The 229,183-nt window shown below is 63.1% G+C and carries 210 protein-coding genes, 3 tRNA genes and 2 pseudogenes (2 of these 215 running past the window's edge); 106 read left to right on the forward strand and 109 right to left on the reverse strand.

The window, feature by feature from the left end:
- On the forward strand, positions 1–52 hold the end of the coding sequence (locus FQU74_RS07830) for a sulfotransferase family protein (protein WP_146285838.1). The gene continues 563 nt to the left of window position 1, outside the view; only the last 52 of its 615 coding nucleotides appear in the window; its start codon lies off the left edge, out of view; the stop codon is at positions 50–52.
- Between the two features lie 2 nt (positions 53–54).
- Here the strand turns inward: FQU74_RS07830 and FQU74_RS07835 are convergent, their stop codons facing one another.
- The 3 genes from FQU74_RS07835 to guaB all read right to left on the reverse strand — a co-directional run bounded on the left by FQU74_RS07835 (position 55) and on the right by guaB (position 5,120).
- Entirely contained in the window at positions 55–2,283 is a 2,229-nt protein-coding gene (locus FQU74_RS07835) for a hybrid sensor histidine kinase/response regulator (protein ID WP_188781576.1), read from the reverse strand.
- Between the two features lie 205 nt (positions 2,284–2,488).
- Positions 2,489–3,640, reverse strand: coding sequence for an RsmB/NOP family class I SAM-dependent RNA methyltransferase (locus FQU74_RS07840; RefSeq protein WP_146285840.1), 1,152 nt, complete (start codon positions 3,638–3,640; stop codon positions 2,489–2,491).
- 31 nt (positions 3,641–3,671) lie between these two features.
- Positions 3,672–5,120 carry an IMP dehydrogenase gene (gene guaB, locus FQU74_RS07845; protein ID WP_146285841.1) on the reverse strand — a complete coding sequence of 483 codons (1,449 nt, stop codon included), beginning with the start codon at positions 5,118–5,120 and terminating at the stop codon, positions 3,672–3,674.
- Positions 5,121–5,292: 172 nt separating this feature from the next.
- Between guaB and FQU74_RS07850 the strand changes: the two genes are divergently transcribed.
- Positions 5,293–5,994 (forward strand): type 1 glutamine amidotransferase, encoded by a 702-nt coding sequence (locus FQU74_RS07850; RefSeq protein WP_146285842.1) that lies wholly within the window; start codon positions 5,293–5,295, stop codon positions 5,992–5,994.
- Here the strand turns inward: FQU74_RS07850 and FQU74_RS07855 are convergent, their stop codons facing one another.
- The 6 genes from FQU74_RS07855 to FQU74_RS07880 form a co-directional block, all read right to left on the reverse strand.
- Positions 5,995–6,996, reverse strand: coding sequence for a TDT family transporter (locus FQU74_RS07855; RefSeq protein ID WP_146285843.1), 1,002 nt, complete (start codon positions 6,994–6,996; stop codon positions 5,995–5,997).
- 79 nt (positions 6,997–7,075) lie between these two features.
- Positions 7,076–8,161 (reverse strand): ABC transporter ATP-binding protein, encoded by a 1,086-nt coding sequence (locus FQU74_RS07860; RefSeq protein WP_146285844.1) that lies wholly within the window; start codon positions 8,159–8,161, stop codon positions 7,076–7,078.
- A 12-nt stretch (positions 8,162–8,173) separates the two neighbouring features.
- Positions 8,174–9,793 (reverse strand): alpha-glucosidase, encoded by a 1,620-nt coding sequence (locus tag FQU74_RS07865; protein ID WP_146285845.1) that lies wholly within the window; start codon positions 9,791–9,793, stop codon positions 8,174–8,176.
- An 8-nt stretch (positions 9,794–9,801) separates the two neighbouring features.
- The gene (locus FQU74_RS07870) at positions 9,802–10,941 is read right to left on the reverse strand and encodes a carbohydrate ABC transporter permease (RefSeq protein ID WP_146285846.1); all 1,140 of its coding nucleotides are present in this window, start codon (positions 10,939–10,941) and stop codon (positions 9,802–9,804) included.
- Positions 10,941–12,167: a carbohydrate ABC transporter permease gene (locus tag FQU74_RS07875; RefSeq protein WP_146285847.1), complete on the reverse strand. Its 1,227-nt coding sequence runs from the start codon at positions 12,165–12,167 to the stop codon at positions 10,941–10,943. Before FQU74_RS07875 ends, FQU74_RS07870 begins: the two co-directional genes overlap by 1 nt.
- A gap of 80 nt (positions 12,168–12,247) precedes the next feature.
- A complete protein-coding gene (locus tag FQU74_RS07880; RefSeq protein ID WP_146285848.1) occupies positions 12,248–13,594 on the reverse strand; it encodes an ABC transporter substrate-binding protein in 1,347 nt (448 codons plus the stop codon).
- Positions 13,595–13,864: 270 nt separating this feature from the next.
- On the opposite strand from FQU74_RS07880, the gene FQU74_RS07885 reads away from it, so the two are divergent.
- Genes FQU74_RS07885 through FQU74_RS07895 form a run of 3 tightly spaced genes read left to right on the forward strand, consistent with a single transcriptional unit; the run spans position 13,865 to position 17,217 of the window.
- Positions 13,865–14,890, forward strand: a complete 1,026-nt coding sequence (locus FQU74_RS07885) for a substrate-binding domain-containing protein (RefSeq protein WP_146285849.1) — start codon at positions 13,865–13,867, stop codon at positions 14,888–14,890.
- Positions 14,891–14,892: 2 nt separating this feature from the next.
- Positions 14,893–16,209, forward strand: a complete 1,317-nt coding sequence (locus FQU74_RS07890; protein WP_146285850.1) for a GH1 family beta-glucosidase — start codon at positions 14,893–14,895, stop codon at positions 16,207–16,209.
- 48 nt (positions 16,210–16,257) lie between these two features.
- Positions 16,258–17,217, forward strand: a complete 960-nt coding sequence (locus FQU74_RS07895; RefSeq protein WP_146285851.1) for a glucokinase — start codon at positions 16,258–16,260, stop codon at positions 17,215–17,217.
- Between the two features lie 62 nt (positions 17,218–17,279).
- Here the strand turns inward: FQU74_RS07895 and FQU74_RS07900 are convergent, their stop codons facing one another.
- The 13 genes from FQU74_RS07900 to FQU74_RS07960 all read right to left on the reverse strand — a co-directional run bounded on the left by FQU74_RS07900 (position 17,280) and on the right by FQU74_RS07960 (position 36,986).
- A complete protein-coding gene (locus tag FQU74_RS07900; protein WP_146285852.1) occupies positions 17,280–18,068 on the reverse strand; it encodes an FAD binding domain-containing protein in 789 nt (262 codons plus the stop codon).
- A gap of 10 nt (positions 18,069–18,078) precedes the next feature.
- Positions 18,079–20,451 carry a xanthine dehydrogenase family protein molybdopterin-binding subunit gene (locus FQU74_RS07905; protein WP_146285853.1) on the reverse strand — a complete coding sequence of 791 codons (2,373 nt, stop codon included), beginning with the start codon at positions 20,449–20,451 and terminating at the stop codon, positions 18,079–18,081.
- A gap of 59 nt (positions 20,452–20,510) precedes the next feature.
- Positions 20,511–20,996, reverse strand: a complete 486-nt coding sequence (locus tag FQU74_RS07910; RefSeq protein WP_146285854.1) for a (2Fe-2S)-binding protein — start codon at positions 20,994–20,996, stop codon at positions 20,511–20,513.
- A gap of 42 nt (positions 20,997–21,038) precedes the next feature.
- Entirely contained in the window at positions 21,039–21,569 is a 531-nt protein-coding gene (locus tag FQU74_RS07915; RefSeq protein ID WP_146285855.1) for an SRPBCC family protein, read from the reverse strand.
- A 51-nt stretch (positions 21,570–21,620) separates the two neighbouring features.
- Positions 21,621–23,849, reverse strand: coding sequence for a hybrid sensor histidine kinase/response regulator (locus tag FQU74_RS07920; RefSeq protein WP_146285856.1), 2,229 nt, complete (start codon positions 23,847–23,849; stop codon positions 21,621–21,623).
- A gap of 3 nt (positions 23,850–23,852) precedes the next feature.
- The gene (locus FQU74_RS07925; RefSeq protein ID WP_146285857.1) at positions 23,853–24,977 is read right to left on the reverse strand and encodes an FIST N-terminal domain-containing protein; all 1,125 of its coding nucleotides are present in this window, start codon (positions 24,975–24,977) and stop codon (positions 23,853–23,855) included.
- Between the two features lie 50 nt (positions 24,978–25,027).
- A complete protein-coding gene (locus FQU74_RS07930) occupies positions 25,028–25,702 on the reverse strand; it encodes a response regulator transcription factor (RefSeq protein ID WP_146285858.1) in 675 nt (224 codons plus the stop codon).
- 82 nt (positions 25,703–25,784) lie between these two features.
- A complete protein-coding gene (locus FQU74_RS07935) occupies positions 25,785–27,416 on the reverse strand; it encodes an alpha-D-glucose phosphate-specific phosphoglucomutase (RefSeq protein ID WP_146285859.1) in 1,632 nt (543 codons plus the stop codon).
- An 8-nt stretch (positions 27,417–27,424) separates the two neighbouring features.
- A complete protein-coding gene (gene glgX, locus FQU74_RS07940) occupies positions 27,425–29,533 on the reverse strand; it encodes a glycogen debranching protein GlgX (protein ID WP_146285860.1) in 2,109 nt (702 codons plus the stop codon).
- Positions 29,530–30,957, reverse strand: a complete 1,428-nt coding sequence (gene glgA / locus FQU74_RS07945) for a glycogen synthase GlgA (RefSeq protein ID WP_146286242.1) — start codon at positions 30,955–30,957, stop codon at positions 29,530–29,532. The genes glgX and glgA overlap by 4 nt, the downstream gene beginning before the upstream one ends.
- A gap of 73 nt (positions 30,958–31,030) precedes the next feature.
- Complete coding sequence (glgC, locus tag FQU74_RS07950) at positions 31,031–32,302, reverse strand: glucose-1-phosphate adenylyltransferase (protein WP_146285861.1); 1,272 nt, start codon at positions 32,300–32,302, stop codon at positions 31,031–31,033.
- A 45-nt stretch (positions 32,303–32,347) separates the two neighbouring features.
- Positions 32,348–34,540 carry a 1,4-alpha-glucan branching protein GlgB gene (gene glgB, locus FQU74_RS07955; RefSeq protein WP_146285862.1) on the reverse strand — a complete coding sequence of 731 codons (2,193 nt, stop codon included), beginning with the start codon at positions 34,538–34,540 and terminating at the stop codon, positions 32,348–32,350.
- A 64-nt stretch (positions 34,541–34,604) separates the two neighbouring features.
- Entirely contained in the window at positions 34,605–36,986 is a 2,382-nt protein-coding gene (locus FQU74_RS07960) for a glycogen/starch/alpha-glucan phosphorylase (RefSeq protein ID WP_229704299.1), read from the reverse strand.
- A gap of 349 nt (positions 36,987–37,335) precedes the next feature.
- On the opposite strand from FQU74_RS07960, the gene FQU74_RS07965 reads away from it, so the two are divergent.
- Positions 37,336–37,770 (forward strand): RrF2 family transcriptional regulator, encoded by a 435-nt coding sequence (locus tag FQU74_RS07965; protein WP_146285864.1) that lies wholly within the window; start codon positions 37,336–37,338, stop codon positions 37,768–37,770.
- Positions 37,771–37,774: 4 nt separating this feature from the next.
- On the opposite strand, the gene FQU74_RS07970 is transcribed toward FQU74_RS07965, so the two are convergent.
- The gene (locus FQU74_RS07970; protein WP_146285865.1) at positions 37,775–38,836 is read right to left on the reverse strand and encodes a dipeptidase; all 1,062 of its coding nucleotides are present in this window, start codon (positions 38,834–38,836) and stop codon (positions 37,775–37,777) included.
- 84 nt (positions 38,837–38,920) lie between these two features.
- Positions 38,921–41,338: a heavy metal translocating P-type ATPase gene (locus FQU74_RS07975; RefSeq protein ID WP_146285866.1), complete on the reverse strand. Its 2,418-nt coding sequence runs from the start codon at positions 41,336–41,338 to the stop codon at positions 38,921–38,923.
- 51 nt (positions 41,339–41,389) lie between these two features.
- On the opposite strand from FQU74_RS07975, the gene FQU74_RS07980 reads away from it, so the two are divergent.
- On the forward strand, positions 41,390–41,686 hold the full coding sequence (locus FQU74_RS07980) for a heavy-metal-associated domain-containing protein (protein ID WP_229704298.1): 297 nt from the start codon (positions 41,390–41,392) through the stop codon (positions 41,684–41,686).
- Here FQU74_RS07980 and FQU74_RS07985 read toward each other — a convergent pair.
- On the reverse strand, positions 41,683–41,985 hold the full coding sequence (locus FQU74_RS07985) for a hypothetical protein (RefSeq protein ID WP_146285867.1): 303 nt from the start codon (positions 41,983–41,985) through the stop codon (positions 41,683–41,685). The genes FQU74_RS07980 and FQU74_RS07985 overlap by 4 nt on opposite strands.
- A gap of 142 nt (positions 41,986–42,127) precedes the next feature.
- On the opposite strand from FQU74_RS07985, the gene FQU74_RS07990 reads away from it, so the two are divergent.
- A complete protein-coding gene (locus FQU74_RS07990; RefSeq protein WP_146285868.1) occupies positions 42,128–42,469 on the forward strand; it encodes a TfoX/Sxy family protein in 342 nt (113 codons plus the stop codon).
- A gap of 48 nt (positions 42,470–42,517) precedes the next feature.
- Here the strand turns inward: FQU74_RS07990 and ndk are convergent, their stop codons facing one another.
- Complete coding sequence (gene ndk, locus FQU74_RS07995; RefSeq protein ID WP_146285869.1) at positions 42,518–42,940, reverse strand: nucleoside-diphosphate kinase; 423 nt, start codon at positions 42,938–42,940, stop codon at positions 42,518–42,520.
- A gap of 227 nt (positions 42,941–43,167) precedes the next feature.
- On the opposite strand from ndk, the gene FQU74_RS08000 reads away from it, so the two are divergent.
- From FQU74_RS08000 to FQU74_RS08025, 6 genes are all read left to right on the forward strand, one after another.
- Positions 43,168–45,021 carry an ABC-F family ATP-binding cassette domain-containing protein gene (locus FQU74_RS08000; protein ID WP_146286244.1) on the forward strand — a complete coding sequence of 618 codons (1,854 nt, stop codon included), beginning with the start codon at positions 43,168–43,170 and terminating at the stop codon, positions 45,019–45,021.
- A 136-nt stretch (positions 45,022–45,157) separates the two neighbouring features.
- Positions 45,158–45,781, forward strand: coding sequence for a nitroreductase family protein (locus tag FQU74_RS08005; protein WP_146285870.1), 624 nt, complete (start codon positions 45,158–45,160; stop codon positions 45,779–45,781).
- A gap of 101 nt (positions 45,782–45,882) precedes the next feature.
- The gene (locus FQU74_RS08010; RefSeq protein WP_146285871.1) at positions 45,883–46,500 is read left to right on the forward strand and encodes a MarC family protein; all 618 of its coding nucleotides are present in this window, start codon (positions 45,883–45,885) and stop codon (positions 46,498–46,500) included.
- Between the two features lie 38 nt (positions 46,501–46,538).
- Positions 46,539–47,429 (forward strand): PfkB family carbohydrate kinase, encoded by an 891-nt coding sequence (locus tag FQU74_RS08015; RefSeq protein WP_146285872.1) that lies wholly within the window; start codon positions 46,539–46,541, stop codon positions 47,427–47,429.
- The gene (locus FQU74_RS08020) at positions 47,426–48,343 is read left to right on the forward strand and encodes a pseudouridine-5'-phosphate glycosidase (RefSeq protein ID WP_146285873.1); all 918 of its coding nucleotides are present in this window, start codon (positions 47,426–47,428) and stop codon (positions 48,341–48,343) included. The genes FQU74_RS08015 and FQU74_RS08020 overlap by 4 nt, the downstream gene beginning before the upstream one ends.
- A gap of 86 nt (positions 48,344–48,429) precedes the next feature.
- Complete coding sequence (locus tag FQU74_RS08025) at positions 48,430–49,140, forward strand: DUF502 domain-containing protein (RefSeq protein ID WP_146285874.1); 711 nt, start codon at positions 48,430–48,432, stop codon at positions 49,138–49,140.
- On the opposite strand, the gene FQU74_RS08030 is transcribed toward FQU74_RS08025, so the two are convergent.
- Both FQU74_RS08030 and FQU74_RS08035 read right to left on the reverse strand, forming a co-directional pair.
- Positions 49,111–50,145 (reverse strand): patatin-like phospholipase family protein, encoded by a 1,035-nt coding sequence (locus FQU74_RS08030; protein WP_146285875.1) that lies wholly within the window; start codon positions 50,143–50,145, stop codon positions 49,111–49,113. The two genes, FQU74_RS08025 and FQU74_RS08030, sit on opposite strands and share 30 nt — an antisense overlap.
- Positions 50,142–50,915, reverse strand: coding sequence for a 3-hydroxybutyrate dehydrogenase (locus FQU74_RS08035; RefSeq protein ID WP_146285876.1), 774 nt, complete (start codon positions 50,913–50,915; stop codon positions 50,142–50,144). Before FQU74_RS08035 ends, FQU74_RS08030 begins: the two co-directional genes overlap by 4 nt.
- Positions 50,916–51,274: 359 nt before the next feature.
- Here FQU74_RS08035 and FQU74_RS08040 point away from each other — a divergent pair, with 359 nt between their 5' ends.
- Positions 51,275–53,035, forward strand: a complete 1,761-nt coding sequence (locus tag FQU74_RS08040; RefSeq protein ID WP_373289006.1) for an extracellular solute-binding protein — start codon at positions 51,275–51,277, stop codon at positions 53,033–53,035.
- A gap of 122 nt (positions 53,036–53,157) precedes the next feature.
- On the forward strand, positions 53,158–53,286 hold the full coding sequence (locus tag FQU74_RS19705) for a hypothetical protein (protein ID WP_268236733.1): 129 nt from the start codon (positions 53,158–53,160) through the stop codon (positions 53,284–53,286).
- A 6-nt stretch (positions 53,287–53,292) separates the two neighbouring features.
- Here the strand turns inward: FQU74_RS19705 and FQU74_RS08045 are convergent, their stop codons facing one another.
- Both FQU74_RS08045 and FQU74_RS08050 read right to left on the reverse strand, forming a co-directional pair.
- Positions 53,293–54,723 carry a serine/threonine protein kinase gene (locus FQU74_RS08045; protein ID WP_146285877.1) on the reverse strand — a complete coding sequence of 477 codons (1,431 nt, stop codon included), beginning with the start codon at positions 54,721–54,723 and terminating at the stop codon, positions 53,293–53,295.
- A 3-nt stretch (positions 54,724–54,726) separates the two neighbouring features.
- Positions 54,727–55,467 carry a metallophosphoesterase family protein gene (locus FQU74_RS08050; RefSeq protein WP_146285878.1) on the reverse strand — a complete coding sequence of 247 codons (741 nt, stop codon included), beginning with the start codon at positions 55,465–55,467 and terminating at the stop codon, positions 54,727–54,729.
- Positions 55,468–55,651: 184 nt separating this feature from the next.
- Between FQU74_RS08050 and FQU74_RS08055 the strand changes: the two genes are divergently transcribed.
- The 4 genes from FQU74_RS08055 to FQU74_RS08070 all read left to right on the forward strand — a co-directional run bounded on the left by FQU74_RS08055 (position 55,652) and on the right by FQU74_RS08070 (position 60,777).
- Entirely contained in the window at positions 55,652–57,166 is a 1,515-nt protein-coding gene (locus tag FQU74_RS08055) for a class I adenylate-forming enzyme family protein (protein WP_146285879.1), read from the forward strand.
- Positions 57,163–57,807, forward strand: coding sequence for a DsbA family oxidoreductase (locus FQU74_RS08060; protein WP_146285880.1), 645 nt, complete (start codon positions 57,163–57,165; stop codon positions 57,805–57,807). The genes FQU74_RS08055 and FQU74_RS08060 overlap by 4 nt, the downstream gene beginning before the upstream one ends.
- The gene (locus FQU74_RS08065) at positions 57,804–59,003 is read left to right on the forward strand and encodes a multidrug effflux MFS transporter (RefSeq protein ID WP_146285881.1); all 1,200 of its coding nucleotides are present in this window, start codon (positions 57,804–57,806) and stop codon (positions 59,001–59,003) included. The genes FQU74_RS08060 and FQU74_RS08065 overlap by 4 nt, the downstream gene beginning before the upstream one ends.
- A 127-nt stretch (positions 59,004–59,130) precedes the next feature.
- Complete coding sequence (locus FQU74_RS08070; RefSeq protein WP_158635555.1) at positions 59,131–60,777, forward strand: calcium-binding protein; 1,647 nt, start codon at positions 59,131–59,133, stop codon at positions 60,775–60,777.
- Between the two features lie 60 nt (positions 60,778–60,837).
- On the opposite strand, the gene mfd is transcribed toward FQU74_RS08070, so the two are convergent.
- Both mfd and FQU74_RS08080 read right to left on the reverse strand, forming a co-directional pair.
- Positions 60,838–64,293: a transcription-repair coupling factor gene (mfd, locus tag FQU74_RS08075; protein WP_146285883.1), complete on the reverse strand. Its 3,456-nt coding sequence runs from the start codon at positions 64,291–64,293 to the stop codon at positions 60,838–60,840.
- A 15-nt stretch (positions 64,294–64,308) separates the two neighbouring features.
- Positions 64,309–64,833, reverse strand: coding sequence for a component of SufBCD complex (locus FQU74_RS08080; RefSeq protein WP_146285884.1), 525 nt, complete (start codon positions 64,831–64,833; stop codon positions 64,309–64,311).
- 163 nt (positions 64,834–64,996) lie between these two features.
- On the opposite strand from FQU74_RS08080, the gene hemB reads away from it, so the two are divergent.
- Positions 64,997–65,995, forward strand: coding sequence for a porphobilinogen synthase (hemB, locus tag FQU74_RS08085; RefSeq protein ID WP_146285885.1), 999 nt, complete (start codon positions 64,997–64,999; stop codon positions 65,993–65,995).
- A 110-nt stretch (positions 65,996–66,105) separates the two neighbouring features.
- The gene (locus FQU74_RS08090; RefSeq protein WP_146285886.1) at positions 66,106–66,654 is read left to right on the forward strand and encodes a lipid-binding SYLF domain-containing protein; all 549 of its coding nucleotides are present in this window, start codon (positions 66,106–66,108) and stop codon (positions 66,652–66,654) included.
- 58 nt (positions 66,655–66,712) lie between these two features.
- On the opposite strand, the gene FQU74_RS08095 is transcribed toward FQU74_RS08090, so the two are convergent.
- Entirely contained in the window at positions 66,713–67,585 is an 873-nt protein-coding gene (locus FQU74_RS08095; RefSeq protein WP_268236769.1) for an NAD(P)-dependent oxidoreductase, read from the reverse strand.
- 88 nt (positions 67,586–67,673) lie between these two features.
- Between FQU74_RS08095 and FQU74_RS08100 the strand changes: the two genes are divergently transcribed.
- Complete coding sequence (locus FQU74_RS08100; RefSeq protein ID WP_146285888.1) at positions 67,674–70,133, forward strand: penicillin acylase family protein; 2,460 nt, start codon at positions 67,674–67,676, stop codon at positions 70,131–70,133.
- 21 nt (positions 70,134–70,154) lie between these two features.
- Positions 70,155–70,661, forward strand: coding sequence for a GNAT family N-acetyltransferase (locus FQU74_RS08105; RefSeq protein ID WP_146285889.1), 507 nt, complete (start codon positions 70,155–70,157; stop codon positions 70,659–70,661).
- On the opposite strand, the gene hflX is transcribed toward FQU74_RS08105, so the two are convergent.
- From hflX to FQU74_RS08185, 16 genes and pseudogenes are all read right to left on the reverse strand, one after another.
- Positions 70,658–71,938, reverse strand: coding sequence for a GTPase HflX (hflX, locus tag FQU74_RS08110; RefSeq protein WP_146286246.1), 1,281 nt, complete (start codon positions 71,936–71,938; stop codon positions 70,658–70,660). The genes FQU74_RS08105 and hflX overlap by 4 nt on opposite strands.
- A 56-nt stretch (positions 71,939–71,994) precedes the next feature.
- Positions 71,995–72,228: an RNA chaperone Hfq gene (hfq, locus tag FQU74_RS08115; protein ID WP_146285890.1), complete on the reverse strand. Its 234-nt coding sequence runs from the start codon at positions 72,226–72,228 to the stop codon at positions 71,995–71,997.
- Between the two features lie 129 nt (positions 72,229–72,357).
- Complete coding sequence (locus FQU74_RS08120; RefSeq protein ID WP_146285891.1) at positions 72,358–73,866, reverse strand: TrkH family potassium uptake protein; 1,509 nt, start codon at positions 73,864–73,866, stop codon at positions 72,358–72,360.
- A gap of 1 nt (position 73,867) precedes the next feature.
- Positions 73,868–75,298, reverse strand: a pseudogene (gene trkA / locus FQU74_RS08125) (Trk system potassium transporter TrkA); the annotation flags it as partial.
- 86 nt (positions 75,299–75,384) lie between these two features.
- A complete protein-coding gene (gene iolB / locus FQU74_RS08130) occupies positions 75,385–76,191 on the reverse strand; it encodes a 5-deoxy-glucuronate isomerase (RefSeq protein WP_146285893.1) in 807 nt (268 codons plus the stop codon).
- Positions 76,192–76,267: 76 nt separating this feature from the next.
- Positions 76,268–77,167 (reverse strand): myo-inosose-2 dehydratase, encoded by a 900-nt coding sequence (iolE, locus tag FQU74_RS08135; protein WP_146285894.1) that lies wholly within the window; start codon positions 77,165–77,167, stop codon positions 76,268–76,270.
- A 110-nt stretch (positions 77,168–77,277) separates the two neighbouring features.
- Positions 77,278–79,134, reverse strand: a complete 1,857-nt coding sequence (gene iolD / locus FQU74_RS08140; protein WP_146285895.1) for a 3D-(3,5/4)-trihydroxycyclohexane-1,2-dione acylhydrolase (decyclizing) — start codon at positions 79,132–79,134, stop codon at positions 77,278–77,280.
- Between the two features lies 1 nt (position 79,135).
- Positions 79,136–81,055, reverse strand: a complete 1,920-nt coding sequence (locus tag FQU74_RS08145) for a bifunctional 5-dehydro-2-deoxygluconokinase/5-dehydro-2-deoxyphosphogluconate aldolase (protein ID WP_146285896.1) — start codon at positions 81,053–81,055, stop codon at positions 79,136–79,138.
- A 15-nt stretch (positions 81,056–81,070) separates the two neighbouring features.
- On the reverse strand, positions 81,071–82,183 hold the full coding sequence (locus tag FQU74_RS08150; protein WP_146285897.1) for a Gfo/Idh/MocA family protein: 1,113 nt from the start codon (positions 82,181–82,183) through the stop codon (positions 81,071–81,073).
- A gap of 111 nt (positions 82,184–82,294) precedes the next feature.
- Complete coding sequence (locus tag FQU74_RS08155) at positions 82,295–83,080, reverse strand: TIM barrel protein (RefSeq protein WP_146285898.1); 786 nt, start codon at positions 83,078–83,080, stop codon at positions 82,295–82,297.
- A 10-nt stretch (positions 83,081–83,090) separates the two neighbouring features.
- The gene (locus tag FQU74_RS08160; protein ID WP_146285899.1) at positions 83,091–84,101 is read right to left on the reverse strand and encodes a Gfo/Idh/MocA family protein; all 1,011 of its coding nucleotides are present in this window, start codon (positions 84,099–84,101) and stop codon (positions 83,091–83,093) included.
- Between the two features lie 10 nt (positions 84,102–84,111).
- Positions 84,112–85,011 (reverse strand): sugar phosphate isomerase/epimerase family protein, encoded by a 900-nt coding sequence (locus FQU74_RS08165; RefSeq protein ID WP_146285900.1) that lies wholly within the window; start codon positions 85,009–85,011, stop codon positions 84,112–84,114.
- Between the two features lie 82 nt (positions 85,012–85,093).
- Entirely contained in the window at positions 85,094–86,116 is a 1,023-nt protein-coding gene (locus FQU74_RS08170; protein WP_146285901.1) for an ABC transporter permease, read from the reverse strand.
- A 21-nt stretch (positions 86,117–86,137) separates the two neighbouring features.
- Positions 86,138–87,676, reverse strand: coding sequence for a sugar ABC transporter ATP-binding protein (locus FQU74_RS08175; protein ID WP_146285902.1), 1,539 nt, complete (start codon positions 87,674–87,676; stop codon positions 86,138–86,140).
- A 63-nt stretch (positions 87,677–87,739) separates the two neighbouring features.
- On the reverse strand, positions 87,740–88,684 hold the full coding sequence (locus tag FQU74_RS08180; protein ID WP_146285903.1) for a sugar ABC transporter substrate-binding protein: 945 nt from the start codon (positions 88,682–88,684) through the stop codon (positions 87,740–87,742).
- 237 nt (positions 88,685–88,921) lie between these two features.
- Positions 88,922–89,950 carry a LacI family DNA-binding transcriptional regulator gene (locus FQU74_RS08185; RefSeq protein WP_146285904.1) on the reverse strand — a complete coding sequence of 343 codons (1,029 nt, stop codon included), beginning with the start codon at positions 89,948–89,950 and terminating at the stop codon, positions 88,922–88,924.
- A 220-nt stretch (positions 89,951–90,170) separates the two neighbouring features.
- Here FQU74_RS08185 and phnC point away from each other — a divergent pair, with 220 nt between their 5' ends.
- From phnC to FQU74_RS08210, 5 genes are all read left to right on the forward strand, one after another.
- Positions 90,171–90,989: a phosphonate ABC transporter ATP-binding protein gene (gene phnC, locus FQU74_RS08190; protein ID WP_146285905.1), complete on the forward strand. Its 819-nt coding sequence runs from the start codon at positions 90,171–90,173 to the stop codon at positions 90,987–90,989.
- A gap of 51 nt (positions 90,990–91,040) precedes the next feature.
- The gene (gene phnD, locus FQU74_RS08195; protein WP_146285906.1) at positions 91,041–91,937 is read left to right on the forward strand and encodes a phosphonate ABC transporter substrate-binding protein; all 897 of its coding nucleotides are present in this window, start codon (positions 91,041–91,043) and stop codon (positions 91,935–91,937) included.
- 84 nt (positions 91,938–92,021) lie between these two features.
- Complete coding sequence (gene phnE, locus FQU74_RS08200) at positions 92,022–92,906, forward strand: phosphonate ABC transporter, permease protein PhnE (RefSeq protein ID WP_146285907.1); 885 nt, start codon at positions 92,022–92,024, stop codon at positions 92,904–92,906.
- Positions 92,903–94,240 (forward strand): phosphonate ABC transporter, permease protein PhnE, encoded by a 1,338-nt coding sequence (gene phnE, locus FQU74_RS08205; RefSeq protein ID WP_146285908.1) that lies wholly within the window; start codon positions 92,903–92,905, stop codon positions 94,238–94,240. Before phnE (FQU74_RS08200) ends, phnE (FQU74_RS08205) begins: the two co-directional genes overlap by 4 nt.
- Before the next feature lie 7 nt (positions 94,241–94,247).
- Positions 94,248–94,865 carry an LbetaH domain-containing protein gene (locus FQU74_RS08210; protein ID WP_146285909.1) on the forward strand — a complete coding sequence of 206 codons (618 nt, stop codon included), beginning with the start codon at positions 94,248–94,250 and terminating at the stop codon, positions 94,863–94,865.
- 7 nt (positions 94,866–94,872) lie between these two features.
- On the opposite strand, the gene phnF is transcribed toward FQU74_RS08210, so the two are convergent.
- Positions 94,873–95,595 (reverse strand): phosphonate metabolism transcriptional regulator PhnF, encoded by a 723-nt coding sequence (gene phnF / locus FQU74_RS08215; protein ID WP_146285910.1) that lies wholly within the window; start codon positions 95,593–95,595, stop codon positions 94,873–94,875.
- Positions 95,596–95,714: 119 nt separating this feature from the next.
- Here phnF and phnG point away from each other — a divergent pair, with 119 nt between their 5' ends.
- The 8 genes from phnG to FQU74_RS08255 are packed head-to-tail and all read left to right on the forward strand — an operon-like array spanning position 95,715 to position 101,913.
- Positions 95,715–96,149 carry a phosphonate C-P lyase system protein PhnG gene (gene phnG, locus FQU74_RS08220; protein WP_146285911.1) on the forward strand — a complete coding sequence of 145 codons (435 nt, stop codon included), beginning with the start codon at positions 95,715–95,717 and terminating at the stop codon, positions 96,147–96,149.
- A complete protein-coding gene (phnH, locus tag FQU74_RS08225; protein WP_146285912.1) occupies positions 96,146–96,715 on the forward strand; it encodes a phosphonate C-P lyase system protein PhnH in 570 nt (189 codons plus the stop codon). The genes phnG and phnH overlap by 4 nt, the downstream gene beginning before the upstream one ends.
- Positions 96,715–97,815: a carbon-phosphorus lyase complex subunit gene (locus FQU74_RS08230; RefSeq protein ID WP_146285913.1), complete on the forward strand. Its 1,101-nt coding sequence runs from the start codon at positions 96,715–96,717 to the stop codon at positions 97,813–97,815. The genes phnH and FQU74_RS08230 overlap by 1 nt, the downstream gene beginning before the upstream one ends.
- The gene (locus FQU74_RS08235) at positions 97,812–98,690 is read left to right on the forward strand and encodes an alpha-D-ribose 1-methylphosphonate 5-phosphate C-P-lyase PhnJ (RefSeq protein ID WP_146285914.1); all 879 of its coding nucleotides are present in this window, start codon (positions 97,812–97,814) and stop codon (positions 98,688–98,690) included. The genes FQU74_RS08230 and FQU74_RS08235 overlap by 4 nt, the downstream gene beginning before the upstream one ends.
- Positions 98,690–99,490, forward strand: coding sequence for a phosphonate C-P lyase system protein PhnK (phnK, locus tag FQU74_RS08240; RefSeq protein ID WP_229704341.1), 801 nt, complete (start codon positions 98,690–98,692; stop codon positions 99,488–99,490). Before FQU74_RS08235 ends, phnK begins: the two co-directional genes overlap by 1 nt.
- Positions 99,491–99,494: 4 nt before the next feature.
- Positions 99,495–100,178: a phosphonate C-P lyase system protein PhnL gene (phnL, locus tag FQU74_RS08245; RefSeq protein ID WP_146285916.1), complete on the forward strand. Its 684-nt coding sequence runs from the start codon at positions 99,495–99,497 to the stop codon at positions 100,176–100,178.
- Positions 100,175–100,774: a phosphonate metabolism protein/1,5-bisphosphokinase (PRPP-forming) PhnN gene (gene phnN, locus FQU74_RS08250; protein ID WP_146285917.1), complete on the forward strand. Its 600-nt coding sequence runs from the start codon at positions 100,175–100,177 to the stop codon at positions 100,772–100,774. Before phnL ends, phnN begins: the two co-directional genes overlap by 4 nt.
- Positions 100,771–101,913: an alpha-D-ribose 1-methylphosphonate 5-triphosphate diphosphatase gene (locus FQU74_RS08255; protein WP_146285918.1), complete on the forward strand. Its 1,143-nt coding sequence runs from the start codon at positions 100,771–100,773 to the stop codon at positions 101,911–101,913. Before phnN ends, FQU74_RS08255 begins: the two co-directional genes overlap by 4 nt.
- On the opposite strand, the gene FQU74_RS08260 is transcribed toward FQU74_RS08255, so the two are convergent.
- The 3 genes from FQU74_RS08260 to FQU74_RS08270 all read right to left on the reverse strand — a co-directional run bounded on the left by FQU74_RS08260 (position 101,914) and on the right by FQU74_RS08270 (position 104,557).
- The gene (locus FQU74_RS08260; RefSeq protein ID WP_146285919.1) at positions 101,914–102,165 is read right to left on the reverse strand and encodes a hypothetical protein; all 252 of its coding nucleotides are present in this window, start codon (positions 102,163–102,165) and stop codon (positions 101,914–101,916) included. It abuts the gene before it with no gap.
- 613 nt (positions 102,166–102,778) lie between these two features.
- Positions 102,779–102,854 (reverse strand) — tRNA-Thr (locus tag FQU74_RS08265).
- 41 nt (positions 102,855–102,895) lie between these two features.
- Positions 102,896–104,557, reverse strand: coding sequence for an ABC transporter permease (locus FQU74_RS08270; RefSeq protein ID WP_146285920.1), 1,662 nt, complete (start codon positions 104,555–104,557; stop codon positions 102,896–102,898).
- An 83-nt stretch (positions 104,558–104,640) separates the two neighbouring features.
- On the opposite strand from FQU74_RS08270, the gene FQU74_RS08275 reads away from it, so the two are divergent.
- A complete protein-coding gene (locus FQU74_RS08275; protein WP_146285921.1) occupies positions 104,641–105,513 on the forward strand; it encodes a hypothetical protein in 873 nt (290 codons plus the stop codon).
- Between the two features lie 30 nt (positions 105,514–105,543).
- Here the strand turns inward: FQU74_RS08275 and FQU74_RS08280 are convergent, their stop codons facing one another.
- Positions 105,544–105,798, reverse strand: a complete 255-nt coding sequence (locus FQU74_RS08280; RefSeq protein WP_146285922.1) for a DUF2312 domain-containing protein — start codon at positions 105,796–105,798, stop codon at positions 105,544–105,546.
- Positions 105,799–106,003: 205 nt separating this feature from the next.
- Between FQU74_RS08280 and FQU74_RS08285 the strand changes: the two genes are divergently transcribed.
- Positions 106,004–106,279, forward strand: coding sequence for a hypothetical protein (locus FQU74_RS08285; protein ID WP_229704297.1), 276 nt, complete (start codon positions 106,004–106,006; stop codon positions 106,277–106,279).
- Positions 106,280–106,292: 13 nt separating this feature from the next.
- Here the strand turns inward: FQU74_RS08285 and FQU74_RS08290 are convergent, their stop codons facing one another.
- The 3 genes from FQU74_RS08290 to FQU74_RS08300 all read right to left on the reverse strand — a co-directional run bounded on the left by FQU74_RS08290 (position 106,293) and on the right by FQU74_RS08300 (position 108,796).
- Positions 106,293–108,128 carry an enoyl-CoA hydratase-related protein gene (locus tag FQU74_RS08290; protein WP_158635556.1) on the reverse strand — a complete coding sequence of 612 codons (1,836 nt, stop codon included), beginning with the start codon at positions 108,126–108,128 and terminating at the stop codon, positions 106,293–106,295.
- Positions 108,129–108,269: 141 nt separating this feature from the next.
- Positions 108,270–108,464, reverse strand: coding sequence for a hypothetical protein (locus FQU74_RS08295; RefSeq protein WP_146285924.1), 195 nt, complete (start codon positions 108,462–108,464; stop codon positions 108,270–108,272).
- A 14-nt stretch (positions 108,465–108,478) separates the two neighbouring features.
- Complete coding sequence (locus FQU74_RS08300; protein ID WP_146285925.1) at positions 108,479–108,796, reverse strand: TraR/DksA family transcriptional regulator; 318 nt, start codon at positions 108,794–108,796, stop codon at positions 108,479–108,481.
- A gap of 244 nt (positions 108,797–109,040) precedes the next feature.
- Between FQU74_RS08300 and FQU74_RS08305 the strand changes: the two genes are divergently transcribed.
- Complete coding sequence (locus FQU74_RS08305) at positions 109,041–109,460, forward strand: protein tyrosine phosphatase family protein (RefSeq protein WP_146285926.1); 420 nt, start codon at positions 109,041–109,043, stop codon at positions 109,458–109,460.
- A gap of 10 nt (positions 109,461–109,470) precedes the next feature.
- On the opposite strand, the gene FQU74_RS08310 is transcribed toward FQU74_RS08305, so the two are convergent.
- The 11 genes from FQU74_RS08310 to FQU74_RS08360 form a co-directional block, all read right to left on the reverse strand.
- On the reverse strand, positions 109,471–110,403 hold the full coding sequence (locus FQU74_RS08310; protein ID WP_146285927.1) for a FliM/FliN family flagellar motor C-terminal domain-containing protein: 933 nt from the start codon (positions 110,401–110,403) through the stop codon (positions 109,471–109,473).
- 60 nt (positions 110,404–110,463) lie between these two features.
- Positions 110,464–113,163: a sensor histidine kinase gene (locus tag FQU74_RS08315; protein WP_146285928.1), complete on the reverse strand. Its 2,700-nt coding sequence runs from the start codon at positions 113,161–113,163 to the stop codon at positions 110,464–110,466.
- Positions 113,164–113,194: 31 nt separating this feature from the next.
- The gene (locus tag FQU74_RS08320; RefSeq protein WP_146285929.1) at positions 113,195–113,482 is read right to left on the reverse strand and encodes a hypothetical protein; all 288 of its coding nucleotides are present in this window, start codon (positions 113,480–113,482) and stop codon (positions 113,195–113,197) included.
- Positions 113,479–113,847 carry a response regulator transcription factor gene (locus FQU74_RS08325; RefSeq protein ID WP_146285930.1) on the reverse strand — a complete coding sequence of 123 codons (369 nt, stop codon included), beginning with the start codon at positions 113,845–113,847 and terminating at the stop codon, positions 113,479–113,481. The genes FQU74_RS08320 and FQU74_RS08325 overlap by 4 nt, the downstream gene beginning before the upstream one ends.
- 95 nt (positions 113,848–113,942) lie before the next feature.
- The gene (locus FQU74_RS08330; protein WP_146285931.1) at positions 113,943–115,205 is read right to left on the reverse strand and encodes a helix-turn-helix domain-containing protein; all 1,263 of its coding nucleotides are present in this window, start codon (positions 115,203–115,205) and stop codon (positions 113,943–113,945) included.
- A 183-nt stretch (positions 115,206–115,388) separates the two neighbouring features.
- A complete protein-coding gene (locus tag FQU74_RS08335) occupies positions 115,389–116,363 on the reverse strand; it encodes an ABC transporter substrate-binding protein (RefSeq protein ID WP_146285932.1) in 975 nt (324 codons plus the stop codon).
- A 35-nt stretch (positions 116,364–116,398) separates the two neighbouring features.
- The gene (locus tag FQU74_RS08340) at positions 116,399–117,229 is read right to left on the reverse strand and encodes an ABC transporter permease (RefSeq protein ID WP_146286248.1); all 831 of its coding nucleotides are present in this window, start codon (positions 117,227–117,229) and stop codon (positions 116,399–116,401) included.
- Positions 117,230–117,294: 65 nt separating this feature from the next.
- Positions 117,295–118,209 carry an ABC transporter permease gene (locus FQU74_RS08345; RefSeq protein ID WP_421800971.1) on the reverse strand — a complete coding sequence of 305 codons (915 nt, stop codon included), beginning with the start codon at positions 118,207–118,209 and terminating at the stop codon, positions 117,295–117,297.
- Positions 118,210–118,226: 17 nt separating this feature from the next.
- Positions 118,227–119,021 carry an ABC transporter ATP-binding protein gene (locus tag FQU74_RS08350; protein WP_146285934.1) on the reverse strand — a complete coding sequence of 265 codons (795 nt, stop codon included), beginning with the start codon at positions 119,019–119,021 and terminating at the stop codon, positions 118,227–118,229.
- Between the two features lie 182 nt (positions 119,022–119,203).
- Entirely contained in the window at positions 119,204–120,658 is a 1,455-nt protein-coding gene (gene hydA, locus FQU74_RS08355; protein WP_146285935.1) for a dihydropyrimidinase, read from the reverse strand.
- 75 nt (positions 120,659–120,733) lie between these two features.
- The gene (locus tag FQU74_RS08360) at positions 120,734–121,984 is read right to left on the reverse strand and encodes a Zn-dependent hydrolase (RefSeq protein WP_146285936.1); all 1,251 of its coding nucleotides are present in this window, start codon (positions 121,982–121,984) and stop codon (positions 120,734–120,736) included.
- Positions 121,985–122,136: 152 nt separating this feature from the next.
- Here FQU74_RS08360 and FQU74_RS08365 point away from each other — a divergent pair, with 152 nt between their 5' ends.
- A complete protein-coding gene (locus FQU74_RS08365) occupies positions 122,137–122,769 on the forward strand; it encodes a TetR/AcrR family transcriptional regulator (RefSeq protein ID WP_146285937.1) in 633 nt (210 codons plus the stop codon).
- Here the strand turns inward: FQU74_RS08365 and FQU74_RS08370 are convergent.
- From FQU74_RS08370 to aptA, 3 genes are all read right to left on the reverse strand, one after another.
- On the reverse strand, positions 122,766–123,524 hold the full coding sequence (locus FQU74_RS08370; RefSeq protein ID WP_146285938.1) for a hypothetical protein: 759 nt from the start codon (positions 123,522–123,524) through the stop codon (positions 122,766–122,768). The genes FQU74_RS08365 and FQU74_RS08370 overlap by 4 nt on opposite strands.
- A 65-nt stretch (positions 123,525–123,589) precedes the next feature.
- On the reverse strand, positions 123,590–123,847 hold the full coding sequence (locus tag FQU74_RS08375; protein WP_229704295.1) for a cupin domain-containing protein: 258 nt from the start codon (positions 123,845–123,847) through the stop codon (positions 123,590–123,592).
- A 120-nt stretch (positions 123,848–123,967) separates the two neighbouring features.
- Complete coding sequence (aptA, locus tag FQU74_RS08380; protein ID WP_146285940.1) at positions 123,968–125,296, reverse strand: omega-aminotransferase AptA; 1,329 nt, start codon at positions 125,294–125,296, stop codon at positions 123,968–123,970.
- A gap of 242 nt (positions 125,297–125,538) precedes the next feature.
- Between aptA and FQU74_RS08385 the strand changes: the two genes are divergently transcribed.
- Both FQU74_RS08385 and FQU74_RS08390 read left to right on the forward strand, forming a co-directional pair.
- Entirely contained in the window at positions 125,539–126,189 is a 651-nt protein-coding gene (locus FQU74_RS08385; protein WP_146285941.1) for a TetR family transcriptional regulator C-terminal domain-containing protein, read from the forward strand.
- An 84-nt stretch (positions 126,190–126,273) separates the two neighbouring features.
- Entirely contained in the window at positions 126,274–128,115 is a 1,842-nt protein-coding gene (locus tag FQU74_RS08390) for a potassium transporter Kup (RefSeq protein ID WP_146286249.1), read from the forward strand.
- 34 nt (positions 128,116–128,149) lie between these two features.
- On the opposite strand, the gene preA is transcribed toward FQU74_RS08390, so the two are convergent.
- On the reverse strand, positions 128,150–129,451 hold the full coding sequence (preA, locus tag FQU74_RS08395) for an NAD-dependent dihydropyrimidine dehydrogenase subunit PreA (RefSeq protein ID WP_146285942.1): 1,302 nt from the start codon (positions 129,449–129,451) through the stop codon (positions 128,150–128,152).
- A gap of 25 nt (positions 129,452–129,476) precedes the next feature.
- A complete protein-coding gene (locus FQU74_RS08400; protein ID WP_146285943.1) occupies positions 129,477–130,805 on the reverse strand; it encodes an NAD(P)-dependent oxidoreductase in 1,329 nt (442 codons plus the stop codon).
- 287 nt (positions 130,806–131,092) lie between these two features.
- On the opposite strand from FQU74_RS08400, the gene accB reads away from it, so the two are divergent.
- The 3 genes from accB (at position 131,093) to aat (ending at position 133,741) form a co-directional block, all read left to right on the forward strand.
- On the forward strand, positions 131,093–131,587 hold the full coding sequence (gene accB / locus FQU74_RS08405) for an acetyl-CoA carboxylase biotin carboxyl carrier protein (protein ID WP_146285944.1): 495 nt from the start codon (positions 131,093–131,095) through the stop codon (positions 131,585–131,587).
- Positions 131,588–131,606: 19 nt separating this feature from the next.
- Positions 131,607–132,953: an acetyl-CoA carboxylase biotin carboxylase subunit gene (accC, locus tag FQU74_RS08410; protein ID WP_146285945.1), complete on the forward strand. Its 1,347-nt coding sequence runs from the start codon at positions 131,607–131,609 to the stop codon at positions 132,951–132,953.
- A gap of 131 nt (positions 132,954–133,084) precedes the next feature.
- Complete coding sequence (gene aat / locus FQU74_RS08415; protein WP_268236730.1) at positions 133,085–133,741, forward strand: leucyl/phenylalanyl-tRNA--protein transferase; 657 nt, start codon at positions 133,085–133,087, stop codon at positions 133,739–133,741.
- Here the strand turns inward: aat and FQU74_RS08420 are convergent.
- From FQU74_RS08420 to FQU74_RS08440, 5 genes are all read right to left on the reverse strand, one after another.
- Positions 133,675–134,115: a DUF2155 domain-containing protein gene (locus FQU74_RS08420; protein WP_146285946.1), complete on the reverse strand. Its 441-nt coding sequence runs from the start codon at positions 134,113–134,115 to the stop codon at positions 133,675–133,677. The two genes, aat and FQU74_RS08420, sit on opposite strands and share 67 nt — an antisense overlap.
- Positions 134,112–134,573, reverse strand: coding sequence for an outer membrane lipid asymmetry maintenance protein MlaD (gene mlaD / locus FQU74_RS08425; protein ID WP_146285947.1), 462 nt, complete (start codon positions 134,571–134,573; stop codon positions 134,112–134,114). The genes FQU74_RS08420 and mlaD overlap by 4 nt, the downstream gene beginning before the upstream one ends.
- A 21-nt stretch (positions 134,574–134,594) precedes the next feature.
- A complete protein-coding gene (locus FQU74_RS08430) occupies positions 134,595–134,969 on the reverse strand; it encodes an NADH:ubiquinone oxidoreductase subunit NDUFA12 (protein WP_146285948.1) in 375 nt (124 codons plus the stop codon).
- Between the two features lie 201 nt (positions 134,970–135,170).
- Positions 135,171–136,433: an ATP-dependent Clp protease ATP-binding subunit ClpX gene (gene clpX, locus FQU74_RS08435; RefSeq protein WP_146285949.1), complete on the reverse strand. Its 1,263-nt coding sequence runs from the start codon at positions 136,431–136,433 to the stop codon at positions 135,171–135,173.
- Positions 136,434–136,544: 111 nt separating this feature from the next.
- Entirely contained in the window at positions 136,545–137,177 is a 633-nt protein-coding gene (locus tag FQU74_RS08440; protein WP_146285950.1) for an ATP-dependent Clp protease proteolytic subunit, read from the reverse strand.
- Positions 137,178–137,425: 248 nt separating this feature from the next.
- On the opposite strand from FQU74_RS08440, the gene FQU74_RS08445 reads away from it, so the two are divergent.
- A complete protein-coding gene (locus FQU74_RS08445) occupies positions 137,426–138,031 on the forward strand; it encodes a CAP domain-containing protein (protein WP_146285951.1) in 606 nt (201 codons plus the stop codon).
- Positions 138,032–138,033: 2 nt separating this feature from the next.
- On the opposite strand, the gene FQU74_RS08450 is transcribed toward FQU74_RS08445, so the two are convergent.
- Positions 138,034–139,332 carry an ATP-binding protein gene (locus tag FQU74_RS08450; protein WP_146285952.1) on the reverse strand — a complete coding sequence of 433 codons (1,299 nt, stop codon included), beginning with the start codon at positions 139,330–139,332 and terminating at the stop codon, positions 138,034–138,036.
- Between the two features lie 48 nt (positions 139,333–139,380).
- On the opposite strand from FQU74_RS08450, the gene FQU74_RS08455 reads away from it, so the two are divergent.
- Together FQU74_RS08455 and FQU74_RS08460 are read left to right on the forward strand one after the other, a co-directional pair.
- Positions 139,381–140,265 carry an MBL fold metallo-hydrolase gene (locus FQU74_RS08455; RefSeq protein ID WP_146285953.1) on the forward strand — a complete coding sequence of 295 codons (885 nt, stop codon included), beginning with the start codon at positions 139,381–139,383 and terminating at the stop codon, positions 140,263–140,265.
- 90 nt (positions 140,266–140,355) lie between these two features.
- Positions 140,356–140,430, forward strand: a tRNA-Asn gene (locus tag FQU74_RS08460).
- A gap of 1,032 nt (positions 140,431–141,462) precedes the next feature.
- Here FQU74_RS08460 and FQU74_RS19605 read toward each other — a convergent pair.
- Both FQU74_RS19605 and FQU74_RS19785 read right to left on the reverse strand, forming a co-directional pair.
- Positions 141,463–141,915 carry a hypothetical protein gene (locus tag FQU74_RS19605; RefSeq protein ID WP_229704294.1) on the reverse strand — a complete coding sequence of 151 codons (453 nt, stop codon included), beginning with the start codon at positions 141,913–141,915 and terminating at the stop codon, positions 141,463–141,465.
- A gap of 12 nt (positions 141,916–141,927) precedes the next feature.
- Positions 141,928–142,122 (reverse strand): annotated as a pseudogene (locus FQU74_RS19785) (TetR/AcrR family transcriptional regulator); the annotation flags it as partial.
- Positions 142,123–142,633: 511 nt separating this feature from the next.
- Here FQU74_RS19785 and FQU74_RS08470 point away from each other — a divergent pair.
- From FQU74_RS08470 to FQU74_RS08480, 3 genes are read left to right on the forward strand one after another with little or no spacing between them, the layout of a single operon-like run.
- Positions 142,634–142,888 (forward strand): hypothetical protein, encoded by a 255-nt coding sequence (locus tag FQU74_RS08470; RefSeq protein ID WP_146285955.1) that lies wholly within the window; start codon positions 142,634–142,636, stop codon positions 142,886–142,888.
- 43 nt (positions 142,889–142,931) lie between these two features.
- The gene (locus FQU74_RS08475) at positions 142,932–145,913 is read left to right on the forward strand and encodes a molybdopterin-dependent oxidoreductase (RefSeq protein WP_146285956.1); all 2,982 of its coding nucleotides are present in this window, start codon (positions 142,932–142,934) and stop codon (positions 145,911–145,913) included.
- A gap of 9 nt (positions 145,914–145,922) precedes the next feature.
- A complete protein-coding gene (locus FQU74_RS08480; protein WP_146285957.1) occupies positions 145,923–146,759 on the forward strand; it encodes a 4Fe-4S dicluster domain-containing protein in 837 nt (278 codons plus the stop codon).
- Between the two features lie 63 nt (positions 146,760–146,822).
- Here the strand turns inward: FQU74_RS08480 and FQU74_RS08485 are convergent, their stop codons facing one another.
- On the reverse strand, positions 146,823–147,500 hold the full coding sequence (locus FQU74_RS08485; protein WP_146285958.1) for a GntR family transcriptional regulator: 678 nt from the start codon (positions 147,498–147,500) through the stop codon (positions 146,823–146,825).
- A 188-nt stretch (positions 147,501–147,688) separates the two neighbouring features.
- On the opposite strand from FQU74_RS08485, the gene FQU74_RS08490 reads away from it, so the two are divergent.
- From FQU74_RS08490 to FQU74_RS08535, 10 genes are all read left to right on the forward strand, one after another.
- Positions 147,689–148,585 (forward strand): VOC family protein, encoded by an 897-nt coding sequence (locus FQU74_RS08490; protein ID WP_146285959.1) that lies wholly within the window; start codon positions 147,689–147,691, stop codon positions 148,583–148,585.
- Between the two features lie 78 nt (positions 148,586–148,663).
- Positions 148,664–149,530, forward strand: a complete 867-nt coding sequence (locus tag FQU74_RS08495; protein WP_146285960.1) for a fumarylacetoacetate hydrolase family protein — start codon at positions 148,664–148,666, stop codon at positions 149,528–149,530.
- A gap of 61 nt (positions 149,531–149,591) precedes the next feature.
- Positions 149,592–150,518, forward strand: coding sequence for a 3,5-dioxohexanoate:acetyl-CoA acetone transferase (gene kce, locus FQU74_RS08500; RefSeq protein ID WP_146285961.1), 927 nt, complete (start codon positions 149,592–149,594; stop codon positions 150,516–150,518).
- A gap of 43 nt (positions 150,519–150,561) precedes the next feature.
- The gene (locus FQU74_RS08505) at positions 150,562–151,698 is read left to right on the forward strand and encodes an OmpP1/FadL family transporter (protein ID WP_146285962.1); all 1,137 of its coding nucleotides are present in this window, start codon (positions 150,562–150,564) and stop codon (positions 151,696–151,698) included.
- A gap of 413 nt (positions 151,699–152,111) precedes the next feature.
- Positions 152,112–153,956 (forward strand): SulP family inorganic anion transporter, encoded by a 1,845-nt coding sequence (locus FQU74_RS08510; protein ID WP_206665004.1) that lies wholly within the window; start codon positions 152,112–152,114, stop codon positions 153,954–153,956.
- On the forward strand, positions 153,919–154,758 hold the full coding sequence (gene ppk2, locus FQU74_RS08515) for a polyphosphate kinase 2 (protein ID WP_146285964.1): 840 nt from the start codon (positions 153,919–153,921) through the stop codon (positions 154,756–154,758). Before FQU74_RS08510 ends, ppk2 begins: the two co-directional genes overlap by 38 nt.
- Positions 154,759–154,835: 77 nt before the next feature.
- Positions 154,836–155,942, forward strand: coding sequence for a porin family protein (locus tag FQU74_RS08520; protein WP_158635557.1), 1,107 nt, complete (start codon positions 154,836–154,838; stop codon positions 155,940–155,942).
- A gap of 53 nt (positions 155,943–155,995) precedes the next feature.
- Complete coding sequence (gene cax / locus FQU74_RS08525) at positions 155,996–157,087, forward strand: calcium/proton exchanger (RefSeq protein WP_146285966.1); 1,092 nt, start codon at positions 155,996–155,998, stop codon at positions 157,085–157,087.
- A 238-nt stretch (positions 157,088–157,325) separates the two neighbouring features.
- Positions 157,326–158,993 carry a DUF3300 domain-containing protein gene (locus tag FQU74_RS08530; protein ID WP_158635558.1) on the forward strand — a complete coding sequence of 556 codons (1,668 nt, stop codon included), beginning with the start codon at positions 157,326–157,328 and terminating at the stop codon, positions 158,991–158,993.
- A gap of 19 nt (positions 158,994–159,012) precedes the next feature.
- Positions 159,013–159,909, forward strand: a complete 897-nt coding sequence (locus tag FQU74_RS08535; protein WP_158635559.1) for a DUF2950 domain-containing protein — start codon at positions 159,013–159,015, stop codon at positions 159,907–159,909.
- 71 nt (positions 159,910–159,980) lie between these two features.
- Here the strand turns inward: FQU74_RS08535 and FQU74_RS08540 are convergent, their stop codons facing one another.
- Entirely contained in the window at positions 159,981–160,373 is a 393-nt protein-coding gene (locus FQU74_RS08540; RefSeq protein WP_146285969.1) for a hypothetical protein, read from the reverse strand.
- A 314-nt stretch (positions 160,374–160,687) separates the two neighbouring features.
- Here FQU74_RS08540 and FQU74_RS08545 point away from each other — a divergent pair, with 314 nt between their 5' ends.
- Together FQU74_RS08545 and FQU74_RS08550 are read left to right on the forward strand one after the other, a co-directional pair.
- Positions 160,688–161,050, forward strand: a complete 363-nt coding sequence (locus FQU74_RS08545; RefSeq protein WP_146285970.1) for a hypothetical protein — start codon at positions 160,688–160,690, stop codon at positions 161,048–161,050.
- A gap of 12 nt (positions 161,051–161,062) precedes the next feature.
- A complete protein-coding gene (locus FQU74_RS08550; RefSeq protein WP_146285971.1) occupies positions 161,063–161,272 on the forward strand; it encodes a hypothetical protein in 210 nt (69 codons plus the stop codon).
- Between the two features lie 110 nt (positions 161,273–161,382).
- Here FQU74_RS08550 and FQU74_RS08555 read toward each other — a convergent pair whose 3' ends face one another.
- Complete coding sequence (locus FQU74_RS08555) at positions 161,383–163,041, reverse strand: tetratricopeptide repeat protein (RefSeq protein WP_146285972.1); 1,659 nt, start codon at positions 163,039–163,041, stop codon at positions 161,383–161,385.
- Positions 163,042–163,242: 201 nt separating this feature from the next.
- On the opposite strand from FQU74_RS08555, the gene FQU74_RS08560 reads away from it, so the two are divergent.
- From FQU74_RS08560 to aspT (FQU74_RS08575), 4 genes are all read left to right on the forward strand, one after another.
- The gene (locus FQU74_RS08560) at positions 163,243–163,509 is read left to right on the forward strand and encodes a hypothetical protein (protein WP_146285973.1); all 267 of its coding nucleotides are present in this window, start codon (positions 163,243–163,245) and stop codon (positions 163,507–163,509) included.
- Between the two features lie 121 nt (positions 163,510–163,630).
- A complete protein-coding gene (locus FQU74_RS08565; RefSeq protein WP_146285974.1) occupies positions 163,631–166,372 on the forward strand; it encodes a decarboxylase in 2,742 nt (913 codons plus the stop codon).
- A 101-nt stretch (positions 166,373–166,473) separates the two neighbouring features.
- The gene (gene aspT / locus FQU74_RS08570; protein ID WP_146285975.1) at positions 166,474–168,165 is read left to right on the forward strand and encodes an aspartate-alanine antiporter; all 1,692 of its coding nucleotides are present in this window, start codon (positions 166,474–166,476) and stop codon (positions 168,163–168,165) included.
- A 66-nt stretch (positions 168,166–168,231) separates the two neighbouring features.
- The gene (aspT, locus tag FQU74_RS08575) at positions 168,232–169,926 is read left to right on the forward strand and encodes an aspartate-alanine antiporter (protein WP_146285976.1); all 1,695 of its coding nucleotides are present in this window, start codon (positions 168,232–168,234) and stop codon (positions 169,924–169,926) included.
- Between the two features lie 134 nt (positions 169,927–170,060).
- On the opposite strand, the gene FQU74_RS08580 is transcribed toward aspT (FQU74_RS08575), so the two are convergent.
- Positions 170,061–170,402, reverse strand: coding sequence for a potassium channel family protein (locus FQU74_RS08580; protein ID WP_146285977.1), 342 nt, complete (start codon positions 170,400–170,402; stop codon positions 170,061–170,063).
- Between the two features lie 623 nt (positions 170,403–171,025).
- Between FQU74_RS08580 and FQU74_RS08585 the strand changes: the two genes are divergently transcribed.
- Together FQU74_RS08585 and FQU74_RS08590 are read left to right on the forward strand one after the other, a co-directional pair.
- Positions 171,026–172,183, forward strand: coding sequence for a glycosyltransferase (locus tag FQU74_RS08585; protein ID WP_146285978.1), 1,158 nt, complete (start codon positions 171,026–171,028; stop codon positions 172,181–172,183).
- A gap of 78 nt (positions 172,184–172,261) precedes the next feature.
- Positions 172,262–172,882: an SOS response-associated peptidase gene (locus FQU74_RS08590; RefSeq protein WP_146285979.1), complete on the forward strand. Its 621-nt coding sequence runs from the start codon at positions 172,262–172,264 to the stop codon at positions 172,880–172,882.
- A 28-nt stretch (positions 172,883–172,910) separates the two neighbouring features.
- On the opposite strand, the gene FQU74_RS08595 is transcribed toward FQU74_RS08590, so the two are convergent.
- Together FQU74_RS08595 and ypfJ are read right to left on the reverse strand one after the other, a co-directional pair.
- Positions 172,911–172,994, reverse strand: a tRNA-Leu gene (locus FQU74_RS08595).
- Between the two features lie 126 nt (positions 172,995–173,120).
- The gene (gene ypfJ, locus FQU74_RS08600) at positions 173,121–173,972 is read right to left on the reverse strand and encodes a KPN_02809 family neutral zinc metallopeptidase (protein WP_146285980.1); all 852 of its coding nucleotides are present in this window, start codon (positions 173,970–173,972) and stop codon (positions 173,121–173,123) included.
- A gap of 150 nt (positions 173,973–174,122) precedes the next feature.
- Here ypfJ and FQU74_RS08605 point away from each other — a divergent pair, with 150 nt between their 5' ends.
- Positions 174,123–174,704, forward strand: coding sequence for a YqaA family protein (locus tag FQU74_RS08605; protein WP_146285981.1), 582 nt, complete (start codon positions 174,123–174,125; stop codon positions 174,702–174,704).
- Between the two features lie 15 nt (positions 174,705–174,719).
- Positions 174,720–175,187: a disulfide bond formation protein B gene (locus FQU74_RS08610; RefSeq protein WP_146286251.1), complete on the forward strand. Its 468-nt coding sequence runs from the start codon at positions 174,720–174,722 to the stop codon at positions 175,185–175,187.
- Positions 175,188–175,241: 54 nt separating this feature from the next.
- On the opposite strand, the gene FQU74_RS08615 is transcribed toward FQU74_RS08610, so the two are convergent.
- Complete coding sequence (locus tag FQU74_RS08615) at positions 175,242–176,432, reverse strand: deoxyguanosinetriphosphate triphosphohydrolase (protein ID WP_146285982.1); 1,191 nt, start codon at positions 176,430–176,432, stop codon at positions 175,242–175,244.
- An 88-nt stretch (positions 176,433–176,520) separates the two neighbouring features.
- Between FQU74_RS08615 and FQU74_RS08620 the strand changes: the two genes are divergently transcribed.
- A complete protein-coding gene (locus FQU74_RS08620) occupies positions 176,521–176,886 on the forward strand; it encodes a HesB/IscA family protein (protein WP_146286252.1) in 366 nt (121 codons plus the stop codon).
- Here FQU74_RS08620 and FQU74_RS08625 read toward each other — a convergent pair.
- The 3 genes from FQU74_RS08625 to FQU74_RS08635 all read right to left on the reverse strand — a co-directional run bounded on the left by FQU74_RS08625 (position 176,851) and on the right by FQU74_RS08635 (position 179,206).
- On the reverse strand, positions 176,851–177,777 hold the full coding sequence (locus FQU74_RS08625; RefSeq protein ID WP_146285983.1) for a DMT family transporter: 927 nt from the start codon (positions 177,775–177,777) through the stop codon (positions 176,851–176,853). The two genes, FQU74_RS08620 and FQU74_RS08625, sit on opposite strands and share 36 nt — an antisense overlap.
- Positions 177,774–178,871, reverse strand: a complete 1,098-nt coding sequence (locus tag FQU74_RS08630; protein ID WP_146285984.1) for a DUF6902 family protein — start codon at positions 178,869–178,871, stop codon at positions 177,774–177,776. Before FQU74_RS08630 ends, FQU74_RS08625 begins: the two co-directional genes overlap by 4 nt.
- Positions 178,872–178,951: 80 nt before the next feature.
- On the reverse strand, positions 178,952–179,206 hold the full coding sequence (locus FQU74_RS08635; RefSeq protein WP_146285985.1) for a hypothetical protein: 255 nt from the start codon (positions 179,204–179,206) through the stop codon (positions 178,952–178,954).
- 339 nt (positions 179,207–179,545) lie between these two features.
- On the opposite strand from FQU74_RS08635, the gene xth reads away from it, so the two are divergent.
- On the forward strand, positions 179,546–180,355 hold the full coding sequence (xth, locus tag FQU74_RS08640; RefSeq protein ID WP_146285986.1) for an exodeoxyribonuclease III: 810 nt from the start codon (positions 179,546–179,548) through the stop codon (positions 180,353–180,355).
- 9 nt (positions 180,356–180,364) lie between these two features.
- Here the strand turns inward: xth and FQU74_RS08645 are convergent, their stop codons facing one another.
- Together FQU74_RS08645 and dksA are read right to left on the reverse strand one after the other, a co-directional pair.
- Complete coding sequence (locus FQU74_RS08645) at positions 180,365–181,552, reverse strand: FAD-dependent monooxygenase (protein ID WP_146285987.1); 1,188 nt, start codon at positions 181,550–181,552, stop codon at positions 180,365–180,367.
- A gap of 103 nt (positions 181,553–181,655) precedes the next feature.
- The gene (gene dksA / locus FQU74_RS08650) at positions 181,656–182,078 is read right to left on the reverse strand and encodes an RNA polymerase-binding protein DksA (protein ID WP_146285988.1); all 423 of its coding nucleotides are present in this window, start codon (positions 182,076–182,078) and stop codon (positions 181,656–181,658) included.
- A 160-nt stretch (positions 182,079–182,238) separates the two neighbouring features.
- Here dksA and FQU74_RS08655 point away from each other — a divergent pair, with 160 nt between their 5' ends.
- Genes FQU74_RS08655 through FQU74_RS08695 form a run of 9 tightly spaced genes read left to right on the forward strand, consistent with a single transcriptional unit; the run spans position 182,239 to position 190,651 of the window.
- Positions 182,239–183,078, forward strand: a complete 840-nt coding sequence (locus tag FQU74_RS08655; RefSeq protein WP_146285989.1) for an AAA family ATPase — start codon at positions 182,239–182,241, stop codon at positions 183,076–183,078.
- A gap of 58 nt (positions 183,079–183,136) precedes the next feature.
- Complete coding sequence (locus FQU74_RS08660; RefSeq protein ID WP_146285990.1) at positions 183,137–184,495, forward strand: DUF2927 domain-containing protein; 1,359 nt, start codon at positions 183,137–183,139, stop codon at positions 184,493–184,495.
- Positions 184,492–184,656: an apolipoprotein acyltransferase gene (locus tag FQU74_RS08665; protein WP_146285991.1), complete on the forward strand. Its 165-nt coding sequence runs from the start codon at positions 184,492–184,494 to the stop codon at positions 184,654–184,656. Before FQU74_RS08660 ends, FQU74_RS08665 begins: the two co-directional genes overlap by 4 nt.
- 3 nt (positions 184,657–184,659) lie before the next feature.
- A complete protein-coding gene (locus tag FQU74_RS08670; RefSeq protein WP_146285992.1) occupies positions 184,660–185,841 on the forward strand; it encodes a vWA domain-containing protein in 1,182 nt (393 codons plus the stop codon).
- The gene (locus FQU74_RS08675; protein ID WP_146285993.1) at positions 185,838–186,200 is read left to right on the forward strand and encodes a hypothetical protein; all 363 of its coding nucleotides are present in this window, start codon (positions 185,838–185,840) and stop codon (positions 186,198–186,200) included. The genes FQU74_RS08670 and FQU74_RS08675 overlap by 4 nt, the downstream gene beginning before the upstream one ends.
- Positions 186,197–186,796 carry a DedA family protein gene (locus FQU74_RS08680; protein ID WP_146285994.1) on the forward strand — a complete coding sequence of 200 codons (600 nt, stop codon included), beginning with the start codon at positions 186,197–186,199 and terminating at the stop codon, positions 186,794–186,796. The genes FQU74_RS08675 and FQU74_RS08680 overlap by 4 nt, the downstream gene beginning before the upstream one ends.
- Positions 186,797–186,835: 39 nt before the next feature.
- Positions 186,836–187,543, forward strand: coding sequence for a M48 family metallopeptidase (locus FQU74_RS08685; RefSeq protein WP_146285995.1), 708 nt, complete (start codon positions 186,836–186,838; stop codon positions 187,541–187,543).
- Between the two features lie 59 nt (positions 187,544–187,602).
- Complete coding sequence (locus FQU74_RS08690; RefSeq protein ID WP_146285996.1) at positions 187,603–190,395, forward strand: [protein-PII] uridylyltransferase family protein; 2,793 nt, start codon at positions 187,603–187,605, stop codon at positions 190,393–190,395.
- Positions 190,385–190,651, forward strand: a complete 267-nt coding sequence (locus FQU74_RS08695) for a hypothetical protein (protein ID WP_146285997.1) — start codon at positions 190,385–190,387, stop codon at positions 190,649–190,651. Before FQU74_RS08690 ends, FQU74_RS08695 begins: the two co-directional genes overlap by 11 nt.
- Before the next feature lie 30 nt (positions 190,652–190,681).
- On the opposite strand, the gene eda is transcribed toward FQU74_RS08695, so the two are convergent.
- Both eda and edd read right to left on the reverse strand, forming a co-directional pair.
- The gene (eda, locus tag FQU74_RS08700) at positions 190,682–191,323 is read right to left on the reverse strand and encodes a bifunctional 4-hydroxy-2-oxoglutarate aldolase/2-dehydro-3-deoxy-phosphogluconate aldolase (protein WP_146285998.1); all 642 of its coding nucleotides are present in this window, start codon (positions 191,321–191,323) and stop codon (positions 190,682–190,684) included.
- A gap of 107 nt (positions 191,324–191,430) precedes the next feature.
- On the reverse strand, positions 191,431–193,236 hold the full coding sequence (edd, locus tag FQU74_RS08705; RefSeq protein ID WP_146285999.1) for a phosphogluconate dehydratase: 1,806 nt from the start codon (positions 193,234–193,236) through the stop codon (positions 191,431–191,433).
- 216 nt (positions 193,237–193,452) lie between these two features.
- Between edd and FQU74_RS08710 the strand changes: the two genes are divergently transcribed.
- The 10 genes from FQU74_RS08710 to ilvN all read left to right on the forward strand — a co-directional run bounded on the left by FQU74_RS08710 (position 193,453) and on the right by ilvN (position 201,549).
- On the forward strand, positions 193,453–194,661 hold the full coding sequence (locus FQU74_RS08710) for an RSP_2647 family RNA methyltransferase (RefSeq protein ID WP_170246205.1): 1,209 nt from the start codon (positions 193,453–193,455) through the stop codon (positions 194,659–194,661).
- Entirely contained in the window at positions 194,661–195,224 is a 564-nt protein-coding gene (locus FQU74_RS08715) for an RSP_2648 family PIN domain-containing protein (RefSeq protein ID WP_146286000.1), read from the forward strand. The genes FQU74_RS08710 and FQU74_RS08715 overlap by 1 nt, the downstream gene beginning before the upstream one ends.
- A gap of 25 nt (positions 195,225–195,249) precedes the next feature.
- Positions 195,250–195,717, forward strand: a complete 468-nt coding sequence (locus FQU74_RS08720; protein WP_146286001.1) for a YbaK/EbsC family protein — start codon at positions 195,250–195,252, stop codon at positions 195,715–195,717.
- Positions 195,718–195,798: 81 nt separating this feature from the next.
- The gene (locus tag FQU74_RS19710) at positions 195,799–196,365 is read left to right on the forward strand and encodes a TetR/AcrR family transcriptional regulator (protein ID WP_146286002.1); all 567 of its coding nucleotides are present in this window, start codon (positions 195,799–195,801) and stop codon (positions 196,363–196,365) included.
- Between the two features lie 8 nt (positions 196,366–196,373).
- A complete protein-coding gene (locus tag FQU74_RS08730; protein ID WP_146286003.1) occupies positions 196,374–196,715 on the forward strand; it encodes a DMT family transporter in 342 nt (113 codons plus the stop codon).
- A 101-nt stretch (positions 196,716–196,816) separates the two neighbouring features.
- The gene (locus tag FQU74_RS08735) at positions 196,817–197,260 is read left to right on the forward strand and encodes a DUF2852 domain-containing protein (RefSeq protein WP_229704293.1); all 444 of its coding nucleotides are present in this window, start codon (positions 196,817–196,819) and stop codon (positions 197,258–197,260) included.
- Between the two features lie 74 nt (positions 197,261–197,334).
- Positions 197,335–197,781: an RDD family protein gene (locus FQU74_RS08740; protein WP_146286004.1), complete on the forward strand. Its 447-nt coding sequence runs from the start codon at positions 197,335–197,337 to the stop codon at positions 197,779–197,781.
- Between the two features lie 110 nt (positions 197,782–197,891).
- Positions 197,892–198,728 (forward strand): arginyltransferase, encoded by an 837-nt coding sequence (locus tag FQU74_RS08745; RefSeq protein WP_146286005.1) that lies wholly within the window; start codon positions 197,892–197,894, stop codon positions 198,726–198,728.
- A 428-nt stretch (positions 198,729–199,156) separates the two neighbouring features.
- Positions 199,157–200,923: an acetolactate synthase 3 large subunit gene (locus FQU74_RS08750; RefSeq protein ID WP_146286006.1), complete on the forward strand. Its 1,767-nt coding sequence runs from the start codon at positions 199,157–199,159 to the stop codon at positions 200,921–200,923.
- Positions 200,924–200,988: 65 nt separating this feature from the next.
- Positions 200,989–201,549, forward strand: a complete 561-nt coding sequence (gene ilvN, locus FQU74_RS08755) for an acetolactate synthase small subunit (RefSeq protein ID WP_146286007.1) — start codon at positions 200,989–200,991, stop codon at positions 201,547–201,549.
- Between the two features lie 67 nt (positions 201,550–201,616).
- On the opposite strand, the gene FQU74_RS08760 is transcribed toward ilvN, so the two are convergent.
- The 4 genes from FQU74_RS08760 to FQU74_RS08775 form a co-directional block, all read right to left on the reverse strand.
- Entirely contained in the window at positions 201,617–202,390 is a 774-nt protein-coding gene (locus FQU74_RS08760) for an enoyl-CoA hydratase-related protein (protein ID WP_146286008.1), read from the reverse strand.
- A gap of 66 nt (positions 202,391–202,456) precedes the next feature.
- A complete protein-coding gene (locus FQU74_RS08765; protein ID WP_146286009.1) occupies positions 202,457–202,909 on the reverse strand; it encodes a cytochrome c-type biogenesis protein in 453 nt (150 codons plus the stop codon).
- Positions 202,910–202,914: 5 nt separating this feature from the next.
- Positions 202,915–204,882: a heme lyase CcmF/NrfE family subunit gene (locus FQU74_RS08770; RefSeq protein WP_146286010.1), complete on the reverse strand. Its 1,968-nt coding sequence runs from the start codon at positions 204,880–204,882 to the stop codon at positions 202,915–202,917.
- 189 nt (positions 204,883–205,071) lie between these two features.
- Positions 205,072–205,503, reverse strand: coding sequence for an Lrp/AsnC family transcriptional regulator (locus tag FQU74_RS08775; RefSeq protein ID WP_146286011.1), 432 nt, complete (start codon positions 205,501–205,503; stop codon positions 205,072–205,074).
- A 109-nt stretch (positions 205,504–205,612) separates the two neighbouring features.
- On the opposite strand from FQU74_RS08775, the gene rocF reads away from it, so the two are divergent.
- Together rocF and FQU74_RS08785 are read left to right on the forward strand one after the other, a co-directional pair.
- Positions 205,613–206,539, forward strand: a complete 927-nt coding sequence (gene rocF, locus FQU74_RS08780; protein WP_146286012.1) for an arginase — start codon at positions 205,613–205,615, stop codon at positions 206,537–206,539.
- Complete coding sequence (locus FQU74_RS08785) at positions 206,536–207,594, forward strand: ornithine cyclodeaminase (protein WP_146286013.1); 1,059 nt, start codon at positions 206,536–206,538, stop codon at positions 207,592–207,594. The genes rocF and FQU74_RS08785 overlap by 4 nt, the downstream gene beginning before the upstream one ends.
- A gap of 2 nt (positions 207,595–207,596) precedes the next feature.
- Here the strand turns inward: FQU74_RS08785 and FQU74_RS08790 are convergent, their stop codons facing one another.
- Positions 207,597–207,890, reverse strand: a complete 294-nt coding sequence (locus tag FQU74_RS08790) for an usg protein (protein WP_146286014.1) — start codon at positions 207,888–207,890, stop codon at positions 207,597–207,599.
- Between the two features lie 204 nt (positions 207,891–208,094).
- On the opposite strand from FQU74_RS08790, the gene gyrA reads away from it, so the two are divergent.
- From gyrA to gluQRS, 3 genes are all read left to right on the forward strand, one after another.
- Positions 208,095–210,809: a DNA gyrase subunit A gene (gene gyrA, locus FQU74_RS08795; RefSeq protein WP_146286015.1), complete on the forward strand. Its 2,715-nt coding sequence runs from the start codon at positions 208,095–208,097 to the stop codon at positions 210,807–210,809.
- Between the two features lie 78 nt (positions 210,810–210,887).
- Positions 210,888–212,219, forward strand: coding sequence for a methylenetetrahydrofolate--tRNA-(uracil(54)-C(5))-methyltransferase (FADH(2)-oxidizing) TrmFO (gene trmFO / locus FQU74_RS08800; RefSeq protein WP_146286016.1), 1,332 nt, complete (start codon positions 210,888–210,890; stop codon positions 212,217–212,219).
- Complete coding sequence (gene gluQRS / locus FQU74_RS08805; protein ID WP_146286017.1) at positions 212,204–213,061, forward strand: tRNA glutamyl-Q(34) synthetase GluQRS; 858 nt, start codon at positions 212,204–212,206, stop codon at positions 213,059–213,061. Before trmFO ends, gluQRS begins: the two co-directional genes overlap by 16 nt.
- Position 213,062: 1 nt before the next feature.
- Here gluQRS and ntrX read toward each other — a convergent pair whose 3' ends face one another.
- From ntrX to dusB, 5 genes are all read right to left on the reverse strand, one after another.
- The gene (gene ntrX / locus FQU74_RS08810) at positions 213,063–214,463 is read right to left on the reverse strand and encodes a nitrogen assimilation response regulator NtrX (RefSeq protein WP_146286018.1); all 1,401 of its coding nucleotides are present in this window, start codon (positions 214,461–214,463) and stop codon (positions 213,063–213,065) included.
- A complete protein-coding gene (locus FQU74_RS08815; protein ID WP_146286255.1) occupies positions 214,460–216,676 on the reverse strand; it encodes a sensor histidine kinase NtrY-like in 2,217 nt (738 codons plus the stop codon). The genes ntrX and FQU74_RS08815 overlap by 4 nt, the downstream gene beginning before the upstream one ends.
- A gap of 156 nt (positions 216,677–216,832) precedes the next feature.
- Positions 216,833–218,212: a response regulator gene (locus FQU74_RS08820; RefSeq protein WP_146286019.1), complete on the reverse strand. Its 1,380-nt coding sequence runs from the start codon at positions 218,210–218,212 to the stop codon at positions 216,833–216,835.
- Positions 218,212–219,330: a two-component system sensor histidine kinase NtrB gene (locus FQU74_RS08825; protein WP_146286020.1), complete on the reverse strand. Its 1,119-nt coding sequence runs from the start codon at positions 219,328–219,330 to the stop codon at positions 218,212–218,214. Before FQU74_RS08825 ends, FQU74_RS08820 begins: the two co-directional genes overlap by 1 nt.
- Positions 219,327–220,295 carry a tRNA dihydrouridine synthase DusB gene (gene dusB, locus FQU74_RS08830; protein ID WP_146286256.1) on the reverse strand — a complete coding sequence of 323 codons (969 nt, stop codon included), beginning with the start codon at positions 220,293–220,295 and terminating at the stop codon, positions 219,327–219,329. Before dusB ends, FQU74_RS08825 begins: the two co-directional genes overlap by 4 nt.
- A gap of 193 nt (positions 220,296–220,488) precedes the next feature.
- Here dusB and FQU74_RS08835 point away from each other — a divergent pair, with 193 nt between their 5' ends.
- From FQU74_RS08835 to FQU74_RS08845, 3 genes are read left to right on the forward strand one after another with little or no spacing between them, the layout of a single operon-like run.
- Entirely contained in the window at positions 220,489–221,613 is a 1,125-nt protein-coding gene (locus tag FQU74_RS08835; protein ID WP_146286021.1) for a bifunctional 2-C-methyl-D-erythritol 4-phosphate cytidylyltransferase/2-C-methyl-D-erythritol 2,4-cyclodiphosphate synthase, read from the forward strand.
- Positions 221,610–222,116 (forward strand): phosphatidylglycerophosphatase A family protein, encoded by a 507-nt coding sequence (locus tag FQU74_RS08840; protein WP_146286022.1) that lies wholly within the window; start codon positions 221,610–221,612, stop codon positions 222,114–222,116. The genes FQU74_RS08835 and FQU74_RS08840 overlap by 4 nt, the downstream gene beginning before the upstream one ends.
- 3 nt (positions 222,117–222,119) lie before the next feature.
- On the forward strand, positions 222,120–222,605 hold the full coding sequence (locus FQU74_RS08845) for a CinA family protein (protein WP_146286023.1): 486 nt from the start codon (positions 222,120–222,122) through the stop codon (positions 222,603–222,605).
- Here FQU74_RS08845 and FQU74_RS08850 read toward each other — a convergent pair.
- Positions 222,587–223,039 (reverse strand): type II toxin-antitoxin system RatA family toxin, encoded by a 453-nt coding sequence (locus tag FQU74_RS08850; protein ID WP_146286024.1) that lies wholly within the window; start codon positions 223,037–223,039, stop codon positions 222,587–222,589. The genes FQU74_RS08845 and FQU74_RS08850 overlap by 19 nt on opposite strands.
- A 65-nt stretch (positions 223,040–223,104) precedes the next feature.
- Between FQU74_RS08850 and hpt the strand changes: the two genes are divergently transcribed.
- On the forward strand, positions 223,105–223,668 hold the full coding sequence (gene hpt / locus FQU74_RS08855; RefSeq protein WP_146286025.1) for a hypoxanthine phosphoribosyltransferase: 564 nt from the start codon (positions 223,105–223,107) through the stop codon (positions 223,666–223,668).
- A gap of 79 nt (positions 223,669–223,747) precedes the next feature.
- Entirely contained in the window at positions 223,748–224,632 is an 885-nt protein-coding gene (locus tag FQU74_RS08860) for a cytochrome c (RefSeq protein WP_146286026.1), read from the forward strand.
- A gap of 89 nt (positions 224,633–224,721) precedes the next feature.
- On the opposite strand, the gene lipA is transcribed toward FQU74_RS08860, so the two are convergent.
- A complete protein-coding gene (gene lipA / locus FQU74_RS08865; protein WP_146286027.1) occupies positions 224,722–225,672 on the reverse strand; it encodes a lipoyl synthase in 951 nt (316 codons plus the stop codon).
- Positions 225,673–225,802: 130 nt separating this feature from the next.
- Here lipA and FQU74_RS08870 point away from each other — a divergent pair, with 130 nt between their 5' ends.
- Positions 225,803–226,489, forward strand: coding sequence for an aquaporin (locus FQU74_RS08870; RefSeq protein WP_146286028.1), 687 nt, complete (start codon positions 225,803–225,805; stop codon positions 226,487–226,489).
- Between the two features lie 114 nt (positions 226,490–226,603).
- Positions 226,604–227,182, forward strand: coding sequence for a hypothetical protein (locus FQU74_RS08875; RefSeq protein ID WP_146286029.1), 579 nt, complete (start codon positions 226,604–226,606; stop codon positions 227,180–227,182).
- 4 nt (positions 227,183–227,186) lie between these two features.
- Here FQU74_RS08875 and FQU74_RS08880 read toward each other — a convergent pair whose 3' ends face one another.
- Entirely contained in the window at positions 227,187–228,311 is a 1,125-nt protein-coding gene (locus FQU74_RS08880; RefSeq protein ID WP_146286030.1) for a DUF6456 domain-containing protein, read from the reverse strand.
- A gap of 225 nt (positions 228,312–228,536) precedes the next feature.
- Here FQU74_RS08880 and FQU74_RS08885 point away from each other — a divergent pair, with 225 nt between their 5' ends.
- Positions 228,537–228,830, forward strand: coding sequence for a DUF6477 family protein (locus FQU74_RS08885; protein ID WP_146286031.1), 294 nt, complete (start codon positions 228,537–228,539; stop codon positions 228,828–228,830).
- A 56-nt stretch (positions 228,831–228,886) separates the two neighbouring features.
- Here the strand turns inward: FQU74_RS08885 and FQU74_RS08890 are convergent, their stop codons facing one another.
- Positions 228,887–229,183, reverse strand: the 3' portion of a protein-coding gene (locus tag FQU74_RS08890) for a trimethylamine methyltransferase family protein (RefSeq protein ID WP_146286032.1). The gene runs 1,248 nt beyond the window's last position; the window shows 297 of its 1,545 coding nt (coding positions 1,249–1,545); its start codon lies beyond the right edge, outside the window; its stop codon occupies positions 228,887–228,889.

Here is a 229,183-nt window from a genome sequence, read left to right on the forward strand (position 1 = left end):
TGCGGCCGCGGATTTTGAGCTTTACGACCGGCTGTGCCAAACGACGGGTTAAGGTCAACCAAGCTGGCGCTGGACCAATTCTGTCAGGTCGGTCAATGAGAACGGCTTGGGCAGAAAGACCGAATTCGGGATTCCAGCCTGCGTGGCCGAAAGGTGATCTTCGGCATAGCCGGACACAAAGATCGTTCGCACATTGGGACGGCGCTTCAGCGCCTCGCGCACCCAGCTTGGGCCATCCTGTCCGGGCATGACGACATCGGTTACGAAAACATCGACCTCAAGCTGCGCATCCTCCAGTACCTTGAGCGCGGCCTCCGCACAATCTGCCTCCAGCACCGTAAACCCCCGCAGCCGCAAGGCGCGAGAGGCAAAGGCGCGCACCGGTGCCTCGTCTTCTACCAGCAGAACGACACCCCCCTGTGCGCGCGGTGCAATCTTTCGGGCGAAGGTCTCTGGCACCTCCGGCGCCGCAACTTCGGTCGAAATCGGGAAATAGAGGCGAAAGATCGTGCCCCGCCCCACCTCGCTGTCCACGAAGATATATCCGCCCGATTGCTTGACGATGCCATAGGCCGTTGAAAGACCAAGCCCCGTACCTTCGCCAACGCGCTTGGTTGTAAAGAAGGGCTCAAAGATATGGGGCAACTTGTCGGCAGCAATTCCGCAGCCCGTGTCGATCACACGGATCACCGCGTATTTTCCCGGCGGTACCGAAACGCGGTCTCGTCGCAGATCTTCGGCAATGGTCAGCGCCTCGGTTTCGATGCGGATTGTACCGCCCTCGGGCATGGCGTCGCGCGCATTGACCACGAGGTTCATGACCACCTGCTCAAGCTGCCGCCGGTCAGCGCGGATGGCGCCCAGATCGACGGCATGGTTCAGCCGCAGGCTGATCTTTTCGCCAACCAATCGGTTCAGAAGGTGGGTAAGGTCCGACAGCACCTCTTGCAGGTCAAGGCGTTGTGGCTTGAGCGTCTGCTTGCGCGAGAAAGCCAGCAACTGCCGCACCAGACTGGCGGCACGGTTGGCGTTTTGATGGATCTGCACAAGATCCGCATATTCGGGATCCGTGCGATCATGCCGCAGCAACAACAGGTCGCAATGCCCTGAAATTGCAGTCAAAAGATTGTTGAAGTCATGCGCGATCCCACCAGCCAACTGGCCAATCGCCTGCATCTTCTGGCTTTGGGCGAACTGCGCTTCGAGTGTCTTCAGCGCAGTGGCGTCATTCAAAACGGCCAGAACCATCGATCTGCCGCCATCATCTATGCGACGCAGACCTATCTGGAAGAATAAGCCTGCCTCAGGGCCACGCAGGTGCAAGACCTCTGCGCTCGCCGGAATGCGCTTATGCGCAACATCGCTGAGCCAGTCCTGAACCGGGCGGCCCAGCCCCTCGAACATCTCGTGAAAGCTGGGACGGAGTTGGGGATCCAGACCAAGCGCCTCTCGTGCGGCCCGGTTGGCGACCGAAAGCTGCCCGTCGGTTCCGAATTTCAGCAGCGCAACCGGCACATTCTCAAAATCCGTCGGGCTGGCATCACCCGGCTCATCTGGCGCAGTTGGCAGGAGATAGATTTCGCGCCGATCACCGGTCCCGGCGAGTTCGGTCACCCGCGCACGCAGTGGGCCGGACGTCGTGCCGATCGTGACCTCACGCCCCGACTGCATTGCTCCTGGGCCAAGAACGGACTGCAGATGCCGCGGGCGTTCACCCAGCAGGCGCCGTAGCGCGCCGTTTGCAAACAGCACAACCCCGGCCTTGTTGGCGACCAGCATCGGCAGGCCGATCCCGTCGGCGCCGCGCCCATCACCATCGTCGCGCAAGGTTTCTTCCAGCCGCCAGAGGAAGCGGTCCCGCCCGATCCTCTGCACGCCGAGGCGGCCAACGCCGTGGCGTGACGCCAGATCCTCATGCGCGGCACCGCTAGTCCGCGCACGTGCCTGCAACCGAAACAGGACAGAGGCCGGGCTTGCAAAATAATCCTGCAGGGTCGCAAGCAGCGCGGTCTTTTCACCGCCGCCAAACCGACGAAGCGCGGCTGCGTTACGGAAGCCGATCCTCCCCCCGCCATCGGTGGTAAAGCAGGGCGCATCGTCATGCCCGGTCAAAAACATCAGGTCGCGTTCCAGCGCCCGCACCCGCAGATCACGGCAGAACAGCACGCCCCGCGCCATCAGCACAAGCATGCTGAACGTCGCGCCAATCGCACCAAGGGTCTGCGCCGCAGCCCGATCAGGGGCAATCAGGACGACGCCGCCAAAGCCCAGCGACAGCGCCATCAGCAGCCAGAATTGACCAACGATGATGTTTGCCACCCGGTCGACCGGAACCGTCGTCCACCTCTCCGCCCAGGCCGAGAAGCCCGCCGTTGCCCTGCCAATCATCACCTTCCCGCCAGACAGAATCGCGCCTGATCATTGCGCCTGCGAAGGGTTAACCGGTGGTTAACTCCATTGCGAGAATTTGCGCAGCAAAACTCGCCTCTTAGGTGATCCGCTGCAACAGGGCCAGATAGAACCCGTCCGCGCCGTCAATCGGTGTAAGGCGCAGTTCGCGCTGCAGGCTCCATTTGTCTGTGCGCGCCAGAAACGCGTCGATCTGGTCGCGGTTCTCGGCGTTCAGCAGCGAACAGGTTGCATAGGCGAACCAGCCGCGGGGCTGCACCAGTGCGGAAGCCTTGTCCAATATCTCCGACTGAATATTCCGCAGGTCCTGCAGGCGCTCCGGGGTCAGCGCCCATTTGCCCTCAGGCGCGCGCCGCCAACTGCCCGAGCCCGAACACGGTGCGTCGGCCAAGACCAGATCGAACAGACCGGACGGTGCACCGGGCAGAACCTCGACCTTGACCCCTGCGCGCTTGGCTCGTGCCGGAAGGTCACGCATACGCCGCGGATCGCTGTCATGAGCAAAAAGCTTCACCCGCGCACGCGCGGCCATGGCGAGCGACTTGCCGCCCCCGCCCGCGCAGTAATCAAGTACCCGCATGCCATCCGCCAGCGGCAGCGCATCGACGACCGCCTGCGAGGCCGCATCCTGCAACTCGACCAGTCCGCCGGTGTAGGGCTCAGAGGCCGAGACGCGCCGCGCGCCGGCCGTCACCAAAAGCGCCGTGGGCGAAAGCGGATGCGGTTCGGCCTCGATCCCCGCCTCTGCGAGGGCTTCCCTCGCAGAATCGCGCGAACCGCGTGCCAGATTGGCGCGCAAGAACACCGGCGCACGATGGCGCAGGGCCTCGGCCACAGCCTCGAACGCATCGCCCATATCCTGCTGCATCTGCGATGCAAGCCAGTCGGGGATATCGAGCGCGGCAAAACCCGTCGGAGCCTGTCCGATATCAGCACTGCTCAGCGGCGCAGGGGCATGGCCCTCACCGGTGAACAGGGTCTCAGGCTCGACCCCTGCCGAACGCAAGCCGCCAAGGATCAGGCCACGGCCCGTCTCGGCACCGCCCAAGGCGGCAAAGCTGCGCCGGCAGCGCAGCGCGTCATAAACCAGATCGCGCACGGCATGACGATCGCCTGATCCGGCAAAGCGGCTGGCGCGAGCCCAGTTCGTCAGCACCTGCTCGGCCGGGGCGCCGGCAAGAACGCGGTCCAGAATCTCGATCGCGGCAGAAAGGCGGGCAGCCGGGGTCATCGGTTGCCCACTGCAGGATCAGTGCCTTGCATCACCCCACCCGATAGTTGGGGCTTTCGCGGGTGATCTGCACGTCATGGACGTGGCTTTCCTTCAGCCCCGCGCCGGTAATGCGCACGAAATTGCAGTTCGCGCGCATCTCGGCCACGGTGCGATTGCCGGTGTAGCCCATCGCCGCCCGCAGGCCGCCAACCATCTGGTGAATGACCGTCGCGACAGATCCCTTGTAGGGCACCTGCCCCTCAATCCCTTCCGGGACCAGCTTGTCGCTGGCGGCATCCTTCTGGAAATACCGGTCGGCAGAGCCGCGCGCCATGGCGCCAAGGCTGCCCATTCCGCGATAGCTCTTGTAGCTGCGGCCGTTCCACAGGATCACCTCGCCCGGCGATTCATCAGTGCCAGCGATGGCCGACCCGACCATGGCGCAGGAGGCACCACCCGCAATCGCCTTGGCGAAATCGCCCGAGAACTTGATGCCGCCATCCGCAATCACCGGGATGTCGCCAGCGGCGCGCGCGCTGTCCATGATCGCGGTCAACTGCGGCACGCCCACACCTGCGACGATCCGCGTGGTGCAGATCGAGCCCGGACCGATGCCCACCTTGACCGCATCCGCCCCGGCGCCGATCAGGGCACGGGTCGCCTCGGCGGTGGCCACGTTGCCGGCGATCACCTGCACCGTGTTGGACAGCTTCTTGATGCGTTCGACCGCAATGGCCACGCCCTCGCTGTGGCCGTGCGCGGTGTCGATCACCACAACGTCCACGCCTGCATCGATCAGCGCCTGGCTCCGCTCAAACCCTGCATCGCCGACCGTCGAGGCTGCAGCCACGCGCAGACGGCCCATCTCATCCTTACAGGCATGGGGGTTAAGGACTGATTTCTCAGTATCCTTCAGCGTCAGAAGGCCGGTGAGCTTGCCGCCACCATCGGTGACCAACAGCTTTTCGATCCGCCGCGCCTTCATCAGGCTGATCGCGGCCTCGCGGTCCACAGGCTCTCGCAGGATGGCCAGGTTGTCGGCGGTCATCATCACGCTGACGGGCGTCTTGTCATCCGAGGCAAAGCGCATGTCGCGGTTGGTGACGATGCCCACCACGCGGCCTTTTTCGTCCACAACGGGGAAGCCCGTGATGTTGTAGCGATCCATCAGTTCCTTGGCATCGGCCAAAGTCTGGTCGGGGCGCAGGGTGATCGGCGAATAGACGACACCGCTTTCAAACCGTTTGACCCGCCGCACTTCACGCGCCTGCGCCTCGATGTCCAGATTGCGATGGATTACCCCAACCCCACCGGCCTGCGCCATGGCAATGGCCATGCGGCCCTCGGTCACGGTATCCATCGCCGAGGACACCAGCGGGATGTTCATACGGATCTGGCGGGTCAGAAATGTCGACGTGTCAGCATCGGATGGCAGCACATTGCTTGCCGCCGGAACCAGCAGAACATCGTCGAAGGTGAGCGCCTCGCGAATCTCCATGTAAGCCTCCTGAACGGGTCATGGGATGGGATCGTTTGGCGCTTCCCCATTTCACGGGGCGCGCGCGAGTGCAAGCAGAAATGCCGAGCGGCACCCCGGATGTCGCAGACAGGCGCGCAGGGCACAGCGCGGCATGCAGGATGCCCCCGAGGAAACGAACAGAGGTCGCCTTATGCGTGTCGCCATTGTCGAGAATACCCGGATCACTCATCACGGGCAGGTCGGCGTCGCCTTGCACGAGGCAGGCGCGCGCATCGGGCAGTTCCGGCCATGGGCGGGAGGCGCCCTGCCCGAGGTTTCCGATTTTGATGCGATGGTTGTGTTTGGCGGCGAACAGAACGCCCTCGATGACGCGGCCCACCCTTACCTTCCGTCACTGGCGGCGCGGATGCGGGCGTTCTCGGATGCCGGGCGGTCGGTTCTGGGCATCTGCCTTGGCGCACAGATCCTTGCCCGAGGTTTTGGCGGCGAAAACCTGATCGGGGCCGCGCCAGAGTTTGGCTGGTGTGATGTCAGCCTTTCCGACGGGGCGGCGGCGGACCCTGTCTTCTCGGCCCTGCCGCAGCGTTTTCCGATCTTTCAGTGGCACTCCGACACATTCAGATTACCTGAAGGCGCGCATCAGCTTGCCACTTCGGCGCAGGCGGCCAATCAAGCCTTCCGGATCGGGCGCGCCACATATGGCACACAGTTCCACTTCGAGGCGAACCGCAGGGTCGTCGCAGATTGGAACCGCGAGTTTCCTGCATTGACCGAAGCCATGCGCCCCGGTTGGCTTTCCGAACACCCGACGCTGGCCGAAACCCACGGGGCGCAGGCCGACCGCGTCGGGCTGGACCTCGCCCGCGCATTCGTTGCCACGATCGGCGGCTGATCAGGCCTCGGCGGCGTTGGTCTTTGCGGCGAGTTGCCCCTTGGGCCAGGCGCGCAGCACCCGGATAAGGACCGTGATGACAAGCCCGGTCGTGAAAGCAAGCGCAATGGCTGCGGTAACGTCAAGGTTGATCGAGAAAAGCGCCGTGCAGAAGGCCGTCAGCGGAAAGGTGAAGGCGCCCCAAAGCGCGGAAAAACCGCTCGCGGTGATCCAGCGCGCGCCCATCACCATCGCAAGAACGATCAGCGTTGCAACCGCAATCGCGATCAGCGCCAGCTGATCAAACCCCAGGCTTGCGCCAACGATCGTGAACAGCGCCGCCGGCGCCAGATGGATCGCCAGCAGCGGACGAAGTGGTGCGGGCGGAATGCGCAGGATCAGTTGCCGGAGCGACACAAGCCAGATCGCGATCGCGATCGGCACCGTCACGCCAAGCAGCACAACCGCCAGATCATGCAGACCCAGCGGAACTGCCGCCACTCCGCCAATAATGAAGCCGACAAAGTGCAGATGCCAGATCGGCGTCACCTCGCGCGATTCCGGCGGGGCGCGCAGGATCAGTCTCAGGATCAGCACCGCAAAAGCAGCATGCAATCCAAGGCCCAGGAACAAGAGGCCAGTCGCCAACCCCGGCGCGTAAGGCACCAACACGACTGCGACCAGAAGCGTGGTCAGAACCGCTGCAGCAATACCCGCTCGCCCCGGCAATACCCGCAGATCATCGAGCAGCACGGAGGGACGGCGCATCAACTTTACAGCATAACCAGTTGCCGCAAATAGCCAAAGCGCCACAGATACCCCAAGGAACATCTCGGCCAACCCGGACGGCAGGCCAAAGGCCTCAAGCCCGCGGCGCAGCGCAAGGCCGAGGCCAACAGCCCCCATGATCACCGGAAAGACAGCCGGCGGCATCCGCGCAAACAGCTTTGGCCGCGCCGGTGGGAACTGCGGTGGCGGATAGGCGCGCGGTCGGTAGCCCTTGGGGTCGGCGGGATTGGTCATCTGTCTGCCATCACTTGCGTTTTTCAAGTGATAGCGGAAACCCCGCTACCCCGGAAGTGCGACCAAACCGCCCTGCCAATCAACGGTAGAGTAAAGACCGGCCGTTGCTGAACAGATGAATTTTCGAGGGATCGGCAGTCAGCGTTACCGCCTTGTGCCGCAAATCACGATGAATGCCCGGGAATTTCGCAACCATACCAGCGCTTTCCCCCACCTTCTTGAAGTAGAGCAGCGTCACCTCGCCCAAGGCTTCAGTAAACTCAACCTCGCCGCTGAACAGCCCTAGGCCTTCGGTCGGGACCAGATCCTCCGGGCGAACGCCGAGATTGACCTTGAGGCCCTTGTCACTGGCCTTGGTGGGTATTGACGCCAAGGCCTCGCCGCCATTGTCCAGCTTGATCCGGGTCTGCGCGCCGGTCTCAACGATTTCGCCGGGCAGCAGGTTCATCGACGGGCTGCCGATGAACTGGGCCACAAACTCGTTCTCAGGGCGTTCATACAGCTCAAGCGGAGTTCCGACCTGCGCAACGCCGCCGCCGGCCAGCACCACGATCCGGGTGGCAAGCGTCATCGCCTCGACCTGATCGTGCGTCACATAGATCATCGTCGAGTTGGGCATCGCCTCTTTCAACTGCGCAACTTCGATCCGGGTCGCCACGCGCAAGGCGGCATCGAGGTTCGAGAGCGGTTCGTCAAACAGATAGACCTTGGGGTCGCGCACGATCGCACGACCGATCGCCACGCGCTGGCGCTGACCGCCAGACAGTGCCTTGGGCAGACGCTCGAGATACGGGGTCAGTTGCAGGATGCGCGCGGCACGCTCAACCGCCGCATTGATCTCGGACTGCGGCTTCTTGGCGAGCTTCAGCGCAAAGCTCATGTTCTCGCGCACCGTCATATGCGGGTAAAGCGCGTAGGACTGGAACACCATCGCGATCCCGCGCTCGGATGGCGGCACGTCGTTCATCCGCACGCCATCAATGGTGAAGTCACCGCCCGTAATACGCTCCAAACCCGCGACCATGCGCAGGAGCGTGGACTTGCCGCAACCGGAAGGCCCCACGAATACAATCAATTCGCCGGACTTGATGTCCAGGTTGATGTCCCGAAGGACCTTGACCTCACCATAGGCCTTTTCGACATTGCTCAGCTTCAGTTCGGCCATGACTTCCCCCTCTCAGACCTGACGGGCGAGGCAGATCTGCCAGGCCCCCAGGGTCACATTTGTGCCGGTCACCGGCTGACTGCCCAATTCCGTTCCTACCGTCTGCCATTTCCCCTCGGGCAGGCGGATGGTTTGCTCACCGTCACCAAGGTTGAAGGCGCAAAACAGCACCTCATCGCCGCGACGGATGAAATGTGCCGCGCTGCCAGTGGCGCCTATCTGCTCCATGGCGCCGGTCCGCAGCGCCGCATGGGCGCGGCGGAAAGCGAGCGAGCGGCGATAATGGGCCAACATCGAGCCCGGATCACCCGCCTGTGCCGCCACCGACCGCACCAGATGCGGCGCCGTCACCGGAAGCCAGCTTTTGCTGGCGGTGGTGAAGCCACCCTGCCCATTGTCGGTCTGCCAGATCATCGGCGTGCGGGCACCGTCGCGGCCCTTGAATTCGGGCCAGAACTCGATGCCATACGGATCCTGAAGATCCTCAAAGGCAACCTCGGCCTCGGGCAGGCCCAGCTCTTCGCCCTGATAGAGACAGATCGAGCCGCGCAGGCAGGCCAGCATCGTGGCATATGTGCATGCGGCCTCATCCGTCAGGTTCCAGCGCGTCAGGTGGCGCACCGTGTCATGGTTCGAATAGCTCCAGCAGGGCCAGGCATCGGGCGCGGCGGCGGCCATCCGCGCAAAGGTCTCTTCCAGCCCCGCAGCCGTCAGACGCTTGGGTTGCAGCATCTCGAACGGGTAGCACATCTGCACCTTGTCACCGCCCGAGGTGTATTCGGCCATGATCTCCAGCCCACGCTGGGCATCGCCCACCTCGCCCACGGCTGCCGCACCATAGGGATTCAGAACCGCGCGGAATTTCCTCAGGAATTCAAGATTTTCCGGCTGGTTCTTCGAGAACAGGTGCAACTGGTGGTTATACGGGTTTACCGAAGGCGCGATACTGTCATTCCGCAGCTCTGGCGGAAGCGAGGGATTATCGCGCAAGTATTTGTCTGCAAAGTAGAAATTGATCGTATCCAGTCGGAATCCGTCAACGCCGCGCTCCAGCCAGAACCGCGCCACGTCCAGAAGCGCCGCCTGCACATCTTCGTTGTGCAGGTTCAGGTCCGGCTGAGAGGTCAGAAAGTTGTGCAGGTAGTATTGCTGGCGACGCCCATCCCAGGCCCAGGCCGAGCCGCCAAAGACCGACAGCCAGTTGTTGGGTGGGGTGCCATCCGGCTTGGGCTCAGCCCAGACATACCAGTCTGCCCGCGGATTGGTGCGGTTTGCGCGGCTTTCCTTGAACCAGGGATGCTGGTCTGAGGTGTGCGACAACACAAGATCAATCATCACGCGCAGCCCCAGTTCATGGGCCCGCGCCACCAGCGCGTCAAAGTCGGCAAGGGTTCCGAACATCGGATCGACGTCGCAATAATCGCTGACGTCATAGCCGAAGTCCTTCATCGGCGACGTAAAGAACGGGCTGATCCAGATCGCATCGGCGCCAAGGTTTGCGATATGGTCAAGCCGTGCGGTGATGCCCGGCAAATCGCCGATACCGTCTGCATTGCTGTCCTGAAAGCTGCGGGGGTAGATCTGATAGATCACCGCGCCGCGCCACCAGTCGGGGTCTTTATGCAAGCTCATGGGTCGTCTCACTTTACCGAGCCGGCCAACAGGCCGCGCACCAGGTATTTCTGCATCAGGAAGAATACGGCCAGCGGAACCGCGATCGAGACGAAGGCCGAGGCCGACAGAATTTCCCAATCGCCGCCACGCGAACCCATCAGGTTCAGCAGCGTACCGGTCAGCACCATCTGATCGTCGCCGGACCCGAGGAAAACCAGCGCCACCAGCAGGTCGTTCCATGTCCAGAGGAACTGGAAGATCGCAAAGGACGCCAGCGCCGGGAAGGACAAGGGCAGAATGATCCGGGTGAAGATCTGAAAGTCGGTCGCGCCATCAACCTTGGCGTTCTCGATGATGTCACGCGGCAAACCCGCCATGTAATTGCGCAACAGGTAAATCGCGAGCGGCAAGCCAAAGCCCGTATGGGCCAGCCAGACACCCAGATACCCCTTGCCGATACCAATGCTGTTGTGGAACTGCAGCAGCGGTATCAGCGCCAGTTGCAGCGGCACCACCAGCAGGCCGACAACAGCAGCCACCAGAAGGGCGCGCCCCGGAAACTCCATCCAAGCCAGCGCATAGGCCGCGAAAGCGGCAATCAGGATCGGAATGATCGTCGCAGGGATCGACACCGTCAGCGTGTTCAGGAACGCCTGCCCCACGCCCTGTCCGGCTTTGGGCTGGAAGAGCACATTGTTATAGTTCTGCAGCGTAAATTCCGGCGGGGTCGTCGCAGTGGCAAAGACCCGCGGCATGCGCATCTCGGCCATGGTCGAGGTCGAGCTGAGCGCAAATGCGCCATCCTCTTGTAGCGTCAGGGTCGGCCCGTCGGGCAAAGTGGTGCTTTCACCAGCCGCGAAGGCATTGGGATCGCGCGAGTTGATCCCCCAGCGAGAGATCGTCGATGTGCGCCCGTCAAAGAGGTTGCCCTCGATCACAAAGGCACCGTCCTTCTGGACTTCTTCCCCCTTCAAGCGGATTGCGGGCAGCTGCGCCTCTTGCGTCGACAGCGCCTGCCACCAGCCGGAACCGGAGATCTGGTCCCCCGTGCGGAAGGACGACACCAGAAGTCCCAGTGTCGGGAACAGCCAGAGCGCAACCAGCAGCGCGGCCGAAATATGAACGGCCCAGACGAGCGCGGGTTTGGAGCCTGCGATATTGTCCATCAGCGCATCTCCTTGCGGGCATTGTAGACGTTCCAGACGAGAATCGGCGTCACCAGCAGCATGATGACCATGGCGCTTGCCGAGCCCACGCCCCAGTCCGAGGCGGTGAAAAGCTTGTCGTACATGTAGTTGGCCAGAACCTGCGTCCCCCATTGGCCGTTGGTCATGGCGCGCACGATGTCGAACACCTTGAGCACGACGATGGTGATGGTCGTCCAGACCACGACAATCGTGCCCATGATCTGCGGCACCTTGATCTTGAAGAAGATCTGGAACGCATTGGCGCCATCAAGGATCGCGGCCTCGATCGTGTCTTCCGGCACGCCACGCAGCGCGGCGGAAAGGATCACCATGGCAAAGCCAGTCTGGATCCAGATCAGCACGGCCATCAGGAAGAAGTTGTTCCAGAAGGGAATGGTCAGCCATTGCTGTGGCGCACCATAGGGCAGATTGGCGGTCGCAGCGCCAAAGGCCCAGATCACCGCGACCAGACCAATCAGGGCGGAAATCGCGGCGCCCGCCAACCGGCCGATACGCAACCAGAAGCCACCTGCCCGATCCGCCATCAGCGCCCGGATGAGCAGCCAGGCGAGCCAGCCCATCAGGGCCGCAAAGCCTGCGAGAAGAACTGCTGGCAGCACCCGCAGCAGCAGGACCGACCCCCAACCGCCGTCAAACTGCATCCAGATGTGGTTGAGCAGACCAATCTGCGCCTGGCCCGTGGGCCGCGTGTCATAGATCAGCTTCCAGATCACCGATGCGCCGACGAAGGAGATCGCCATCGGCATGAAGATCAGTGACTTGGCGATATTGCCCCACCAGATCCGGTCGGTCAGTTGCGCGGCCAGCAGGCCGAAAGCGGTTGACAGGGCCGGCACGACGACAAGCCACAGGGCGTTCGAGCGCATCGCCTCCCAGAACTTTGCCTCGGTCATCATCTGGGCATAGTTGCCGAGGCCCACGAAGTTCTCGCCCGACTTGTCAAACAGCGAAAGCTTGAGCGTCGCGAAAACCGGATAGGTCAGATAAAGCCCAAGCGCGATCATCGCAGGCAGCAGGAACAGCCAGGGGCGGATCATGTTAGCGCGATTGATGTTGCGCCCGGCATTCTCGCCCCGTGCGGGGAACAGAACCTTGTCCAGAAACAGGTTCGAGAAATAGAAGTAACCAATGCAGCCGCCGACCCCGATGACGATGGTCAGAATGGCCTGAAATGCGGGATGCATGCTCTCCCCCCTTATCCAGAACACGCGGGCGATCCGGGGGGCGCGAGCGGCCCCCCGGTCAGACGATCACTTGCAGACGATCACTTGGGCCAGGCCGCGTCGATGGTGGTGGCTACCTCGGCCGAGGACTTGCCACCCACAAAGTCGACCATGCCGGTCCAGAAGCTACCAGCGCCCACCGCGCCCGGCATCAGGTCGGATGCGTCAAAGCGGAAGGTCGTGGCGTTCAGCAGCATCTCGCCCTGTTTCTTCAGCGCCGCGTTGCCGTAAAGCTCGGCATTGGCGCCCTTGAACGGGGTGACAAAGCCATTCTGCGCCATCCACACTTCATGCGCGATCGGGGTCTTCAGGAACTCGATGAAGGCGCGCGAGGCTTCCGTGTCCTTGGTGATGAAAGCCAGCGTGCCCGCACCCAGAACCGGCGTTCCAAGGCCCTTGGCCTCATCCGCGGGGAAGTAGAAGAAGTCGGCATCCTCACCCACCACGGTTCCTTCCGGGAAGAAGGACGGGATAAACGACGCCTGGCGGTGCATGTAGCACTGCGGCGGCGAGGAGAAGAGGCCCTTGGGGCTTTCGCGGAAGTCGGTGGAGGCGACAGCGGCAGCACCGCCGGCGACAAAGGCATCGTTCTTGGCAAACCAGCCGAATTCATCGATTGCGCCCAGAACCGCCGGATCGCTGAAGGTGATCTCGTGCGTCACCCACTTGTCGTAGGTCTCGGGTGATTGGGTGCGCAGCATCAGGTCCTCGACCCAGTCGGTCGCAGGCCAGCCCGTAGCGCCGCCCGATCCCAGACCGATGCACCAGGGCGTGCCGCCATCGGCGACGATCTGCTCGGTCAGCGCCTTCAGCTCCGCCATGGTCGTGGGCACTTCGTAACCAGCGTCGGCAAAGTTGTCAGGCGAATACCAGACCAGCGACTTCACGTCGGCCTTGTAGGGGAAGGCATAAAGCGCCTCGGCCCCATCCTTGCCTTTGTAGGTGCCAAGCTTTGCCCAGTCCGCGCCCGCAGCATAATTCTCGGTCAGCCAGGCCTTCGTCTCGTCACCAAGCGGTGCAACAAGCCCCTTGCCCACCAGCTCGGCAATCAGACCCGGCTGCGGCAGGATGGAGATGTCGGGCGGGCTGCCTGCCTGCGTGTCGACGAGGATCTGTTGTTCATACCCTTCCGACGACGAATAGTTGACCTTCACGCCGGATGCGGCACTGAAATAGGCCAGAACGGATTCAACCAGAACCTGATCCTCGCCCCGCCAGGGACCAAAGATCGACAACGTCTGGCCATCCAGATTGGTCGCCTCGTCAAACGCCTTGTAGCTGTCCCAATTGAAACCGCCTTCGCCCACTGGGAATTTCAGGTCCTGCGCAGCCGCGTGGCCTGCAAACAGAGCCAGCGCCGCAGCACTGGCAACGAGTTTCCGTGTCATTCCGCATTCCTCCCGTTTTCGATTGCGCGGGCCGCCCCTCAATCCGGCCCACCCAAAGCTGGAATCATTTTCAAACCGCTTTGAATGGCTCCACTATGCGGCGACGGCCCCTTGTGTCAACTATTCTCTGCCGATCCGGCACCCCAACCGCTTGTTTTGCATATGCAGAAAGTATGAGGGCAAGACCACTTGCTCCGGATTGCCCTTTGACCTTGCACCAGCAGGCCGCTAATGTCAGTCGAAATTTGAAACGGTTTGAACTTGGCTGTCATGAACCTGAAGGAGCTTGCCCGGAAGCTGGATCTGTCCCCCACCACGGTGAGCCGGGCATTGAACGGCTATCCCGAGGTGAATGAAGCCACGCGCGAACGGGTTGCGGCGGCGGCAAGACGATACAACTACAAGCCGAATACGCGCGCGATACGTCTGGCGACCGGCCGCGCCATGGCCGTGGGCCACGTGATCCCGCTTGCCACCCGGCATGAGATCGTGAACCCGGTTTTTGCCGATTTCATCGCGGGCGCGGGTGAGGTCTACTCGCGCAATGGGTATGACATGCTTCTCTCCGTCGTCCCCGATGACAACGAAGAGCGCGTCTATCGCGAGCTGAAATCGCGTGGCACGGTGGATGGTGTCATCCTGCACGCCCCGCGGATGGAGGATCCGCGCATCCCCCTGCTGGTCGAGCTCGACATTCCCTTCGTGGTCCATGGCCGCGCGACCGGGACGACGCTGCCCTATTCATGGGTCGATGTGAACAACCGCCGCGCCTTTCAGCGTGCGACCGAGTTCCTGCTGGACCTTGGCCACCGTCGCATCGCGCTGATCAACGGGCTTGAGTTCATGGACTTTGCCCTGCGCCGCCGTCGGGGGTATGAGGACGCGCTGACCGCGCGTGGCCTGACTGCCGACCCGGCGATCATGGTCAGCGAGGAAATGACAGAAACTGCAGGGTACCGCGCCGCGCTGCACATGCTGGCACTCGATCAGCGCCCGACGGCGGCAATCGTGTCGTCGATGATCATGGCAATGGGTGTGCGCCGCGGTTTCGAAGAGCGCGGGCTGCGCGTTGGTCGCGACGTCTCGATCATCATCCACGACGACGAGCTGAGCTACCTGCGCAATGGCGATGACGTGCCGATCTTTACCGCCACCCGATCTTCCGTGCGCGAAGCCGGGCGTCAGGCCGCCGATATGCTGATTTCCCTGATCACCGGCAAGGTTACCGGCCCGCAAGAGTTGTTGCTGGAAGCGGAACTTATCATCGGCCAGTCCACCGGCCCCTTCACAGGTTGACCATGATCCCGCATCGCGCCTCATTTCCCGAAGGGTTCCTTTTCGGGGCCGCCACCGCCGCCTACCAGATCGAAGGCTCACGCTTTGGAGGCGCCGGACCATCGCATTGGGACACCTTTGCCGTGACACCAGGCAATGTCGTGCAGGCCGAAGATGGCAGCACCGCCTGCGACCATTATCACCGCTGGGCCGAGGATCTTGATCTGATCCGCGCCGCAGGATTTGATGCCTACCGGTTCTCGACCAGTTGGTCGCGGGTCATGCCAGATGGGGTGACCATCAATCCCGAAGGGCTCGACTTCTATGACCGTCTGGTGGATGGCATGGGCGCGCGCGACCTGCGTCCGTTCCTGACACTTTATCATTGGGATCTGCCGGCCGCGCTGTCAGACCTTGGCGGCTGGCGCAACCGCGACACCTGTCATCGCTTTGCCGATTTCACCGAAGCCGTCATCCGCCGTATCGGTGACCGCGTCGAAACCGTGGCCACGATCAACGAGCCCTGGTGCGTCGCATGGCTTTCCCATTTCATCGGCGCGCATGCGCCCGGTTTGCGCGACATCCGCGCGGCGGCGCGGGCGATGCACCACATTCTTCTGGCGCATGGTCTCTCGATGGAGCGGATGCGCGGGCTGGGACAGAAGAACCTCGGCATCGTGCTGAACTTTGACCACGCCACCCCGGCAAGCGACAGCCCGGCCGATCAGCGCGCGGCGGCAGTGCAGGACGGGATCTTCAATCGCTGGTTCATTGAGGCGATTACCCGTCAGACCTATCCTGAGATCGTGCTCGAAGGTCTGGCACCCCATATGCCCGACCGCTGGCAAGACGACATGGGCAAGATCGGGCAGAAGCTCGATTGGCTGGGTGTGAACTACTACACCCGCCATCTGCATGCCGACGCCCCCGGAACGGCCTGGCCTGCCACCCGTGAAGTGTCCGGCCCCCTGCCCAAAACCCAGATGGGCTGGGAGATCTACCCAGAAGGGCTGGAAGGGTTTCTCACCCGCCTCGCCCGCGACTATGTGGGGGACCTTCCGCTTTATGTAACAGAGAACGGAATGGCCAACGCCGATCAGCCCGGCATCGATGACGAGGGACGCATCGCCTTTGTTGCCCGGCATTTCGAGGCCGCGCAGCGTGCCATCGCCGCAGGTGCCAATCTTCGGGGGTTCTTCTACTGGTCTCTGTTGGACAACTACGAATGGGCCGAAGGCTATCAAAAGCGGTTCGGTCTGGTTCATGTCGATTACGAGAGCTTGGCAAGAACCCCGAAAGCGTCATATCACGCCCTGCAACGCGCCTTGGCGCGAAACTGAAGACCAACGGTTGCTCTGGCCCGGCACCACCCTGATCTGGAGGAGACCATGGGGAACATTCCCTCGCTAGTGGCCGATATCGGCGGCACCAACACCCGCGTGGCCTTGGCCGACGGCAAGGTGATCCGGCAAGACAGCATACGCCGCTTTCGCAATGCCGATTATGCCGGTCTGGAAACCATCCTCCGGCAGTATCTGGACGAGGCGCGGATCACCGATTGTGCGGGCGCTTGCGTCGCGGCTGCGGGCCCCGTGCGCGACGGTGTTGCAACCATGACGAACCTGTCGTGGACGATCGACGCATCAACACTGACCCGTGCGACGGGTGCTGAAAAAACAGCGATCCTCAATGACTTGCAAGCACAAGGTCAAGCACTTGGCCACATCGCCGACGACAAGCTTGCCTGCGTAATCGCTGCCCCCTCGCAGCCCCATGCAGCGAAACTCGTCGTCGGTGCGGGCACCGGATTCAACGCAGCCCCTGTGCACGAAACTCCATGGGGACGTATCGTCGCCGCTTCGGAATGCGGTCACATCAACATGCCCGTCCGCACGGAAGCCGATCTTCGCCTCGCTCGCTTTGTCGAGACGGCCCATGGGTTTCCGGGCGTCGAGGATGTGCTGGCGGGCCGCGGACTGGAGCGGCTCTATGCCTTTGTCCGCGCCGAGGCCGGCAACCCTGGAGAGTTGGCGGCGGCCGACATCATGGCGGCCCTTGCGAAGGATGACCCGCAAGCCATTGAAACAGGTAAGCTTTATGTGCGCCTTCTGGGGTCAGAGATTGGCAATCTGGCGCTGATCCACTTGCCCTTTGGCGGTATCTATCTGATCGGCGGTGTCGCGCGCGCCTTCCAGCCGTATCTGGAGCGGTTCGACTTTGCCGGGGCCTTCCGCGACAAAGGGCGCTTTGCAGGCTTCATGGGTAACTTTGCAGTCTCGGTCATCGAGGACGACTATGCCGCTTTGACCGGATGCGCGGTCTATCTCGAAAACGGCGGGCAAGGGTAAAAGAAAGGCCCGCCTGTTGGCGGGCCTTGCCTTCGGCGAGGGTATTTGGGGCCAAGAGGAAGTTAGCTGGCCGCAATAACCGCCCGTTTTGTCAGGACTTTTGCCAGATGGGCACGATAGGCGCCTGTTCCGTGCAGATCGCTGATCATGTCATCCCCCGAAAGGTTCAGCCCTTCCAGTGAGGACGGCGCAAAGTTTGCACCAAGCGCAGATTCGGCCTCGGCCCAGCGGAAGACCCCGTCGTTCGACGCGCCGGTGATTGCAACCCGCACGCCGCCCGAGAACTTTGCGACGAAGACGCCTGCCAAGGCAAAACGCGAGGCGGGTTGGTTGAACTTCACGTAAGCCGCCTTTTCCGGGATCGGGAAGCGGACTTCGGTGATGATCTCTCCCTCTTCAAGGGCGGTCGAGAACAATCCCTGGAAATAGTCATCCGCGGCGATCTTGCGGGTATTGGTGACGATTGTCGCGCCCGAGGCGAGAGCGGCCGAAGGATAGCAGGCAGAGGGATCGTTGTTGGCGAGGCTTCCACCGATCGTGCCACGCGAGCGCACCGCCGGATCGCCGATGCCACCCGCAAGAGCCGCAAGCGCCGGATAATAGGCCGCCGCATCACGCGCCACGACCGCATGGGGCGTGGCCGCCCCAACATGCAGACCGCCTTCGCCCTTGCAGACCCCCTTCATCTCGGCAATTCCAGTCAAGCTGACCAGGCGCTCGGGCGTGTTCAGCCGCTGCTTCATGGTGGGAATCAGCGTCTGGCCGCCTGAGAGGGGCTGCGCCCCGTCGGCGGCAAGTGCCTTGACCGCGTCGGCAACGGTGGCGGGTTTGACAAACTCAAAGTCTCTCATCGCAGCCTCCTTATGCGTTCAATGCCTGCCAGACGCGCGAAGGCGTCAGCGGCATGTCGATATGGGTTACATCGGTGCGTCCGGCACGATGGATTGCGTCGATCACCGCATTCACGACCGCAGGCGGTGACCCGATGGCTCCGGCCTCGCCACACCCCTTCACACCAAGCGGATTGTGCGTGCAGGGTGTGCAGCAGGAATGATCCACGTTGAAGCTGGGCAGATCATCAGCGCGCGGCATGGCGTAATCCATGAAGGAGCCGGACAGAAGCTGGCCGTTCTCATCGTAGACACAGTTTTCCAGCAGCGCCTGCCCGATCCCTTGCGCAAGCCCGCCCTGCACCTGGCCCTCAACGATCATCGGATTGACGATATTGCCAAAATCGTCAGCCGCGCTGAAGGCAAGGATGGTGACCTTGCCGGTTTCGGGGTCGACCTCGACCTCGCACCCATAGCCGCCAGAGGGATAGGTAAAGTTTGACGGATCGTAGAACGCCGTCTCCTCAAGCCCCGGCTCCATGCTCTCCAGCGGATAGTTGTGAGGAACATAAGCCGCCAATGTCACACCGGCCCAGTCGACCGACTTGTCGGTGCCTGCCACGGTGAACTTGCCATCCTTCAACTCGATATCAGCCTCGCTCGCCTCCATCAGATGGGCCGCGATCTTCTTGGCCTTGTTGATGATCTTGTTCGTGGCCTTGACGATGGCAGAGCCCCCTACCGCCAGCGAGCGCGAGCCGTAGGTGCCCATGCCCATCGGCGTGTTCGAGGTGTCGCCATGCACGATCTCTACCTGTCCTGCATCGATGCCGATCAACTCGGCCACCACCTGCGCGAAAGAGGTTTCGTGCCCCTGACCATGGCTGTGGCTACCGGTAAACACGCTGATCGAGCCGGTTGCGTTCACGCGGACGGTGGCACTTTCGTAAAGTCCTGCGCGGGCGCCCAGTTGCCCCACGAGGTTTGACGGCGCGATACCGCAGGCCTCGATGTAATGGGCAACGCCAAAGCCGCGCCATTTGCCGCGTGCGCGCGATTCGGCCGCGCGGGCCTCAAACCCGGCGCGATCAGAGATTTGCAGCAGCTTGTCCATCGTGGCGTGGTAGTTGCCGGTGTCATAGACCACCGCAACCGGCGTCTGATAGGGGAATTGGTCGGGCTTGATGAAGTTCTGCCGCCGCAGTTCCACCGGATCGACGCCAAGTTCACGCGCAGCCTTGTCGATCACGCGTTCCAGCTGGAAGGTCGCCTCCGGCCTGCCGGCGCCGCGATAGGCGTCGACTGGCACGGTATTGGTGAAGACTGCCTTCACATTCACATAGATCAACGGTGTGCGGTAGTTGCCCGCCATCAAGGTGCCGTGCAGCCAGGTGGGGATCGACGGCGCGAAGGTCGACAGATAAGCGCCCATATTCGCGTAAGTTTCCGTCCGCACCGCGGTGAAGTTGTTCTGGGCATCCAGCGCCAGCTCAATCTTCGTCACATGGTCGCGGCCCTGGGCATCGGAGATGAAGGCCTCCGACCGGGTCGAGGTCCATTTCACCGGACGTCCAACCTGCTTGGCCGCAAAGGTGACAAAGGCTTCTTCGGCATAGTGATAGATCTTCGAGCCGAAGCCGCCGCCCACATCGGGTGCAACGACGCGCAGCTTGTGTTCCGGGATACCCAGCACAAAGGCGCCCATCAGCAAGCGGATCACATGCGGGTTCTGCGAGGTGGTATAGAGCGTGTGGTTACCCGAGTGGCTTTCATAGTCGCCAACGGCAACGCGCGGTTCCATCGGGTTCGCGACGAGACGGTTGTTGACCAGCTCCAGCGTTGTCACATGGGCGGCAGCCTTGAACGCCTCTTCGACAGCGCCCTTGTTCTCTTCGACAAAACCCCAGTCGTAGCAGAGGTTTGACGACAGTTCCTCGTGAACCTTCGGGCTGTCTGCCGAAAGTGCGGCCTTCATGTCAAGAACCGGGGGCAGTTCGGTGATATCGATGACCACCGCCTCGGCCGCATCGCGCGCCTCTTCCAGCGTGTCCGCCACCACAACCGCGATCGGATCGCCAACATGGCGCACCTTGCCATCTGCCAGAACCGGGTGCTTGGGTTCTTGCATGGGCTTGCCGAAGCGATCGGTCACCTGCCAGCCACAGGGAATCCCCCCCACGCCCGCGAAATCGGCTGCGGTGAACACCTTCACCACGCCCGGCATCGCCTCGGCCGCGCTTGTGTCAATCCGGTCAATCCGGCCATGCGCCACGTCAGAACGCACAAACCAGGCATAGGCCTGGCCCCGGATATTGATGTCGTCCGTGTAACGGCCCTTTCCAGTCAGGAACCGCACATCCTCGCGCCGCTTGGTGCTGGCGCCGATGCCACCGTCTTTCGGCATGAAAACCTCCCTGAGGCGGAAGCGTCAAGAACGCCCCGCAATACCCTGATTTAAAGCAATCATTCAGCCGCGATGCTGCCGACATCCTGCCCGGACGCCGCCATGACCGCCTTGACGATATTGTGGTAGCCCGTGCAGCGGCACAGGTTGCCCTCAAGGTGATGACGGATCTCCGCCTCGGTCGGCTTGGGGTTCACCGCCAGAAGCGAGGCCGCCGCCATCACCATTCCGGGGGTGCAGAAGCCGCATTGCAAACCGTGGTGGTCCTGGAACGCCTGCTGGATCACCGAAAGGGATCCGTCCTTGTTGGCCATTCCTTCGATGGTGCGGATATCCGCGCCATCGACGTCCAGCGCAAAGACGGTGCAACCTTTCACCTGCTGGCCATCCACATGCACGGTGCAGGCACCACATTGCGAGGTATCGCAGCCGATATGGGTGCCCGTCAGCCCCAGGTCCTCACGCAAAAAGGTAGAGAGCAGCGTCCTGCCCTCTACCTCTCGGGTCACGGTCTTGCCGTTCACCGTCATCGAGACTTTCGCCATTCTCTCCTCCCTGGCTTTGTCTTCGCTGGGGATGGGGGTCAATCAGCCAAGAAGCCGCTTGAACCATCCCTTCTTGGGTTCGCCTTCCGGCGCCGGTTCTTCGGGGGCGGCCTCCTCCTCCGCCACCGTCACCGGACCTTCCACCGCCTGCTGGAAGCGCTGGAAGAATTCGTCAGCCATCTTCTTGGCAAATCCGTCAATGATCCGGCTGCCAAGCTGGGCGAGCTTGCCCCCGACGCTGGCGTCAACCTCGTAGGACAGGCGCGTACCTTCGGGGATCGGATCAAGCCGCACCTTTGCGCCACCCTTGGCAAAGCCCGCAGGCCCACCCTTGCCCTCACCCGAGATGGTCAGGCCCTGCCCCGGCTGGATATCCGAGAACCGCACCATGCCGGTAAAGGTGGCCTTCACCGGGCCCACCTTCTGCGTCACGACGGCCTCGAACCCGTCCTCAACCGAACCGGAAACGCTCTCGCATCCCGGAATGGCTGCCTGCAGCATCTGAGGGTCCAGAATGGCTGCCCAGACCACGTCCGGCGCTGCCTTGATATCTCGCTGATCGTTCAGTTGCATCGTCGTCACCTCCCGATTGGCTGAACGATAGCCCGAGCCACTCTGATTGCGCTATCGAACGAAGGTCGTAACTGTCTGCGCCGCAAGCCAGGATTCAAGCGCCCGCGCATCGATGGGTTTCAGGAAACGCTGAACCTGATCGCGGTCGCATTCAGCAGCAAGTGCTGGACTGCGTTCGGCCGTGATCAGACATGCGGGGACCATTCCATAGCGTGCGCGGATCACGCGCAGGAATTCAAGCCCCGACATGCCTTCGCCGAGTTGCTGATCGACCAGAAAGGCATCTGGAAGGATGCCAATCTCTTCGATCAGCGCGATGGCCTCTTCGGCGCTGCCGGCATCCAGGACGCTCAGGCCCCATTTCTCCAGCAGCAGCGTCATGGCGTGGCGCAGATCAGGCTCGTTCTCGACCAGAAAGGCGATCCGGTCACCGCTTTCCAGCACCGGCTCGGGTTTCACGGGATTCGGCGCCGTTATCGTATCAGCCAAGGTGTCGCCAAGACCAAGTTGCACCATGAAGCAACTGCCGCGCCCAACCTCGGACTGCAGGCCCAGCGGGTGGCCGAGGGCCGCGCAGGCCCGTTCGACAATGGCAAGGCCCAACCCCATCCCTTCAGAGGCAGAGGCCGGCGCATCGAGCCTGTGGAACTCGCGAAAGATCGCGTCCTGATCCTCTTCGGCGATCCCGGGCCCGGTATCTCGCACTTCAAGACGGATCATGCCGCCAGCCCGACGTGCCCCCACCAGAACGCGGCCCTCACGGGTATAGCGTACGGCATTGGCGATCAGGTTTTGCAGGATGCGCCGCAGATAGGCCGGGTCAGACACCACAACCGCCGAACTGGGCAACACGGTCAGTTGCAGCCCCTTTGCCGCCGCGAGTGCGGCAAATTCTTCGCGCAGCGGATCGAGGATGCGGTCCAGCCGAACAGGCACGGGATTGACGGCCAGCCGCCCCGATTCAAGTTTGGAGATATCGAGCAGCGCCGCAAGGATGCCTTCCACCTGATTGAGCGCGTTCTGCGCCTTTGTCACCGCCTCGGCCGCGACCGGCGCCAGAGACTCGGCGGCAATCGAACCCATGAAGAGCTTCGCCGCCGACAGGGGTTGCAGAAGGTCATGGCTCGCAGCAGCCACAAAACGCGCACGGCTGGCATTGGCGCGCTCGGCATCAGCCAGGGCATCGGCAAGCTCCAGCGTCCGCTCCATCACCCGCGCCTCGAGCGTTTCATTCACAGCCGAAAGCTGCGCCAAAGCATCGCGTTCGGGCGTGATGTCGGTGAAAGATATCACGAAACCGCCGTCAGGCATCTCTTCGGCGTCGGCTTGCAGGATCAGGGGGCCGCGCTTCAACTCGAAATGCAGCTTGGCCCGACCTGGGCCGGACCGGGCCCATTCGGCAAGCTGCATCGCGCCCGAGATATCCCCAAAGGTGATCTCGCTCTCCAACCGCTCCAGCAGCGTCGCGATCCCTACGCCCATACGGAACCGCGTCAGCGGAATGGCCAGCAGATCGCCCAACCGTTCATTCCAGCCCACAAGCCTCTGACGGGCATCAAAGATGCAGACCCCCTGCGCGATATGATCGAGCGTCGCACGGATGATACGGGCCTGATCGTCAAGCATCCGCCCGCGCTGTTCCCGCTCCAGCCGGATGATGTCGGTCACGTCGGTCTGGATGATGACGGTCCCGCCATTCGCGGTCCGGTGCTCTGATATCTGCAGCCAGCGATCCCAGATCAGGCGGACATTGAAGATGACATGCCGATCCTCATGCCGCTTGCGTCGCCGGATCGCCCACGCCTCGGGTGTCTCGCCTTCAGGCAGCGCCAGATAGCGCGATAGGCTGACCCGTTCGACATAGTCATCGAAGGTCAGCCCCGGTTTTAGATGGTCGCGCAGGTCCAGCATATGCATCCCGAAACGCGAGTTGCACATGACGAGCACCTCGTCAGGACCGAAGAGCGCAAACCCCTCTTGCACCGTCTCGATCGCATCGGCGAGGTTGCGACGGGCGGCCTCGGTTTCCTGATTGGCCTCGGCAAGCCGCGCGTTCGACTGGTGCAGAAGGTCCAGCGCACGCTCCAGATCGCGGGTGCGCGAGCGGACCTGATCCTCCAGCATCGCGGCGCGCTGAAACTGGGCATAGGCAGCGCCGTTGTCATCGGTGGCCTGCTCCACCCGTCGCATCAGCGCCTCGGCAATGGCCAGCAGCTTGTCCCGCTGGCGTTCAGGCGGGTCTGTGGGGTTCAGCAGGCTAAGCGCATTGGGGGCTGTCATCGCTTATACCCCGGGCGGGTAGATCGCGACCCCGGTCATCGTCTGGTTGACGTGCATCGAGTTCAACTGTTCACCATAGGTCGAAAACCCGAAAACCCGGTTTTCGCGCAGGATTGCGGAAACGGCGCCGTACTTCTGCTTTTCCAGCGCCTCCATCCGACGCAAGATGCAGTCGCAGGCGAGGATCGCCTCGGGCGGAGTGCCCGTCGACAGGCTGGCAAGTTCGCGTTCCAGATGGGTCACCATGTCCTGCGGCTCGGCCAGGGTCAGCACCAGCCCCTCGTCTATCGCCGAGAAGAACACGAGATCCCCATTTGGCGCAACCTGCTGGATCGCCCTGACATGGTGCCGCCCGCCCACGCGCACCACCACTGGATGCGCGGCAAAGGTGAAGGAATCGAGCTGGCCCGGGTCCTTGCCCAGAAGGCGCGCATATTCACGCGCTGCAGGTTCTGCATTGATCTTGCGCACAGTGCGATGCGCAGGATCGGCCTCGGTCACCACCATGCGCGTGTCGGTGGGCACCAGATGGTCAAGATTGAACACACGCACGCGGCAGCGCGACCGCACCATCGCCAGCACAGCCGCATTCCTGTGGCGCCGCCCGGCATGCAGGATAAAGGTCTGGGCAAAACGCGTTCCATCCGCCGCAGATCCGCCAAAAAGCGGCACTGGCCCAAGCCCCGAAGCCAGCGTGGCCGTCAGATCATCCTCGCGCGTCGAGAGGCCATCGACCATCAGAAAGGCAAACTCATGCTCCCATTCCGGGTTGCGCGCGGCAAGATTGGCCCGCGCCCGGATCAACTGTCCGATGGTGCGATCATGGTCGAGCGGGGCAAGGCTTGGCACAAAAACCAGTTCGGTATCGAAGAACTCTGTCGGCAAACCAAGGGCCACGATGCCACCCTCGCTGTACCCTTCATCCGAGATTTCCCCCGCCGTCGTGCAACCGATCACCGGGGCGCCGAAGCCCTGCTCAGACAGAAGGGCATCGAGATCGGCCTCGGGCGAGGCAAAAACCATGATGCAGGAGAACGGCCCAGGACCAAGCGCATCCACAAGCGCCCGGCCAGCACCGGCCTCACGCGCAGAGACATGCGCGGTGGCGATCACCTGTCCATCGGTCATACGGAGCGCCTCCCTTCGCGCCGTCAGCCCCCATGTTGCGTATCAAGACGTCAGCCGGTTTCCGGCATGATCGTGTTGAAGTTCGCCTCGTTCGCAATCAGCACCGCCTGCGTGCGGCTCTGCACGCCAAGCTTGCGCATGATCGCGGTGACATGGGCCTTCACCGTAGTTTCCGCGATCGACAAGTCATAGGCAATCTGCTTGTTCAGCCGGCCTTCGCAAATCAGCTGAAGGATCTTGGCCTGCTGCCGCGTCAACAACGCCAGTCGTGCCAAAGCCTGTTCGCGGGTGCTGCCTGCATTCCCCTCGGCCGGGGCGACATATCCCTCGGGTGTATAGACCCTGCCAGCGCGGATCGCCTCGAAAGCATCGCGAAATACGTCGCGGCGGGAATGCTTCGGCACGAAGGCCGCCGCCCCCGCCTGCAATGCGGCGGCAATGACTCGCGTGTCGGTCAGGCTGGAAACCACTGCAACCGGGGTGGCGCCCGCCGCACCCTTCAGGCGGATCAGGCCATCAAGCCCCGTCACATCAGGCAAGTTCAGATCCAGCACGATCACATCGGGCATCGGTGACAGGTCGAGCCGTGCCAGCGCCGTTTCAAGCCTGTCGACCGTTTCGACCTGATTCACCCCCACAACGGCGCGCAACGTGATGGAGAGCGCGTCGCAGAACAGCGGGTGGTCATCAATGATAAGTGCGGTTTCCAGAACCCTGTCCGACATTTGTGGTGGCCTCCGTTCAGGCCACCAGTTTAGCGAAGCACGGCCCCGGAACAAGCAAGCCGAAAGTCTGAGATCCGTGACTTCACGTGATGACGTTAGGCTCGGTGCGCCCGGTATGTCTTTCAATCCCGGCCAAGGCATGCGCGGCCCGTATCACCGGCGCCAGTGCCTCTTGCGGATCATGGTCGAGGCCTTCGGGGCCTGGGGTGAACCGCTCAAGGTAAACCCGCAGCGTCGCGCCCTCGGTTCCGGTGCCGGATAGTCGCATCACGATGCGCGAGCCATCGGTGAACAGGATCCGCACGCCCTGCTTCTGACTGACCGAGCCATCGACCGGGTCGGTATAGGCGAAATCGTCGGCGCCCGCGATCTCCATCCCCTCGACCACGCGCCCCTTCAGGCTGGCAAGGTTGCCACGCAGTTCGGCCATCATCGCATCAGCCTTGTCGGTGGCGATCGCCTCGAAATCATGGCGGCTGTAGTAGTTGCGACCGTACTTGGCAAAGTGCTCGGCCATGATCTCGGCCACCGATTGCTTGCGCACGGCCAGAATGTTCAGCCAAAGAAGGACCGCCCAAAGCCCGTCCTTCTCGCGCACATGGTCTGACCCGGTGCCAAACGACTCTTCACCGCAGAGCGTGGCCTTGCCTGCATCGAGCAGATTGCCGAAGAATTTCCAACCCGTTGGCGTTTCAAACTTGCCGATGCCAAGCGCATCCGCCACCCGATCAGCTGCCGCAGAGGTGGGCATCGAGCGGGCGACCCCTGCAAGGCCGCGCGCATATCCAGGCGCCAGATGGGCGTTCGCCGCCAGCACCGCAAGGCTGTCAGACGGAGAGACATAGACACCGCGCCCCACCACCATGTTGCGGTCGCCGTCGCCATCGGAAGCGGCGCCAAAGTCCGGGGCGTCAGGCCCCATCATCTCGTCCATCAGTTCATGCGCCCAGGTCGGGTTCGGGTCGGGATGCATGCCACCAAAGTCCGGCAAGGGCGTGCCATGCGTCACGGTTCCGGGCGCGGCGCCAAGGCGGTTCTCCAGAATTTCCGTTGCGTATGGGCCAGTTACGGCGCACATCGCATCAAAGCGCATCCGGAATCCACTCGCGAACATCGCCTTGATCGCGGCGAAATCAAAAAGCGTCTCCATCAGCGCGGCATAGTCGGTCACGCTGTCCACAACCTCGACCACCATCCCGTCGAGCGTGGTCGGGCCCACGCGGCCCAGATCAATGTCGGCTGCGTCCGAGATGCGGTATTCGGTGATTTCCGTGGTGCGCTGGAACATCGCCTCGGTGACTGCCTCGGGCGCGGGACCGCCGTTCGGCATGTTGAACTTGACGCCGAAGTCCTCATCCGGCCCACCGGGGTTATGGCTGGCCGACATGATGATGCCGCCATCCGTTTTATTTAGCCTGATCAAGTGGCTGGCGGCCGGAGTTGACAGAACCGCGTTCTGCCCCACGATCACCTTGGCCGCACCGTTGGCCGCCGCCATCTTCAGGATGATCTGCGCCGCACGGTCGTTGAAGTAGCGCCCGTCGCCCCCCAGAACGAAGGTCTTGGCCTGCGCGCCGCCAATCGCATCGAAGATCGACTGGACAAAGTTCTGCAGATAGTGCGGACCCATGAAGACCGGGGTCTTCTTGCGCAAGCCCGAGGTGCCGGGCTTCTGGCCCGCGATAGGTTGGGTGGCGATGGTCAAGGCGGTCATGGTGGCCCTCAATCAGATTTCGGAGCGAAGACAAGCACGGAATTGGCAGGTATCTCAAGGCCCTGTCGGGCGGGTTCAGGACGCGCCTCCGGACGGGTGGTATCAAGCAGCAACTGCCAGGCGGGCACAGTGTCAGGCAACGTCAACTTCTGCGCGCAACCCACATTGAATACAGCGAAAATTGCCTCTCGATCAGCAAGATCCCCTTCGGCTGCCCGGCGCAGCTCGACACAAAGACAGCGGAAAGCCGGATCGTGCCAATCCTCGGGGTTCGGGACGGATCCGTCAGCGCGGCGCCAGATCACATCGGGCAGGCCATCAACCGCGCGAACGCGCCCATGCAGGAACCGCCGCTGCCGCAGGACGCGATGCGCCTTGCGCAATGCAATCAGCCGTGAAACGAAGGCAGACAGCCGCTTGTCTCCTTTTGACCAGTCGATCCAGCCGATCTCGTTGTCCTGCGCGTAGGCGTTGTTGTTGCCCTGTTGGCTGTTGCCGATCTCATCCCCCGCCAGCAGCATGGGCGTGCCTTGGGCCAGCATCAACGTCGCCAGCAGGTTGCGTTTACGCAGATCGCGCGCCGCGCGCACCGCCGGGTCGCTGGTAGCGCCCTCGACCCCCAGATTGTCGGAATGGTTGTCGGAATGGCCGTCGCGGTTTTCTTCGCCATTGGCAAAGTTGCGCTTCATGGTGAAGCTGACCAGATCTTCCAGTGTGAACCCGTCATGTGCGGTCACAAAGTTGATCGATGTGGTTGCTGCCCTGCCGGCCGCGTCAAACCGCTCGGCGCTGCCCAGAAGGCGTTTGGCAAGATCCGGCACCATCCCCGCATCGCCGCGCCAGAACCTGCGCAGACCGTCGCGGAACTTGTCATTCCACTCACTGAAGGGATGCGGGAAATTGCCCAGTTGATAGCCGCCGGGGCCGATGTCCCACGGTTCGGCAATCAGTTTCACGCGGGCCAGCACGGGGTCCTGCCGGATCGCATCAAAGAAACCGCTTTGCGGGTCAAAGCCGTGCAACTCACGCCCCAGAACACTCGCGAGATCAAAGCGGAAGCCATCGACATGCATCACCTCGACCCAATAGCGAAGCGAATCCATCACCATCCGCAGTACCATCGGATGCGTCAGGTTCAGCGTGTTTCCGGTGCCCGTGTCATTGACGTAAAACCGCCCGCCATCACGCAGCCGATAGTAACTGCGGTTGTCGATCCCGCGGAATGACAGGGTCGGGCCAAGCTCGTCCCCCTCGCCCGAATGGTTGTAGACCACATCCAGCAGAACCTCGATCCCCGCGGCATGAAAGCGGCGGACCATGGTCTGGAACTCCCAGATCTCGCCGCGCGACATATACCGCGGTTCGGGCGCAAAGAACCCAAGCGTCTGGTAACCCCAATAGTTGCGCAGCCCCTTGGCGACCAGAAAGCGATCGTCCAGAAAGGCATGCGCCGGCAAAAGCTCGATCGCGGTGACGCCGAGTTTCTGAAGGTGCTCCAGCACGGCATCGGAAGCGAGCCCCAGATAACTGCCCCGCAGTGCTTTTTCGACGCCCGCATGCAGCGCCGTCATTCCTTTGACATGCGCCTCATAGATCACCGTGTCATGCATCGGCGTGCGTGGCGCACGATCTGGCCCCCAGTTGAAACTCGGGTCCACCACCACCGACTTCGGCACCGCAAAGGCGCTGTCGCGCGTGTCGAACGACAGATCGGCGCGATTGCTGCCGACCTTGTAGCCCATCATCGCATCCGACCATTTCAGCCGCCCCGACAGCTGGCGCGCATAGGGGTCGATCAACAATTTATGCGGGTTGAAGCGGTGCCCACCCTCGGGTGCATAGGGACCATGAACGCGGTAGCCATAAAGCGTGCCGGGTGTCAGCCCGCCAACATGCACATGCCAGATGTCGCCATCGCGTTCGCGCAGCGGGATGCGACACATCTCCTTACGCCCATCGGGCGAAAAGAGGCACAGCTCCACACGCTCGGCATGGGCCGAGAACAGGGCGAAGTTCACCCCCTCTCCATCAAAGCTCGCCCCCATCGGCCAAGGCCTGCCCGCCGAGACTGCGTGCCCGGCAAGCCTGTCGGGTGGGGTCTGTCCGTGGGCGATCATGTGCGCAGGATGCTTTCGTAGAGCCCGGCATAGACGGCAGCCGAGGCATCCCAGCCCACGGGCTGCGCCATGGCGCGTTTCACGATCTGGCCCCAGGTCTTGCTGTCTGCGTGCAAAGCAACCAGGCGGCGCAGAGCCTCGGCAAAGGCCGGGGCGTCTGTCGGATGGAAGGTGATGCCCGTGGCCACCCCTGTCGCCAACGCAGCCGGATTGGCATTTACCACAGTATCGGCAAGGCCACCGACGGCCGCCACCACCGGAATGGTGCCGTAGCGCAGTCCATACATCTGCGTAAGACCGCAGGGTTCAAAGCGCGAGGGCACCAGAACCGCATCGCCGCCAGCAAAGATCCTGTGGCTCAGCCCTTCGTCATAGCCGATCTTCACCGCCACGCGGCCGGGGAAACGCTCAACCAAACGGTTCATCGCAGCTTCCAGCGCCTTGTCGCCAGAGCCAAGCAGCACAAGCCCGCCACCCGCCTCGATGAAATCCGGCAGCACTTGCGGAAGCAGATCCATGCCCTTTTGGTCCGTAAGCCGGCTGACCACAACGGCCAACGGCCCCGGAACGTCCAGTCCGAATTCGGCGCAAAGTGCTGCACGGTTGGCAGTTTTGCCTTTCATCTTGCGGGCGCCAAACGGGATCTCCTCCCCCTCGGGCGACCAGACATCCTCATCGACACCATTCAGGATACCCACGACATCCGCAGCCCGCGCCTCGACCAACCCCTGCAGTCCCATCCCGAACTCGGGCCGCATCAACTCGGCCGCATAGGTCGGCGATACGGTCGTGATCTTGTCGGCCGTCACCATTGCGGCTTTCAGGCTGGACAGCCCCCCGAAATACTCCAGCGAGCCGGGGTGGAACTCATGCCGCGGCAGGCGCAGGGCATCGACCATGCTGGCATCGGCCCAGCCCTGAAATGCGATATTGTGAATGGTAATCACGCTGCCCACATCGCGCGGGCCGCCGAAGGCCAGATAGGCGGGCGCAAAACCCGCCTGCCAGTCATGCGCGTGCAGGATCTGAGGCCGCCAGCCATCACCCAGACCGTGCCGGGCGATCTTGGCGGAGACCCAGCTAAGTGCTGCAAAGCGCTGCGGGTTGTCGGGCCAGTCGGCGCCGCCCGTGTTGTAGGGCCCACCCTCGCGATCATAAAGATGCGGGGCATCCAGCAGCAGAAGCCCCATCCCCTCCAGCACGCCGGCCTTGACCACACCACGACCGCCGAACAGGTCCTCCTCGACAAAGACCTCGGGCCAGTCGCTGATACCCTCGCGCAGGGTGCGATACGCAGGCATAAGCACCCGCATATCCCAACCCTTTGGGCGCAAGGCGGCTGGCAAGGCGCCGACCACATCGGCCAGCCCCCCGGTCTTGATCAGCGGCACGCATTCCGACGCAACTGACAGAACCCGCTTCATCTCCATGCGCGCCCTCACTTCCTCTTGGCCCAAATACCCGGGGGGTCCGGGGGTAAAACCCCCGGCCCTTCGTTTACAGCTTGGCCCGCGACCAGGCGTCGATCATGTCCTGTGTGATCAGGACAATCCCGTTGTCCGTCCGACGGAACCACTTTGCATCTTCGACCGGATCCTCGCCGATCACCAGCCCCTCGGGGATGATCACGCCCCGGTCGATGACACAGTTCTTCAGCTCGGCCCGCCGGTTCACCACCACCTGTGGCAAGGCCACGACATATTCCAGGCTGGAGAAACTATGCGTCCGGCATCCTGTGAAAAGCAGCGAGTTCCGCACCTCTGACCCCGACACGATACAGTCGCCCGAAATCAGCGATGACACGGCTGATCCGCGCCGGCCATCCTCGTCATGGATGAACTTGGCGGGCGGCACAATCTCGGCATAGGTCCAGATCGGCCAGCTGTTGTCATAGAGATCGAGCTTCGGCACGAAGTCCGTCAGGTCGATGTTGGCCTGCCAGAAGGCATCGATCGTTCCCACATCGCGCCAATAGGGCTCGTCCTCCAGACCCGATGTCACGCAGCTTTCCGCAAAGCTATGCGCCATGGCTTTGCCGTTCTTGACGATATCGGGGATGATGTCATTTCCGAAATCGTGGCTGGAGTTCGGGTCCTCGGCATCACGGATCAAGAGATCACGCAGGAAATCCCAGTTGAAGACATAGATCCCCATCGAGGCCAGAGAGTTCTTCGGGTCGCCGGGAATGGTGGGCGGATTTTTCGGCTTTTCCAGAAAGTCGGTGATCCGACCCTCGGTATCGACATGCATGACACCGAAGGCCGTCGCCTCTTCCTTGGGCACGGTCAGACAGCCAATGGTGACGTCTGCACGGGTTGCGACATGCTGCATGAGCATGATCTCGTAGTCCATCTTGTAGATATGGTCACCCGCAAGGATGATCACATATTTCACGCCATAACTATCAACAATATCAATGTTTTGCGTGACGGCATCGGCGGTACCGAGATACCATTTGTTCTCATCCACCCGCTGGCTCGCGGGCAGGATGTCGAGGTATTCGTTCCGCTCGGCCCGGAAAAAGCCCCAGCCCCGCTGCATGTGGCGGATCAGGCTGTGCGCCTTGTACTGCGTGGCAATCGCCATCTTGCGGACGCCAGAGTTCAGCGCGTTCGACAGCGCAAAGTCGATGATCCGCGTCTTGCCGCCAAAATAGACGGCAGGCTTGGCGCGGCGGTCGGTAAGTTCCTTCAGGCGGCTCCCGCGCCCTCCGGCCAGTACGAAAGCCATGGCCTGCGACGAAAGCCTCTGATTGGGTCTTGCCTTCATGTTGTCCTCCCTACGGGCAGTGCCCGCCTCAAAATCCCTTGAACCTTAACTGCGACGCAGGAACACCGCCGATAGCGGCGGCAGGGTCACCAGTGCCGAATGCGGCTGGCCATGATGCGGCACGGCCTCGGCCACGACACCCCCCATGTTCCCGCGGTTTTCACCGCCATAGATCGCCGCGTCGGTGTTCAGCACCTCGTCCCAGCCACCTTCCTGCGGAAGCCCGATGCGCAGGCGCCGCTCTACCGGCGTCATGTTCACCGCGACGACGACCGGGGCATCACCTGCCCCGCCCTTGCGCACCCACGCATAGGTCGATCCCTCGGCATCATTCGCCTCAAGCCATTCGAACCCCTCGGGCCGTGTGTCGTTCACATGCAGCGCGGGCGTTCCGCGATAGAGCGTGTTCAGATCACGGACCAGGCGCTGCATTCCGGCATGTTGCGGATGGTCCAGCAGATGCCAGTCAAGGCTTTGCTGATAGGCCCATTCGCGCCCTTGTGCGAATTCACAGCCCATGAACAACAGTTTCTTGCCCGGATGCCCCCACATGAACCCGTAATAGGCGCGCAAGTTTGCGAACTTCTGGTCCCCATCGCCGGGCATCTTGGCCAGCATGCTGCCTTTGCCATGCACAACCTCGTCATGGCTGATCGGCAGGATATAGTTTTCCGACCAAGCGTAATGCAGGCCAAAGGTCATCTGGTGGTGGTGATACTTCCGATAGACCGGATCGCGCTGCATATAGGACAGCGTGTCGTTCATCCACCCCATGTTCCACTTGAAGCCAAAGCCGAGCCCGCCCCAGTCTGCCGGACGCGAGACGCCCGGAAAGGCCGTGCTTTCCTCGGCGACAGTCACCACGCCGGGGCATTCGCCGTAAACCGTCGTATTCATCCGGCGCATCATGGCGATGGCTTCGTAATTCTCGCGCCCGCCATCCTTGTTGGGAACCCACTGCCCTTCGCTGCGCGAATAGTCGCGATAGAGCATCGAGGCCACAGCATCGACGCGCAACCCGTCAACGTGGAATTCTTCAACCCAATACAAGGCGTTGGAGACGAGGAAGTTCTGAACCTCGGTCCGGCCGTAGTTGTAGATCAGCGTGTTCCAGTCCTGATGGAACCCTTCGCGCGGGTCGGCATGTTCGTAAAGCGCGGTGCCATCGAAGCGGCCAAGACCGTGCGGATCGGTCGGGAAGTGGCCTGGCACCCAATCGAGGATCATGCCCAGACCCTTGCGGTGGGCCGCATCGACAAGCGCGCGGAACTCTTCGGGTGTGCCGTGCCGGATCGTCGGGGCAAAGAGGCCCACGGGTTGATAGCCCCAGCTTCCGTCAAACGGATACTCGGACACCGGCAACAGCTCCAGATGGGTAAAGCCCATGTCGGCGGCATAGTCGACGAGTTGTTCGGCCAGCTCCAGATACGACAGCATCCGGTCGCCCGGTGCCCGCTTCCACGATCCCAGATGCACCTCATAGACCGAGATCGGCGCATCGATCCGGTGATGCGCTGCGCGGTTGGCCATCCAGTCGTCGTCGTGCCAGTCGCCCCGGATCACCCGAACGACCGAGGCGTTCTTGGGTGCGTGCTCGCTGCTGAACCCGACTGGATCGGCCTTGAGCGGCAGGATCTGCCCGCCCGGTCCGCGGATCTCATATTTGTAGGTTGTTCCTTCCCCGAGACCGGGGACAAAAATCTCCCACACGCCCGTCGCGCCACGCTTGCGCATGGGGTGGCGGCGGCCGTCCCAGACGTTGAAGTCGCCAACAACCGAGACCCGCTCGGCATTCGGGGCCCAGACGGCAAAATGCGTGCCCTCGGCGCCTTCATGCGTGATGACATGCGCGCCCAGCACCTGCCACAGGCGGCGGTGCGTGCCCTCGCCAAGCAGGTATTCGTCCATTTCACCCAGAACGGGGCCGTAGCGATAGGGATCGTCCCATTCCCACTGCGCGCCATGCCCCTCGGCGCGAAGCCGATAGGGTGCGCGTGCAGGCAAAACACCGGCAAACAGCCCGTCGCCAAGCGGCGACAGCGCCACCGGATCAGGCGTCAGCGCCCAGACCTGTTCCGCACCCGGCTGCATCACCCGCAGCACATGCCGGCCACCGACATCATGCACGCCCAGCACCGCGAACGGATCGCCGTGGCGGCCCTGACGGATCGCGTCTGCCGAACCCTGATCAATCAGCGGCACGGTGCTTGCCGTCTTTCCCCCCGAAGCCTTCGCCATGTGTCCCCCCATCAGCGAAACCGGTGTCCGGGGCGCCGGTTGGCGCCCCGCTTTAGGCTTGCGCTTACAGCGCGCTCTTTACGTCCCAGACATCAGCCATGTAGCCCCGGATCGTCCGGTCAGACGAGAAGAAGCCAGACCGTGCGGTATTCAGCGCCGCCATCCGCAACCAGCGTTTGCGGTCGGCATAGGCCGTATCGACCTGCGCCTGCGCCTCTCGATAGGCATCAAAGTCAGACGCCACGAGGAAATAGTCATGGTGCCAGACCCGGTGAACCAGCTCATGATAGCGCCCCGGCTCGGACGGGCTGAACCGGCCCTCGGCAATCATCTGCAACACATCCTGCAGAGGCTGGCTGGCGGTGATCGCATCCCGCGCATGATCGGGGTTCTGACGCCGCTTCATCACCTCCTCGGCGGTCAGGCCGAACAGGAAGAAGTTCTCGTCGCCAACCTCCTGCAGGATCTCGACGTTGGCACCGTCCAGTGTGCCGATGGTCGGAGCGCCGTTCATCATGAACTTCATGTTGCCGGTACCGGATGCCTCTTTGCCGGCGGTGGATATCTGTTCTGACAAGTCCGCTGCCGGGATCAGCCGCTCTGCCATGCTGACGTTGTAGTTCTCGGGATAGACAACCTTCAGACGATCGCCAACATCCGGATCGGAGTTCACCACGGCCGCAACGTCGTTGATCAGATGGATGATCTCTTTCGCGACCGCATAGCCCGGCGCCGCCTTGCCACCAAAGATCTTGACGCGCGGCACCCAGTCTTTCTTGGGGTCGGCCTTGATGTCGTGGTAGCGGGCAATGGTCTCAAGGATGTTCAGAAGCTGCCGCTTGTATTCGTGGATGCGCTTGACCTGCACATCGAACAGCGCATCGGCCGAGACGGTGACGCCGCAATGCTCTTTGATCCAGCCAGCCAGCGCCACCTTGTTCGCCCGCTTTGCCGCATCGAAATCTGCAAGGAAGGCGCTTTTCTTGGCATGCGGCTCCAGCTCGCGAAGCCGGTCAAGATCGGCCTCCCAGCCCTCGCCGATCGTGTCGGTAATCAGCCCCGCCAGCGGACGGTTGCACATCTTCAGCCAGCGCCGCGGGGTGACACCGTTGGTCTGGTTGATGATGCGGGGATGCAGGCCGTCAAGCTCGGCAAACAGGTTCTTCTTCACCAGATCGGAGTGCAGCGCCGAAACGCCGTTCACCTTGTGCGACATGATGAAGGCCAGCTCGCCCATTCGCACCTCGTGATGTTTCACGATCCCAACCCAATGCGGGGGATGATAGGTGTCACGATGCCAATGGTCGATACGTTCGATGATCTGCATATGGCGCGGCAGGACATTGCCGAAGGTGAAGGTTGCCCAACGCTCCAGCGCCTCGGGCAGAAGCGTGTGGTTCGTGTAGCCGAGGCAGGCGCGCGCCACCTCCATCGCCTCCATGAACTCCATCCCGTTCTCATCGACCAGAAGACGGATCAGTTCCGGCCCGGCAATCGCGGGGTGCGTGTCGTTCATCTGGATCGCGACGTGCTTGGGCAGATCGCGCAGCATGAATCCGCCCGCCTTGAAGCGGCGCAAGATGTCCTGCAGCGCGGCAGATGTCAGGAAGAACTCTTGCTTCAGGCGCAGTTCCTTGCCCTGATAGGTCGTGTCATCGGGGTAAAGAACGCGGCTCAGCGTGCGGGCCAGCGTTTCCGGTGCGGCAGCGGCGGCATAGTCACCCCGGTTGAACCGGTCGAGATCAAAGAGCGTCGTGGGCTTGGCGCCCCACAACCGCAGCGTATTGGCCCATTTGCCCTGCCAGCCGATCACCGGGGTGTCATAGGCTTCGGCCAGAACCGTCTCGCCCGGAACCCAGACATCGCGCCCGTCACGGGTCTCAAGATGGCCCTTGAAGGGAATGGTATAGGCGGCCTCGGGGCGCTCGAACTCCCACGGATGGCGTTGGGTCAGCCAATCCTCGGGCGATTCCACCTGACGCCCGCCCTCAAAGCGCTGACGGAACAGGCCGTGCTCGTAGCGGATGCCATAGCCATATGCGGGGCATCCGACCGTCGCCATGCTTTCCATGAAGCAGGCAGCAAGACGCCCAAGCCCGCCATTGCCAAGCGCGGCATCAGGCTCATCCTCGACGATGGTCCGGAAATCCTGGCCCAGCTCGGCCATCACCTGTTCGGCCATGTCGCGCAGGCCAAGGTTGATCGTCGCGTCTTCAAGCAGCCGCCCGATCAGAAACTCCATCGACAGGTAATAGACACGCTTGTGCCCGGTATCCCATGTCTTTCGGGTCGATGCGAACCACGGCTCGACGATCCGGTCACGGATGGCAAAGGACAGCGCCATACGCCAGTCATAGGTGCTGGCATGCGCCGCATCCTTGCCAAGCGTGTAGGTCAGGTGGCGCAGGATATCCTGCTTGAGTTGCGGCTCGCTCAGGTCTCTCACGTCTCGTTCCACTTCGATCTGTTGCCCGGCCGGGCACGGGTTAATTGGCTGCCGGGCGGCACGCCCTGAAAGCTGACTTTGCCGCATCGCAGCGACGAAGCGAAGAATCCGATCTGGGCAACGACCGTGTTAGCGCAAACATAACCAAAAAGCACCTATTTTTAATCAAGCCACGTCAGCATGTTATCAATCCAAAACGCTTTGGCAATCACTTCCTGCATGGCGTGTGCAGCGCATTTCATGCCTGACCGGCTGAAAACCTGCGCCGAGGAAACATGATCTAAGTCAAGGAAAGCATGGCCAGAACGGCTTAGGCGAGAATCAGGTTTAGCCCCGGGGAACCCACGCCATGCGCCTGACCACACGCACCAACCTCGCCATGCGGACGCTGATGTTCTGCGCCGTGAACACCCAACGGGTGGTCCGAAAGGCCGAGATTGCCCGGGCCTGCAACGCATCCGAGAACCATCTGGCGCAGGTGATTCACCTGTTGGCCCAAAAGGGGTTCCTGCGCACGATCCGCGGGCGTGCTGGCGGCTTGCAACTTGGCCGCCCCGCGACCGACATTCGGGTGGGTGACGTCTTCCGTACCTTCGAGGGCACGCTGCCATTTACCGAATGCTTCCCCGGTGCCGTCAATTCTTGCCCGCTCGTCTCTTGCTGCCGGCTGAAATGCGCGCTGGCCAAGGCGGTTGAGGCGTTTTACGCCACGCTCGACAGCCAGTCGCTGGACGACATGGTGCGCGACAATTGCCAGCTTGAAGGCCTGCTGAAGGTCGCCTGACCTCTTATTCTCCCCAGGTCCGGCGCAGGACCGACACCCAGTTGCCCCATGCCAGCTTTTCGATCAGCGCAGGGCCATAGCCATGCCCCTCAAGCGCCGCGATCAGGGCTGGCAACCCTGTGACATCGCCGATGCCCTGTGGCACCTCGGCGCCATCGAAGTCCGAGCCGAAACCCACATGGTCTTCGCCAAGACGCCCGATCAGGTGATCGAGGTGTCGCAATACAGGCTCCCACCCCATGTCCGGCGAACGCCGCCCATCCGGACGCAGAAAGACCGTCGCGAAGTTCAGACCAACCATGCCGCGAGATTCGCGGATCATGTCGAGTTGGCGATCTGTCAGGTTCCGGGTCGAAGGGGTAACGGCATGGGCGTTCGAATGGGTCGCAATCAGGGGAGCGTCCGAAAGTGCAGCCACATCGTTGAAACCTGCCTCGTTCAGATGGCTCAGATCCAGCACGATACGCAGCGCGTTGCACGACCGCACAAGCCGCTTTCCGGCATCACTCAGCCCCGGCCCGGTATCGGGCGTACCCGGAAACCGGAACGGGACACCATGACCGAAGACCGTCGGGCGCGACCAGACGGGCCCGAGCGAGCGCAGGCCAAGCGCGTGAAAGACATGCAGCGCGTCGAGACCGGGATCGATCGCCTCGGCCCCCTCCATATGCATGACACCGGCGATGACGCCGTCGCGGCGCGCGCCCTCGATCTCTGCCGCCGTGCGGCACAGACGGAACGCCCCCTCTGACGCACGCTCCATCCACAGCAGATGTCCCGCCATCGACAGTGCGATGGGCTGCGCCCATTCGAGCGGCAGCATCGCGGGAAGCTCGATTTCATAGGGGGGCGCGTCCATCATCGCCATATAGTCAGGCGCACCGGGGGCACAGGGGCTGGGCACATAGATCGCAAACATGCCGCCCGCGAAACCGCCTGCCCGCATGCGAGGCAGATCGAGGTGCCCCCGCCCCTCGCCCGTCAGCCAGATACTGTCACGCCGTCCTGGCGCCATCTGCAGGCGCAGCAATATATCGTTGTGACCGTCAAAGACCGGCTGGACCATCGGTATCCCCACTTCGTCAGGCCGACCCTGCCATGGCCTGTCGCCGATTGCCAGAGCCCGCCAGACGCAGCGCGCACCAAACGTTCACTGTGCGCGAACCGGAGGCACACGGCGCAGGCGCAGCGCATTTGTCAGCACGAAGACCGATGACAGCGCCATTGCCCCCGCCGCCAGCATGGGAGAGAGCGCCGGGCCGCCGAAGGGCACCAGCACCCCTGCCGCCACCGGGATCAACGCCGCGTTATAGCCAAAGGCCCACAGCAGGTTCTGCCGGATGTTGCGCATCACCGCGCGCGACAGCACGACGGCATTTGCCACCCCCATCGGGTCGCCCGACATCAGCACCACCTCGGCCGCCTCGATCGCGACATCGGTTCCAGTGCCAATGGCGATCCCCACATCCGCCGCCGCAAGCGCAGGGGCATCGTTGATCCCGTCCCCCACAAATGCCACACCCGGCGCAAGGTCGCGCACCACATCCACCTTGCCGCCGGGCAGCACCTCAGCCCGGACATTGGTGATCCCAAGCTCTGAGCCGATCGCCAGTGCGACGCGTTGTGCATCGCCCGTGACCATCGCCACGTCCAGATCCAGTGCGCGCAACGCCTTGACCGAGGCTGCCGCCGAAGGTTTGACCCGATCGGCCACAGCCAGCACGCCAAGCACCTTGCCATCAACCGCAAGGTAGATCGGCGTCTTGCCCTGCACCGCAAAACCCTCGCCCTCGACCTGCCATTGGCCGCAGCCATCGGGGAACATCCGGGCCGCCCCTACGGCCACGCGGGCGCCTTCGACGGTCGCCTCGGCCCCATATCCGGGGCGCGCGGCGAAATCGGTGACAGGCGGGATCTCCAGCCCTTGTGCCTTTGCCGCGTGCACCACGGCCTGCGCCAGCGGATGCTCGGACCGCATCTCGACCGCAGCAGCAAGACGCAGCAAATGCGGAGAGGCGGGCTTGAGATCGGTCAGCACCGGCTTGCCCTCGGTCAGTGTGCCGGTCTTGTCAAAGGCAATTCGTTTGACCTCGGACAAGGTCTGCAGGGCTTCGCCCCGGCGGAACAGCACACCAAGCTCTGCTGCGCGCCCGGTGCCCACCATGATCGACACGGGCGTGGCCAGCCCCATGGCACAGGGACAGGCGATAATCAGAACCGAAACACCCGCCACCAGTGCCTCGGCCAGCCCCGGCCCGACCACCAGCCAGACCGCCACGGTCAGAAGCGCCAGCGCCATCACCACCGGCACGAACCACAGGGTGATGCGATCAACCAACGCCTGAACCGGCAGTTTGGTGGATTGCGCCTCTTCGACCATGGCGATGATGCGCGAAAGGACCGTATCGGCGCCCACCTGCGTCACACGCACCGCAAGTGTGCCATTGCCATTCACTGTGCCACCGGTCACCGGGTCGCCCAAGGATTTGGCGACCGGCATCGCCTCGCCCGTCAGCATCGCCTCATCCACCGCCGACTGACCCTCTTCGACCACGCCATCCAGCGCAATCCGTTCGCCTGGACGGATGATCAGCCGCGCGCCGGGCCTGATCTGCGCCACCGGCAGATCGACAAACGCACCGCCGTCTTCGATCCGGGCGGTCTTAGGTTGCAGGCCCACCAGCCGCGCGATAGCGGCCCCAGCCTGACCGCGCGCCCGCGTCTCAAGCACCCGGCCGACAAGGATCAGCACGACGATCACGGCTGCGGCCTCAAAATACACCGCACGCGATCCGGCAGGCAGAAGCGTCGGCGCAAAGGTCGCAACGGTCGAATAGGCCCAGGCCGAAGCGGTTCCCACTGCGACAAGGCTGTTCATGTCGGGCGCCCCCCGCAGCAAGGCGGGCACCCCTTTGGCAAAGAACCGACGCCCCGGCCCCACGAGCACAAGCGTCGCCAGAACAAACTGAACCTGCCAGAGCAGACCCATCGGCACGACGGATATGAGCCAATGGTGGAAGGCCGGGATCAAATGACCGCCCATCTCGGTGATGAAAACCGGCAGGGTCAGCGCCCCGGCGATCCAGGCATCGCGGGTCAGGCGCTGCAACTCGGCGGCGCGGGCGCCGGGGTCGGCATCGGCGATAGGCGTGGCGTCGAACCCTGCGCGTGTCACCACGGCGGCCAGATCGTCGGGCGTTGCCGCCCCCTCCCACAGCGTGATGCTTGCACGCCGCGCCGCCAGATTGGCCCGCGCATCCAGCACGCCCGGCTGCGCCTTCAGCACCCGCTCGACCCGGCCCGTGCAAGAGGCGCAGGTCATCCCTTCGACCGACAGCTGTAGCGTCGTTTGCCTGACCGGGTATCCCGCGCGGCCAAGCACCCCGGCCAGAGCCTGCGCCGTGGCTGGGGCCTGAAAGCGGACCTCCGCGCTTTCGTCAGCCAGATTGACGCGCGCAGCCGCCACGCCGTCCTGTGCGGTCAGCACACGCTCGGCGCGCGCCACGCAGGATGCGCAGGTCATCCCGTCCAACCGGAAGCGCACCATCTGCAGCGTCGACCCATCCATGCGGCTCTCCTTCTTGGCGCCCATATCGCCGCCGATCCAGACGGAAGGTCAATGGCCCATCCACCCCGTGCGCGCGACATTCCGCCACTTGACCTTTGCCCGCGCCGGCGCACAAATGCGGCGCTTCAGCAGAAAATGGGACCCGCGATGATCCGCTTCAACATTCCCGACATGAACTGCGGCCATTGCCGCGCCTCGATCGAAGCGGCACTGACCCCGATGCCCGGCGTAAACGCGCTGCGCTTTGATATCGACGGCCGCATGATTGAGGTCGAAGGCGATGCGCCTGCCGCAGAAATCATTCAGGTTCTTGATGCAATCGGCTTTCCGGCCAAGGTTCTGGGCTAATCTGGGCGCGGCGAAAATAACAGCTTTTCAGCGAAGCCCGACGACGGCTGCAACCCCTGCGTGGCATTGTTAACAAACTGCCACATTTTTTTGCATCTCTCACCTTCCCCAACGTCGATTGCACTTGAATCGCCAGAATCCGGCGCATAATTGGCGAACGGCGACACGCGGCCCGACGGATTGGCAAACGGTACACCCGAATGCCGCAGGTCGCCGAGGTACGAGTGTCCATGTAAACCGGAGAGAACAATTGGCCCAAGACCAGAACCCGCAGCCGCAGCAGCAACAAGGCGGCGCACCTTCGCCCTCGCAACAGCAGCAGGGTGGACAGCCGATCTTCAAGGACTGGGCTGCAATCTGACGGCACCCGCCGACGTGATGCCCGCTTGACAACGACAGGCCAGCCGTCAGGCTGGCCTTCGTCTTTTCAAGGGCACCCGCATGGCCGAACCCGTCTCTTCCATTCCTAACCTTGGCCCCGCGTCCGAGGCGGCCTTTGCGCGTGCGGGTATCCACAGCGCAGAAGAGTTGCGCGCACTGGGCGCCGATGCGGCCTATCTGGCGCTGCTGAAATCCGGAACCCCACCGCATTTCATTGGATATTACGTACTGGTCATGGGCTTGCAGGGGCGCCCGTGGAACGACTGCAAGGGCGACGAGAAAAAGGCGCTGCGGGTCAAATTCGACGCGTTGAAGGAAGCGGCGGCACACGCACCGCTTGCGGGCCTGCCCGGCCCGCTTGCCCGCGAGCTTGACCTGCTGGGCGTCGTCGCGCGCAAATGAAAAGGCCGCCCAGACGGGCGGCCCCTTGATCCTTCCGGACTGCTGAAATCAGCCGACCAGTTCCAGACCCGAGAAGAAGAAAGCGATCTCGCGCGCGGCCGAAGCTTCGCTGTCCGAACCGTGGACCGAGTTCTCGCCCTTCGACAGGGCAAACTCTTTGCGGATGGTGCCTTCGGCAGCAGCGGCCGGATCGGTCGCGCCCATCACTTCACGGTTCTTGGCAATGGCGCCTTCGCCTTCCAGAACCTGCACGACGACCGGCTCCGACGCCATGAACGCGCAGAGTTCGCCGTAGAACGGACGCTCGGCATGCTCGGCATAGAACTGGCCAGCCTGGGCGGGCGACAGGTGAATACGCTTGGAAGCAACGACGCGCAGGCCGGCTTCTTCAAACTTCGCGACGATCTTGCCGGTCAGGTTGCGCTTGGTGGCGTCGGGCTTGATGATCGACAGGGTACGTTCGATGGCCATGAGGCTCTCCATAAGTGGCAAGGCGCGGGAAGTGGTCCCCCGCGCCGGATTTCTGGGCGCCCCTCTATCATGCGCGACCGATGTTGAAAAGGGCGTGACGGAAGAAGGGGGCGCTGCCCCCGCCGCGCGTGCCGCGCGACTCCCCCGGGGTATTGCGGCCAAGAGGAAGCACAGGGCCCTTGTTGATCGGTTGACGGCGGGCGGGGCTTGCGGCATGGCTCATGCCCATGCTGCGCATCTCTGACATCACCTATTCGATCGAAGGCCGCCCGTTGTTCGAGGGGGCCACAGCCACTATTCCCACGGGCCACAAGGTGGGTCTTGTGGGCCGCAACGGCACCGGCAAGACCACGCTGTTTCGTCTGATCCGGGGCGAGTTGGCCCTTGAAGGGGGCGAGATCACGATCCCTGCCCGCGCCCGCATCGGCGGCGTGGCGCAGGAGGTGCCCTCATCCTCGACCTCGCTGATCGACACGGTGCTGCAGTCAGACACCGAACGCACGTCACTGCTGGCCGAGGCGGAGACCGCGACCGACCCGCACCGGATCGCCGAGATCCAGACCCGTCTGGCCGATATCGACGCATGGTCGGCCGAGGGGCGGGCGAGCGCGATCCTGCGCGGCCTTGGTTTTGACGCCGAGGCGCAACTGCGGCCCTGCTCAGACTTTTCGGGTGGCTGGCGGATGCGCGTGGCGCTGGCGGGCGTGCTGTTTTCGCAGCCTGACTATCTGCTGCTTGACGAGCCGACCAACTATCTTGACCTCGAAGGCGCGCTTTGGCTTGAAAGCTATCTGCAGAAATACCCCCATACGGTCATCATCATCAGCCACGACCGGGGACTTCTGAACCGCGCCGTGCAAGGGATCCTGCATCTCGACAACCGCAAGCTGACCTACTGGCAGGGTGGATACGACCAATTCGCCCGCCAGATGGTCGAGCGCAACGCAGTGCTTGCCGCCGAGGCCAAGCGCGTCGAGGCGCGACGCGCGCACTTGCAGTCCTTCGTCGACCGTTTCAAGGCAAAGGCTACCAAGGCCGCACAGGCCCAAAGCCGTGTGAAGATGCTGGAAAAGCTGACGCCCATCACCGCCCCCGAAGAAGCGCGAAAGATGGTCTTCACCTTCCCCGAACCCGAAGAGCTGTCGCCGCCAATCGTGAACCTTGACAATGCCGCCGTCGGCTACGGCGACCGGCCCGTGCTGCGCCGCATGTCGCTGCGCATCGATCAGGATGACCGGATCGCCCTGCTGGGGCGCAACGGCGAGGGGAAATCGACACTCTCCAAGCTGCTGGCGGGCAAGCTGGATGTGATGGGTGGCACCGTTACCCGGCACGGCAAGCTACGCATCGGCTTTTTCGCGCAGCATCAGGTGGAAGAGCTGCATCTGGACGAAACCCCGCTGCAGCACGTCCAGCGCCTGCGCCCGGAAGAGCATCAGGCGCGTTTGCGGGCGCGGCTGGCAGGCTTTGGCCTGATGGCCGAACAAGCCGAGACTGCGGTGGGTCGCCTTTCTGGCGGGCAGAAGGCGCGCCTGTCGCTGCTGCTTGCCACGATCGATGCGCCGCATCTTCTGATCCTTGACGAGCCGACCAACCACCTGGACATCGAAAGCCGCGAGGCGCTGGTCGAGGCCTTGACCGAATATTCCGGCGCGGTGATCCTCGTCAGCCACGACATGCACCTGCTGGGCCTTGTGGCCGACCGTCTGTGGCTGGTGAAGGGCGGCGCGGTGGCACCCTATGACAAGGATCTGGAAAGCTACCGGGCCGAGCTTCTGGCCGGCGACGAGCCTGCCAAGGAGGCCGCCAAGCCTGCAGAGAAGCCAAAGAAAGCCGGGCGTGACGAGGTGCTGGCCCTGCGGTCAGAGGTGCGCAAGTGCGAGGAGCGTCTCGCGAAGCTGACGGGCATGCGCGAAAAGCTGCAAGAAAAGCTTGCAGACCCCGTCCTGTACGACGAGGCAAAGAAACAGGATCTGGCTGTCTGGACCGCCAAATTCGCCGAGGTGGAAGAGGCGATGGGGCGGGCCGAACTCATGTGGCTTGAAGCTCAGGAAAAGCTGGATCTGGCCGAGGCGCGCTGACGCCTTTACCAACCCATTGATTTTCAGTCGTTCATTTTCGAACGCCCGCTCTGCGCTTGTGCACATAACGGCCGGTTGAAGCTTGGACCTTGCGGTCGCAGATATATGCTGCAACCGCAGAAAAGGGCCTCCAGCCATGACGAACGCAACCATTGAAACCCTGAAGAAACGCCGCACCCAATACGCGCTCGGCCGTAACACAACCCATTCGAACGACGCGCTTGAGGCGTTGATCAAAGAGGCGATCCGGCTGACGCCCTCGTCCTTCAACTCGCAGTCCTCGCGTGCTGTGATCCTGTTCGGCGCCGCGTCGGAGAAGTTCTGGCAGCTGACCGAGGACGCCCTGCGCGCCATCGTTCCGGCCGAGGCCTTTGCGCCCACCGAGGCCAAGATGCGCGCCTTCGCCAGCGGTATCGGCACGGTGCTGTTCTATGAAGATCAGGACACGGTGAAGGGCCTGCAAGAGAACTTCCCGCTCTATGCCGATGCCTTCCCGACATTCTCGGAGCATTCGGCCGGCATGGCACAACTCGCAGTCTGGAACGCGCTGGCCGATGCGGGACTTGGCGCTTCGCTGCAGCACTACAGCCCTATTGCCGACGAACCCGCCGCCCGCGCCTTCAACGTGCCCGCAAGCTGGAAACTGCGCGCGCAGATGCCCTTCGGATCGCACGAGGCGAGCTTTAAAGAAAAGACCTTCATCGAGGATGATGGCCGCTTCCTGACCTACGCGGGCGATCTGGCGCTTGCCGCCGAGTAATCCGCAAAAGGGCGCCCAAAGCGGCGCCCTTTTTCTTTACGCCCCATTGCCTTGCACAGATATCCGCGTGACAATGCCCAACGCGCGCAACAGGGCAAGACATGATCACTTCCGGCTTCCTTATCACCGCTTTCGCCACGCTTTTCGTGGTGATCGACCCGCCGGGGCTGGTGCCGTTGTTCATTGCCCTGACACGCGGCATGTCGGTCAGTCGGCGCAGGGCACTGGCCACACGGGCCTGCATCATTGCGATTGGCATCCTTGCGGCCTTCGCCTTTGCGGGCGAGGCGCTCTTGGGCTTCATCGGCATCACCATGCCAGCCTTCCGGATTGCGGGCGGCATTCTTCTGTTCCTGACCGCACTCGACATGCTGTTCGAACGACGCACTCAACGGCGCGAGGGGCAGCAGGCCGAGCCAGACCACGACCCTTCGGTCTTTCCGCTGGCCACCCCCCTGATCGCCGGATCGGGCGCCATCGCCACGATGATCCTGCTGGTCGGACAGGCGGGCGGCGGCATGGCCGGTACCTTGATCGTGATCGGCGTCATGCTGGTCGTCATGATCACGACCTTCGCCTTCCTTCTGGCCGCCCCGCCGCTTGAACGGATGCTGGGCCGCACCGGAACCATCGTCATCACCCGTCTTCTGGGCATGCTGCTTGCAGCACTTTCGGTGCAGTTCGTGATCGACGGGATCCGGGGCACCGGCTTGATCTGAGCCTTGCGGGCGCACGCCTCTTGGGCGACAAGGCAAATATGACGGCAGACATTCTTTGCATCGGTTCTGTCCTTTGGGACATCATCGGTCGCTCGCCCACGGCGATGCGGCTTGGCTCGGACGTACCGGGCCGGATCACACGCCTGCCCGGTGGTGTGGCGATGAACATCGCCATGACGCTGCGCCGGTTTGGTCTGGTTCCGGGCCTACTGACCACGATCGGCCGCGACCCGGAGGGTGACGAGCTGATCGCCGCCTGCGCGCGGATGGGCATGGTCACCGACCATATCTATCGCAGCGAGGATCTGCCGACCGACCGTTACATGGCGGTCGAGGGCGCGAATGGCCTGATCGCCGCGATTGCCGATGCCCACTCGCTTGAGGCGTCGGGAGACAAGATCCTGCGTCCGCTGGGCGACGGTCGACTGGGCAGCGCGGTATCACCGTGGGTGGGGTTGATCGCACTGGATGGCAACCTGACTGAGGCGCTACTGTCGCAGATTGCAACCTCGGCCCTCTTCGCGCGTGCCGACCTGCGCGTGGCCCCTGCCAGTCCGGGCAAGGCCGAGCGGCTGCGCCCGCTCTTGGAGCATCCTGGTGCCACGCTCTATGTGAACCTCGAAGAGGCGAACATCCTTTGCGCGGCCGACCACGACAGTGCCCCTGCCGCCGCGCAGGCCTTGCTGGATCGGGGCGCGCAGCGGGTTCTTGTGACCCATGGTGGCAAGACCTGTGCCGAGGGCACCAAGGGCGCAGGCGTCATTGCCGATGCGCCGCCCCCGGTTCTCGTGACCCGCATCACCGGTGCGGGCGACACTTTCATGGCGGCCCATATCGTCGCCGAACGTCGCGGCGAAGGGCGCGAGGCTGCGCTTGCCTCGGCCCTGCGAGCCGCCGCGACCTATGTCTCAGGAGAGATCGGATCATGACCCTGCCCCTCGCCTTCACGACCGAAGTGCGCGCCGCGCTGGATGCGGGCAAGCCTGTCGTCGCGCTGGAATCGACGATCATCACCCACGGCATGCCGTTTCCGCAGAATGTTCAGGCCGCACGCGCGGTCGAGGCCGAAGTGCGCAAGGGCGGCGCGGTTCCTGCGACGATCGCGGTGATGGGGGGACAGATCCTCATCGGGCTGACGGATGCGCAGCTTGATGATCTGGGCAAGACCCCCGATGCCATGAAGCTCAGCCGGGCCGACCTGCCGGCCTGCGTGGCGCTTGGCCGCGTGGGGGCAACCACGGTCGCCGCCACCATGATCTGCGCGGCGATGGCGGGCATCCATGTCTTTGCAACCGGCGGCATCGGCGGCGTTCACCGCGGGGCGGAAACGAGCTTTGACATCTCGGCCGACCTTGTGGAACTGGGCCTCTCGCCCGTGACCGTGGTTGCAGCGGGCGCCAAGGCGATCCTCGACCTGCCCAAGACGCTGGAAGTGCTTGAGACACAAGGCGTGCCCGTCATCGCCTATGGTCAGGACGATTTCCCGGCCTTCTGGTCGCGCTCATCCGGGCTCAAGGCGCCGCTCAGGATGGATGACCCGGCGCAGATCGCCGCCGCGCAGCTGATGCGCGCGCGCCTTGGCCTGAAGGGTGGACAGCTTGTTGCGAACCCGATCCCCGAGGCCGACGAGATCCCGCGTGACGAGATCATGCCGGTCGTCGAACAGGCGCTGTCCGAGGCCGAGGCGCAGGGGATCGCCGCCAAACAGGTGACGCCTTTCCTGCTGGACCGGATCTTTGAGCTGACCTCTGGCCGGTCGCTGGCCTCGAACATCGCGCTGGTTCTGAACAACGCCCGCCTTGCTGCTGCGATTGCAGGCGAAATCGCCCGCCAGCGGGCTTAACTTCCGGGCTTTCGACCATATGTCATGCGCTGTTCATTGAATCGCATGAAACCACTGGCTTAGATGATCGCCAGCAAGGAGTAGGCATGGACGATCACTCGCATCCCCGTAAGCGCGGCCTGCTGGGCGGGCTACGCGCCAGCTTTCTAACGGGGCTGGTGGTCATTCTTCCCATCGGGCTGACGATCTATCTGATCTATACGGTGGTCGGCTGGATCGACAGCTGGATCCTGCCGCTGATCCCCTTTGGCTGGCGGCCGGATCAGCTTGTCGAATACTACATCGGCCCGGATGCCAATTTTCCGACGCGCGGCCTTGGGGTCATCGTCTTTCTGATCTTCACCGTCGTGATCGGCTGGATCGCAAAGGGCCTGATCGGCCGGTCGGTCATCGCCCAGACCGAGGCGCTGGTGGACCGGATGCCGGTGGTGCGGTCGGTCTACGGCGGGTTCAAGCAGATCACCGAAACCTTCTTCGCCAAATCGGAAAAAAGCTTCGAGCGGACCTGCCTCGTCGAATTCCCGCGCCCCGGCAGTTGGGCTGTGGGGTTTGTTGCCACCACCGCCAAGGGCGAGATCGCCGAGAAACTGCCCTCGGACAAGAAGATGATCGCGGTCTTCCTTGCGCTGACCCCGCTGACATCGGGCATCATCCTCTATGTGCCGGAAGAGGATGTGATCTTACTCGACATGAAGGCCGATGACGCGGTGAAGCTGATCGTCTCGGCCGGACTCGTCGCGCCCACGCCCAGGGATTTGCGGGCGGCACTAGCCGAAAAGCCCGCGCAGATCGACTGAGCTGTCCTTGCCCACCTTGCTGCGGTGGGTGCCAAGCCAGTCCTCGGCGGCGGCCCGTCCGGCCGACTTGAGCCGCGCCAACAGGCCGGGGCTCGGTTGCAGCTTGCTGCCCGCACCCAACTCGTTCATCAGATCCTCATCCGCGACCAGATGCACGCGGATGTCCCGCATCGCGCCTTTGGGCATTCGGCCTTCTGCGATCAATCGCTTGACGAAGTTCACGGCGCGCAACTCACCCAGCAGGGCTGAGTTAAAACTGATCTCGTTGACGCGGTTCTGGATCTCGACCGGCGTCTGCGGGATGCAATCGCGCCGCAGCGGATTGATCGCAATGATCATGATATCTTCGGGCAGGTCGGGGCGATAGAGCGGGAACAGCGCCGGGTTGCCCGTAAAGCCGCCATCCCAGAACACTTCGGGGCGGCCGGTCGCGGGGTCAATCAATTCGATGGCCTGAAACACCGTCGGAAGGCAGGCTGAGGCGAGCAGCGTTTCGGGCGAAATCTCTTCGCCCTCAAAGACGCGGATCTTGCCCGTACGAACATTGGTGGCAGAGATGAAGAGCGCGGGCCCTTCGCGCTGGCACACTTTCCCGAAGTCGAAGCGTGCGACCACCTCAGACAGCGGGTTCTGCCAGAACGCGCCCCAAGCATAGGGTGTGTAGACCTGCGAAGCGACCGCAACGGGCGAGACCGGCAGGGCACCGGATACCGCCTCGGCAAATGCGGTGGCGATCGGAAAGGCCTGTGACATCCACCGCGCGACACGCAGATCGACAAGCGCGCCCACATCGTTCCACAGCCGGTCGAGGCTTGCGCGCGCGCCTGCCGCCCCACCGTCATGCAGCCCGGCCTTCAGGGCTGCCGCGTTCAACGCGCCAGCAGACGTTCCGGTAATCCCCGCGACCTCAAGGTCAGGCTCTTCCAGAAGCCGGTCCAGAACGCCCCAAGTGAAGGCGCCATGCGCGCCGCCACCCTGAAGAGCCAGGTTCAACCGCAAGGTCACAGCGCGGTCCAGCCCCCATCTACGCTGATCGTGGTGCCAGTGATCTGGTCGGCCGAGGGGCTGGACAGAAAGACCACCGTGCCCCCCAACTGTTCGACCGTGGCAAACTGGCGCGAGGGCTGACGTTGCAGCATCACCTCGCGGATCACGGTTTCGCGGTCCATGTTGTATTGCTTCATAGTGTCGGGGATCTGCGCCTCAACCAGCGGGGTCAGCACATATCCGGGGCAGATGGCGTTGCAGGTGATGCCTTTGCCCGCAACCTCAAGCGCGACTGTTTTGGTCAGCCCCACCACGCCATGCTTCGCCGCCACATAGGCCGATTTGAAGGGCGACGCGGTCAGTCCATGGGCCGAGGCGATGTTGATCACCCTGCCCCAACCTTTGGCCTTCATCCCCGGCAGCGCGGCCGCCGTCGTATGGAAGGCCGACGACAGGTTGATCGCGATGATCGCGTTCCACTTATCAACCGGAAACTCGTCAACCGGTGCGACGAACTGGATGCCCGCGTTGTTCACAAGGATGTCGCAGCCGCCCGCCTTTTCGATCAGGGCACGGCATTCGTCACCCTTGGACATGTCAGCGGCGATGTAGCGCACATTGGCGCCGGTATCCGCGGCGATCTGCGCCGCCAGCGCGTGATCCTCGGGCCGATCGGTGAAGCTGTTGATCACAACCTCGGCCCCGGCCTTTGCCAGTTCGACCGCCACACCCAAGCCGATGCCAGAGTTGGAACCGGTCACAACCGCCCGTTTGCCCTTCAGGATCATTCTGCCACTCCTGTCTGATGCTGCGCCCGCAACATAAGCCGAGCGGGCAAGGACGGGAAAGCAAAACCCACGCTGCGACCAAAAGTTCATCGCTGGATCGGGGCCGGTCAGCGCATAAAAAAACGCCGGCGCTAGGCCGGCGTTAAGTCGTTGAGGCAGGTTTCATACAGGCAAGAAACCTATCGAGCAGTAAGTCACTTATACCTCTGTCTGGCGCTCTGTCCAAGTTAAAAGTTTGAAAAACCACGAAAGCACCACTAATCTCGGGCCCAAGAAAAACAGGGCAGAACGAAAGCGTTTCCAGAATGCGACCAATCCATTTCGGCCATCTGCCGCGAATCCTCTGGCTGGCGGGCGCCATGCTGGCGGCCCAACCGGCCCTTGCCGAATCCCCCATGGGCGCCATCGCCATGCATGGCGAACCGGCACTGGCACCCGGCTTCACGCACCTTCCCTATGTGAACCCGGACGCCCCCAAAGGGGGTCGCATCACACTGGGTGAGCAAGGCGGCTTCGATAGCCTCAACCCGTTCATCATAAAGGGAAATGCGCCAAATCAGGTCACCGAGTTCACGGTTGAGACGCTGATGGGACGATCGCTGGATGAACCCTTCAGCCTTTATGGCCTGCTTGCCGAAACCATCCAGACCGACGAGGCGCGCAGCTACGTCGAGTTTACCTTGCGTGAAGAGGCGCGCTTTTCCGACGGCGCCCCCGTTACCCCCGAAGATGTGATCTGGTCGTTCGAGACGCTCGCGACGAAAGGACAGCCGCGCTATGCGGGCGCCTGGAAAAAGATTGCCCGGTCCGAGATCACCGGGCCACGCAGCGTGCGCTTCACCTTCAACGCGCAAGACCGCGAACTTCCACTGATTCTGGGTCTGCGCCCGATTCTGCGCAAGGCCGCGTGGGAGGGGCGCGAGTTCGGCGAATCGACCCTGATCCCCCCGGTCGGCTCTGGCCCCTATACGGTCGCCGAGGTTGATCCCGGCCGTTCCATCACTTTCCGCCGCAATCCGGACTGGTGGGGCAAGGATCTGCCTTTCAACCGCGGTCAGCACAATCTGGATGAGATCCGGATCGAGTATTTCGGTGTCGACACCGCGCTTTTCGAGGCATTCAAGGGCGGGGCCATCTCTGCCTACCGCGAGACAAACCCGGCGAAATGGCTGGGTAACTTTAACTTCCCGGCCGTCACTTCAGGCGAAGTTCTGAAGGTCGAGGTGCCGCACCAGCGGCCTTCCGGGATCGAGGGTTTTGCCTTCAACACCCGCAACCCGCTGTTTGCCGACTGGCGTGTGCGCGAGGCGCTGATCCATGCCTTCAACTTTGAACTGGTGAACCGCACACTGAACGGCGGTGTGCAGCCGCGCATCACGTCCTATTTCGGCAATTCGTTTCTGGGCATGAAGCCCGGAGTTCCTGCCGAGGGCAAGGTGAAGACGCTGCTTGAGCCCCATGCGGCCGAGCTTCTGCCCGGCGCGATCGACGGCTACGCCCTGCCCGTCGCGGACGGATCAGAGGCCAATCGCAAGAACATGCGCGTGGCCGTCAAGCTGCTGGAGGACGCTGGCTGGACCGTGCGTGACGGAGTGCTGGTCAATGCCGAGGGCAAGCCGTTTGCTTTCGAGATCCTGCTCACCAACGGGCAAGACGAGATGATCTCGGCCGCCAACATCTATATCGAGGCGCTGAAACGTCTGGGCATCGAGGCGCGGCTGACCACGGTCGACAATTCGCAGTACAAGGAACGCACCAACGCCTATGCCTTTGACATGACGCACTTCATTCGCGCCCTGTCCCTGTCGCCAGGCAATGAACAAGTGCTCTACTGGGGCGCGGCTGGCGTCACCGAACCCGGCACGCGGAACTGGCCGGGCATCAACTCGCCTGCCGTGGGCGCGCTGATCGACGCGATGCTGCAGGCGCGCGACCCTGCCGATTTCACCGCCGCGACCGAGGCGCTGGACCGTGCGCTGATCACCGGGCGCTACGTCGTGCCGGTCTGGTTCTCTGACACCTCACGCATCGCCTATCGTCGCGGGCTGCACTTCCCGGACCGCTTCCCACTATATGGCGACTGGCCGGGCTGGCAGCCGCAGACATGGTGGGCCGAATGAGAAACCGGCAGTGGATTGCCGGTTCGACACGAGGGGAATGACAAAACTGCCGGGCCGGTTTATTTCTGCAGTACCGGTCTATGGCAACACGACCAAGAACAAGAAACGAGCAGAGGCTGACCATGAAGAAACTGCTGGTGATCGCAGCCCTCGCCGGGGCGCTTGGCGCACTTGCGGGCTGCAATACCGTTGATGGCATCGGACAGGACATCTCGGGCGGGGCGAATACGGTTTCCGACTGGTTGGGCTGACCCCGGTCACGCGACCGCAAGTTGCTCCTCGGCCTCCGCCGCGGTATCGCGGCGGCGGATGACTGTCACGCTGCAATGCGCCTCGGCGACAACCTGGCTTGAGACCGAGCCCAGATAGCGGCGCGTCGAAGAATGGCCACGCGCACCCATCAGGATATGATCCACGTTGTTATGGGTCGCGTATTCGATGATCGCCGCTGCCGGATCGGTGTTTTCCAGCACGCTGTAGGTCAGCCGCTCGTCCCCCAGATCGATCCCCTCGGCCCAGTGACGTAGCCCGACGAGGCGCGAGACGTGCAGGTTGCGCCCCTCGTCATCCACCGCTGAATCGATGGCAATGCGGCTGGTCTTGATGACGTTCACGCAAGCCACGCGCATGTCGGGCTGCGTCGCCAGCATCCGGTGAACGTTCTGGCGCAAGAGGTCGGCCAGCGTCTCCATCTCGGGCGACAGGTCGACAGCGACCATCAGGATCGGCGCCTTGCTGATCTGGGACTGAACGCTGACCGGCGCGGGAAAGCCCTTGATCTTGCGCATCCGCCACCAGCGTTTCCACACCGTCATCCGGCTGTCGCGCTTGAGCTTCATCGCCCTGTCCGAAAGCTTGACCTGCGCGGGATGCGTCAAGTCAAAGAAGATCTGCGCGGCAGTCTGATAACGCTTGGCGGGGTCAACCTCCAGCGCGCGCAAAATGATCTCTTGCAGCCATTCAGGCAGGTCAGGCACCAGCGCACGCGGCGGGATCGGGTCACGCCACAGCCGCGGGCGCACGCCGCGCAGTGTTTCGGGCTTGCCGAATGGCAACTTGCCGGTCGCGGCCTGATAGATCATCGCGCCGAGCGCAAAGATGTCAGAGCGCGGGTCGTCGCGAGAGCCCAGAAACTGCTCGGGCGCGATATAGGGGTAGGTTCCCATCGGAATGGTGAATTCCTCGGCCAGGAGATCGGGCAACTGGTCGTGCCGCGACAGGCCATAGTCGATGAGCACCATCTCGCCCGTCGGCCGCTGCAGGTAGTTTTCAGGCTTCAGATCCAGATGGATCACATGCTGGCGGTGCAGATCGTGCAGCGCATCGGCCATCCGCGCGGCAAGCTCGATCGTGTCGGACACGGCAAAGGGCGCCTGACGGAAATGCACCAGAAGCGAGTCGCCCGGAATCCGTTCGGTCACCACATAGGGCAGCACCGCGAAATCACCGACGCCGATCACGCGGGGAACATGCGGGCCAACGAGGCGTGGCAGGATCATCTGCTCGACCTCAAACCCCACGATGGTGGGACCATCGTATCCATCGAGGATCTTGGGCACCTTCATCACCAGCGGCGTACGGTAGAGGGGATGCGTCACCTCCCAAATGGTGGCGAAGCCGCCTTCGTGCAGCTTTTCGCCAATGGTGAAGCCGTCGATTTCAAGCCCGGTATGGGCGCGCACCCGCATCTCTCACGCTCCTGATACAAGCCGCATGGCAAGGCTTTCTGGCAAGCCCGCATTGCGGATCTTTGTGACGGTCAAGGCAACCTCATAAGGCACGCGGTGAAAGGTCAGCTCGTTGGTGACCGTGTCATACATGGCCCAGCCTGCCATCGGGCGACCATCGCGCGGCTGGCCAACCGAGCCCACGACGGCCAGCCAGCGGCGCGACCGGATCAGCGGCACAGGCGCGCCGATCATCATGCGCTGCTCTTTCACACGACCGTTCATGTCATGGCTGTAAAGCTGCGGGACATGGACATGGCCGCAGAAGATGACCCGCGCCTTGCTGACGCGGAACGAAGGCATCGCGCGCTGCGCCGAGGTGACATAGATCCAGTCCTGCGCGTCGTTCGCGCTGGCATGGACAAACAGCAGGTCGTCGATCTCTTGCCGCATCGGCAGGTTTGCAAGGAAAGTCGCCTGCTCGGCTGAAAGGCGCGGCCGGGTCCAGTCAATCGCGCGTCGGGCGGTGATATTCATGGCCGTGTCGGGCCGGGTGACGGCGGCATCGTGGTTGCCCTGGACAATCAAGGCGCCCCCCTCGACCAGATCCTGCGCGCGGGTGCAGCACCATTCGGGGTCGGGGCCGTAGCCGACGATATCGCCCAGCATGACGATCCGTTCGGCCTTGCGGCGCTCGACATCGGACAGCACGGCCGAGAACGCCTCTCGGTTGGCGTGGATATCCGTCAGAATCGCAATGCGCATGCAGGCCCCCCTCTGCTCATGGCACCCTAGAGCGCCCGAACACCTGCGACAATGACGCGCATCTGCGACCGATCGCCACCGGCCATCCCAGAAAGCCTCAAGGCGCGGCGGCGCACAGATCACCCTGCGCCAGTGCGGAGACTGGCGTCTTGCATCCCCCGGGGGGCGGGTCTAGCAAAGGGAAATGCTTTCCGTCACCGAACCAACGGCATCGCCGCCGCTGCCGGCCTCATTCAACCTTGCCGCGCATGTTCTGGCCCAGGCCGATGCGCTTGCCGACAAGATGGCCATGCAGATCGTTCGCCCCACCGGGGCGGAGCGGTGGAGCTACGGGCGCCTTCAGGCTGCGGTTCGCGGTGCCGGTACGGGCCTTCTGGCGCGCGGCCTTGCACCGGGCGACCGGGTGCTGCTGCGACTTGGGAACGGACCCGAGTTCCCGGTGGCGTTTCTGGGTGCGATCGCGGTTGGTCTTGTCCCCGTGCCCACATCGGCGCAACTGACAAAGGCCGAGGTCACGGCGCTGGCGGAACAGATCCGCCCGCAACTGGTGATCCACAGCGCCGACATTGCCCTGCCAGACGGCAACAGGACTCTACTGGACGCGGCCAGCCTGCTGCAGATGGCGACGCTTGCGCCTTGCGACTGGCACATGGGACCAGCCGACCGCCCGGCCTATATCATCTTCACCTCGGGCACCTCGGGGCGGCCCTTCGGCGTTGTCCACGCCCATCGTGCAATCCTTGCGCGGGCGCAGATGCATGACGACTGGGAGGGGTTGACGCAATCCGACCGACTGCTTCATGCCGGGGCCTTCAACTGGACCTTCACGCTCGGCACCGGGCTGATGGACCCTTGGACCGTCGGCGCCACCGCGCTGATCCCAGGGCCTGGCGTGCTGCCCGCGCAGCTGCCCCTTCTCCTCAAGCGGTTTGATGCCACGATCATGGCGGCGGCGCCGGGTGTGATCCGCCAGATGTTGCGCGCGCCGATCCCTGCGCTGCCGCGCCTGCGCCACGGGCTTTGCGCCGGCGAAACCCTGACCCCCGCCCTGCGCGCAGCCTGGGGTTCGGCCACCGGCACCGACCTGCATGAGGCACTTGGCATGTCAGAGGTCTCTACCTACCTATCGGGAAGCCCTGCCCGCCCGGCACCCGAAGGTTATGCAGGCTACGCGCAGCGGCATCGCAGGATCGCGATCCTTTCGACCGACGGTGAGCCTCTGCCGCGCGGCGAACCCGGCGAGCTTGCCATCAGCCGCAACGATCCCGGACTGATGCTGGGCTATCTGGACGCCGACGACGCAACCGCCGCCCGCTACACCGGCCCATGGTTCCGCACCGGAGACATGGCCGAGATGCGCGAGGACGGTGCAATCCGCGCCCTCGGTCGCAGCGACGATCAGCTTAACCCAGGCGGCTTTCGCGTCTCACCGCAAGAGGTAGAGGCGGCGCTTGCCGGCATTCCGGGGATCGACGATCTGGCGATTACCGAGGTCAGCGTGAAAGACGGCACCCGTGTGCTCGCCTGCCTCTACACAGGCCCTGCCGCGTTGGACCAGACGCAGCTTGCAGCAGAGGCCGCGACGCGGCTTGCCCGCTACCGCCAACCCCGCATCTGGGCCCATGTGACTGCCCTGCCCCGAAACGCAAATGGCAAGCTGAACCGGCGCGCCCTGCCCGATCTCTGGAGCCCCGAATGATCCGACTCGACATCTTTTCTGACCCGGTCTGCCCGTGGTGCTACCTCGGCAAGGCCTACCTGGATCGCGCGCTTGAGGCCAATCCTGAACATCCGTTCATCATTGAATGGCACCCGTTCCAGTTGGCACCGCAGATGCCGCGCGGCGGCGTTGAACGTGCAGCCTATCTCTTGCGCATCTTCGGCACGCAGGACCGCGCCGTCGCCGCCCACCTGCGTCTGGCAGAGCTTGGTCGCGAGGCCGGGCTTGAATTCAACTTCGAGGCGATCAAGACCACGCCCAACACCTTTGACGCCCACCGCCTGATTCACTGGGCGGGGCTTGAGGGGCGCCAGTCGGCAGTCGTCTCTGCCCTGTTCCGCGCCTATTGGCGCGAGGGGCGCGATATCGGCCACCATGATGTGCTGGTCGATATCGCCGAGAAGTCAGGGCTGGACCGGCAGGTGATCGCCCGGCTTCTTGCCAGTGACGCCGACGCCCAGACCGTCGCCGCGCGCGAATTGCATGCCCGCGAGAAGGCCATCTCGGCGGTGCCGACCTATATCGTCGCCGACACGCACGTGATTTCAGGGGCGCAACAGCCCGCCCTGTGGGGCCGTGTGATCGACGAGCTACTGAATCGGAATGAGGGCCAGGAATGACTGCGCAACAGCCGCTTTCGCGGGCCGAATTCGTCGCCTTGATCGCAACGCTTTTCGCCATCATCGCCTTTTCCATCGATGCAATGCTGCCAGCGATCCCCGAGATCGCCGCAACGCTTACACCGGATTCGCCCAACCGCGCCCAGCTGATCGTGACCAGCTTTGTCTTTGGCATGGGCGCAGGAACCCTGTTTGCCGGACCGCTGTCCGACACGCTTGGACGCAAGCCTGTGATTGTCGGCGGCGCGCTGCTCTACTGTGGTGGCGCCTTCTTCGCCCATCAGGCCCCCACGCTCGAGACCCTGCTCGCCGCGCGCGTCCTGCAGGGGATTGGCGCTGCCGGGCCACGCGTCGTGTCGTTGGCCATGGTGCGCGATCTGCATTCGGGCCGGCAGATGGCGCAGATCGTGAGCTTCGCCATGATGATCTTCACCCTTGTTCCGGCCATGGCGCCGCTTCTGGGCAGCGGCATCATCGCGGCCTTCGGATGGCGGGCGATCTTCCTTGCCTTCATGGCGTTCTCGGCCATCGCTGTCCTCTGGCTTCTGCTGCGCCAGCCCGAGACGCTGCCACGCGCGGCACGGCGCCCGCTTCAGGCTGGCCCCTTGCTGCAAGCGCTGCGCGAGGTGCTGACGAACCGCGTGGTCGTCATCGCCATTGCCGTGCAGACCCTGTGCTTTGCCTGCCTTTTCGGGACGATCTCTTCGACCCAGCAGATCTTCGACATCTCGTTTGGCCGGGCCGAGAGCTTTCCGCTGTGGTTTGCCGTGATCGCACTGATGTCGGGCACCGCCAGCATCATCAACGCCTCGCTGGTGGTGCGTGTGGGCATGCGCGCCATGATCAACTGGACGCTGCGCATCCAGATCGTGCTGTCCCTGATCTATCTGGCGATCCTGACGCTGACATCCGTGCCGGACACCGAGCTTTTTGCCTGCCATGTGATCTGGACGATCAGCGTCTTCATGCTGGCGGGGTTGACGCTGGGCAACCTGAACGCCCTCGCGCTAGAGCCTCTGGGACACATCGCGGGCATGGCGGCATCGGTCAGCGGGTCGCTGGCAACGGTGCTGGCCGTGACGATCGCTGCCCCCCTTGGCCTTGCCTTTGACGGAACCCCCGTGCCGCTGGTGCTGGGCATCTGTGTCCTTGTGGGGCTTGGCGCGGTGCTCATGGTGGTGATGCCAAAGCGATGACGTAAGGGGTCACGCTTTGGCAAAACTTAAACCTTAAGTAGAACGCGGTCTTTTCCAGTTTTCGCCACATTCCTCCGTCATCCCATTTGCCCATGGAGCGATGATTTCCATTGCGAAAGGGACACCCATGACGACTTATACCCTCACTGGAATTAACACGACTGAAGCCGGCGGTGTGGCGACTGCCGTCAATGGCGCTGCAACCATCTCCTTTGTCGCCTCGGTCAACACCGACGGCCTGACCTTCAAGTATGCCATCGAAAACGAGGTCGCCGGCGACTTCGGCGCAGCAGTCCTTGACGTCAGCGAATCGGACACTCTGCTTGGCCTGATGGTGAACGGTTCCCCCGTCGACGCGGCGACCGATCTGTACATCGCGGAATACAAATGGGTTGACAACACAGGCCCTAGCCCGGTCACCAAGGCGGCCCTTGTTCTGCGCGTCACGACCGGCAGCACCTACTCCTACTTCGTGCTTGACGGCGACGCATTGCCGACCCTTGCAGACGCGACCGCTTACAACGCCTTTATCGCCTCGCTCACGCTGAAGACCTCGGTCCGTGACGATATGGATGACGACCTCATCAAAATCGAGGGCTATAACTTCCAGGCGGAAGACTTCGCCACAGGCGAGACCGAGAACGATACAATTGCCGCGGCCGACGGCTACGACTGGACGGGCGGCATTTCCACCGGCCGCGGCGCCGATGTGGTCACCGGCGGTGACGGTGACGACGTGATCGATGCCAGCTATTACGGCACCAACGCCACTCTGCAGACCAACGACACCGACTCGGTTGACGGCGGCGCTGGCAATGACTCGATCATCGCAGGCTACGGCGCCGACGTTCTAATTGGCGGCCTTGGCAATGACTCGGTCAGCGGTGGCGCTGGTAATGACGACATCAACGGTGGCCACGACAACGACGTCTTGCGCGGCGGCAATGGCGCTGACACCATCCTGGGCGATCTCGGCGACGACTCGCTCTTCGGCGACACCGGTGCAGATTATCTGTCGGGTGACGCCGGAAACGACGTCATCAACGGCGGCTCGGGCGCAGATACGCTCATTGGTGGCGATGGCGCCGACAGCATGAACGGCGGCACCGGCGCCGACACGATGAACGGCGGCGACGGCAGCGATACGATGGTTGGCGGCGACGGCAATGACTCTCTTGATGGGTGGAATGACGATGACCGCCTTGATGGTGGCCTCGGGAATGACCGGCTTGAAGGTTACTTCGGCAACGACACGCTGATCGGCGGCGACGGCAGCGACCAGCTGTACGGTGAAGCTGACAACGACAGCCTCAATGGCGGCACCGGCAATGACACGCTGAGCGGCGCAGATGGTGACGACACGATCCTTGGCGGTGCAGGCGTTGACTCGATTACCGGCGGTAACGGCAATGACTCGATCGACGGTGGCTCGGGCTCCGACAACATCAATGCTGGCGCGGGCAATGACATCATCGCCGGCGGCATCGGTTCGGACACGCTCAACGGCGGCGACGGCAACGACACGATGAACGGCGGTTCGGGTTCGGATACCTTCGTGTTCCAGAGCGAATCCGACTCCGACGTCATCAATGGCTTCCAGAACAACATCGATACGCTGAATGTTGACTTCGGCACCGTCGACACCTGGGAAGAACTGCGCGCTCTGGCAGTCCAGTCCGGCGACAACGTGGTCATCACCTTTGAGGATGATGACATTGTGACCATCAACAACATGACCATCGCGAATCTGCGCGACGACGTTATCTTCTCCTGATCGATCGCAAGACAGTAAAAAGGCCCGGCACTGCCGGGCCTTTTTCACATTCCAGGGTGGTCACTTGGCCTTGACGACCTTCTCTGCCAGATCACGGGCCACGCCAAAGGCACCCTTGATCCGGTCGGACTCGGTCGGCCAATCCACAGACAGCACGATCTTGTTGCCCGAAACCTTGGCCGCGCCCTTTTGGGCCTGCAGGTATTCGACCAGCCCGGCAGGATTCGCGAACTTGTCGTTATGGAACTGCACCGTCACGCCCTTTGGCCCCGCGTCCAGCCGCGAGATGCCCGCGCGCTTGCACATCGCCTTGATCCGCACCACCAGAAGCAGCGTGTTCACCTCGCGCGGGAGAGCACCGAAACGGTCGATCAGTTCTGCGGCAAAGCCCTCAAGCTCGACCTTCGTCGTCAGATGGCTGAGACGGCGATAAAGACCCAAGCGGATATCCAGATCCGGCACGAAATCTTCGGGGATCAGCACCGGAACGCCAAGGTTGATCTGCGGGGCCCAATGGTCATCCACCGGGGCCAGACCGCCGATCTCGCCCGATTTGATCTTGGCGATCGTCTCTTCCAGCATCTGCTGGTAAAGCTCGTAGCCGACCTCCTTGATGTGGCCCGACTGTTCCTCACCCAGCAGATTGCCGGCGCCGCGCAGATCAAGGTCGTGGCTCGCCAGATTGAACCCTGCCCCCAGACTGTCGAGCGAGGCCAGAAGCTTCAGCCGCTTCTGCGCCTGTGGCGTCAGCGGCGCGCGGGGCTTGGTCGTCAGATAGCAATAGGCGCGCGTCTTGGATCGCCCGACCCGACCACGGATCTGGTACAGCTGCGACAGGCCGAACATGTCGGCGCGGTGCACGATCATCGTGTTGGCTGTCGGAATATCCAGCCCGGATTCGACGATGGTGGTCGCCAGCAGCACGTCGTACTTGCCGTCATAGAACTGGTTCATCCGCTCATCCAGATCGCCGGCGGCAAGCTGGCCATGCGCGATGACATAGGACACCTCGGGCACATGGGTGCGCAGGAAGTCCTCGATCTCGGGCAGATCGGTCAGGCGCGGCACCACATAGAAGCTCTGCCCGCCCCGATAGCGTTCGCGCAGCAGCGCCTCGCGGATGGTGACGCTGTCGAATTCCGACACATATGTGCGGATCGCCAGCCGATCGACCGGCGGTGTCGCGATGATCGACAGATCCCGCACCCCGGTCAGCGACAGTTGCAGCGTGCGCGGTATGGGTGTCGCGGTCAGCGTCAGAACGTGAACCTCGGCCCGCATTTCCTTGAGCCGCTCTTTGTGGGCGACGCCAAAGTGCTGTTCCTCGTCGATAATCAGAAGGCCAAGGTTCTTGAACTTGATGCCCTTGGCCAGCAGCGCATGGGTGCCCACACAGATGTCGATGCGGCCTTCCTCAAGCCCCTTGCGGGTGTCGGCGGCATCCTTTGCGGAAACAAAGCGCGACAAGGGCCTGACTTCCATAGGAAATCCGCGAAAGCGTTCGGCAAAGCTGCGATAGTGCTGGCGGGCAAGAAGCGTCGTCGGGCAGATGACCGCGACCTGCATCCCCGCCATCGCCGCCACAAAGGCTGCGCGCATCGCGACCTCGGTCTTGCCGAAGCCGACATCGCCGACAACCAGCCGGTCCATCGGGCGCCCGGCCTCAAGATCGGCCACCACATCGGAGATGGCGTTCAGCTGATCGTCAGTTTCCTGATAGGGAAAGCGCGCGGCAAAGGCCTCCCATGCGGAATGGGGCGCATCGAGGATCGGCGCGTGGCGCAGGTGACGCTCGGCCGCAATCCGCATCAATCGGTCGGCGATTTCGCGGATGCGTTCCTTGAGCTTGGCCTTCTTGGCCTGCCATGCACCACCGCCCAGACGGTCAAGCAGCCCCTCCTCATGGCCATAACGGCTAAGAAGCTCTATGTTTTCAACGGGAAGATAGAGCTTGGCATCCTCGGCATAAACCAGATGCACATATTCATGCGGGGGTCCGGGGCGGTTGCGCGGGGGTTCGGGCACGCGCAGGGTTTCCAGCCCCACAAAGCGGCCGACCCCATGTTCGACATGCACCACCAGATCGCCCGGTGTAAGCGTGCCAAGATCCTGCAGGAAGTTCTCGGCCTTGCGTTTGCGACGCGGCTTGCCCACCAGCCGATCACCCAGAACATCCTGCTCAGAAATGACGGCGATGCCCGGCGCGGTAAAGCCTTCCTCAAGCGACCAGACCGTCAGGAAGAGCTGCCCCTTGCCTTCAGGCACCTCGCGCGCGTCGCGGATCTCGCGTGCGCCGGTCAGGCCCTGATCCTCAAGCAGGCCTTTCAGCCGCTCGCGTGCACCATCCGACCACGAGGCAATGACCACCTGCCGATCCTGCCGCAACTCCTTCACATGACCCGCCAAAGCCCCGAAAAGGCTTATGGATTCCTGCTGGCGTTCCGGCGCGAAGTTTCGGCCCACGCGACCCTGTGCGTCCAGAACACCCGGCCCCGGTGCTTGCGCAAGTGGCGACATCTGGATCACGCGATGCCCTGCCACGGCCACCTCAAAGGCCGCATCGTTGAGATAGAGCGCCTCGGGCGGACAGGGTTTGTAGACCGTATCCATCCGCCCCTTGACGCCCATCTGCTCGCGCCGCGCCTCAAACTGATCGGCGATTCCATCCCAGCGGGACAGCCGCGCGGGCGTTGTCTGGTCATCCAGCATGACCGCTGCGTCGGGCAGATAGTCAAAGAGCGTCTCAAGCCGATCGTGGAACCACGACAGCCAGTGCTCCATCCCCTGATGCTTGCGCCCGGCGCTGACCGCCTCATAGAGCGGGTCGTCGGTCGTGGCACCAAACTCGATGCGGTAGGTCTGGCGGAACCGGGTGATCGCGGCCTCGTCCAGCACAATCTCGGACATCGGGGCCAGATCGATCGCGGTCAGCTTTTCGGTTGTGCGCTGTGTCTCGGCATCAAACCGGCGCAGCCCGTCCAGCGTATCGCCGAAAAGATCGAGCCGGACCGGCCCGGTATCGCCCGGCGGAAAGATATCGACGATCCCGCCCCGCACGGCGAAATCGCCGGGGTCGGTCACGGTCGCGACCTGGGAGAAGCCCATCCGCACCAGAAAGGTCTTCAGTGCGAACTCGTCCACCCGCTCGCCCACACGCGCACTGAAAGACGCACTGCGCACGACATCGCGCGCAGGCAGACGCTGCGTTACGGCATTCAATGTGGTCAGCAGGATGAAAGGCCCCGGCACCCCGTGCGCCAGTGCTGCTAGCGTCGCCATTCGCCGGGCCGATATCGCCGGGTTGGGCGAGACGCGATCATAGGGCAGACAGTCCCATGCCGGAAAATCCAGAACGAGCGCATCTGGCGCAAAGAAGGCAACCGCCGCGCGCATCGCCTCCATCCGCTTGTCATCGCGCGCAACATGGATGACGGGCTTGCCGCGCGCCAGTTCCTTGGCGACAAGTCGCCCGTCATATCCTTCCGGTGCGCCACCGAGGATGATCTTATCTGCCATCAGGCCAACTCCGTCTCAGCGCAGCACGCTCATCGTCATGTTCTGGTACATGCCCCAGATGGCGGTGAACAGGATCGAGGCAAGTCCCACCGCCTGAACGGCAAAGCGCAGCTTGATCAGGCAGGCCTGCAGCGCCTCTCCCTGATGCGCGCCATCCGCGATGCGGTGGGCTGCACGAACCGACAGAAGTCCGGTCAACGCAAGGGGGAACAACAGACAGAACACGGCCTGCGCGAATTCAACCCGGTACCAGAACCCTGTCGCTGCAAGCGCGGTCAGCAGGCACATCGCGAATGCCACGATCCAGGGCCCCGACATATGGGTGATGAACAACAGCCGGTTCACGTTGACGCGGGCGAAATCCTCAAGCTCGGCCTGCGCCTTGCCGCCCGAGCGCCGCGCCCGCAGGATCACATCGAAGGGGACGCCAAGCACCCAGTGGCTGACCATCCACCATTCCACGCACAGCATGATCCAGAACCACAGGTTCGAGAATGATCGCATGTCGATCAGCTCGAAAATGGTCTGATAAAGACTCACTCAACTCCTCCGGCGCGGCGGTGCCCCGATATGTGACCGGGCCTCTGCGGCATTCCTAACCTTGCGATATGCATTTTTCCATGGCAGGCAGCAAAAAACTGGTCGTAGCGTACAAACCTTGTGCGGTGGTGCCAGTCTTTGATGCCATCTGCAAGGAAAAGCCATGCGCCCGACCCAAGCTGCATTCCCTGCCACCCGCCTGCGCCGTCTGCGTGCAAGCGAAAGCCTGCGGCGACTGGCTCAGGAAAACGTGTTGACCACGAATGATCTGATCTGGCCGATCTTCATTCGTGACGGCGAAGGCGTGCAAGAGCCGATCGCCTCGATGCCGGGGGTGTTCCGGCTGTCGATCGACCTGGCCGTCAAGGCGGCGGAACAGGCGGCGGGGCTCGGGATTCCCGCGATCTGCCTTTTTCCCTACACTGACCCTTCGGTAAAGACGGAAGCCTGCGCCGAGGCGTGGAACCCCGACAACCTGACGAACCGCTGTATCCGCGCCATCAAGGCTGCAGTGCCCGAGATCGCGATCATGACCGACATCGCGCTCGACCCCTACAATGCCAACGGCCATGACGGGCTGGTGCGTGACGGGATCATCCTGAACGACGAAACGGTCGAAGCACTGGTCCGCATGGCGCTGGTGCAGGCCGATTGCGGCGCTGATATCCTCGGGCCGTCAGACATGATGGACGGCCGCATTGGCGCGATCCGTGCCGCACTTGAGGGCGCGGGCCACAAGGACGTGGCGATCCTCAGCTATGCCGCCAAATATGCCTCGGCCTTCTACGGCCCCTTCCGCGATGCCGTGGGCGCCAGCGGCGCGCTGAAGGGCGACAAGAAGACCTACCAGATGAACCCCGGCAACAGCGACGAGGCGATGCGCCTGATCGAGCGCGATCTGCGCGAAGGCGCCGATATGGTGATGGTCAAGCCCGGCATGCCCTACCTCGATATCTGCCGCCGCGCCAAGGACACCTTTGGCGCCCCGACCTACGCCTATCAGGTCTCTGGCGAATACGCGATGATCCGGGGCGCGGCCGAGCGCGGCTGGATCAAGGGCGAGGCCGCGATGATGGAAAGCCTGCTGGCCTTCAAACGCGCTGGATGCGACGGGATCCTGACCTATTTCGCACCAGAGGCTGCACGGCTCTTGCGCGGTTGACCGCCGGCACCGGCGCCTGACCGATGCGGGGGTGGTGACACAAGGCCCCGGATCGGTTAGGCTTTTGTCAAAAGGGGCAATGAGACCCCGGAATGACAAGAGGCGGAGCAATGATTTCCAGACGAACCCTGATCGGTAGCGCCGGTGCTGCGGTCACACTCGCAGCCTGCGGCAATGGCGTAGGCGGCAACGGCGCGGCAACGATTGACGCCCGCGTCGATGAAACCCGCGACTACCTGTTCAACACCTTCCCGGGCACGCGCGAGCTTGCGTCCAAGGCTTATGGCGTTCTCTACATGCCGCTGGTGACCGAGGCGGGCTTTGGCATTGGCGGTGGCTTTGGGCGCGGGGCGCTTCGGATCCGCGACGTCACGGTCGATTACTACTCAGCCGCCAAGGCCTCGGTCGGCTTCCAGATCGGCGCGCAGCAGTATGCCCATGCGCTTTTCTTCATGACCGAAGCGGCCTTGTCGGAATTCCGCGCCTCGCCCGGCTGGGCCGCGGGCGCCGATCTGAAATATGCCACGCCCGAAACCGGCGCGAATATCGGGAAAGAGACCACCGAGCTTAACCCCGTCATCGCGCTTGTCTTTGGTCAGGCGGGTCTGATCGCGGGCGCGACGCTGTCGGGCATCAAATACACCCGCATCATCCCCTGATCGGGACGCCCGGTTCCGATTGACCAAAGGGGGGCAAGCGGCCCCCCTTTTCTTTGCCTTACTTCACCAGACGGCGGATCAGGCTGGAGGTGTCGTTCCTCCCGCCGCCCATTTGCTGGACGTCCTTGTAGAACTGATCGACCAAGGCCGTGACGGGCAGGCTCGCGCCGATCTCATCGGCGGTTTCAAGGCAAATCTTCAGGTCCTTGCGCATCCAGTCGACAGCAAAGCCAAAGTCGAAATCGCCAGCCAGCATCGTCTTGTGGCGGTTCGCCATCTGCCAGCTCCCCGCAGCCCCCTGGCTGATCACCTCGACCACTGCCGCCCCGTCGAGCCCGGCCTTCTGCCCGAAAGCCAGCGCCTCGGCCAGACCCTGCACCAGTCCCGCGATGCAGATCTGGTTCATCATCTTGGCGAGCTGCCCGGCTCCACTGTCGCCCAAGCGGCGGCAGACGCGGGCATAGGCTGCGATGATCGGCTCGGCGCGCGCATAATCGGCTTCGGTGCCGCCGCACATCACCGAGAGCACGCCGTTCACCGCCCCCGCCTGCCCGCCCGACACCGGCGCATCGACAAACCCCTTGCCCTGCGCCGCAGCAACCGCCGAAAGCTCGCGCGTGACCTGCGCCGAAACGGTGGTGTGATCCACAAAGATCGAACCCGATTTCATCCCGGCAAAGGCCCCATCGTCACCAAGGCAAACCGTGCGCAGATCGTCATCGTTGCCCACGCAGGCCATGATGAAATCCGCACCCTCTGCAGCCTCTCGAGGGGTTGCGCCAAAGTTGCCGCCATGTTGGGCCACCCAGGCCTCGGCCTTGGCAATCGTGCGGTTGTAGACGCGGACGTCGTGGCCCTTTGACACCAGATGGCCCGCCATCGGATACCCCATGACACCCAAGCCCAGAAATGCCACTTTCGTCATGGTGATGCCTCCTGCGATTGCCCTGCGCGTGCGGATCGACTAGGAACCCAACTCGCCCCGAAGGTCAAGGATCGCAGGAACAAGGACTGGCCCGATGCTCACCCTCTTCCGCTGGCTGCTGCGCATTGCGACCGGCATCATCCTGCTGTCGCTTCTGGCCGTGGCGGTGCTTTACATGTTCCTGTCACGCTCGCTGCCGGACTATTCGGAAGACTTCACGCTGTCCGGGATCACCGCCCCGGTCGAGATCGTGCGCAACAACGACAACGTGCCGCATATCTTTGGAAAGACCGACCGGGATGTCTATTTCGCGCTCGGCTTTGCACATGCGCAGGACCGTCTGTGGCAGATGACCATGCTGCGACGCACAGCGCAGGGCCGGCTGTCCGAACTTTTCGGCAATCGCACCGTCAAGATCGACGAGCTGATGCGCCGGTATGAGTTCGAGGAGCTAGCGCGCGAGGCAGTCGCCGTACAGGACCCGCAAACCCAAGAGGCGCTTGAGGCTTACGCCGACGGCGTGAACGCCTGGATCGCGCAGGTGAACCTCGGCGCGCGGGGACGTGGGGCGCCCGAGTTCTTCATGTTCTCGAACGAGATCGCGGCCTGGCAACCCTCGGACAGCCTGTCGATCCTGAAACTGATGGCGCTGCAACTTTCGGGCCAGATCGAGACCGAGGTGCTGCGCGCACGCATGTCGCTTCTGCTGCCGGCAGAGCGCCTGCGCGACATCCTGCCCGATGACCCCGGACAGGGCATCGCCGCCCTGCCCGACTATGCTGCCATCGCGCCGGGCGTGGCCCCATCGCAAGCGCCTCTGCGGATTGCGTCGTCGCCGCTCTCTCCCTTTCCGCGGCGCGAAACGGCTGGGGCGTCGAATGCCTGGGCGGCGGCGCCCTCACGCTCGGCTGCGGGCGGCGCGCTCTTGGCCAGTGACCCCCATCTTGGCTTTTCGGCGCCCAGCCTGTGGTATCTTGCACGGCTTCAGCTGAAATCAGGTGGTGTGATCGGGGCAACGATTCCCGGTGTTCCGGCGGTGCTTATAGGCCGCTCGGATGCGCTCGGCTGGGGGCTAACCTCGGCCTATGTCGACGATCAGGACCTGTTCATCGAGGAAGTGAACCCGGAGAATCCCGAGCAGTATCGCACGCCCGATGGCTGGAAAGAGTTCGAAACCCGGCGCACCATCATTCAGGTCAAGGACGCCGAGCCCGTGACGATCACGCTGCGACGCACCGACAACGGGCCAGTCCTGCCGGGTTCGCATTATGACATGGGCACGGTCACGCCGGGCGGGCATGTCATGTCGCTTGCATGGAGCGCACTTGGCGCGCCGGATACATCCATGACCGCCGCGATCCGGCTGATGAACGCCCGCTCACGCGCCGAGGCGATCGAGGCCGGAAAGCTGGTGATGGCGCCCGCGCAGAACCTAATGCTCGCCGACAAGGATGGCATCGCCATGCAGGTGATCGGCGCCCTGCCCAAGCGCGACCCACGCCACCAGACTCAGGGCCGCATGCCCGCGCCCGGCTGGCTGCCCGAGAACCGCTGGCAGGGCCAGTTACCCTATGAGGACAACCCGCGCTTCACTGACCCTGTTACCGGAATTCTGGGCAATACCAACAACAAGACCATCGACCGCCCCTTCCCGATGCACCTGTCCTTCGACTGGGGTGATACGCAGCGGATTCAGCGCTGGCTCACCCTGATGAAAACGCGCGAAGTACATACGCGCGAAAGCTTTATCGAGGCGCAGCTTGATACCGTCAGCCCAACCGCCCGCACGCTTTTGCCGCTGATCGGCGCGGATCTGTGGTTTACCGGCGCGGCCGCGCCCGAGGGCACGCCTGAGCGGCTGCGCCAGAACGCGCTCGATCTGCTGGCCAAGTGGAACGGTGAGATGAACGAGCATCTTCCCGAACCCCTGATCTATCAGGCCTGGATGCGCGCCCTGCAGGATCGTTTGATTCGCGATGACATCGGCCCGATGGCGGATGAATTCAGCCATATCGAGCCGGTCCTTCTGGAACGCATCTACCGCAATATCGATGGCGCCTCAGCCTGGTGCGACGTGGTGCAGTCAGCGGTCGTCGAAAGCTGCACCGACATCGCCCGCATCGCGCTGGACGAGGCGTTGCTGACCCTGTCGGAACGCTATGGCCGCAACGTGGAAAGCTGGCGTTGGGGCGACCTGCATCAGGCCGCGCAGGATCACCCTGTGTTGGGCGACGTGCCGGTGCTGCGCTATTTCGTCAACATCCGCCAAAGCACAAGCGGCGATGACCACACACTGATGCGCGGCGTGACCAAGGGTGACGGCGAGAACCCCTACCTTAATGTGCACGGTGCAGGCTACCGCGGCGTCTATGACTTTGCTGACCCCGACAGCTCGGTCTTCATCATTTCGACCGGGCAATCTGGCCACCCGCTCAGCCGGCATTATGACAATCTCGGCGAGCGCTGGCGCCGTGGCGAATACATCCCCATGAGTCTGGATGCCGACCTTGCCCGCGCCGCCGCGGTTGGCTACACTGTCCTCACACCTGAGTGATTTTGTTTAAAGTACGAGTGCATGATCTTTGTTACCGAACGGCTAATCCTTCGTCGGGCACGTCTCGACGATTTGAACGATATCCATACTGTTTTGTCCAATGCGGCTGCGATGCGCTATTGGGCCACCCCTGAACATGAAACACTGGAGCAGAGCCGCGACTGGCTGTGCTCGATGCTGGGGGCAGATACTTCCCGAAGCGATGAATTCGTGATCGAGCATCAGGGACGCGTAATCGGCAAGGCGGGCGCGTGGATGCTGCCCGACATTGCCTATATCCTGCACCCTGACCACTGGCGGCGCGGTCTGATGACCGAGGCGATGCGGGTGCTGATCCCCTATCTCTTTGCCCAGCACAACGTGCCACGGCTGACAGCCGAGGTTGATCCGCGCAACGCGGCGACCATCGCGCTGCTGCAACGCTTTGGCTTTACCGAAACGCATCGTGCGGAACGGACGCTGAAATGGAAGGACGAATGGTGCGACAGCATCTATTTCGCCCTGCCAAGATCGGCGGTCGGCGCCTAAAGCTCGCGCCAGCGCTTTTCCTGTCGCGCGGTCCATCGAACGGCAATGTGCCATCCGTCCTCGGCCTCGGATTCCGACATCACCACACCTTCGGCGTGGAGCCAGGCGCGCTTGCGCCCCTCGCCGAAACCCAATGTGAATGAGCGTTCGGTCTTTTCTTCGTCAAACGCCGCGCTGATCGCATCCAGCAGCGTATCGAGCCCCGCCCCGGTCAATGCAGACACGGCAAACACATTCTCGCGCGTCGTGGCTTGCTGGATCAGGCGTTCATGCGTTGCCGCATCGACAAGATCCAGCTTGTTCCACACCTCAAACATCGGGGCCGAATCCTTGACGCCCAGACTATGCAGGATCTCCATCACATCGGCGGCCTGTTCGGCACTTTCGGGATGCGAGATGTCGCGCACATGCAGGATCAGGTCTGCCTCAAGCACCTCTTCCAGCGTCGCGCGGAAAGCCGCGACCAGCTGCGTTGGCAGATCCGAGATGAAGCCCACGGTGTCGGACAGGATCACCTTGCGCCCCGAGGGCAGCGTCACCCCGCGCATTGTCGGGTCAAGCGTGGCGAAGAGCATGTCCTTTGCCAGCACGTCAGCCCCGGTCGCCCGGTTGAACAGCGTCGACTTTCCGGCGTTGGTATAACCCACCAGCGCGACGATGGGGAACGGCACCTTCCGGCGCGCGCTTCGGTGCAACTCGCGGGTCTTGACCACCTTCTCCAGCTGACGCCGGATCCGGATGACCTGCTCATCGATGGCGCGGCGGTCCGCCTCTTTCTGCGTCTCACCGGGGCCGCCGACGAAACCAAAGCCGCCGCGCTGCCGCTCTAGGTGGGTCCAGGCCCGCACCAGACGCGTCCGCTGATAGCTGAGCGCAGCAAGCTCGACCTGCAGCACGCCTTCGCGGGTTCGCGCACGATCGGCAAAGATTTCGAGAATCAGGCCGGTCCGGTCCAGCAGCTTGACGCCCCAGGCTTTTTCAAGATTGCGTTGCTGGATCGGGCTGACCGGGCCATCGACCAGCACGAGGTCAATCTCCTCCTGCGTCAGCCGCGCTTTCAGTTCATCAACCTTGCCCGACCCGAAGAGCATCCCAGGATGCACCCGCGACAGGCGGACCACTTCGGCGCCCAGCACCTCCATCCCCGGAAGGGCAGCGGCCAGGGAAACGGCCTCGGCAAGCCGATGCTCGGGCAATCGGCGGGCAGATTCGGCGCGGATATCGGGATGCAGGATCCAGGCCCGCGTCGGTTTCGCCGCGGTTTCATAGGCATCCATGCCGCCATCAAGCTCGGCCGGGTCGAAGTCCTCCTCCTCTTCGGACACGGCTGTGCTCAGTCCTCGCCTTCATAGAGATTGATCGGACCACCCGGCATGATGGTCGAGATTGCATGCTTGTAAACCAGCTGCGACTGACCGTCGCGGCGCAGCAGCACGCAGAAATTGTCAAACCATGTGATGACGCCCTGAAGCTTCACCCCGTTGATCAGGAAGATCGTTACGGGGACTTTCGCCTTCCGCACGTGATTGAGGAATGCGTCCTGCAAATTCTGTTTGTCGGCAGCCATTGTTGTTCTTGCCTTTATTGTAGCGCTTATCGTTCGCCACCTCCCCCGTTCCGGCTGGCGGCAAAGTCAGTATGTCGGGCAACGCAAGGAGATTCCAGCCCCAAAACAGCCCGTTACCGACGCACCCTTTCAGCGCCGCCAACGGTCGGGTGACAGAAGCGACAGCACTGCCAGAACCTCTACCCGGCCGAGGATCATCGCGACACCCAGAACCGCCTTGGGCGCGGCCCCCAGATCGGCAAAGCGCAGCGGCACATCGGTTGCCAGACTGGCCAGTGGGCCTGTGGTCGTCAAAGCAGCAATCCCCATTACCAGCGCCGGGTCAAACTCCAGCCCCGTCAATGTCAGCGCCCCGACGGTTACGAGGATCGACAGCCCGAACAGCATGAAGAAAATCCATGCCAGATAGGCGCCCTCTCCGCGCAATCGGCGGCCAAGCGGCCCGCCGCCCCCAATCGAGTGCGGATGAACCAGCCGCTCCACCTCACGCTGGCCAAGCCGGAACAGTGCATAGACCCGCAGAAGCTTTACACCGCCAGCAGTCGTCGCAACCCCGCCACCGAAGATGGCAAGGCCCAGCAGGATCAACCCGTGGCTCTCCAGCCCGGACCAGTAGCGCGCCGTCTCCCAATGGTCCGAGACCAACCCGTTTGTCGTGAGGAACGACAGCGAGGTAAACAACGCCCCGGCCAGACCCATGGCAAAGGCCTGAAGGTTGCGCCCCTCTTCCAGCCGCACCGCGCCCAGCCAATGCCGCAGCGCCAGCACAACCGCGACGCCGAGCACAATCGCCACAGCCATGCGCACCTCCGGATCTCGTGTGATGGGCAGGTCACGCGCATCGAACAACGCCCCGCGATAGGCGCGCCGCGAAATGCCAAGGCACATGAAGATCCCCACCAGCGCCTCGCCACCAAGTCCTGATCCTGCAATCCCCTGCATGCCATCGCGCAGGATCGCGCTGGCCGAGATCGTCGCCATGGCAAGCATCAGACCGTCAAAGCTTGACTCGCCAAAGACGACCAGCCCAATCCACAGGACAAGGGTAAAGCCGGCGTAGGCTGGGAACAGTTGCAGTGCAAAGCGTGTCAGGCGGTCGAACGGATCGGCCTGTCGCATCAAGCCATGGCGCGGCCCTTCCGCGCCACGACCCGTCAGAACCTCCATCCCGCCAAGGTTCATGGGCAGAAGAACCGCAACAGCCACGACAAGGATGTAGAACCCGCCCAGCCAGCCCACCAGGGCCCGCCAAAGGTGCAGGGTCGGCGCCAGCCGTCCGGGCGTATCATAAAGCGTGGCCCCGGTGGTCGTGAAGCTGGACAGCATCTCGAACCAGGCATTCGCGAACGTCGTATCGGGCAGAGCTTGATGAAAGGGCAAGGCGAGGATCGGCGGCAGGATCACATAGGCAAGGATAACCGACACCAGCGCATCGCGGCGCATCCTGCCCTCATCCCGCGCATAGGTGGCAAGGCCAAGCAGCGTCGCCAGAAACAGGACCGTGATCGCGCCATAGAAGAACGGTCGCCCGGAATTGGCGTCCCCCGTCGCATAGCCATGCAGAACGGGCACCACCATCGCCACGCCTGAAAGCGCGACAAGGGCCACAAGAAACGGGATCTGCGACAGCCTCGGCATATCAGAAGTAGGTGATCGACACTTGGAGCAAACGCTCCACTTCCGGCACATCCTTGGCCATGGCGAAAAGAGCGATCGCGTCGCCCTCGTCCACACGCAGATCACCCGTGGGCTTGAGGACTTGCCCGCGCTTCATCACGGCCCCGACCAACACACCTTCGGGAAAATCGATGTCGCGGATCAGATGGCCCGCCAGCGGCGAGGTACCCAGAACCTCGGCCTCGATCATCTCGGCCTCGGCATCCCCCATCGAGTAGACCGCACGCACCCGCCCGTGACGGATGTGGCGCAGGATTGACGATACGGTCGTTGCGCGCGGGTTGATATGGGCATCGATGTCCAGTGCCGACAGCAAGGGCACCAGCGTCGGGTCGTTCACCAGCGCAATGGCCAGCCCCGCCCCGACCGACTTGGACCGCACCGCCGCCAGCATGTTGGTCTTGTCATCGTCCGTCACGCAGAGCACCGCATCGGCCCGGTCGACATGCGCCTCAAGCAGCAGATCGATATCCAGCCCGTCGCCATTCAGCACGATGGTCCGGTTCAGCGCGTCGGCCGCCTTTTCGGCCTGCTCACGATCAAGCTCGATCACCTTGACGCGCATCCGGTCGGTCCGCGCCTCAAGCGCGCGGGCGACCGCAAGGCCGACGTTGCCGCCACCGACGATGATCACACGCTCCATCTTGCGGGTGCTTTTCCCAAAGATATCAAGCGTGCGGTTTGCGTCTTCGTCATGGGTGAAGACGTGGATCTGGTCGCCTGCGAACAGCTGATCCCCCGGCTCAGGCGCAAAGAGCCGCCCCTCGCGCCGCACCGCGACGACAATGGCCCGCAGGGTCGAGAAAAGCTCGTTCAGCTGGCGCAGGGGCGTATTCAGAACCGGACAGTCCTCGTCCAGCGCGATCCCCAGAAGACGCGCCTTCCCGCCAAAGAAGCTTTCGGTTTCAAAGGCGGCGGGTGCCAGCAGCCGGCGCATGGCGGCATCGGCCACCTCGCGCTCGGGGCTGATGACGACATCGATCGGCAGGTGGTTCTGGCTGAAAAGGTCCAGCGCGCCGGTGCCCAGATAGTTCTGCGCCCGAAGGCGCGCGATCTTGCGCGAGACCTGAAACACCGAATGCGCCACCTGACAGGTGATCATGTTCACCTCGTCCGAATGGGTGGCGGCGATGATCATGTCGGCATCGTTCGCCCCTGCCCGTTCCAGCACGTCGGGATATGAGGCAAAGCCAGTAACCCCCTGAACATCCAGCGTGTCAGCCGCACGCCGAACCAGTTCGGCGTTGCTGTCCACGATGGTCACGCTGTTGCGTTCCGACGCCAGATGGCGGGCAATCTGCCATCCCACCTGACCCGCGCCACAGATGATCACCTTCATCGGCCCTACTCCGTCCCGGATCCCGGCATATTGCCGCACAGGATTTGCACGGGGTCAGGGGTGGGTCAAGCGCCGCGTGCTGAACGGGGTCGGCAGGTGTCGCGGCGCAGGCTGCTGCCGCCTGTGCCGCGACCTTCGCCCTATTTATCCCCTTCGATGACCTGCCTCACCTCTGGCGCGGGTTCAAACCGCCATGCCCTGCGGGGTCCGGCCATAACGTTGAGGTAGTAAAGCTCAAACCCATGGGGCGCGCCGCAGGGGTGGTGGCCGCGGGGGACGAGGACGACCTCGCCATCCTTCACCGCCATGGTTTCATCGAGCGATCCGTCATCGGTATAGACGCGCTGGATGGCCCAGCCGTCGGCGGGGTTCAGGCGGTGGTAGTAGGTTTCCTCCAGATAGGTGATCCGGGGGAAGTCGTCCTCATCATGGCGGTGGCTGGGGTAGCTTGACCAGTTGCCGGCCGGGGTGAAGACCTCGGTCACCAGCAGGCTGTCGGCATAATCCTCGGCCTCCATGGCGATATTGTTGATCCAGCGGGTGTTCGGCCCCTTGCCGCGTTGGGTCAGCGTGATGCCGTCCGGCCCGATACGGCGCGCGGAATGGCCGCCCTGACCCGGCGCCGAGCAGACCGCGATCACGCAATCGGTCTCTGCCACCGCGCGCCAGTCCTGACCGTTCGGCACATAGAGGCAATGCGGAGGGGTCTTCTCGAAGACACTCATCCGCTCGCCCAGCGTGCCCCAGTCCTGCCCCGCAGCGGTGAGCGTCGCGCGCCCCTCGACCATCACAAGGATGACCTCACGCGCGCCCGTTGCCTCGGCCGCCGCCTCACCCGCCCGCAGGTGATAGAGCGAGAAGCCCACATACCGCCAGCCCGCCGATTGCGGCGTGATCTCATGCACCTTGCCATGACGGCCAAAGGGTTTGCGCAACAACGGGCACATCGGCTTCTCTCCTTCCTCTTGGTCCAAATACCCCACGGGGGTGCGGGGGTGTGAAACCCCCGCTCCGCCCCAACCGTCAGATCAACCCCGTCTCGCGCGCAAGACGCTTCAGCGTGGCAAGCCCCAGGGTCTGATACAGCAGCGGGTTGCGCACATGGGGGTCCTGCTCGGCCTCGATCACGATCCAGCCGTCATAGTTCGCGCCCTTCAGGATCTTCAGAAGCGGCGCAAAGTCGATGGCCCCCTCCTGATCGCCCGGCACGGTGAAGGCCCCGGCCAGAACGCCCTGCAGGAAGCTGAGGTTCTCGGCCCGCACGCGGTCACAGACCGCTGGCCTGATGTTCTTGGCGTGGAAGTGGGCAACACGGCCCACATGACGTGCCAGCACTTCCTCAGGGTTGCCGCCGCCAAAGGTGCAGTGGCCAGCATCGAACAAGAGATGCGTCGCAGGCCCGGTCGCAGCCATGAAGGCGTCGATATCCGACGGCGCTTCCACCACTGTGCCCATGTGGTGGTGATAGGCCAGCGTCATGCCCTCGGTCGCCAGATAGGCGGCAAACGCCTCCATCTTGCGGCCGAACTCGGCCATCTCGGCGGCGCTCAGCCGGGGCCGGTCGTTCACCGGCGTATCCGGGCTGCCATGCACGGTGTTCGAGCATTCGCAGACGATACAGACCTTGCAGCCATTGTGCTTGAGCTTGGCCAAGTGTCCCTGCACCGCCTTGATCTCATCCTCGACCGACTGCACCAGCAGGTTGGTCGAATACCAACCCGAGACGAAGACGAGCCCGTACCCGGCCAGAAGCGCCCGCAGCGCCTCCGGGTCGTCCTGCGGCCAGCGGTGACCGTTCTCGATGCCATCAAAGCCGATCTGGCGGCCTGCCTCATCAAGGATGCGGGCTGTGGGAATATCCGCGCCGATCGACTGATCGTCGTCATTGGCCCATGCAATCGGATTGGTTCCGAAGCGGATCATGGCTTGTGTCCTTCCGTTTTGCCGGTTCAAACCCGGCGCGTCTGTTTCCTCTTGGTCCACATACCCTGGCGGCGACGGGGGCAGCGCCCCCACCTCGCCCGGCGGGGTCTCTAGTTCGTCAGCCGGGCATTTGCGGCGTTGGCGATGTAGCGCTCATAAGCCGCGCGCAGCGTGTCGTGGTCACCGACCTCTGGCACCGCGACATCCCACCAGTGGCCGGCACCCGCGAGCCCCTCGCCGGGGCCGGGGGCGGCGGTCGTGTCGATGACGATCACGGTGGGCTTTCGCTTGCCGCGCGCGTCACGGATCGCCTCTTGCAACTCGGCCAGCGTCCGTGCCTTGACCGCATGCGCCCCCATCGAGGCCGCATGGGCGACATAGTCGATCTGCGGCTGATCCTCGATATTGCAGTCGGCGTACATGTTGTTGAAGGGCGCGCCGCCCGTGCCCGCCTGCAGCCGGTTGATGCAGCCGTAGCCGCGGTTGTCGGTCAGCACCACGGTAAAGGGAATCCGCCGCATCACCGCGGTTGCGAGTTCGGCATTGGCCATCATGTAGCTGCCGTCGCCCACAAAGCAGATCACCTCGCGTTCAGGAAGCGCAAGTTTGATGCCCATGGCGCCCGCCACCTCATAGCCCATGCAGCTGTAGCCATATTCCATGTGATAGCCGCCCTGTGCCGGCTGCCATAGCAGCTTCAGCGCGCCGGGCATGGTGCCGGCCGCGCACATCGCGATCGTGGCGGGCGTCGAGACCGCCTGAACCGCGCCGATCACCTGCGCATCGGTGGGAAGCTGCCCCGGCGCCACCGGGGTCTGGCACTTGGCATCGACGGCCGCAAGCCAGGCTTCACGCGCGGGCGCATCGGGGGCGCCCCGATAGTCGCCGAGTGCCGCCGAAAGCTTCTCCAGCGCCACCTTCGCATCGGCCACAAGCGAGGTCGCCCCGTGCTTGGCCGCGTCATAGCCATGGATGTTGATCGAAACGAGCCGCGCGCCCGGCGCAAACAGCGTGCGCGAGCCGGTGGTGAAGTCCTGCAGCCGCGTGCCGACCCCGATCACCAGATCGGCCGAGCTGAGTGCGGCATTGGCCGCCGCCGATCCATCGACGCCGCTGGCGCCAAAGTTCATCGGATGCGCCTGCGCCAGCGCCGACTTGCCCGCCTGCGTCTCGGCCACCGGAATGGCGTGGCGGGTCGCGAACTCCCCAAGGGTCGCCTCGGCGCCGGAATAGATCACCCCGCCGCCCGCGATGATCGCCGGACGCTGCGCGCCCCGGATCAACGCCGCAACCTCGGACAGTTCGCGCGCATCGGGTTCCGGCCGGCGGATATGCCAGACCTTCGGCGTGAAGAACTCTTCGGGCCAGTCATAGGCCTCGGCCTGCACATCCTGACAGAAGGCGAGGCAAACCGGGCCGCAGTTCGCCGGATCGGTCATCACCCGCAGCGCCCGCGGCAGGGCCGAGAGCAGATGTTCCGGCCGGCTGATCCGGTCAAAATAGCGCACGACCGGGCGGAAGCAGTCATTGGCGCTGACGGTGGCATCGTCAAAATCCTCGACCTGCTGCAGCACCGGATCGGGGCGGCGGTTGGCAAAGACATCCCCCGCCACAAACAGCACCGGCAGCCGGTTCACATGCGCCAGCGCCGCCGCCGTCACCATGTTCGTCGCCCCCGGCCCGATGGACGAGGTCACCGCCTGCGCCTGCCGCCGCCCCTTGGCCTTGGCAAAGGCGATGGCGGCATGGGCCATGGTCTGCTCGTTCTGGCCCCGCCAGGTCGGGAAGGGCGCGTTGCCACACAGGTCGCCATGCAGCCCCTGATGCAGCGCCTCGCCCAGACCTGCGACATTGCCGTGGCCGAAGATCGCCCACATCCCCTCGATGAACCGCGCACCCTCGGGCGTCATCTGCACAGCCAGCCACTTCACCATGGCCTGCGCAGCCGTCAGTCGGATCGTTGCCATCTTATTTGCCTCCTGCCGCGGCACGGGCGGCATCCCAAACTCCACTCAGCCGCGCAAAGCGCGCCGCCATCTCGGCCACCGCCGCATCGTCGGAGAGATCCCCCGCCATCCAGCCGCGGGCCACGTCGCCAAAGATCGTCCGGCCCACCGCAAAGCCCCGGACCAGCGGGAAGGCCGCCGCCACCCCAAAGCTCGCAGACAGCTCAGCCTCGGGTGCATCCAGCCCCAGAACCACGATGCCGCGGGTGTGGGGGTCGTTCTCCTCGATCGCGGCGATCGCCTGGGCCCAGGCCGCATGGGTCTTCAGCGGCTCCAGCTTCCACCAGTCGGGATAGATGCCCGCCGCGTAGAACTGCCGGATCAAGGTCGCGGTCGTGCTGTCATCGGTCGGCCCCACCTTCGAGGGGATGATCTCCAGCAGGAACTCCAGATCGTTCCGGCGCGATGCCTGCCAGAGCCGCTTCACCGTCTCTTCCTGTGCCGCCCGCGTTACCGCATCGTCGTCGGGGTGGCAGAAGCACAGCACCTTCACCACATTCTCACGGGCCCAGGCCTCTAACCCGCCGCAGTCCAGACCCAGCTCCGGCTCAAGGCTGAGGGGGCGCGAGCCGGGCCATTCGCAGGGCCGCCCGATCCAGAGACCGGTTCCGCTCGCCGCATGCAGTGCCGCCCGCCCGATCCGGTTGTCGCAGAGGATGCCATAGCCCGGACGCCCACCTTGCACCTGCAGCGCCGCCGTCAGGCACAGCTCCTTGAACGCCCCGCCCTTCGCCGGCGTGTAGCCCGCCATCTCCTCCAGCTGCAGCCGGTGGTCAAAGGCGAAGATCCGGTAATCCGCCCAGTCGGGCAGACCGCGCCGCGCGCGGTTGGTCGACCAATGGATCTGCTCAAGCTCGGCATCATTGCGCAAATCCGGGCGGATCACCCCGCGCTTCAGGAAGAACTGAAGCTCGGCCAGCGAGGGATAGGCCGGCGTGCAGCCATGGCGCGAGACCGCGAAAGCCCCGCAGGCATTGGCGTATTCCAGCGCGCGCGGCCAGCTCTCGCCATCCAGCCAGCCCTTCATCAGGCCTGAGAAGAACCCGTCGCCCGCGCCCAGCACGTTGAACACCTCGATCGGGAAGCCCGGCCCGGTCTGGCCGTCGTCCAGACTGTCGGGGATCGCACCCTCGAACGCCACCGCCCCCGCCGCGCCACGCTTGCAGACCAGAACGGCCCCCGACACCGCCCTCACCGCGCGCAGGGCCGCGATCGTGTCGGTGGTGCCGCCCGCGATGTGGAACTCTTCCTCGGTCCCCACGATCAGATCAAAGAAATGCAGCGATTGCTGCAGCTTCGCCGTCACCTTGGCCGATTCCACGAACCGGCTCTCGCCATCGCCATGCCCGGCAACCCCCCAGAGGTTCGGGCGGTAGTCGATGTCCAGCGCCGTCCTGGCCCCGTGCTTGCGCGCCAGTTGCAAGGCCTTGAGCACCGCAGCTTCCGTCCGTGGATGGCTCAGATGCGTGCCCGTCGCCAGAACCGACCGCGTATCCGCAATCAGCCCCTCGTCAATGTCCGCCTCGCACAAGGCCATGTCCGCGCAGTTCTCGCGGTAAAAGATCAGCGGAAACTGCTCCTGATCCCGGATCCCCAGGATCACCAGCGCCGTCAGACGGTCCGGGTCGGTCACCACGCCCCGCACGTCCACGCCCTCACGCTGCAACTGCTCGCGGATGAAGCGGCCCATATGCTCATCCCCGACCCGCGTGATCAGCCCCGACTTCAGACCCAACCGTGCCGTCCCGCAGGCAATGTTCGTAGGACTGCCACCGATATACTTGCGGAACCCCCCCATGTCCTCCAGACGCCCGCCAACCTGAGCGCCATACAAATCAACGCCAGCGCGGCCTATCGTGATCACATCAAGGGTCTTGGGCATCGCCAAAGCCTTCCTTCAAAGTTGAACCGGGCGGCCGTTCGAGGCTGCCATGGCATGGATGATATTTTCAATCTCAAGACCCGCCGCGAAATCGGGGCCGCAAGCCGGCCCGCCCGCGATGGCCGCAAGCAGGTCACGGGCCTCGATGACTTTTTGTTCGTTGAAGCCGAAGTTGTGCCCTGGCGCGGGGCAGAAAGCGGCGAAGTCGGGCTGTGCAGGCCCGGTCAGGTGGCGGGCAAAGCCCGCCTCTCCGGCGCGGTGCAACCAAAGCTCGTTCATGTTTTCCTGATCGAAGACCAGCGTGCCCTCGGTGCCATGAACCTCCCATTGAAGGCGGCATTTGCGGCCCCGCGCCACGCGCGATGTGGCAAACGATCCCTGCGCGCCGCTGGCAAAACGGATCAGCGCAAGGGCGGAATCCTCATTCTCCACCGGCTTTGCGCCCTCAGACGAGGGTCGCATCGGCACGGCGATATGGGTCAGTGCCGTCACCTCGGACACCGGTCCCATCAGCGCGACCATCTGACTGACAAGATGACAGCCCAGATCGCCAAGCGCACCAAGCCCGCCTCCCGCATGCGTGTGGCGCCAGGACCATGGCAGCGTCGGGTCAGCCGCGTAATCCTCGTCGTAAACGCCACGAAACGCGGTGGGCGTGCCGATCGCGCCTGATGCGACCAGACCACGGGCTGCCTGAAAGGCAGGCGAGCGCAGGTAGTTGTAGCCCAGGATCGTCACCTGACCGGGACATTCGGCGGCAAGCGCGGCCATCGAGCGCGCATCTTCCAGCGTCAGCGCCATCGGCTTTTCCAGCCAGACATGCTTGCCGGCTCGCAGCGCGGCCTCGGCCATTTCGCGGTGCGTGCCGTTGGGGGTGGTGATCGACACCACATCGACGGCAGGATCAGCGATCACGGCACGCCAGTCATCACTGTGGCGCACAAAGCCGAATTGCGCGGCAAACGCGCGGGCCTTGTCACCCGGCACGTCGCACAACACCTCTAGCCGCGGATGGGCGCCACCAAATACCGCCGCCACCGTCCGCCAGGCGAGTGCGTGGCATTTGCCCATGAAGCCAGTGCCGATCAGGCCGACGCCGAGAGGGATTGAGGGAAGGTGAGCGGTCATCGTCTCGTTCTTTCGGCCAGATGGCCTTTGGTTTGGAATGGTCGACGGGGCGAGGATCACCCCGTCGAGAGAGCGGACCGGACGGAGGAGATCCCGGCCCGCCAGTTGGCTTCATAATGCCGCGCGGATGTAATCCATGCTGGTCTGCACCGCGCTCTTGCTGTCAGCCAGATCGTGCACCTCAGGCGCGAAGGGCTCAAAGCTGTAGGGACCGTGGAACCCTGCGGCGCGCAACGCCTTGATCTGCGCAAGGTTCTCCAGCCGGTCGCGCGCATCAACCAGAACACGATGCGGATCGAGCATCGCGTCAACCGTCACGTCAGGATCAACCACGCCCGAAATGTGGACAAGGCCAGTCCATTCCGGAAAGTATTCGGTTTCGCCCGCAAGATGGTGGTGGAAGGTGTCATGCACGAGGCGGTAGACATTCTCGCCACCTGCCGCCTTGATTGCACGCACCGCCTCGGCCTTGGTCCGCATTGACGAGATCGGAAAGCCCAGAGGCTCGACGAGCCCAGTCAGGCCGTGCGCCTCAAGGATCGGTTTCATCGCCTTCAACGCGGCCACCAGATCCTCGAATGCAACCTTGGCGCCGTCGTTCAGCGGGCACATCACCAGCGCCTTCGCCCCGCAAGCGGCGGCGTAATCGGCCATTGCCTCGGCCCGGGCCGGCAGATCGCCGGACCAGACGTTGAAGGGGTATAGCGCGTTGATCGAAATGATCGTGACACCGGCCTTTGCAGCCGCTTCCTTTACCGCTGCAGCATCCCAACTGCCCACGACATTGGGCAGATCATTGCGGATCTCCACCTCGGTCGCACCAAGCGCGCGCGCCATGGCGAAGAAGTCCTCAAGGGACACATTCGGCGCCGTGATGTGGTTCATGGCAAAGCGCATGACGGCACCCTTAGGCGTAAAGCGCAGGACGCGCGGGGTAGCTGATCGCGATAGCCTCGCCCTCACGCTCCTGCCCGACAACGCAGGCGTCCGAGGTGACGGCGGCCATATAGCCGTCCCAAGAGGTCGGCCCAGTGGCGGTGCCATTCGCGGCGGCCTTCAGAAAGTCCTGAAGCTCCACGTCGTATGAGGCCACGAAGCGGTCCTTCCAGTCAGTCAGGATGGCGTTTTGCAGCTTGGCGCCAAGGCGCAGCTGGATGGCCATGGGTTCGGGCAGCCGGGCAATGCCGTCTTCGCCCACCACTTCGCACTGGATGTCGTAGCCATAATGGCAGTTCACGAAGATCTCGGTGTTGATGACCACGCCCTTGGCGGTCTTCAGCGTCACGATCTGCGGATCGCGCAGCTTGGCATGGGTGCGCGCGCAGGACCGCGGGAAGGTCACACGGGCCTCGACATAGTCATCGTCCAGAAGCCAGCGGAACACGTCAATCTCGTGGATCAGCGTATCATGGATCGCCATGGGGGTCGTATAGGCCTCAGGCACGGTCGGGTTGCGATGGGCGGCGTGGACCATGATCGGCGCGCCGGTCTGGGTCTGCACCGCCTCTTTCAGCGCGACATAGCCCGCATCGTAGCGGCGCATGAAACCCACTTGCACCAGACGCTTGCCATGGGCGACCTCGGCATCGACGATGCGCTTGGCGCCTTCGGCCGTGGTGGCCAGCGGTTTTTCGCAAAAGCACGGCTTTCCTGCGGCAATCGCGGTCAGCACATACTGCTCGTGCGTGGCGCCCCACGAGGTGACGAGCACCGCATCGACGTCTGCGGCGGCGATCAGTTCCTCGCCCGTCGCATAGACGGTGGCGTCGGGGGCGATGTCGGCCTTCACGGCCTCGGCCGAGGCACGGTTCACGTCGCTCAGTGCGACGACCTTGCCGCCAGCCAGCACCTGATTGATGCGGCGCGCATGGTCGCGACCGATGGCACCCGTTCCGATGACTCCGATTCTGACGGTCATGGCTGTTTCCTTACTTCCAGAATTTGTCGATGTAGCGTTGCATTTCGGCGCGCATGAAGGTGCCGGACTGGTCAGCCTTGTCTTCCCAGGCGAAGACACAGGCGGTCATGATGCCGTCGAAGCCGATCTCGTGGAGCGTTCCGAAGAAGTCGTCCCACGGCACTTCGCCCTGGCCGATGTTCAGGTGCTGGTGGACCCGCGCCTGCGTGCCGGGCGGGTTCAGGATGTAGCGCAGGCCCGAGCTGGCCTTGTGGTTGAAGGTATCGCCCACATGAACATGGGCCAGCACGTCTTTCGAGGCGCGCAGCATCTGGGCCGTATCATCGCCAAAGTAGAAGGTATGCGGCGCGCAGTAGAGGAACTTCACGCGGGGGCTGTTCACGGTGCGGATGATGTCAAGCGCGGGCTGGATCGTCTCGCACCAGTCCTCGGGATGGGGCTCGACGTGCAGGTTGATGCCCTCACGCTCAAGGATCGGCACCAGCTCTTCCATGCTGCGCCACCAGGCGTCTTCGCAGGTCTCGATCATGCTGCCGGTATGGCAGCAGTAGCACGAGCCCTTGTCGGGATGCGGACCGCGCCCGAATTCCGAGTTCATCGTATCGACTTCCAGCTCGACCGCGATCTCGATGGCGCGCTTCCAGTGCTTGACCGCCGCCTGACGCTCGGTCTCGTCATTGCTGGCCCAGCGATACATCGGCAGAAGGCTGGCGATGCCCACGTCGGCGGACTTGAGCGCCTGTTTCAGGCCCTTGATCCGGTCGGGGAACACGCGGGGCGCCTTGAACCATTCGAGAAAGTCGCCGCGCGGGGACAGTTCGATCCAGTCGTAGCCAAGCTCCTTGACCTTGAACGGCAGCTCCTCAAGGCTCAGGTGGCGGTGCATGAAGGGATCAATCGCGATCTTCATGGGGGGGTCCTGTATCAGGTGTGTGCGGGGTGCTGGCGGCAGGGCGATACCCACCGACCAGCAGTTCGGAGACGCTGAACGCTCAGCTTTTCTTGACGCGCTTTTTCTGGCGGTGAACGTCGGCGACCACGGCGGCTACGATGATCACGCCCTTGATCATTTCCTGGTAGTAGGCATCGAGCCTGAGGAAGGTGAAGCCCGAGATGATGACCCCGAAGATGACCATCCCGATGGCGGTTCCGATGATCGACCCGCGGCCACCCGACAGCGACACGCCCCCGATCACGGCCATGGCGATGGCGTCAAGCTCGTAGGCAAGCCCCATGCCGGCCTGTGCGGTCTGACCGCGCGCCGCAACCACCATGCCCGCCAGCGCCGCAAGAACCGCCGCCACGACATAGACCTTGATCAGGTGACGCTCGACATTGATCCCGGACACACGCGCCGCCTGCATGTTGGCGCCGATCGCATAGGTGAACTTGCCGTAGCGCGTGTATTTCATCGCGATGTGGAAGATGATGGCGACCGCGATGAAGATCAGGACCGGCATCATGCCCTTGCCGATCGAGGCAAAACCCTCGGTCGGGAAGCTGACGGGCTGCCCTTTGGTGTACCACTTGGCAAAGCCGCGCACCGTGACCATTGTGCCCAGCGTGGCAATGAAGGGCGGGATCTTGGTAAAGGCGATCAGCCAGCCGTTCACAAAGCCCACCACCGCGCCGAAGCCCAGCCCCAGGAGGATCGGCACAATGGCCGGAAGGTCGGTCAGGCTTGGATAGACCGCGCGGGCATAGGTCGAAACCTGCGCAAACGACATGGCAAACATCGCCACCCCGCCAACGACCGACCCGGACGACAGGTCAATCCCGCCGGTGATGATGACCTGCGTCACGCCCACCGAGATGATGCCGATCACCGACACCTGCAGGATCATGATGGACAGACGCTGCCAGCTGAACAGAAAGCTCTGGCCCTGCGTCATCCAGCCCAAAATTTCGAACACCAGTGAGATGCCCACCAGAACAAGCAGGATGTTGGCCTCGGGCGGCAGGCGGCGTTGCGATTTTGCGGCATTGGCCGACGGTTGAACGGTTGCGTTCGACATTTCTTCCTCCCCTAAAGCCACTCAGCGCGCGGCCAGGTCCATGATTTTCACCTGATCCGCCTCGGCACGGTCCAGGAAGCCCGCGAGATGCCCTTCATGCATGACCATGATCCGGTCACTCATTCCCAAAACCTCGGGCAGCTCGGACGAGATCATCAGCACCGCGACCCCCTCGGCCGCGAGCCCGGTGATCAGGCGATGGATTTCAGACTTTGCCCCCACGTCGATGCCGCGGGTCGGCTCGTCCAGGATCAGGATGCGTGGCTTTGTCAAAAGCCAGCGCGCGATCAGCAGTTTCTGCTGGTTCCCGCCCGAGAGGTTCTCGACCCGCTCGGACAGATTGGGTGTCTTGACGCGCAGCCGCGCCGCCATGTCTTCGGCCAGTTTGGTGACCGTCTTCTGGTCAACAAAGCCCGCAGTGGCATGATCGCGGGTGATCAGGGCCATCTGGATGTTCTCCAGACAGTCGAGGATCAGGAAGCAGCCGGTCTCCTTGCGGTCTTCGGTCAGGAAGGCAATCCCGTGGTCCATCGCCTCACGCGGGGAACGGATCTGGACGGGTTCACCCTCGATCAGGATCTCGCCCGAGGCGGCCGGCGTCACCCCGAACAGCGCCTCGGCCACGTTCGAGCGCTTGGAGCCGACAAGGCCGGCCAGCCCCAGAATCTCGCCCTTGCGGATCTGGAACGAGATGTCGTGAAACACTCCCGGCAGATCGAGGTTCCGGACCTCGAGCATGACCTCACCGATCGGGCAGTCGATCTTGGGGAACATGTCGGTGATCTCGCGCCCGACCATCATTCGGATGATGTCGTCGCGCGTCACATCCTTGGCTGAATGGGTGCCGACATATTTGCCGTCGCGGAACACCGTGAATTCATCGGCGATCTCGAACAGCTCGTTCATCTTGTGGGTGATATAGACGATCCCCACGCCGCGCGCGCGCAGGTCGCGGATGATGGTGAACAGATGCTCCACCTCTTTCTCGGTAATGGCCGAGGTCGGCTCGTCCATGATCAGCACGTCCGAGTCGTGGCTGACCGCCTTGGCGATCTCGACCATCTGCTTTTGCGCGACGGTCAGATCGGCCACCTGCGCCTTGGGGTCGAGCTTGATGTTCAGCCGGTCAAACAGCTCTTGCGTCATGGCAAAAAGCTTGCCGTGGTCGATCAGGCCGAAGCCGTTCTTTGGCTCACGGCGGATCCAGATGTTCTCCGCCACGGTCATGGAATTCATCAGCGCGAGTTCCTGGTGGATCATCGAGATCCCCTGCTCCAGCGCATCCAGCGGCGATTTCAGCGTCACGGGCTGGCCACGCAGCAGGATCTCACCCGCGTCGGGTTGATAGATGCCCGCGATGATCTTCATCAGCGTCGACTTGCCTGCGCCATTCTCGCCCATCAGGGCGTGAACCGTGCCCGGCCGGATCTTCAACTGCACATTGTCCAATGCGACAACGCCCGGAAATTCCTTGCGGATACCGCTGATCGACAGAACCCCCATATCCTCGATCCGGCGTTTCATCCGGTCAATCGCAGCCGCCGTCTTGGCAGTGACCATCACCAGTCCTCCCCTTTGCCCGAAAGTGTGGGCAGGGGGATGTTCCCCCTGCCCGGCCTTGCATCAGTTCTTGGCCTGGTAGTCGGCCAGGTTGGCAGGGGTCACCAGTTCGAACGGCACATAAACCTTCTTCTCGACGGCCTCGCCACGGGCGAGTTTGAGCGCGGCATCGACAGCGCCCTGCCCCTGACCTGCGGCGTTCTGGAACACGGTCACGTCCAGATCGCCCGCCGCCATCGCGGCAAGCGCATCGGCAGTGGCATCAACGCCGCCGACGACAACCGTATCCATCGCGCGCCCGGCGGCTTTCAGCGCCTGAATCGCACCGATTGCCATCTCGTCGTTGTTTGCGATCACGGCGTCAAACTCCACGCCAGCCGACAGCCAGTTGGTCATCAGGTCGGTGCCCTGGGTGCGCGACCAGTTGGCGGTCTGCTCTTCCACGATCGTGATGAAGCTGCACTCGGGGGTGGCGATGACATCCTTGATGTCTTGCGTCCGCATCCGGGCAGCCTGGTTCGACAGCTCACCCATCAGGACGACGGCCTTGGCCTCGGTCTTGCCCTGCTCTTTCAGCAGACGGCAGACCTCTTGAGTTTCAAGCGTGCCGGACTCCAGCTCGTTCGAGGCGACGAAGGCCTGCTTTTCGGGCAGCGTGTCGACGTTCACCGGCTCGCGGTTCACATAGACCAGCGGGATACCGGCGGCGGAGGCGGCTTCCGACATCGCGACGGTCGCATCGGTGTCCACCGGGTTCACGATAATCGCATCGACGCCCGAGGCGACGAAGTTCTGGATCTGGTTCAGCTGCTTGCCCACATCATTCTGGGCGTCTTCAATCTGCAGCGTCACACCGTCAAGCGTCCCGGCATAGTCGCTCATGCCATTCCGCAGGACGGTCAGAAAGTTGTCGTCAAACAGCGCCATCGACACGCCGATGTTCTCGGCCGAAGCCGCCGTACCCATCAACGCGGCGGCCATGGTGCTGGCGATCAGGACTTTCCTCATGTCTTTCCTCCACTGTCGGCGTCCGGCGCGCCGGTTCAATGTTTGTGAAAGCGCAGACGCCCTGGCCAATAGCCAAGACGCCGACTTTCGTTTGTGCCGGTCTGAGATTGGCGGCCTCGCTCCTCTGCCGTCCGCCGTGGCAAAGTTGTTGTCCCTTTGCCGATTCACGTCAATGAAGACAGGTCCTCAACCGCCATCAAACATGATAGAAACTAATCACAACAATGATGGAATCTATCAAATGCTCTCGGGTGTCCAGATGACACTCGGTACGAAACGCTGGCCGGGGTTCTCGGCCATGCCATTCTCGATCGTATGCACAACTGTCGCCATCAACTCGGTACACAGATCACGCAGCGGGGTCTGGAAGATGGCGCTGATCCTGCGTTCAAGCAGCGCCTGCCGGGACTCGGGTGTCAGTTCGTTGACGACGCAGGCGATGCGCTCGCCGACATCGGCCTCTCGCAGGGCGGCAATCGCCCCCTCCATCCCGCCACCAGCACAATAAACGCCGACCAGATCAGGGTGCCGGGCCATGATGCCAACCAACGCCTCCCGCGTCAGTTGCCGCGTCTCAAGGGTGACCACCGCATCAAGAATTTCGAACTCCGGCCCATACTCGCGGAAATACGCCCGGAAGCCGGCCTCGCGCAGTGTGTGGCCATGATAGCGATGGCCACCTATGAAAATTGCGATCTTGCCGGGCCGCGGCGCAAGTTTTGAAATAACCCAACCTGCGTTACGACCAACTTTCATGTTATTGGTCCCAAAGTAGCCCTCGCGCACGCCCTGGGCAAAGTCAGACAGCAACGAGAATGTCGCGACACCGCGTGCACGCAGCGCAGAAACCGCGTTGGTGACATCGTGATGATCCAGCCCCGTTGCCGCGATCGCCTGCACCTTGCCGCCGAGTTGCAGCAGCAGTTGCGCGACTTCGGATGGCTCTGAACTTTGCGCAAAGGCAACGGTCACGCGCATCCGGCAATCGCGCATCTGGGCTGCGGCGTGCTGAACCTCGGTGGCGAAACTCTGGTAGAACGCGTGCCGCTCTTTCTGCAGAACGACACCCAGATGATACTCGGGCAGGTCCGCCATTACGCGTTGCCGGATCGCATTCGCGGCGTGATAGCCGATACGCTCGGCCGCTTCGGACACCTTGCGCGCGGTTTCCTCCCGCACCTTCAGGCGACCGTTCAGCACGCGGTCGACCGTTGCCACACTGACGCCGGCGGCCTCTGCCAGATCGGTGATGGTGGGCCGCTTCATGATGCACTCTGCCTTCTCGACTGATGTAAATTCATCTTCAATGATTTGATCCATCATGAAAGGGGAAAAGTGCGGGCCACCCCGACTTTTGTCGCCGCGTCGCAGCATCCCCTCACACCCCGCACCGTCGCCCTGCCGTCACCAAATCTTCACCCCGACGCAGACAGATCGTCACATCCGACCGCTACCCCGGCCGCATTGCGACCCTGAGGGCGATGCCATGCTAGAAGTGAAATCCGTGACCCGGATGTTCGGTCAGAAAGCCGCTGTCGATCGTGCCAGCTTTCGCATCGACGGCCCGGCCTTTGTCGGCATCATCGGACGGTCGGGAGCGGGGAAATCCACCTTCCTTCGCATGATGAACCGGCTGGTCGATGCCTCCTCCGGTGAGATTCTTGTCGATGGTTGCAATGTACTGGCGCTGAAGGGCCGCGAGGCGCGCGCCTGGCAGTCCCAATGCGCCATGATCTTTCAACAGTTCAATCTTGTGCCCCGTATGGATGTGGCCTCGAACGTTCTCCATGGCATTCTGAATCGTCGCTCCACGCTTCAGACCATGTTCAACCACTGGCCGCGCGCCGACATCCTGCGCGCGCTTGAGATCCTTGACCGGCTGGGCATCGCCGAACAGGCGCCGAAACGGGCCGAGGCGCTGTCAGGTGGCCAGCAGCAGCGCGTCGCCATCGCCCGCGCCTTGATGCAGGATCCCCGCATCATTCTGGCGGATGAGCCGATCGCCAGCCTCGACCCGATGAACGCGCAAGTCGTCATGGATACGCTGAAGCGGATCAATGTCGAGGATGGCCGCATGGTCATCGCGAACCTGCACACACTCGATACCGCGCGCCGCTATTGCGACCGGGTGATCGGGATGCGTGACGGGCGCATCGTCTTTGACGGAACCCCCGACCAGCTTTCGACCGGTGTCGCGCGCGACATCTATGGCGCCGACGCCAGCTTCAACGAGTCCGCCACCTCTACCGCCATTCCAGCCGATGCTGCCGCCGACAAGGACTGGGCGGCGCAAATGCTGGCCTGACCTCATCCCGCCCTTGCGCCACAGGCGCCGGGCAGAACACCGGAGACGACCATGAAAAGACTGACCCTTGCTCTTGCGATGACCTCGGTGATGGCTGGCGCCGTTTCGGCCGAAGGTATCAAGGAATTCAACATCGGCATCCTCGGCGGCGAGAACGCCCAGGATCGCATGACCTCGAACGAATGCTATCGCGCCAAGATCGAAGAGGCGCTTGGGGTCCCGGTCAAGGTGTTTACCCCGGCCGACTATGATGGCGTGATCCAGGGCCTGCTGGGCGGTACGCTGGATATGGCCTGGCTGGGTGCCTCGGCCTATGCCAAGATCTATCTGACAGACCCGAACGTGGTTGATCTGGCGCTGACCAAGCAGAACGTCGATGGCTCGACCGGCTATTACTCGATCGCCTTTGCCCGGAAGGACTCGGGCATCACCAAGATCGAGGATGCCAAGGGCAAGATCTTCGCCTTTGGCGAGCCGAACTCGACCTCGGGCTATCTGGTGCCGGGGGCCGAGCTGACGGCGACCTATGGCCAGCTGGATCAGTACTTCGCCGAGGTGAAGTTCTCGGGCGGTCACGAACAGACCATCGTGGGCGTGGCCAATGGCGACTACGCCGCCGGTGTCAGCTGGGCTGACGGTCTGGGCAACTGGGAAGACGGCTACAACTCGGGCGCGTTCCGCAAGGCGGCGGATGCGGGCCTGGTGGACATGAACGATCTGGTTGAACTGTGGAAGTCGAAGCTGATCCCCGAAGGGCCGATGGTAGTCCGCAGCGCCCTGCCGCAGGACGTGAAGGACAAGGTCACGCAGATCACCGCCGACCTGCATGAGACCGACAAGGACTGCGCCTATGGCGTTGCTGCCGGCGAGGCCAAGGATTTCGTGCCGGTGACGCATGATGCCTATCTGGGCGTCGTAGCCGCGCGCCAGCTGCAGGAAGGCATGTAATCTCCACCCGTTTTGAGCCGGGCCCGTTATCGGGCCCGGTTTCCATTCCGGCGCCCCGCATTCACTGCCCGTTCAGGAACACCCATGGTCGATATCGCCTTTGGCCCCGAGCCGGAAAAGCGCCCGGATCCGGCCCAACCCTCTGACGCCTATCTGGAGCTGACCCGCCGCCGCCGGATGTATGGCGGGATCCTGATGGTGATCTTTGTTGCCTTGATGGTGTCCGGCTTTCAGCTGGCGCAGTCACGCAATGCGGGAGACTTTCTGTCGGGCCTGCCGATGCTGATGGCCTTCCCGGCCGAGGTTCTGTCCGAAGCATGGGCCAATCGCGCCGAAATGCCTGCCTTGGTGCTGCGCTTCCTGCCCTCGCTTATCGAGACGATCAACATCGCGGCAGTCGCAACCTTGCTGGGCGCCATTGCCGCCATGACGATGTCGCTACTGGCCACGCGCGGCCTTGCACGCTGGCCCCGCGCGATCCCGGTTTTCCGGCGCCTCATGGACGGGCTGCGCGCGATACCAGAGATCGTGATCGCGCTGGTCCTGATCTTCATTCTGGGCGGCGGACCGGTGCCGGCGGTTATCGCGATCGCGCTGCATACGGGTGGGGCACTTGGCAAACTGTTCTCGGAGGTGGCCGAGAATGCCGACCTGAAACCGGTCGAGGGGCTGACCTCGGTCGGGGCAACCTGGGGTCAGCGGATGTGGCTCGGCGTGATCCCGCAGGTCGCGCCCAATTGGCTCTCGTATACGCTGCTACGGTTCGAGATCAATGTCCGCGCCTCGGCCATCCTTGGATTTGTGGGCGAAGGCGGCATTGGCCATGACCTGAAGATCGCGCTGCAATGGGGCCAGGGCCGCTATGACGAGGTTGTGGTGATCTTCCTGCTTCTGCTGCTGACCATCACCTTCATCGATCGCATCTCTGACCGCGCGCGCGAACGTCTTGTGAAGGGGCGCAGACCATGACAACCGCCAGCATTTCCCGCCCGGCCGTCGATCCGGCACTGGTCACCACGATCACTGGTGCCTTCGCGCGGCGTCGCCTTGCCGCACTGGCGGTGCCTGTCCTGATCCTGTGCTACCTGATCTATACGGCCTTTGCCTTTGATCTGGGCGGTCTCTTTGCCCGTGCGCGGATGGACAATGCGGCGATCCTTGTGTCGGACTTTTGGTCCTACAAGACCCATGTGACGCGCGACAACCGCTCGGGCGATCTGACCATTGCCATCGAGGGCGAGGCCAAGGGCACCTATCCCGCCGGCATGCTGCCCGACTGGGTGACGACCGATGGCGCGACGACCCGCATTGATCTGGGTGACGGCCATCTGGTCACCTATGACGCGGACGGGGCGCGCTATGCCATTCCGGACTACGGCACAGTCGATATCCGCCCCTTGAACGGCAAGCTGGCACTGACCGCCCCTGAGCCCCTGCCCGACTGGATCTCGGCCTCGGACAACAAGGTGTCGGTCACCACGGACGCCGGGCGGTTCAGCTATTCGCGATCCAAGGTCGAAACCTTCAAGTATCAGCCGGGGTGGGAACTGTTCTTCTTCACGCTCGACAGCCCCTTCTACGGCAAATCCTTCACCGAGCTGGTGGCGCTGGCCCTCTGGCAGGACCGGGTCGATCCTGCACGATCCAACCTTGGCTACATGCTGGCTGAGTTCTGGACCAACAAGATGTGGCGTCATGGCGATGTGGCCTGGGCGCTGTTCGAGACGATCCAGATGGCCTTCCTTGGCACGATGGGCGCCGCACTCCTCGCGCTGCCGCTTGGGTTCATGGCTGCGTCGAACATGATGCCCTCGGGCGCCGTGCGCTTTGCCACCCGCAGGCTCTTTGACTTCATCCGCGCTGTCGATGCGCTGATCTGGACGATCCTTCTGTCGCGCGCCTTCGGGCCGGGGCCGATGACGGGGTCACTGGCGATCCTGATCAATGATACCGGCACCTTCGGCAAGCTCTTCTCCGAATCGCTGGAAAACATCGATGCCCGTCAGGTCGAGGGCATCAGATCCACCGGCGCAAATGCCCTGCAACGCGCACGCTTTGGCGTGATCCCTCAAGTGACCCCGGTGCTGCTGAGCCAGATCCTCTACTATCTGGAATCCAACACCCGCAGCGCCACCGTGATCGGCGCTATCGTGGGCGGCGGTATCGGGCTTTTGCTGACGCAGGCCATCATCACCCAGAAAGACTGGGAAGAAGTTGCCTATTACATCACCCTGATCGTTCTGATGGTCATGGCAATGGATGCCCTGTCAGGCTGGCTGCGCCGGCGGCTGATCAAGGGGTAGTCGCGCAATGCCCAGACTTAGCCAGAACGCGCCGCTGATCCACCCCGGCTGCCAGATCGAGAACTCCGATTTCGGCGCATTTTGCGAGGTGGGCGCACATTCGCGGGTGCTGAACTCCACCTTTGGAGACTATGCCTATTGCGACCGGATGGCCGATATCGCCAATACCACAGTCGGCCGTTTTGCCAATATCGCGGCCTGCACGCGGATTGGACCGACCGACCACCCCTTCGCCAACGCCGCGCAGCATCACTTCCTCTATCGTTCCACCTATTACTGGGATGATGTCGAGGATGATGATGCCTTCTTTGCCGCCCGCTCAGCCCGGCGCACCACGCTGGGCGCAGACTGCTGGATCGGCCATGGCGCGATCATCAAGCCCGAGGTCACGCTGGGCGCGGGTGCCATCGTCGCATCTGGCGCAGTGGTCACACGCGACGTCGCCCCCTTCATGATCGTGGCGGGCGTCCCGGCGGTGCCACTGCGGTCAAGGTTCCCCGCCCCGATCATCGAGCGCCTGCTTGCGCTGGCCTGGTGGGACTGGGCCCACGATCGTCTTCGCGAGGCGCTCGCCGATTTTCGGGCGCTCTCGGCCGAGGCGTTTCTTGAACGCCATGGCGGTTAGGCGCGGATCAGCCCCCCGCCAGATCCGGAGAGACGGTCAGCGTCACACGGTCGCCCGCAAACCATGTCGTGCCGAACTCCACGGGCCGGCCCGACCCGTCGATGTTGGTCGCGACGGATCGCAAGATCGGCGCGCCCTCGGCAATCTGCAGGTTCAGCGCAAGCACTGCCGATGCGGATTTGGCCGTTATCCGGGTTTCGGCGCGAGTATAGTCAGCCAGACCGCAGGCCGCGAGTGCGGCGGTGACCGAGTTCTGGCCCCGAAGTGCGTCAAGCAACCCCGGAAACCGCTGCGCCGAAAAGACCGACCGGAACACCGCGACCGGCTGACCGTCGACCAGCGACACCCCCTCGACGACATGCACGCTTTCCCCTTCGACAAGGCCAAGCGCCTCCGCCTCAACCCCGGTGGGCGCGCGGGTTTCCAGCCGGGTCAACCGGCGCGAGGGTGTGCGGCCCGATGCCATGACATTCTGGTGAAACCGAACCCTGCGCCCAAGCGGATAGTCGGTCGGACGCGCGGTCACGAAAACGCCCGCCCCCCTGCGCGCATGCACCACGCCTCCTTCGGACAGATCCGCGAGCGCCCGGCGCACCGTGTGACGGTTCACGCCAAAACGCGCCGAAAGTTCAGCCTCGGTCGGCAGACGACTGCCGGGGGGATAAAGGCCCTGAGCAACCTCTTGGCGCAGGGTATCGGCAATCGACTTCCAGATCGCGCTGCGGGGCATCCGGCATTTCCTGTCGCAAAAAATTCGCACTTTGGCGGTTGAGCCGACTCGCGCCACCAGCTACCACTTGTCTAGTTGTATAGTATAACCGACAACTCCGGCAAGATGTCGAGGGAAAGATGACCACGATGGATCGCAAGGCCTGGATCGGGCTTCTGGCACGCGCGCCTGCCGCGCGCTTGGCCGAGCTGATGCCCACGCTGCCGCCGCACAGCTTTCTGCGCCCGCCCGAGATCGGCGCAGTCATGGTGCGCGGACGGATCGGCGGCACAGGCAGCGCGTTCAATCTGGGTGAGATGACGGTGACGCGCTGTTCGATCCGGCTGGATGACGGCACCTTGGGCCACGCCTGGGTTCAGGGTCGCGACAAGGGGCATGCCACTCGCGCCGCGGTGGCCGATGCGCTGTTGCAGACGAATGACAGCACGCGCGTCAAAGCCGAGGTGCTCAGCCCTCTGGCCACCGAGGCCGCAGAGCACCGTAACGCGCGCGCATCAAAGGCCGCAGCAACGAAAGTCGAATTCTTTACCCTGCAACGCGGAGAGGACCAATGACGCCCGCAGCCCTCACCGGTGGTTTTGCCGATGCACCGCTGCAATCGGCGCAGGCCTTCCGGTCCATCCTGCAAGCCATGGCGCGCCCCGGCACCATCCATGACCTGACAGGCGCCTTGCCGCCCCCTCCGCTTTCCGTAGCGGCCGGCGTTGCGCTTCTGACATTGGCCGACCCGTCTACGCCCGTGCATCTGGCCGGCGCCACAGATACCCCAGCCGTGCGCGGCTGGCTGGCCTTCCATCTGGGCGCCCCGCTTGTGGGGGCCGAGGAAGCGGATTTTGCTCTTGGTACATGGGCTGACTTGCAACCAGTCAGCCGTTTTCGCATCGGCCAGCCCGACTACCCCGACCGTTCGGCCACGCTGATCGTCGCGGTGGACCATCTGGAGCCCGAAGGCGTGCGCCTGTGCGGTCCCGGCATCCGGGGGGCGGCGCAGCTGTCGCTGCCCGGCATCCCTGCGCTTCAGGCCAATGCTGCGATGTTTCCGCTGGGCTTCGACTGCCTCTTCACCTGTGGCACCCGCATCGCCGCGCTGCCCCGTTCCACCCGGCTGGAGGTCCTCTGATGTATGTCGCCGTCAAAGGGGGCGAACGCGCCATCGACAATGCCCATGCCTGGCTCGCCGAGGAACGCCGAGGCGACTTGGCGGTGGCCGAACTTACACTTGGCCAGATCCGCGAACAGTTGCGCCTTTCTGTCAATCGCGTGATGGCGGAGGGCTCGCTCTACGACCCCGATCTGGCGGCGCTTGCAATCAAGCAGGCGCGCGGCGATCTGATCGAGGCGATCTTCCTGATCCGCGCCTATCGCACCACTCTTCCCCGTCTGGGCGGGTCGTGGCCCGTGGACACAGCCGAGATGGCAATCGACCGCCGGATCAGCGCAACCTTCAAGGACTTGCCCGGCGGGCAGATTCTGGGCCCGACCTTCGACTATACCCACCGGCTGCTCGATTTCCGCCTTGCCGCGGATGGCGAGGCGCCAGTCCCCGCCGCAACTGCGACTCCGAGCCCGGATGCGGTTCCGCATGTAATGGGCCTTCTGGACCGCGACGGGTTGATCGAGCCCGCCCCTGTGACAGACGGCACGCCCCGCGACCTGACCCGCGCGCCCCTGGAGCTGCCAGCAGACCGCGCGCTGCGTCTGCAGGCAATCACACGGGCGGATGAGGGGTTCCTGCTCTCACTCGCCTATTCCACGCAGCGCGGCTATGGCCGGACGCATGCCTTTGTAGGTGAATTACGCATCGGCACGGTCGCGGTCGAGGTCGATATCCCCGAGCTTGGCTTTTCCGTCGCCATCGGAGAGGTGGAGCTTACCGAATGTGAAACGGTGAACCAGTTCACCGGATCGGCCACCCAGCCACCGCAGTTCACGCGTGGCTATGGCCTCGTCTTCGGCCAGTCCGAACGCAAGGCGATCGCCATGAGCCTCGTTGACCGGGCGCTGCGCTGGCAAGAGCTGGGCGAGGACTTCGTGGGGGCACCCGCCCAGGATGAGGAGTTTGTGCTGTCACATTGCGACAATGTGCAGGCGACAGGTTTCCTCGAACATATCAAGCTGCCGCATTATGTGGATTTCCAGGCCGAGCTGGAGCTACTGCGCCGCCTGCGGCATGACACGCAGCGGATGGCATCGCAGCAGAACGCAGAGGCCGCAGAATGACCGATACCGCCTATAACTTTGCCTATCTTGACGAGCAGACCAAGCGGATGCTGCGCCGTGCTATCCTAAAGGCGATCGCCGTCCCCGGATATCAGGTGCCCTTCGCCAGCCGCGAAATGCCGATGCCCTATGGCTGGGGCACGGGCGGCGTGCAGGTGACGGCCGCCTGTCTTTGCCCCGACGACCGGCTGAAGGTAATCGACCAGGGCGCCGACGACACGACAAACGCCGTCTCGATCCGCAAGTTCTTTCAGCGCACCGCAGGCGTCGCCACGACCGAACGCACCGCAGAGGCCACGGTGATCCAGACCCGTCACCGTATCCCCGAGGCGCCCCTGACCGAGGATCAGATCCTCGTCTATCAGGTACCGATCCCGGAGCCGCTGCGTTTTCTGGAACCGCGTGAGACCGAGACCCGCAAGATGCACGAGCTTGAGGAGTACGGGCTGATGCATGTGAAGCTCTATGAGGATATCGCCCGCCACGGGCATATTGCGACCTCCTATGCCTATCCGGTCAAGGTGGAGGGGCGCTATGTCATGGACCCATCGCCCATTCCGAAGTTCGACAATCCCAAGCTGTCTGACTGCCCGGCGATCCAGTTGTTTGGCGCCGGTCGCGAGCAGCGCATCTATGCCCTGCCGCCCTATACACAGGTGGTCAGCCTCGATTTTGAGGATCATCCCTTTGTCGCATCACGGGCGCAGCATGACTGTGACCTGTGCGGCGCGGATGGAAGCTATCTGGACGAGGTGATCATCGATGATCTGGGGGGCCGGATGTTTGTCTGCTCGGACACCGACTTTTGCACGACGCGCCGGGAACTGGGCCATATCGGCAGGCTGGGCGCCCCCATGACAGACGAGGTCGCATGATGGGACAGATGGAACAGATCGCAGCACTGGCGGCCACTCCTGTTGCGCTCCCGCTGCTTCAGGTCGATGGGCTTTGCCGTAATTACGGTGCCCGCATCGGCTGCGCCGGTGTCAGCTTTGACATTCACGCAGGCGAGGTTCTGGGCATCGTCGGCGAAAGTGGCTCGGGCAAATCCACCTTGCTGTCTTGCCTTGCCGGACACCAGCGCCCCGACGCAGGCAGGATTACCTATGCCGGACAAGATGTGCTGGCGATGTCCGAGGCCGACAGGCGGCGCCTTTCGCGCACCGAATGGGCCTATGTCCACCAGAACCCGCGCGACGGCTTGCGCATGGGCGTCTCGGCCGGGGGCAACGTGGGTGAACGGCTGATGGCGGTCGGCGCGCGCAATTATGGCCAGATCCGCACCCGTGCGCACGACTGGCTGGGTCGGGTAGAGATCGCGGCTGACCGGATTGATGACCGTCCTTCCGCGTTTTCCGGCGGGATGCAGCAGCGCCTGCAGATCGCCCGCAATCTGGTGACTGGCCCCCGGCTTGTCTTTATGGACGAACCCACCGGCGGGCTTGATGTCAGCGTGCAGGCGCGGCTTCTTGACCTTTTGCGCGGATTGGTGCGCGACATGGGCCTTTCAGTCATCATCGTGACGCATGATCTGGCGGTGGTGCGGCTGCTGGCCGACAGGCTGATGGTGATGAAATCAGGCCGCGTCGTCGAACAGGGACTGACCGATCAGGTGCTGGACGATCCGCAGCACGCCTATACCCAGCTTCTTGTGTCCTCCGTGTTGCAGGTGTGATCCGATGATCCGTGTCGAGAACCTTTCAAAATGCTTTGCCCTGCACAATCAGGGCGGCGCGATCATCCCCGTCATGGCCGGGGCAGAACTCGTCGTGGCGCCGGGCGAATGTGTCGGGCTTGTGGGCCAGTCGGGCGCGGGCAAATCCACGCTGATGCGTATGATCTATGGCAACTACCTGTCGAACGGCGGGCGGATCCTTGTAGGTGGGCTGGATGTGGCGCAGGCCGACCCCCGCCAGATCATCCACCTGCGGCGCGCGGTGCTGGGCCATGTCAGCCAGTTCCTGCGCGTGGTGCCACGCGTGCCGACCCTGCAGGTCGTGGCGGAACCGCTGTTGCGGCTTGGTCACCCCACAGCCGAGGCCGAGGCCCGCGCGGCGACACTGCTGGCGCGTCTGAACGTACCTGAACGGCTGTGGTCGCTGTCGCCCACCACCTTTTCGGGCGGCGAGCAGCAGCGCGTCAACATCGCGCGCGGATTTGTACATGACTATCCGGCCCTTCTGCTTGACGAGCCGACCGCCAGTCTGGACGCTGTGAACCGCGCGGTGGTGCTGTCCCTGATCGAAGAGGCCAAGGCGCGCGGGGCTGCGATCCTCGGCATCTTCCATGATGAAGGCGCGCGAAACCGTGTGTGCGACCGGCTGATTGACGTCAGCCGCTTCACTCCAGAGGTGGCGGTATGATCGTCGCGGTCGTAGGCCCCTCGGGCGCCGGAAAGGATACGCTGATCGCCCACGCCAAGCATCTGCGCCCTGACCTGCACCTGGTGCGGCGGGTGATCACCCGCCCCTCGGATGCCGGAGGAGAGAGTTTCGAGGGTGTGACCCTCGACGAGTTCGCCGCCCGCAAGGCCCGCGGGGAGTTTGCGCTGGACTGGCAGGCGCATGGCCTGCACTACGCCCTGCCCCGAACAGAGTTTGCCGGCGCGGGGCTGCGCCTCTTCAACGGATCGCGTGCAGCCCTGCCTGGGGCGCTGCGGCTTTTCCCTAACCTCAAGGTAATCCTTGTGACAGCACCAGAGGCGGTCCTTGCTGCGCGACTTTCCGCCCGAGGGCGCGAGAGCGCGGGTGACGTGAACGACCGGTTGGCCCGTGCCGACTTTGCCATGCCGCCGGGCATCCCCTATGTTACCGTACAGAACGAAGGCCAGCTGAACCGAAGCATCGCGCGTTTCATGGCGGCGCTTCATGACGATGACCCCTTCCCACCGAGTAGCGGTGATCGCGCATCTGAAGGCAACGGAGCGCGACGGAACCCATCACAGGACCCCCGACCATGACCGAGACACTCCTTGCCAACGCAACGCTGGTGCTGCCTGACGAGGTGCTGCGCGGACAGATCCGTCTGACCCAAGGCCGTATCGCCGACATGGCCGAGGGCACAAGCGTGCCGCACGGCGCCATCGACTGCGGCGGCGATCTGGTCATGCCAGGGCTGATCGAGTTGCACACCGACAATCTGGAACGCCACATCCAGCCCCGACCGAAGGTGGACTGGCCCCATCAGGCCGCCATTGTCGCCCATGATGCAGAACTTGCCAGCGTAGGGATCACCACGGTCTTCGACGCGCTGCGCGTGGGGTCGATCCTGACCGACGCAACCAATACCTACGGCGAATACGCGCGGGCGCTGGCGGATGAGATCCTTGATCTGCGCGCGCAAGGCGCGCTGAAGATCAGCCACTTCCTGCATCTTCGCGCCGAAACCTGCTCGGAAACGCTGATCGAAGAGCTGGCGCGCTTTGGACCCGCCGACCGGATCGGCATCGTAAGCCTGATGGATCACACGCCCGGAGAGCGCCAGTTCCGCGATCTCTCAAAGCTGAAGGAATATGTCGTCGGCAAGCACGGCATGTCCGAGGACGGCTTTGCCCAACACGTCGCCAGCCAGCGGGCTTTGCGGGCCCGGCTGGGCGCGCGGCACGAGGCTGCCGTTGTCGCCGAAGCCCGCCGTTATGGTGCAACACTTGCCAGCCATGACGACACGACCGCAGATCAGGTCGCGATCAGCGCAGGGCATGGCGTGCATTTTGCCGAGTTCCCGACCACGCTTGACGCCGCCGAGGCCTGCCATCGGCACGGCATCCTTGTGATGATGGGGGCGCCGAACCTGATCCGTGGCGGCAGCCATTCGGGCAATGTCGCAGCAAGCAAACTGGCCGAGCTGGGCCGGCTGGATGTGCTGTCCTCGGACTATGTGCCGTCGTCGCTGCTGTCGGGGGCGCTGATGCTGGGCGATCTCTGGGGCGATGTGGCGCGCGGGATTGCGACCGTGACAGCAGCGCCCGCCGGAACGGTCGGCCTGACCGACCGGGGCCGCCTGCAGACCGGGGCGCGCGCAGATGTGATCCGGGTCGGTCGTGTGGGCCGCGCGGCATCGGTGCGCGGGGTCTGGGTGCAGGGCCAGCGCGTAGCCTGATCAGATCAGGCGCGGCGCAGGCCCTGTGCAGACCAGTGTCAGACGCGTCACGTCGCACGACATCTCGATGCTGACCAGATCCATCGGGCGGCGATCGAACGCGCCGCCCAACACCTCGATCGAGCCCGCGCCATGAAAGGCCGCATCCAGCACGGGCAGCACTGCCGATCCGCGCAGGATGGCCTCAACCCCGTCATCCAATTGCTGGATGGCTTCCGGCACAATGCGCCGCGTTCCAATGATCAGTTCCAAGCTGATGCCTCTCGATTCCCTGCGACCGGACCGGCCTGCGTTTGACCAAAAGGCTATGGCCATTCGAATGGTGAGTCCGCGCAGTTGTCCACAGGCAGCGACAGAGTCCTGTGGGTGGAATCTGTATGATCCGGCGGGAAATTCCCTTCCCATGGGCACACTTGGCCGGAAACAGCCGACGACATGCGCCTGATTCCAAATGCTGCAGACACAGCGGTCAGGGAATCCATACCTGTCCATTTAGACATGTCTAAAAAGCCAACTACCGGAATCACCCCCACAATGGCTAGTTGATCTTACGCAAGGGCCAGACGTTGTATTGGTTGTGGAAACAACACCCGCCAGAATGGCAATGTTGTTTCGGTTTTGGTGGGAACGCTCGCCCTTGCGTACGAAGTTATTGACCGGTGTTTTTTGTAGTGACGAGTGCGACGCCCCTGTTCCGGGCTGTCAGGTAAAAGTTGAGAGCAAGGCATTTTCCGCGAGAGGCAGTGGGGTTGGCGAAGAGCCGCCCCACCGCTCCCTCCCGCCCGAGCGTCAGCCACGGAAAACCGATGCAGCAACAGCAAGCCAAGGTGGCTAGGGCGCTGTATCTCACAATTTGCCTGGAAAATGGTGCCCCCAGAGGGGCTCGAACCCCCGACCCCCTGATTACAAATCAGGTGCTCTACCAGCTGAGCTATAGAGGCACGCCCCTCACATAGCGAAGCTCATGTGGTGGTGCAAGAGGCTAGCGCGCTTCCATCCGCGCGACGAGCGCGACGGCAACAAGGCTTACCGCGACCACCATCAGCGCGGCAGGTGCGGCCTGTCCCAGACGCTCCAGCGAGGCCAACTCCTGCATCCGGGTGGCCAGCGTATTATAGTTGAACGGGCGCAGTAGCAGCGTGGCCGGCAGCTCTTTCACGCAGTCGACAAAAACCACCAGCAAGGCCATTGCAACGGATCCTCGCATCATGGGCAGATAGACCTCGCGCAGAACAGCGCCTCGACCGCGACCAAGTGCCCGCGCGGCCAGTGGCAGATTCGGCGAGATACGCCCGAAGGCGGCATCAACCGCCCCCTGCGCAATACCGAAAAAGCGCACGATATAGGCGAGGATGATCGCACCGGCCGTCCCGGTGATCAGAAGCCCCGGATCTGTCCCCGTGATCCAGAGGATTGCGTCGGCGACGCGATGATCCAGCGCAGCCATCGGCACAAGGATACCAAGCGCCAGCACCGCCCCCGGCGCGGCATAACCAATCGCTGTCACCGGCAGGATCCAGCGCGGCATCGCGCGTCCGGCAAGACGCAGGCCATAGACCAGCACCAGCGCCGCGCCAACGGTTACGACGGCTGCAATCCCCCCGGACACGAGCGTATTGCCAAGCGCGCGCAACTGGTCCGGCGCGATCCAGGCCTCAGGGTTGCGCAGGGCATGGCCACCCATCACCGCAACCGGCAACACGAACCCCATGGCAAAGGGCAGTGCGCAAAGGATCGCCGCAAGCGCACCTTGCGCGCCCGTCAACTGCCGCGGCACCACTGGCCTGTGATGGCGGGCCGAGCCGTGAAAGCGCGCCCGTTTCCGGCCCAGACGTTCGGCCCCCATCAGGGCCACGATCAGCACAAGTGAGACACCCGCGATCTGCGCGGCACCACCTGCATTCCCCGCCTCAAGCCAGGTGGTAAAGATGCCAGTGGTCAGGGTCTGGACACCGAAATGAAAGACGGTGCCATAGTCAGCAACAGTCTCCATCAGGGCAAGCGACACGCCAGCCGCGATTGCGGGCCGGGCAAGCGGCAGCCCGACGCGCCAGAACATGCCCCAGGGTCCGGCACCAAGTGCGCGCGCAACCTCATAGGCGCCCCCCGATTGCTCGCGAAATGCCGCCCGCGCCAGCAGGTAGACATAAGGGTAAAGTGCCGCCGACAGAACCAGAACCGCAGCCCATTCCGAACGAACCTTAGGAAACCAGTAATCCGATGCGCTCTGCCATCCGGTAAGTGCGCGCAAGGTCACCTGAACGGCGCCCGAATAGTCGAAGAAATCGACCAGCGCATAGGCCCCGATATATGCAGGTACCGCCATGGGCAGCAAAAGCGCATGCGACAGCCAGCGCGACCCCGGAAAGCGGTAGAGTGTCACCAGCCAGGCCGCCCCTGTGCCCACCGCCGCCGTCAGCACGGCAACGCCCAGCATCAGCGTCAACGTCGCACGCAGATAGCGCGGCATGACCGTCGACATCAGATGCGGCCAGATGTTCTCGGTCGGGTTGAAGGCGATCCAGACGACCGAGACGATGGGGGACAGCACAAAGAGGCCGATCAAAACGGCGGCAACGGTCCATCCGTCGGGCATGTTGGCCCAGATGCGGCTGATGCCCGGGATCTTGCGCTCGGTCTCCATGCGGCTTGCCTAGTCGAAAGCGGTTTCCCTGTCCAGAAAACCCCGTATAGTCGCGCCAAACATCAACAGGCTTCCCCTACCCCATGCAGATCGCCTACCACCTCGGCGTGCATTGCACCGACGACGACCTTCTGGTGAACACGTTGCATCGCAACGCTGCCGCACTGGCCGAAGCAGGGATCGAGGTTCCCGATCCGAACAGCTACCGCAGCCTGATCCGGGATGCCGCAGCACGATTAAACGGTCTGCCAGCGACGACCGAGTTTCAGGACGCGCTGCTCGACCACATGCTTGAAAATGACGATCCCGACCGGCTTGTCCTGTCTTGGGAAAACTTTCTGGCCTTTCCAACCTGGGCCGTGCGCGGCGCCTTCTACCGCTCGGCGGGTGAGCGGATGCGCGCGATCACGGGCATCTTCCCTGACCATGAGGCGGAATTCTTTCTGGCAGTGCGCAACCCCGCGACGTTCTTGCCCGAGCTCTTCCGCCGCCAGCGTGAAACGAGTTACGAGGCCTTCATCCGCGGAACCGATCCCGAAGAGCTGCGCTGGTCGGACACATTGCGCGACATCCGCGCGGCGAACCCCGATGTGCCAATCACCGTCTGGGCGGACGAGGACAGTCCGCTGGTCTGGCCCGAGGTGCTGCAGGCCGTGGCTGATCTGCCCGAAGGAGTGCAGCTGGACGGGACGAATGATCTGCTCGCATCGCTGATGACAACGCGCGGTTTGGGGCGGATGACCAGCTACATGAACGCCCGCCCACCAGCCTCCATCCTTGACCGGCGCAGGATCGTGACGGCCTATCTTGAACGCTTCGGCAGGCCCGAGGCGCTGGAGGTCAATGTCTCGCTGCCGGGATGGACTGCTGAAATGGTCGCGCGCATGACCGAAAACTACGAGCGCGACCTTGCCATCATTGCCACCCTGCCCGACGTGACGATGATCGAGGCGTGATTGCGCGCCCTCTCGGGCGCGCCGGTCGGATCAGACCATGCCAAGCGCCTGCTTGTACATCTCGAGGATTGCTTCCTCCTCGGCGATGTCGTCAGCCTTGCGTTTGCGCAGGGCGATGATCTTGCGCATCACCTTGGTGTCATAGCCACGCCCCTTGGCCTCTGCCATGACCTCTTTCTGCTGTTCGGTGATATCTTTCTTTTCAGCTTCCAGCTGTTCGTACCGTTCGATGAACTGGCGCAGCTCGTCGGCCGTGACATTGTAGGGATCGTTCGCGTCGCTCATCCTTGGCCTCATGTCAGAAGTTTTGCCCTTCCTACCGGGGCACCGGGGGCGGATCAAGGGCGGTATCCCGGGGCCATTGGCGCGCCTTTTCCGCTCAGGCGGTCAATCCGCCATACCAAAGCGCACTTGCCAGCGCCCCTTGCGATGGGCTACGCCATCATGGGCGGGATCTTGCCGATCACCGCGCATTTCGGTTGGGCCGGCGATGCCCGACCGGATCAGGGGGCCGACAGAGCCGCCAACGACCAAGGAAGGGCAAAGGGGGATGGAGTGGATGATCGGACTGGGAGCACTGGTTTCGTTTGCTGGGATCGCCGGGTTGATCTGGTGCGTTCTGCTTGCCTTGCAGGCCCGCAAGACCGCCGCTGACGAAGACGACATGCGCAGCCGCCTGCAGCGCGTAGTGATCCTGAACATGGCCGCGCTTGGCGTATCGGCGCTTGGACTGATGATCGTGGTCAGCGGTATTCTGCTTTCGTAACGCGCATCGGCGGCTAGACGCGATCCAGGTCGGCGAAATGACGGCTGGACGACACCAGATCCACAACCAGCGGGGCCGCTGTCCAGATCTCCGGCGCCTCCCATGCCCAGACAGCCAGATCGCGCCGCAAGATCAGAAGCCCGCGCTGATCGGCCCAGAACATCGGCCCGCCCTGCCAGCGCGCGAAGCCGCCACCTGCCACCACAGCAAAATCCACATCTGACGGGCGGGTCACCACGCCTTCCTCGATCATGCGCGCGCCCTCGTTCGCCATGGCTGACAGCACGCGCGCCGCGATCTTGTCTGATCGCTCGCGTGACACTGCAACCGCCCCCGCACCATCCCCCTGCGGGCCAAGCGGTCCAAGCCCATAGACCGCCAGAACCGCCGTTATCGCCCCTGCATTCTCACCCGAGGCGAAGAGCCTCTGCGCCGCAGTACGGCCGGCCGCCATGACCCGCGCAGCAACTCCGCCCGGCGCAAGCGTCCGCAGTGTGGTGCAGCCCAGGTGCCGCGCAAGCGCAAGCGCGACCAGAACCTGCTCTGGCCGGGTTTGCGGCCCGACGGAAATTTCGACAAAGCGACTGCCGCCCTGTCGGAACCCGACGATATCCCCCTCGCGCCCCGCGGGTAGAAGATCGGCCCACATCGCAAGCCCGATCATGACGCCCGGCGCGGTCATTGCGGCGGCCTGCGACAACAGGACGGGATCACCCACGATAATCGCGTCGCAGCCGTCCAGAACCTCTGGCGTGGTCGATGAACCGAGCCGCGCCCATTCGGTGTCGCGCTGGCGTGCAGTCATCCGACCCTGCTGGACAGCCTTTTCCTGCGCCGAGGCGATGCGTTCCAGCGATTGCACCAGTCGCGACGGGTCAGGCTCAACCAGCAGAACCTCCAGTCCCGCTGCAAGTGCGGGCATCACGATGTCATCGGCAAGCGCGCCCAGCACGCCCAGCCGGTTGAAGGTCGGGGTCCGCATTCCGGAAACCTGCTTCGTCTCCGGGAAATGGGCCGCACGTAGTTCAGCGAGGAAGACATGGCGAAGCCCTGCGGCCTGCGATGATCGCGCAAGTTCTGCCGCAGCGGCGCGTTCAAAATCGAGCCCCATCTCAAAGGGCAGAAGCTGCGCCGCCTCGATACAGTCGATGATACGAGAGGGCGCGGGCAGATGGCCCGATGCCGTGCGCGCGCGCGCTGCCGAAATGGCCTGTTGGAATGCGCGTCCATCACGGAGGCCGTCGTTCCGGTCACGGGTTGCTGGGTGCGGCTGCGCGGCCAGCGCCGTCGCAACCTCCAGCGCCGCAGGTTCCAGCGGCGCATCGGTGACATGATCCAGAAGCCCCATCGCGAGCCCCTCGGCCGCCGGGATTGGGCGCCCCGTCAGCATCATGCGCAGGGCCTGCTCCGCACCGATCAGCCGTGGCAGCCGCTGCGTCGCCCCGGCGGCGGGGACCAGTCCCAGCGTCACCTCGGGGAAGCCAACCTGCGCATTGGCCTGTGCGATACGGGCCGTCGCGGCCAGAGCTATGGAAAGGCCGGTGCCAAGGGCAGAGCCATGCAAAGCAACCACGACCGGCTTCGGGCACATCTCGATCGACTGGCAGAGCGATTCAACTGCGCCGCAAAGCAGATCAACCTCACCTTCAACAAGCCGGGCATCCATCGGAAAGCTGCGCCCGGCTGAATGGATCACGATTGCCGCGATATCTTCGCTGGCCGCCTGCGCAAGCTCAGCTTGCAGCGCGCGACACAGCTCGGGCGTCCAGACATTTACGGGTCGCGGGTCGGGCAAGAGCACGGCCACTGACCCGTGGTTTTCCCGCCGCACCAGATCTGCCCCGCCCATGCCTGCCGACTCCTTGTTTTCACAAGTAAGAATCGAAACAGGTGCGTTTGCAATGCGCTTCATGGGGTTAGAGGCCAGAGATTGCACCGGCGCATCGGCGCGCGCGGCATCTGGCCGATCGGTGCGCCCCGATCGGCGCGATCAGACCGGCATATTGTCGAAGCCGGCCTCGATCGCCTCATCCTCGGTTGTACGGCGCGCTTGTGCGGCGACTGCGTCCTGTCCTTCGGCCGGTTCTGCGTGATGCTTGGCTGGCATCAGACCCATCAGGGCCTGCATCTCGGTAAACAAGGTTTCCAAGGATGCCTGCATATCTGTCTTTTCACGATCGGTCATGTCGTAGTCCTCCCTCAGGTTGCGCAGTTGCGGCAGAACGGGGTGTAGGGCAGCACATCCAGACGCGCATCGCCAATCGGGGCGCCGCACTTGGTGCAGAAGCCGTATTCACCTTCATCAATCCGGTGCAGCGCTGCCTCGATCATGCGAAGCTCTTGCTGGGCCGACAGGCCCATGTGCTCCAGCACCTCATCGCCCTCGCGCTCGGTCGCGCTTTCCTCCCAGTCACGGGATTGGTGACTGTCGAGTTCAGCCTCGATTCCTTCCATGCGCGCAAGCAACGTTGCGCGGCGATCTTCAAGGGCGGTCTTGCGTTGGGCGATAGATTTCATTCGTTCCTCCTGTAGCGCAAGAATAGTCATAGGGGTCGATCCGCCGCGCCGCCTTGATCAAGGTCAAAGTCGCGCACACCCTTTCCATGGCGGGCGGAAGGCCGCGCCCAATCCATAGGGTCCTCTTCCCCGATGGCAGTCTGCGCCGCATACCCCCCTTCCGTCCAGTCAAGGTCGCAGTTAAGGTGCGCCCAACCGCAAAATGCCGCCGGATTGCGCCGGCCCCCGCCCGAAGGTTCTACTGATGGATATCCGCGCCCTTACCCAATCCTACGCCGTATCCCCGCAGGTCGCGCCCGAGGATTTTGCCACGATCCGTGCAGCTGGCTTTGTCACCGTAATCAACAATCGCCCCGATGCCGAGATCCCGCCCCATCTGCATACCGATCCGATGCGGCAAGCGGCCGAGGCCGCGGGGCTGACCTACATCGTGAATCCGGTGATCGGCGGGGCGATCACTGAAGATAACGTGGCCACGCAACGCCAGACGATCGAACAAAGCCCCGGTCCGGTTTTTGCCTATTGCGCCAGCGGCAACCGCTCGTCGGTGGTCTGGGCGCTTGCTCATGCCGGCAAGGTTCCGGCCGACGAGTTGATCGGCACCGCCGCACGCTTTGGCTACAGCCTCGAATGGCTGCGCCCCACGCTGGAACAGCAGGACTGATCCAGAGGCCCTAGCTTGCCCGCGCCAATGCGGGCAAAGCCACTGCTGCGTCCGCAGATGCAGCACGCACCTCCTCACATTGGGTGATCCTGACCGCGCGCTGGCCGCCTTGCTGACCTAGGCGTCCAACGGCTCGTGACACGCCATCAATCCCGAGAATCTCGATCCGGTCCAGCGCAGCCATCGGCAGGGGCAGCAATTGCCCCGCACGAAGCCCGTTCAGTTCAGCCAGTGGAAGGCGCAGACGCAAGAGACTGGCCTGCACTTCAGCCCGCGCCGCCAGAACACGGGCCGCCAGTTGCGGGCCGAAGTCGGTATCTGCGGGGCCGGATGATTGTTCGACCGGATCGTCGGTTTTGGGCTTCCGCCCTCTCCCGTCAGCAGGAAGCGCAAGGACAATGCGCCCCTCGCGGGCCTGAGCAAGATCGCAGGTCAGGCAGAGCGCCTGATACGCCACATCCTCCAGCATCAGGGCCAGTGGACGCGTATCAACCAGATGCCCGCTGACGCGAAAGCCATCGACCCAGGTCAGGTCCTCGTGGCAGGCCAATGTATCCTCAAGATCGATCAGCATCGCATCGACCCAATCGGAGACCATAGCCGCATCGGTACGGGTGGGACGTCGCGGCAAAATGGGGTGCGTGTTGACACAGCCCAGCGTCTGCACCTCGATCAACGCGGCCAGCATCGCCGGACACATCGCCAGCATGCCCCCGCTACCGCCCGGCCCCTCCAGCAGCAGGATCAGCGCGCCTTCAGCCGGCATCTCCAGCAGTTCGGCCAGGGTCGCCCTGTCTGATCCGGCGTCGCCACAGATGATGTCAAGCGAAAGACCCCTCCGCGCGGTACGCGCTACCGACAGCGGAAAAAGCTGCAACGCGCCATGCCTCATCTGCGACGGCGGTCGCGAAGCGGCAATCTTGCGACGAAGGATTGCGGACATCCTGGCACCCTTTCTGCGGCCCTGTCCCTTCAGACTGAACCGCCAAGGGTTGAAAAACCGTTACGCTGCGTCGGAATACTTTGGCTTCTCAAGCCGCAGCGGCAGCGTCACCCGGAAGGCGGCCCCGCCCTGCGCGGGCAGATAGGTGATGCTTCCGCCAAGGTTCGCCATGATCTCGCGGCAGATTGCAAGGCCAAGGCCAGCACCACCGGCACGGGTCTGATCGGTCAGGCGGGCAAACTTCTCAAAGATGATATGCTGCTTGTCCTTGGGTATGCCCGACCCGTTGTCGATGAAATCGACGATCACGCGCGCGCCACGCTGTTTCACGGCGATACGGATCTCAGGCTGTCTGGCGTCGCAATACTTGCGGGCATTCGACACCAGATTGATGAACACCTGTGCCAGCCGGTCGGGGTCGGTCCGGATGAACAGCGCCTCGGTAGGCAGATCGCGCCAGATGACAAAGGTCTGATCCGGGCGCACCTGACCGGCCGCACGCAGCGCCCGGTCGATCAGCTCTGTCAGGCTGACGAGCCGAAGGTCCAGCTGAACGGTGCCGTTTTCAAGCACGCTGAGGTCCAGCAGATCGTCCAGAAGGCGGGTCAGGCGGATTGCCTCTTCATGAATGATGCGCGCCTGCGTGACAGCCATCTCTGGCGGGACATCCCCTTCCATCAGAATTTCCGAGAACGCCCGGATCGAGGTCATCGGCGTGCGCAATTCATGGCTGATCTGGCTGAGGAAAGCATCCTTCTGGATAGAGATCTGGGTCAGCTTCTCATTTGCCTCGCGCAGCTGTCGGGCGGTGCGCTCCAGTTCGGCGCGCTGATGTTCAAGCCGGCTCGAATTCTCCATGATCTGCGCCGTTTCATCGGCGACGCGGATCAGGTCCGCGACCGTCACCCGTGCGCGCCCGGCAAGCTCGGCGATCATCGCATGCGCTGCGGCCGCACCTACGGCACCGGCAAGCTTGCGCTCGAGCGCCTCAAGAAATGCGGGCGTCGGATCGGGCAGGTAGCCGTCGGTCCCCTGCTCTTGGGTCGCTTGTTGAAAGAAGGTCAGCGCGGGCTCATCCCCAAGAATCCGCTGCGCTAGCTTCAGAAGCTCCTCTGTATCGATCAACCCCTGATCCCAGGCCTGCGGCTCTGATCGTTCGGTATCAAACACATTGACGAAGGCCAAACCCTGCACGCGTTCCACCGGCGAGGGAAAGCTGAACAGCGACCCGAGCGCAAAGGCCGTGGTGTTTCCGACCAGACTCCAGAACAGGGCGTGGATCAGCGGGTCCATCCCGCGCGCACCAAACAGCGCCTGCGGACGCAGCCAGGACAGGCCCAAAGGCCCGTCCATCAGCACCGAGAGCGAGAAGACACTGTCCGGGCCAAAGCTGGGCAGGAACAGCGTATAGGCCCAGAGGACAAAGCCGGTTATCAGCCCTGCCGCCGCCCCGACCCGCGTTGCCCCCCGCCAGAAAAGACCGCCCAGCATCGCAGGCATCATCTGTGCGACGCCGACAAACGAGATCAGCCCGATTGAGGCCAGCGAGGCCGATCCGCCGGAGAAAGAGTAGTAGAGGTAGCCAAGCCCCAGCACACCCGCGATGGAAAAACGCCGCGCGTTCAACACCAGCCGCCGCACGTCGCCCGTCACCTCTCGCGTGGGGCGAAGGCTTAGCCAAACCGGCATCACGATATGGTTCGACACCATGGTGGCCAGCGCGATCGACGCCACGATCACCATCGAGGTTGCTGACGAAAAGCCGCCCAGGAAGGCCAGCATCGCAAGCCCGCCTTGCCCCACGCTCAGCGGCACCGTCAGCACGAAGAGGTCGGGATTTGCACCTGCGGGCAGCATCTGCAGGCCCACGACGGCGATGGGCACCACAAAAACGCTCATCGCGGCAAGGTAGAGCGGAAAGGCCCAGCTTGCGGTCGCCAGATTGCGCTCGTCTGAATTCTCGACGACCAGCACCTGAAACATGCGCGGCAAGGTGATCACCGCGGTTGCCGACAGGGCGATCAGCCCGGCCCAGCGGGTCGGCACCAGCTCCCAATCCGCGATCGGAGAGGCGTTGATCCGCGTCACGATATCGGCAGGCCCGTCGGCAATGAACCAGACGACAAAGATGCCCACAGCCACCAGCGCCACCAGCTTGACCACCGCCTCGACCGCGATGGCAATCACGATGCCGGTATGTTGTTCGTTAGCATCAAGGTTCCGGGTGCCGAAAAGGATGGTGAACAGCGCAAGTCCGCTTGCCACCCACAGCCCGGTCGAAGCCGTATCGGGCATCACCCAGCCGTAACTGCCTGCCGCCGCGAACACCCCGAAGCTGAGCGTCACCGACTGCAATTGCAGTGCGATATAGGGTGTGGCTGCCACCACGCAAATCAGCGTGACGATCACGCCCAACAGGTTCGACTTGCCGTAGCGGCTGGAGATCATGTCGGCGATGGAGGTGACGCGCTGTTGCCTTCCGATCCGCACCAACTTGCGCAGAACCCACCACCAGCCGATGAACATCAGCGTCGGGCCAAGGTAGATCGTCACGAACTCCAGCCCCGAACGCGCCGCATAGCCGACCGCGCCGTAAAAGGTCCAGGCCGTGCAGTAGATCGACAGCGACAGCGTATAAATCCATGGTGACCGCAGCCACCCCGCCGCCCCAGCCTGCGCCCGCCGTTCGACCGCAAAGGCAATGGCAAAGAGGAAGGCCACATAGGTCAGGCATGCAAGGACAAGCAGGTTGAACGGCATCAGACGTCCCCTTGCCGCAGACCCGGGGCAGTCATGGCGTCAACCCTTCGTCATCCTCTCGCCCGGCGGGGGCCTCGGCCTCTTCGCCAGTGCCAAGCGCACGCGACAGGATCGCGGCCACGATGATCAGTCCGGCCCAGACGGCAAAGATGTATATACCGTCAAAGGCGGTATCGCGGGCCTCGGTTGCCGCGGGTTGCCAGAGGATCGGCAGAAGCAGAAGGAAAGTGCCCGCCACCGGCAAGAGTCGCGCCCCGTCGCGCAACCGCCGCATCCGGTAGGACCGGCGCGCCAGAAAAACGGGGCCGCGCCGGTTCATAGGCCGACCAGCGACCGCGCGGCCGCCACGAACTCGGCATTGGCAAAGGGCTTGGCCATGAAGAGATCAGCGCCCGCGCGTTCTGCGGCCTCGCGGTCACGCCCCTGCCCCTTGGCGGTCAGCATCATCACCGGCAAGCCGGACAATGCCGGATCGGCGCGCAGGGCCATCAGGATTTCCAGACCCGACCGCCCCGGCAGCATCAGGTCGAGGATCACCAGATCAGGGCGGTCCTGACGGACGGCCTGCTCTGCTACGCCACCGTCGGCGAGGGCCGTAACCTGCCAGCCATCGCGCGTCAGCAGAAAGCGGATCGCCTCGGCGATGTTGGGTTCATCCTCGATCAGCATGGCGTGCCTGGCCAAGTTGGCGTCCCCCTGCACTTTCCCGGGCAATGCCCGGGCCCCTCAGCGCCGACTATCGGCGGAAAGGCGCCACATGTCAAAAGGCCAAAGCGCCATCAGATCCCAGCAAGGATCGAAGGCTCCCGACGCGCCGGGCATCCGCCTTCGGGGCAGATGCGGCAGGTCGCCCCCACACGGAGCGCCGCAGCCGAGGCGATCCCGGCAAGCGGGGTCAGCAACATCCCGGCCTGCCGCACCTCGACCCCGGCAAAGCCATCCGGGAACGTAGCCTCGGCATAGGCGCGCGCAGCAAAACGGTCACCGTTTCGACCCGCCATGACCAGCTCCGCAGCAATAGGCTGGAACGGACGGGTGAGTGCGGAAAACAGCGGCCAGAGCGCACAGCCCGCCCCAAAGCGCGGCGGTCGAAAGCCGGGGACTGGTTTGCATAACAAGAGTGCCCCGGCCGCATCACAGACCACCAGCCCCTCGACAGCCCCCGGACGCAGGGCTATGCGACGCATGACAGACAGGACGCTTGAACCCATCCGGGCCGCCACGCGCAGGGGATCGCCCTCTGCGGCCTCCATCGCGGCATCGAAAGCACCATCCGGCAGGTGCTTCACATCAGCCGAATGCGCCGCCACCAACCGGCGCGCCATATCGCGCGCCACATCGGTACTCAGCGCCTCAGCCTCGGCCGCGGCGTCCCCCTCAAGATGCCAGCCGCGCGCCGCAAGCCATCGGTCGAGCTCTTCCTCTGGCGAGCCTGTGCCTGCGGTCGCATCCTGCTCGGCGCCTTCCAGATAGGTGACCAGCGCTTCGGCCCCGCGCGCCAACCGCTCACTGTCCTTGTAGAGATTGGCATGGAACCGGCTGCGCCATTCGGGCTCGATATCCTCGGTCTCGGCCAAGATCCCGGCGGTCGACCGGACGGAACTCACCGCCGACAGCACCTCATGCAGGGCGGCGCCCAGATGCGGGTCATGGGCGATCCGGTCATTCAGCGCGGCAACGGCGCGTTCCAGTTGCCCAATGCGCTGGCGCAGCCCGGCCGTAACCCCCGCCCAGCCGGGAAAACGCCCCAGATACTCGTCCAGACGCTCAAGCTCGGCGCGCTCGCCCCCCGGCTCTTGGGCGGCCGCACGCAAGGCCTCGGCCAGATCATCGGGCGCGCCCTCTTCCAGTGCATCGACCTCAGTTGCAAGCGCCTGCGCCAGACGCCGCAGAACATCGCCCGCAATCCGCCTGCGATTGTGCTCGATCAGATTGAGGTATGAGGCGGAAATCCCGGTCGCCTTGGCCACCTCGGCCTGCCGCAATCCAAGCGCCAGCCTGCGTTCGCGCACGCGACTTCCGGTCAGGGCATTCAACGGCATGGGGCACCTCCGGCAGGAAGTTTACAGCCCACAGTAAACTTTACAAAGCCCCTTCATTGGGGGCCAAATCCCTTGGGGGAGCCGTCAAGGGCGCCGGGGGGAGAAGCCTCATTCGGATCTGCCCTCCCCAAACAAAAGGCGCGCCAGTTTCCCGGCGCGCCCCTGTCTGATCCAAGGCTGCGCTTATTGCAGCGCCTTGTCAGTGATCTGGTGCGTCCAAGCACCGGTCGGCTCGGCCGTGATCACCGGGTCCGACCCGCCCGACATCAGCGCACCCACCGTGCGCTTGAAGTCGGCCTCATCCAGCGCGCCATTCGAACCGGCGGTCAGCTTGGCAATCTCGCCCATCATGCGCTTCTGGTGCGTTTCGGTCTGCGCGCCGGTCTCGTCATTTTCCAGAACGATCATGGCGGCCTCATCCGGGTTGGCCTCGGCGTATTTCCAGCCCTTCATGCTGGCACGGACGAACTTGACCATCTTGTCCTCGAAAGCCGCATCCTTCAGCTTTTCCTCAAGGACATAAAGGCCATCTTCCAGCGTCGCCACGCCCTCATCCTCATACTTGAAGGTCACGAGGTCTTCGGGCTTCACCCCGGCGTCGATGACCTGCCAATATTCATTGTAGGTCATGGTCGAGATGCAGGCCGCCTGCTTTTGCAAAAGCGGGTCCACGTTAAAGCCTTGCTTCAGCACAGTCACGTCGGTGCCGTCGGTCTTGAGGCCCAGCTTGTTCATCCAGTTCAGGAACGGATACTCGTTGCCACCGAACCAGACGCCAAGCGTCTTGCCCTTGAAGTCCGCCGGAGAGGCCACGCCGGATTCCTTGAGGCAGGTCAGCATCATGCCCGAGGATTTGAAGGGCTGGGCGATATTGACCAGCGGCAGACCCTTTTCGCGCGCGGCAAGGGCCGAAGGCATCCAGTCCACCACAACATCCGCGCCACCACCTGCGATCACCTGCGTGGGTGCCACGTCGGGTCCGCCCGGAAGGATGGTGACATTCAGCCCCTCTTCCTCATAGAACCCCTTGTCCTTGGCCACGAAATAGCCGGCGAACTGGGCCTGAGTCACCCATTTCAGCTGCAGCGTCACATCCTCGGCCCAGGCGCCGGTCGCCATCAGCGCCAGACCCATTGCCGTCGTCATCAACTTCTTCATTCCCAGTACCTCCATGTTGTCCGGGTTTTCCCGGCTCATTCAGTGCCTTGTCTGCGTTGCGACGGGTGCCAGAATGTCACCCGCTTCTCGATCAGCGCCACCACGCCATAGAAGGCCGAACCGGCCAGCGCGGCAACCGCGATTTCCGCCCAGATCATCGGCAGACCCAGCCGGCCGATCTCGGCCGTGATCCGGAAGCCCATGCCGACGATAGGGCTGCCAAAGAATTCGGCCACGATCGCACCGATCAGCGCAAGTGTGGTCGCGATCTTCAGCCCGTTGAACAGGAAAGGCATCGCGGCAGGAAGCCGCAGCTTCACCAGCGTTTGCCAGTAGCTTGCCGAATAGGTCGACATCAGGTCGCGCTGCATGGGCTCGGTCGCCTTGAGGCCGGCCACCATGTTCACCAGCACCGGGAAGAACACCATGATCACCACGACCGCCGCCTTGGAGTGCCAGTCAAAGCCGAACCACATCACCATGATCGGCGCGATGCCGACAATCGGCAGGGCCGCGACGAAGTTCCCCACCGGCAGCAGCCCGCGTTGCAGAAAGGGTGAGCGGTCGATCAGGATCGCCACTACCACCGCCGCCGCGCAACCGATGACATAGCCGGTCAGCGCGCCTTTCAGGAACGTCTGCAGGAAGTCGGCCCACAGCGTTGGCAGGCTGGTCACGATCTGCGCCCAGATGGCCGAGGGCGCAGGCAGGATCACCGGGCTGATGTCAAACAGCGAGACCGCCATTTCCCACAGTGCCAATACGGTAACACCAAAGATCATTGGCACGACCCGGCGCACCCAGGGCGCGCGTAGTTCGGCAAGGCCCGCATTCAACGTCCAGGCACCGAACCAGAACGCAAGCATGACGCCGAGCCGCGCATCGATGAGAAATCCGGCAGCAATCAGCGCCGCCTGAACACCCAGTCCCGTCATCGCACCAACCCCATCCGTGCCAGCACCACCCGCTCGACCCAGCCGATAATGCCCACCAAGCTTGCCGCCAGAATGGCCGCCGCGAAGAGGGCCGCCCAGATCTGCACCGTCTGGCCATAGTAGCTGCCTGACAGCAGTCGCGAGCCCAGCCCGGCCACGGCGCCCGTCGGCAACTCTCCCACGATGGTCCCGACCAGCGATGCCGCAACCCCCACCTTGAGGCTCGCAAACAGGTAGGGCATCGAGGACGGAAGCCGCAGCTTGCCAAATGTCTGCGCCCCGTTCGCATTATAAGTGCGCATCAGGTCAAGCTGCATGGCGTCGGGGCTGCGCAGGCCCTTCACCATGCCCACGACCACCGGAAAGAAGCTGAGATAGGCCGAGATGATCGCCTTGGGCACGATACCCGTCACGCCAAGGCTGTTCAGAACCACAATGATCATCGGCGCGATGGCGAGGATCGGGATGGTCTGGCTCGCGATGGCCCAAGGCATCACGCTCATGTCCATCGCGCGGTTATAGACGATGCCCACCGCAAGCAGGATGCCCGCCGCAGATCCAAAGGCAAAGCCCAGCAGGGTCGCCGAGAGCGTGACCCAGCCGTGATAGACAAGGCTGCGCTTCGAGGTCACCTTTTGCCCGGCAACGCCATCCCACAGCCCCTTGGCCACCTGATGCGGCGCGGGCAGGACCGGTCGTTCCTGATTGAGCGTCTGCCCGACCACCTCGGAGAACCCGACCTCGCGGCCATCGCGCGCCGCCTGATCATAGACCCAGGTCGCGTTCATCCAGATCGCCGCCAGATACCAGACCCCGATGATCGCAGCGACGACGGTCAGGATGGGAAAGAGGCTACGCATCGCGCCCCCAAACCTTGAAATCCGGGGTGCGGCAGCGCGCGGGAAGTTCATGAAGCGTAGTCACGCGCTCAGACCTCATCGCCATGCCCCGCACGCAGACCTTCACGTACGCGATGCGCGATCTCGATGAAGTCGCGGCTATCGCGGATTTCCAGCGGCCTGTCCTTCGGCAGGGGGCTGTCGATCACATCCGTGATCCGCCCCGGACGTGGCGACATGACGACGATCTTGGTGGAGAGATACACCGCCTCTGGGATTGAATGGGTGACGAAACCGATCGTCTTGCCAGTTCGCGCCCACAGCTTCAAAAGCTCTTCGTTCAGGCGGTCGCGCACAATCTCGTCCAGCGCGCCGAAGGGCTCATCCATCAACAGGATGTCGGCGTCGAAAGCCAGCGCCCGCGCGATGCTCGCGCGCTGCTGCATACCGCCCGAAAGCTGCCATGGGAATTTCTTGCCAAACCCTTCAAGATCAACAAGCTGCAAGACGTTCCTCACCCGCTCTTCCTGCTCGTCGCGTGAGAACCCCATGATCTCAAGCGGTAGCTTGATGTTTCCCGCGATGGTACGCCACGGATAAAGCCCCGCCGCCTGAAACACATAGCCATAGGCACGCTTGCGCCGCGCCTCGTCCGGGGTCAGGCCATTCACGGTCAGGCTTCCGCCAGTCGGATGCTCCAGGGCCGCAATGCAGCGCAGGAACGTAGTCTTGCCGCACCCAGACGGGCCGATGAAGCTGACGAACTCACCCCGGTTGATCGAGAGGTTCACGTCCTTCAACGCATGCACTGGCCCGTCGGCCGTCTGGAACACCAGATCAAGGGCCTTCGCCTCGATCACTGCTGTCGTTCCCGCTTCTGTCATTCCACCCCGCAGGCAGGGGTCCTGCCCCCGCTCTTCATGTATCTGTCACCAACCTGCCCCATCATGCAACTTCTGAGGGAGGATACCATGAACACCAAAACCGCTTTCGTCCCCGTGACGGAATCGGAGGACATCTGCTTTGCGCCTCCGATCCTCACCACGGTGCCACAGAAACCAAAGCCTCAAACCCCCGTCGCGGGCACACCCGTCCGCTGAACCGGCCGCGGCGCGGTCAGTTCTTTCCAGGCAGACAGCGCCCGGTTCACCGCCGGGCGCGGTTCGCGGCCGACGAACGTGCCATGGCCCTCTTCGGTGCGGATCTCGCCATCATGGATGGCCACCTTGCCCCGCGTCAGCGTGAAGCGCGGCAGGCCCTTAACCTTCTGCCCTTCAAAGACGTTGTAATCGATGCAGGATTGCTGCGTTCCGGCAGAGATGACCTTCTCTTTCGCCGGGTCCCAGACCACAAGATCGGCATCAGCCCCGACCAGAACCGCCCCCTTCTTCGGATAGAGGTTCAGGATCTTGGCGATATTGGTCGAGGTGACGGCCACAAACTCGTTCGGGGTCAGCCGCCCCGTGTTCACGCCATGCGTCCAGAGCATCGGCATCCGATCCTCAAGCCCGCCCGTCCCGTTCGGGATCTTCGAGAAATCGTTCAATCCGAACCGCTTCTGATCGGTTGTAAAGCTGCAGTGGTCGGTCGCCACACAGGACAGACTGCCCGATTGTAACCCCGCCCAAAGGCTCGCCTGATGGTCTTTTGACCGGAACGGCGGCGACATCACCCGCCGCGCGGCATGATCCCAGTCGGGATTGAAATACTCACTCTCATCCAGCGTCAGGTGTTGGATCAAGGGCTCACCCCAGACCCGCTTTCCAGCCTGCCGCGCCCGGCGGATCGCCTCATGCGCCTCTTCACAGCTTGTGTGCACGACATAAAGCGGCACGCCCGCCATATCGGCGATCATGATGGCGCGATTGGTGGCCTCTCCCTCCACCTGCGGCGGACGGGAATAGGCATGCGCCTCGGGGCCCCGATTGCCCTCGGCCAACAGCTTTGCGGTCAGCTCTGCCACCACATCGCCATTCTCGGCATGCACCATGGCAAGCCCGCCCAGATCACCCACGCGGCGGAAGCTGGAAAACAGCTCGTCGTCATTTACCATCAAGGCGCCCTTGTAGGCCATGAAGTGCTTGAACGAGGTGATCCCCGCCTTCACGCTGTCTTCCATGCCCTCCCAGACCTTCTCTCCCCACCAGGTGACCGCCATGTGGAAAGAGTAGTCACAGTTCGCCCGACCCGACTTGTTGTGCCACATCTGTGCGGCATCCATCAGGCCCTGCCCCTGTCCCGGCAGGATGAAGTCGACCACCATCGTCGTGCCGCCCGCAAGCGCCGCCCGCGTGCCGCTTTCAAAGTCATCGGCCGAATAGGTGCCCATGAAGGGCATCTCAAGATGCGTATGCGGATCAATCCCGCCCGGCATGATGTAGCAACCGGTGGCGTCCAGCACCGTGTCGCCCTTCAAGCCCTGGCCGATCGCGGTGATCACACCGCCCTCGACCAGAACATCTGCCTCATGGGACAGGTCCGCCGTGACGACCGTTCCGCCCTTGATCACCGTCGAAGCCATCTGCGCCTCCCTGCTTCTTCTTTTCAGAAATATCCTCGGGGGGTCCGGGGGGCAGACGGCCCCCCGGCCTTGACGTCACTCTACCACTTCGGCCACTTCCAGCACCGCATGCAGCAGCACATCCGTGCCCGCCGCCGCCCATTCCGGGCTGATCTCCTCGGCCTCATTATGCGAAAGCCCGTCCACGCAGGGGCACATGATCATCGTCGTCGGCGCCACGCGGTTGATCCAGCAGGCGTCGTGTCCTGCGCCCGAGACGATGTCCATATGCGCATAGCCCAGCTTTTCGGCCGCGCCCCGCACCACCCGGACCAGATCGGGGTTGAAGGTGACGGGATCGAAATGCCCGACGGGCTCTATGCTGCAGCCAAGGCCCAGTTCGGCGGCCACGGCATGGGCCGCGCGCTCCACCTCGGCCCGCATGGCATCAAGCTTGGCCTGTTCGGGACTGCGGATATCGACGGTGAAGACGACCTTGCCGGGGATCACGTTGCGTGAGTTCGGATGGACGAAGACCTGCCCCACCGCGCCCACGGCATTGGGCTGATGGCTCATGGCAATCTGATGCACCCGTTCGGTGATCCGTGCCATGCCAAGTCCTGCGTTCACCCGCATGTTCATGGGCGTGCTACCCGTGTGGGCGTCCTTGCCGGTGAGCGTGATCTCCAGCCACCAGAGGCCCTGACCATGGGTGACAACCCCAATGGTCTTGCCCTCCGCCTCAAGGATGGGGCCCTGTTCGATGTGCAACTCGAACATCGCCTTCATCTTGCGCGCGCCGACCACCTCATCGCCGACCCAACCAATGCGCGCCAATTCATCGCCGAAGGCCTTGCCCTCGGGATCGAGACGGGACTTCGCATAGTCTTCCGTGTGGATGCCCGCGAAGACCCCGGATGCCAGCATGGCGGGGGCGAAGCGCGCGCCCTCCTCATTGGTCCAGTTGGTTACGACAATCGGGTGGCGCGTGGTCACACCCATGTCGTTCATCGTGCGCACCACCTCCAGTGCGCCCAGCACACCAAGGACACCGTCGTATTTCCCGCCCGTGGGCTGCGTATCCAGATGACTGCCCATGTAGACCGGCAGCGCCTCGGGGTCGGTCCCGGGGCGGGTGAAGAACATATTCCCCATGGTGTCGACGCCCATGGTCATGCCCGCCGCCTCGCACCAGCGCTTGAAAAGGTGGCGCCCCTCGCCGTCGGCATCGGTCAGGGTCTGGCGGTTGCAGCCACCCGCAATGCCGGGGCCGATCTTCGCCATGTCCATCAGGCTGTCCCACAGGCGTGCGGGATTTATGCGAAGGTTTTCTCCGGGTGCTGGCATCAGCTTGCTCTCCCTGTTGCCGCACCCGTCTTATGCGGGTCTTGCGGCGAATCTTTTCCTGACCGTATGGTCAAGTTGAAAGCTATACCTCCTGACCATTCGGTCAACAAAAATTCGTGGCCCCGTGATGGCCCGGAAAGGTCCGCAAGCGCATGTCCGATGACCCTCGCCCTGGCAAACGCAATGCGATCCGCGCGCAGAATGAAACGCTCATTTTGCAGGCAGCGGAAAAAGTCTTTGCAGAGGCAGGGTTTGGCGGCGCCACCATGCAGTTGATCGCCGATGTTGCGGGTCTGCCCAAGGCAAACCTGCACTATTATTTCGCAACCAAGGAAGAGCTTTATCGGCGCGTGGTACAAAACATCTTCGAGATCTGGTTACAGGCGGCCGAGGCGATGGATGGCGCGGAGACGCCCGCCGAAGGGATCGGCGCCTATATCGAGGCCAAGATGGATATCTCGCGCCGCCACCCGAACGGCTCAAAGGTCTGGGCGTCCGAGGTGATGCATGGCGCGCCGGTCATTCAGGACTATCTGGAAACCACGTTGCGCGACTGGACGGCCGGACGTGCCGCCCTGATCCAGCGCTGGATCGACGAGGGGCGCATGGCCCCGATCTCGCCCCAACACCTGCTTTACATGCTGTGGGCCACCACGCAGCACTATGCCGACTTCAGCCATCAGATCGAGACATTGAACGGTGGCAAGCCCTTGACGGACGCGCAATGGCGCGAGGCGACCGAAAGCGTCAAGTCGATGATCCTGCGCGGGATCGGCGCGGCTTAGGGTTGCGCCGGGGCGATCGGCGTGGGCTGAATCGCGGGTGGCGGCGGCGGTCCGGGCGGTGTGCCTTCGGGCAGGGCAGAGCCGGGCGGCACCTCGCCCGGTTGCAGCTTGCGCTCAGGTACGGGCATGACAGCCGCCGCTTCGGCCCCGCTGTCAGAGCAGACGTAGATCGCACCGCCAACTGCCACAGCCGTCACGGCGACCGCGCCAATGGCGGCGCCCGCACCCACGCCCTGCACGGCTGTCGCGCCCAACCCCACCAGACTTTGCCCGATCGTGGCCGCTGGCCCCTGAACCGAGATGACACCGGCCGCATGCATCGCCGTTTCAACCCCGGCATCGACCGCCAGCCCCGACACTGCGGCCCCCCATCGCCCGGCAGCCTCTTTTGACCGGTTCACCCTTTCGCAAAAGCTTTTGCCCGCTGTGCGGCACGTAAGCCAGGCGTCGCGCGGGCCAAGGTCATAGCCCAGATAGGTGCCATTTCCCTTGTCCCATTGCAGACAGAATGGCGCACGGTCCGCATCCGACAGTTCAGGCGTCAGCGCGCGCAGGGTCACAAGGCCAGGACAGGTGATCTCTCCCTTCCCCCCCAGAAGACGCTCACGCAAAGAGAGGCTTTCCTTGAGGCTTGGGCTTTCGGGGTCATAGAAGAACTCGATCCGCTCACCACGAACCGAGGTCTGGCAAGGCACGAGATCCGCAGCAAGTGCCGGTGAAGCAAGAAAAAGCAGCGGCAGTACAAGGCGGATCATGCGGCACCCAGCGTATCAGGTCGTTCTGCGAGATGATATGTCGCGCAAGACCCGCGCCCGCAAGGTCAGTCCTTCAGCTCAACCTCGATGAAGGACATCGGCTGGTCGCTTGCATTGATCACATTGTGTTCAGTGCCCTTGGGTCGCGAATAGGCCGAGCCCGCCGGAACAAAGGCCTCGCGCACCTCGCCATCAGCCAGTTCCAGACGGAACGAACAATCGGTCAGTGTCGTGATGATGTATTCGTGCCCGTGCACATGCCAGCCGGTTTCTGCACCCGGATCAAAATCGTAACGCCAGACAATCGCACGATCATTTTCCATCAGCAACGTGCCCGTTGCCTGCAGCCGTATCGCCGCACTTGTCATGCTTGCGCCCTCCCCCGATCGCCCCCCAGTCGATCAAAAACAGGATGGGCCGGAAGCCCACCCTGTGCAAGTCTTTTACGGCAGCGTCTTCAACACATCTCCCAGTGTACCGATCAGCGTGTCGATCTCGGCCTTGGAGATGATCAGCGGCGGCGACATGGCGATGATATCGCCCGTGGTGCGGATCAGGATGCCCTTGTCATAGGCACGCAGGAAGGCCTCAAAAGCGCGCTTGGTCGGCTCGCCCGGAATGCTCTCCAACTCCACGGCGCCGATCAGGCCCATGTTGCGGATGTCGATGACATGCGGCAGCCCGCGCAAGCTGTGGATCGCCTCTTGCCAGTAGCCTTCAAGTTCGGCGGCGCGTTCGAACAGGCCCTCTTCCTTGTAGGTATCCAGCGTTGCGATGCCGGCGGCGCTGGCGATCGGGTTCCCGGAATAGGTGTAACCGTGGAACAATTCGATCATATGTTCGGGGCCGGACATGAAGGCGTCGTGCACCTCGGCAGTGGTCAGGACCGCGCCCATGGGAATCACGCCGTTGGTCAGGCCCTTGGCGGTGGTCATCATGTCGGGCAGAACATCAAAGTGCTGCGCGGCAAAGGCGCTGCCCAGACGGCCGAAGCCGGTGATGACCTCATCAAAGATCAGCAGGATGCCGTGCTTTTTGGTGATCGCGCGCAGCTTTTCCAGATAGCCCTTCGGCGGCATCAGAACGCCGGTCGAGCCCGCCATCGGCTCGACGATGACGGCGGCGATGGTCTCGGCGCCATGCAGGGCGACGATGCGCTCAAGATCATCAGCCAGGTTCGCCCCATGTTCGGGCTGGCCCTTAGTAAAGGCGTTCAGTTGCGGCAGGTGGGTATGCGGCAGATGGTCAACCCCGCCCAGAAGCGTGCCGAACATCTTGCGGTTGTTCACGATGCCGCCGACGGAAATGCCGCCGAAGTTCACGCCATGATAGCCACGCTCGCGCCCGATCAGACGCGTCCGCGCGCCCTCGCCCCGCGCCCGGTGGTAGGCGATCGCGATCTTCAGCGCAGTTTCAACGCTTTCCGAGCCGGAGTTCGTGTAGAACACATGCTCGATCCCCTTGGGGGCAATGTCGATGATCCGATTGGCCAGTTCAAAGGCGATGGGGTGACCCATCTGGAACGCCGGCGCATAGTCCAGTTCTGCCGCCTGCTTCTGGATCGCCTCGGTGATCTTGGGGCGGCAGTGGCCGGCGTTGCAGCACCACAGACCCGCCGTGCCGTCCAGAACCTGACGGCCATCGCTGGTGGTGTAATGCATATCTTTCGCCGCCACGAACATGCGCGGCGATTTCTTGAACTGGCGATTGGACGTGAACGGCATCCAGAATGCGTTCAGGTCGTTCGGCGAGGGCTTGCGATCAAGCGCCATTGGGCTCTCCCTTCGGGCCACGCCATATTCCTTGCAGGCGGGCTTGTGTTTTCTGACCGGATGGTCAAATCTGATGCTGTCACCAGCCCTGTGCTGCGTCAAGCAGGATGCATTGCTGCCACGCTGCACGGGCCTTTGGGCCATTGCATATTGACGGCTTCGCGGGCTTCGCTCAATCGGGATCAGACACGGCAATGGTCAAAAGCGACATTTGATCAAATTTTTCCGAAAGAGTGTGACGGATGAGTCAGCCCCGCCCCAAGACCCGGATCCAGCAAAAGAACCAGGATGCCATCCTTGAGGCGGCGCTGGAGGTCTTTTCGCAGGCGGGTTTCCGCGGGGCAACGCTCGATCAGATCGCAGACCGCGCGGGGCTTTCCAAGCCCAACCTGCTCTATTACTTCCCCTCGAAAGAGGCGATTCATGTGCAATTGATCGCGGGGCTGCTGAAGGTCTGGCTGGATCCGCTGCGCCAACTGGACCCGGCCGGAGAGCCGGTCGAAGAAATTCTCGCCTATATCCGGCGCAAGCTGGAGCTTAGCCGCGATTTTCCGCGTGAGAGCAGGCTTTTCGCCAACGAGATCCTCCAAGGCGCACCGCGCATTCAGGGGCCTTTGCATGACGAACTGAAACCGCTGGTCGATGACAAGGCGGCCGTGATTGCGGGCTGGATCGCAGCAGGCCGGCTGGCGCCGCTTGACCCTCACCATCTGATCTTCTCGATATGGGCTACGACCCAGCATTATGCGGATTTCGATGTGCAGGTCCGTGCCGTGCTGGGCCCCGGACACGATCCGCATACAGAGGCCGAGCCCTATCTCGTGGCCCTCTTCCGCCGCGCGCTTTCTCCGGACGCAACGACTCATGCTGACATTCCCGTGAACAGCCGGTAAACCTGCGCCTCAGCGAAACCACCGCGAGTGCCAGACGTGTCGCAAGCTGCCCACGGCGACTACCCCTCCCATGCCCATGGTTCCTTGAAAAAGCTGACGCTCGGCGCGATCGGTGTCGTCTATGGCGATATTGGCACGAGCCCGCTTTATGCCATGCGAGAATCACTGCATGCCGCATCGCATGATGGCCTGACGCGGGCCGATGTCATGGGCGTGATCTCGCTGCTGTTCTGGACGCTGACGTTGATCGTCACGCTGAAATACGTGCTGTTGATCATGCGCGCCGACAACAATGGCGAGGGTGGGACCCTGTCGCTGATTGCACTGGTCCATCGCGCCCTGCACACGCGACCTGCCTGGTTGATCGCCATCGGCGCGGTTGGCATTTCGCTGTTCTTCGGCGATTCAATCATTACCCCGGCCATGTCGGTGCTGTCGGCCGTTGAGGGCAGCGCGCTGATCGCGCCGGGCCTGCATGACTACGTTGTGCCCATCACGCTGGTGATCATCGTCCTGCTCTTTGCCGTCCAATCGCGCGGGACCGAGGCTGTCTCGGTCCTCTTTGGCCCGATCATGGTCGTGTGGTTCATCACCATGGCCGTTCTGGGGCTGCGCCATATCAGCGACGAGCCCTCGATCCTTCTGGCGCTAAACCCGATCCATGCGCTGCGCTTTCTGGTGGACAATGGCTTTGCCTCGTTCATCGTGCTGGGATCGGTCTTTCTGGCCGTGACGGGTGGCGAGGCACTTTACACCGACATGGGGCATTTCGGGCGCCGCCCGATCCGCATCGCCTGGGGCATCCTTGTGTTTCCGGCCCTGACCATCTCGTACCTCGGCCAAGGGGCGATGGTGCTCGCCCACCCTGAGACGGCCAGCAATCCGTTCTTCCTGCTCGCCCCGCAATGGGCGCTGCTGCCACTGGTCATCCTTGCGACCATGGCCACGGTCATCGCCAGTCAGGCTGTGATTTCCGGCGCGTTTTCGGTTGCCAAGCAGGCAGTGCAGATGGGCCTGTTGCCCCGGATGGAGATCCGCCACACCTCGGAAACCCAGTTCGGGCAGATTTACATGCCGCGCATCAACTCCATCCTTTCGGTGGGTGTCGTGGCGCTGGTTCTGGCCTTCGGCTCGTCTTCGAACCTCGCCAGCGCCTATGGTATCGCGGTTACCGGCGACATGGTCATCACCTCGATCCTGGCGATCTTCCTGCTCAACCGGGCGTGGAAATGGCCGCTGGCCCTAACACTTGCCGTGATGGTGCCGCTGATCGTGCTTGAAGGGCTGTTCCTCGCCGCAAACATGACCAAAGTGCTGGATGGCGGCTATATCCCGATTTTCTTCGCGGCCTTCCTCTGCCTTGTCATGTGGACATGGGTGCGTGGATCGGCCCATGTGCGCGAGAAGTCGCGCGCCGGTTCCATCGAGTTCGACAGCCTGATGCGCATGCTGGAGAAGTCACAGCCGGTAGAGGTGCCGGGCACCGCCGTATTCCTGACCGCCGATCCGGAAATGGCCCCGCCTGCGCTGATGCACAACCTCAAGCACAACCGCGTACTGCACAAAAAGAACTTCATCGTGACAGTGAACGTGGCCCCGGTGCCCGAAGTGCCCGAGGCCGACCGCATCGAGATCGAAAAGGTCAACGACCGCTTTGTGAAGCTCTCTTTGAACTTCGGCTATCTCGATGACCAGAACGTGCCCAAGGCTTTGGCGCTGGCCCGCAAGCAGGGCGAGAAGTTCGACATCATGACCACCTCGTTCTTCCTGAACCACCGCAGCTTCCGCTCATCGCAAAGCGAGGGGTTGCCCAGCTGGCAGGAGAAGCTCTTCGTCTCGATGGCACGCGGCGCCACCAACGCGACCGAGTTCTACCGTCTGCCGACAAACCGGGTGCTGGAACTTGGCCAGCAACTGACGATCTGACAAGAAGAAGGGGGGCTGTCTGCCCCCCTTCATGTCACTCCGCCGCCTGCGATGACGGGTTGTTCGGGTGCATGGTCCAGTTGGCATAATCGCCCACCGGCACGCCCGTGCGCGGATCGACCTTGCCTTTGGGCATTTCCACCATGGTGATGCAGTTCTCCACCGGGCAGACGTTGACGCAGAGGTTACAGGCCACGCATTCCTCGTCCTTGACCGTGAAGGTGCGTCCCGGCCCCATTTCGATGGCCTGGTGGCTGGTATCCTCGCAGGCGATGTAGCAGCGACCGCATTTGATGCAGGCGTCCTGATCGATATGCGCCTTTGTCACATAGTTCAGATTAAGGAACTGCCAGTCGGTGACATTTGGCACAGCCCGGCCAACCAGATCCGCCGTCGAGGTAAAGCCCTTGCGATCCATATAGTCGGACAGGCCCGAGATCATTTCCTGCACGACCTTGAAGCCATAGGTCATCGCAGCCGTGCAGACCTGCACATTGCCTGCGCCAAGCGCCATGAACTCGGCCGCGTCGCGCCAGGTGGTCACGCCGCCGATGCCACTGATCGGCAGGCCTGCGGTCACGGGGTTGCGCGCGATTTCGGCGACCATGTTCAAGGCGATAGGTTTGACCGCCGGGCCGCAATAGCCGCCATGCGTGCCCTTGCCGTCGATCGTGGGTTCGGGGGCAAAGTCATCAAGGTCGACCGACGTGATCGAATTGATGGTGTTGATCAGGCTTACGGCATCCGCACCGCCGCGTTTCGCGGCCTCGGCGGGCTTACGTACATCCGTGATATTGGGCGTAAGCTTCACGATGCAGGGCATGCGCGAGTGCTTCTTCACCCACCGCGTGACCATCTCGATGTATTCCGGAACCTGACCCACTGCCGAGCCCATGCCGCGCTCGGCCATGCCATGCGGGCAGCCGAAGTTCAGCTCCACCCCGTCGGCGCCCGTGTCCTCGATGCGCGACAGGATGTCTTTCCAGGAATCCTCGTCGCAGGGCACCATCAGGCTGATGATCAGCGCGCGATCAGGGTAGTCGCGCTTGACCGATTTGATCTCGCGCAGGTTCACTTCAAGCGGGCGATCCGTGATCAGTTCGATGTTGTTCAGCCCGAGAAGGCGCCGGTCCGCACCCCAGATCGCGCCATAGCGCGGGCCGTTCACGTTGACGACGGGCGGTCCCTCGGACCCGAGGGTCTTCCAGACCACACCGCCCCACCCCGCCTCAAAGGCGCGACGGACGTTGACCTCTTTGTCGGTGGGCGGGGCCGAGGCCAGCCAGAAGGGGTTGGGGGATTTGATCCCGATGAAATTGGATGCGAGATTGGCCATCTTGCTGATCTCCGTTGCGCGGGCCTTAGCCCGCAGTCCCCATAAGTGCGACGTGGATCTCTTCGGCCGCGTCGCGGCCTTCGGCCACGGCGGTCACAGTCAGATCCTCGCCGCCCAATGCGCAGTCACCGCCACACCAGAGCTTTGGCGCAGGGTTGCGCGGCAACTTGCCCGCCGCGATGGTGATGCCATCTGGCACCCCCGCAAGCGTCTGCCCGATGGCCTTGAACACCTGATCGGCCTTCAGCGTAAAGGTTTCAGACTTGAGCTTCAGCCCCTCGGGCGTGTCCTCGGTATAGGCGAATTCCACCGCCTCGGCCTTGCCGGTGCCCGTCACGCGGACCGGCGCCGCGCCATAGATGATGCGCACACCGGTCTGGGTTGCATGTTCCTGCTCGTAGCCCGAGGCCGACATCTTGTCGCGACCGCGGCGGTACACGATGGTCACATTCTCGGCACCCAAGAGTTTCGACTGCACGGCGGCATCCACCGCCGTCATGCCACCACCGATGACCACCACATCACGCCCGACCGGAACAGCGGCGCGATCTTCGGCCTGGCGCAGGTCTGCGATGAAATCGACGGCGTTCTGCACGCCCGGCAGATCTTCGCCCGCAGCGCGCAGGGCGTTCACACCTGCAAGCCCGATCCCAAGAAAGACCGCATCATAGTCTGCCATCAGATCGGCAAGGACCACATCCTTGCCCAGCGTCACGCCATTCTTCACAGTGATGCCGCCAATCTTCAGCAGCCACTCCACCTCGCGCTGCGCGAAGTCGTCCGTCGCCTTGTAGGTGGCGATACCATATTCGTTCAGCCCGCCGGGTTTTGGCCGACGCTCCAGCACCGTGACGTCATGGCCCTTCATCGCCAGACGATGCGCACAGGCCAGACCCGAGGGTCCGGCCCCCACGACAGCCACACGCTTGCCCGTTGCGGCCGCGCGGGTGAAGGGATGGACACCCTTGGCCATCAGCACATCGGTGGCATAGCGCTGCAACCGCCCGATCTCGACCGGCTTGCCCTCAGCCGTCTCGCGCACGCAGGCCTCTTCACACAGCGTCTCTGTCGGGCAGACGCGGGCACACATGCCGCCGAGAATGTTCTGCGACAGGATCGTCTTCGCCGCAGCATCAGGCGTACCCGTCGCGATCTGCCGGATGAACAGCGGAATATCGATCGAGGTCGGGCAAGCCGTCATGCAAGGCGCATCATGGCAGAAATAGCAGCGATCAGCCGCAACGCGCGCCTCGTGCACGTCAAAGGGCGGCTCGTGATCGGCAAAGTTGTCGGCATAGGTGGCGGCGGGCAGACGCGCAGGCACGATGCCGGGCGTAAGCTGGCTGTTGGACAAGGTCGGAACCTCCCGTTGTTTTGTTGATTGCACCCACTGTGCCACAGGTTGATTTTTTATCAATCGGTAAATTTTCGGCCGATCGAGAATTTTTGCCATTGCCTGAAAATGCGCCCGATCAACCAGACGAAAGCGCAAGCGACGGGCAGGCCGCGCAGATTTGGCGCGAAAGCCCAAACACCACGCAACACGGCAAGGCTTTTCAGCCCTGCCCCGCTCGCGTATAACGGCCCGCAGCCGTGGCGTACCCGGAGAGGGCGCCGCCATACAGATATCAAGAGGATGGCATGAGCAAACATTCCCCGGATGCAGACGTTGCGTTCATTCAGGCCCTGGCGGAACTGCTGAACAGCAATGACCTGACCGAGCTTTCCGTGAAGCGCGAGTATGGCGAGGATGACAGCCTTGAGGTGCGCGTCGTCAAACAATCAAACATCGTGACGACCGCGGTCGCGGCCCCTGCCCCCGTCTATGCTGCGCCCGCCGCAGCAGCAGTCGGCGCCGCACCTGCAGCAGCCCCCGCCGCCGCGGAAGATCCGGCGCAGCATCCGGGCGCCATCACCTCGCCGATGGTGGGGACTTGCTATCTGGCGGCCGAGCCGGGCGCACAGCCCTTCGTCGCCATTGGCGCGACGGTGACCGAAGGCCAGACCGTCCTGATCATCGAGGCGATGAAGACCATGAACCACATCCCCGCAACTCGGGCGGGTACGGTCAAGCGCATCCTCGTCTCTGACGGCACCCCGGTGGAATTCGGCGCGCCGCTGATGATCATCGAGTGAGGTCCGCCCAGTGACCCAGATGTTCGAGAAAATCCTGATCGCCAACCGCGGCGAGATCGCGCTTCGCGTGATCCGTGCTTGCCGTGAGATGGGGATCAAGTCGGTGGCGGTCCATTCGACCGCCGATGCCGATGCGATGCATGTGCGCATGGCCGATGAAAGCGTCTGCATTGGCCCTGCGCCTTCGGGTCAAAGCTACCTGAACAAGGCCGCGATCATCTCGGCCTGTGAAATCACCGGCGCGCAAGCCGTGCACCCCGGGTATGGCTTCCTGTCTGAAAACGCGAGCTTTGCGCAGGCGCTGGAAGACCACGGCATCACCTTCATCGGGCCGACCGCCGAACATATCCGGATCATGGGCGACAAGATCACCGCCAAGGATACCGCGAAGGAACTTGGAATTCCGGTCGTCCCCGGTTCGGAAGGTGGGGTTCCCGATTTCGAGACCGCACTGAAAGTCGCGGCTGAGATCGAGTATCCGGTGATCATCAAGGCGACCGCCGGTGGTGGTGGCCGCGGCATGAAGGTCGCGAAATCGGCAGAAGAGCTTGAGATCGCCTTCCGCACCGCGCGCAGCGAGTCCAAGGCCGCGTTCGGCAACGACGAAGTCTACATCGAGAAATACCTGCAGAAGCCGCGTCACATCGAGATCCAGGTCTTTGGCGACGGCAAGGGCAACGCGGTGCATCTGGGCGAGCGCGACTGCTCGCTGCAGCGGCGCCACCAGAAGGTGTTCGAAGAGGCCCCCGGCCCCTGCATCACGCCCGCAATGCGTGCCGAGATCGGTGAGATCTGCGCAGCGGCGATGCGGAAGCTGAAATACATCGGCGCAGGCACCATCGAGTTCCTCTATGAGGACGGGCGCTTCTATTTCATCGAGATGAATACCCGCCTGCAGGTGGAGCACCCGGTGACCGAGGCGATCTTTGGCGTCGATCTGGTGCGCGAACAGATTCGCGTGGCCGCAGGCCTGCCGATGTCGTTCACCCAGCCTGAACTGGAAATCAACGGCCACGCCATCGAGGTGCGCATCAACGCCGAGCGGCTGCCGAACTTCTCACCCTGCCCCGGCAAGGTAAATGTGTTCCACGCCCCCGGCGGCCTGGGCGTGCGGATGGATTCGGCGCTTTATGGCGGCTATTCGATCCCGCCCTATTACGACAGCCTGATCGGCAAGCTGATTGTACACGGCCGTGATCGCCCCGAGGCTCTGGCGCGCCTGCAGCGGGCGCTTGGCGAGCTGATCGTGGATGGCGTGGAAACCACCGTGCCGCTGTTCCACGCCCTTCTGGCCGAGCCGGATATCCAGTCAGGGGATTACAACATCCACTGGCTGGAAAAGTGGCTGGCGGCGCAATTCGGCTGAACCTTTGCTCCGGCGGATCCGTCCGCCGGGGTGCCCGCGCCGGGGCTGTCATGCCCCTGCGCACCCCCTCAAGTTGCCGTGTCACCCTTCGGGCAATGGGCGCCGGCAGTGTTGAACGAGGCACGGCTTCGTTGTCGCAAACGATCACACCGCACATCCTGTTGCGTGCCTACGCCTGCGGGATCTTCCCGATGGCCGAGGATGCACAGTCGGACGAGATCCGCTGGGTCGATCCGCGCCGCAGGGGCATCCTGCCCATCGATGGCTTTCACACCTCACGATCCTTGCAGAAGGACATCCGGCGCGGCGGGTTCCTGATCTGCGCTGACCGCGATTTTGCCGGTGTGATCGATGGCTGTGCGGATCGCGAGGTGACGTGGATCAACCCCAACCTGCGACAACTCTACATCGACCTGCACGCGATGGGCCACGCTCATTCGCTAGAGATGTGGCAGGACGGGCGACTGGTCGGCGGCACCTATGGGGTCACGCTGGGCGCTGCGTTCTTTGCGGAAAGCATGTTCTCGCGACGTCCCTCGGCATCAAAGATCGTGCTGCATTTTCTGATGCAGCGCCTGAAAGCAGGCGGGTTTGAGCTGTGCGACACGCAGTTTCTTACACCGCATCTGGCGACGCTGGGCGGGATCGAAATCAGCCGGGCCGAGTATCATCAGCGCCTGTCACGCGCCTTGCGGCGACAGGCAAGCTTTTGTGCTGATAATCAGCCCTCTTGCGGGGCCTCGAACTCTTCGTCGGTCGCGGGCGGCTCGGGCACGACGTCGAGCTGAGGCTGATCAGGCGTCAGGCAACGCAGCACCCAGACGTCATAGCGCGGATGTTCCAGCGCTGACAGCGCAGGGGACGATGCAACCATCCAGCCAGAGAAGACCGAGCCCTCGCGCCCCTCTTCGATGATTGTCAGATGGGCATAGGCATCGGACGCCGGGTTCGCCGTCGGATAGCGGCATTCATCAAGACGGATCGTCAACCGACCCGACACAGCGGAATCGCCGCTTGCAAGCTCGATATCTGCCGTCTCGCCCGTGGTCTTGTCGAGCCAGCGCAGGATGCCACCATCCGAGGCCGTATAGGCGGCGCCTTGTGCCAGCGCGCCACCAGTGGGCAGCACAGATGCGAGCACCGCAAGCGCCAGCCGCCTCATTCCCCGATCGCGTCCTCGGCGCTTTGGCCGACGAACTTCATCAGCAGACCGATCAAGCTGACCGAGCCTTGGGTATCCTCGATCTCAGCCCCGGCCGGCAGATTCTCGGTCGATCCGCCGGGTCGCAACTCGATGTAGTTGCCGCCCAGCAGACCTTCGGAGGAAACAAGAGCCGCCGAATCATCGGGCAGCATGACCTTGTCCTGCAGGGTCAGTGTCGCATCCGCATAGAAGGTCTGCGGGTTCAGCTCCAACCGTGAAATGGTGCCGACCTTGACGCCAGCAAGGCGCACATCGGTGCCCACGGTGATTCCCTCGGCCGACTGGAACGAGGCGGTCAGGTCATAGGTTCCGCGCGATGCCGCAAGGCCAGTGCCTTGCGCCGCAAACAGAAGAAAGCCAACAGCCGCAGCAAGCACAGCGCCGCCAGCGATCACTTCGGTTACGTTTTCCGACATTGCCTGCCTTTTCCCGGCGCCTTATTCGGGCTGCCAGGCCTCATAATCACGACGCTCGACGGGGGCGCCCTTGCGGATCGAACCGGCAGGCGCATGGGCCGCAATCGTCCCGGTCAGGTTTTCCTGATGCGGACGCTCCCACGCCTTGTGCGTCAGCGGTGCCTTGGTCGGCGGCTGATCCCAGGTGAAGTGCAACCAGCCATGCCAGTCGGGCGAAATGCGGCTGCCTTCGACCTCGCCGTTGTAGATCACCCACCGGCGCTTGGCGTCAGCGGTCTGATAGTAGATGTTGCCCTGATCATCCTCACCCACCTTCACGCCCTTGCGCGCGGTAAAGATCTGGGTGCCGAGCGTCTGGCTGTTCCACCAGGTGACGAGACGCTTGAGAAAGTACATCACGGGCCTCCGAAGGGTATTTGCCTTCATATGACCGATGCGGCGCCGAAGGTCCAGTGGCAAGGCGGCAGAGCGGCAATCAGGCGCGATTTCGGCGCAGGTCTGCCGGTCTCTTGAGCAGGCAGCAATCACTCCGAAAAAGAAAACCCGCCGCGGGGCGATCCGCGGCGGGTTTCTTTCGGTTTCCGATGCGCGCGAGGCTTAGCCTGCGGCGGATTCCTTCTTTTTGACATCCGCATGCACCAGCAGCGGCTTGGCGCCCGAAGTCACGGCATCTTCCTTCACCACCACCTCGGTCACATCCGTCATGCCCGGCAGTTCGAACATCGTATCCAGCAGGATGTCTTCCATGATCGAGCGCAGGCCACGCGCACCGGTCTTGCGGGTGATCGCGCGTTTGGCAATTGCGATCATCGCCTCGGGTGCGAAGGTCAGCTTCACGCCCTCGATCTCGAACAGGCGCTGATACTGTTTCACCAGCGCGTTCTTGGGTTCGGTCAGGATTGTGACCAGCGCACCCTCATCCAGATCGTTCAGAGTGGCGATCACCGGCAGACGACCGACGAATTCGGGAATCAGGCCGAATTTCAGCAGGTCTTCGGGCTCAAGTTCCTTGAACAGCTCGCCCGCGCTGCGTTCGTCGGGCCCCTTGACCGTCGCGCCAAAGCCGATGGACGAGCCCTTGTTGCGTTGCGCAATGATCTTTTCAAGGCCAGCAAAGGCGCCCCCACAGATGAACAGGATGTTCGTCGTATCGACCTGAAGGAACTCTTGCTGCGGATGCTTGCGGCCCCCCTGCGGCGGGACGCTGGCGATGGTGCCTTCCATGATCTTCAGCAGGGCCTGCTGCACCCCCTCGCCCGAGACATCGCGGGTGATCGAGGGGTTGTCGGACTTGCGGGTGATCTTGTCGACCTCGTCAATATAGACGATGCCGCGCTGCGCCCGCTCGACGTTGTATTCGCTGGCCTGCAAGAGCTTGAGGATGATGTTCTCGACATCCTCGCCCACATAGCCCGCTTCGGTCAGCGTGGTCGCATCGGCCATGGTGAAGGGCACATCCAGAATCCGCGCCAGCGTCTGCGCCAGCAGCGTCTTGCCGCAGCCAGTAGGGCCGATCAGCAGGATGTTCGACTTCGCCAGCTCGATATCGGTCTTGGACGAGTGATTCAGCCGCTTATAGTGGTTGTGAACCGCAACAGAGAGCACGCGCTTGGCGTGTTCCTGCCCGATCACATAGTCGTCCAGCACCTTGCAGATCTCGCGCGGGGTCGGCACACCATCGGTGCTTTTCAGCCCCGAGGTCTTCGTTTCCTCGCGGATGATGTCCATGCACAGCTCGACGCATTCATCGCAGATGAACACGGTCGGCCCCGCGATCAGCTTGCGCACCTCATGCTGGCTCTTGCCGCAGAACGAGCAGTAGAGGGTATTCTTGCTGTCGCTGCCGGTATTCGTCGCCATTGTCGTCCTCTGCCGTGCGTGCCCCAAGGGGGCAATCCAGAAAGCCTAGGCCAAAGCCGGGGCCTTCACAATCCGAAAACACCCCGGCGGAGGGCCGCCGGGATCAAGCGATCACTTCTGTTCGGGCTCGGCCTTGCCGCGGCTTTCGAGAATTTCGTCGATCAGGCCCCAGGCCTTTGCATCCTCGGCGGACATGAAATTGTCGCGCTCCAATGCCGCCTCGACAGTTTCATAGTCATTGCCGGTGTGCTTGACGTAGATCTCGTTCAGCCGGCGCTTCAACTTTTCGGTTTCGCGCGCGTGGATCATGATGTCGGTCGCCTGGCCCTGATATCCGCCCGACGGCTGGTGAACCATGACGCGGCTGTTGGGCAGCGAGAAGCGCATGCCCTTTTCGCCCGCCGTCAGCAGAAGCGAGCCCATCGAGGCCGCCTGCCCCACCACAAGCGTCGATACTTTGGGACGGATGTACTGCATCGTGTCGTAGATCGACAGACCGCTCGTCACCACGCCGCCGGGGCTGTTGATGTACATCGAGATTTCCTTGCTCGGGTTCTCCGCCTCAAGGAAGAGAAGCTGCGCGCAGATCAGGCTCGACATGCCATCATGCACCGGTCCGGACAGGAAGATGATCCGCTCCTTCAACAGGCGCGAGAAGATATCATAGGCGCGCTCGCCCCGGCTGGTCTGCTCGACCACCATGGGCACAAGGGTATTCATGTAAAATTCGACCGGATCTCTCATTTTCGCCTGCCTGTCAGTTCTGCTTGAGCCATATCGCCGAGTTCTTTCCCAAGTCTTAGTGCTGCGTGCCGGGGCCTGCAAGGGCAGACGGCACCCCTGGCTTTCTCAGTTTGTCGGCACTCACGTCCGCGCGAGGTCAGACCTCCTTGCGCGAAAACGTGCCGCAATGCGCCCGAAGCGCGGCGCAATTTCGCCCAACTGTCGCGCGAAAACTTGCATCGAATCCCTCGTCTACCTAAGCCCGTCAGATGCCACAAACCATCGGTACGCCCATGCGCAGCACGCTCGCCCTCATCCTTGGTGTTGGCCTTACCTCGCTTTCGGGATGCGTTGTCGTCCCGGTACCCGTTCCGGCCGAGGCAAGCCGCGACCTGCCCTTTGTCGTCAAGGTCCCGCTGGGCTCCAGCGGCCAGTCGGCAACGCGCGTAGCCGGCCCGGTTCCTGCGGAAACCTGTGCCCGGGTCAGTACCGCCCAGGAGGCGGCCCTGCTGGCCGAGATCAATGCAATCCGCAAGCAGAACGGGCTGCCCACCTTGCGCAAATCCAGCCGTATCAGTGCTGTCGCCCAGAACCACGCTTGCGACAATGCCCGCAGACAGACGGTCAGCCACACTTCAAGCAACGGCAAAAGCCTCTCAGGGCGGCTGAAGGCGGGTGGCTATTACCTCCGTGTCGCGGCCGAAAACACCGGGCTCGGCTTCTCGGGCGATCCAGGTCGTCTGGTTGAATACTGGATGAATTCTCCCGGCCACCGCGCCAACATCCTCAACCCCAAGGTGACCGAGGCCGGAGTGGGCTACGCCGCCGGGAATTCGCGCCCGGCATGGGTGCTGAATGTGGCTACGCCGCGCTGATCCTACCGCGCCAGCGACAGCTCTGCCCTAAGCCCGCCCAGCGTCTCGCTTTCACCGAGTCGCAAGGCACCACCATGGCTGCGCGCCACGTCGGCCGCAATCGACAGGCCAAGCCCCACCCCGCCGCCCTTGTTCGGATCGCGCGCGCCATCGAGCCGCGCGAAAGGCTGCACTGCCTCATCCCGGCGATCCATCGGAATGCCGGGGCCGTTATCCTCGACCACAATGCGGGCAAAGCGGTCGCCCACAATCACCGACACCCTTGTCTTGCCGGCAAATCGGCGGGCGTTGGTCAACAGGTTTTCCAACGCCCGAGATACGGCGGCGGACCGCAGTCGCATCGGGACGGCACCGGTCGCAACCAGATCGACACTCTGGCCCGAGCGCGCGGCATTTTCGACCACATGGCGCACCAGCCCAACCAGATCGACCTCCTCGGTCTCTTCCGTCGCATCGCCGCGCGCAAAGGCCAGGAACTCATCCACCAGCCGCTCCATATCGGCGACGTCACCAAGCAGAGCCGCGGTCTCCTCATCCTCGGGCAGCATCGACAACCCCAGCTTCAGGCGGGTCAACGGTGTGCGCAGGTCATGGCTGACGCCCGACAGCATCCGGGTCCGGCTTTCCAGATAGCGCTCGATCCGGGCCCGCATGTCCAGAAACGCCGCCCCTGCCGCGCGCACCTCGACTGCGCCGCGCGGCTTGTACGGGATGTGCTGCCCCTTGCCGAACGCCTCGGCCGCCATCGCCAGACGGCGGATGGGCGCCATCTGGTTGCGCAGGAACAGGTATGAAATCACCGTCATCAAGACCGAGGTGACGATCATCAGCACCAACAGCTGATGGGGGTTCGTCGCCGACATGCGCCGGCGGTCGATGCCCACACGCCAATTCCGCCCATCACGCTGGAAATCGGCCAGCACGCGATTGTCCTCGGCAAGCATGTCGGCGCCGGTGAAGCCCGGCACCTCGGCGCGCAGCGTCTCGGCAACCACGCTGCCCGACAGATCCCAGGCCTCGCGCCGGACCTCCGCAATCACGCTGTCGACCGGCTCAAGGGTGAAACCCAGGCCGCTTGCCAGAACCTTTGCCTCTTGCATATCACCCGCACCCAGCCGGTCGAACACAAGGTTCAACTCGGTCGCGACGGCGCCGGTCATCTGCTGCGTCACCCGTTCAAAATGGCGTTGAATGAAGGCTATGGACACCACCAGCTGGATCGTCACGATGGGAACGACCAGAATAAGCAGGGCCCGCCCGTAAAGGCTGCGCGGCAGAATGGATTTCAGGCGGAGTGTCATGCGCGCAGCCTAGCGCCGGGCCAACCGCAAGGAAAGAGGAGCAGACCGATGGATTGCCCCTGGACAGTCGGAGCGGTTCAGCACCTGGAGCCAGACGTTCGGATGGTGCTGGCCCCGAACCCCTCGCCCATGACCCATTGGGGCACCAACAGCTTCATCGTTGGCGAAGGGGATGTCACGGTCATCGACCCTGGCCCCGAGGATACCGCGCATCTGGCGGCACTGCTGCGCGCACTACACCCATCCGAGCGCGTCACCCAAATCATTGTCACGCACGCCCACCGCGACCACTCAGGCCTGGCCCGCTCGCTTGCCGCCGCGACGGGAGCCCCGATTCTCGCCTTCGGCCCGGCGTCGTCCGGCAGGTCACCCCGGATGCGCGATGTGAGAGGGCACAGCGGCGAAGGGATCGACACGCATTTTGCGCCGGATGAGGTGATTGGCGAAGGAGACGTCCTTACAAACGGCGGGGCTGGCCTTACCGTACTCCACACTCCTGGTCACATGGGCGGGCACCTCTGTCTTGCACTGAACGATCGCCTGTTTACCGGAGACCATGTGATGGGCTGGGCCCCGTCACTCGTCTCGCCCCCCGAAGGCGACATGACCGATTACATGACATCGCTGGAGCGGCTGTCTGCGGGGCCATGGCAGAAAGGCTATCCGGCACATGGCCTTCCGATCGAGGATCTCCCGGGGCGATGCGACTTCTTGCTGCAACACCGCCGATCCCGCGAATCCGCAATCCTCGCGGCGTTGGACATGCCCGCCGATCTGGAGGCGCTGCAAAGTCGGGTCTATGCCGACGTTCCCGCGCAACTCCAATCTGCCGCACGTCGCAACCTATTGGCGCATCTCATTGATCTTGTTCACAAAGGCCAAATCACCGCAAACGGGCACGACTTGATTAACGCACGCTTTTCCCGCCCGTGACGCCAAGATGAAATTTCCGCGCCCGGATCGATTTTTTCTGCCCACACCCCCTTGCGACCCCCGAAACCCGAAGCTATACACCCCCCGTGTTCCGGCGTAGCTCAGCGGTAGAGCAGTTGACTGTTAATCAATTGGTCGTAGGTTCGATCCCTACCGCCGGAGCCAAAAATCCCTGAAAAATGAGATGATTGGCATTGCATACTAAGGTATGCGTCCGCACGTCCGCCACCGTCCGCGGCGGACGATGGAGCAGTTGACTTTCCCTGATGCTAGGTCGAGTCGGCAAAGCAAAAGCCCTCGAAAAGTCGGGGGCTCTGTCGTATCGGTCAACGTTACGGGCTATGGGAAAAGCATCTGCCGCACAAACCGCAGGGCTATAATTGCAGCAGCCGCAGCGAAGAAAAGACTGAGCGCAAATAGCCGTGATTGTGACTTTGCATTTAATAGTTCGATCTTTTCCTGCTGCGCCAACTGCCTAACCATAAGTTCGTACTGCTCGCCCCTTGCAGGGGTTTCGTCTTTGCACCTGATGCTCTGGCCATACTTCTGGATTTCTTCTGGAGTTGGCTTCAACAGAAGTCCGAGTTCGGCCCTACGCGAACGAATGGCTCGCAGTCTGCCAACCATCGAAAGCAGCACTAAGGCGACCTTCTCAGCTCCACTGAAGAAAGCAACTGTTAGACCGCCGACGATGATCAGGTTCTAAAAAAACGGGTAGGAGATGGAATCACTCTAACACTCATGGAACACCGCCCAAATCCAATGACAAAGCGCCCCATCAACCTTCCATCCGCCCCCCCGTGCTTCCTGCAGCAGCTGCACCAGACGATCTATCTGGGCGCTGCTGTGCCCCCCTAACCGGCCTGCGACATATTGAGGCGCAGCCTCGTGCCAAGTGTAGATGACGGCCCGAAGTTTTCCTTAGGGGCCTTACTCGATCGACCCATGCAGCGCGGGCGCGAGCAGGGTTCGTCATGCCACCCGTCAAATGCCATGGACTCGCGATGTGAATCCCTTCTGGCAGAAGTTCTGCAACGACGCCGGTGCTGTCGCTACTGGATGCAGGGCAAAGCCTTCCGGATCCCCGCAGGGCGAGCGTGGGGTCCCAGAGGACGCGCGCCAGCGCCTTCCTCCGACTTTCCGTTGCTTTGGCGGGACGCCTTGGCGCGCAGAGTGAATAGCAACACAACCGGGTTCCTACGTCGCCTCGGCCCGAGAAAATTCTTCTGCGTTGCGCGCGGCAATGTCGGCAACGTCTGAAGCCTCGTCCGGCGTGCAGCCAACGGCCCGCAGAATGGCGCGCACGATATCGGGAATGGCGCTGGCCTCAATCCGGCCGCTGCCGAACATCCGGGCGGCCTGCTCAGACAAGCCAATAACCAATCCAACCGCAAGCTCCACCGAGCCCACGCGGAGCTGGCCGAGCGACTGCGCACCCGCGAGATCATCACGAAGCCGCCATTGCACCGCCCGCCCAACATTCGGAAGCGCCGCAATGGCGTGGGCGGCAAGTCGGGCCTGGCCAGGGGCAACTGCAAGAAAGCCGAGAAAGAGCGTGACGCCCGTAGCCATACGTGTCAGCGGATCGGAAACGGCGGTTCGCGCGGGTTCCAGGCGTTCGATCAACTCCGCAATCAGCGCATCGCCCAATTCTGCCTGAAGCTCCGACATATCGGCGAAGTGAAGGTAGAAGGTTCCTTTCGCGACGCCAGCGCATTGAGTGACAGAGTCGACTGTCACTGTCGCGCTTTCCGCCGCAGAAAAACAGGTCCGCGCTGCATCGAGTATCGCGGCGCGTGTGCGGGCACGTTTCTCCCGGCCAATCTCTGCCCGTCGTTCCAAATTTACGCGCGCCATAGACGTTCGTTCCTGCTCTGCCCTTCCAGCCGGTCCGGGGCGGAGCAATCCACCTCAGACCAGTTTGCGTTCAAACGGATAGTTCGCAATCCGCTGGCGCGCGCCCGGGTGGATACTATTGGCTTCACGTGCACGGTCAATCCTACGACTGGAAAAGGCGCGGCTTCCGGTCTGGCGGCGCATCACAGGCACTTGTCCGATGTCGCCGGTCCCTTTTCAGGAGAGGCCTGTTGAACGAGCCCATGACCGAGGGTTGTGGTATGCGCCCAAGTCAAAGCAGCAATGGGATCGTCGTCCGCTCTCCAGCTGACGTCAACCCACCACGCGAGCGGGACGCGGTACTATTGTGCCACGTACTATAGTCCTGTGGAACTGGGCCCCTGCGAGGCAGGATCGAGCAGAGCGCCGCCGATTGATCGCGATACCCATCAGGTTCAAGACCGCCTGCCCCCTGTCACAGCCATACAGGTAACGCGCCCGGACTGTGTACTCGGCGCCGTTGTCGTGGTCGATGTTTTCCGCGTTCATTCCGCTTCTCCCCCTGATTTCGATGACGTGCGGCGCGATACGCGACCTCGCCCCGCGGGCCATCGCCGCCAGCACATTCGTCCTTGCCCCCAAGCGCAACCGATTCCATATTGACCGCATCGTCATATTGACTTTATCGTTCTCAAATAATTCAGATGCAGCTTCGGGGGAGGAAGACCGCATGGAATCGATAACCGCGCGCGCCGGCATGGCGCAGCCGCTGGCCTCTATTGGCTGACAAGCAAATGGCGCGCCCCGCGATGTCCAAGCTCAGCTCAACGATGAAACGACAGGCACTCAGGACGATCCTGTTCGCCCTGCCGAAAGTCATGAACCTCAAGGCGTCGCGGCTGCCCGCCTTCTCTGAAAGCCTTAGGCAGCGCGACATCGTTGCATGGATCGGCCTTCAGGATGAAAGCATCGGCCGCCTTCTGGAGATCCGCGACGGGCGTTTCCGTGCCCGCACGGGCAAGGCAAGCGAAGCTGAACTAACGATGACGTTCAGGGATGTGGCAACGGCACTCAAGATGCTGTCGCCCAACCGCGATCAGGGCGATATCATCCATGCTGCCAAGAATTTCAACGTCGTAACGACAGGGCCAGACGATCTGGTCATCTGGTTCGCCCAAACGCTGAATATGAACGATACTGCGGGCTTGCCGATGGGTACGCTTATGCGGGACGGTAGTCGGCGCTTTACCACCTGTACCAATGGCGGTCCGCTGTTCGTCTATGTCAAGGACGGCAAGATCCTGCGTGTCACTCCGATCGAATACGACAAGAATGACCCCGAAAGCTGGGTCATCGAGGCGCGCGGCCGCAAGTTCAGCCCACCACGGAGAGGTCTGGTCGCGCCACATGCCCTGGCGATGAAGTCCATGGTCTATTCAGACAAGCGCATCCTGCACCCGATGAAGCGGGTGGACTTTGATCCCGATGGTGAGCGTAATCCGCAGAACCGGGGCAAGTCGGGCTATGTGCAAATCACCTGGGACGAGGCGCTCGACATCGTCTCGAAGGAAATCAACCGGCAGAAGCGGGTCCATGGCCCCGGCTCGATCACGTTCCCCATGTCATCGCACCACATGTGGGGCAATGTCGGCTACTATCTCAGCTCTCTGATGCGCTTTGCCAACCTCATCGGCTTCACCCGTGTCGCCGCGAACCCCGACAGCTGGGAGGGTTGGTACTGGGGTGCGATGCACCACTACGGCAATTCGATGCGGATTGGCGTGCCTGCAGGTTATGGCGGCGTCGAGGATGCGCTGAAAGAAGCCGAGATGATCGTCTTCTGGTCCTGCGATCCCGAGAGCACCAATGGCGCCTACGCCGGATTCGAGGGCACGCCGCGGCGTCTGTGGGCCAAGGAACTGGGTATAGAGTTCGTCCACATTGACCCGCACAACAACCCCACCGCCCAATTGTTGGGCGGGCGCTGGCTTCCCGTCAGACCGCAGACGGACGCGGCGCTCGCGCAGGCAATCATGTACGTCTGGGTGACCGAAGGGCTATACGACAAGGACTACGTTGCCAGTCGTACGACCGGCTTTGACGATTGGAAGGCCTACCTTCTGGGCGAAACCGATGGCATCGCCAAGACGCCCGAATGGCAAGAGGCGGAAACAGGTGTTCCTGCGCGCGACGTCCGTGCGTTGGCCCGGAAATGGGGTGGCCGCAAAGTCTATCTGGCCGTCGGCATGACAGGCGCGGGCTTCGGCGGGGCCGGCCGCGGCGCGACTGGCACGCAATGGGCGCGTTGCATGGTGCAGATGATGGCGATGCAGGGCTGGGGTAAGCCCGGTGTCAACTTCGGCGCCCTGCAGATCGGTGCCCCGAATGATTTGCACTTCTACTTTCCGGGTTATGCTGATGGCGGCATCTCAGGCGAATTGCTCTGGACCGGCAACGCCGTCAACAACTATCAGCGGATGCCCCACATCCTGACAATGAACCCTGTCAAGCAGATGGTGCCGCGCCAGCAGCTTCCCGACGCGATCTTGACGGGCCAGGCCACGGGATATCTCTGGGATGGCATCTCGCAGGAGGCGCAATTCGCACCTTTCACCTACCCGATGCCGGGCTATTCGCCGATCCACATGATTTACCGCTATGGCGGATCGTCCATGAGCACTGTCACGCGCTCGGGCCGGTGGATCGACGCCTACCGCCACGAAAGCATCGAGTTCGTTGTTAACCAGTCAATATGGATGGAGGGCGAGGCGCAGTTTGCCGATATCATCCTTCCCGCATGCACCCAACTTGAACGCTGGGACATCGGCGAATGGTGCAACTCGGGCGGTTACGCCCATCATGGCACCAGCCTGGTCAACCACCGCGTCATAACCATGCAGCACAAGTGCATCGAGCCTCTCGGCGAGTCGCGCTCGGATTACGATATCTTCACGGCAATCCTCAGCCGTCTCGGCTTGGGCGCGGTCTTCACCGAGGGCTGCAGCGAACTCGACTGGGTCAAGCGGGTATTCGACTCATCCGATCTGCCCGATCACGTCAGCTGGAAAGCGTTCTGCCGCAAGGGCTATCACATGGTGGCGCCTGCCAAGGAGTCGCTTCGGGCGCCGGTGGACATGCGCTGGTTCGCCGAAGGACGCAACAAGGACCTGCCGGAACCACATCCCCTGCCCTCGCAATTCGCCGAAAAGTTCGGCACTGGCCTGCAGACACCAAGCGGCAAGTTTGAGTTTCTGCCCGAGCTATTCCGTCGGCACACCTCTGACAATCCCGAGCGCCAGCCACTCAATCACTACATCCCGTCGTGGGAAGGCATGCGCAACACAGAGCTTGCATCGCGCTATCCGATGCAGCTGATCGCCACGCACAGCCGCTACAGCTTCCACACCCACGCCGACGGCAAGAACAGCGCCATCAACCAGATCGAGGACCATCGCGCTCTCATCGCAGGTCACCGCTTCTGGCTATTGCGTCTCAATCCAGCCGACGCCGCTGCACGCGGGATCGGGCACCGCGATCTGGTCAAGGTCTACAATGACCGCGGCGCCGTGATCTGCGCCACCGACATCACGCCGCTGGTAGCCCCCGGCGTTCTCAAATCCTACGAGGCCAGCGCCGAGTACCAGATGGTCGAGGTCGCCGGCGAAACCGTCGAGATCGGGGGTTGCCTCAACCTGCTGACCTCGGACCGACCACAGGTCCGGGGCACCAGCAGCATGGCGCCCAATTCCTGCCTCGTCGAGATCGAGAAATGGGCCAATGCCGATGTCTTTCGGCAGGCGCGCGCAGCATAGGAGGACCGCATGACCAAGTGGAACCTGATCGTAAAGGTTGGCCGCTGCGAGAACTGCAACAACTGCGTGATCGCGAGCCGTGACGAACATGTCGGCAACGACTTTCCGGGCTATGCTGCGCCGGCCGAGGCGGTGGGCGACAGCCTGATCCGCATTCAGCGACGTGTACAGGGCAGCGCGCCGATGGTGGAGACCACCTATCTTCCGGTGATGTGCAACCATTGCGACAATGCGCCATGCATGGCGCGTGCTGGTGACGCGATCCGCAAGCGCGATGACGGCATCATCATCATCGATCCTGTGAAGGCCAAGGGCCGCAAGGACATCGTCAAGTCCTGCCCCTACGGGGCAATCGTCTGGAATGAGGAGCAGCAACTGCCCCAAACCTGGATCTTCGACGCGCATCTGCTCGATCAGGGCGCCCGCGTGCCCCGCTGTCAGCAATCCTGTCCGACCGAGGTGTTCGAGGCGGTCAAGCTTGACGATGCGGCGATGCAGAAGAAGGTCGTGGCCGAGGGGCTGCGCCCGCTCCGCCCCGAACTAAACACCCGCCCCCGTGTCTGGTATGCCGGAATGGACCGCTGGACGACCTGCTTCATCGGTGGAAGCGTTAGCCATGAAGCGGACGGACTGATCGACTGCACCAAGGGCGCTGAAGTGCGGCTGATCCGCGACGGCAGCATTCTTTCGACAACCCTAACGGATGATTTCGGCGACTTTCAGTTCAAAGGGCTGATTGGTGACGGCAGCGCTTATCGTGTGGAGGCGTCACATGCCATGGGAACAGCGGTCCAGACATGTGAACTGACCGACAGCGTTTATCTGGGCGAACTGCGTCTCACATAACCCCAAATGAAAGGTAGGACGGCCGATCATTAGCTTGGATCAGCCGCCCTCTCTGCGCTCTTTTCAGCCGTCGCTGGCCAGCGTTCCCGCGCCCAAAACAAACTTGAGGGTAGCTTGCAGGTGCTGCGACATCAACTCGACCGCAAGAGGCGCGTTTCTGGCGAGCGCGGCATACATGATCGCCGCGTGTTCGGCATCGATGTCGCGCTTGCCCAGCAGATGGGGACCCATCATTCGTCGGTAGCGCTCGGCCTGGAGGTAAGTCAGATTCCGCAGCTTGAGCCTCCAGGCATTCTGACATGCCGAGATCAGACCATCGTGAAAGGCATCGTGACGTTGAGTCCACAAAGGGTTCACCTTTCCATCCGGCCCGACAACATCGGTATTTGAAAGCAGGTGATAGGCAGAGAGGACACGGCCCTCCCAGTCCAGATCCCCGGCCGCAATTGACAGCTCGAGGCAGCGACACTCCAGCTCGACGCGAACCTCGGTCAGGTTGATCAAATCCTGGGCGGAGACCGGCGCCACAACGAAGCCCTTCTGAGGGGTGTTTTCGACCAGTCCATCAGAGGTAAGCCGCGCCAATGCCTCTCTGACTGCACCCTTGCTGACATCGAAAGAGCTGCAGATTCCATCAATCCGCAGCTGCTCGCCCGGCTTGTATCTGCCGTTAAGAAGGTCACTTTTGATGGCGTTGTAGGTTTCAGCAGTCTTGCTGGTCGACACGTTCGGGCCCTCCATTTCCGCTTAGATATCGCACGCACCACGCCGCAGGGCAAGATCGTCTACTTTTTCATTGCAAAGTCTACTTTATGATATTAAGTATCCCATTAAGGTGCGGGGCTGTTGCGCCACGGGGAAGCGAGTCGTGCCCCGCAGGCAGGCGCGTAGCGTCCCCGGCGCGCCGACGTCTATGGGAGGGAGATGACATGAAGAAATTCGACCCCAAGGTGTTCCAGCTTGGCTATGTGGCGCTAGAGGCGCCCGACCTTGAGGAAACCCGGGACCACTACATCGAAAACCTGGGTATGACCGAATTGGCACGGGGAGATGACGGGGCGGTTTACCTGTCGATCGGCCACTATCACCATGATCTGGTGCTGCGCCCGGCAGAGCAGAAATCACTGATGCACCTCGGCTATCAGCTGAAGCCGCATATCACGGTCGCTGACATGGCGCGTGCAGTGCAGGCGCTTGGTCTCAAGGCCGCAATCAAGACCGACAGCCAGCCGGGCGTTTCCGAGCTGGTCGAGGTCGTGGGGCCTGGCGGCAACATCTTCCAGTTCTACAACGAAATCGCGGCGCCGACGCCGGGCTACAAGCACTCCGGCGTGCCGATCCTTCGTCTGGGCCACGTTGCGGTGATCTCGCCCGAGGCCGAAAAGCTGATGGCGTTCTACGAAGACTTCCTTGGCTTCGTGAAGACCGACGACATTGCGGGTATTGCAAACTTCTACACCTGCAACCGCGAGCACCATGTCGTGAACATCGTTAACGTCCCGATGTCGCGCGTGCATCACATTGCCTTCGAACTGCGCGGCACGGCACATCATGCCCAAGCAGCCGATGCACTGGCGCGCGCCGGTGTGAACCAGCTTTGGGGGCCCGCACGCCACACCGCAGGCCACAACATTGCCGGCTACCACTACGATCCGAACCAGGTGATGGTCGAGCTCTACACGGAGATGGACGTCTTCATTCCCGAACTGGGCATTCAGGAGCCGCGCCCTTGGCACGAAGAAACGCCGATGCGTCCCAAGAGCTGGCAGCCCCACGAACTGAACGCCTGGGGCGCCGAGTACGGCTTTAACCTCGCCGCTGGCTGAAGTTGATCCGGCACAAGCCGTCTGCTGGCGAGCCAACGTCAGCAGGCCGCTTCTCCGGAAAAGTGAAAGAAACCAATCATGAGACTTGTACGTTTCTCCTCGGGCACTTCGCCCGCGGTTCTTGGCGTTTTGCTCGGGAACCGGGTGCATGCTCTGACGGATCTGGTGCCCAACGCCCCGTCGGATCAGCGCGATGTGATTGCCGACTGGGATCGGCTAAGCACTGCGATCGCCGCCGCTGTGCCCAGCACCGGCGGACTGCCTCTGGATCAAGTGACACTGCGCGCTCCCATTGCCCGTCCGGGCAAGATTCTTGGGATTGGCCTGAACTATGCCGACCATATCGAGGAATCGAAGGATGCCGGGCTCACCATCCCGACCTCGCAAGTCTGGTTCGCCAAGCTGCCCACGTCGGTCAACGATCCGGATGGCGACATTGAGCTGCCAAAGGCGTCGCCTATGCTCGATTATGAGGTTGAACTGGTGGCTGTCATCGGCCGTGGCGGGCGCCACATCAGCCGAGAGGAGGCGCCCGCCCATGTGTTTGGCTACGCCGTGGGCAATGACTACACCGTGCGTGACTGGCAGCACCGGACGCCGCAATGGACGGTGGGCAAGTCCTTCGACACCCATTGCCCCTTTGGACCAGCCATTGTCACAGCCGACGAGGTCAGCGACCCGCACGCGCTCGATATCCGGTGCTTTGTAAATGGCGAGCTGCGGCAAAATTCGAACACCCGGCATCTGGTCTTCAATCTTTGGGATCAGATCGCCGAACTTTCGCAAGCAATGACGCTGGAGCCCGGCGATCTGATCTTCACCGGCACACCAGGCGGGATTGGCTTCGGCTCGAAACCATATCGCCCGCTCAAGGTCGACGATGTCGTGCGAAGCGAGATCGACGGCATCGGAACGATCGAAAACCGCGTCGTCCAGGAACCGTGAACTCATGGCGGGCGGTGAGTGCCGCTCGTTTCGTCAACTCCCGCTCAGGAGAAGTGTTCTGATGTCGAAAAAGGCCATCATCACCTGCGCCATCACCGGCGGTGTCCACACACCTTCGATGTCCCCCTATCTGCCCGTCACCCCTGAACAGATCGCCAGCGAAGCCGTGGCCGCCGCAGAGGCGGGAGCCGCGATCATCCATCTGCACGCCCGCCACCCTGAGGACGGCCGACCCGATCCGAGCCCCGCGCGCTACATGGAGTTCCTTCCTGCGATCAAGGAGCGGACCAACGCTATCCTGAACGTCACGACCGGCGGCGGCCAGGGCATGACGCTGGAGGAACGGTACGCCGCCGCAGTGGCGACAAAGCCTGAACTCGCCTCGATGAACATGGGGTCGTTCAACTTTGCGCTGTTCGAGGCGGTCGATCGGATCCCCAACTTCAAGCATGCCTGGGAACGGACTTATCTGGAAGGGTCGAAGAACTTTATCCTGTCAAACACCTTTGCACAGATCGAATACGGCATGCGCATGCTGAGCGATCACGGCACGCGTTTCGAGTTCGAGTGCTACGATGTCGGCCACCTGTACAACCTCGCCCACTTCGTGGACCGCGGACTGGTCAAGCCGCCGTTCTTCGTCCAGTGCATCTTCGGTATCCTTGGCGCGATCGGGCCTGATCCAGAAAACCTGCTGCACATGCGTGCCACGGCCGACCGGCTTTTTGGCAAGGACTACCGGCTGTCGGTGCTGGCGGCCGGTCGTCACCAGATGCCCTTTGTCACGCTGAGCGCCATTCTCGGCGGCAACGTCCGGGTCGGGCTGGAGGATAGCCTATCCCTTGGCCGAGGTAAGCTCGCGAAGTCAAACGCCGATCAGGTCAGCAAGATCCGCCGCATCCTTGACGAACTGGGCATCGATATCGCCACGCCGGACGAGGCTCGGGAAATGCTCCAGACCAAAGGGGCGGCAAACGTCGGTTTCTGACCGGCTTCAGCAAAGTTCACATCAAATTCATGGGGAGGAGAACATGAACGAATTGCAGAGAACTGCGCGAAAGGCGCTTGGCACTGTGGCGCTTGCAACTGGAATCGGCGCGCCGGGCTTCGTGCATGCCGGCGCGCTGGAACAGGTGGTGCCAGACACGATCCGCCTGCTCTACGAAGAGGGAAGCCACCTGGAGTTCGGCACAATTTACGGCAAGCCCAAGCAAAGCGGCTCGGGTGCCACAATTCCTCTTGGTGGCGTTCCGACCACCATACCCGGCGAAACCGGTCAGATCTTCAACTCTTCGACCAGCTTCAACGGGGCATTCAAGACCGATCTTTCAGACAGCGTTTCGGTTCTGCTCGGGTTCGATCAACCCTACGCCGGCAACACGTCATATGGCGCCGGCACGTTTGCGGTTCCGGTCTACCAAGGCACTGATGCGCTGATGGAAACCTATCAGATCACGGGAGCGATTTCGTACGACGTGACTGATCAGGTCAAAGTCTTCGGAGGATTGCGCGCGCAGCGGTTCGACGCAGAATCCAATGTTGGGACCTTTGGCTATTCAGTAAATGCTGACAAGGATTGGGGCTATGGTTTCCTTGCGGGTGCGGCCTACGAGCGGCCCGAGATCGCGCTGCGCGTGGCCCTGACCTATTATTCGAGCATTGAGCACAACCTCAGCACGACTGAGTCTGTCGGCGGAAGCCTTTTCTACACCACCACTGATGTCGAAACGCCGCAATCAGTGAAGCTCGATTTCCAAACCGGTGTCGCGCCCAAGACCCTCGTGTTCGGCTATATCCGGTGGACAGACTGGACTCAGTTCAACGTGACGCCACCAGTTTTTGGAGAGGTCACGGGTGGCTTGCCGCTCGTTGCCTACGAGAGTGATGTCTGGACCTATAATATCGGGGTCGGGCGGCAACTCACAGATCGTCTGGCCGGGGCTTTCTCGATCACATACGAACCCGATACGAATGAAGCGATGCCGACGCTTGCCCCCTACGACGGGCAGCTGCTGGCAACCCTCGCGCTGAGCTACGATATGAACCCCTGGAACATCTCAGGCGGGGTGACTTTCGGAAAACTGGGCGATGCGCGCAATGCATTCGACACCGACTTCAATGACGGATCGATCTGGGGTGTTGGCGTCCGGGCATCGTACAACTTCTGATCTCGCGGCCCGGCTCGGCAGGACATCCGGAAAGTCGATGGCATGCAGCAATTCTTGGGCCAGTGCCCACCGAATTGCTGCCACCCGCCCCTGCAGGCCAGGTTATGTGTGCGTTTCCGCTGCTGCGTGGGCGGGGCGTATCCGCATCTCCCGCGCCTTCCGATCGCGGACAGGCGTGGGAGAGAAGGCTGCATCACACTGCGGCCACCAAGCTTGAAATGGATGGGCAGGACAGTCGAGCCGCTCCGGGTTTGCCAGAGACCCCAACGCCTCAGCAAAGTGGAGAATGATGAGCAAGACGACGGGCGTTGGCGCATGAAATAACAGTAACTAACACCGAAGACCTTACGCCCTGACGCATGCCGGCCTTAACCTGATCAGGTGGCATTGGCGCTCTGGCGCCCTTGGGCATCATGTCGGGAGCGGATCATGGCTTTGGAGGGACTTCGTCGGTCAGTCGCCACCACAAAGCGCTTCGGCAGGTGGTGATCATGGCGGTGCCGCACATCCCATCCAGTGCGTCGCGGCGATGGCCGATCCTGCAAAGTCTTCAGGGCTACCGGCAGGGCTGGATCGGAACCGACGTCTCGGCGGGCCTTGCGATCGCAGCTGTGGGGCTGCCCAGTGCGATTGCCTATCCCGCCATCGCAGGGCTTCCCCCTCAGACCGGGCTTTATGCCAGCATCGCCCCCCTTGTCGCCTATGCCATCTTTGGCCCGTCGCGACGCCTTGTGGTTGGCCCGGATGCGGCCACGATGACCGTCCTTGCCGCGATCCTGGGCAGTGTTGCCGTGCAATCGACCGATGATGCCGGCACAAGGCTGGCAATGGCCGCGCAACTGGCCTTGGCGGTCGGCTTGATGTGCTTTCTGGCCCGCGCGCTCAGGCTGGGGCTCATTGCCTCATTCCTGTCGCGCCCGATCCTCGTGGGATTCTTCGCCGGGATTTCGCTTTCGATCCTCGTCGGCCAACTGGGGCGTATGACCGGGGTGAAGATCGAGGCTGACGGCCTGTTGCCGCCGCTGGCTGAGTTGATGACCAAGGCGGAGTTCATTCATTGGCCGACGCTCGTGCTTGCCATCACGATGTTCGCCCTGCTGCAAGGCGCGCGCTATATGCGGCTGCCCGTACCCGGATCGGTCATCGTGGTGGTGGTTTCGGTCCTTCTCTCCTTTGTGCTGGACCTGCAGGGCCGGGGCGTTGCCATCGTCGGTGACCTGCCCGAGGGACTGCCCACCTTTGCGCTGCCTTCGGGGCCATGGCTGCCGCTTGAGGCGCTGGTGCTGGGTTCGAGCGCCATCTTCCTCGTCAGCTTTGGCGCAGGCATCATCACCGCACGCAGTTTTGGTGCCCAGACCGGAGAGCCGGTTGACGCCAACCGCGAGCTTGTGGGCTTTGGCGCGGCCAACATGGCGGCGGGGTTCTTTGGCGCATTCCCGGTCACCGCCTCGGATTCACGAACGGCGGTCAATATCTCGGTCGGCGGGCAGTCGCAGATCTCAAGCCTCGTGGCGGCCGGGGCGCTGATCGCGACGCTGCTGTTTCTGGGCCCTGCGCTTCGCCTTTTGCCCATCCCCGCGCTTGGGGCAATTCTCGCCTCAACTGCCATCGGTATGATCGACCTTGCCGCCCTGCGTCGGGTCTGGAGCATCAGCCGGATGGAGTTCGCCTTCGCGCTGATCGCCCTGCTTGGACCGCTCAGCCTTGGGGTGCTGCAGGGTGTGGCGATCGCCGTGGGGGCCAGCCTGGTCCACCTCTTGCGGCGAACGATGCACCCCAATGATGCCATTCTCGGCCGCATTCCGGACCGTGCCGGGTTCTACAAGATGCACCGCTTTCCGCAGGCACGTCCTGTTCCAGGACTGGGGCTCTTCGTCATTCAGGGCAGCATCCTGTTCTTCAACGCGGAAGTTATCCAGAACCGGATACGCGAGATCGCCGCCACGCAACCACAGGGCACCCGCTGGCTGGTGATGGATGCCGGCGTCATCAGCCAGATCGACACCACCGGCGCCGAAATGCTGGGTGAGATCGCGGACGAATTCGCGGGGGCTGGTCTGCGCTTCGGCCTTGCCGAACTTCACGCAGAGCCGCGGGAACTGCTGAGGCGCGCGGGCGTGCTCGACCGTATCGGGGCGGAGATGATTTTTGACGATCTGGAAGACGCGTTGCGCGCCTTCGGCGCAGATCAGGCAAACCAATCAGGGGAGGATAAGAGCCATGGGCAAGAAATCGAAAAAGCAGAAGCACAAGGATGACCGCGTCGCGCAGCCTGTCGTCGCGTCCGAGGAGAACGGCTTTTCCTACGCGAAAGAGCTTGAGCGCCTGCAGACCGAGGTTGCCCATCTTCAGGCTTGGGTAAAAGACAGCGGCGCGCGGATTGTGATCATCTTTGAGGGGCGTGATGCCGCCGGAAAGGGCGGTGTCATTCGCCGCCTGACAGAGCGGGTCAGCCCCCGCGTCTTTCGCGTGGTTGCGATGCCCACGCCCAGCGACCGCGAGAAATCACAGATCTTCATGCAGCGCTATATTGCGCACCTGCCGGCGGCCGGTGAGGTCGTGATCTTTGACCGTTCGTGGTACAATCGGCCGGGGGTTGAGCGTGTCATGGGGTTCTGCACGGAACATCAGGCGCGCCGCTTCCTTGAACTTGCTCCGAGGTTTGAGGCCGCAATCATAGAATCCGGGATCATCCTGCTGAAGTACTTCCTGGACGTCAGCGAAGCCGAGCAGGAGCGCAGATTCCGCCAGCGGATCGATGACCCGATGCGTCAATGGAAGCTGAGCCCGATGGACATCGAATCCTATCAGCGCTGGTGGGATTACACCGAAGCCTATTCAGACATGATCCGCATGACCGATACGCCCGCTGCGCCATGGTGGGTCGTGCCATCCGACGACAAGAAACGCGCAAGAATCAACGTGATCTCGCATATCCTGTCATCGATCCCATACAAACACGTGCCATTCGAAAAGCCGAAGCTTGGCAAGCGTCAGGCCCGGCCGAAGGATTTCGAGGCTGATATCGAGGTGCCGCGCACGGTACCTGACATGACATGATCTCTTGGGGACTGCAGACCTGCGGTGTCCGTCAATGGCCAGTTATCGGAACGAAACAGAAAGACAGGAGCGTTGCGATGAACCGTCTCTATCCACATAGTCTGGTTGCAGCGGCTGCGATGGCCTTGCTGGGCACCGAAGCCACCGCCCAGACCTTCGAGAATGACAGCGGCGGCTCGGTCCGGTTCTACGGGCAGTTCAGCCCGACCTGGTTGAGCTACGACGATGGCGAAGAGACCACGTCGACCCTTGCCGATAACGCCAACTCGAATTCCCGGCTCGGTTTCGTGATTACCCAGCCCTACGGCGACAACACCCTGAAGCTGACATTCGAGACCGCCTTGGGCTTTGTGCAGACCAGCGAGGTGATGAACGACGACGTGCCAGACTGGATTGACTGGCAACGTACAGACCTGCGCAAGTTCGAGGCCGCCTGGGAAGGGCAATACGGCACAATCACCTTCGGTCAGGGCAGCATGGCAACAGATGGGGCTGCGACGCTGGATGCATCGGGCACCAGCATCGCAGGCACAGTGACCGTCGATGACGTGGCGGGCGGCTTTGCCTTCCGCGACAGCGACGGCGTGCTGTCAGATGTTACGGTGGGCGATGCCTTCAATGATCTCGACGGTGGTCGGCGCTTCCGTCTGCGCTATGACACGCCCGACTATTCCGGTTTCAGCCTAGCCTTCGCCTATGGCCAGAACATCCTCGCCGAGGATGATGACACCGACTATTACGACGCAGCACTGCGCTGGTCCGGCGAGACGGGCGATTTCGATCTTTCTGCGGCAGCGGGCTATGCCTGGGCCGACCCGGATGACGGTGACACGCAAGAGCAGTTCTCTGCCTCGGCAACCCTGCTGCACCGTCCGACGGGCCTCAATCTTGCGCTGTCTGGCGGTACCGACCCCGACGGCGGCAGCTACGGATACATCAAGGCAGGATGGATCGGCGATATCTTCACCGTCGGCTCCACGGCGCTGTCCATCGACTACTACGACGGGCAGGACTTTGTGACCGACGGGTCGAGTTCGCAGGCCTTCGGCGTCTCGGCGGTGCAGACCTTCAAGGACCTCGATCTCGAAGTCTACGCTGGCTGGCGCAGCTACGAATATGCCGACGATGCAGCCGACTATCAGGATGCAGAATCCGTCCTGCTTGGAGCGCGCTGGCGTTTCTGAAGGGCAGATAGCCGGTCGGGATTTGCCCAAGCGGGCACAGCAGGAGCCAAGGGATGGGACATCTTCTGACGGAAATCCGGAAAAATCCGATGCTGTGGCTCTTGGTCGCCGTGCCGGTGGTCCTTGTGGCCGAGCGCACCAAACCAGATGCGCACACGCTGCTGTTTCTGCTGTCTGTGCTGGCCATCGTCCCGCTTGCTGCCCTTCTCAGCCGCGCGACCGAGGCGGTGGCCGCGCGCACAGGCGACAGCATCGGAGGGTTGCTCAACGCGACGCTGGGCAACCTGACAGAGATGGTGATCGCCTTTGCCGCGCTGAAGGCGGGCCAGTATGCCCTTGTAAAGGCCTCGATTGCCGGTGCGATCGTCACCAATTCACTGTTCATGCTGGGCGGGGCGATGCTACTTGGCGGGCTGCGCTATCACGTCCAGACCTTCAACGTCGTCGCTGCGCGGCTTCAGGCGATGCTGCTCTTTGCGGCAACCGTTGCGCTGCTGGTGCCCTCGCTGATCACGGCAGCCGACCGCGTGCCCGCAGGCCCGGCCGTTCAGAACCTCAGCGCGGCGCTGGCCGTGCTGCTGATCCTTGCCTACGGGCTGGGACTCGTCTTTTCGCTCGGAACGCACCGGTCAGAACTCGCCGCGATCGGACCGGAAAGCGAGCACGAGGAAACCTGGCCGCTTGCCCTCAGCATTGGCGTGCTGGCCGGTGTCACGGTTCTTGTGGCACTCGTGTCCGAGATATTCGTCGCCTCGGTTGAGGTCGCGGGCCATTCGCTCGGGCTGTCCCCTGCCTTTATCGGTTTCATCGTGGTGGCGCTGGTGGGGGCCGCAGCCGAGATGACAACGGCCTTTTCAGCCGCTATGCGCGACCGGCTTGACCTTGCCATCGGCATCGCGCTTGGCAGCGCCGTGCAGATTGCGCTGTTCGTGGCGCCACTTATGGTACTCCTCAGCTATGTGATCGGCCCGACGCCGATGGGTCTGCAGTTCTGGCCCGGCGCGGTCATCATGATGATGATCGCCGCCCTGACCGCGCGGTTTCTGACATCGGGCGGGCGGTCCACCTGGTTCGTGGGCGTGATGATCCTGGTCGTCTATGCGATTTTCGGGCTGACACTCTACCTTATCCCGCCGACACCCTGAACGCTTGGGGCCATCCGGGCATGTCACTGTAACCAACACCCCGGGGGCTGGATCGCGACCTGCGGTCTGGCCTAGCTTGGAACCGTGATGACCCGCAGGTGTGGGTATGAGCAAGGGATATGGTCAGGTTGCCTGTTGCGTTGGCGCTACCTGAGCGTCGCAACGAGCCTGGGCCGTCATACGGCACTCGCGCTGGCGTTTCGCAATGCCCGTGCAATCTTCGCGGAGGATGCTCAGCATGTCTGACAGAAAACGACGCCTGACACACCCGGCCCTGCTTGCCTGCATCGTCACCTTGGCCACCGGCTCGGTCACGATGGCGCAGCCTCTGGTTGGCGACGGAACGCTGGCCTGCGGAGGGGCGTACACGGTTGTGGCAGGCGACACGCTTAGCGCCCTTTCCGGGCGGGCATACGGTGATCCGCAGCTTTATGGCTTCATCGCCGATGCCAACTGGGACAGCCTTGGCGGCAATCCAGAAAATGTCTCGGTCGGCATGACCCTGACCATCCCTTGCATCGATGCCTCGGGCAAGGTCGTCACGGCGAAAGAGGCCGCCACGCAGGCCTCGTCCATCCAGGCGGCCATCGCCGCCGAAGGTCCGCTGACGCCCGAGCAGCTTGATACGCTCTTCGGGCCGGTTGCACTGTTTCCCGACCCCGTGCTCTCACAGTTGCTGGTCGCCGTGACCTTTCCGCTGGACGTCGTGAAAGCCGGGCGCTTCGTCGCCGAGAACGCCGATACGCCCGCCAAAGAGCGTGCAGCCAAGGCCGCGACCCAGCCGTGGGACCAGAGCGTTCGGGATCTGGCCGCCGCTTTTCCCGATCTTGTCACCCGGATGAGTGATCATATCGACTGGACCGAGCAGGCGGGCGAGGCCGTTATCGCCCAGACCGACGGCGTGCTGGACGCGATCCAGCGGCTTCGGTCCGAGGCGCAGGACAATGGCTATCTTGCCAACAACGCCGCCCAGACAGTCGTGACCCAAGGCGAGACGATCCAGATCACACCGACCGACCCCGGCGTGATTTATGTGCCGGCCTACGACAGTCAGGTGGTCTATACCGTGCCGGCGACCTCTCCGCCGCCCTACTATTATGACGACTACGACGATGTCGGTTGGGATGACGCCCTGCTGACTGGCGGCATCATCTTGGGCAGCGCGATCATCCTCGATGAAATCTTCGATGATGACGACTGGGACGGCTGGGATGACTGGAACAACGATGTCGACCTCGACTGGGACCGCGGCGACATCACCATTGATCGTGGCGACATCAACATCGACAGGGACAATATCAATATCGACCGGGACAACATCAATATCGACCGCGACAACGTAAACATCGACCGGGATAATCTCGGCAACCGCGTCGATCGCGAGAACCTCGGCAATCTTGCCGACCGGGAACGGCCCGAAGGTGGCCGCACCAGTATCGGCGACATGGACCGCCCGCAGATCGGCAACCTTCCCGCCGGTGCAGCAGGTGCGGCAGGTGCGGCCGGTGCGGCCTCCATCGCAAGCAAGGCCAGCCGTGACGCGGCACGGGAAAAGATCAACACACGCCAGAAGGCCGGCGGCAGCGTGGCCAAGCTACCGGCAACGCGCCCCGCCAGCGCAAAACGCCCTGATGCTGCGTCCCGCCCATCGGCGACAACGCGCCCTGCAACCGCTTCGCGCCCCTCGGCTGCGACGCGTCCATCAACAACCACGCGCAAGTCAACGGTATCGAAGCCCTCGACACAACGCGCCCCGACGGCGCGCGCGCCGAGCCGGTCAAACACCTTCTCCAAACCCTCGGGCAGTTCACGCGCATCGGCGGCCAGCAGCCGCGGGCGCAGCAGCGCAGGTGGCCGGTCAGGTGGCGGCCGGTCAGGTGGCGGCAGTCGTGGCGGACGGAGGTAACAAGATGGGAGCGTCAATCATGAGGAACGTTTTGATTGCCCTGATTGCGACCAGCGGTGCCGCATGGGCTGATCCGACCGTTTATCCGACCCCTGAGGCTGCGGTGGCCGATCTGATCAAGGCACTGGATGCGAAAGACCGGGCCGCCGTTCTCGGGATTTTTGGCCCTGAGGCCGAGGACATCCTGTCAACCGGAGACGCGGAGGAAGACCGCAAGATCTGGGGTGGTTTCCTGACGGATGCCAAAAGCAAAACCCTGATAGAGCCCGAGGGCGAAGATCGCGCCACGCTGATGGTCGGGCGCGAACTCTGGCCCTTCCCCGCCCCGCTGGTACGTCAGGCTAAAGGTTGGAGCTTCGATGCCGAAGCCGCCCGTGAAGAGGTGCTGATGCGCCGCATCGGCCAGAACGAGCTGACGATTATCGAGATCATGCGACGCGCCTCTGCGATTCAGCGGTTGTATCGTCGTACGGACCACGATGGCGATGGGGTGATGGAATTCGCGGCCTCGGTTCTCTCCAGCCCCGGCGCGAAGGACGGCCTGTACTGGCAAGAGGCGCCCGGCGAGGACCCGAGCCCGTTTGACGAAAAGCTCGCACGGGCCAGCCTGACAGGGTACAGCGTTGACGGAACGGACCGCGATCCTGAGCCCTATGAGGGATATTACTTCCGCATCCTTCAGGGACAGGGCGCCAAAGCACCCGGCGGGGCCTACAGCTATCTGGTCAATGGCAACATGGTCGCCGGATACGCCGTGGTCGCCTATCCGGCCATCTATGGCGATACCGGCATCATGAGCTTCATGGTCGGTGAGAACGGCGTGGTTCTTGAGGCGGATCTGGGCGAAGAAACCTTGAAGACCGCGATGGCCATCGAGCTGTTCGATCCCGGCGAGGAATGGGTGCCGGTCGAATGAAGAATGCCCCTGCGCGTACAAGCGGCGCGCGTGGGGGAAAATGACAGGCCCCGCGAGCCTGTCGTGCGGCGTTATTTTCCCAGCTTCATTTTCACGACCCGCGCCACGATGCCGCGTGTGATCGCATAGGGCAGGAAGCCAAAGATGAAGGCAACCAGCACCGCCTCGCCCGGATAGACCTTTCCGAAAACCAGGGTCTGATAAATGACATCAAGCGTAAGCGCCACGATTAGAAGGCGCCCGATCCGCTGCATGGCATCGCGCAAGAGCGCCCGTCGGCCCTTTGCGCCCGTGACGAGCGCAACAAGAAATGCAGGCCCCGCAGTTCGCCCGTCGCGAACCCCGTCGCGAAGGGCAAGAAGCGCCGCCACTGTCGGTTGCATGATGAAGCGGAACGACAGCGGCCCGTCCGGGCGGCTGAACATGTCGTGCCAGACACGCTGGGCGATCTCGTGAACGTCCATTCAGGTTTCTCCTTCGTGCCCGCGTCCAAATCGACATTTCCGGTCAAATGGCCCGGCACGCCCGACCACCGCACCTATGCCGCTACCGATGTGAGTAGAAGATGCTTTGCCGCGCAAGGGAACCCTGCATCTGTAAGTTACGGTGTCGCGGGCTTTACATGAGCGGGAGCGCCTTGCCGATCACTGAGACAAGACCCTGCGGTCATGATCCGGGCGGATACATTTTCGCGACGTGCGGGCAAATCAGCGATTGCAAGGCCAAGTGGCTTCGAACGAAACTCGCACAGCATTCTAACAAGCGAAGAGGAAGTCTGATGAAACCTGCACTCCAGGATTGCGCACGGAAACAAACGCTCCGTCAGTGGTCAGGCATGAGGCTCGCGTGCACGCTCCTCGCCGCGCTGACGATGCCGTCGCAGGGCTTCGCAGAGGGCGCGAGTTTCCGTGATTTTCCCGTCGTGATCTTCTGTAATTATAATAACCTGGAACATGCCTACTACTTCTCACAGCTCGATATGGATGGCCGTGCGATCTACATGACGCCGGACCGTCAAGCCGGCACGATAACTCTTGAGGGGATCGCCGAGAGGATCGGGGGAGACAGATCCGGCAATTGCGCGCGCAAGACGCTGGATGAACTGCGTACAGACGGCCAGGCGTACGACTTGACGAAGTGACACGGAAACGTCGTGCAGCGCCCCGGACTTGATCCGGGGCGAAGCCGGATCAGCTGGGATATCGGCGATGTCAGAGCTTCCGCCACCCCCGTCGATGTTGGCGGATTTGACGTCCAGCGACCCGGCGCAAACCGCATCGAAAACCTTTGCACCAGCAGTCACGACCGGATCGAAGACTTCAACCTCGGATCCTTCCAGTTGCTTGGCACCGCGCGTCATTGACACCAACGGCCTCATCCGCGCCGTCATCCTGCGCAAGCAGGCTATCAACAATCATGCCTCTGCAATCGCGGTAGCAAGGCGGCCATTGACGGCGAAAATGAACGAGGCAGTCAGAGTCGTTCCCGTGCCTGCGACCTGGGCCTTGCGCTGAAGCCGACACTACTCAGGCCCGCCTTGCGCAGCGATTGGCCGAGGGCTGCGATCAGATCCTCATGCAAGTTACGGGAACGCAGGTCCTCTTCGATGTGACAGCCGTAATCGGGGTCGACGCGCTCCAACTGGACCACCGCCGCGCGGGCCTCGTCCTCCAACCCAAGCTCGGCGGCAGCGGCCGCCCGCATGATATGGGTATAGATCACTTCCGGTGCTTGGGCCTTTCGTGCCTCCTCCAATGCCGCGTCGTAACGGCCCGCAGAATAATGATAGAGGAATGCGGTGATGCGATAGAGGACGAACAAAAACGGGTCGCGCGTGACCGCTTCGCAGTAGAGTTGCATCGCGGGTTCCCATTGCATCCTCATGGCCAGACGCAAGGACAGATCAGCTGTAAGTTCCGCGTCATTCGGGTTCAGCCGCATCGCGGTCCGATACGACGACAAACTCTCCTCAACCTGCAGGGCGAACCACTGCGCAAGAGCAAGCGCGTGGAAGGCGCTGCTGGAATTTGGCGCAAGATGCACCGCCCGAATTGCCAGCCCCATCGCCGCCTCGCGCAGCCCCTGAGCCTCGCCGCCGTCAACGTACTTCAGGCGCACGGCATTGATATAGTGCATCGACAGACTGGCCAGACCCTCGGCATAGCCGGGGTCCTGCGCAACGGCCCGCTCAAGACCACGGCGCACATCCGCGAACCGCGCGCGGTCGTAGGTGCGGATGAAGTCATAATAGTCGAGGACGGCACGATAGCTGCCGATGTGGAGCGGGCTCTCTCCCTCACTGTCGAGCGCGCGACTATGAAGGATGCCGTAGGGTTGAGCCAGCCGTTGGACGACCTGATTGGCGATCTCGTTGCGCAGATGGATAAGCTCGGCGGGGATCAGGTAACGCTGGAACCGCTCGGTCCAGACGAAGCGGCCAGAGGGAAGTTCCTGCAGCAGCAGGTCAATGGTCAGGCCTGAGGCGCTGAATGTCACGGTGCCCGACAGCACAAAATCCACGTCATAGTCAGCCGCGAGGAGGTGCAGATCAGGATGTGTCGCCACACCATCGCCCTCGATAATGCCAAAGACCTGCACGCTGTCGAAACGCGTGAGCCCCATGATCAGCTGCCGGGCAAAGCCTGCACCGAAACTGCCAAAGCCCGCATCTGGCCCCTCTTGCTCCAGGTGACTGACGAAGATGCGCGGCCCCCGTCCCGCTCGACAAGTTGGTACCTTTGCCCTCGGTGGCGGCGCCAAGGGGGGCTCAATGCCACCACCTTCGACACGCTCAAAGTTGGGAACATAGGTTCCCTTCGGGATCACGATCCGCACGCGGTCGGTGGCACCTGCAGTCAGATAGTAATGTTCAAGTGCACGGCGAAGTCGTCCAGCCTCTATCCGCACGATGGAATCTTGCTGGGGGTCAAAGTCATCGCTGCGCCCGAAGGCCGCCGTAGCGATGGTATAGGCCTTGATCCGGCTTGCCCGCCCGGCCAGTGTCTCTTCGACGACAAAGGTCAGAAACTTGCGATGCCTGACCGACGATGCGAACCCCGCCGATGAGTTGACCTGCGCAAGTTCGTCCAGCACATCCTGAGATGTAAGCCCGGCAGGCAGATCGCTGGCCAAGTTGCACCTCCGCCGAAATAATGAACCCCGATGTTTATATGGACACCAGATTTCTGCTTTGAGCCTAGTGAACGGTCGGCCATCAAACAAGCGTGAATTCGCGACGGATCCCACCCCCCGGCCCGCATCACGTCACGGTTACATACTTTATTTTGGGCGCTGAACCCGCATTCTTGGCCATCAACTTTGCGGGGGAAGCCCATGGGCCAAGCATACCAGCAAAGCTCCGGCTTTCGTCGGCTTCTTTCAAGGTTTCCGGGGCGCGAGGATGCGATCCGACTTGCCGCACTCAAAGACCAACGGTTCCGGGCTTTGTGCGACGATCTGCTTCTCGCGATCGAAACACTCGAGCGGTTCGAGCATCGCCCAGATGCCGCACACCGCATCGAGATCCCCGAGTACCGACGCCTCATCGCCGAACTTGAGGCAGAACTCGTGGACTATTTCGCAACGCGGCGGCGCGGCTGAACCCGCCTGCAAAACGTCACCGTAACTAACATGCCGCCAATGGAGCAACCCGAGAGCCAGAACCTAGGCTTTTCCAAGGGCCAGCGGAAAACGCGCAACAAAATTCGATTGGAGGACCCCGATGAACAAGCAAAGAACCGCGTCAAAATCCAGGCCAGCCGACCAGGATCGCATCGACAACCTGTTTTCCGTCCCTGGGGCCCGCGCTGATCGCTGGCGTGCCTTGCATTCTGCCGCTGTCGACTGGGCGCGCGGACATGCAGGCCGCGAACCGGTGGAAGCGGCACTTGAGGATTTTGGCGCCTACGAGGAGTTTTTCGCCTATCCCGGCCAGCGGCTTGTATCGGTCCTTAAAGATCGCATCGCGACAGGAGATGCTGAGGGCGCCGCGCGCCTTGCCCGCCGCCTGTCGGAATCCATCCTGACACGTTCCTACAAACACGATACCGGTGCTTGGGACGCGGTGGACCAATCCACCGAACCGTCTGTCGAGCTTTCGTCAAGCTTCAGCACGCGCGAAGGAACACATCGCCCCTACTTTGAAATGCTGGTCGTGTCGCCCTATGCGGCTGAACGCGGAGCCCTGATCGGGGCCGAGATGCGCAAACTGCGCCGGCGCGAAGATCCCTTCGTCTATGAAACCGTCTCCGTCCCCTCGTTCGAGGACGCGGTCTGCGCCATCCTTCTCAACCCCGCCATCGCGGCTGTCACCTTGTACGAAGGCTTTGAGTTCGCGTCGCGCCATGCCGCGCCAGTGCTGCGCAGCGTTCTCGCTGCGGCAGGCTTTGACGAGGCGCATCTTCGGGGCGAGGATATGCTGCTGGCCCTGGCAGACGGGCTGAAACGCCTGCGGCCAGAGATCGACATCTACATCCTTTCGGACCGGCATGTGGAGCGGATCGCAGGTGATGCGCGCGCTACGTCCGTACGCCGCGTCCTCTACTCGGTCGAGGAAATGCTGGAGTTGCACCTATCGGTGCTTGAAGGCGTCGGCGACCGTTTCCGTACACCCTTCTTCGACAATCTGAAGAAATACGCGACGCGGCCGATCAGCACGTTCCATGCCCTGCCGATTGCGCGCGGAAAGTCTGTGTTCAAGTCAGACTGGATCCGCGACATGGGCGAGTTCTACGGCCTGAACATCTTCCTTGCGGAATCGAGTGCGACGACCGGTGGCCTAGACAGCCTTCTGGAACCGACGGGCAACATCAAGGAAGCGCAAGAGATGGCCGCGCGCGCGTTCGGCGCCGACCATGTCTTTTTCGTCACCAACGGCACCTCCACATCGAACAAGATGGTTCACCAGGCCCTGATTGCGCCGGGCGACATCGTTCTGCTGGATCGCAACTGCCACAAGTCGCACCATTACGGGCTTGTCCTCGCGGGTGGGCAGCCCCTCTACATCGACGCCTTCCCGATGACGGAATACTCGATGTATGGGGCGGTGCCGCTGAAGCGCATCAAGAAGGCACTGCTTGACCTGAAGGCCGAAGGTCGACTTGATCGCGCCAAGATGGTTGACCTGACGAACTGCACCTTCGATGGTCACATCTACAATTGCCGCCGGGTGATGGAGGAATGCCTTGCCATCAAGCCGGACCTGATCTTCCTCTGGGATGAGGCATGGTTCGGCTTCGCGCACTGGTCGCCGTTCCTGCGACCCCGCACCGCCATGGGAGCCGCCGATACCATCGAGAAATGGATGGCGGACCCCGCCTCAGTCACCGCCTGGGAGAAGCAGCAGGCAGAATTGGGCGATAACCCATCGTCCGAGAAACTTCTGGCAACACGCCTGATCCCGGACCCGCGCAAGATCAAGATCCGCGTCTATCAGACCAACTCGACGCACAAGTCGATGTCTGCCCTGCGGCAGGGCTCGATGGTGCTGGTGCGGGACGTAGACTTCCGCACGGTCGAGGCACAGTTCCACGAGGCTGTGTTCACCCACGCCTCGACCTCGCCCAATCAACAGCTGATCGCCAGCCTCGATGTGGCGCGGCGACAGATGGAGCTGGAGGGCTACGGACTTGTCGCCAACGCAATCGAGATCGCGCTCGATATCCGGCGCGAGGTGAACCGGCATCCGCTTATATCGAAGTACTTCCGTATCCTTGGCGCCGACGAGATGGTGCCTGCGGAATACCGCGAAAGCGGCTTTGTCGATTTCATGACCGAAGGCATGAATTTTGCCGATCAGGTCCGCTCGATGAACGAGGACGAGTTCTGTCTGGATCCCACGCGCATCACGCTTGTGTGCGGCACGGCGGGCTTTGACGGAACGCAGTTCAAGAAGCTGATGGCCGATGAACACGACATCCAGTTCAACAAGACCTCGCGCAATTCGGTTTTGCTTCAGTCGAATATCAACAACACGCGCAGCGACGTCGCGCAGTTGATCAGGGTGCTGATGCAGATCTGCGATCAGATCGAGGATCAGTTGGCACAAGGCGGCGACAATGGTCGCAAGCTTTTCGCGGCCCGCGTCAAATCCCTGATGGAGGATGTGCCGGACTTGCCCGACTTCAGCCATTTCCACGAGGCTTATCGCGGGGATGCAGGCAAGCTGACGCCAGAGGGCGACATGCGCCGGGCCTTCTACGGCGCCTACTACCCCGAAGGGTGCGAGTATGTGCCCATTGACAGCGCGGAATGCGATCAGCGGCTGAAGCAAGGGCCCGAGATGATCTCGGCGAATTTCGTGATTCCCTATCCGCCGGGATTTCCGATCCTCGTGCCGGGACAGGTCGTGACCCAGGCCACAATCGACTTCATGCGCAAGCTCGATGTGAAAGAGATCCACGGCTACGAACGCGCCCGCGGCCTGAAGCTCATCCGGCCCGACCACGCGGCCGACAGGCACTGAACTCGGACAACCGATCGCCGGGGGATGCCCCGGCGGTCAAGGCACCCGTTCGACACCCCCCTGCTCCCGGTCGGACGTTCACGCTTCACGAGGGATGACACATGTTGAACTACATCGCAGAGACGTTGCGCGGGAATCCTCAACTGGCGATTTTCGTCACATTGGCCATCGGTTACTGGATCGGCGCCCGCCGGTTCGGCAGTTTCAGCCTCGGCGCCGTGACCGGAACGCTGCTTGTCGGCATTCTCGTCGGTCAGATCGGCATCGAGATCTCTGGTCAGGTGAAGTCGATCTTCTTCATCATGTTCCTGTTTGCGGTGGGCTTTGGCGTCGGCCCGCAATTCGTCCGCGGCATTGCATCGGACGGGGCGCCCCAGGCTTTGTTCGCCGTGGTTGTATCGACGCTGTGCTTGCTTTCGGTCTACATCGCAGCACTTGTGGCGGGCTACGGTCCCGGCCTTGCCGCAGGGCTGCTTGCCGGGGCGCAGACAATCTCGGCCTCTATGGGGCTTGCGACCGATGCGATCAACGCCTCGGGCCTGACGCCCGAAGAGGCGAAGGCCCAGTTGGACCTGATGCCGGTGTCCTATGCCATCACCTATCTGTTCGGCACGGTCGGAACGGGTTGGATACTCGCGTTTCTTGGCCCAAAAATCCTGCGCATCGATATCGCGGCAGAGTGCGCGCGCTATGAGCGTGAGATGTCGGCTGGGGCAACCGAGTCCGGCTTCATCAGCGGGCGTCGCAAGCGCGAGTTTCGTGCGTATCAGATCCGCGAGGGCGGAAAGGCGGTCGGCCTGACAATCGGACAGGCCGAACGCGACCTGCTCCCCGGTGAGCGGATCTTCGTCGAGGGGCTTCGCCGCAACGGCGAGATCATCGCGCATGCCATCGATACCGTCCTGAAACCTGGCGACGTGGTGGCCGTCGCCGGTCGGCGCGAGGTGCTGGTGAACGTGCTGGGTTCGGGCGTTGAGGTTGATGACGCGGAGCTGCTTGATGTCCCCGTCGAGGCGGTGGACGTCCTGATCACCAACAAGGCGCTCGATGGCCGCACTTTGGCCGACGCCGGACAAGAACCCTATGCCCGTGGGGTATTTCTGAACTCGATCCGGCGCGGCTCGGCCGCGGTCAGCATCCCTGTGTTGCCGCAGACAAAGCTCAATCGCGGCGACATTCTGCGGGTATCCGGCACGACCGCTTCTATCAACCGGTTCGTCGCAGCTGCCGGCTTTGCTGACAGACCCGTGACCGTCACCAATATGACGCTGGTCGGACTTGCGATCCTGATCGGAGGACTGATCGGGGCCTATGTCCTGCCGATTGGCGGCGTTCCGATCACCCTGTCCACGTCGGGCGGTGCGCTCATTGCCGGGATCTTTGTGGGCTGGCTGCGCACAGTGAAACCGCAGATCGGGAACGTCCCGCAACCGACACTCTGGTTCATGAACTCTGTCGGCCTGAATGTCTTTATCGCGATTGTGGGGATCAGCTCGGGTCCGACCTTCATCGCAGGGCTGAAAGAGGCGGGCTTTGGCATCTTCTTCTGGGGATTGTTCGCCACCGGCGCGCCCATGCTGCTTGCCCCCCTGATCGGCAAGTACATCTTCCGCTTTGACCCGGCGATCAACCTTGGCTGCTGCGGCGGCGCGCGCACCTCGACCGCTTCGGTGGCGATGGTGGGCGAGGTGGCGAAGTCTGATGTGCCGATGCTGGGATACACGGTCCCCTATGCCGTCTCGAACACGCTGCTGACCCTTTGGGGACTTGTCATCGTCCTTCTGATTATCTGACGGCCCTTGATCAAGGGCCGCTGACTTTACGGCAAAGGCAGAGAGTTCCATCAGTGGAGTGCGGCCATGGAATGGCTTTCCGGTTTTCTCGAATCCTACCCCGAGTTGGCGGTCTTCCTTGCGATCTCGATCGGGTACATGCTTGGCGATGTGAAGATCGGGGGCTTTTCCTTTGGGCCCGTGACCGGATCGTTGGTCGCTGGAATCCTGATCGGCCAGATCGCCGAAGTGCCCGTCTCGGCAATGGCGAAGTCCTTCCTGTTCCTGCTCTTTCTGTTTGGTATCGGCTATTCGGTCGGGCCGCAGTTCATGCAAGCAATGAAGCGGGACGGATTGCGCGCCGTCCTGCTCGCCTCTGTCTGCACGACGACGGGGCTGCTCGTTGCCTATACGGCCTCACGGATTCTGGGTCTTGATCCGGGGTATTCCGCCGGAATGCTCTCTGGCGGGCTGACCCAAAGCGCAGCAATGGGCACCGCGACAGAGGCGATCAACAATCTTGCGATCCCATTGGAGGAGCAGCAACGCTACGTCGCCCACGTGGGGGTTGCAGATGCTGTCTGCTATCTTTTCGGCGTAGTGGGTGCGATCTGGTTCTGCAGTTCGCTCGCCCCCAAACTGCTTGGCGCAGATCTTGAGGCTGAAGCCAGGAAGATGGAGGCGGAGCTTGGGCTGGAGCCCACCCATCAGGGGGTTCTGTCCGGCTACCGCCAGTTCGAGATGCGTGCCTACCGGCTGCCCGCAAATGCCGAGGTGGTGGGCCTGACCATCCAGCAGGCCGAACAGCGCCGTGCTGAGGACCGTTTTTTCATCCCGCGTCTTCGCCGCGAGGGGAACATCCTTCTCGCCACCCCGGACCTGGTCCTTAAGGCTGGGGATGTGATTGCCGTAACCGGACGTCGCAAGGCGATGATCGAAAAGATCGGCGACCCGCATGATGCCGAGATTGACGACTTTGAGTTGCTGGATATCCCCATGAAGGTTGTCGATGTCCTGATGTCGCGACGCGAACTCGACGGGCGCCAACTGGCTGACATCGCGACAGAGCCCTGGACGCGCGGGATCTATCTGCGCACATTGCGGCGCGGTGCAGAGAATGTGCCGATTGGCGCAAAGATGGAGCTGTTTCGGGGGGACGTGCTGACGCTGGTCGGCCCGGAAGATGCGGTAGATGCTGCCGCGAAGAAGATCGGACCGATCATTGCCCCGACAACCAGCACCGATTTCGTAGTGCTTGGTCTGGCCATCTTTCTCGGCGGGATGGTGGGCGTGCTGGTCAAGTTCACCATTGGCGGCGCGGTCATTTCGCTTGGAACGAGCGTCGGGGCGCTGGTCGCAGGTCTTGTCGTGGGGCACATGCGCACAAGGCATCCGCTTTTCGGGCGCATCCCGGATGGTGCCGTGGCGCTGATGACCTCGCTTGGGCTGGCCGCCTTTGTCGCGATGACAGGGCTTCACGCGGGCCCGGTGTTCCTCGATGCGCTGCGCGATGCAGGCATCGGTCTCTTCTTCGGTGGCATGGCGGTGACTCTGACGCCGCTCCTCGTGGGCCTCGCCTTCGGCCGTTACATCCTGCGGATGCCGCCAGTCCTGCTACTCGGCGCGCTTGCCGGCGCGTTGACGATGACAGCCGCAATGGGCGCCGTGCAACAGAGGTCGAAAAGTCCGGTTGCAGTTTTGGGTTACACCCCGGCCTATCCGATCGCGAACATCCTGCTTACCCTCTGGGGAACGGTGATCGTGATCCTGACCGCCGGCTGAATGCCCGGGGTGCAAGGCACGGGCCGGCAGGACGGTGATGGGCCAAGGAGGTTTCATGTCCGTTCGCAACGGATAACGACCCGTGGGCCAGCGGGCACCCGCGAGTGCCAATCAGGAAATCCGGCTGCCGCCGATCAGTCCTTCTTGCGCTGTTCCTGCAAAGCCCGGATCACCGCTTCGGCCAAAGTGGAAACGGTCAAAACGAAGATGCCGATCCCTACGACGAGGAACGCCACTGTGAACAACTTGCCCGGGATTGTCCTGGGCGCCAGATCGCCATACCCGACCGTCGCCATCGAGACGACCGAAAAGTAGAAGGCGTCGAGGACCCCCCAGCCCTCGATAAGCCAGAACCCAAGGGTACCTGCTCCGGCCACCAAAGCCGATATCAGCAGCAGTGCCTGCACGCGGGGCGCCCGAAACGCCATGTGCAACGCACGGCTGATTTCGATATATGCGACAAAGAGGTTCCTCATGATCACACTACCTAAAGCCTTCCGTCGCACCCCACAATAATGAGCATCATGGCAGGTGCGTGCGTGCTCCACCCGCCAGAAGGCCAAACATCAAGTGCTTTGGAAAGGGACGACGATCCGGGCTTGGCCCGCATGCCGCTGGGCGTACCCAGCTTGAGCGCCCCACCGCGGTCACACGCGGTATGCATGCGACAGACGCGGCGATCGACTCGGCAGGCTGCCTGTCAACTTGACTGCCCCGACTTTGTTGCCCCGAGACCAGTCGTGAAACATGCGCACCACAGATCCGACGTGCAATCGCCACGCGCGAAAACCTATCGCGCCTTAACACGCTCAGATTGCGCATCTGATGAAAATCTAACCAACCTTGACACTTCTGCGCTTGGCCTATTGCAGGCGGCACTTGCCTTACAAACCAATCTCCGACACCTTGAGCCGTGCGGAATTTTGTTGAACCGCGACTGATGCTTACGAAATTGCCTCGGCCAATGGCTGAAATCCCTTCCAATAAAGAACAGGTTGGTTCCTTACGGGTGCCACTGACAGGACGACAATCACCGCAGGTCTGACCGAACTCTTGTAGGATGTGAAGAATGACATTGGTTGGTTCATCGAACAAACTGATGACAAACCTTCGTCGGGCAAAGCGCGCGGCCGAAGAGGGTCGGCTGGCTGGCTCTCTCGCCAACCTGAACGCGCGACTGGCCCAGCAGACACCCCGACGGATCCTCGCGATCAGTGATCGACAGCACTATACCAGTGAACAGCAATTCGCCCCGCTGATCCGGCATCGGCAATCCATAGCAGCACGGCTCGGGCTGGTTTTCGAATTCGCCACCATAGAGGCGCTCGACCGTCTGATCGAGCGCGGTTTTGCAGGATATACCGCCGTCGGGATCAAGCTTGGCTGGAGCACCCCGAAAGCCGAGGCAGAACGGCTCGCCACGCGGCTTTTCGCCGCCGCGCGTCAGGCTGGCGCCAGAACCCTTGTGTTCGACGGGGATGATGATCTTTGCGTGCTATGGGCGCCCGTCATCGGCGCGGCGGATGCCTATATCAAGAAACATCGCTTTGCCGACAATCAGGCTTATATGCGCGGCTACGTCGGCAAGACCAACCTCACCGATTATGTCCACCGCACCTATGGCATCAGTTTTGACGAGAACCTGATCCCGCGCGTCGATGCCTTGCAGCCTGACCAGATCAACAAGATTGTTCTTGGATGGAATATCGCGCTCGATGACAAGATCCATGACCTCGCCAACGATCTTGGGCCGGACACGCTATCGCATCAGCGTGACATCGATCTCGGCTGCCGCGCCAGCGTTGGCCCGGACAGATGGATCTACGGCATGCGTCACGCCGCAACCAGCGCAATGGAGGCAATGGCGGACAGCTACCGTGTCCACGCCCCCACCAATCGCGTGCCGCAGGACGAATACTATGACGAGATGCTCCGCGCGCGCCTGTCCGTCAGCCCTTTTGGCTACGGAGAGCTTTGCTGGCGTGATTTCGAGGCGATCCTGTGCGGCAGTGTCCTTGTAAAGCCCGACATGTCCCATGCCGTGACCTGGCCAGACATTTTCGTTCCCCACGAGACCTACATCCCCGTAGCCTGGGACTTCAGCAACCTGCGTGACGTCTGCACCCCCTACCTCGAGGATGAAGGCGCGCGCCGCAAGATCGCCGAGACCGCCCGCGACCGCCTGATGACGGCGCTGAAACCCGAGGTTTTCATCAAACGTCTTGAACAGACCATGAAGCAGGCAGGCGTCCTCTAGTCGCCCGCGACCCGGATTGGCCTGCAGGTCTTTGCACGCTACTTTGGGCACGCATCCGGTTGCAACACGGAGACGGCTATGTGTGGGCGCTTTGTGGACCCCAATCTGCGCAGTGAGGGACTGGATACCTCGTGGCTGAAGATTACCCCGTTCCCGAGACGCTTTAATGTAAAGCCGACACAAGATGTGCTGATCCTCGCAAAACCCACGCTTGAGCCGCTGATCGCCCGCTGGTGGCTGGTCCCCTCATGGTTCAAGGGAGAGGACGTGAAGGACTGGAAGGCCACCACCTTCAACGCGCGGATTGAAGAGGCGAAAGACAAGCCTGCCTTTCGCGCGGTCTGGCGCCACGGCAGATGCCTGATACCTGCGGCGGGTTACTACGAATGGACCGGCGAACGGGGACACAAGCAACCCCACTTCATCCGCCCGGCTGGTAACGAAGAGACGATGTTCTTCGCAGGTCTCGGCTCGCGCTGGCGCGAGGTGCTGACCTGCACGATCCTGACCCGCGCCGCAAATGAATCAACCTCCGACCTTCACCCGCGCATGCCCGTGATTCTGAACACGGAAGAGCGCGAGGCATGGTTGGGTGGATCGGATGATCCCGGCCTTGGCGCGGGTGTGCAGCTACGCCACCATTCCGTTCGCCCCTTCGGCATCGCCGACGACGGCCCGGTGCTGATCGAAGAGATCTAGCGACGAGAGGATTGCCAGTTGGGGGGATTGGTGCGGGTGGTCGGACTCGAACCGACACTCCTTGCGGAAACAGAGTTTGAGTCTGTCGCGTCTACCATTCCGCCACACCCGCACATTTCTAACGGCCGCATGGTAGATGACAGGCTGATCGCCTGACCGCGGACGCCCGAACTCTCTACTTGAACAGATCGGGATTGTTCAAGCGCTTTCGCAGGCTTCGTTCACCGGATGGCGCACCTTACAACTGACGCGCAGAGAAGGTGTCACACTGCCCGATGTCGCCCGTCTTGTAGCCGCGCATGAACCAGCGCGCGCGCTGCTCCGAAGTGCCATGAGTGAAGGTATGCGGCATCGGCACCCGGCCCGCGTTGCGCTGCAGCGTGTCGTCACCGATCCGATGGGCTGCGTTCACCGCCTCTTCAATGTCACCCTGCTGCAGCGAGCCGAACTGCGCATCTGCACCGCGCGCCCAGACGCCAGAGAAACAGTCGGCCTGAAGCTCGATCCGCACCGAGACCGCGTTGCTTTCAGCCTCAGACGCCTGCATGCGATACTTGTTCGCCTTCCCGAGGATACCAAGCTCATCCTGCACGTGATGGGCCACCTCATGCGCGACGACATAGGCGGCGGCGAAATCCCCGCCTGCGCCCAGCTCATGTGTCATCGTGGCGAAAAAGTCCGTGTCCAGATACACCTTCTTGTCCTGTGGGCAATAGAACGGCCCAGTCGCGCCCGAGGCGCTGCCGCAAGGCGATGGCGTGACCCCCTTGTACAGGACAAGCGTCACCGGCTGGTAGCTCATTCCGGCCTGTTCGGGCAGAACCCGCGCCCAGACCTCTTCGGTATCTGCCAGCACGACCGATACGAAATTCGCGGCCTCCTGATCGGCTTCGGTGATCTCGACATTCCCGCTGCCGCCGATCTCACCACCGCCTTGCAGGAAGGGGCTGACGTCCACACCGAATACCGCGCCCAGCAAAAGCAGGACCAGGACCCCCCCGATGCCACCGACCGCGACACCGCCGCGCCGTGGCCCCTGCGCCCGCCGGTCCTCGATGTTGCTGCTTCCCCGACGGCCACGCCATTCCATCGCGTATCCTCCATCAACCCATTGTGAAACTCTAACCGAGCCTTGGGGCACAAAGGAAGCCCTGACCACGCCATCGGCGCTTGACTTGCCCCGCCGCGCTGCGGCAACTGCGACAGGGTGCCCTCGCGGGCCAGATCACGGGAAGGGCCGATGTTCCGCAAGCTCTATGACTGGACGCTAAGACAAGCCGCCTCCCCACGGGCCGAGCCGGTTCTGGGTGCGATCTCCTTCGTCGAAAGCTCGGTCTTTCCGATACCGGCGGATGTGCTGTTCGTGCCCATGTGCCTGTCGCGCCCCGAGCGGGCGATGCGCTATGCGCTGATCGCCACCGTCACCTCGGTTCTGGGCGGTATCTTCGGATGGGCGATCGGTCTGTGGTTCTTTGATCTGATCGCGCAACCGGTTCTGGAGTTCTACGGCAAGCTCGACGCCTTCAACGCGCTCAAAAGCGAAACCGGCGAGACGGCGATCCTGGTCATGCTGGTCACATCAGGGCTGTCGCACCTGCCACCCATGAAGGTAGTCACGATCCTGTCCGGCGTGGTGGCGTTTGATCTGAAGCTCTTCATCATTTCTGCCATCATCGCGCGCGGAGGGCGGTTCTACCTGCTAGCATGGCTGCTGCAGCGCCACGGGCTGGCCATCACCGGGTTTATCGAACGCCGGCTTCCTTGGGTCGCTCTGGTGACCTGTCTCGCGCTGGCGGGCGGCGCCTTCCTTCTGAAGCACTAAGGGCAGACCATGGTTCTGACACGCTACAACATCCTGATCCTCGTGGCAGCGGGCGGCTCGGCCGCGCTTTTGCTGGGGGCGCTAGCCTTCCAGTACATCGGTGGTCTTGCACCTTGCGCATTATGCATCTGGCAACGCTGGCCGCATCTGGTGGCGGTTCTGCTGGGTGCCTTGGGGCTGTTCGTGGGCGGTGGCCGTCTGATTCCCGCACTTGGTGGCCTTGCGGCGCTGACCTCTGCGGGCATCGGCGTGTTCCATGTGGGCGTCGAGCAGAAATGGTGGGAAGGCCTCGCCAGCTGCTCTGCCGGGTCGATCAGCGGCGTCAGCACGGCGGACCTTCTGAACCCTGCAGTCGATGTGGCGCAAGTGGTGCGTTGCGACGAGATTCCGTGGCAGATGCTGGGCGTATCGATGGCCGGCTGGAACGTGCTGGCCTCGGTCGCCCTTGCGATGATCTGGTTCGCGCTGGCGCGCCGCCCCTGAGCGCGCGCGGGGCTAGTCCGCGCGGCCCAGTCCACCCGGCCCAGTCCGCCCGGCCTAGTCCGCGCCGTCCGACCCGAACAGTCGGGCATGTTCCTGAATCGCGAAGCGGTCGGTCATGCCGGCAACATAGTCCGCCACGATGCGCGCAAGCTCGGTCTCGGACTGTGCGGCCTCAACGTCGGCACGCCATTCCTGGGGCAGCATCTCGGGCTGGCGCAGGAACAGCGGGAACAGATCGTCCAGCATCGCTGTGACCTTGGCCCGCACCTCGACGACCGAGGGCGCACGATACATCCGATGGAACAGGAAGCTGCGCACCGCCTTGAGGTCCTGATAGAGCGGCTTGGAGAAGCGGATGATCGTTGTGCCCATCGCGCGGATCTCGTCCACCGATTTTGGCTGCGCGGCATCTAGCCGGTTCTGCGCAACGTGGATCACGTCCTCGACCATTGTGCCGAAGACGCGGCGAAGTGCCTCATGCCGGCGACGCATGCGATCCAGACCGGGGTAGATCCGGTCAACCAGTTCGAACGCGGGCCCGGTGACGGGCAGTTCCATCAGGTCGTCCTCGGTAAACAGACCCGAACGCAGACCATCATGCAGATCGTGGTGTGAATAGGCGACGTCATCGGCAATCGCTGCCACCTGCGCCTCGGCGCTGGCGTGGGTGGAAAGCTCAAGATCCCACAGCGCATTGGCCTGAACCAGCGCGTAGGGCAAGGGGTCTGGCGCGTGCTTCGGGTCGGCGTTGGGGCCGGTCAGCGGGCCATTGTGCTTGGCAATGCCTTCAAGGCTTTCCCAGGTCAGATTCAGACCGTCGAAATCGGCGTAATGACGCTCCAGCCGCGTGACGATGCGCAGGGCCTGCGCGTTGTGGTCAAAGCCGCCATAAGGCTCCATCAGACGCGCCAGCGCGTCCTCGCCGGTATGGCCAAAGGGCGTATGGCCCAGATCATGCGCCAGCGCGATACATTCGGCCAGATCGGTATTCAGGCCAAGCACGCCTGAAATCGTGCGTGCAACCTGCGCCACCTCGATCGAGTGGGTCAGGCGGGTGCGGTAATAGTCGCCCTCATGTTCGACAAAGACCTGCGTCTTGTGCTTGAGCCGGCGAAAGGCCGAGGAATGGATGATCCGGTCCCTGTCGCGCTGAAAAGGAGAGCGGAAGGTGGACATGCTTTCGGGAAAGCGGCGCCCGCGCGAAGCTTCGGGCAGGCAGGCGAAGGGAGCAAGAGTCTGGGTCATTCAATCCGGCAGGCAGAACGGCGGCTTGTGCCACGCTGTCTTGATCCTATATGATGAAAAACCCATGAAGGATATGGAAATTCCGCAGATGGACCTGAAGCTTCCGGCCGACAGCCCTGCCCCCTTGCCCGCCACTGGCCCCCGCGTGACGGACCGCGCCTTTGCGCGATTGGCCGAGATCGAGGAAATGACCGGCGCCCGCAAGCCGTTGCGTGTTGCGGTGTCGGGCGGCGGATGTTCGGGTTTTCAGTATGACATCCGCCTCGACGACGCCGCGCCCGATGATCTGGTGATGGAACGTGACGGCCAAAGGGTTCTGGTCGATCCGGTGTCGCTGCCCTTCCTGCAGAATGCAGTCATCGATTTCACCGAAGAATTGATCGGCGCGCGCTTCGTGATCGACAATCCTGACGCCAGTTCAAGCTGCGGATGCGGAACGTCGTTTTCCTTCTGAGTTCTGCGCGCGTCTTTGGGCCTGCACCAGCCAGAGCCCAGAGGCGATGACAAGGCCCGCACCGGCCCAGACATTGGCACCCGTCGGTTCGCCAAAGACGAAATGCCCGACCAGAACCATCCAGACGAACTGGATGTTCCCGATCTGCAGTGCCACATGCGCCGGGATCAGACGCACGACCATGACCATCAGCCAGCGCGTGGCCAGCAGGAACAGCGTGTACAGCGCCAGAAGGCCCATGTCCTGGGTCTGCATCGGTTTCCAGACCAGTGGCAGCAGCAAAAGGCCCAGCACCGCGCAGGCCATCTGGGCGTAGAACACCTGGGCGAAGGCATGGGTGTGGCTGCGGCAAATCCCGCGTGACAGAACGATCGAGGCCGCACCTGTCAGGCTTGCGCCAAGGCCGAGCATGTGCCCGCGCGTGACGCCGGGAATACCCTCGGGGAACAGAAAGAACATGCCCGTCATGCCAAAGGCCAGCGCAATCCAGACCGCAAGACCGATCCGTTCCTTCAGGATCGGGCCGGACAGGACTGCGGCAAAGATCGGCAGGATCGCGATAAAGGGAAACATCTCTGCAAAGGGCAACTCGCGATAGGCCAGAAAGAACCCCACCGTACTGATGGCGCCCAGCATTGAGCGCAGCGCCACGCGACCGGGCGCCCCGGTCCTCAGCACGATGTCACGACTGCCCGCGAGCGACATGAGCAACCCGATCGTCACTGCAATCAGCCCTGCCCCGGCCATGAGTTGCGGCGCGGCATAGCTTGCGACCAGATCCTTTGCCAAGGCATCTGCGCTGACAGAGACCAGTGTATTGAGAACTGCCAACCCCGCCCCAAGAAGGGCGGCCCCCTGCAAGACCCTTGGCCGTGCCGGGAATGTCGTCATGCGCGGCCCCGTCTGGCACTGCCCTCAGGCATCGCGCCTGTACGCGCGAAGGCCCTGAAGAATGCCGCAAATTCGGGTGAACCTGCCGCCCCGCTATCGGCAACCGCCAAGGCATGGGCACTGACCCTGGTCGCGCAGGCCTTGCGCATCGCGTCCCAATCATCCGACCGGGCAGGCCCCAGTGCGCGCAGCGCCTGCGACCATTCACGTAGTGGCGATACGTGCAAAACTGGCAGGCGAAAACTCATCGGACCTGAACCATGGATTTCCGTGAAAGCAGCATTGCCCATAGTGCCGATCAACCATTGGCTGACAAGATAATTGTGATAGGCATCCGAGGAATCCGGGCAGGGACGGCTATCGATACGGAACTTTCCAGCCTCGGCGGCTAGGTAGTCTGCCCAAAGCGCGGGCAGATCCTGCCCGGCGTGACGCAGCGCGACACAGACCTCGGCCAGCAGATCGGCATTCTGGTCGAGATGGGCAAGGCAGCCCAGCATGTGCAGGCTTTCCAGCACTTGCGAAGGGAGCTGCAAGGATGTGCGGCCATAGTCGCCCAGATAGAACACCGCATGGACCAGATCATAGGCCGCCCGCGGGTTGGGCAGGGCAAAGGTTTGCGGGCGGCTGGCAAAGCCGAGCAGACGCTCGGTCAGCCCCGGCATCTCAACCTTATGTCCGGCGCGGGCCAGCAGATGGCGCACCTCGGCGCGCTGAAGGTCGTTCACCTCACTTGCTGGCCAATCCTCGGTGATGATCCATTCAGCCATACGGGTGGAGAGTCCCGTGGGCATTCCCAAGGCTTCGAGATTCACGACAACATTCAGGATCAGCCGATAATACTGCGGATGAAAGGCCAGCATATCTGCGGCCTCATCCAGAAACGGGCGATAGACAGCAAGTGCTGCCACAGGCACCCGCGCCCCGGTCGCCGCAAGGATGCCCAGCACCTCGGCGTTTTCCTTCAGCCAAAACGGATCGCCCGTCCGGCGCCGATGTAAGGCGAAGGCTTCCAGAAGGCGATGCAGCCCCCCGTCCTGCGACAGGGGGCGCGCGCTCTGCGAGCGGAAGGCAAGGCGGATCACATTTGACATCGTGTTCTTCTCGCCCGGCCTGCGCTGTGCCCCGCCAGACGCCGGGTCGCAGCCGGTTCAGTCTGGCGGCAGGCGCTGGATCAGTTGGAGCAGGGCATCACGGCCGCATGGCCGCCGCCGATCATATCTCCGCCCTCGATGTTCGAGCAGGGCATCAGGTCAGCCGCAATCCCGGTTTCGACGTTCGAGCAGGGCATCAGCGCAACATCCCCACCAGCCAGCATATCGCCGCCTTCGATGTTGGAGCAGGGCATCAGGTCGGCCGCATGGCCCATGGTCATGTCGAGCGCGGTGTCGACGATGGTTTCTTGGGCAATCTTGCGAAGGGCAGTCATGGTTCAACACTCCGGTTGGGTGGAAAGACCCCCTCAGCGTTGCGCTTGACAGTTGTTTTTACAAACGATTTTGCATCCACAGGTTGTTCGCAGACCTGTCCACATCAGCTTTGCCGGGTAAGCCAATGACCTTGGCCAAAGTCCGCGTCGGGGTGCGTTTAATCCACCGACGCGTGACACGCACTTATGCACACAACCCTAGATTTATGCCGATTCGCGCGCCTTCCGGCCTGGGTAGCAGGGGTGGGAAAGGATACCGGCCCTTGCCATGCCGCTGGCCAGCGGCGATAGAGAAAACCGGTCACCGACCTGACAAAGGTTGGCCAGCGGAGGGATGCCATGAAGATCGCCACGTTCAACATCAACGGCATCCGCGCGCGGATCGAGGCGCTGCCGCGCTGGCTGTCAGAGGCGCGCCCCGATGTCGTGGCGCTGCAGGAGATCAAGACGGTTGACGAAGGTTTCCCGCGCGAGCTTTTCGAGGATATGGGCTATCGCGTGGAAACCCACGGCCAGAAAAGCTTCAACGGGGTGGCGATCCTCTCACGCCTGCCGCTTGAGGATGTCTCGCGCGGGCTTCCGGGCGACGACAGCGACGAGCAAGCCCGATGGATCGAGGCGACCGTAATGGGCGACAAGCGCGCAGTTCGGCTCTGCGCGCTCTATCTGCCCAACGGAAACCCCGTTGAGTTTGACGCAGCTGACCGCCCGCTGCACACCGGGAAATACGGCTACAAGCTCAACTGGATGCGCCGGATGCGCGCGCATGCGCAGACCTTGCTGGACCGGGAGGAACCGTTGGTCCTTGCGGGCGACTACAACATCATCCCGCAGGCCGAGGATGCCGCCCGCCCCGAGGCCTGGGCGCGCGATGCGCTGTTCCTGCCCGAAAGCCGCGCGGCCTTCCGCCAGATCCTGAACCTTGGACTGACAGAGGCCTTCCGCGCCCGGCATGCGGGGCCGGGGCACTATTCATTCTGGGACTATCAGGCCGGCGCATGGGAGCGGAACAACGGCATCCGCATCGACCATCTGCTGCTCAGCCCGCAGGCGGCTGACCTTCTGCGCGATGCAGGCATCGATCGTGACGTGCGCGCCGGAGAAAAGCCCTCCGATCACGTACCGGTCTGGATCGAGCTCGACACCTGATCCTGGCGATCAACCGCGGGTGACGTCGAACCCGTGGACCCAATCGAACCGGGCAAGACCTGCCCCCGGTGCGATCCGCCCACCGATGCGCAGCACCGCATGGGCAATCTCGCGCCCGATGCCCGACAGATGATAGGCGCGCGCGTTCCGGTTTGCGGCAGCCACGATCCGCGTGCAACGCTCGGCCCGCGCAGACTGGTAGGCCGCAAGCGCCGCATCGCCAGGTCCGTGCGTATCAAGCATCTGTGCCAGCACCCAGGCATCCTCAAGCGCCATATTGGCGCCCTGTGCCAGAAACGGCAGGGTCGGATGCGCGGCGTCACCCAGAATGGCGGCACATCCCTTGGGAAGCGCCCTGCCCCAGACGGCCGCGACCGGATGGCGGAACAGCCCCCACAGCCAGCATTGTTCCACCTGCTCAAGCCAGCCGATGACACGCGGCCCGAACTCCTCAAAGGCCAGACGCAGCGCCATGGGATCGTCGCGCAGGTTCCACCCCTCTTCGACCCAGTCCCGCCGCTCTTCGACGGCCACGATGTTGCGCAGAAGCCCGCCTCGAAGGGGATAGCTGACCAGATGCCGCCCATCGCCCATATGCACCTCGGCGATTGCCGGGTCGGAGGGGTCGCCCGGAATCACGGCGCGCCAGGCCACCTGACCGGTGAAGAAGGGTCGCGACGCGCCGTTCAGTGCGGGGCGCAGCATCGAATGGAGCCCATCCGCCCCGATCACCAGTGGTGCCGATATGCGTTCGCCCACACCGGTTTCAATGACCGGGATCTGCCCCGAAAGATCAACCTGCGCGACCCGCTGCAACAGCCGTATCTGCACACCGGCCGCGCGCGCGGCTTCGGCAAGAAGGTCAATCAGATCGGCGCGGTGCATGAAATGCCAGCCCAGATCCGGGCGCAGGCGGGCCAGATCCATGCGCAGCACGCTGGCCCCGTCACGCCCGTCGCACAGATGCACGGCCTGCGCCCTCGGCCCGACCTCGTTCAGCCGTGTTTCAAGACCAAGGGCGCGCAACACGGCTGCACCGTTTGGCGTGATCTGCAAACCCGCGCCCACTTCGCGGATCGCCTCGGCCTGCTCGAGCACAGTGACGCGCGCGCCGCGCATCGCAAGAGCCCGGGCGACGGTCAGGCCCGCGACCCCTGCCCCGAGCACCGTAACCTCGCGCCCTTCGATCTGCCCCATCTCAAGCCTCCGGACAAAAAAAATCCGGGCGCGGGGTTTGCCCCGGCCCGGCACGACAATCTGTCAGCTTGCCGCGCAGCACAACTGCGCTGCAAGGTCGCGGTCACTCGTCGCGATGCACCTTCTCGCGCCGTTCGTGCCGTTCCTGCGCCTCGAGCGTCATGGTGGCAATCGGACGCGCATCCAGCCGTTTCAGGCTGATCGGCTCGCCGGTAACCTCACAGTACCCGTATTCGCCATTTTCGATCCGGCGCAGCGCGGCATCGATCTTGGAGATCAGCTTGCGCTGGCGGTCGCGTGTACGCAGTTCAAGCGCGCGGTCGGTCTCTTCGCTGGCGCGGTCTGCCAGATCGGGGACGTTGCGGGCACTTTCATGCAGGTTGTCGATGGTTTCCGCGCTTTGATCGAGCAGTTCCTGCTTCCAGATCGCCAATTTCCGCCGGAAATACTCCAGCTGGCGTTCATTCATGAACGGTTCATCTTCCGCAGGGCGGTAATCATCGGGGAGAAATAGTTCGGCCTTCATCGCAGCACTCCACTCGTGCGACCGCGCCAGCCTAAGCCGAGCGGCGCGCCTGGTGCGGCCCTCGTAACGGAAGCTGATACCTTTGTCACTAGCAGTTGCGATGATTTCGTGCCGACACTAGGGTGCCCCCACCACAGATTGCACCGACCGCGGACAAACCATGAAATTCGGATCAACCTCCAGCTACATCGCCTCGGACGATCTGGCCGTCGCGGTCAATGCGGCGATCACCCTGCAACGCCCCCTTCTGGTGAAGGGCGAACCGGGTACAGGCAAGACAGAACTTGCGCGCCAGGTTGCCGAAAGCCTGGGCCTGCCGATGATGGAATGGAACATCAAAAGCACCACCAAGGCGCAGCAGGGTCTGTACGAGTATGATGCCGTAAGTCGTTTGCGCGACAGTCAGTTGGGCGACGAGCGCGTGCATGACGTGCGCAACTATATCCGCAAGGGCAAGCTCTGGCAGGCGTTCGAGGCCGACACCCGCGTGGTGCTTCTGATCGACGAGATCGACAAGGCCGACATCGAGTTTCCCAACGACCTTTTGCAGGAACTCGACCGGATGGAGTTCCACGTCTATGAGACGTCCGAGACGGTGCGCGCACGCCATCGCCCGATCGTCATCATCACGTCGAACAACGAAAAGGAACTGCCCGACGCCTTTTTGCGGCGCTGCTTTTTCCACTTCATCCGCTTTCCGGATGCCGACACGCTGCGCGCCATCGTCGATGTGCATTTCCCCGGTATCAGGGAATCACTCCTCACTACCGCGCTGACGCAGTTCTACGAGATTCGCGAAACGCCGGGGCTGAAGAAGAAGCCTTCGACCTCGGAGGTGCTGGACTGGCTGAAGCTGCTGCTGGCCGAGAATCTGACCGCCGAGGACCTGAAGCGTGATGCCCGCAGCCTTCTGCCGCGCCTGCACGGTGCGCTTTTGAAGAACGAACAGGACGTGCATCTGTTTGAACGTCTGGCATTTGCGTCACGCGGGCGGGTGTGATCGCATCCGCCTTCCGCGATGGCTCGACTTGGCGCGCGCGCTCGGGTCAGATGGCGGTATGAGATATCTGTTCGGGATCGTCTGCCTTGCCCTTGCGGCCTGCGCGCCGGATGACAGGCACCAGCCGGTCACGGAGCGGCCGGAACCCGTGGCAGGCGTGACACGCGCCAATACGGAACTTGCGCGCGATTTCCTCGACCTTTCGTTCCGGCTTGAAAGCGGCCGCCACCTGCCCGTCCTTTCGCGATTCGAGGGGCCAGTCACGGTCAGGCTTGTCCCGCCTGCCCCGCCGCTTGCCTCGGAAGACCTTGACGCCCTCCTCGGTCGTCTGCGGGCCGAGGCCGGGGTGGATCTGCACCGAGTCAACGGTCCGGCGGCAATCACCATCTCGTTCGTGCCGCATGCGCAGATCACCGAGGCGATGCCAGAGGTAGCCTGCTTTGTCGTGCCCGGCGTGTCGGACTGGGCCGGGTATCTGGCGGCGCGTGGCACCCGGCAGCTCGACTGGTCGCGCCTTGGGCAGCGCCAGCGGATCGCAGTCTTCCTGCCCTCGGATTCCACTCCGCAGGAAGTGCGCGATTGCCTGCATGAAGAACTGGCGCAAGCCTTAGGCCCGCTGAACGACCTCTACCGGTTGCCGGACAGCATTCTGAACGATGACAACTTTCACAACACGCTGACCACCTTCGATATGCTGGTCCTGCGGATCTACACCGGGCCCGAGTTGCGATCCGGCATGCGGCGCAGCGAGGTGGCCGCTTTGCTGCCCGATCTGCTGCGACAGTTGAATCCGGCTGGAGAGAGCGCGCCGCCCGCCCATTCGGGCGGCCCCGAACCCCAGATCTGGCACAGCGCGATCTCGCGCGCGACGGACCGGCAGAACCCGGTTGCGCAGCGCAGGGCCGCCGCCGCCCATGCGCTGCGGATCGCCAGGGCTGAGGGCTGGAAGGATGGCCGGCTTGCCTTCTCGCTGTTTCTGAACGGACGTTTGCTGGTGGGCCGCAACCCGAAGGCCGCATGGGACAACCTGCTTGATGCCCGCAAGATCTATGCCCGCCTGCCCGACGCACAGATCCATGCCGCGCATGTGGACATGCAACTGGCCGCAATTGCGCTGGCGGCAGACGCCCTTTCTCTGGCGATAGAGATTGCCGATGGCGCAATCCCCGTGGCCCGTGATGCCGGGAACTCGGCGCTGCTTGCCACGCTGATCCTGATCAAGGCCGAAGCGCTGGATCGCGGTGGGCAGCATCAGGCGGCCAAGGCGCTGCGCCTCGACAGTGCCGGTCCTGCGCGCTATGGCTTTGGCGATGATGCGGCGGCAGAGCTGTTGCAGGATGTGGCCGTGATCGGGCGTAGCAACAGCGCGACCGTCAGCCCGCCGCAAGATACCCGTTCCGGGCAGGAGGAAGAATGATCGTCATCACCGCCGCAATCTTTGGCGCACTACTCGGGGCGCTTCGGGCGCGGCAGCACGGCGGCTCGCGCCTTGACATGGCACAATGGGCAGCGGGCTTTGCCATCCTCTTCGCGGTGATCGGCATGATTGCCAGCATCGCGATCGCGCGCATGGCCTGACCGATGTTCCTGCCCTTCTTCGAGACGCTGCGCCGGCAGGGCGTGCCGGTCTCGCCGAAGGAATATCTTGCCTTTCTGGAGGGCCTTGCCGCCGGTCTGGTCACCTACGACGCCGAGGGGTTCTATTACCTCGCGCGCACCGCCATGGTAAAGGACGAGCGCCACCTCGACCGCTTTGACCGCGCCTTTGCGGAGTCCTTCAAGGGGCTGGAGGCGATCAGCGCCGATCAGGTGCTGAAAGCCATCGCCCTGCCCGGTGACTGGCTGAAGAAGCTGGCCGAAAAGCACCTGACCGCCGAAGAAAAGGCCCGGATCGAGGCCCTCGGCGGCTTTGACAAGCTGATGGAGACGCTGCGCCAACGCCTCGCTGAACAGAAGGGCCGTCATCAGGGCGGCAACAAGTGGGTGGGCACCGCCGGAACCTCGCCCTTTGGCGCCCATGGCTACAACCCCGAGGGGGTTCGGATCGGTCAGGACGAAAGCCGCCATCAGCGCGCGGTCAAGGTCTGGGACCGTCGCGATTTCCGCAACCTTGACGACCGGGTCGAGCTGGGCACGCGCAACATCAAGGTGGCGCTGCGCCGGCTGCGCAGATGGGCGCGTGACGGTGCGGCCGAGGAGCTGGATCTCGACGGCACCATCCGCGCGACCGCCGATCATGGCTGGCTCGACGTGCAGACCCGGCCCGAGCGGCGGAACGCGGTGAAGGTGCTGCTGTTCCTCGATGTGGGGGGCAGCATGGACCCCTATATCCGCGTGATGGACGAGCTCTTCAGCGCAGCGCGGGCCGAGTTCAAGCACCTGAAGCACTTCTACTTCCACAATTGCCTCTATGAGGGGCTGTGGACCGACAACGCCCGCCGCTGGAACGAACAGACCCCGACATGGGAGGTGCTTCGGACCTATGGCCCGGACTACAAGGCGATTTTCGTGGGTGATGCCTCGATGAGCCCCTATGAGATCCTGCATCCCGGCGGCGCAAACGAACACTGGAACCCCGAGGCCGGGCAGGTCTGGCTTGAGCGCGCCTGCACCCAATGGCCCAACCACCTGTGGATCAATCCTGTGCGCGAAGACCACTGGCACTACACCCAATCGATCCGGCTGATCCGTGATATCTTTGGCGGGCATATGGTGCCGATGACGCTTGAGGGGATCGCGCGCGGGATCAAGGAGTTGCGATGACAACGCTGTGGCGCAGGCATCCAAGACTGGTGGCGGCCTTTCTGGTCGCGCTGTCACTTGCACTCTTCTTCACCGGCAAGATCGTCTGGCGCACCGTCTGGTGGTCGCAGCACCAGCAGGAACAGGTCATGCCCTGGATGACCGTGGGCTATGTCGGGCGAAGCTGGGGCCTCGACCCGCGCGAGATCGACGAACGTGCCGGCCTGCCCATTCCCGAGGGCAAGCCGCTGACGTTGAAAGACATCGCCACCGAACGCGGCGTCCCGGTCGCCGAGATTGTCACATTGGTTGAATCCACCGTACAGCAAATGCTGGAGGAAGAGGCTGCGCGCCACCAGACCGAGGGTCAATCCCCGTGACCGACTGGTTCCTAGGTCTGGTGCCGGTCTATGGGCTCTGGCTGATCGCATTGGTCACCTTTGCCTCTTGCCTCGCCCTGCCCATGCCAGCCTCTGTCGTCATGCTGGCGGCAGGTGGCTTTGCGGCCTCGGGCGATCTGGTGCTGTGGCAGGTCATGGCGGCCGCAATTCTGGGCGCCGTCGTGGGCGATCAGCTTGGGTTCAGCATAGGGCGGGCCGGTGGCACGACATTGGTCGAGCGGTTGTCGGGCGGCGCCCGCGCGCCGCTGATCCTGCGCGCCCAAGGGATGATGGAGGCGCGCGGAGGCATTGCCGTCTTCCTCTCACGCTGGCTGTTCTCGCCGCTCGGGCCCTATGTGAACCTGCTCTCGGGCGCATTGCGGCAGCGGTGGGTGCCCTTCACCTTCTGGGGCGTCTCGGGCGAGGTGGTCTGGTGCAGCCTTTATGTGCTCATGGGCTGGTACTTCGCGGGCAACCTTTCGGCAGCTTCTGACCTTCTGGGTTCGGTTCTGGGGCTGGTCGCTACTGGTACGGCGGTCGTGGTTCTGGGCGCCTGGCTTGTGGCGCTTGCGCGGCGCGAGCGTGGAGAGGGCTGACCCCTTTGCCGGACGCCACAGCATGACCATATCAGTCGCATGTTGAAGCTCACGCCCATCCTTCTTGCGCTGATCTATGCGTTTCTGATGTACCGCTTCTCGGTCTGGCGGACGCAGAAGATGCTTGACCAGAACTCGCGCCCCTTGCGCGAACCCGGCCTTCAGCCCGTGCTGGAGCGTCTGGCCCGTGCCCTCGATCTGCCAAGCATTCATGTGCACGTGTTTCAGGTCGATCCGGTCAACGGACTTGCTGCGCCAGACGGGCGCATCTTCCTGACCGAGGGCTTTTTGCGCAAGTTCCGCGCGGGGCTTGTTTCGGCGGACGAGATCGCCTCGGTCATCGCGCATGAACTTGGGCACGTCGCCCTCGGCCACACCCGGCGGCGCATGATCGACTTTACGGGCGCGAATGCTGTCTTCGTCATGCTGACCGCCCTTCTGGCCCGCTTTATCCCCTTCATCGGGATCTGGATCGCGCAGATGGTATCGGCGGCCCTGATGGCCCGCCTGTCGCGCCGGGACGAATTTGAGGCCGACGCCTATGCCTCGGCATTGCTCATCAAGGCAGGGATCGGCACGGCGCCGCAGAAATCGCTTCTCGCCAAACTCGGACGCTTGACGGGGGCGCAAGGCAGCCCGCCTGCATGGCTGATGTCGCACCCCCCGACCCCCGACCGCGTCGCGGCGATCGAGGGGAACGAGGCGCGCTGGCTGCGCCCCGGTGCAAGCGACGCTTCCGCCCGTTGATCGCGCCCTTGCGCCCGGCCCCCGTTGACGGCGCCCTTGCGCCCGGCCAAGGTCTGGCCATGACAGTTGCGCCCTTCGCCTCCCGGCTGACCCGTACGCCCCTTGCCTTTGATCCCGCCCGCGGCGCTGACATGCGCGCGCGCTTCAGCGATCTTTCGCCCGAACTGTGTGATCTTCTGGAGGGGACCGCGGGCTCATCGCCCTATCTTGCCGGGCTGATGGAAAAGGAAGAGGGCTGGCTGCGCGAGGCCCTGGCAGGCGCGCCGGAAACCGCCATGGACGAGACCGTCCGCGCCGCCCGCGCGCTGGACCTGGATGCATTGGCGAGCGGCCTGCGTCAGGCCAAGCGCCGCGTGGCCTTGCTGACCGCGCTGGCGGATCTGGGGGGCGTCTGGCGTCTGGAAGAGGTGACGGGCGCCCTGTCCTTGCTGGCCGACACGGCGGTAGACCAATGCCTGCGCCGACTGGTTGCCGACGAGATTCGGCGCGGCAAGCTGCCCGGCCAGCAGCCCGAGGATGCCGAGACCGCCGCAGGGATGGTGGCGCTGGCCATGGGCAAGGGCGGCGCTGGCGAGTTGAACTATTCGTCCGACATCGACCTGATCTGCCTGTTCGATCAGGACCGATACGGCGCAGACTGGCAGGAGGCCCGCACGTCGTTCATCCGCGTCACGCGGAAGATGGCGTCGCTTCTGTCCGACATCACCGCCGAGGGCTATGTCTTTCGCACGGACCTGCGCCTGCGCCCCGATGCCAGCGTAACGCCCGTCTGCATCTCGATGGCAGCGGCCGAGGCCTATTACGAGGCGCAAGGCCGCACATGGGAGCGCGCGGCCTATATCAAGGCGCGCGCCGCCGCCGGTGACATTGCGGCGGGTGAGCGATTCCTGAAGGCGCTGACCCCCTTTGTCTGGCGCAAGCATCTGGATTTTACGGCAATTCAGGATGCACATGACATGCGGCTGCGAATCCGGGACCACCGAGGGCTGCATGGGCCGATCACGCTGGAAGGCCATAACATGAAGCTCGGTCAGGGCGGCATCCGCGAAATCGAGTTCTACACCCAGACCCGGCAGCTGATCGCCGGCGGGCGCGACCCCAGCCTGCGCGACCGCACAACGGTGGGCGGGCTTGCAGCATTGTCGGCGAAGGGCTGGGTTCCGCCCGAGGTGGCCGAGGAGCTGACCACGCTCTACCGCGCGCACCGCGAACTGGAGCATCGCCTGCAAATGGTTGCCGACAACCAGACCCATTCACTGCCTACCTCTGCTGAAGGCATCGCGCGCATTGCACATTTCAGCGGCGAGGGCGATGTGGCCCGGTTCCGCGAAGGGCTGCTTGAGCGGCTGCGCCGGACCGACACGCTGACCGAAGGATTCTTTGCCCCCGCCCCCGCCGAAACCGGACCCGAGCTATCTGATAGTGCCCGCTCCATCGTCGAGGGATGGCGGAATTATCCGGCGCTGCGGTCGGAGCGTGCGATCCAGATTTTCAAACGTTTGCGGCCCACGCTTCTGAAATCGCTGGGCCGAGCGGCGAACCCCGATGAGGCGCTGCTCGCTCTGGATGGGTTTCTGGCCGGGCTTCCGGCCGGGGTGCAGCTCTTTGCGCTGTTCGACGCCAACTCGGTTCTCATTGACCTGATCGTCGATATCGCGGGCACCACGCCCGCCCTGGCAAGCTATCTCAGCCGCAACGCCGGGGTGCTGGATGCGGTGATCGGCGGCAGTTTCTGGGCGCCATGGCCCGGTACAGCGCAATTGCGGGCCGAGCTTGCGCAGGTCATGGCGGATGCACCCGATTATGAACGCAAGCTCGACGCCGCCCGCCGCTGGATGAAGGAATGGCACTTCCGTATTGGCGTGCATCACCTGCGCGGGCTGATTGATGCCTTTGAGGCCGGAAAGGATTATGCCGATCTGGCCGAGGCGGTGGTCAGCGCGCTCTGGCCTGTGGTGGGGGCCGAGTTTGCCCGCAAGCATGGCCCTGCCCCCGGTCGCGGCGCGGTCGTTCTCGGCATGGGCAGTCTGGGCGCGGGTCGTTTGAATGCTGGGTCGGATCTGGACCTGATCGTGATCTATGACGCCGAAGGCGTTGAGACCAGTGACGGCCCCAAACCCCTTGCCACACGCCCCTATTTCGCCCGCTTGACGCAGGCCATGGTGACCGCGCTGACCGCGCAAACAGCCGAGGGTCGGCTCTACGAGGTCGATATGCGCCTGCGCCCCTCGGGCCGTCAGGGGCCTGTTGCCACCTCTCTGCAAAGCTTCCGCGCCTACCAGATGGATGAGGCATGGACCTGGGAGCATCTTGCGCTCACACGCGCGCGCAGCCTCGCCGGGACCCCGGCCCTTGCCGAAGACGTCGAGGCGATACGGCGCGAGGTCTTGCAGGCCAAGTCAAAGGGCGAAGGCGTGATCGCCGATGTCGCACAGATGCGGGGCCGCCTGCAGGCAGCCAAACCCCCGTCCGGCGCGTGGGAGGCCAAGAATGGCGCAGGCCGCATCATGGATATCGAACTGCTGGCGCAGACCGCCTGCCTGCGAAGCGCAAGTCCGGCCCGCAGGGTCGAACAGCAACTGCTGGCTGGCGTGAAAGGCGGCGATCTGTCGGTTTCCGACGAGACGGCCCTGCTTGGTGCCTACAGGTTGCTCTGGCGGCTTCAGGCAGGCACACGCCTTCTGACCGCAGGTCGGCTCGATCTTGCCAGCATTGGCGAGGGCGGACGGGCCTTTCTGGTGCGCGAAACCGGCGCGGCAGATGCCGACACGCTGTCCGAACGGCTTGATGCCGCCGTGGCAGAGGCGGCAGCCGTGATCGACAGGTTCATGGGGGATGTCGATGCAAGCTGAACAGGCCGACCCGAAGGGGCTGATCCGCGAAAGCTATGCGATAGAGGGTATCTCGGATGCCGAATGCCGGTCGATCTTCATCGACTGGGCCATCGGCCTGCCAGTGGGGATCGACAATACAATGGCGCTACAGGCGCTGCTTGACCGCTATGGCAGCCAATCGGACCATCCGATGACGCAGGTGCTGACCGAAGCGCTCAAGACCCCGCCACCCACAGGTCGGCGTGGTGGTCGCGCCGGCAGGCTGGGCGCATAAAGCGGGGGGCCAAGGCCCCCCATCTAAGCCTCAGCGCGGCAGGGCGGCGGCCTCGGCCGCAAGCTTTTCGATCCCCGCCCAGTCACCCGCCTGCATCAGCGCCTTGGGCGCGACCCAGCTTCCGCCGACGCAGAGGACGTTTTTCAGCTTCAGATACTCCGGCGCCTTGGCGAGCGTGATGCCACCCGTCGGGCAGAAACTGACCTGCGGCAGCGGCGCCCCGATCGAGGCCAGCGCAGACGCCCCCCCGTTTGATTCCGCCGGGAAGAATTTTTGCACGGTATAGCCACGCTCCATCAGCGCCATCACCTCGGAACAGGTGGCAGCTCCAGCAAGCAGCGGCAGGTCATATTCCTCACAGGCGTCAAGCAGCCGGTCGGTCGCCCCCGGCGAGACGCCGAAGGTGGCGCCCGCAGCCTTGGCGGCCTTCACATCGGCAGGCGTCAGCAATGTGCCGGCCCCCACCACACCGCCTTCAACCTCGGCCATGGCGCGGATCACGTCCAGCGCGACCGGCGTGCGCAACGTGACTTCCAGCGCGGGAAGGCCGCCTTTCACCAGGGCTTGCGCCAATGGCTTTGCATGGGCCAGCTCCTCGATCACCAGAACGGGGACAACGGGGGCAAGGTGGCAAATCTCGGCGGCTTTGACAGAGGCTTCGGCGGGGGTCATCTTCTTCTCCTGCTGTCCGGGCGGACCCGGCGGTTGTCCTGACGCAAGGGCAGTCTGGGGCGTTTTGGGGCGGCGCGCGCCGGGGGTCAATGCCCCGGCGGCATATGTCAGAATAGGACCGAGGCCCCCTCGGTCGCGTTGCCCACGGTGCGGCGGAAAGTCTCGAACAACTCGCGCCCGATGCCATGGGTATTGCCGGACAGGTCGGCCACCACAGGCTCGCGGGTATCAAAACCGTCAGCAAGAACGCTCAGCGTGCCAGCAACCGCATCGAGGCGAACGATATCGCCGTCACGCAGCCGCGCAAGCGGGCCACCCATCGCAGCCTCGGGCGCGACATGGATTGCTGCAGGAACCTTGCCGCTGGCCCCCGACATGCGACCGTCGGTGACAAGCGCCACCTTCAGCCCGCGGTCCTGCAGAACCGACAACATTGGTGTCAACGAATGCAGCTCGGGCATGCCATTGGCGCGCGGCCCCTGAAAGCGCACAACGACCACAGTGTCTGTGGTGAACTCGCCCGCCTTGAAGGCGCGCTTCACGTCGTCCTGATTGTGGAAGATGCGGGCGGGCGCCTCGATCACATGGCGTTCGGGGGCAACGGCGGAAACCTTGATGACGCCGCGCCCCAGATTGCCGGTCAGTTGCTTCAGCCCGCCAGTCTTCGCAAACGGGTCTGTCGCCGGGCGCAGGATCTTGTCATTCAGCGTCTCGGCCGAGCCGGGTTGCCATTCCAGCTTGCCGTCGATCAGCTTGGGCTCTTGGCGATAGAGGTCAAGCCCGTCGCCCGCCACGGTCTTGGCATCGGGATGCAAGAGACCCGCATCGAGCAGTTGGCCGATCATGTAGCCCAGCCCGCCAGCGGCGTGGAAATGGTTCACATCGGCCAGACCGTTGGGATAGACCTTCGCCATCAAGGGCACGACATCCGAAATGTCCGAGAAATCCTCAAGGTCAAGGATGATGCCCGCCGCCCGCGCCATGGCCGGCAGGTGCAGCACCAGATTGGTCGACCCCCCCGTTGCCATCAGCCCGACAAGTCCGTTCACGAAGGCACGCTCGTCAAGGATCTCGCCCACCGGACGATAGTCGTTGCCCTGCGCCGTGATCTGGGCCGCACGCTCAACGGCGGCGACGGTCAGCGCCTCACGCAATGGCGTGTTAGGGTTCACGAAGCTCGCGCCCGGCAGATGCAGGCCCATGAACTCCATCAGCATCTGGTTGGTATTTGCCGTGCCGTAGAAGGTGCAGGTTCCGGGGCCGTGATAGCTGGCCATCTCGGATTCCATCAACTTGTCGCGGCCGACCTCGCCCAAGGCGAACTGCTGACGGACCTTGGCCTTTTCATCGTTCGGAATGCCGCTGGTCATCGGCCCCGCGGGGACAAAGACCGCCGGAACATGGCTGAAGGTCGCAGCCCCGATAATCAGACCCGGCACGATCTTGTCGCAGACGCCAAGGTAAAGTGCGGCATCAAAGGTATTGTGGCTCATCGACACCCCGGTCGCGAGCGCAATCACGTCGCGCGAGAAAAGCGAAAGCTCCATCCCCGGCTGGCCCTGCGTCACGCCATCGCACATCGCAGGCACGCCGCCCGCAACTTGTGCCGTGGCGCCCGCCTTGCGCGCAGCCGTTCGGATCAGTTCGGGAAACACCTCATAGGGCTGATGGGCCGAGAGCATGTCGTTATAGGCGGTCACGATCCCGATATTGGGCAGACGCCCTTCGGCAAGGGCGGCCTTGTCGGCCCCCATCGCCGCATAGGCATGGGCCTGGTTTCCACAGGCCAGATGTGCACGCGCCGGTCCCGAGGCGGCCGCGTCACCCATGCGTTTGAGATATTCGCCCCGCTGCACCTGCGACCGGTTGCGAATGCGGTCCGTCACACGGGCGATGGTTGAATTCAGCGTCATGGCGGGCTCCGTTGGCTGCGGCTAGCTTCTTTTTACCAGCAACCGTTAGCGCTAACAACCCTGATGGCCACAAATCCCCAAAATTTGATCATCACGGCCACCCGCAAACAGCCTGCGCCCATGCAGCGGCATCGTCAACCTTTGGCTTCCGGGGGTTTCCGCGGCGGGCAGAAACGGCTAAGGCGAAGTATCTGCCGGACCACAGGACCCCCGACCATGACCGATATGCCCTCTGCCGACCTGCGCAAGGTTGTCCGCCTCAAACCCAAGGCCGAGGCCCGCGCCATTCGCCATGGCTTTCCGTGGGTCTACGCGGATGAGCTGGTCACCGACCGGCGCACCCAATCTCTGCCCCCCGGCGCCCTTGCCGTGCTGGAGGATGGCGAGCGGCGGCCGCTCGGCCTTGTTACAGTCAATGTGAAATCGAAGATCATCGCCCGGATGCTCGACCGCGACCCCGAGGCGGTGATCGATGAGAACTGGTTTGCGGCGCGGCTGACGCGTGCGCTGGATCTGCGGGAACGCCTGTTCGACGCCCCCTACTATCGCCTGATCCATGCCGAGGCGGATGGCCTGCCCGGTGTGGTGATCGACCGTTTCGGCGATGCCGCGGTGATCCAGCCCAATGCTGCCTGGGCCGAGACACATATCGACGCCCTCGCCGCAGCACTGCGCAAGGTGACGGGGGTGACGACGGTCATCAAGAACGGCACCGGCCGCTCGCGCAGCCTGGAAGGTCTGCCCGAGGAAACCACCGTGCTGGCCGGCGGCGTATCCGGCCCGATTCCGGTGTTGATGAATGGCGCCACCTATATGGCCGATGTGATGGGCGGGCAGAAGACCGGCCTCTTCTACGACCAGCGCCCGAACCACGCCTTTGCCGCGCGACTGGCCAAGGGCGCGCGGGTGCTTGATGTATTCTCCCACGTCGGCGGCTTTGCCCTTGCGGCGCTGGCGGGCGGCGCGGAAAGCGCGCTTGCCGTCGATGCCTCGGCCGCGGCGCTGACCCTTGCGACCGAAGGCGCCGCTGCAAGTGGTGTGGCCGATCGCTTTGCCACCCGGCAGGGCGATGCGTTCGAGGTGCTCGAGGCACTTGGGGCCGAAGGCGCACGATATGATCTAGTGATCTGCGACCCGCCCGCCTTTGCGCCAGCCAAGCCCGCGCTTGAGGCGGGCCTTCGCGCCTATGAACGGATTGCGCGGCTTGCCGCACCGCTGGTTGCACCGGGCGGGTATCTCATCCTCTGCTCCTGCTCACATGCCGCAGACCTGTCAAGCTTCCGCAACGCCTCGGCGCGCGGCATTGGGCGGGCTGGACGGCGCGGGCAGATCCTGCACACCGGCTTTGCCGGACCAGACCACCCGCTGCTGCCGCAGCTTGCCGAAAGCGGCTATCTGAAGTCGCTGGTCTTCCGGCTGGACTGATGCGCGTCGTCCTTGACGCTTGCGTCCTGTTTCCGTCCGTCCTGCGCTCGCTGCTGCTGCGGGCGGCCGAGGCGGGGATGTTCGAGCCTGTCTGGTCAGACCGCATCATCGAGGAATGGCAGCGCGCGGCCCTGCGCCTTGGGCCTGATGCCGTCGCAGATGCCGAGATGGATGCCCGCGCCATGCGGGTGGCCTTTCCCCGCGCAATGGCGCGCGCCCGCCCGGATATCGAGGCGCAGCACATCCTGCCGGATCCGAACGACCTGCATGTGCTGGCCTGCGCCATCGGATCGGGCGCCGATGCGATCCTGACGTTCAATGCCGTGGACTTTCCGCGCCATGTTCTGCAGGCAGAACAACTCGACCGCCGCGACCCCGACGGCTTCCTGTGGGAATTGTGGTCGCGCGCGCCTGACAAGATGGGCGCCATTATCCATGACCTGCATGCCGAGGCCGAACGTCGCGCGGGTGCGCCTGTCTCGCTGAAGGCGCTGCTTAAGCGCAACCGCCTGAACCGGCTTGCCAAGGCGATCGACGCGCCGGGCCTGCCTGCATCTTCCTGATCGCTGCTGCTGACGGAGAGTTCCTTTGTCGAAATCCCTCGCCCGCGTCGTTGCCGCCCTTGAGGTCGCAGGCATCCCCGCCAGCCCGTTGGAGATGGGCGACTGCCGCACCGCCCAACAGGCGGCCGATGCCGCGGGCTGCGCGCTGGACCAGATCGTCAAATCCATCCTGTTCGCCGGTGAGACGTCGTCGCGTCTGTATCTGTTCCTTACGGCAGGGGGAAATCAGGTGGACACGGCCAAGGCATCGGCCCTTGCGGGTGAGCCTCTGGGCCGCGCGGATGCGCGACAGGTGCGCGACGTGACGGGCTTTGCCATCGGCGGGGTCAGCCCGGTGGGCCACCTGACCCCCTCGCCCGAGTTCTTTGACCCGAGGCTTCTGGACTTTCCGGTGATCTGGGGTGCGGCGGGCACGCCCCGCCACATCTTCCCGATCGCCCCGCAAGACTTGCTGCGCATCACATCGGCCCGCGTCGCGGACTTCACCGCGTGACGCAAAGATACCGGAAGGTATTTTTCTTGACCCAAAACATACCTTGCGGTATGGATCAAACATTCCGAGAGGTATGTTGCCATGACCGCCGCCCATCGTCGTCCCAAGACACCTGATCAGACGCGCCGCGCCCTGCTGGATGCGGCGGCGGCGCAGGCCTTGGCGCATGGGATGGCCGCCCTCTCGCTGCCCATCGTGGCCGAGGCGGCCGGCGTGACCAAGGGCGCGCTCTTTCATCACTTCGGGTCGAAACAGGGGCTGATCGAGGCGCTTTGCGCCGACCTGATCGCCCGCATCGATGAAGAGATCGACGAGGTGCTGGCGCGCGATGTGGGCGGTTATGGTACCTTTACCCGTGCCTATGTCACCTGCACCTTCGCCCCGCGCGGAAGTGCCTCGCCCTGGACATCGCTGTCGATCTCGGCGGTGGCCGATCCGGGGCTCGCCCGCATCTGGGCCGACTGGATGAACGACCGCCTGCGCCGCCATGCCGATACCGACACCAGTCCGGATCTGGACGTGGTGCGGCTTGCAACCGACGGCTACTGGCTTTCGACCTTGCAGGCAACTACGCGCACCGAACCACCCGACCAGTTGTTCCAGCGCCTGCTCGCCCTGACCCATCCCGCTGCCATTTCTGCCGAATGAGACCTGCCATGTCGCCTACCGTCCTCTATTCCCTCCTTGGCGTTGCAATCCTGCTCGAGGTGGTCGGAACGACCCTGCTTGCGCAGACTGCGCAGTTCACCCGCCCACTGCCAACGCTGGGCACGGCGCTGTGCTATGCGGTCTCGTTCTATTGCCTGTCGATCATTACCTCATCGCTGCCCGTGGGCGTCGTCTATGCTGTGTGGAGCGGGCTTGGCATCGTCTTTGTCGCCGGACTGAACTTCGTGCTTTTCCGGCAGGCGCTGGACCCCTGGGCCATGTTCGGGATGGTGCTGATCGTGGCAGGTGTTCTGGTGATAAACCTGATGTCGCGCTCGGCAGCGCATTAATGTAAAAATCTTTCACATCACCTCTTGCGTCGATCGTAGCGCCCTCCCATCTTCGATCATGTGAAGGACATTCACATTGAACTCGAACCGGGAGACCGCCGATGCATACCGCACAACCCGCCGCCATCATGGGCGGCCGCCCCAATCCGCTGAGACGCGCCGAAGCCTGGCTTGACCAGCGCGGCCGCCCGGCCTGGATCATTACCATGGTGCTGGGCTTTGTCCTGTTCTGGCCGCTTGGTCTGGCCACGCTTGGCTACATGATCTTCGCCGGAAAGTTCAAACGCCACACCTTTGGTCAGGAGGACCACAGCATGTTCTGCCGTCATCGTCGTTCGCACCATCACGCCGCCTGGCGCAGCTCGGGCAATACCGCGTTTGACGCCTACAAGTCGGAAACACTGAAGCGCCTTGAAGACGAACAGGAAGCCTTTGAATCCTTCCTGCAGCGCCTGCGCGAAGCCAAGGACAAGCAGGAATTCGACCGCTTCATGGACGAGCGCGCCACCAAGGCCGCCGCCCCCGTGACCGAACCTGCCGCCTGATCTTTCAGGGCGGGGGGCATTGCATCCCCCGCCCGTCGCCCCATCTATAGCCAGTTATGCGCAAAGAGACCGCCATGTATGCCCTGCCCACGGACCAACGCCTGCCCGATCCGGTGACACACGCCGAATTCTACCAGGGTGTCACGCTGAAACGTGGCTTCGCCTGGATCATCGACACCATCCTGATCGCGCTCATCACGGCGGTGATCGTTGTTCTGACGGTAGGTGTCGGGCTGTTCATCCTGCCACTTGTATTCCTGACCGTCAGCTTCCTCTATCGCGTCTTCACGCTCGCGGGCAGCTCGGCCACCCCCGGAATGCGGATGATGAACATCCAGTTCCTGACGCGCGAGGGTGAGAATTTCGATCTGGCCCATGCCTTCCTGCACACGCTGGGTTACACGCTGTCGATCGGCACACTGCTGGTACAGATCCTGTCGGTGTTCCTGATGTTCGGCTCGGCCCGCGGACAGGGCCTGACCGACCATGTTCTGGGCACGGTTGCCATCAATCGGGTCTGATCTCCGGTCAAGCTCCAGCAGGCTCGCAGAAATTTGTTGCAGGGCGCTTGGCGACAGGCGTCCTGCTTGCTAACGTTGCCTCCGTTCACCCATGGCACGGGCTGGCATCCATGCGTCATACGCTTCCTATAGCGCCTCAGTTCTACGTGACAGCTCCGCAACCCTGCCCCTATCTGGATGGCCGGATGGAGCGGAAGTTGTTCACCGCGCTTCAAGGGGAACACGCACAGCGCCTGAATGATGCGCTGTCGAAACAGGGCTTCCGGCGCAGCCAGAACGTGCTCTATCGACCATCCTGCGCGGAATGTTCGGCCTGCCTTTCGGCGCGCATCCGGGTCGCTGATTTCCAGCCCAACCGCACGCAGCGCAAGATCCTGCGCCGCAATGCCGACCTGCGCCGGAACGCGACCAGCCCATGGGCTACCGAAGACCAGTATGCCCTGTTCCGTCGCTATCTGGACGAACGCCACGCCGACGGCGGGATGGCCGACATGGACATCTTCGAATTCGCCGCGATGATCGAGGAAACGCCGATCCGCAGTCGGGTAATCGAATACTCCCGTCCTGCCCGCGATGGCGGACGCAGGTCCGAGCTTGCCGCTGTCAGCCTGACCGATGTCTTCGATGACGGGCTGAGCATGGTCTACAGCTTTTACGAGCCCGACCTGCAGAACGACAGCCTTGGCACCTATCTGATCCTTGACCATGTCGAGATCGCGCGCGAGGCGGGGCTGCCTTACGTCTACCTTGGCTACTGGGTGCCGGGCAGCCGCAAGATGGGGTACAAGGCCCGCTTCGGCGCGCTGGAGATTTACAAGGGCGGAGCCTGGCAGGACATCGGCGCGCCCGACGATCATACGGCAGAACTGCACCCGCTTTCGGTCGATCCGATTGCCGAGCAGGTCGCCCGGATCGCCCTGCCCGAGGCACGCGGCACCGCCGACTGATCGGCAACGCGTCGCAACCGGACAGCGACTTTCCACACAGACAGACGCCGCACTGCGGCAAGCGATGACGTTGAGTCAGGCCGACTCGGCCGCCGAATCTTGCCATTGGAAACCTGATTCACCGCCAACATTTGCATTTATTCCCAGAACAAGCCCAACAGACGCAATAATAGTTCAATATTTCTCACCCCTGCGACACTTTTGGCGCCGATTTGCCATTGACGGCCCCGGACAGCCCCCATAAGGTCCGGCTCTATCGAAACTCATGGGGTAGGCGGAATGTCGTCGCTTCTTGTCATCGTAGGGATCACGCGCATGGGCCGGTGACGGTTGACCATCCGGTTCCCCATGCGCCCCCGAGGAAACTCCGGGGGCTTTTTCATAGGCCCAAGCCAGCCGCGGCAACTTGCGGCACAGAGGAAGAGAACATGACCAAGGCGAATGCGGGCACCATGTCCGGTGCGAAGATGATCGTGAAGGCGCTGAAGGATCAGGGGGTGGAGGTCGTCTTCGGCTACCCCGGCGGCGCCGTGCTTCCGATCTATGATGAACTCTTCCTGCAAAACGACATTCGCCACATCCTTGTCCGCCACGAGCAAGGTGCGATCCACATGGCCGAAGGCTATGCCCGCTCGACCGGCAAGCCGGGCGTGGCGCTGGTGACCTCTGGCCCGGGTGCGACCAACGCGGTGACCGGCCTGACCGATGCGCTGCTCGACTCCATCCCGTTGGTGGTGCTCTCGGGTCAGGTGCCCACGTTCATGATCGGCACCGACGGCTTTCAGGAAGCCGATACCGTGGGGATCACCCGTCCCTGCACCAAGATGAACTGGCTGGTGAAAGAGACCGAGCGCCTGGCCGAGACCATCCACACTGCCTTCCATGTGGCGACGACGGGCCGTCCGGGGCCGGTGCTTGTCGACATTCCCAAGGATGTGCAGTTCGCCACCGGCGAATACACCGCCCCCGAACGGGTCAAGACCTCGCATTATCAGCCCAAGGTGAAAGGCGATATCGACCAGATCACCCGCCTGGTGGAGCTTCTGGAGAAGGCCGAGCGGCCGGTTTTCTATACCGGCGGCGGCGTGATCAACTCGGGCCCCGCAGCAAGCCAGCTTCTGCGCGAACTGGTGGATGCCACGGGCTTTCCGGTCACCTCGACCCTGATGGGTCTGGGCGCCTATCCGGCGTCGGGGCGGAACTGGCTGGGCATGCTGGGCATGCACGGCCTTTATGAGGCGAACCTCGCCATGCATGGGTGCGATCTGATGATCAACATCGGTGCGCGCTTTGATGACCGCATCACCGGCCGGGTCAAGGACTTCAGCCCCGACTCTGTGAAGGCACATATCGATATCGACCCCTCCTCGATCAACAAGGTGATCCGCGTTGATGTGCCGATCCTGGGCGATGTGGGTCATGTGCTGGAAGACCTGCTGCGCATCTGGAAATCGCGCGGCCGCAAGGTGAACAAGGAAGGCCTTGCTAAGTGGTGGTCGCAGATCAAGGAGTGGCAGGCCGTCAACTGCCTCGACTTCAAGAACAGCGAAAAGACCATCAAGCCGCAGTATGCGCTCCAACGTCTGGAGGCGCTGACAAAAGGCATGGATCGCTACATCACCACCGAGGTTGGCCAGCACCAGATGTGGGCCGCGCAGTATCTGGGCTTTGAGGCTCCGAACCGCTGGATGACAAGCGGCGGCCTTGGCACGATGGGCTACGGCCTGCCCGCCTCGATCGGCGTGCAGATCGCCCACCCTGAGGCGCTGGTCATCAACGTGGCGGGCGAGGCAAGCTGGCTGATGAACATGCAGGAAATGGGCACCGCGATGCAGTTCCGCGCACCGGTGAAGCAGTTCATCCTGAACAACGAACGTCTGGGCATGGTGCGCCAGTGGCAAGAGCTGCTGCATGGCGAGCGCTACTCGCACAGCTGGTCGGAAAGCCTGCCGGATTTCGTGAAACTGGCCGAGGCCTTTGGCTGCAAGGGCATCAAGTGCAGCGACCCCAAAGACCTCGATGACGCGATCATGGAGATGATCCGCTATGACGGCCCGGTGATCTTCGATTGCCTCGTCGAGAAGCACGAAAACTGCTTCCCGATGATCCCCTCGGGCAAGCCCCATAACGAGATGCTTCTGGGCGAGGCCGAGACGCAGGGCGTGATCAAGGCCGGCGGAGCGGTGCTGGTGTGACCCGACATGTGGGGGCCATGCCCCCACACCCCCAAGGTATTTTTGCCAGAATGAAAGGGAGCCCCATGACGGCGCTCAACATCAAACGCGGCTCGACGAGCCATTCTGCCTATGATCTGCGCGACCCCTTCACCGAGGTGATCGAGAGCCATACGCTGGCTGTGACGGTCGTCAACGAAAGCGGTGTGCTGGCACGCGTGATCGGGCTTTTCTCGGGCCGGGGCTACAACATCGACAGCCTGACCGTGGCCGAGGTGGACCATGAAGGCCACCGCAGCCGCATCACCATCGTGACACGCGGCACGCCGCACGTGATCGAGCAGATCAAGGCGCAGCTTGGCCGTCTGGTTCCGGTTTTCGAGGTGCACGACCTGACCGTCGAAGGACCGAGCGTTCAGCGTGAACTGGCGCTGATCAAGGTGGCGGGCAAGGGCGATCACAGGATCGAGGCGCTGCGGCTGGCCGAGATCTTCCGCGCCAATGTGGTCGATTCCACGTTGGAGAGCTTTGTGTTCGAGATGACCGGCACGCCCGAAAAGATCGACGCCTTTGCCGATCTGATGCGCCCGCTGGGTCTGTGCGAGATCGCACGCACCGGCGTCGCCGCATTGTCGCGCGGGGTCTAAGGCGCGGGGTCTAAAGACGCGGGGTCTAAAGACGCGCGGGGCCCGGTGACGGGCCCCGCTTTCGCGATCAGGCGCCGGTAAAGCGCGGCGCGCGTTTCTGCAGGAAGGCCGCCACACCCTCGCGGAAGTCAGCAGTGCGACCAGCCTCGCCCTGAAGGCGCGCCTCAAGCGCGAGTTGCGTCGGCAGATCGTTCGAGGGCGCGGCGCGCAGCGCCTGCTTGAGCGCTCGGTAGGCCGCAGTCGGCCCCTGGGCGAGTTGCCCTGCCCGTTCGGCCACGCGCTGCGCGAAGGCATCATCGGGCACGCATTCATAGATCATGCCCCACTGTTCCGCCTGCCGCGCGGTAACGCGGTCGGCGAAGAGGCAGGCGCCCATCGCGCGCGCCATGCCGATCTGGCGCGGCAGCCACCAGGTGCCGCCTGCATCAGGGATCAGCCCGATCCGGGTAAAGGCCTGCACAAAACTCGCGCTCTCGGCCGCCAGCACCACATCCGCCGCCAGCGCCAGATTGGCCCCCGCCCCCGCCGCCGCACCGTTCACCGCCGCAATGGTCGGCACAGCGCAGTCATAGATCGCGTTCAGAAGCGGCACATATTCGTCGTTCAGGATCTGCTCGAACGGCAGGTCATCGCCGAAGCGGGCCGCATCGGCCAGATCCTGACCCGAGCAAAAGGCCCGTCCAGCGCCAGTGAACACGATGACGCGCGCCTCTGCCTCGGCCCGGCGGATTGCCTCCAGCATCTGCTGGCGCAGCTCGCGGCTCAGTGCGTTCATCACCTCGGGGCGGTTGAGCGTGATGGTCGCGACGTGATCGGTGATCGTCAGAATGATGGGTTCCATGCGCCTCTCCCTTGCCTTGAGAGGCACCTTATCCGCCCAAGCATGCCCGGCAATCGGAACGGCGCGTCACTCCTTGAGGATTTCGCGCAGGCGGGCCTCTTCCTCGGGCGTCAGCACATCGGGGGCACGCGCCTGTCGCCGGGCGCGCAACCAGACGAAAGCAACACCTGCCCCGCCCATCAGCATCAGCGGCCCGGCGAGCCAGAGGAGCAGGTTCGCCCCCGTCGCGCGCGGCTCGAACAGGACAAACTCGCCGTAGCGATCAACGACATAGTCGATGACCGCATCATTGCTGTCGCCCGCGATCAGCCGTTCACGAACCAGAAGCCGAAGGTCGCGGCTGATATCGGCGTTGGAATCGTCGATGTTTTCGCCCTGACAGACCGGGCAGCGCAACAGCTTGGACAATTCCCGCGCCCGCGCCTCAAGCGCGGGATCGGGCAGGATCTCGTCCGGCTGGACGGCGAAAGCAGGCACGGCCAGCAGAAGTGCGAGGACAAGGGCGATGAGGTGCTTCATCCCGGTCACTCCGCCGCGACAGCCTGGGCACGCCGGGCACCACTTGCCACGCGCCAGCGGCGATCAGAAAGCGAGAGCAAACCGCCCGCCGCCATCAGGATCGATCCCAGCCAGATCCAGTTTGCGAAGGGCTTCCAGTATCCCCGGACGGCCCAGCCTCCATTTTCCTGCGGATCGCCAATCACGAGGTAGATGTCACGAAAAAGGCCGTAGTCCAGCGCCGCCTCGGTCGTGGGCATGGCCTGCACGGGGTAGACGCGTTTTTCGGGATAGAGCGTGGTCACAGCGCGGCCATTGCGGCTGACCTCCATCGTCGCGGTGGTCGAGAGGTAGTTCGGGCCTTCGACCTCCTCGACCTTGGCAAGGCGGATGTCGTAGCCCTGCATGGTGAAGCTTTCGCCGATCTGCACCACCTTTATGACCTCCACCGCCCATGAGGTCATGGCAGCGACGGCAAAGATGGTGATGCCAAGCCCGGTGTGGGCCGTTGCCTTGCCCCAGTCAGCGCGCGGCAGGCGGCCGAGCCGGGCGATCCGGCCCGCGACCTGCCCCCGCCCCGTTCGGGTCCAGAGATCGGTCAGAGCCCCCATCACAACCCAGGCCCCAAGCGCCGCCCCGACCGGCCCAAGGGCCGAACGTCCGGTCTGCATGGCATAGGCCAGCGCCGCACAGGCCAGCGCAAAGACAATCGCTGGCACAAGTTGGCGCAGCACGCGCCCGACTTGCGCGCGCTTCCAGGGCAGCATGGCGCCAACCGGCAACAACAGGGCCAGTGCCACCATGAAGGGTGAGAAGGCCGCATCGAAGAACGGGGCACCGACACTGAGCTTGCGGTCCCAGAACATCTCGGCAAACAGCGGCCAGACCGTGCCGATGAAGACGACAAAGGCCGATACCGCCAAGAGCAGGTTATTGGCCACCAGCGCGCTTTCGCGGCTGACCATTGAAAAGACGCCGCGCGCCTCCATCGTACCCGCGCGCAGCGCAAAGAGCGTCAGCGCCCCGAGCATGAAGAACGCAAGCAAGGCCAGAATGAAGACGCCGCGCTCAGGATCATTGGCGAAGGCGTGAACCGATGTGATGACGCCTGAGCGGACGATGAAGGTACCGATCAGCGAGAAGCCAAAGGCAAAGATCGCAAGAAGGATGGTCCAGGCCTTTAGGCTTTCACGCTTTTCGACGACGATGGCAGAGTGCAGAAGCGCCGCCGCGAAAAGCCATGGCATGAATGAAGCGTTCTCGACCGGGTCCCAGAACCAGAAACCGCCCCAGCCAAGCTCGTAGTAGGCCCACCATGATCCGAGCGCGATACCGATGGTCAGGAAGACCCAGGCTGCCAGCGTCCACGGACGCACCCACCTCCCCCATGCCGCGTCAACCCGGCCCTCGATCAGCGCAGCGACGGCAAAGGAGAACGCCATGCTGAGCCCGACGTAACCGAGGTAGAGGAACGGCGGATGGAAGGCGAGACCGGGGTCCTGCAGCAGCGGGTTCAGGTCATTGCCGTTGAAGGGCGGCACGGCCAGACGCAGGAACGGGTTCGAGGTCAAGAGGAGGAAGACCAGGAACGCAGCCCCGATCAGCCCCTGCACCGCCAGAACGCGGGCGCGCAGCGTCGCGGGCAGGTTACCCCCGAAAAGTGCGGCGCAGGCGCCGTAGATCGCGAGGATCAGCACCCATAGCAGCAGCGATCCCTCATGGTTCCCCCAGACCCCGGCGACCTTGTAGAGCATTGGCTTGTCGGTGTGCGAGTTCTGCACCACCACCTGCAACGAGAAGTCGGAGGTCACGAAGGCATAGGTCAGCGCCCCGAAAGACAGCGCCACCAGCATCAGTTGCGTGATCGCCGCAGGCTCGGCCACTGCCATCCACCCGCCCCATCGCTTCCAGGCGCCGATCATTGGCAGCACCGACTGCAGGACAGCCACCGCCAGTGCCAGCACCAGCGCGAAATGCCCGAGTTCAACTATCATGCGCGTCTCCCGTATTCAGGGGCAATGATAAGGCAAAGCACCGGACGCCGCCATGGCCTGCGCGCCCGTGTCGCGGGCCAGCGCCTTGTCCATTCGTCGCGCCTGCCGGCCCATGCGGACGGGGGCTGTCTGCCCCCGGGCGCCGATGGCGCCTCCCCCGAGGATATTTGAAAAAGGAGAGAGGTGGGTTCAGCGCCGCCCGGCCTTGCGGGTGGAAAGCAGCAGGTTGGTTTCCGAGGTCATGACGCCCTCGATATTGCGAATACGGTGGATGACATCATCCAGTTCCAGCAAGGTCTGCGTCGCCAGTTCCACGATCATATCCCATTTTCCGTTGGTCGAATGGACCGCCGTGACCGCCGGCAGCCCGCCAAGGCGCGCCATGATCTTCTCACCACCGCGCCCCTCGATCCCGATCATCATGAGACCGCGTACGGGGGCGGTGCTGACATCGCCGCGCGTGACAACGGTGAAACCCGCGATTTCCCCCTTCGTCACCAGCCGCTCCATCCGTGCACGGACGGTGGCCCGGCTGAGTGTCAGCTTGTCTGCAAGCTCGGAAAGAGAGGCGCGACCATCGCGCCGAAGCTCGGCAATCAGGCGTTGATCCACATCGTCCATATTGGCCTGCCTTCCCGACACTTCGCGCAATCCATGTTACAATGCGATCATAATGACGATGGAAGCCGCCACAAAGCGGTAACATCCTTCATGGCAACAGGAGAATGACATGACGCGTACGATCTTGATTGGCGCCCCCATTGACTCGGGTCAGCGCCGCCCGGGTTGCCTGATGGGGCCCGCCGCCTTCCGGGTGGCGGGAATCGCCGCCGCTATCCGCGAGCTTGGGCATGAGGTGACGGACTGGGGCGATCTGGCCCTGACCGATGTGCCTGCCGCCACTTGCAGCAACCCGGCCGTCGACCAGTTGCCCGAGACGCTGGCCTGGACCGGCCTGCTGACCGAAAAGGTCGACGATGCGTTGAGCGCGGGCGCCATGCCGGTCATTCTTGGCGGCGACCACTCACTTGCGCTTGGCTCGGTCGCAGGGGCCGCGCTTCATGCCCGCCGCGTCGGGCGGCCGTTGTTCCTGCTGTGGCTCGATGCCCATTCCGATTTCCACACGCCGATGACCACGACCTCGGGCAATCTGCATGGCACGCCGGTCGCCTATATCGCGGGGCGCGACGGCTTCGATGCCTTCCCGGCGTTCCCCCAGCCTATTCCGCCCTCGCGGATCTGCCTTTACGGCATCCGCTCGGTCGATCCGGCCGAGCATGCGGCCCTGCTGCGTCACGACCTTGCGATAAACGACATGCGTGTGCTGGACGAACAGGGAATTGTCGCGCCGCTGCGGGCGTTCCTGTCAAAGGTGCATGAGGCGGGCGGGCTTCTGCATGTCTCGCTCGACGTCGATTTCCTTGACCCCTCGATCGCACCGGCAGTCGGCACCACCGTTCCGGGCGGCACGACCTTCCGCGAGGCGCATCTGGTGATGGAGCTTCTGCACGAAAGCGGACTCGTCACCTCGCTCGATCTGGTCGAGCTGAACCCCTTTCTTGATGACCGCGGGCGCACCGCGAAACTGATGGTCGACCTCGTGGGCTCTTTGATGGGCAAGAAGGTGTTCGACCGCCCGACACGGAGCTACGCATGACCCTTCCATCCCGCCACGCACTTGTGCCTTTTGTCAGCGTCGACAACATGATGAAGCTTGTTCTTCACATCGGTGTCGAACAAATGATGCAGGATCTGGCCGAGGCTATTGAGGCCGATTTCCGCCGCTGGCCCCTGTTTGACAAGACCCCGCGCGTGGCCAGCCATTCGGATGTGGGCGTCATCGAACTGATGCCGACCTCTGACGGGGAAACCTATGGCTTCAAGTATGTGAATGGCCATCCGTCGAACATGAAGAAGGGTCTGCAAACCGTTACCGCATTTGGACTTCTGGCCGATGTGGCGACGGGCTATCCGCTGATGCTGAGCGAGATGACCATCCTGACTGCGCTGCGCACCGCCGCAACCAGTGCGATGGCCGCCAAATGGCTGGCTCCGAAAGGTGCGACCACCATGGCGATGATCGGCAATGGCGCGCAGGCCGAGTTTCAGGCACTCGCCTTCAAGGCGGTCTGCGGCATCTCCGAGGTGCGCCTCTATGACATCGATCCGGCCGCAACCGAGAAGTGCGCGCGGAACCTGGCGGGGCGCGGTCTGACCGTGGTACCCTGCACCAGCGCCGAACAGGCGATCCTTGGTGCGCAGATCATCACGACCTGCACCGCCGACAAGCAATATGCCACGATCCTGACCGACAACATGGTGGGCGCTGGCGTCCACATCAACGCGGTCGGCGGCGACTGCCCTGGCAAGACAGAACTGCACCGCGATATCCTGCTGCGCTCGGGGATATTCGTTGAGTATCCGCCGCAGACGCGGATCGAGGGCGAGATCCAGCAGCTCGACCCCGACCACCCCGTCACCGAACTGTGGCAGGTGATCGCGGGCACCGTCACAGGACGCAGCGATGCGCGCCAGATCACCCTGTTCGACAGCGTGGGCTTTGCGATCGAGGACTTCAGCGCGCTGCGCTATGTTCACTCGCGTCTGCGCGGGACCGGCTTGTTCCAGAACCTCGACATGATCGCAGACCCAGACGATCCGCGCGACCTGTTCGGCATGATCCTGCGCGCGCAGGCAGAGATGGCCGCCTGACCCTAGTGCAGGCGGAACTCGCCCACGACATTGCGCCACTCACCGGGGCCGATCAGCTTGCGGTGAGTGAAGCGCACCGAGTGTAGCGGCCCTTCAATTCTTTCCTGCCAGAACTCGATGAAGCCGAAGAGGCGCGGATAGTCGGGGGCCAGATCATACTCCTGCCAGATGTAGCTGTTCAGCACATGGCGAAAATCCGGCATCCGGTAATAGATCTCGGCCGTCGTCAGACCATAGCCCTTCAGCATCAATTCGGTCTCGCGGTGATCGGCCCTTTCTGCGCCGTTTTTGCCCATGGGTACCTCCAGAGTTTCTTGTTGTTTCCCAAGTCTGCCTGAGATTCTCTAACAGTCAATGAAAACAGTATGTTGGCAATCATCCGACCTGGCTGCCAAGCCATCGGCGCTTGCGCGGTTGCACCCCATATCCGCGATGGTCTATAGTGGCGCCAACTAAATCTGGGGGCGCCTGCCCCCACCGAGAAGAAAAGGCGGACCGGGGTGAGCGATCAGCCGGAAGATACTGAAAACACGGGCGAAACCTCGCGCAGCCATTACGACGGGCCGCAGGTATCCATCGAGAAAGAGATGAAAACGGCCTATCTCGATTACGCGATGAGCGTGATCGTGAGCCGTGCCATCCCCGATCTGCGCGATGGCCTGAAACCTGTGCATCGGCGCATTCTTTACGCAATGCACGAAACCGGCAACACGCATGACAAGTCTTATCGCAAGTCGGCGCGTCCGGTTGGCGATGTGATGGGTAAGTATCACCCCCATGGCGACAGCGCGATCTATGATGCGCTGGTCCGTATGGCGCAGCCCTTCAGCATGTCTCTGAAACTCCTTGATGGACAAGGAAACTTCGGCTCCATGGACGGCGACAACGCCGCTGCCATGCGCTATACCGAAGTTCGGATGGACAAGCCGGCGGCCTATCTTCTGGCCGATATCGACAAGGATACCGTCGATTTCCAGGACAACTATGATGGCAAGGACCGCGAGCCGACCGTTCTGCCGGCGCGCTTCCCCAACATGCTGGTCAATGGCGCAGGCGGTATCGCCGTCGGCATGGCGACCAACATTCCGCCGCACAACCTGGGCGAGGTGATCGACGGCTGTCTTGCCATGATCGAGAACCCGGATCTGTCTTCCGAACGCCTGATGGAGATCATCCCCGGCCCCGACTTCCCCACTGGCGGGCAGATTCTGGGGCGTGGCGGCATCCGCAAGGCCTATCTTGATGGGCGTGGATCGGTGATCATGCGCGCCAAGACCCGGATCGAGGAGATCCGCAAGGACCGCTGGGCCATTGTCGTCGACGAGGTGCCCTATCAGGTCAACAAGGCTGCGATGATCGAAAAGATCGCCGACCTTGTGCGTGAAAAGAAGATCGAGGGCGTCTCGAACATTGCGGACGAATCCGACCGCGTAGGGGTTCGCGTCGTGATCGAGCTGAAGCGCGATGCCACAGCGGATGTCGTGCTGAACCAATTGTTCCGCTTCTCGCCGCTGCAAACCTCGTTCGGCTGCAACATGCTGGCCCTGAACGGCGGCCGGCCGGAAACCCTGGCTCTGCGTGATTTCATCAGCCATTTCCTCACCTTCCGCGAGGAAGTTGTAGCACGCCGCACAGCCTATGAGCTGCGCAAGGCGCGCGAACGCAGCCACATCCTATGTGGTCTGGCCGTTGCGGTCTCTAACGTGGATGAGGTGGTTGCCACGATCCGCTCGTCAGCCGACCCGGCCGAGGCGCGTGAGCGGTTGATGACCCGTCGCTGGCCCGCGCATGACATCGCGGCCTATATCCGCCTGATCGACGATCCGACCCACACGATCAACGACGACGGCACCTACAACCTGTCGGAAACGCAGGCCCGCGCAATCCTCGACCTGCGCCTGCAGCGCCTGACGGCAATGGGCGTCAAGGAAATCACCGACGAACTGGAAGAACTGGCCGCAAAGATCAAGGATTACTTGGAAATCCTGTCGTCGCGCGAACGCATCATGGGCATCATTTCGGCCGAGCTGGCCGAGGTGAAAGAGCTGTTCGCCATACCCCGCCGGACCGAGATCATCGATTGGGCCGGCGACATGGACGACGAGGACCTGATCGAGCGCGAGGATATGGTCGTGACCATCACCTCGGGTGGCTACATCAAGCGCACCCCGCTGATGGAGTTCCGCAGCCAGAACCGCGGCGGCAAAGGGCTTTCGTCGATGGCGACCAAGGAAGATGACGTGGTCACCACGCTCTTCGTGGCCAACACCCATACGCGGCTTCTGTTCTTCACGACCGACGGGATGGTCTATCAGCTGAAATGCTGGCGCCTGCCGCTGGCCGGGCGCACGTCAAAGGGCAAGGCCATCGTCAACATCCTGCCCATTGAGCAGGGCGTTTCGATCGCGGCACTGATGCCCATCGACGTTCCCGAGGTGGAATGGGACGCCTTGCAGGTGTTCTTCGCAACCTCGGACGGCGATGTGCGCCGCAATGCGCTGTCGGATTTCACCAACATCATGCGCAACGGCAAGATTGCGATGAAGCTGCCCGAGGGGGTCAGCCTCGTGAACGCGCGCATCTGCGATGAGAATGACGATATCCTGCTGGTCACCCATCTGGGCCGCGCGATCCGCTTCCCCTCGACCGAGGTGCGCGTGTTCAAGGGTCGCGATTCCACCGGCGTGCGCGGCGTGAAGCTGGCCGAGGGGGACAGCGTGGTGTCCATGGCGGTGATCCGCCACTCGGACGCCACTCCGGAAGAGCGCGCCGCCTACCTCAAGCAACGCCGCCTGATGGCCGGCGTGACCGAGGAGGACGCCGCCGAGGATGACGAGGATACCGTGGCAGAGGGCCAGTTGTCGCCCGAACGCTATGCCACGATGTCTGCGTCCGAGGATCTGATCCTGACCGTCACGGTGGGCGGGTCCGGCAAGCTGAGCTCCAGCCACGATTATCCGGTGCGCGGACGCGGCGGCATGGGCGTCAAGGCGATCTCGCCTGGACCACGCGGCGGGCGCATCATCGCAGCCTTCCCGGTGGAAATGGCCGACCAGATCATGCTTGCCACCTCGACTGGACAATCGATCCGGGTGCCGGTGGATCAGATCAGCTTCCGTTCCCGGTCTGCCGGCGGTGTGCGCGTCTTCAGCATCGAGCCGGATGAAGAGGTCGTGACCGTGGCCCGCGTGGCCGATCAAGGCGACGAGGAATGACACCAAGGCCGGGGCAACTCCCCGGCCTTTCGCTTTGCCCCGCTTGAACCGGACCTGTCGGGGGGATACATCGCAGCCATGGAAAAGCTACATATCATCGGCGGCGGAATGGCCGGATCAGAGGCGGCATGGCAGGCAGCACAGATGGGCGTGCCGGTCGTGCTGCACGAGATGCGGCCCCAGGTTGGCACCTTTGCCCATCGGACCGGCAACTTTGCCGAGATGGTCTGTTCGAATTCGTTCCGCTCGGACGATGACGAACGCAATGCCGTGGGGCTGCTGCACTGGGAAATGGGGGCAGCCAACGGTCTGATCATGCAGATGGCGCGCGCGCACAAGCTGCCTGCCGGCGGTGCGCTGGCCGTTGACCGTGACGCTTTTGCCGAGGCGGTGACCGAACGCATCAAGGCCCATCCGCTGATCGAGACCGAATATGGCGAAGTGGCAGACCTGCCGCACGAGGGACAATGGATCGTGGCGACCGGCCCGCTGACCAGCGGCGCTCTGGCGACCAGCATCCGCGCCGAGACCGGCGCCGACAGCCTTGCCTTCTTCGACGCCATCGCCCCCATCGTCTATGCCGAGACGATCGACATGAACGTGGCCTGGCTGCAAAGCCGCTACGACAAGGGCGAAACCGAGGAAGAGCGCACCGCCTACATCAACTGCCCGATGACCAGACCGCAGTATGAGGCCTTCATCGACGCCTTGCTGGCCGCCGACAAGGCCGAGTTCCACGAGGGCGAAACCGCTGGCTACTTCGACGGCTGCCTGCCGATCGAGGTGATGGCAGAACGGGGGCGCGAGACCCTGCGGCATGGCCCGATGAAGCCGGTGGGGCTGACCAATGCCCATAACCCGACCGAGAAGCCCTATGCGGTGGTGCAACTGCGCCGCGACAACAAGCTGGGCACGCTCTACAATATCGTAGGCTTTCAGACCAAGATGAAATACGGCGCGCAAACCGCTGTTTTCAAGATGATTCCCGGCCTTCAAGATGCGAGCTTCGCCCGCCTTGGTGGCATTCATCGCAATACCTTCATCAACTCGCCAACGCTGCTCGATGATCGTATGCGCCTGCGCTCGCGCCCGAATATCCGCTTCGCCGGTCAGGTGACGGGGGTTGAGGGCTATGTCGAAAGCGCCGCGATGGGGCTTTTGGCTGGGCGGATGGCGGCGGCGGAAATGCTGGGGCGCGATCTGCCACCGCCGCCACCCGACACCGCGATGGGCGCGTTGATCACCCACATCACCGGCGGGGCCGAGGCCAAGACCTTTCAGCCGATGAATGTGAACTTTGGTCTGTTCCCGCCGATTGATGCCAAAGGCGGGCGCAGGGGCCGCAAGGATCGCTACAAGGCCTATACCGACCGCGCCAAGGAATCCTTCACGCAATGGCTGGCGTCGTAACCCGGTTTGCACCTTCACCAACTGGCCCGCTGCATCTGGGCCACGCCTATGCGGCGATTGTGGCGCATGACATGGCACGGGCAGCGGGCGGACGCTTCCTCCTCAGGATCGAGGACATAGACCAGACCCGCTGTCGCCCCGCATGGGAGGCGCAGATCTACGATGACCTGCAGTGGTTGGGGCTAAGCTGGGAGGAGCCGGTCATGCGCCAGTCTGACCGGCTGCCCACCTATCAGGCCGCGCTGGATGCCCTGTGGGCGCGTGGCGTGCTCTATCCCTGCACCTGCTCGCGGCGGGATATCGAGGCTGCACTTTCGGCCCCGCAAGAGGGCGTGCCCATCGCGATGGGACCGGACGGCCCTGTCTATCCCGGCACCTGTCGTCACCATGCCAGGGTCGGCGTCCGTCCGGCGGACGCGGTGCTGCGGCTCGATATCGCCGCGGCATTGGCGCAGGCCGATGGCCCCTTCACCTTTGTTGAGACGGGCGCATCCCATCTCGGCACCATTGGCACAACTGGCCGGCACTATACCGGCCACATCGGCGACATTGTCCTGTCACGTCGCGACATGGGCACGTCCTATCACCTGTCGGTCGTGCTGGATGACGCGGCGCAAGGCGTCACCCATGTGACCCGCGGCGAAGATCTGTTCGATGCGACCCGCATCCATGTCCTGCTGCAGCGCCTGCTGGGCCTTCCGACGCCGGTCTACCACCACCATCGCCTGATCCGCGACGATCACGGCAAACGGCTTGCCAAGCGCGACGATGCGCGCGCCTTGGCAAAGTACCGGGCCGAGGGCGCATCACCCGCCGACATCCGACGGATGGTCGGACTCTGACCTAGCCGTGATCCTCATCGTCATCGTCCTCGCCACCGCGCCCCTTGTGGCCGGTAACGACGCCGAGGCTTTTCAGTTTGCGGTGCAGCGCGCTACGCTCCATCCCCACGAAGGCGGCTGTGCGGCTGATATTGCCGCCAAAGCGGTTGATCTGGGTCAGCAGATACTCTTTCTCGAACAACTCGCGCGCCTCGCGCAGCGGTAGCGTCGCCAGCGCGCCGCCGATGACCAGCCGCCCCTCATCGCTCCCGCCGCTGTCCTGCCCGGGCAACTCGCGTGCCTCGATCGGGCCGCTGCCCTCACCCAGGATCAGAACCCGCTCGATCACGTTACGCAACTGACGCACATTGCCCGGCCAGCGCATCGTCTGCAGCAGCGCTTCGGCATCAGCTGAAAGCCTGCGCAGCGGCAAGCCCTGAGATTTGTGGAACATCTCGATGAAATGGGTGGTGAGTTCGGGAATATCCTCGCGCCGCTCTTCCAGAGATGGCACCGGGATCGGCACCACATTCAGGCGATCATAAAGCTCTTGCCGGAACCGCCCGGCCTGAATTTCGGACCGCAGGTCGCGCGTGGTGGACGAGATCACGCGCAGATCGACGCGGACCTTGTCCTGACCGCCAGCACGGGTGAACTGCTGCTCGACCAGCACGCGCAGGATCTTGGACTGCGTGCCAAGCGGCATGTCGGCGACCTCATCGAAATAGATGATGCCGCCATGGGCCTGCTCCAGAAGGCCCGGCTCCACCCCGCGTTCGGGCGTTTCACGGCCAAAGAGCACCTCCTCCATGCGCTCGGGCTCGATGGTGGCCGAAGTGACGGTGACAAAGGCGGCCGTCGCACGATTGGAGTGGGCATGAATGTAGCGCGCCGCCAGTTCCTTGCCCGATCCCGCCGGTCCGGTCAGCATGACCCGACCGTTCGATTTGGTCACCTTGTCTAGCTGCCCCTTCAACCCGCGGAAGGCCGCCGAAGACCCCAGCATGTCGGACGAGTTCACATCGCGCCGCCGCAGTTCCGAGTTTTCGCGGCGCAGGCGCGACGTCTCCATCGCGCGGCTGACCACCACCATCAACTGATCGATATTGAAGGGCTTCTCGATAAAGTCATAGGCACCCTGCCGGATGGCGGCCACCGCGATCTCGATATTCCCATGGCCTGAGATGATGACCACCGGCACATCCGGGTTGTCGCGCTTGACGGTCTTCAGGATGTCGATACCATCCATCCGGCTGTCCTTCAGCCAGATGTCGAGGATCATCAGCGACGGGGCCTCGGCATTGATTGCGGCCATGCACTCGTCGGCATTGGCTGCAAGTCGGACGGAGAAACCTTCGTCCCGAAGGATATCCCCGATCAGCTCGCGAATGTCGCGTTCGTCGTCTACGATCAGAATGCTCATATGTCCCCCTGGCCTCCCACGGCTGACAACTTGCCCCGACGCGCGGCGCGAACCGGCGTGCGTGGCAGGCGTATTTCGGCAGACGCCCCGCAATGGGTGCTGCCCTCAAAAATTGGCGCATCGGTCAGGATGAGCGATCCGCCATGTTCCTCAATGATCTTCTTTACGATGGGCAGGCCAAGGCCGGTGCCCTTTTCGCGGGTCGTCACATAAGGCTCGAAAAGCCGCGTGCGATCGGGCGGCAGGCCGCAGCCGTTGTCGGAAATCGAGATGATCGCCTCGGCGTCGGTCTGGTCCACGCGAACGCGAATCTCTGGCGAATAGCCCTCTGGCGCGCCTTTTTCGCGCAGGCCTTCAATAGCTTCGCCGGCGTTCTTGATCAGATTGGTCAGCGCCTGTCCGATCATCGTTTCGTCTAGATCCAGCAGCAGAGGTCCATCCGGCAAGGTTGAAACGATGCGCACATCCGGCTGCCCCGCCGCCTGTAAGGTCACCGCATCACGCACGATCTTTGTCAGATCGGCTTCGCGGCGGTCAGGTTCGGGCATGCGCGCGAACTTCGAAAACTCATCGACGATGCGGCGCAAATCATTTGTCTGGCGCACGATGACATCCGCGTATTGCTCAAGATCGGCGGCCTGATCCCCGACGAGCGGACGGAACTTGCGCTTGATCCGTTCGGCCGAAAGCTGGATCGGCGTCAGGGGGTTCTTGATCTCATGCGCGATCCGGCGGGCCACATCGCCCCAGGCCGCCATGCGCTGCGCGCTGACAAGATCTGTCACGTCATCAAAGGCCACCACATAACCTTCGAGCCGGCCATTGGTGTTGCGCCGTTCGCCCATGCGCACCAGCAGGCTTTCTACCCGGCCCTTGCGGGACAGGCGCAGCTCTTCCTGAACCGCCATGCCGCCTTCGCGCAGACGGGCGAACAGCGCCCCGAACTCGGGCACGGCCACCGCAAGCGCAATATCGGTTCGCCCCTCGTCATAGTCGAGCAACCGCTGCGCGGCCGGGTTCACGAAATCCACATCGCCATCCGCATCCAGCCCGATCACCCCTGACGTGACCGAGGACAGCACGCTGTCAAACAGCCGCCTGCGACGCTCAGTCTGGCGATGGCTGTCGAGCAGGGCATCGCGCTGGCCCTTCAACTGCCGGGTCATCTGGTTGAACAGTCGGCCCAGCATGGCAATCTCGTCATCGCCATCATCCTCGACCACGCGCACATCGAGATCGCCCTCGCCCACCCGCTCAGCGGCACCAGCCAGCCGCCCTACCGGTCGGCTCAGCCGTTCGGCAAACCACAGGCCGATCCAGATCGACGCAAGGATGAGGATCAGTGCGAATCCCAGATACAGAAGGCCGAATTCGAAGAGGATGCGACCGCGGGCCTGCTCCACCTGCTCATAGAGAAGGACCGAGTCCTTGGTTTCATCGAGCAGGCCAAGCAACGACCCGTCAACGGCCCGCGCCAGATACAGATACCGGTCGGCAAAGGCATCAAGACGGATCAGCGCGCGGAACTGGTTGTTCTCCCAGTCCTGGATCAACACCACCTCACCGGCCTGCGCGCGCACCAGATTCTCGTCCGAAGGGCGCACAAAGTCAAAAAGGTAGGACTTCTCACCCCGCGTCTTCAACTCACCCGCGCCGTCAATCAGATAGGCCTGGCTCAGTCCGCGCTGAACCCGATCCTGCGCCTGCGTCAGCAACTGGCGCAGCGAGCCGTCATCGAGGAAGAAGGTCGATTGCTTGGTGATGTTCAGAAAGCCCGCAAGCGCCTGTGCATCGGCGATCAGCCCCTCTTCATGTTCCCGCTCATAGGCCTCGGCCGCTGCAAGAGAGGCGCCAACGACGCGTTGCACCCGGTCAGAAAACCACCCCTCCATCCCGACGTTTACGGTCAGAACCGCAAAGACGGCGACTAGAACCGTGGGTAGCAGCGCCACCAGCGCGAACACACCGGTCAGACGCAAGTGCAGGCGCGATCCGGCAGACCGGCGCCGCCGGTCGGCCACCATGCGCATGACACGGCTGAAGACCAGCGCTGCGATCAGAAGTACATAAACGAAATCCGCCAGCAGGATCAGCCGCATATGCGTTGATCCTGCCCCTCCGTCGAGGGGGCCTAGTGCGAGGAGAGTCGCTACCGCCAGAAGCGGACCCAACACCGCCAACCCGAAGGTCAGCAAAGTCTGGAACCGCCGCATGCGCCGCAGCCGTGACAGCTTCAGCAGCCAGCTGTTCCCTGCAGTCGCCGAACCCAAAACCCTGCCCCCGATCGAAAGGGGCACTGAACAGCCCCCGCGCCATATCTGGTGGCGTGACTCGGGCCTTGCACCGAAGCCACGCGATATGTTGCGGTTTTACATCAGTTTGCGGCGGCGTGTCACGCGGATATCAAGATCCGTAATCTTCTTGCGCAAGGTATTGCGATTGATCCCGAGCAAATCGGCACATTTCGCCTGATTGCCACCGGTCGCATCCAGCGCGATTTCAATCAACGGTGTCTCTACTTCGCGCAAGATGCGGTTGTAGACACCCGCAGGTGGCAGCTGACCGCCGTGCAGATCGAAGTACCGCTTGAGGTGCCGCGCCACCGAGGCCGAGAGCTTGTCACCATCGCCCATGCCCTTCATCGGCTCCGGCAATGGCTGCGAGCCAAGCGCGCCTTCCACCTCGGCCCGGGTAATTTCTGGCTCGGAAGAGGTGACCATCAACCGCTTGAGCGTGTTTTCAAGCTGCCGCACGTTGCCCGGCCAGCTATAGGCCCGCACCAACTCGCGCGCCTCGGGCGAGAGGCGCCGCACCGTGCCCAGATCACGCTCGCCCCGCGCAAGGAAATGTTCGGCAAGCAGCGGGATGTCATCGACCCGCTCGCGCAGCGCAGGCACATGCAACGTCACGCCGCCCAGCCGGTAGAACAGGTCCTGCCGGAATCGCCCCGCCTCCATCTGCCCGGCAAGATCGGTCTGCGAGGTCGCCATGACACGGGGCGCCGCGCCATCCTCGCGCCCGCCCAGCATGTCGAGCATGCGCACGATGCGCGCCTGCGCGTCTTCGTCCAGATCCGCCACCTCATCAAACACAAGGCTGCCGCCCCTTGCCCGCGACAGAAGCGAGGCAGGGCCATCAACCCCTTGAAGGTCAGACGCCTGCGCCACGACGAAAGGCATGTTCCGCCGATCTGAAAAATCGTGGATGGCGCGGGCAATCAGCGATTTTCCCGTGCCGCTTTCTCCAGTGATCAGCACCGGCAGGTCGGTGTTCATGACCCGCGCAACCAGCCGGTAGAGCGCCTGCATGGCCGGCGTGCGTCCGACCAGAGGCAGGTCTTCGCCCGTATCGCTGCGCGGTGTGGGTGCTGGCTTTGGTGCGCGGCGCTTGACATCCAACGCCCGCGCCGACCGCTTCATCAGATCGGGCAGGTCAAAGGGCTTGGGCAGATAGTCGAACGCCTCGGCCTCGGCCGCCTGAATGGCCGTCATGATCGTGTTCTGTGCCGAGATCACAATGACCGGCAGACCCGGCCGCATGCGCGAGATCTTTGGCAGTGCCTCGAGCCCGTTCCCATCGGGCATCACCACATCCGAGATGACCAGATCGCCCTTGCCCTCTTCGACCCACCGCATCAGCGTGATCAGCGAGGAGGTGGCATGAACCTTGCACCCCGCCCGCGTCAACGCCTGGGTCAGCACCGTGCGGATCGTGCGGTCGTCATCTGCAACCAGAACCGTGCCATCCATCACTCAGCATCCTTCTTCTGCGAATCCCGCAACTGCAATTCCTTTGGCGCCACCGGCAAGGACACGCGGAACACCGTGCGTCCGGGCGCCGAATCCACCGATATCCAACCGTCGTGGTCGGTGATGATCTTTGACACCAGCGCAAGACCAAGGCCGGTGCCGTTCTCCTTGCCCGACACGAAGGGCTCAAAAATATCATCCGCGATACCGGGCGGCAGTCCGGGGCCGTCGTCGATGATTTCGACCTGCAAGGGCAGCGCCTTGCCCGTGCCATCCTTGCGGCGCAGCCGAAGCGACAGGTCATAGCGCGTGCGCAGCGTAATCGTGCCCCCCTCTTCGCCCGCAGCCTCGGCCGCGTTCTTGATCAGGTTCAGGAACACCTGCATCAATTGATCGGGGTCGGCAAAGGTCGGCGGTAGCGAGGGGTCGTATTCCTCGACGATATGCATGCGCGCGGCAAAGCCCACCAGCGCCGATTTGCGCGCCCGGTCAAGCGCATCGTGAATGTTCACCACGCGCCGTTCCGGCGGGCGGATATTTCCGAACTGTTCCACCTGCTCCAGCAGTTTCACGATGCGCCGCGTCTCTTCGACGATCAGATCGGTCAGCTCACGATCATCGGCGCTGAGGTTCATGGACAGAAGTTGCGCCGCGCCCGAGATGCCCGCCAGCGGGTTCTTGATTTCATGCGCAAGCATCTCGGCCATGCCAATTGCCGATTTCGCCGCCGTCTTGGCAGCACCTGCGCGGTTCAGCCGGTCCGCAATTTCACGCGGGGACATGAGCAGCATCAGGAATTCTGCGTTGTCCGCCAGTGGCGCCACTTGCACCGTGCATTGCACGGGCGGGCGGTCGCCGTTCGTCACATCGACATCATTGATGAACAAGGCCGACTGGTTGGAGCGCGCGCGCGCGCAGGCCTCGTCCATGTCCGCGTCGATATGAAGCCTGTCGAACACCGGCTGCCCCCGCAGGCTGCGGGACGAGGCATTCAGGAACAACTCCGCCGCAGGGTTCGTCTCGACAATCTTTCCGTCGCCATCGATCAGCACCGCAGGGATCGGGAGCGAGGCCCAGATCACCCCCGGCACCGGGTATGGCTGACGAAACCCCCTCATGCCGCGCACCGTTCCTGTTGACGGAAGATCGAGCGCAGGCGCGCGATGACAAGCGCAGGATCATCGGCCGTCAGAACCTCGGCCCGCGCGGGTTCGAGGCCAGCCGCCTCGAGATACCAGCCCAGATGCTTGCGGGCGATCTTGATGCCAAGCTCGGCCCCGTAGAACGACAGCATCGCCTCATAATGCGCGACGATCATATCCGCCAGCGCATCGCCCTGCGGGATGACCGGCGCCGGCGCGCCATAGAGCGCATGCGCTACCTGCGCCAGCACCCAGGGACGTCCCTGTGCCCCGCGCCCGATCATCACCCCGTCCGCGCCGGAGAGGCGAAGCGCCTCGGCCGCGCGGGAGGAATCGGTGATATCGCCATTTGCGATCAAGGGCACATTGACCGCCTCTTTCACCGCGCGGATGGCGGCCCAGTCGGCCTGCCCCTTGTAGAACTGGCAGCGCGTGCGCCCGTGGATGGTGACCATGCGCACGCCTGCCCCCTCGGCCCGCCGTGCAAGCGTCGGCGCATTTAGCAGCGCATCATCCCAGCCCAGCCGGGTCTTCAGCGTGACGGGGACCTGCACCGCCCCCACCACCGCCTCGATCAGGCGCAGCGCGTGGTCCAGATCTTTCATCAGGGCCGAACCGGAATAGCCGTTCGTCACCTTCTTGGCCGGACAGCCCATGTTGATGTCGATCACGCGGGCGCCTTGCGACTCGACGTATTTTGCAGCCTCGGCCATCCAGTAGGGCTCGCGCCCCGCCAGTTGAACTGCGGTCGCCGAATCGCCAAAGCCCAGTTCTGCACGGGCCCGGGCAAGCGGGCGGGCCTGCACAACCTCTTGGCTTGCGACCATTTCGCTGACGACCAGTCCGGCCCCGAAAGAGCTTACCAGCCTGCGGAACGGCAGGTCGGTGATCCCCGCCAGCGGCGCAAGAAGCACCGGGGGCGTGATGGAAATTTCAGCCATCTGGACCGACACGATGGGTTCCTTTGTCTTGTCTCTTGGCAATTAGACTTGCCATCTGATTGATACAACGGCGCAACGCCGCAATTTTGTGCGACATATTCACGCCGCACAAATTTTGTGCAACTTTTTCCAGCTTTGCCGCCGCATTGTCACGCAGAAATCCTTGCTCTAGTGAAAGGACAAGGAGAGCGCAATGACCACAGCAGCCATCATCGTCGCCGCCGGACGCGGAACACGAGCCGGGGGCGAGATGCCGAAGCAATGGCAACTTCTGGCGGGCAAGCCCGTGGTCCAGCACACGCTGGAGGCGTTTTCAGGCATCCCCTGCGTGCTGGTCATCCACCCCGATGACCGTGAAATGGCCGAAGCCCTGCTGCCGCACGCCCGCATTGTTGAAGGCGGCGCAACCCGCGCCCAATCGGTGCGAAATGCGCTGGAGGCCCTGTCGGATCAGGGTGTCACCCGCGTCCTGATCCACGATGGCGCACGCCCGCTTGTGTCGCCCGCCCTGATCGCCCGGTTGATGGAGGCCCTGGAGAGCGGCCCCGCCGCTGCCCCGGCACTTGCCGTAACAGACGCTCTCTGGCGCGGCGCAGAGGGTGCGGTTACTGGCACCCAGTCCCGTGACGGCCTATGGCGCGCGCAGACCCCTCAGGCCTTTCACTACGAGGCGATTCTCGCGGCCCATCGTGCACATGGCGCCGATGCCGCCGACGACGTTGAGGTCGCACGCGCAGCAGGCCTGCCCGTCAGCATCGTCGAGGGCGACGAAGACAATCTGAAACTGACCTGGCCGGGCGACTTTGCCCGCGCCGAGGCTATCCTGAAAGGACGCCGCATGGAGATCCGCCTTGGCAACGGCTTTGACGTTCACGCCTTTACGGCAGGCGACCATGTCTGGCTCTGCGGGGTCAAGGTCCCGCACGACAAGGCCTTGCTTGGCCATTCCGACGCCGATGTGGGCATGCACGCCCTGACGGATGCGATCTACGGTGCATTGGCACAGGGCGATATCGGCCGGCACTTTCCGCCGTCAGACCCGCAATGGAAGGGTGCCGCCAGTCACATCTTCTTGCGCCATGCCATTGATCTCGCATTACAAATGGGATTTCGCCTGATGAACTGCGACGTGACGCTGATCTGCGAACGCCCCAAGGTCGGGCCGCATGCGGGCGCCATGCAAGCGACCCTTGCCACCATCATGGGGGTTGAGGGTCACCGCGTCAGCGTGAAAGCGACAACGTCGGAACGACTGGGCTTTACCGGGCGCGAGGAAGGAATCGCAGCCATCGCCACGGCAACACTGGTGCAAGCATGATTGCTGCCATCGTCACATTCGCGGGCGTCGGCCGCTTGCGCCCTGCGCCGGGCACATGGGGGTCTGCCGCCGCTGTGGCGCTTGCGGTTCTGGCCTATGAGGCCGGCGCGGCCCTGTTGGTTCCCGTCGGGTTCGTCCTTGCTGCGCTTTTGGGATTCTGGGCTATTCCCCAATACCTTACAGGCGGAACCGACGAAGACCCTTCCGAGGTTGTGATTGACGAGGTCGCGGGGCAGTTGCTTGCGCTTTGCTTCACGGTTCTTCCCCTCTGGCGGCACGGGGTGGAAAGCCTCGCCCTGGGCGCCTGGCCCGGCTGGGTGGTGCCCTTTGCGCTTTTCCGGCTGTTCGACATCTGGAAGCCGTGGCTTGTCGGTCGGGCGGACCGCCGAGGCGATGCAGCGGGCGTAATGCTGGACGATCTCTGGGCCGGGCTTTTCGCCGGAATATGCTCGGTCGCGCTGGCCGGGCTTTATCACGCGTTGCTTCAACCGATGATGGGATAACCGATGATCTGCCAAGAAATTCTGCAGCTTGCGCGGCAAAGTTCAACCATGATCGCCACGGCTGAAAGCTGCACCGGCGGGATGATTGCCGTGGCACTGACGGATATCGCGGGCTCGTCCGATGCTTTTGACCGGGGCTTTGTCACCTATTCCAACGCCGCGAAGATCGACATGCTGGGTGTGCGGGCCGAGACATTGGCCCAGTTCGGCGCCGTCTCTGAAGAAGTCGCGTGCGAGATGGCCGAAGGTGCGCTTTCCCACAGTCGTGCCAAGATCGCTGTATCCGTCACCGGCATCGCCGGTCCCGGTGGGTCAGAATTCAAACCAGAGGGTCGGGTTTGCTTTGGCTTGGCGCAGGATGGTCACCCAACCCGTTGTGAAACCGTCGAATTCGGCGCCATCGGCCGCGCCGGGGTGCGCCTTGCAACGCGCGACCATGCGCTGCACCTGATCCTGAAGGCGCTGCGTGATCAGGCGACAGGCCTGTAAAGATCCGCCGCGCGCTTTTCAAATGCGCGGACAACGCGGTGCATGGCCTCGTTGAAAACGACCCCGATGATGCCTTGCAGGATGGCGTTGCGAAACTCGAAATCGACGAAAAACGTGACTTCACAGCCCCCCGTAACATCTCGGAAGCTCCATCCGCTTTTCAGATATTTGAACGGCCCATCAAGATATTCCGTATCGATCTTCATTTGCGACGGCCAAAGGGTGACCCGGCTGCCAAAGCGTTCGCGGAATACCTTGAAGCTGATGACCAGATCGGCCTCCATCACCTCGCCCCCTTCGATGGGCGTGCGCGAGCGGATCCGCGCCGCTGCGGTCCAAGGCAGAAACTTCGGATAGGCCGCGACGTCCGCGACCAGATCGTACATCTGCTGCGCGGTATAGGGCACAACGCGCGTCTCGTGATGGGTGGGCATGCAGGCTCCAGCGTGACACTGCTGTTGGTAATGTGTAAACCGGCACGGGAAATCAAGAGGCCCGCATGACCGCAAGCGCGACAGAACGCCCCGCCGAACGACCCTATGTGATCGAACAGATGATCTCTGCCAAGGCCATCGCGGCGCGGGTCGAGGGTCTGGCCCGCGAAATCACGGCGCACTATCATGACAGTGACCGCCTGATCGTCGTCGGCCTTTTGCGCGGCTCCTTCATGTTCATCGCCGATCTGGTGCGTGAGATCGACCTGCCAGTCGAGGTCGACTTCCTCGAGGCATCAAGCTACGGCAACGCCGCCCAGTCCAGCAAGGAAGTTCGCATCCTCAAGGACTTGCGCGGTGAAATTGCAGGGCGCGACGTGCTGGTCGTTGAAGATATCGTCGACAGCGGCTTTACCATCTCGCACGTCAAGCGCCTTCTTCTCAGCCGCAATCCAAGGAGGCTCGAGGTCTGCGCGTTGCTCGACAAGCCTTCGCGCCGCGAGGTCGATATCCGGGCGACGTGGACCGGTTTCGAAATCCCCGATGAATTCGTCGTGGGCTACGGGCTCGACTTCGCGCAACGCAACCGCAACCTGCCCTATATCGGCAAGGTGCGGTTTCTGGATTGATCGCCACTGCCGGGCCACGAAACTGTGATAGCGTCGGTCACCTCGGGCAGTTAGCCTTCCTCCAGCCACGGAGGTGCCCATGCGTCTGATCCCAAGCCTTCTTGCCCTTGCCGCGATCGCAGGCGCCGCCGGATGGTGGCTGACCGCGCCAACCCGAGCACCTGCCGCGGCCCTCGCCGATCTCACGGGCGACGCAACCAACGGAGAGTTGGTGTTCTGGGCAACCGGCTGCGCCTCTTGCCACATGGCACCGGGTGCCAAGGGCGAGGCACAGCTCGTGCTGGCCGGTGGGCAAGCCTTTCCGACCGCATTCGGCACCTTCCACGCCCCGAACATCTCGCCCTCAGCCGAGGGGATAGGCGGCTGGACAACCGAAGAGTTCGTCACCGCCGTCACCAAGGGGGTCTCGCCCGGCGGCCAGCACTACTACCCGGCCTTCCCCTACGCAGCCTTCGCCAACATGACGCTGCAGGACGTGGTTGACCTCAAGGCCTTCATCGACACGCTGCCGCAGGATGCGACCCCGGACAAACCGCATGATGTGGGCTTCCCCTTCAATATCCGGCGCAGCCTTGGCGGGTGGAAACTGCTGTTCCTGCGCGAAGGCTGGGTCGTGAACGCCGACCTGACCGAGATTGAGCAACGGGGCCGTTATATCGCCGAGGCGATGGCGCATTGCGGCGAGTGTCACAGCCCGCGCAACGCGCTTGGCGGGATCGAGCGGAGCCGCTGGCTTGCCGGCACGCCGAACCCGGCGGGCGAAGGCAGCATCCCGAACATCACCCCGGCCAAACTGACATGGTCGGAAGACGAGATCGTCGAATATCTGACGACCGGCTTCACGCCCGAATATGACAGCGTCGGGGGACACATGGCGCATGTGGTGGAAAACATGGCACGTCTGCCAGAATCAGATCGCGCCTCGGTCGCCGCCTATCTGAAGAAGGTCCCGCCTGCCGAATAGCAGGCTCACCCTCTTCCTCTTGGATCAAATACCCTGGGGGAGACGCGCCAAAGGCGCGGCGGGGGCAAAGCCCCCCCCTTGCCGATCGCTCAGGCCTGCGAGAGCCGCTCCAGCCGAGCGGCGCGCAGTCGGGCAAAGTCTTCACCGGCATGATAGCTCGACCGGGTCAACGGCGTGGCCGAGACCATCAGAAACCCCTTGCCCCATGCCGCCTTTTCATACGAGGCGAACTCCTCGGGCGTCACGAACCGGTCAACGCGGTGATGCTTGGGCGTCGGTTGCAGATACTGTCCAATGGTCAGGAAATCGACGTCGGCCGCGCGCATGTCGTCCATGACCTGCCGCACGCCCTGCGCATCCTCGCCAAGCCCAACCATGATGCCGGATTTGGTAAAGATGGTGGGGTCGATCTCTTTCACCCGTTGCAGAAGGCGCAGCGAGTGGAAATAGCGCGCTCCCGGACGCACGGTCGGATAGAGGCCCGGCACCGTTTCAAGGTTATGGTTGAACACGTCAGGCTTGGCCGCAACAACCATCTCAAGCGCCGATGCGTCGCATTTCAGGAAATCGGGGGTCAGGATCTCGATCGTGGTGTCGGGCGCGCGGTGGCGGATGGCACGGATGGTCTGGGCAAAGTGCTCCGCGCCGCCATCGGCCAGATCATCCCGGTCAACCGAGGTGATGACCACATGCTTCAGGCCAAGGGTCTGCACGGCATGGGCCACGCGGCCCGGCTCGAACACGTCCAGCGCATCCGGACGGCCCGTCGCCACGTTGCAGAAGGAACAGCCGCGGGTGCAGATATCCCCCATGATCATCATGGTGGCATGGCCCGCGCTCCAGCATTCGCCGACATTGGGGCAACCCGCCTCTTCACAGACGGTGACAAGCCGGTTCGCCTTCAGGATATCGCGGGTTTCCTTGTAGCCCTGCGAGGTCGGCGCCTTCACACGAATCCACGACGGCTTCTTGGGCTGCTCCTGATCGGGCCGATGCGCCTTTTCCGGATGGCGTTGATCGGGAAGCTTTAGATCACGCATCGGAATTTCCCCCTGACGGCTGATATTTCGTGAAATAAGCTGAATCAGTGCGACTGGCAACCGGTACCGCCCAAAACCCTGGCACCGGGGCAGACCGCGCAGCAAATTGAACAGGAAGGAATTGAGGGACATGACAAGAAAACTGGTGGCCGAGGCGATCGGCACTGCAATTCTCGTCTTCTTCGGATGCGGCTCGGCAGTGATCGCGGGTGGCGATATCGGCTTTACCGGCATCTCGCTGGCTTTCGGTCTGGCGATTGTCGCCGCGGCCTATGGGCTTGGAGCGATCTCGGGCGCGCATCTCAACCCGGCGGTCTCGCTTGGCATGGTCACAGCCGGACGCATGGGGATGGGAGAGTTCGTGAACTACGCCATCGCTCAGATCGCTGGTGCCGTGACAGGCGCGGCGATCCTTCTGTTGATCGCAACTGGAAAACCCGATTTCGTTCTCGCGACGAACGGGCTTGGACAGAACGGATTCGGACCGGGGTATCTTGGGGAATACACGCTGCTTGCGGCGCTGGTCTTTGAATTCGTGGCGACCTTCATCTTTGTGACGGTCATCCTTGGCGCGACCGGCCCCGGGGCGGCGCCGGGCTTTGCCGGTCTGGCCATCGGCCTGACGCTGGCAGCGATCCACCTTGTCGGCATCAACGTGACCGGCGTTTCGGTGAACCCCGCGCGTTCAATCGGCCCCGCGGTCTTCGTCGGCGGCAAGGCCATCGCGGATCTGTGGGTGTTCATCGTGGCACCGCTTGCTGGCGGTGCTCTGGCCGGGGTGCTGCATGCCTCGGGTTTGACCCGCGCCGACGGTTAAGACGCACCAGAGAAGGGCGAGGCGCTTCGTCGCCTTGCCCTTGTTCAATTGATCGGGATCAATGCGGAACGAAACGGATGCGGGCATCACGACCCGATCAAACTGGAAACCGCGATGACCATTCCAAACCTGATCCTTGCCCTGGCCGCCCTTCTGCTGATGCCAGGACCGACGAATACGCTGCTGGCCGTGGCAGGTGCCGAGCGCGGACTGCGCGCGGCCCTTTCCCTGATCCCGTTTGAGCTGAGCGCCTATCTTGCCGTGACGGTGCCGCTCGCGCTGATGGGCAATCTGCTTGCAAGCGAAGTGCCCATGCTGAAGCCCGTCCTTGCCGGGCTGGCCGGCATCTGGGTGCTGCTTCTTGCAATCCGGATGTGGCACTTCCGACCAGACACACAGGGAACTTCGGTCACGGCGTGGGGCGTCTTTGTCACCACGCTTCTGAACCCCAAGGGGCTGATCTTCGGTCTGGTCTTGCTCCCCGGCCCCGAGTTGCCGCTGCGTGTGTTCGTGTTTTCCCTGCTGGTAACAGCAATCGCGGCACTTTGGGCAGGCTTTGGATCGCTGGCCACCCTTCGCCCCTCAACCGCACAGAGCGCATCCTTGCGCCTGCGACAGGTCGCGGCAGTCTGGCTGGCCCTGCTCTCCATGGGGCTTCTCTATAGCGCCGCGCAGGCAACCCATCTGTACTAGCCCGTCAACCGATCAGCGGTCCGGAACGGCCATAGGTTTCGATGTAGTGGCGTCGCAGCCGCTGCAGTGCGATCCGCAGGACGATCTTGCCCGACCTCGCCGCCCAGCCCATGCGGCGCTCTGCAACCTCCAACCCCTCCAGATAGCAGCATACCCGCAGGACCACATCGCCCAGACCCGGACCAAGATCGCGCAGGGCAGCCGCAACCCGCTCTCGCGCAGCCCCCGAGGCTCCCTCCATCCCCGTCGCAGGCAGACGCGAGGGGTCAGAGAGAAAACGGTCCCAGATCTGGGTGTCACGGCTTGCCATCTGCGCAAGCTCAAAGTCTTCGCGCAGCCGCTCTGCCGCCTGCACCAGATCGGGAGAGAGGAACAGCGTTCCATCCTTTTCCCGCCGTCGCGCCAGCACCGCAACCGGGCTTTCGGTCAGGGCAAAACGGCTCTTGCGCGTCGCAACCGCCTCGGAGGTCACCGACCCACCATCAATCCGGATCGCCCCACCATCAGCCAGACCGAAGGCGGCATGATGCGACATGCGCCGACGATCTTCCTCGTCGATCAGCGCCTTGAGCGCGGCCCGGCCGGATGCGGAGATCTCATAGCTCGTCAGCCGGCCCTGGGCATTGCGAACCGAAATCCAGTCCTTCAGTGCGAAGGCCTGCGCCAAGGCACGCTCAAGCACGGCGGTCTGCACCATGCGGCCATCGCTGGAGGCGCGCAGGACCACGGCCTTTTCCATATTGGGCGCAATCGCCAGAACGGCACCAGGCTCGGCCAGGCGTCGCAGGATGCGCCGCCCCTCGCGCTGAATTGCCGCCTCGTCTAGCATGATCGATCCTTGGCGCACCGGAGCCGTCATCTGGGGGATATCCTTTCCTTGGGCATCAGGGGTCGACACGGAACCGCTCGTCCTGGTGCGGCACAGGGCCTCCAGCGCCTCATCCACCAGCGGGTCGTCGCGGCGAGCCTCATACCGGCGGATCTGACGCATGACGGTCGAGGCGGCGAGCCCTTCGCGCCGGGCGATCTCGCGCAGCGAGACCCCCTCTCCGGTGTGGCCGAGATACCTTCTGACCGGGGCGGGAAGCCAGGATGGCAGGACACTGACGACGTTGACTTCTGGTTCCATGTTCGACTTTCCGGGCCCGTCCGGAGGTCTGCCCGGAAAAGGACAGTGCAACCGTGCGGGGGTTTGGTTACCCGGCGGTTAACGAAAGCCGTGCCGCCGTGGATGGAACCGACAATCCTTTCGAATTCCTAAACATCTGCTGCGGCGGCGCGCGGTGAATGGGCGCGAAATGCAACGCAGGGTTGCATTGTGCAAGGGTTTGGTCACCGAATTCTGGAGACCTGAATGACTGACCTGCGCGCCCTGATGACCGATTTCCGCCGCCCCGCCATGCTGTTGCGTGCTGCCCGGCTGGGGCTACAGGACTTTCATCGCGAGCGTGATCTGAAACGGCTCTTGCGGATGGACTGCACCGTCGGGCCCGAAAGCACCTTGCCCCGGCTTCTCGATGCCGAGAGCCAGTTGGAAGAAACCCGTCGCGTCGGAGATGCCAGCTATTCGCTGTGCCGGCATATAGAGGTGCTGATCGCACTGATGGCCGAACTGCGCCTGCTGCGTCAGTCCCCGTTGGCCTCGTAAGGCAAATGCAAAGGGCCGGGCAATGCCCGGCCCCGCCTGTTGTCGTCGTCACGCAATCAGATGAAGGCGTCGGGTTCCGCGGCCTTCTTCTGCGCGACATAGGCATCCAGCGCTTCGCGGATGCCATCATCCAGCGCCGGGGCCTGATAGTCACCCAGAAGCTTCTTCACCCGTTCCGATGCCAGCGCCTGCGTATCGCGCGCGCCCTCTTCGTCCCAGGTTTCGAACGGTTTGTAGTCCAGAAGATCAGACCGCCAGAAGGCGGACTTGAAGTTGGCTTGCGTATGGGCGCAGCCCAGATAGTGACCACCCGGCCCGACCTCGCGGATCGCATCCATGCCCTGCCCGTTTTC

The sequence above is a fragment of the Gemmobacter aquaticus genome (genome assembly GCF_007859075.1).
GTDB classification, from domain to species: Bacteria; Pseudomonadota; Alphaproteobacteria; order Rhodobacterales; family Rhodobacteraceae; genus Gemmobacter; species Gemmobacter aquaticus.

Bases quoted from the DNA above. Each gene is read 5' to 3' on its own strand.
- FQU74_RS08785 (WP_146286013.1), top strand. From the start codon at position 206,536: ATGACCCTTCCATCCCGCCACGCACTTGTGCCTTTTGTCAGCGTCGAC.
- FQU74_RS08290 (WP_158635556.1), bottom strand. From the start codon at position 108,128: ATGGGCGGGGCAGATCTGGTGCGGCGGGAAAACCACGGGTCAGTGGCC.
- FQU74_RS08285 (WP_229704297.1), top strand. From the start codon at position 106,004: ATGCCCGACCGGATCAGGGGGCCGACAGAGCCGCCAACGACCAAGGAA.
- FQU74_RS08760 (WP_146286008.1), bottom strand. From the start codon at position 202,390: ATGGAACCCATCATTCTGACGATCACCGATCACGTCGCGACCATCACG.
- FQU74_RS08765 (WP_146286009.1), bottom strand. From the start codon at position 202,909: ATGAAGCACCTCATCGCCCTTGTCCTCGCACTTCTGCTGGCCGTGCCT.
- FQU74_RS07970 (WP_146285865.1), bottom strand. From the start codon at position 38,836: ATGGTCCAGCCGGTCTTTGACGGTCACAACGATATATTGCTGCGCCTG.
- FQU74_RS08180 (WP_146285903.1), bottom strand. From the start codon at position 88,684: ATGAGGAAAGTCCTGATCGCCAGCACCATGGCCGCCGCGTTGATGGGT.
- kce (WP_146285961.1), top strand. From the start codon at position 149,592: ATGTCGAAAAAGGCCATCATCACCTGCGCCATCACCGGCGGTGTCCAC.
- FQU74_RS08535 (WP_158635559.1), top strand. From the start codon at position 159,013: ATGAGGAACGTTTTGATTGCCCTGATTGCGACCAGCGGTGCCGCATGG.
- FQU74_RS08545 (WP_146285970.1), top strand. From the start codon at position 160,688: ATGAAACCTGCACTCCAGGATTGCGCACGGAAACAAACGCTCCGTCAG.
- FQU74_RS08530 (WP_158635558.1), top strand. From the start codon at position 157,326: ATGTCTGACAGAAAACGACGCCTGACACACCCGGCCCTGCTTGCCTGC.
- trmFO (WP_146286016.1), top strand. From the start codon at position 210,888: ATGGAAAAGCTACATATCATCGGCGGCGGAATGGCCGGATCAGAGGCG.
- FQU74_RS08490 (WP_146285959.1), top strand. From the start codon at position 147,689: ATGAAGAAATTCGACCCCAAGGTGTTCCAGCTTGGCTATGTGGCGCTA.
- preA (WP_146285942.1), bottom strand. From the start codon at position 129,451: ATGGCCAATCTCGCATCCAATTTCATCGGGATCAAATCCCCCAACCCC.
- FQU74_RS08335 (WP_146285932.1), bottom strand. From the start codon at position 116,363: ATGAAGAAGTTGATGACGACGGCAATGGGTCTGGCGCTGATGGCGACC.
- FQU74_RS08270 (WP_146285920.1), bottom strand. From the start codon at position 104,557: ATGGAGACCGAGCGCAAGATCCCGGGCATCAGCCGCATCTGGGCCAAC.
- iolB (WP_146285893.1), bottom strand. From the start codon at position 76,191: ATGTGCCCGTTGTTGCGCAAACCCTTTGGCCGTCATGGCAAGGTGCAT.
- FQU74_RS08090 (WP_146285886.1), top strand. From the start codon at position 66,106: ATGATTTCCAGACGAACCCTGATCGGTAGCGCCGGTGCTGCGGTCACA.
- FQU74_RS08445 (WP_146285951.1), top strand. From the start codon at position 137,426: ATGCCACAAACCATCGGTACGCCCATGCGCAGCACGCTCGCCCTCATC.
- FQU74_RS08350 (WP_146285934.1), bottom strand. From the start codon at position 119,021: ATGACAGAAGCGGGAACGACAGCAGTGATCGAGGCGAAGGCCCTTGAT.
- FQU74_RS08630 (WP_146285984.1), bottom strand. From the start codon at position 178,871: ATGTCAAATGTGATCCGCCTTGCCTTCCGCTCGCAGAGCGCGCGCCCC.
- FQU74_RS08320 (WP_146285929.1), bottom strand. From the start codon at position 113,482: ATGAACCGGCGCGGCCCCGTTTTTCTGGCGCGCCGGTCCTACCGGATG.
- edd (WP_146285999.1), bottom strand. From the start codon at position 193,236: ATGACGCTGAATTCAACCATCGCCCGTGTGACGGACCGCATTCGCAAC.
- FQU74_RS08730 (WP_146286003.1), top strand. From the start codon at position 196,374: ATGTCGCCTACCGTCCTCTATTCCCTCCTTGGCGTTGCAATCCTGCTC.
- FQU74_RS08065 (WP_146285881.1), top strand. From the start codon at position 57,804: ATGACTGCGCAACAGCCGCTTTCGCGGGCCGAATTCGTCGCCTTGATC.
- FQU74_RS08560 (WP_146285973.1), top strand. From the start codon at position 163,243: ATGGGCCAAGCATACCAGCAAAGCTCCGGCTTTCGTCGGCTTCTTTCA.
- FQU74_RS08255 (WP_146285918.1), top strand. From the start codon at position 100,771: ATGACCGAGACACTCCTTGCCAACGCAACGCTGGTGCTGCCTGACGAG.
- FQU74_RS08660 (WP_146285990.1), top strand. From the start codon at position 183,137: ATGAGATATCTGTTCGGGATCGTCTGCCTTGCCCTTGCGGCCTGCGCG.
- FQU74_RS08300 (WP_146285925.1), bottom strand. From the start codon at position 108,796: ATGAAATCTATCGCCCAACGCAAGACCGCCCTTGAAGATCGCCGCGCA.
- FQU74_RS08280 (WP_146285922.1), bottom strand. From the start codon at position 105,798: ATGAGCGACGCGAACGATCCCTACAATGTCACGGCCGACGAGCTGCGC.
- guaB (WP_146285841.1), bottom strand. From the start codon at position 5,120: ATGGAGATTCGCGAGGCGCTCACCTTCGACGATGTTCTGCTGGTTCCG.
- FQU74_RS08835 (WP_146286021.1), top strand. From the start codon at position 220,489: ATGACCACAGCAGCCATCATCGTCGCCGCCGGACGCGGAACACGAGCC.
- FQU74_RS08295 (WP_146285924.1), bottom strand. From the start codon at position 108,464: ATGACCGATCGTGAAAAGACAGATATGCAGGCATCCTTGGAAACCTTG.
- FQU74_RS08235 (WP_146285914.1), top strand. From the start codon at position 97,812: ATGACCGATACCGCCTATAACTTTGCCTATCTTGACGAGCAGACCAAG.
- FQU74_RS08635 (WP_146285985.1), bottom strand. From the start codon at position 179,206: ATGACTGCCCTTCGCAAGATTGCCCAAGAAACCATCGTCGACACCGCG.
- dusB (WP_146286256.1), bottom strand. From the start codon at position 220,295: ATGGCTGAAATTTCCATCACGCCCCCGGTGCTTCTTGCGCCGCTGGCG.
- FQU74_RS08695 (WP_146285997.1), top strand. From the start codon at position 190,385: ATGCAAGCTGAACAGGCCGACCCGAAGGGGCTGATCCGCGAAAGCTAT.
- FQU74_RS08175 (WP_146285902.1), bottom strand. From the start codon at position 87,676: ATGGTCACTGCCAAGACGGCGGCTGCGATTGACCGGATGAAACGCCGG.
- FQU74_RS08340 (WP_146286248.1), bottom strand. From the start codon at position 117,229: ATGCTTGCGTTCTGGTTCGGTGCCTGGACGTTGAATGCGGGCCTTGCC.
- FQU74_RS08645 (WP_146285987.1), bottom strand. From the start codon at position 181,552: ATGGGGCAGATCGAAGGGCGCGAGGTTACGGTGCTCGGGGCAGGGGTC.
- glgA (WP_146286242.1), bottom strand. From the start codon at position 30,957: ATGAAGCGGGTTCTGTCAGTTGCGTCGGAATGCGTGCCGCTGATCAAG.
- phnC (WP_146285905.1), top strand. From the start codon at position 90,171: ATGCTAGAAGTGAAATCCGTGACCCGGATGTTCGGTCAGAAAGCCGCT.
- FQU74_RS08360 (WP_146285936.1), bottom strand. From the start codon at position 121,984: ATGCCAGCACCCGGAGAAAACCTTCGCATAAATCCCGCACGCCTGTGG.
- phnE (WP_146285907.1), top strand. From the start codon at position 92,022: ATGGTCGATATCGCCTTTGGCCCCGAGCCGGAAAAGCGCCCGGATCCG.
- glgB (WP_146285862.1), bottom strand. From the start codon at position 34,540: ATGGCGAAGGCTTCGGGGGGAAAGACGGCAAGCACCGTGCCGCTGATT.
- phnL (WP_146285916.1), top strand. From the start codon at position 99,495: ATGATCCGTGTCGAGAACCTTTCAAAATGCTTTGCCCTGCACAATCAG.
- FQU74_RS07990 (WP_146285868.1), top strand. From the start codon at position 42,128: ATGGCCGAACCCGTCTCTTCCATTCCTAACCTTGGCCCCGCGTCCGAG.
- FQU74_RS08715 (WP_146286000.1), top strand. From the start codon at position 194,661: ATGCGCGTCGTCCTTGACGCTTGCGTCCTGTTTCCGTCCGTCCTGCGC.
- FQU74_RS08230 (WP_146285913.1), top strand. From the start codon at position 96,715: ATGTATGTCGCCGTCAAAGGGGGCGAACGCGCCATCGACAATGCCCAT.
- FQU74_RS08740 (WP_146286004.1), top strand. From the start codon at position 197,335: ATGTATGCCCTGCCCACGGACCAACGCCTGCCCGATCCGGTGACACAC.
- FQU74_RS07905 (WP_146285853.1), bottom strand. From the start codon at position 20,451: ATGCCGAAAGACGGTGGCATCGGCGCCAGCACCAAGCGGCGCGAGGAT.
- phnN (WP_146285917.1), top strand. From the start codon at position 100,175: ATGATCGTCGCGGTCGTAGGCCCCTCGGGCGCCGGAAAGGATACGCTG.
- ypfJ (WP_146285980.1), bottom strand. From the start codon at position 173,972: ATGGAATGGCGTGGCCGTCGGGGAAGCAGCAACATCGAGGACCGGCGG.
- FQU74_RS19705 (WP_268236733.1), top strand. From the start codon at position 53,158: ATGAAGAAACTGCTGGTGATCGCAGCCCTCGCCGGGGCGCTTGGCGCA.
- FQU74_RS08870 (WP_146286028.1), top strand. From the start codon at position 225,803: ATGACAAGAAAACTGGTGGCCGAGGCGATCGGCACTGCAATTCTCGTC.
- FQU74_RS08045 (WP_146285877.1), bottom strand. From the start codon at position 54,723: ATGCGGGTGCGCGCCCATACCGGGCTTGAAATCGACGGCTTCACCATT.
- aptA (WP_146285940.1), bottom strand. From the start codon at position 125,296: ATGGCGCTTGATCGCAAGCCCTCGCCGAACGACCTGAACGCATTCTGG.
- FQU74_RS08440 (WP_146285950.1), bottom strand. From the start codon at position 137,177: ATGAGAGATCCGGTCGAATTTTACATGAATACCCTTGTGCCCATGGTG.
- glgX (WP_146285860.1), bottom strand. From the start codon at position 29,533: ATGATCGCCCACGGACAGACCCCACCCGACAGGCTTGCCGGGCACGCA.
- FQU74_RS08520 (WP_158635557.1), top strand. From the start codon at position 154,836: ATGAACCGTCTCTATCCACATAGTCTGGTTGCAGCGGCTGCGATGGCC.
- FQU74_RS07840 (WP_146285840.1), bottom strand. From the start codon at position 3,640: ATGACCCCGGCTGCCCGCCTTTCTGCCGCGATCGAGATTCTGGACCGC.
- FQU74_RS08885 (WP_146286031.1), top strand. From the start codon at position 228,537: ATGACTGACCTGCGCGCCCTGATGACCGATTTCCGCCGCCCCGCCATG.
- FQU74_RS08880 (WP_146286030.1), bottom strand. From the start codon at position 228,311: ATGGAACCAGAAGTCAACGTCGTCAGTGTCCTGCCATCCTGGCTTCCC.
- phnF (WP_146285910.1), bottom strand. From the start codon at position 95,595: ATGCCCCGCAGCGCGATCTGGAAGTCGATTGCCGATACCCTGCGCCAA.
- FQU74_RS08850 (WP_146286024.1), bottom strand. From the start codon at position 223,039: ATGCCCACCCATCACGAGACGCGCGTTGTGCCCTATACCGCGCAGCAG.
- FQU74_RS07890 (WP_146285850.1), top strand. From the start codon at position 14,893: ATGATCCCGCATCGCGCCTCATTTCCCGAAGGGTTCCTTTTCGGGGCC.
- FQU74_RS07865 (WP_146285845.1), bottom strand. From the start codon at position 9,793: ATGAGCTTGCATAAAGACCCCGACTGGTGGCGCGGCGCGGTGATCTAT.
- cax (WP_146285966.1), top strand. From the start codon at position 155,996: ATGGGACATCTTCTGACGGAAATCCGGAAAAATCCGATGCTGTGGCTC.
- FQU74_RS07935 (WP_146285859.1), bottom strand. From the start codon at position 27,416: ATGACCGCCTTGACCATCGCCACCCAACCTATCGCGGGCCAGAAGCCC.
- eda (WP_146285998.1), bottom strand. From the start codon at position 191,323: ATGACCCCCGCCGAAGCCTCTGTCAAAGCCGCCGAGATTTGCCACCTT.
- FQU74_RS07900 (WP_146285852.1), bottom strand. From the start codon at position 18,068: ATGAGAGACTTTGAGTTTGTCAAACCCGCCACCGTTGCCGACGCGGTC.
- FQU74_RS08790 (WP_146286014.1), bottom strand. From the start codon at position 207,890: ATGGGCAAAAACGGCGCAGAAAGGGCCGATCACCGCGAGACCGAATTG.
- FQU74_RS08315 (WP_146285928.1), bottom strand. From the start codon at position 113,163: ATGCCGTTCAACCTGCTTGTCCTTGCATGCCTGACCTATGTGGCCTTC.
- hflX (WP_146286246.1), bottom strand. From the start codon at position 71,938: ATGGATGCCTATGAAACCGCGGCGAAACCGACGCGGGCCTGGATCCTG.
- FQU74_RS08675 (WP_146285993.1), top strand. From the start codon at position 185,838: ATGACAACGCTGTGGCGCAGGCATCCAAGACTGGTGGCGGCCTTTCTG.
- FQU74_RS08710 (WP_170246205.1), top strand. From the start codon at position 193,453: ATGACCGATATGCCCTCTGCCGACCTGCGCAAGGTTGTCCGCCTCAAA.
- FQU74_RS08145 (WP_146285896.1), bottom strand. From the start codon at position 81,055: ATGCCCAAGACCCTTGATGTGATCACGATAGGCCGCGCTGGCGTTGAT.
- FQU74_RS08815 (WP_146286255.1), bottom strand. From the start codon at position 216,676: ATGCGGCGGTTCCAGACTTTGCTGACCTTCGGGTTGGCGGTGTTGGGT.
- FQU74_RS08020 (WP_146285873.1), top strand. From the start codon at position 47,426: ATGACCCTGCCCCTCGCCTTCACGACCGAAGTGCGCGCCGCGCTGGAT.
- ndk (WP_146285869.1), bottom strand. From the start codon at position 42,940: ATGGCCATCGAACGTACCCTGTCGATCATCAAGCCCGACGCCACCAAG.
- FQU74_RS08590 (WP_146285979.1), top strand. From the start codon at position 172,262: ATGTGTGGGCGCTTTGTGGACCCCAATCTGCGCAGTGAGGGACTGGAT.
- FQU74_RS07915 (WP_146285855.1), bottom strand. From the start codon at position 21,569: ATGCAACTGAACGATCAGCGAGATATCAAGGCAGCGCCGGACGTGGTC.
- FQU74_RS08665 (WP_146285991.1), top strand. From the start codon at position 184,492: ATGATCGTCATCACCGCCGCAATCTTTGGCGCACTACTCGGGGCGCTT.
- FQU74_RS08845 (WP_146286023.1), top strand. From the start codon at position 222,120: ATGATCTGCCAAGAAATTCTGCAGCTTGCGCGGCAAAGTTCAACCATG.
- hpt (WP_146286025.1), top strand. From the start codon at position 223,105: ATGACCGCAAGCGCGACAGAACGCCCCGCCGAACGACCCTATGTGATC.
- FQU74_RS08690 (WP_146285996.1), top strand. From the start codon at position 187,603: ATGACAGTTGCGCCCTTCGCCTCCCGGCTGACCCGTACGCCCCTTGCC.
- phnE (WP_146285908.1), top strand. From the start codon at position 92,903: ATGACAACCGCCAGCATTTCCCGCCCGGCCGTCGATCCGGCACTGGTC.
- FQU74_RS08385 (WP_146285941.1), top strand. From the start codon at position 125,539: ATGAGTCAGCCCCGCCCCAAGACCCGGATCCAGCAAAAGAACCAGGAT.
- clpX (WP_146285949.1), bottom strand. From the start codon at position 136,433: ATGGCGACGAATACCGGCAGCGACAGCAAGAATACCCTCTACTGCTCG.
- FQU74_RS08450 (WP_146285952.1), bottom strand. From the start codon at position 139,332: ATGACACTCCGCCTGAAATCCATTCTGCCGCGCAGCCTTTACGGGCGG.
- FQU74_RS07930 (WP_146285858.1), bottom strand. From the start codon at position 25,702: ATGTCGGACAGGGTTCTGGAAACCGCACTTATCATTGATGACCACCCG.
- FQU74_RS07880 (WP_146285848.1), bottom strand. From the start codon at position 13,594: ATGACACGGAAACTCGTTGCCAGTGCTGCGGCGCTGGCTCTGTTTGCA.
- FQU74_RS08055 (WP_146285879.1), top strand. From the start codon at position 55,652: ATGCTTTCCGTCACCGAACCAACGGCATCGCCGCCGCTGCCGGCCTCA.
- hydA (WP_146285935.1), bottom strand. From the start codon at position 120,658: ATGGCTTCGACGGTGATCAAGGGCGGAACGGTCGTCACGGCGGACCTG.
- glgC (WP_146285861.1), bottom strand. From the start codon at position 32,302: ATGAAGGCAAGACCCAATCAGAGGCTTTCGTCGCAGGCCATGGCTTTC.
- phnD (WP_146285906.1), top strand. From the start codon at position 91,041: ATGAAAAGACTGACCCTTGCTCTTGCGATGACCTCGGTGATGGCTGGC.
- FQU74_RS08495 (WP_146285960.1), top strand. From the start codon at position 148,664: ATGAGACTTGTACGTTTCTCCTCGGGCACTTCGCCCGCGGTTCTTGGC.
- FQU74_RS07855 (WP_146285843.1), bottom strand. From the start codon at position 6,996: ATGACCAATCCCGCCGACCCCAAGGGCTACCGACCGCGCGCCTATCCG.
- FQU74_RS08585 (WP_146285978.1), top strand. From the start codon at position 171,026: ATGACAAACCTTCGTCGGGCAAAGCGCGCGGCCGAAGAGGGTCGGCTG.
- lipA (WP_146286027.1), bottom strand. From the start codon at position 225,672: ATGCGTGATCTAAAGCTTCCCGATCAACGCCATCCGGAAAAGGCGCAT.
- FQU74_RS08565 (WP_146285974.1), top strand. From the start codon at position 163,631: ATGAACAAGCAAAGAACCGCGTCAAAATCCAGGCCAGCCGACCAGGAT.
- hfq (WP_146285890.1), bottom strand. From the start codon at position 72,228: ATGGCTGCCGACAAACAGAATTTGCAGGACGCATTCCTCAATCACGTG.
- FQU74_RS07860 (WP_146285844.1), bottom strand. From the start codon at position 8,161: ATGGCCGAACTGAAGCTGAGCAATGTCGAAAAGGCCTATGGTGAGGTC.
- FQU74_RS08455 (WP_146285953.1), top strand. From the start codon at position 139,381: ATGGATTGCCCCTGGACAGTCGGAGCGGTTCAGCACCTGGAGCCAGAC.
- FQU74_RS08620 (WP_146286252.1), top strand. From the start codon at position 176,521: ATGGACCTGAAGCTTCCGGCCGACAGCCCTGCCCCCTTGCCCGCCACT.
- FQU74_RS07910 (WP_146285854.1), bottom strand. From the start codon at position 20,996: ATGGCGAAAGTCTCGATGACGGTGAACGGCAAGACCGTGACCCGAGAG.
- FQU74_RS08735 (WP_229704293.1), top strand. From the start codon at position 196,817: ATGCATACCGCACAACCCGCCGCCATCATGGGCGGCCGCCCCAATCCG.
- FQU74_RS08185 (WP_146285904.1), bottom strand. From the start codon at position 89,950: ATGAAGCGGCCCACCATCACCGATCTGGCAGAGGCCGCCGGCGTCAGT.
- iolE (WP_146285894.1), bottom strand. From the start codon at position 77,167: ATGATCCGCTTCGGAACCAATCCGATTGCATGGGCCAATGACGACGAT.
- FQU74_RS08365 (WP_146285937.1), top strand. From the start codon at position 122,137: ATGTCCGATGACCCTCGCCCTGGCAAACGCAATGCGATCCGCGCGCAG.
- FQU74_RS08105 (WP_146285889.1), top strand. From the start codon at position 70,155: ATGATCTTTGTTACCGAACGGCTAATCCTTCGTCGGGCACGTCTCGAC.
- FQU74_RS08655 (WP_146285989.1), top strand. From the start codon at position 182,239: ATGAAATTCGGATCAACCTCCAGCTACATCGCCTCGGACGATCTGGCC.
- FQU74_RS08330 (WP_146285931.1), bottom strand. From the start codon at position 115,205: ATGCCGTTGAATGCCCTGACCGGAAGTCGCGTGCGCGAACGCAGGCTG.
- FQU74_RS07895 (WP_146285851.1), top strand. From the start codon at position 16,258: ATGGGGAACATTCCCTCGCTAGTGGCCGATATCGGCGGCACCAACACC.
- FQU74_RS08580 (WP_146285977.1), bottom strand. From the start codon at position 170,402: ATGAGGAACCTCTTTGTCGCATATATCGAAATCAGCCGTGCGTTGCAC.
- FQU74_RS08040 (WP_373289006.1), top strand. From the start codon at position 51,275: ATGCTGGCGGCCCAACCGGCCCTTGCCGAATCCCCCATGGGCGCCATC.
- FQU74_RS08370 (WP_146285938.1), bottom strand. From the start codon at position 123,524: ATGATCCGCCTTGTACTGCCGCTGCTTTTTCTTGCTTCACCGGCACTT.
- FQU74_RS08505 (WP_146285962.1), top strand. From the start codon at position 150,562: ATGAACGAATTGCAGAGAACTGCGCGAAAGGCGCTTGGCACTGTGGCG.
- FQU74_RS08070 (WP_158635555.1), top strand. From the start codon at position 59,131: ATGACGACTTATACCCTCACTGGAATTAACACGACTGAAGCCGGCGGT.
- mlaD (WP_146285947.1), bottom strand. From the start codon at position 134,573: ATGTCGGAAAACGTAACCGAAGTGATCGCTGGCGGCGCTGTGCTTGCT.
- phnG (WP_146285911.1), top strand. From the start codon at position 95,715: ATGACCACGATGGATCGCAAGGCCTGGATCGGGCTTCTGGCACGCGCG.
- FQU74_RS08875 (WP_146286029.1), top strand. From the start codon at position 226,604: ATGACCATTCCAAACCTGATCCTTGCCCTGGCCGCCCTTCTGCTGATG.
- FQU74_RS08015 (WP_146285872.1), top strand. From the start codon at position 46,539: ATGACGGCAGACATTCTTTGCATCGGTTCTGTCCTTTGGGACATCATC.
- FQU74_RS08540 (WP_146285969.1), bottom strand. From the start codon at position 160,373: ATGGACGTTCACGAGATCGCCCAGCGTGTCTGGCACGACATGTTCAGC.
- FQU74_RS07965 (WP_146285864.1), top strand. From the start codon at position 37,336: ATGCGCCTGACCACACGCACCAACCTCGCCATGCGGACGCTGATGTTC.
- ilvN (WP_146286007.1), top strand. From the start codon at position 200,989: ATGACGGCGCTCAACATCAAACGCGGCTCGACGAGCCATTCTGCCTAT.
- FQU74_RS08155 (WP_146285898.1), bottom strand. From the start codon at position 83,080: ATGCGCTTTGCCATGAACCACATCACGGCGCCGAATGTGTCCCTTGAG.
- FQU74_RS19710 (WP_146286002.1), top strand. From the start codon at position 195,799: ATGACCGCCGCCCATCGTCGTCCCAAGACACCTGATCAGACGCGCCGC.
- aspT (WP_146285976.1), top strand. From the start codon at position 168,232: ATGGAATGGCTTTCCGGTTTTCTCGAATCCTACCCCGAGTTGGCGGTC.
- FQU74_RS08770 (WP_146286010.1), bottom strand. From the start codon at position 204,882: ATGATAGTTGAACTCGGGCATTTCGCGCTGGTGCTGGCACTGGCGGTG.
- FQU74_RS08345 (WP_421800971.1), bottom strand. From the start codon at position 118,209: ATGAACTTCCCGCGCGCTGCCGCACCCCGGATTTCAAGGTTTGGGGGC.
- FQU74_RS07850 (WP_146285842.1), top strand. From the start codon at position 5,293: ATGCGTGTCGCCATTGTCGAGAATACCCGGATCACTCATCACGGGCAG.
- FQU74_RS08160 (WP_146285899.1), bottom strand. From the start codon at position 84,101: ATGACCGTCAGAATCGGAGTCATCGGAACGGGTGCCATCGGTCGCGAC.
- FQU74_RS08825 (WP_146286020.1), bottom strand. From the start codon at position 219,330: ATGAGGGGGTTTCGTCAGCCATACCCGGTGCCGGGGGTGATCTGGGCC.
- FQU74_RS07925 (WP_146285857.1), bottom strand. From the start codon at position 24,977: ATGACCGATGGACAGGTGATCGCCACCGCGCATGTCTCTGCGCGTGAG.
- iolD (WP_146285895.1), bottom strand. From the start codon at position 79,134: ATGGCAACGATCCGACTGACGGCTGCGCAGGCCATGGTGAAGTGGCTG.
- FQU74_RS08775 (WP_146286011.1), bottom strand. From the start codon at position 205,503: ATGGACGATGTGGATCAACGCCTGATTGCCGAGCTTCGGCGCGATGGT.
- FQU74_RS07975 (WP_146285866.1), bottom strand. From the start codon at position 41,338: ATGGATGGGTCGACGCTGCAGATGGTGCGCTTCCGGTTGGACGGGATG.
- ntrX (WP_146286018.1), bottom strand. From the start codon at position 214,463: ATGAGCATTCTGATCGTAGACGACGAACGCGACATTCGCGAGCTGATC.
- FQU74_RS08470 (WP_146285955.1), top strand. From the start codon at position 142,634: ATGTTTTCCGCGTTCATTCCGCTTCTCCCCCTGATTTCGATGACGTGC.
- FQU74_RS08615 (WP_146285982.1), bottom strand. From the start codon at position 176,432: ATGACCCAGACTCTTGCTCCCTTCGCCTGCCTGCCCGAAGCTTCGCGC.
- FQU74_RS07885 (WP_146285849.1), top strand. From the start codon at position 13,865: ATGAACCTGAAGGAGCTTGCCCGGAAGCTGGATCTGTCCCCCACCACG.
- FQU74_RS08485 (WP_146285958.1), bottom strand. From the start codon at position 147,500: ATGGAGGGCCCGAACGTGTCGACCAGCAAGACTGCTGAAACCTACAAC.
- FQU74_RS08430 (WP_146285948.1), bottom strand. From the start codon at position 134,969: ATGTACTTTCTCAAGCGTCTCGTCACCTGGTGGAACAGCCAGACGCTC.
- FQU74_RS08860 (WP_146286026.1), top strand. From the start codon at position 223,748: ATGCGTCTGATCCCAAGCCTTCTTGCCCTTGCCGCGATCGCAGGCGCC.
- rocF (WP_146286012.1), top strand. From the start codon at position 205,613: ATGACGCGTACGATCTTGATTGGCGCCCCCATTGACTCGGGTCAGCGC.
- FQU74_RS08165 (WP_146285900.1), bottom strand. From the start codon at position 85,011: ATGAAGATCGCGATTGATCCCTTCATGCACCGCCACCTGAGCCTTGAG.
- FQU74_RS08745 (WP_146286005.1), top strand. From the start codon at position 197,892: ATGCGTCATACGCTTCCTATAGCGCCTCAGTTCTACGTGACAGCTCCG.
- ppk2 (WP_146285964.1), top strand. From the start codon at position 153,919: ATGGGCAAGAAATCGAAAAAGCAGAAGCACAAGGATGACCGCGTCGCG.
- FQU74_RS08310 (WP_146285927.1), bottom strand. From the start codon at position 110,403: ATGTCCGCAATCCTTCGTCGCAAGATTGCCGCTTCGCGACCGCCGTCG.
- mfd (WP_146285883.1), bottom strand. From the start codon at position 64,293: ATGGCAGATAAGATCATCCTCGGTGGCGCACCGGAAGGATATGACGGG.
- FQU74_RS08625 (WP_146285983.1), bottom strand. From the start codon at position 177,777: ATGACGACATTCCCGGCACGGCCAAGGGTCTTGCAGGGGGCCGCCCTT.
- FQU74_RS08605 (WP_146285981.1), top strand. From the start codon at position 174,123: ATGTTCCGCAAGCTCTATGACTGGACGCTAAGACAAGCCGCCTCCCCA.
- FQU74_RS08670 (WP_146285992.1), top strand. From the start codon at position 184,660: ATGTTCCTGCCCTTCTTCGAGACGCTGCGCCGGCAGGGCGTGCCGGTC.
- FQU74_RS07835 (WP_188781576.1), bottom strand. From the start codon at position 2,283: ATGGCGCTGTCGCTGGGCTTTGGCGGCGTCGTCCTGATTGCCCCTGAT.
- hemB (WP_146285885.1), top strand. From the start codon at position 64,997: ATGCGCCCGACCCAAGCTGCATTCCCTGCCACCCGCCTGCGCCGTCTG.
- FQU74_RS08050 (WP_146285878.1), bottom strand. From the start codon at position 55,467: ATGCGCATTGCGATTCTGACGGATATCCACGCCAACCGAGAGGCGTTC.
- xth (WP_146285986.1), top strand. From the start codon at position 179,546: ATGAAGATCGCCACGTTCAACATCAACGGCATCCGCGCGCGGATCGAG.
- FQU74_RS08305 (WP_146285926.1), top strand. From the start codon at position 109,041: ATGGATATCCGCGCCCTTACCCAATCCTACGCCGTATCCCCGCAGGTC.
- FQU74_RS08750 (WP_146286006.1), top strand. From the start codon at position 199,157: ATGACCAAGGCGAATGCGGGCACCATGTCCGGTGCGAAGATGATCGTG.
- aspT (WP_146285975.1), top strand. From the start codon at position 166,474: ATGTTGAACTACATCGCAGAGACGTTGCGCGGGAATCCTCAACTGGCG.
- FQU74_RS08035 (WP_146285876.1), bottom strand. From the start codon at position 50,915: ATGATCCTGAAGGGCAAACGGGCGGTTGTGACCGGTTCCAACTCTGGC.
- FQU74_RS08420 (WP_146285946.1), bottom strand. From the start codon at position 134,115: ATGAGGCGGCTGGCGCTTGCGGTGCTCGCATCTGTGCTGCCCACTGGT.
- FQU74_RS08820 (WP_146286019.1), bottom strand. From the start codon at position 218,212: ATGGATGGCACGGTTCTGGTTGCAGATGACGACCGCACGATCCGCACG.
- accB (WP_146285944.1), top strand. From the start codon at position 131,093: ATGAGCAAACATTCCCCGGATGCAGACGTTGCGTTCATTCAGGCCCTG.
- FQU74_RS08210 (WP_146285909.1), top strand. From the start codon at position 94,248: ATGCCCAGACTTAGCCAGAACGCGCCGCTGATCCACCCCGGCTGCCAG.
- FQU74_RS07875 (WP_146285847.1), bottom strand. From the start codon at position 12,167: ATGCATCCCGCATTTCAGGCCATTCTGACCATCGTCATCGGGGTCGGC.
- FQU74_RS08170 (WP_146285901.1), bottom strand. From the start codon at position 86,116: ATGTCGAACGCAACCGTTCAACCGTCGGCCAATGCCGCAAAATCGCAA.
- FQU74_RS08475 (WP_146285956.1), top strand. From the start codon at position 142,932: ATGAAACGACAGGCACTCAGGACGATCCTGTTCGCCCTGCCGAAAGTC.
- FQU74_RS07870 (WP_146285846.1), bottom strand. From the start codon at position 10,941: ATGGACAATATCGCAGGCTCCAAACCCGCGCTCGTCTGGGCCGTTCAT.
- phnK (WP_229704341.1), top strand. From the start codon at position 98,690: ATGGGACAGATGGAACAGATCGCAGCACTGGCGGCCACTCCTGTTGCG.
- FQU74_RS08685 (WP_146285995.1), top strand. From the start codon at position 186,836: ATGTTGAAGCTCACGCCCATCCTTCTTGCGCTGATCTATGCGTTTCTG.
- gluQRS (WP_146286017.1), top strand. From the start codon at position 212,204: ATGGCTGGCGTCGTAACCCGGTTTGCACCTTCACCAACTGGCCCGCTG.
- FQU74_RS08010 (WP_146285871.1), top strand. From the start codon at position 45,883: ATGATCACTTCCGGCTTCCTTATCACCGCTTTCGCCACGCTTTTCGTG.
- FQU74_RS08480 (WP_146285957.1), top strand. From the start codon at position 145,923: ATGACCAAGTGGAACCTGATCGTAAAGGTTGGCCGCTGCGAGAACTGC.
- dksA (WP_146285988.1), bottom strand. From the start codon at position 182,078: ATGAAGGCCGAACTATTTCTCCCCGATGATTACCGCCCTGCGGAAGAT.
- FQU74_RS08000 (WP_146286244.1), top strand. From the start codon at position 43,168: ATGCTGCGCATCTCTGACATCACCTATTCGATCGAAGGCCGCCCGTTG.
- FQU74_RS08025 (WP_146285874.1), top strand. From the start codon at position 48,430: ATGGACGATCACTCGCATCCCCGTAAGCGCGGCCTGCTGGGCGGGCTA.
- FQU74_RS08005 (WP_146285870.1), top strand. From the start codon at position 45,158: ATGACGAACGCAACCATTGAAACCCTGAAGAAACGCCGCACCCAATAC.
- FQU74_RS07920 (WP_146285856.1), bottom strand. From the start codon at position 23,849: ATGACAGCCCCCAATGCGCTTAGCCTGCTGAACCCCACAGACCCGCCT.
- FQU74_RS08510 (WP_206665004.1), top strand. From the start codon at position 152,112: ATGTCGGGAGCGGATCATGGCTTTGGAGGGACTTCGTCGGTCAGTCGC.
- FQU74_RS08060 (WP_146285880.1), top strand. From the start codon at position 57,163: ATGATCCGACTCGACATCTTTTCTGACCCGGTCTGCCCGTGGTGCTAC.
- FQU74_RS08150 (WP_146285897.1), bottom strand. From the start codon at position 82,183: ATGACCGCTCACCTTCCCTCAATCCCTCTCGGCGTCGGCCTGATCGGC.
- accC (WP_146285945.1), top strand. From the start codon at position 131,607: ATGTTCGAGAAAATCCTGATCGCCAACCGCGGCGAGATCGCGCTTCGC.
- FQU74_RS08275 (WP_146285921.1), top strand. From the start codon at position 104,641: ATGCAGATCGCCTACCACCTCGGCGTGCATTGCACCGACGACGACCTT.
- phnH (WP_146285912.1), top strand. From the start codon at position 96,146: ATGACGCCCGCAGCCCTCACCGGTGGTTTTGCCGATGCACCGCTGCAA.
- FQU74_RS08100 (WP_146285888.1), top strand. From the start codon at position 67,674: ATGCTCACCCTCTTCCGCTGGCTGCTGCGCATTGCGACCGGCATCATC.
- FQU74_RS08375 (WP_229704295.1), bottom strand. From the start codon at position 123,847: ATGGAAAATGATCGTGCGATTGTCTGGCGTTACGATTTTGATCCGGGT.
- FQU74_RS07980 (WP_229704298.1), top strand. From the start codon at position 41,390: ATGGCCCATCCACCCCGTGCGCGCGACATTCCGCCACTTGACCTTTGC.
- FQU74_RS08120 (WP_146285891.1), bottom strand. From the start codon at position 73,866: ATGCCGAGGCTGTCGCAGATCCCGTTTCTTGTGGCCCTTGTCGCGCTT.
- FQU74_RS08840 (WP_146286022.1), top strand. From the start codon at position 221,610: ATGATTGCTGCCATCGTCACATTCGCGGGCGTCGGCCGCTTGCGCCCT.